Source organism: Ekhidna sp. (assembly GCF_039940915.1).
Lineage (GTDB): Bacteria > Bacteroidota > Bacteroidia > Cytophagales > Cyclobacteriaceae > Ekhidna.
In genome coordinates this window covers 1,740,687-1,971,372 of record NZ_JBDVFO010000002.1, presented here as the reverse complement: position 1 = coordinate 1,971,372, position 230,686 = coordinate 1,740,687, and the positions used below count along the sequence as shown (strand labels likewise).

226 protein-coding genes, 2 tRNA genes and 1 riboswitch (2 of these 229 only partly in view) are annotated in these 230,686 nt (G+C 40.7%); of the genes, 96 read left to right on the top strand and 132 right to left on the bottom strand.

Going from position 1 to position 230,686, the window contains the following annotated elements:
- Positions 1–1,615, top strand: partial view of an MBG domain-containing protein gene (locus ABJF57_RS13925; protein WP_462230093.1) — the final stretch only. It extends 6,614 nt beyond the left edge of the window; the window shows 1,615 of its 8,229 coding nt (coding positions 6,615–8,229); its start codon lies beyond the left edge, outside the window; the stop codon is at positions 1,613–1,615.
- A gap of 138 nt (positions 1,616–1,753) precedes the next feature.
- Here ABJF57_RS13925 and ABJF57_RS13920 read toward each other — a convergent pair whose 3' ends face one another.
- The 5 genes from ABJF57_RS13920 to ABJF57_RS13900 form a co-directional block, all read right to left on the bottom strand.
- The gene (locus ABJF57_RS13920) at positions 1,754–3,433 is read right to left on the bottom strand and encodes a formate--tetrahydrofolate ligase (RefSeq protein WP_462230091.1); all 1,680 of its coding nucleotides are present in this window, start codon (positions 3,431–3,433) and stop codon (positions 1,754–1,756) included.
- 112 nt (positions 3,434–3,545) lie between these two features.
- A complete protein-coding gene (locus tag ABJF57_RS13915; protein WP_462230089.1) occupies positions 3,546–4,106 on the bottom strand; it encodes a DinB family protein in 561 nt (186 codons plus the stop codon).
- Between the two features lie 67 nt (positions 4,107–4,173).
- Positions 4,174–4,950, bottom strand: coding sequence for a Crp/Fnr family transcriptional regulator (locus ABJF57_RS13910; RefSeq protein WP_462230087.1), 777 nt, complete (start codon positions 4,948–4,950; stop codon positions 4,174–4,176).
- 88 nt (positions 4,951–5,038) lie between these two features.
- Positions 5,039–6,952, bottom strand: a complete 1,914-nt coding sequence (locus ABJF57_RS13905; RefSeq protein ID WP_462230085.1) for a YHYH protein — start codon at positions 6,950–6,952, stop codon at positions 5,039–5,041.
- 24 nt (positions 6,953–6,976) lie between these two features.
- Positions 6,977–7,450, bottom strand: a complete 474-nt coding sequence (locus ABJF57_RS13900) for a DUF6702 family protein (protein ID WP_462235945.1) — start codon at positions 7,448–7,450, stop codon at positions 6,977–6,979.
- Between the two features lie 258 nt (positions 7,451–7,708).
- Here ABJF57_RS13900 and ABJF57_RS13895 point away from each other — a divergent pair, with 258 nt between their 5' ends.
- The 3 genes from ABJF57_RS13895 to ABJF57_RS13885 are packed head-to-tail and all read left to right on the top strand — an operon-like array spanning position 7,709 to position 11,787.
- A complete protein-coding gene (locus ABJF57_RS13895; protein WP_462230081.1) occupies positions 7,709–8,239 on the top strand; it encodes an RNA polymerase sigma factor in 531 nt (176 codons plus the stop codon).
- 32 nt (positions 8,240–8,271) lie between these two features.
- Entirely contained in the window at positions 8,272–9,231 is a 960-nt protein-coding gene (locus ABJF57_RS13890; RefSeq protein ID WP_462255578.1) for a FecR family protein, read from the top strand.
- Between the two features lie 6 nt (positions 9,232–9,237).
- Positions 9,238–11,787: a TonB-dependent receptor plug domain-containing protein gene (locus tag ABJF57_RS13885; RefSeq protein ID WP_462230077.1), complete on the top strand. Its 2,550-nt coding sequence runs from the start codon at positions 9,238–9,240 to the stop codon at positions 11,785–11,787.
- Between the two features lie 18 nt (positions 11,788–11,805).
- On the opposite strand, the gene ABJF57_RS13880 is transcribed toward ABJF57_RS13885, so the two are convergent.
- Positions 11,806–12,378 carry a hypothetical protein gene (locus ABJF57_RS13880; protein ID WP_462230075.1) on the bottom strand — a complete coding sequence of 191 codons (573 nt, stop codon included), beginning with the start codon at positions 12,376–12,378 and terminating at the stop codon, positions 11,806–11,808.
- 38 nt (positions 12,379–12,416) lie between these two features.
- On the opposite strand from ABJF57_RS13880, the gene ABJF57_RS13875 reads away from it, so the two are divergent.
- On the top strand, positions 12,417–12,800 hold the full coding sequence (locus ABJF57_RS13875) for an acyl-CoA thioesterase (RefSeq protein WP_462230073.1): 384 nt from the start codon (positions 12,417–12,419) through the stop codon (positions 12,798–12,800).
- A gap of 26 nt (positions 12,801–12,826) precedes the next feature.
- Positions 12,827–12,900: transfer RNA gene (locus tag ABJF57_RS13870), tRNA-Ala, on the top strand.
- Positions 12,901–12,905: 5 nt separating this feature from the next.
- On the opposite strand, the gene ABJF57_RS13865 is transcribed toward ABJF57_RS13870, so the two are convergent.
- From ABJF57_RS13865 to ABJF57_RS13855, 3 genes are all read right to left on the bottom strand, one after another.
- Positions 12,906–13,568, bottom strand: coding sequence for a hypothetical protein (locus ABJF57_RS13865; protein WP_462230071.1), 663 nt, complete (start codon positions 13,566–13,568; stop codon positions 12,906–12,908).
- A gap of 28 nt (positions 13,569–13,596) precedes the next feature.
- Positions 13,597–14,064 carry a C40 family peptidase gene (locus ABJF57_RS13860; RefSeq protein WP_462230069.1) on the bottom strand — a complete coding sequence of 156 codons (468 nt, stop codon included), beginning with the start codon at positions 14,062–14,064 and terminating at the stop codon, positions 13,597–13,599.
- 95 nt (positions 14,065–14,159) lie between these two features.
- Positions 14,160–14,930, bottom strand: coding sequence for a class I SAM-dependent methyltransferase (locus ABJF57_RS13855; protein WP_462230067.1), 771 nt, complete (start codon positions 14,928–14,930; stop codon positions 14,160–14,162).
- A gap of 76 nt (positions 14,931–15,006) precedes the next feature.
- On the opposite strand from ABJF57_RS13855, the gene ABJF57_RS13850 reads away from it, so the two are divergent.
- Both ABJF57_RS13850 and rlmB read left to right on the top strand, forming a co-directional pair.
- The gene (locus ABJF57_RS13850) at positions 15,007–16,146 is read left to right on the top strand and encodes a GWxTD domain-containing protein (RefSeq protein WP_462230065.1); all 1,140 of its coding nucleotides are present in this window, start codon (positions 15,007–15,009) and stop codon (positions 16,144–16,146) included.
- On the top strand, positions 16,147–16,887 hold the full coding sequence (gene rlmB / locus ABJF57_RS13845) for a 23S rRNA (guanosine(2251)-2'-O)-methyltransferase RlmB (RefSeq protein WP_462230063.1): 741 nt from the start codon (positions 16,147–16,149) through the stop codon (positions 16,885–16,887). It begins immediately after the preceding gene.
- Here rlmB and ABJF57_RS13840 read toward each other — a convergent pair.
- The gene (locus ABJF57_RS13840; RefSeq protein WP_462230061.1) at positions 16,884–17,957 is read right to left on the bottom strand and encodes a mannose-1-phosphate guanylyltransferase; all 1,074 of its coding nucleotides are present in this window, start codon (positions 17,955–17,957) and stop codon (positions 16,884–16,886) included. The genes rlmB and ABJF57_RS13840 overlap by 4 nt on opposite strands.
- A gap of 144 nt (positions 17,958–18,101) precedes the next feature.
- Between ABJF57_RS13840 and recQ the strand changes: the two genes are divergently transcribed.
- The 4 genes from recQ (at position 18,102) to ABJF57_RS13820 (ending at position 23,318) form a co-directional block, all read left to right on the top strand.
- Positions 18,102–20,291 (top strand): DNA helicase RecQ, encoded by a 2,190-nt coding sequence (recQ, locus tag ABJF57_RS13835; RefSeq protein WP_462230059.1) that lies wholly within the window; start codon positions 18,102–18,104, stop codon positions 20,289–20,291.
- Between the two features lie 74 nt (positions 20,292–20,365).
- Positions 20,366–21,649 carry a phosphoribosylamine--glycine ligase gene (gene purD, locus ABJF57_RS13830; protein WP_462230057.1) on the top strand — a complete coding sequence of 428 codons (1,284 nt, stop codon included), beginning with the start codon at positions 20,366–20,368 and terminating at the stop codon, positions 21,647–21,649.
- A 57-nt stretch (positions 21,650–21,706) separates the two neighbouring features.
- Complete coding sequence (locus tag ABJF57_RS13825; RefSeq protein WP_462230055.1) at positions 21,707–22,852, top strand: PSP1 domain-containing protein; 1,146 nt, start codon at positions 21,707–21,709, stop codon at positions 22,850–22,852.
- Position 22,853: 1 nt separating this feature from the next.
- Positions 22,854–23,318, top strand: coding sequence for a gliding motility lipoprotein GldH (locus ABJF57_RS13820; RefSeq protein ID WP_462230053.1), 465 nt, complete (start codon positions 22,854–22,856; stop codon positions 23,316–23,318).
- Positions 23,319–23,337: 19 nt separating this feature from the next.
- On the opposite strand, the gene ABJF57_RS13815 is transcribed toward ABJF57_RS13820, so the two are convergent.
- Positions 23,338–27,255 carry an AAA domain-containing protein gene (locus ABJF57_RS13815; RefSeq protein WP_462235943.1) on the bottom strand — a complete coding sequence of 1,306 codons (3,918 nt, stop codon included), beginning with the start codon at positions 27,253–27,255 and terminating at the stop codon, positions 23,338–23,340.
- 85 nt (positions 27,256–27,340) lie between these two features.
- Positions 27,341–28,057, bottom strand: a complete 717-nt coding sequence (locus ABJF57_RS13810; RefSeq protein ID WP_462230049.1) for a ComEA family DNA-binding protein — start codon at positions 28,055–28,057, stop codon at positions 27,341–27,343.
- A gap of 91 nt (positions 28,058–28,148) precedes the next feature.
- Between ABJF57_RS13810 and hemA the strand changes: the two genes are divergently transcribed.
- The 4 genes from hemA to ABJF57_RS13790 are packed head-to-tail and all read left to right on the top strand — an operon-like array spanning position 28,149 to position 33,936.
- Entirely contained in the window at positions 28,149–29,399 is a 1,251-nt protein-coding gene (gene hemA / locus ABJF57_RS13805) for a glutamyl-tRNA reductase (RefSeq protein ID WP_462230047.1), read from the top strand.
- A 25-nt stretch (positions 29,400–29,424) separates the two neighbouring features.
- On the top strand, positions 29,425–31,563 hold the full coding sequence (locus ABJF57_RS13800) for a WG repeat-containing protein (RefSeq protein WP_462230045.1): 2,139 nt from the start codon (positions 29,425–29,427) through the stop codon (positions 31,561–31,563).
- Positions 31,564–31,616: 53 nt separating this feature from the next.
- Complete coding sequence (locus tag ABJF57_RS13795; RefSeq protein WP_462230043.1) at positions 31,617–33,575, top strand: PAS domain S-box protein; 1,959 nt, start codon at positions 31,617–31,619, stop codon at positions 33,573–33,575.
- 1 nt (position 33,576) lies between these two features.
- Positions 33,577–33,936 (top strand): response regulator, encoded by a 360-nt coding sequence (locus tag ABJF57_RS13790; protein WP_462230041.1) that lies wholly within the window; start codon positions 33,577–33,579, stop codon positions 33,934–33,936.
- Here ABJF57_RS13790 and ABJF57_RS13785 read toward each other — a convergent pair.
- On the bottom strand, positions 33,933–34,535 hold the full coding sequence (locus ABJF57_RS13785; RefSeq protein WP_462230040.1) for a ribonuclease HII: 603 nt from the start codon (positions 34,533–34,535) through the stop codon (positions 33,933–33,935). The genes ABJF57_RS13790 and ABJF57_RS13785 overlap by 4 nt on opposite strands.
- A 155-nt stretch (positions 34,536–34,690) precedes the next feature.
- Here ABJF57_RS13785 and ABJF57_RS13780 point away from each other — a divergent pair, with 155 nt between their 5' ends.
- The gene (locus ABJF57_RS13780) at positions 34,691–37,039 is read left to right on the top strand and encodes a TonB-dependent receptor (protein WP_462230038.1); all 2,349 of its coding nucleotides are present in this window, start codon (positions 34,691–34,693) and stop codon (positions 37,037–37,039) included.
- An 88-nt stretch (positions 37,040–37,127) separates the two neighbouring features.
- On the top strand, positions 37,128–37,781 hold the full coding sequence (gene msrA, locus ABJF57_RS13775) for a peptide-methionine (S)-S-oxide reductase MsrA (protein WP_462230036.1): 654 nt from the start codon (positions 37,128–37,130) through the stop codon (positions 37,779–37,781).
- 3 nt (positions 37,782–37,784) lie between these two features.
- Here the strand turns inward: msrA and ABJF57_RS13770 are convergent, their stop codons facing one another.
- Together ABJF57_RS13770 and pnuC are read right to left on the bottom strand one after the other, a co-directional pair.
- Positions 37,785–38,336 carry an AAA family ATPase gene (locus ABJF57_RS13770; protein WP_462230034.1) on the bottom strand — a complete coding sequence of 184 codons (552 nt, stop codon included), beginning with the start codon at positions 38,334–38,336 and terminating at the stop codon, positions 37,785–37,787.
- Entirely contained in the window at positions 38,326–38,934 is a 609-nt protein-coding gene (pnuC, locus tag ABJF57_RS13765; RefSeq protein ID WP_462230032.1) for a nicotinamide riboside transporter PnuC, read from the bottom strand. The genes ABJF57_RS13770 and pnuC overlap by 11 nt, the downstream gene beginning before the upstream one ends.
- Positions 38,935–39,119: 185 nt before the next feature.
- Here pnuC and guaB point away from each other — a divergent pair, with 185 nt between their 5' ends.
- Positions 39,120–40,589, top strand: a complete 1,470-nt coding sequence (gene guaB, locus ABJF57_RS13760; protein ID WP_462230030.1) for an IMP dehydrogenase — start codon at positions 39,120–39,122, stop codon at positions 40,587–40,589.
- A 63-nt stretch (positions 40,590–40,652) separates the two neighbouring features.
- Here the strand turns inward: guaB and ABJF57_RS13755 are convergent, their stop codons facing one another.
- The 6 genes from ABJF57_RS13755 to ABJF57_RS13730 form a co-directional block, all read right to left on the bottom strand.
- Positions 40,653–40,892, bottom strand: coding sequence for a DUF6500 family protein (locus tag ABJF57_RS13755; RefSeq protein WP_462230028.1), 240 nt, complete (start codon positions 40,890–40,892; stop codon positions 40,653–40,655).
- A complete protein-coding gene (locus ABJF57_RS13750; protein ID WP_462230026.1) occupies positions 40,889–41,545 on the bottom strand; it encodes a phosphatidylserine decarboxylase family protein in 657 nt (218 codons plus the stop codon). The genes ABJF57_RS13755 and ABJF57_RS13750 overlap by 4 nt, the downstream gene beginning before the upstream one ends.
- Positions 41,546–41,633: 88 nt before the next feature.
- Entirely contained in the window at positions 41,634–42,908 is a 1,275-nt protein-coding gene (locus ABJF57_RS13745; RefSeq protein WP_462230024.1) for a Glu/Leu/Phe/Val family dehydrogenase, read from the bottom strand.
- A 67-nt stretch (positions 42,909–42,975) separates the two neighbouring features.
- The gene (locus ABJF57_RS13740; protein ID WP_462230022.1) at positions 42,976–43,794 is read right to left on the bottom strand and encodes a phosphatidate cytidylyltransferase; all 819 of its coding nucleotides are present in this window, start codon (positions 43,792–43,794) and stop codon (positions 42,976–42,978) included.
- Complete coding sequence (locus tag ABJF57_RS13735; RefSeq protein WP_462230020.1) at positions 43,787–43,993, bottom strand: putative signal transducing protein; 207 nt, start codon at positions 43,991–43,993, stop codon at positions 43,787–43,789. The genes ABJF57_RS13740 and ABJF57_RS13735 overlap by 8 nt, the downstream gene beginning before the upstream one ends.
- Positions 43,986–44,858 (bottom strand): lysostaphin resistance A-like protein, encoded by an 873-nt coding sequence (locus ABJF57_RS13730; protein ID WP_462230018.1) that lies wholly within the window; start codon positions 44,856–44,858, stop codon positions 43,986–43,988. Before ABJF57_RS13730 ends, ABJF57_RS13735 begins: the two co-directional genes overlap by 8 nt.
- Positions 44,859–44,894: 36 nt before the next feature.
- On the opposite strand from ABJF57_RS13730, the gene dusB reads away from it, so the two are divergent.
- Positions 44,895–45,884 (top strand): tRNA dihydrouridine synthase DusB, encoded by a 990-nt coding sequence (gene dusB / locus ABJF57_RS13725; RefSeq protein WP_462230016.1) that lies wholly within the window; start codon positions 44,895–44,897, stop codon positions 45,882–45,884.
- Positions 45,885–45,910: 26 nt separating this feature from the next.
- Positions 45,911–46,804, top strand: a complete 894-nt coding sequence (locus tag ABJF57_RS13720) for a DMT family transporter (RefSeq protein WP_462230014.1) — start codon at positions 45,911–45,913, stop codon at positions 46,802–46,804.
- A gap of 27 nt (positions 46,805–46,831) precedes the next feature.
- Here ABJF57_RS13720 and ABJF57_RS13715 read toward each other — a convergent pair whose 3' ends face one another.
- From ABJF57_RS13715 to ABJF57_RS13690, 6 genes are all read right to left on the bottom strand, one after another.
- Positions 46,832–47,608, bottom strand: a complete 777-nt coding sequence (locus tag ABJF57_RS13715; protein ID WP_462230012.1) for a hypothetical protein — start codon at positions 47,606–47,608, stop codon at positions 46,832–46,834.
- Between the two features lie 134 nt (positions 47,609–47,742).
- Positions 47,743–49,164, bottom strand: coding sequence for an SLC13 family permease (locus tag ABJF57_RS13710; RefSeq protein WP_462230010.1), 1,422 nt, complete (start codon positions 49,162–49,164; stop codon positions 47,743–47,745).
- Positions 49,165–49,181: 17 nt separating this feature from the next.
- Entirely contained in the window at positions 49,182–50,090 is a 909-nt protein-coding gene (locus ABJF57_RS13705; RefSeq protein WP_462230008.1) for a hypothetical protein, read from the bottom strand.
- Between the two features lie 80 nt (positions 50,091–50,170).
- Positions 50,171–50,413: a hypothetical protein gene (locus ABJF57_RS13700; protein ID WP_462230006.1), complete on the bottom strand. Its 243-nt coding sequence runs from the start codon at positions 50,411–50,413 to the stop codon at positions 50,171–50,173.
- A gap of 221 nt (positions 50,414–50,634) precedes the next feature.
- Entirely contained in the window at positions 50,635–51,792 is a 1,158-nt protein-coding gene (locus ABJF57_RS13695) for a homogentisate 1,2-dioxygenase (RefSeq protein WP_462230004.1), read from the bottom strand.
- A 1-nt stretch (position 51,793) separates the two neighbouring features.
- Positions 51,794–53,425, bottom strand: coding sequence for a S41 family peptidase (locus tag ABJF57_RS13690; protein ID WP_462230002.1), 1,632 nt, complete (start codon positions 53,423–53,425; stop codon positions 51,794–51,796).
- Positions 53,426–53,525: 100 nt separating this feature from the next.
- On the opposite strand from ABJF57_RS13690, the gene ABJF57_RS13685 reads away from it, so the two are divergent.
- The 5 genes from ABJF57_RS13685 to ABJF57_RS13665 all read left to right on the top strand — a co-directional run bounded on the left by ABJF57_RS13685 (position 53,526) and on the right by ABJF57_RS13665 (position 56,595).
- Positions 53,526–54,239, top strand: a complete 714-nt coding sequence (locus tag ABJF57_RS13685) for a hypothetical protein (protein WP_462230000.1) — start codon at positions 53,526–53,528, stop codon at positions 54,237–54,239.
- Positions 54,239–54,652, top strand: coding sequence for a Holliday junction resolvase RuvX (ruvX, locus tag ABJF57_RS13680; protein ID WP_462229998.1), 414 nt, complete (start codon positions 54,239–54,241; stop codon positions 54,650–54,652). Before ABJF57_RS13685 ends, ruvX begins: the two co-directional genes overlap by 1 nt.
- Positions 54,649–55,197 carry a peptide deformylase gene (gene def / locus ABJF57_RS13675; protein ID WP_462229996.1) on the top strand — a complete coding sequence of 183 codons (549 nt, stop codon included), beginning with the start codon at positions 54,649–54,651 and terminating at the stop codon, positions 55,195–55,197. Before ruvX ends, def begins: the two co-directional genes overlap by 4 nt.
- Positions 55,194–55,985 carry an amidohydrolase gene (locus tag ABJF57_RS13670; RefSeq protein ID WP_462229994.1) on the top strand — a complete coding sequence of 264 codons (792 nt, stop codon included), beginning with the start codon at positions 55,194–55,196 and terminating at the stop codon, positions 55,983–55,985. Before def ends, ABJF57_RS13670 begins: the two co-directional genes overlap by 4 nt.
- A gap of 67 nt (positions 55,986–56,052) precedes the next feature.
- Positions 56,053–56,595, top strand: a complete 543-nt coding sequence (locus ABJF57_RS13665; RefSeq protein WP_462229992.1) for a hypothetical protein — start codon at positions 56,053–56,055, stop codon at positions 56,593–56,595.
- Here ABJF57_RS13665 and ABJF57_RS13660 read toward each other — a convergent pair whose 3' ends face one another.
- Genes ABJF57_RS13660 through ABJF57_RS13650 form a run of 3 tightly spaced genes read right to left on the bottom strand, consistent with a single transcriptional unit; the run spans position 56,596 to position 58,698 of the window.
- On the bottom strand, positions 56,596–57,645 hold the full coding sequence (locus ABJF57_RS13660; protein ID WP_462229990.1) for an AI-2E family transporter: 1,050 nt from the start codon (positions 57,643–57,645) through the stop codon (positions 56,596–56,598).
- Between the two features lie 46 nt (positions 57,646–57,691).
- Positions 57,692–58,141 carry an ExbD/TolR family protein gene (locus tag ABJF57_RS13655; RefSeq protein ID WP_462229988.1) on the bottom strand — a complete coding sequence of 150 codons (450 nt, stop codon included), beginning with the start codon at positions 58,139–58,141 and terminating at the stop codon, positions 57,692–57,694.
- A 2-nt stretch (positions 58,142–58,143) separates the two neighbouring features.
- Complete coding sequence (locus ABJF57_RS13650; protein WP_462229986.1) at positions 58,144–58,698, bottom strand: ExbD/TolR family protein; 555 nt, start codon at positions 58,696–58,698, stop codon at positions 58,144–58,146.
- 82 nt (positions 58,699–58,780) lie between these two features.
- Here ABJF57_RS13650 and ABJF57_RS13645 point away from each other — a divergent pair, with 82 nt between their 5' ends.
- The 8 genes from ABJF57_RS13645 to ABJF57_RS13610 all read left to right on the top strand — a co-directional run bounded on the left by ABJF57_RS13645 (position 58,781) and on the right by ABJF57_RS13610 (position 64,351).
- Positions 58,781–59,341 carry an RNA polymerase sigma factor gene (locus ABJF57_RS13645; protein ID WP_462229984.1) on the top strand — a complete coding sequence of 187 codons (561 nt, stop codon included), beginning with the start codon at positions 58,781–58,783 and terminating at the stop codon, positions 59,339–59,341.
- A 180-nt stretch (positions 59,342–59,521) separates the two neighbouring features.
- A complete protein-coding gene (locus ABJF57_RS13640; RefSeq protein ID WP_462229982.1) occupies positions 59,522–60,385 on the top strand; it encodes a zinc-dependent peptidase in 864 nt (287 codons plus the stop codon).
- Between the two features lie 318 nt (positions 60,386–60,703).
- Positions 60,704–61,960: a tyrosine-type recombinase/integrase gene (locus tag ABJF57_RS13635; RefSeq protein WP_462229980.1), complete on the top strand. Its 1,257-nt coding sequence runs from the start codon at positions 60,704–60,706 to the stop codon at positions 61,958–61,960.
- Positions 61,957–62,607 (top strand): hypothetical protein, encoded by a 651-nt coding sequence (locus ABJF57_RS13630; protein WP_462229978.1) that lies wholly within the window; start codon positions 61,957–61,959, stop codon positions 62,605–62,607. The genes ABJF57_RS13635 and ABJF57_RS13630 overlap by 4 nt, the downstream gene beginning before the upstream one ends.
- Before the next feature lie 108 nt (positions 62,608–62,715).
- A complete protein-coding gene (locus tag ABJF57_RS13625) occupies positions 62,716–63,012 on the top strand; it encodes a helix-turn-helix domain-containing protein (RefSeq protein WP_462229976.1) in 297 nt (98 codons plus the stop codon).
- Positions 63,009–63,305 carry a hypothetical protein gene (locus ABJF57_RS13620; RefSeq protein ID WP_462229974.1) on the top strand — a complete coding sequence of 99 codons (297 nt, stop codon included), beginning with the start codon at positions 63,009–63,011 and terminating at the stop codon, positions 63,303–63,305. The genes ABJF57_RS13625 and ABJF57_RS13620 overlap by 4 nt, the downstream gene beginning before the upstream one ends.
- Before the next feature lie 7 nt (positions 63,306–63,312).
- The gene (locus ABJF57_RS13615) at positions 63,313–63,915 is read left to right on the top strand and encodes a hypothetical protein (RefSeq protein ID WP_462229972.1); all 603 of its coding nucleotides are present in this window, start codon (positions 63,313–63,315) and stop codon (positions 63,913–63,915) included.
- A gap of 214 nt (positions 63,916–64,129) precedes the next feature.
- Positions 64,130–64,351: a hypothetical protein gene (locus ABJF57_RS13610; protein WP_462229970.1), complete on the top strand. Its 222-nt coding sequence runs from the start codon at positions 64,130–64,132 to the stop codon at positions 64,349–64,351.
- Between the two features lie 310 nt (positions 64,352–64,661).
- Here the strand turns inward: ABJF57_RS13610 and ABJF57_RS13605 are convergent, their stop codons facing one another.
- The 8 genes from ABJF57_RS13605 to ABJF57_RS13570 form a co-directional block, all read right to left on the bottom strand.
- Complete coding sequence (locus ABJF57_RS13605) at positions 64,662–64,907, bottom strand: acyl carrier protein (protein ID WP_462229968.1); 246 nt, start codon at positions 64,905–64,907, stop codon at positions 64,662–64,664.
- Entirely contained in the window at positions 64,904–66,052 is a 1,149-nt protein-coding gene (locus tag ABJF57_RS13600) for a dihydrolipoamide acetyltransferase family protein (RefSeq protein ID WP_462229966.1), read from the bottom strand. The genes ABJF57_RS13605 and ABJF57_RS13600 overlap by 4 nt, the downstream gene beginning before the upstream one ends.
- Positions 66,049–67,038: an alpha-ketoacid dehydrogenase subunit beta gene (locus ABJF57_RS13595; RefSeq protein ID WP_462229964.1), complete on the bottom strand. Its 990-nt coding sequence runs from the start codon at positions 67,036–67,038 to the stop codon at positions 66,049–66,051. Before ABJF57_RS13595 ends, ABJF57_RS13600 begins: the two co-directional genes overlap by 4 nt.
- A gap of 11 nt (positions 67,039–67,049) precedes the next feature.
- Positions 67,050–68,039, bottom strand: a complete 990-nt coding sequence (gene pdhA, locus ABJF57_RS13590) for a pyruvate dehydrogenase (acetyl-transferring) E1 component subunit alpha (RefSeq protein ID WP_462229962.1) — start codon at positions 68,037–68,039, stop codon at positions 67,050–67,052.
- Positions 68,040–68,153: 114 nt separating this feature from the next.
- Positions 68,154–69,896 (bottom strand): acetate--CoA ligase, encoded by a 1,743-nt coding sequence (gene acsA, locus ABJF57_RS13585; RefSeq protein WP_462229960.1) that lies wholly within the window; start codon positions 69,894–69,896, stop codon positions 68,154–68,156.
- Between the two features lie 19 nt (positions 69,897–69,915).
- Positions 69,916–70,119, bottom strand: a complete 204-nt coding sequence (locus ABJF57_RS13580; protein ID WP_462229958.1) for a universal stress protein — start codon at positions 70,117–70,119, stop codon at positions 69,916–69,918.
- A gap of 343 nt (positions 70,120–70,462) precedes the next feature.
- Positions 70,463–71,350, bottom strand: a complete 888-nt coding sequence (locus ABJF57_RS13575) for a hypothetical protein (protein ID WP_462229956.1) — start codon at positions 71,348–71,350, stop codon at positions 70,463–70,465.
- Positions 71,351–71,411: 61 nt separating this feature from the next.
- Entirely contained in the window at positions 71,412–71,837 is a 426-nt protein-coding gene (locus ABJF57_RS13570; protein ID WP_462229955.1) for a DUF6799 domain-containing protein, read from the bottom strand.
- Between the two features lie 214 nt (positions 71,838–72,051).
- Between ABJF57_RS13570 and ABJF57_RS13565 the strand changes: the two genes are divergently transcribed.
- The 6 genes from ABJF57_RS13565 (at position 72,052) to ABJF57_RS13540 (ending at position 79,365) form a co-directional block, all read left to right on the top strand.
- Positions 72,052–72,681 carry a Crp/Fnr family transcriptional regulator gene (locus ABJF57_RS13565; RefSeq protein ID WP_462229953.1) on the top strand — a complete coding sequence of 210 codons (630 nt, stop codon included), beginning with the start codon at positions 72,052–72,054 and terminating at the stop codon, positions 72,679–72,681.
- A 540-nt stretch (positions 72,682–73,221) separates the two neighbouring features.
- Positions 73,222–74,550, top strand: a complete 1,329-nt coding sequence (locus ABJF57_RS13560) for a TolC family protein (protein ID WP_462229950.1) — start codon at positions 73,222–73,224, stop codon at positions 74,548–74,550.
- A 3-nt stretch (positions 74,551–74,553) separates the two neighbouring features.
- Complete coding sequence (locus ABJF57_RS13555; protein WP_462229948.1) at positions 74,554–75,645, top strand: efflux RND transporter periplasmic adaptor subunit; 1,092 nt, start codon at positions 74,554–74,556, stop codon at positions 75,643–75,645.
- Entirely contained in the window at positions 75,645–78,851 is a 3,207-nt protein-coding gene (locus ABJF57_RS13550) for an efflux RND transporter permease subunit (protein WP_462229946.1), read from the top strand. The genes ABJF57_RS13555 and ABJF57_RS13550 overlap by 1 nt, the downstream gene beginning before the upstream one ends.
- Positions 78,852–78,857: 6 nt before the next feature.
- Positions 78,858–79,166: a hypothetical protein gene (locus ABJF57_RS13545; protein ID WP_462229944.1), complete on the top strand. Its 309-nt coding sequence runs from the start codon at positions 78,858–78,860 to the stop codon at positions 79,164–79,166.
- A gap of 7 nt (positions 79,167–79,173) precedes the next feature.
- On the top strand, positions 79,174–79,365 hold the full coding sequence (locus tag ABJF57_RS13540; RefSeq protein ID WP_462229942.1) for a YgaP family membrane protein: 192 nt from the start codon (positions 79,174–79,176) through the stop codon (positions 79,363–79,365).
- Positions 79,366–79,437: 72 nt separating this feature from the next.
- On the opposite strand, the gene ABJF57_RS13535 is transcribed toward ABJF57_RS13540, so the two are convergent.
- The 23 genes from ABJF57_RS13535 to ABJF57_RS13425 all read right to left on the bottom strand — a co-directional run bounded on the left by ABJF57_RS13535 (position 79,438) and on the right by ABJF57_RS13425 (position 100,208).
- On the bottom strand, positions 79,438–80,118 hold the full coding sequence (locus tag ABJF57_RS13535) for an aspartate/glutamate racemase family protein (protein ID WP_462229940.1): 681 nt from the start codon (positions 80,116–80,118) through the stop codon (positions 79,438–79,440).
- 1 nt (position 80,119) lies between these two features.
- A complete protein-coding gene (locus ABJF57_RS13530; protein ID WP_462229937.1) occupies positions 80,120–80,518 on the bottom strand; it encodes an OsmC family protein in 399 nt (132 codons plus the stop codon).
- Between the two features lie 252 nt (positions 80,519–80,770).
- Positions 80,771–81,652, bottom strand: coding sequence for an efflux RND transporter periplasmic adaptor subunit (locus tag ABJF57_RS13525; protein WP_462229935.1), 882 nt, complete (start codon positions 81,650–81,652; stop codon positions 80,771–80,773).
- Entirely contained in the window at positions 81,649–84,792 is a 3,144-nt protein-coding gene (locus ABJF57_RS13520; protein WP_462229933.1) for an efflux RND transporter permease subunit, read from the bottom strand. Before ABJF57_RS13520 ends, ABJF57_RS13525 begins: the two co-directional genes overlap by 4 nt.
- A 54-nt stretch (positions 84,793–84,846) precedes the next feature.
- Positions 84,847–85,209 (bottom strand): hypothetical protein, encoded by a 363-nt coding sequence (locus ABJF57_RS13515; RefSeq protein WP_462229931.1) that lies wholly within the window; start codon positions 85,207–85,209, stop codon positions 84,847–84,849.
- 340 nt (positions 85,210–85,549) lie between these two features.
- A complete protein-coding gene (locus tag ABJF57_RS13510) occupies positions 85,550–86,434 on the bottom strand; it encodes a leucine-rich repeat domain-containing protein (protein WP_462229929.1) in 885 nt (294 codons plus the stop codon).
- 84 nt (positions 86,435–86,518) lie between these two features.
- Complete coding sequence (locus ABJF57_RS13505; RefSeq protein ID WP_462229927.1) at positions 86,519–87,496, bottom strand: permease; 978 nt, start codon at positions 87,494–87,496, stop codon at positions 86,519–86,521.
- Positions 87,496–87,729 (bottom strand): thioredoxin family protein, encoded by a 234-nt coding sequence (locus ABJF57_RS13500; RefSeq protein WP_462229925.1) that lies wholly within the window; start codon positions 87,727–87,729, stop codon positions 87,496–87,498. Before ABJF57_RS13500 ends, ABJF57_RS13505 begins: the two co-directional genes overlap by 1 nt.
- A 117-nt stretch (positions 87,730–87,846) precedes the next feature.
- Positions 87,847–88,770 carry a cyclic nucleotide-binding domain-containing protein gene (locus ABJF57_RS13495; RefSeq protein ID WP_462230421.1) on the bottom strand — a complete coding sequence of 308 codons (924 nt, stop codon included), beginning with the start codon at positions 88,768–88,770 and terminating at the stop codon, positions 87,847–87,849.
- Positions 88,771–88,959: 189 nt separating this feature from the next.
- The gene (locus ABJF57_RS13490; protein ID WP_462229923.1) at positions 88,960–89,457 is read right to left on the bottom strand and encodes a hypothetical protein; all 498 of its coding nucleotides are present in this window, start codon (positions 89,455–89,457) and stop codon (positions 88,960–88,962) included.
- A 152-nt stretch (positions 89,458–89,609) separates the two neighbouring features.
- Positions 89,610–89,694: transfer RNA gene (locus ABJF57_RS13485), tRNA-Ser, on the bottom strand.
- A gap of 301 nt (positions 89,695–89,995) precedes the next feature.
- Entirely contained in the window at positions 89,996–90,403 is a 408-nt protein-coding gene (locus ABJF57_RS13480) for an acyl-CoA thioesterase (protein WP_462229921.1), read from the bottom strand.
- Complete coding sequence (gene mltG, locus ABJF57_RS13475; RefSeq protein WP_462229919.1) at positions 90,403–91,437, bottom strand: endolytic transglycosylase MltG; 1,035 nt, start codon at positions 91,435–91,437, stop codon at positions 90,403–90,405. Before mltG ends, ABJF57_RS13480 begins: the two co-directional genes overlap by 1 nt.
- A 25-nt stretch (positions 91,438–91,462) precedes the next feature.
- Positions 91,463–91,978, bottom strand: a complete 516-nt coding sequence (locus tag ABJF57_RS13470) for a 4'-phosphopantetheinyl transferase family protein (protein WP_462229917.1) — start codon at positions 91,976–91,978, stop codon at positions 91,463–91,465.
- A gap of 93 nt (positions 91,979–92,071) precedes the next feature.
- On the bottom strand, positions 92,072–92,824 hold the full coding sequence (locus ABJF57_RS13465) for a glycosyltransferase family protein (protein WP_462229915.1): 753 nt from the start codon (positions 92,822–92,824) through the stop codon (positions 92,072–92,074).
- A gap of 14 nt (positions 92,825–92,838) precedes the next feature.
- Positions 92,839–93,714, bottom strand: a complete 876-nt coding sequence (locus ABJF57_RS13460) for an NAD-dependent epimerase/dehydratase family protein (protein WP_462229913.1) — start codon at positions 93,712–93,714, stop codon at positions 92,839–92,841.
- Positions 93,714–94,250, bottom strand: a complete 537-nt coding sequence (locus ABJF57_RS13455; protein WP_462229911.1) for a dTDP-4-dehydrorhamnose 3,5-epimerase family protein — start codon at positions 94,248–94,250, stop codon at positions 93,714–93,716. Before ABJF57_RS13455 ends, ABJF57_RS13460 begins: the two co-directional genes overlap by 1 nt.
- On the bottom strand, positions 94,250–95,560 hold the full coding sequence (gene rfbH, locus ABJF57_RS13450; protein WP_462229909.1) for a lipopolysaccharide biosynthesis protein RfbH: 1,311 nt from the start codon (positions 95,558–95,560) through the stop codon (positions 94,250–94,252). Before rfbH ends, ABJF57_RS13455 begins: the two co-directional genes overlap by 1 nt.
- The gene (rfbG, locus tag ABJF57_RS13445; RefSeq protein ID WP_462229907.1) at positions 95,560–96,648 is read right to left on the bottom strand and encodes a CDP-glucose 4,6-dehydratase; all 1,089 of its coding nucleotides are present in this window, start codon (positions 96,646–96,648) and stop codon (positions 95,560–95,562) included. The genes rfbH and rfbG overlap by 1 nt, the downstream gene beginning before the upstream one ends.
- A 10-nt stretch (positions 96,649–96,658) precedes the next feature.
- A complete protein-coding gene (gene rfbF, locus ABJF57_RS13440) occupies positions 96,659–97,429 on the bottom strand; it encodes a glucose-1-phosphate cytidylyltransferase (protein WP_462229905.1) in 771 nt (256 codons plus the stop codon).
- A 221-nt stretch (positions 97,430–97,650) separates the two neighbouring features.
- Complete coding sequence (locus ABJF57_RS13435) at positions 97,651–98,253, bottom strand: hypothetical protein (protein ID WP_462229903.1); 603 nt, start codon at positions 98,251–98,253, stop codon at positions 97,651–97,653.
- Between the two features lie 136 nt (positions 98,254–98,389).
- Positions 98,390–99,325 (bottom strand): hypothetical protein, encoded by a 936-nt coding sequence (locus tag ABJF57_RS13430; protein ID WP_462229901.1) that lies wholly within the window; start codon positions 99,323–99,325, stop codon positions 98,390–98,392.
- Between the two features lie 46 nt (positions 99,326–99,371).
- Positions 99,372–100,208, bottom strand: a complete 837-nt coding sequence (locus ABJF57_RS13425; protein WP_462229899.1) for a DUF1647 domain-containing protein — start codon at positions 100,206–100,208, stop codon at positions 99,372–99,374.
- Positions 100,209–100,418: 210 nt separating this feature from the next.
- On the opposite strand from ABJF57_RS13425, the gene ABJF57_RS13420 reads away from it, so the two are divergent.
- Positions 100,419–101,321 (top strand): NAD-dependent epimerase/dehydratase family protein, encoded by a 903-nt coding sequence (locus ABJF57_RS13420; RefSeq protein ID WP_462229897.1) that lies wholly within the window; start codon positions 100,419–100,421, stop codon positions 101,319–101,321.
- Here ABJF57_RS13420 and ABJF57_RS13415 read toward each other — a convergent pair.
- Both ABJF57_RS13415 and ABJF57_RS13410 read right to left on the bottom strand, forming a co-directional pair.
- Positions 101,318–102,946, bottom strand: coding sequence for a cyclic peptide export ABC transporter (locus ABJF57_RS13415; RefSeq protein ID WP_462229895.1), 1,629 nt, complete (start codon positions 102,944–102,946; stop codon positions 101,318–101,320). The genes ABJF57_RS13420 and ABJF57_RS13415 overlap by 4 nt on opposite strands.
- Positions 102,947–103,017: 71 nt before the next feature.
- On the bottom strand, positions 103,018–103,920 hold the full coding sequence (locus ABJF57_RS13410; RefSeq protein ID WP_462229893.1) for a hypothetical protein: 903 nt from the start codon (positions 103,918–103,920) through the stop codon (positions 103,018–103,020).
- 27 nt (positions 103,921–103,947) lie between these two features.
- On the opposite strand from ABJF57_RS13410, the gene ABJF57_RS13405 reads away from it, so the two are divergent.
- Positions 103,948–104,556 carry a LicD family protein gene (locus ABJF57_RS13405; protein WP_462229891.1) on the top strand — a complete coding sequence of 203 codons (609 nt, stop codon included), beginning with the start codon at positions 103,948–103,950 and terminating at the stop codon, positions 104,554–104,556.
- Between the two features lie 68 nt (positions 104,557–104,624).
- Positions 104,625–105,419: a phytanoyl-CoA dioxygenase family protein gene (locus ABJF57_RS13400; RefSeq protein ID WP_462229889.1), complete on the top strand. Its 795-nt coding sequence runs from the start codon at positions 104,625–104,627 to the stop codon at positions 105,417–105,419.
- Here ABJF57_RS13400 and ABJF57_RS13395 read toward each other — a convergent pair.
- Complete coding sequence (locus tag ABJF57_RS13395) at positions 105,416–106,135, bottom strand: phosphocholine cytidylyltransferase family protein (RefSeq protein ID WP_462229887.1); 720 nt, start codon at positions 106,133–106,135, stop codon at positions 105,416–105,418. The two genes, ABJF57_RS13400 and ABJF57_RS13395, sit on opposite strands and share 4 nt — an antisense overlap.
- A gap of 177 nt (positions 106,136–106,312) precedes the next feature.
- Here ABJF57_RS13395 and aepX point away from each other — a divergent pair, with 177 nt between their 5' ends.
- The 3 genes from aepX to ABJF57_RS13380 all read left to right on the top strand — a co-directional run bounded on the left by aepX (position 106,313) and on the right by ABJF57_RS13380 (position 109,987).
- Positions 106,313–107,605, top strand: a complete 1,293-nt coding sequence (gene aepX, locus ABJF57_RS13390) for a phosphoenolpyruvate mutase (RefSeq protein WP_462229885.1) — start codon at positions 106,313–106,315, stop codon at positions 107,603–107,605.
- Between the two features lie 90 nt (positions 107,606–107,695).
- Positions 107,696–108,811 (top strand): phosphonopyruvate decarboxylase, encoded by a 1,116-nt coding sequence (aepY, locus tag ABJF57_RS13385; RefSeq protein ID WP_462229883.1) that lies wholly within the window; start codon positions 107,696–107,698, stop codon positions 108,809–108,811.
- A gap of 84 nt (positions 108,812–108,895) precedes the next feature.
- Positions 108,896–109,987 carry a 2-aminoethylphosphonate--pyruvate transaminase gene (locus ABJF57_RS13380; protein ID WP_462229881.1) on the top strand — a complete coding sequence of 364 codons (1,092 nt, stop codon included), beginning with the start codon at positions 108,896–108,898 and terminating at the stop codon, positions 109,985–109,987.
- 51 nt (positions 109,988–110,038) lie between these two features.
- On the opposite strand, the gene ABJF57_RS13375 is transcribed toward ABJF57_RS13380, so the two are convergent.
- Positions 110,039–111,139, bottom strand: a complete 1,101-nt coding sequence (locus ABJF57_RS13375; protein WP_462229879.1) for a glycosyltransferase family 4 protein — start codon at positions 111,137–111,139, stop codon at positions 110,039–110,041.
- Here ABJF57_RS13375 and ABJF57_RS13370 point away from each other — a divergent pair.
- Genes ABJF57_RS13370 through ABJF57_RS13355 form a run of 4 tightly spaced genes read left to right on the top strand, consistent with a single transcriptional unit; the run spans position 111,115 to position 114,927 of the window.
- Positions 111,115–111,945, top strand: a complete 831-nt coding sequence (locus ABJF57_RS13370) for a DUF3108 domain-containing protein (RefSeq protein ID WP_462229877.1) — start codon at positions 111,115–111,117, stop codon at positions 111,943–111,945. The two genes, ABJF57_RS13375 and ABJF57_RS13370, sit on opposite strands and share 25 nt — an antisense overlap.
- Before the next feature lie 2 nt (positions 111,946–111,947).
- Positions 111,948–113,060 carry a phospholipase D-like domain-containing protein gene (locus tag ABJF57_RS13365; protein WP_462229875.1) on the top strand — a complete coding sequence of 371 codons (1,113 nt, stop codon included), beginning with the start codon at positions 111,948–111,950 and terminating at the stop codon, positions 113,058–113,060.
- Between the two features lie 17 nt (positions 113,061–113,077).
- Entirely contained in the window at positions 113,078–114,010 is a 933-nt protein-coding gene (locus ABJF57_RS13360) for a fatty acid desaturase (protein ID WP_462229873.1), read from the top strand.
- A 2-nt stretch (positions 114,011–114,012) separates the two neighbouring features.
- A complete protein-coding gene (locus ABJF57_RS13355) occupies positions 114,013–114,927 on the top strand; it encodes a CDP-alcohol phosphatidyltransferase family protein (protein ID WP_462229871.1) in 915 nt (304 codons plus the stop codon).
- On the opposite strand, the gene ABJF57_RS13350 is transcribed toward ABJF57_RS13355, so the two are convergent.
- The 7 genes from ABJF57_RS13350 to ABJF57_RS13320 are packed head-to-tail and all read right to left on the bottom strand — an operon-like array spanning position 114,928 to position 120,987.
- Positions 114,928–115,176: an acyl carrier protein gene (locus ABJF57_RS13350; RefSeq protein WP_462229869.1), complete on the bottom strand. Its 249-nt coding sequence runs from the start codon at positions 115,174–115,176 to the stop codon at positions 114,928–114,930.
- Positions 115,173–116,459 carry a beta-ketoacyl-[acyl-carrier-protein] synthase family protein gene (locus ABJF57_RS13345; protein WP_462229867.1) on the bottom strand — a complete coding sequence of 429 codons (1,287 nt, stop codon included), beginning with the start codon at positions 116,457–116,459 and terminating at the stop codon, positions 115,173–115,175. The genes ABJF57_RS13350 and ABJF57_RS13345 overlap by 4 nt, the downstream gene beginning before the upstream one ends.
- Positions 116,460–116,462: 3 nt before the next feature.
- The gene (locus tag ABJF57_RS13340) at positions 116,463–116,906 is read right to left on the bottom strand and encodes a 3-hydroxyacyl-ACP dehydratase FabZ family protein (RefSeq protein ID WP_462229865.1); all 444 of its coding nucleotides are present in this window, start codon (positions 116,904–116,906) and stop codon (positions 116,463–116,465) included.
- Positions 116,903–117,667: an SDR family oxidoreductase gene (locus tag ABJF57_RS13335; RefSeq protein WP_462229863.1), complete on the bottom strand. Its 765-nt coding sequence runs from the start codon at positions 117,665–117,667 to the stop codon at positions 116,903–116,905. The genes ABJF57_RS13340 and ABJF57_RS13335 overlap by 4 nt, the downstream gene beginning before the upstream one ends.
- A 38-nt stretch (positions 117,668–117,705) precedes the next feature.
- Positions 117,706–118,824 carry a hypothetical protein gene (locus ABJF57_RS13330; protein ID WP_462229862.1) on the bottom strand — a complete coding sequence of 373 codons (1,119 nt, stop codon included), beginning with the start codon at positions 118,822–118,824 and terminating at the stop codon, positions 117,706–117,708.
- On the bottom strand, positions 118,824–119,777 hold the full coding sequence (locus tag ABJF57_RS13325; RefSeq protein WP_462229860.1) for an NAD-dependent epimerase/dehydratase family protein: 954 nt from the start codon (positions 119,775–119,777) through the stop codon (positions 118,824–118,826). The genes ABJF57_RS13330 and ABJF57_RS13325 overlap by 1 nt, the downstream gene beginning before the upstream one ends.
- 1 nt (position 119,778) lies before the next feature.
- A complete protein-coding gene (locus ABJF57_RS13320; RefSeq protein WP_462229858.1) occupies positions 119,779–120,987 on the bottom strand; it encodes an aminotransferase class I/II-fold pyridoxal phosphate-dependent enzyme in 1,209 nt (402 codons plus the stop codon).
- A gap of 102 nt (positions 120,988–121,089) precedes the next feature.
- Between ABJF57_RS13320 and ABJF57_RS13315 the strand changes: the two genes are divergently transcribed.
- Complete coding sequence (locus ABJF57_RS13315; RefSeq protein ID WP_462229856.1) at positions 121,090–121,824, top strand: phosphocholine cytidylyltransferase family protein; 735 nt, start codon at positions 121,090–121,092, stop codon at positions 121,822–121,824.
- Here the strand turns inward: ABJF57_RS13315 and ABJF57_RS13310 are convergent, their stop codons facing one another.
- The gene (locus tag ABJF57_RS13310) at positions 121,825–123,138 is read right to left on the bottom strand and encodes an inositol-3-phosphate synthase (protein WP_462229854.1); all 1,314 of its coding nucleotides are present in this window, start codon (positions 123,136–123,138) and stop codon (positions 121,825–121,827) included.
- Between the two features lie 202 nt (positions 123,139–123,340).
- On the opposite strand from ABJF57_RS13310, the gene ABJF57_RS13305 reads away from it, so the two are divergent.
- The 7 genes from ABJF57_RS13305 (at position 123,341) to ABJF57_RS13275 (ending at position 131,081) form a co-directional block, all read left to right on the top strand.
- Positions 123,341–123,967 carry an L-threonylcarbamoyladenylate synthase gene (locus tag ABJF57_RS13305; RefSeq protein ID WP_462229852.1) on the top strand — a complete coding sequence of 209 codons (627 nt, stop codon included), beginning with the start codon at positions 123,341–123,343 and terminating at the stop codon, positions 123,965–123,967.
- Positions 123,964–124,581 (top strand): WbqC family protein, encoded by a 618-nt coding sequence (locus tag ABJF57_RS13300; RefSeq protein ID WP_462229850.1) that lies wholly within the window; start codon positions 123,964–123,966, stop codon positions 124,579–124,581. The genes ABJF57_RS13305 and ABJF57_RS13300 overlap by 4 nt, the downstream gene beginning before the upstream one ends.
- Before the next feature lie 142 nt (positions 124,582–124,723).
- Positions 124,724–127,285 carry an ATP-dependent Clp protease ATP-binding subunit gene (locus tag ABJF57_RS13295; RefSeq protein WP_462229848.1) on the top strand — a complete coding sequence of 854 codons (2,562 nt, stop codon included), beginning with the start codon at positions 124,724–124,726 and terminating at the stop codon, positions 127,283–127,285.
- A gap of 101 nt (positions 127,286–127,386) precedes the next feature.
- Complete coding sequence (locus ABJF57_RS13290) at positions 127,387–127,959, top strand: hypothetical protein (RefSeq protein WP_462229846.1); 573 nt, start codon at positions 127,387–127,389, stop codon at positions 127,957–127,959.
- Positions 127,956–128,243: a winged helix-turn-helix domain-containing protein gene (locus ABJF57_RS13285; protein WP_462229844.1), complete on the top strand. Its 288-nt coding sequence runs from the start codon at positions 127,956–127,958 to the stop codon at positions 128,241–128,243. The genes ABJF57_RS13290 and ABJF57_RS13285 overlap by 4 nt, the downstream gene beginning before the upstream one ends.
- A gap of 52 nt (positions 128,244–128,295) precedes the next feature.
- On the top strand, positions 128,296–128,997 hold the full coding sequence (locus ABJF57_RS13280) for a hypothetical protein (protein ID WP_462229842.1): 702 nt from the start codon (positions 128,296–128,298) through the stop codon (positions 128,995–128,997).
- Positions 128,994–131,081, top strand: a complete 2,088-nt coding sequence (locus ABJF57_RS13275) for a carboxypeptidase-like regulatory domain-containing protein (RefSeq protein WP_462229840.1) — start codon at positions 128,994–128,996, stop codon at positions 131,079–131,081. The genes ABJF57_RS13280 and ABJF57_RS13275 overlap by 4 nt, the downstream gene beginning before the upstream one ends.
- On the opposite strand, the gene ABJF57_RS13270 is transcribed toward ABJF57_RS13275, so the two are convergent.
- The 6 genes from ABJF57_RS13270 to fabG form a co-directional block, all read right to left on the bottom strand.
- Positions 131,078–133,108, bottom strand: a complete 2,031-nt coding sequence (locus tag ABJF57_RS13270; RefSeq protein WP_462229838.1) for a hypothetical protein — start codon at positions 133,106–133,108, stop codon at positions 131,078–131,080. The two genes, ABJF57_RS13275 and ABJF57_RS13270, sit on opposite strands and share 4 nt — an antisense overlap.
- A gap of 127 nt (positions 133,109–133,235) precedes the next feature.
- Positions 133,236–134,462, bottom strand: a complete 1,227-nt coding sequence (locus ABJF57_RS13265; protein WP_462229836.1) for a hypothetical protein — start codon at positions 134,460–134,462, stop codon at positions 133,236–133,238.
- 33 nt (positions 134,463–134,495) lie between these two features.
- On the bottom strand, positions 134,496–135,359 hold the full coding sequence (locus ABJF57_RS13260) for an outer membrane beta-barrel protein (protein WP_462229834.1): 864 nt from the start codon (positions 135,357–135,359) through the stop codon (positions 134,496–134,498).
- Positions 135,328–137,031: a DUF1501 domain-containing protein gene (locus ABJF57_RS13255; RefSeq protein ID WP_462229832.1), complete on the bottom strand. Its 1,704-nt coding sequence runs from the start codon at positions 137,029–137,031 to the stop codon at positions 135,328–135,330. The genes ABJF57_RS13260 and ABJF57_RS13255 overlap by 32 nt, the downstream gene beginning before the upstream one ends.
- Before the next feature lie 94 nt (positions 137,032–137,125).
- The gene (locus ABJF57_RS13250; RefSeq protein WP_462229830.1) at positions 137,126–138,895 is read right to left on the bottom strand and encodes a DUF1800 domain-containing protein; all 1,770 of its coding nucleotides are present in this window, start codon (positions 138,893–138,895) and stop codon (positions 137,126–137,128) included.
- A gap of 148 nt (positions 138,896–139,043) precedes the next feature.
- Entirely contained in the window at positions 139,044–139,790 is a 747-nt protein-coding gene (fabG, locus tag ABJF57_RS13245; RefSeq protein WP_462229828.1) for a 3-oxoacyl-[acyl-carrier-protein] reductase, read from the bottom strand.
- 120 nt (positions 139,791–139,910) lie between these two features.
- Between fabG and lpdA the strand changes: the two genes are divergently transcribed.
- Both lpdA and ABJF57_RS13235 read left to right on the top strand, forming a co-directional pair.
- Positions 139,911–141,305: a dihydrolipoyl dehydrogenase gene (lpdA, locus tag ABJF57_RS13240; RefSeq protein WP_462229826.1), complete on the top strand. Its 1,395-nt coding sequence runs from the start codon at positions 139,911–139,913 to the stop codon at positions 141,303–141,305.
- On the top strand, positions 141,305–141,922 hold the full coding sequence (locus tag ABJF57_RS13235) for a hypothetical protein (RefSeq protein WP_462229824.1): 618 nt from the start codon (positions 141,305–141,307) through the stop codon (positions 141,920–141,922). The genes lpdA and ABJF57_RS13235 overlap by 1 nt, the downstream gene beginning before the upstream one ends.
- Before the next feature lie 34 nt (positions 141,923–141,956).
- On the opposite strand, the gene ABJF57_RS13230 is transcribed toward ABJF57_RS13235, so the two are convergent.
- From ABJF57_RS13230 to ABJF57_RS13215, 4 genes are read right to left on the bottom strand one after another with little or no spacing between them, the layout of a single operon-like run.
- The gene (locus ABJF57_RS13230; RefSeq protein ID WP_462229823.1) at positions 141,957–142,934 is read right to left on the bottom strand and encodes a homoserine dehydrogenase; all 978 of its coding nucleotides are present in this window, start codon (positions 142,932–142,934) and stop codon (positions 141,957–141,959) included.
- Positions 142,931–143,911, bottom strand: coding sequence for a homoserine O-acetyltransferase family protein (locus ABJF57_RS13225; RefSeq protein WP_462229821.1), 981 nt, complete (start codon positions 143,909–143,911; stop codon positions 142,931–142,933). The genes ABJF57_RS13230 and ABJF57_RS13225 overlap by 4 nt, the downstream gene beginning before the upstream one ends.
- A complete protein-coding gene (locus tag ABJF57_RS13220; RefSeq protein WP_462229819.1) occupies positions 143,883–145,214 on the bottom strand; it encodes an O-acetylhomoserine aminocarboxypropyltransferase/cysteine synthase family protein in 1,332 nt (443 codons plus the stop codon). The genes ABJF57_RS13225 and ABJF57_RS13220 overlap by 29 nt, the downstream gene beginning before the upstream one ends.
- Before the next feature lie 12 nt (positions 145,215–145,226).
- The gene (locus ABJF57_RS13215) at positions 145,227–145,664 is read right to left on the bottom strand and encodes an OsmC family protein (protein ID WP_462229817.1); all 438 of its coding nucleotides are present in this window, start codon (positions 145,662–145,664) and stop codon (positions 145,227–145,229) included.
- Positions 145,665–146,008: 344 nt separating this feature from the next.
- A riboswitch (SAM riboswitch) is annotated at positions 146,009–146,098 on the bottom strand.
- Positions 146,099–146,367: 269 nt separating this feature from the next.
- On the opposite strand from ABJF57_RS13215, the gene ABJF57_RS13210 reads away from it, so the two are divergent.
- From ABJF57_RS13210 to ABJF57_RS13165, 10 genes are read left to right on the top strand one after another with little or no spacing between them, the layout of a single operon-like run.
- Positions 146,368–147,000, top strand: a complete 633-nt coding sequence (locus ABJF57_RS13210) for an N-acetyltransferase family protein (protein ID WP_462229815.1) — start codon at positions 146,368–146,370, stop codon at positions 146,998–147,000.
- Positions 146,997–148,178: an argininosuccinate synthase gene (locus ABJF57_RS13205; protein ID WP_462229813.1), complete on the top strand. Its 1,182-nt coding sequence runs from the start codon at positions 146,997–146,999 to the stop codon at positions 148,176–148,178. Before ABJF57_RS13210 ends, ABJF57_RS13205 begins: the two co-directional genes overlap by 4 nt.
- Complete coding sequence (gene argC / locus ABJF57_RS13200) at positions 148,171–149,136, top strand: N-acetyl-gamma-glutamyl-phosphate reductase (RefSeq protein WP_462229811.1); 966 nt, start codon at positions 148,171–148,173, stop codon at positions 149,134–149,136. The genes ABJF57_RS13205 and argC overlap by 8 nt, the downstream gene beginning before the upstream one ends.
- A 4-nt stretch (positions 149,137–149,140) precedes the next feature.
- On the top strand, positions 149,141–149,965 hold the full coding sequence (gene proC / locus ABJF57_RS13195) for a pyrroline-5-carboxylate reductase (RefSeq protein ID WP_462229809.1): 825 nt from the start codon (positions 149,141–149,143) through the stop codon (positions 149,963–149,965).
- Positions 149,952–151,076: an aspartate aminotransferase family protein gene (locus ABJF57_RS13190; RefSeq protein ID WP_462229806.1), complete on the top strand. Its 1,125-nt coding sequence runs from the start codon at positions 149,952–149,954 to the stop codon at positions 151,074–151,076. Before proC ends, ABJF57_RS13190 begins: the two co-directional genes overlap by 14 nt.
- Positions 151,073–152,020, top strand: coding sequence for a Rossmann-fold NAD(P)-binding domain-containing protein (locus ABJF57_RS13185; RefSeq protein ID WP_462229804.1), 948 nt, complete (start codon positions 151,073–151,075; stop codon positions 152,018–152,020). Before ABJF57_RS13190 ends, ABJF57_RS13185 begins: the two co-directional genes overlap by 4 nt.
- Positions 152,017–152,808, top strand: a complete 792-nt coding sequence (argB, locus tag ABJF57_RS13180) for an acetylglutamate kinase (RefSeq protein WP_462229802.1) — start codon at positions 152,017–152,019, stop codon at positions 152,806–152,808. The genes ABJF57_RS13185 and argB overlap by 4 nt, the downstream gene beginning before the upstream one ends.
- Complete coding sequence (locus tag ABJF57_RS13175) at positions 152,786–153,883, top strand: M20 family metallo-hydrolase (RefSeq protein WP_462229800.1); 1,098 nt, start codon at positions 152,786–152,788, stop codon at positions 153,881–153,883. The genes argB and ABJF57_RS13175 overlap by 23 nt, the downstream gene beginning before the upstream one ends.
- On the top strand, positions 153,880–155,178 hold the full coding sequence (gene argH, locus ABJF57_RS13170) for an argininosuccinate lyase (RefSeq protein ID WP_462229798.1): 1,299 nt from the start codon (positions 153,880–153,882) through the stop codon (positions 155,176–155,178). Before ABJF57_RS13175 ends, argH begins: the two co-directional genes overlap by 4 nt.
- 40 nt (positions 155,179–155,218) lie before the next feature.
- Positions 155,219–155,680, top strand: a complete 462-nt coding sequence (locus ABJF57_RS13165) for a MaoC family dehydratase (protein WP_462229796.1) — start codon at positions 155,219–155,221, stop codon at positions 155,678–155,680.
- A gap of 45 nt (positions 155,681–155,725) precedes the next feature.
- On the opposite strand, the gene ABJF57_RS13160 is transcribed toward ABJF57_RS13165, so the two are convergent.
- The 3 genes from ABJF57_RS13160 to sucD form a co-directional block, all read right to left on the bottom strand.
- Positions 155,726–157,171 (bottom strand): TonB family protein, encoded by a 1,446-nt coding sequence (locus ABJF57_RS13160; protein ID WP_462229794.1) that lies wholly within the window; start codon positions 157,169–157,171, stop codon positions 155,726–155,728.
- Positions 157,168–157,530, bottom strand: a complete 363-nt coding sequence (locus ABJF57_RS13155; protein WP_462229792.1) for a BlaI/MecI/CopY family transcriptional regulator — start codon at positions 157,528–157,530, stop codon at positions 157,168–157,170. The genes ABJF57_RS13160 and ABJF57_RS13155 overlap by 4 nt, the downstream gene beginning before the upstream one ends.
- Before the next feature lie 150 nt (positions 157,531–157,680).
- Positions 157,681–158,553 (bottom strand): succinate--CoA ligase subunit alpha, encoded by an 873-nt coding sequence (sucD, locus tag ABJF57_RS13150; RefSeq protein ID WP_462229790.1) that lies wholly within the window; start codon positions 158,551–158,553, stop codon positions 157,681–157,683.
- Positions 158,554–158,940: 387 nt separating this feature from the next.
- On the opposite strand from sucD, the gene ABJF57_RS13145 reads away from it, so the two are divergent.
- Together ABJF57_RS13145 and ABJF57_RS13140 are read left to right on the top strand one after the other, a co-directional pair.
- Positions 158,941–160,260 carry an HTTM domain-containing protein gene (locus tag ABJF57_RS13145; protein ID WP_462229788.1) on the top strand — a complete coding sequence of 440 codons (1,320 nt, stop codon included), beginning with the start codon at positions 158,941–158,943 and terminating at the stop codon, positions 160,258–160,260.
- Positions 160,253–161,269 carry a threonine aldolase family protein gene (locus ABJF57_RS13140; protein WP_462229786.1) on the top strand — a complete coding sequence of 339 codons (1,017 nt, stop codon included), beginning with the start codon at positions 160,253–160,255 and terminating at the stop codon, positions 161,267–161,269. Before ABJF57_RS13145 ends, ABJF57_RS13140 begins: the two co-directional genes overlap by 8 nt.
- On the opposite strand, the gene ABJF57_RS13135 is transcribed toward ABJF57_RS13140, so the two are convergent.
- Positions 161,253–162,140: a DMT family transporter gene (locus ABJF57_RS13135; protein WP_462229784.1), complete on the bottom strand. Its 888-nt coding sequence runs from the start codon at positions 162,138–162,140 to the stop codon at positions 161,253–161,255. The two genes, ABJF57_RS13140 and ABJF57_RS13135, sit on opposite strands and share 17 nt — an antisense overlap.
- Positions 162,141–162,267: 127 nt before the next feature.
- On the opposite strand from ABJF57_RS13135, the gene ABJF57_RS13130 reads away from it, so the two are divergent.
- Genes ABJF57_RS13130 through ABJF57_RS13110 form a run of 5 tightly spaced genes read left to right on the top strand, consistent with a single transcriptional unit; the run spans position 162,268 to position 165,258 of the window.
- Entirely contained in the window at positions 162,268–163,140 is an 873-nt protein-coding gene (locus ABJF57_RS13130; protein WP_462229782.1) for a DMT family transporter, read from the top strand.
- A 21-nt stretch (positions 163,141–163,161) separates the two neighbouring features.
- Complete coding sequence (locus ABJF57_RS13125) at positions 163,162–163,413, top strand: hypothetical protein (RefSeq protein WP_462229780.1); 252 nt, start codon at positions 163,162–163,164, stop codon at positions 163,411–163,413.
- Positions 163,414–163,424: 11 nt separating this feature from the next.
- Entirely contained in the window at positions 163,425–163,691 is a 267-nt protein-coding gene (locus tag ABJF57_RS13120) for a hypothetical protein (RefSeq protein ID WP_462229778.1), read from the top strand.
- An 11-nt stretch (positions 163,692–163,702) separates the two neighbouring features.
- Positions 163,703–163,990, top strand: a complete 288-nt coding sequence (locus tag ABJF57_RS13115; protein WP_462229776.1) for a hypothetical protein — start codon at positions 163,703–163,705, stop codon at positions 163,988–163,990.
- A complete protein-coding gene (locus ABJF57_RS13110; protein ID WP_462229774.1) occupies positions 163,990–165,258 on the top strand; it encodes a replication-associated recombination protein A in 1,269 nt (422 codons plus the stop codon). The genes ABJF57_RS13115 and ABJF57_RS13110 overlap by 1 nt, the downstream gene beginning before the upstream one ends.
- Here the strand turns inward: ABJF57_RS13110 and ABJF57_RS13105 are convergent.
- The gene (locus tag ABJF57_RS13105) at positions 165,255–165,824 is read right to left on the bottom strand and encodes a hypothetical protein (protein WP_462229772.1); all 570 of its coding nucleotides are present in this window, start codon (positions 165,822–165,824) and stop codon (positions 165,255–165,257) included. The two genes, ABJF57_RS13110 and ABJF57_RS13105, sit on opposite strands and share 4 nt — an antisense overlap.
- A 17-nt stretch (positions 165,825–165,841) precedes the next feature.
- Positions 165,842–166,027: a hypothetical protein gene (locus tag ABJF57_RS13100; protein ID WP_462229770.1), complete on the bottom strand. Its 186-nt coding sequence runs from the start codon at positions 166,025–166,027 to the stop codon at positions 165,842–165,844.
- Between the two features lie 167 nt (positions 166,028–166,194).
- On the opposite strand from ABJF57_RS13100, the gene hutI reads away from it, so the two are divergent.
- Positions 166,195–167,421 (top strand): imidazolonepropionase, encoded by a 1,227-nt coding sequence (hutI, locus tag ABJF57_RS13095; protein ID WP_462229768.1) that lies wholly within the window; start codon positions 166,195–166,197, stop codon positions 167,419–167,421.
- Positions 167,414–168,343, top strand: a complete 930-nt coding sequence (gene hutG / locus ABJF57_RS13090; protein WP_462229766.1) for a formimidoylglutamase — start codon at positions 167,414–167,416, stop codon at positions 168,341–168,343. The genes hutI and hutG overlap by 8 nt, the downstream gene beginning before the upstream one ends.
- On the opposite strand, the gene ABJF57_RS13085 is transcribed toward hutG, so the two are convergent.
- Positions 168,313–169,368 carry a helix-turn-helix domain-containing protein gene (locus ABJF57_RS13085; RefSeq protein WP_462229764.1) on the bottom strand — a complete coding sequence of 352 codons (1,056 nt, stop codon included), beginning with the start codon at positions 169,366–169,368 and terminating at the stop codon, positions 168,313–168,315. The two genes, hutG and ABJF57_RS13085, sit on opposite strands and share 31 nt — an antisense overlap.
- A gap of 100 nt (positions 169,369–169,468) precedes the next feature.
- Here ABJF57_RS13085 and ABJF57_RS13080 point away from each other — a divergent pair, with 100 nt between their 5' ends.
- Together ABJF57_RS13080 and ABJF57_RS13075 are read left to right on the top strand one after the other, a co-directional pair.
- Positions 169,469–170,758 carry an NTP/NDP exchange transporter gene (locus ABJF57_RS13080; RefSeq protein WP_462229762.1) on the top strand — a complete coding sequence of 430 codons (1,290 nt, stop codon included), beginning with the start codon at positions 169,469–169,471 and terminating at the stop codon, positions 170,756–170,758.
- Positions 170,721–171,647 carry an aldo/keto reductase gene (locus ABJF57_RS13075; RefSeq protein WP_462229760.1) on the top strand — a complete coding sequence of 309 codons (927 nt, stop codon included), beginning with the start codon at positions 170,721–170,723 and terminating at the stop codon, positions 171,645–171,647. Before ABJF57_RS13080 ends, ABJF57_RS13075 begins: the two co-directional genes overlap by 38 nt.
- On the opposite strand, the gene ABJF57_RS13070 is transcribed toward ABJF57_RS13075, so the two are convergent.
- Positions 171,644–172,021 (bottom strand): RidA family protein, encoded by a 378-nt coding sequence (locus ABJF57_RS13070; RefSeq protein ID WP_462229758.1) that lies wholly within the window; start codon positions 172,019–172,021, stop codon positions 171,644–171,646. The genes ABJF57_RS13075 and ABJF57_RS13070 overlap by 4 nt on opposite strands.
- A gap of 67 nt (positions 172,022–172,088) precedes the next feature.
- The gene (locus ABJF57_RS13065; protein WP_462229756.1) at positions 172,089–172,907 is read right to left on the bottom strand and encodes a mechanosensitive ion channel family protein; all 819 of its coding nucleotides are present in this window, start codon (positions 172,905–172,907) and stop codon (positions 172,089–172,091) included.
- A 168-nt stretch (positions 172,908–173,075) separates the two neighbouring features.
- Here ABJF57_RS13065 and ABJF57_RS13060 point away from each other — a divergent pair, with 168 nt between their 5' ends.
- On the top strand, positions 173,076–174,749 hold the full coding sequence (locus ABJF57_RS13060; protein ID WP_462229754.1) for an alanine/glycine:cation symporter family protein: 1,674 nt from the start codon (positions 173,076–173,078) through the stop codon (positions 174,747–174,749).
- Here the strand turns inward: ABJF57_RS13060 and ABJF57_RS13055 are convergent, their stop codons facing one another.
- From ABJF57_RS13055 to ABJF57_RS13045, 3 genes are all read right to left on the bottom strand, one after another.
- Entirely contained in the window at positions 174,750–176,030 is a 1,281-nt protein-coding gene (locus tag ABJF57_RS13055) for a Fic family protein (RefSeq protein WP_462229752.1), read from the bottom strand. It lies immediately after the preceding gene.
- Between the two features lie 125 nt (positions 176,031–176,155).
- Positions 176,156–176,605, bottom strand: coding sequence for an SRPBCC family protein (locus ABJF57_RS13050; RefSeq protein ID WP_462229750.1), 450 nt, complete (start codon positions 176,603–176,605; stop codon positions 176,156–176,158).
- Positions 176,606–176,686: 81 nt separating this feature from the next.
- Entirely contained in the window at positions 176,687–177,028 is a 342-nt protein-coding gene (locus ABJF57_RS13045) for a TfoX/Sxy family protein (RefSeq protein ID WP_462229748.1), read from the bottom strand.
- A 71-nt stretch (positions 177,029–177,099) separates the two neighbouring features.
- Between ABJF57_RS13045 and ABJF57_RS13040 the strand changes: the two genes are divergently transcribed.
- Positions 177,100–178,140 carry a bifunctional transcriptional activator/DNA repair enzyme AdaA gene (locus ABJF57_RS13040; RefSeq protein WP_462229746.1) on the top strand — a complete coding sequence of 347 codons (1,041 nt, stop codon included), beginning with the start codon at positions 177,100–177,102 and terminating at the stop codon, positions 178,138–178,140.
- Here the strand turns inward: ABJF57_RS13040 and lysA are convergent.
- The 9 genes from lysA to rpsT form a co-directional block, all read right to left on the bottom strand.
- Entirely contained in the window at positions 178,134–179,342 is a 1,209-nt protein-coding gene (lysA, locus tag ABJF57_RS13035) for a diaminopimelate decarboxylase (protein WP_462229744.1), read from the bottom strand. The two genes, ABJF57_RS13040 and lysA, sit on opposite strands and share 7 nt — an antisense overlap.
- 200 nt (positions 179,343–179,542) lie before the next feature.
- Positions 179,543–180,058: a hypothetical protein gene (locus tag ABJF57_RS13030; protein ID WP_462229742.1), complete on the bottom strand. Its 516-nt coding sequence runs from the start codon at positions 180,056–180,058 to the stop codon at positions 179,543–179,545.
- A 27-nt stretch (positions 180,059–180,085) separates the two neighbouring features.
- Positions 180,086–181,651 (bottom strand): ribonuclease Y, encoded by a 1,566-nt coding sequence (rny, locus tag ABJF57_RS13025; RefSeq protein WP_462229740.1) that lies wholly within the window; start codon positions 181,649–181,651, stop codon positions 180,086–180,088.
- Positions 181,652–181,722: 71 nt separating this feature from the next.
- Complete coding sequence (locus ABJF57_RS13020; protein WP_462229739.1) at positions 181,723–182,007, bottom strand: cell division protein ZapA; 285 nt, start codon at positions 182,005–182,007, stop codon at positions 181,723–181,725.
- Positions 182,008–182,023: 16 nt separating this feature from the next.
- Positions 182,024–182,320, bottom strand: coding sequence for a hypothetical protein (locus tag ABJF57_RS13015; protein ID WP_462229737.1), 297 nt, complete (start codon positions 182,318–182,320; stop codon positions 182,024–182,026).
- Position 182,321: 1 nt separating this feature from the next.
- On the bottom strand, positions 182,322–184,733 hold the full coding sequence (pheT, locus tag ABJF57_RS13010; protein WP_462229735.1) for a phenylalanine--tRNA ligase subunit beta: 2,412 nt from the start codon (positions 184,731–184,733) through the stop codon (positions 182,322–182,324).
- A 64-nt stretch (positions 184,734–184,797) separates the two neighbouring features.
- The gene (locus ABJF57_RS13005; protein WP_462229733.1) at positions 184,798–185,394 is read right to left on the bottom strand and encodes a DUF1684 domain-containing protein; all 597 of its coding nucleotides are present in this window, start codon (positions 185,392–185,394) and stop codon (positions 184,798–184,800) included.
- A 38-nt stretch (positions 185,395–185,432) separates the two neighbouring features.
- Entirely contained in the window at positions 185,433–186,125 is a 693-nt protein-coding gene (gene radC / locus ABJF57_RS13000) for a RadC family protein (RefSeq protein WP_462229731.1), read from the bottom strand.
- 183 nt (positions 186,126–186,308) lie between these two features.
- The gene (rpsT, locus tag ABJF57_RS12995) at positions 186,309–186,560 is read right to left on the bottom strand and encodes a 30S ribosomal protein S20 (protein WP_462229729.1); all 252 of its coding nucleotides are present in this window, start codon (positions 186,558–186,560) and stop codon (positions 186,309–186,311) included.
- Between the two features lie 159 nt (positions 186,561–186,719).
- On the opposite strand from rpsT, the gene acs reads away from it, so the two are divergent.
- The gene (gene acs, locus ABJF57_RS12990) at positions 186,720–188,615 is read left to right on the top strand and encodes an acetate--CoA ligase (protein WP_462229727.1); all 1,896 of its coding nucleotides are present in this window, start codon (positions 186,720–186,722) and stop codon (positions 188,613–188,615) included.
- Here acs and ABJF57_RS12985 read toward each other — a convergent pair.
- The 3 genes from ABJF57_RS12985 to ABJF57_RS12975 all read right to left on the bottom strand — a co-directional run bounded on the left by ABJF57_RS12985 (position 188,612) and on the right by ABJF57_RS12975 (position 192,876).
- Entirely contained in the window at positions 188,612–189,307 is a 696-nt protein-coding gene (locus ABJF57_RS12985; protein WP_462229725.1) for a TapB family protein, read from the bottom strand. The genes acs and ABJF57_RS12985 overlap by 4 nt on opposite strands.
- A gap of 132 nt (positions 189,308–189,439) precedes the next feature.
- On the bottom strand, positions 189,440–191,848 hold the full coding sequence (locus ABJF57_RS12980) for a ribonucleoside-diphosphate reductase subunit alpha (protein WP_462229723.1): 2,409 nt from the start codon (positions 191,846–191,848) through the stop codon (positions 189,440–189,442).
- A gap of 35 nt (positions 191,849–191,883) precedes the next feature.
- Positions 191,884–192,876 (bottom strand): ribonucleoside-diphosphate reductase small subunit, encoded by a 993-nt coding sequence (locus ABJF57_RS12975; RefSeq protein WP_462229721.1) that lies wholly within the window; start codon positions 192,874–192,876, stop codon positions 191,884–191,886.
- Between the two features lie 420 nt (positions 192,877–193,296).
- Here ABJF57_RS12975 and rplU point away from each other — a divergent pair, with 420 nt between their 5' ends.
- Positions 193,297–193,608 carry a 50S ribosomal protein L21 gene (gene rplU / locus ABJF57_RS12970; RefSeq protein ID WP_462229719.1) on the top strand — a complete coding sequence of 104 codons (312 nt, stop codon included), beginning with the start codon at positions 193,297–193,299 and terminating at the stop codon, positions 193,606–193,608.
- Positions 193,609–193,614: 6 nt separating this feature from the next.
- Positions 193,615–193,875: a 50S ribosomal protein L27 gene (gene rpmA, locus ABJF57_RS12965; protein WP_462229717.1), complete on the top strand. Its 261-nt coding sequence runs from the start codon at positions 193,615–193,617 to the stop codon at positions 193,873–193,875.
- 148 nt (positions 193,876–194,023) lie between these two features.
- Here the strand turns inward: rpmA and ABJF57_RS12960 are convergent, their stop codons facing one another.
- The 6 genes from ABJF57_RS12960 to ABJF57_RS12935 all read right to left on the bottom strand — a co-directional run bounded on the left by ABJF57_RS12960 (position 194,024) and on the right by ABJF57_RS12935 (position 198,936).
- Complete coding sequence (locus ABJF57_RS12960; protein ID WP_462229715.1) at positions 194,024–194,515, bottom strand: NUMOD4 domain-containing protein; 492 nt, start codon at positions 194,513–194,515, stop codon at positions 194,024–194,026.
- 94 nt (positions 194,516–194,609) lie between these two features.
- Positions 194,610–195,059: a sterol desaturase family protein gene (locus ABJF57_RS12955; RefSeq protein WP_462229713.1), complete on the bottom strand. Its 450-nt coding sequence runs from the start codon at positions 195,057–195,059 to the stop codon at positions 194,610–194,612.
- Between the two features lie 40 nt (positions 195,060–195,099).
- Positions 195,100–195,939 (bottom strand): phytoene/squalene synthase family protein, encoded by an 840-nt coding sequence (locus ABJF57_RS12950; protein ID WP_462229711.1) that lies wholly within the window; start codon positions 195,937–195,939, stop codon positions 195,100–195,102.
- The gene (locus ABJF57_RS12945; RefSeq protein ID WP_462229709.1) at positions 195,939–197,435 is read right to left on the bottom strand and encodes a phytoene desaturase family protein; all 1,497 of its coding nucleotides are present in this window, start codon (positions 197,433–197,435) and stop codon (positions 195,939–195,941) included. Before ABJF57_RS12945 ends, ABJF57_RS12950 begins: the two co-directional genes overlap by 1 nt.
- Positions 197,425–197,931 (bottom strand): RNA polymerase sigma factor, encoded by a 507-nt coding sequence (locus tag ABJF57_RS12940; protein WP_462229707.1) that lies wholly within the window; start codon positions 197,929–197,931, stop codon positions 197,425–197,427. The genes ABJF57_RS12945 and ABJF57_RS12940 overlap by 11 nt, the downstream gene beginning before the upstream one ends.
- A gap of 111 nt (positions 197,932–198,042) precedes the next feature.
- Positions 198,043–198,936, bottom strand: coding sequence for a MerR family transcriptional regulator (locus tag ABJF57_RS12935; protein WP_462229705.1), 894 nt, complete (start codon positions 198,934–198,936; stop codon positions 198,043–198,045).
- Between the two features lie 90 nt (positions 198,937–199,026).
- On the opposite strand from ABJF57_RS12935, the gene ABJF57_RS12930 reads away from it, so the two are divergent.
- A complete protein-coding gene (locus tag ABJF57_RS12930) occupies positions 199,027–199,332 on the top strand; it encodes a DUF4286 family protein (protein WP_462229703.1) in 306 nt (101 codons plus the stop codon).
- Here ABJF57_RS12930 and ABJF57_RS12925 read toward each other — a convergent pair.
- The 3 genes from ABJF57_RS12925 to serS form a co-directional block, all read right to left on the bottom strand.
- Positions 199,329–199,775 (bottom strand): N-acetyltransferase family protein, encoded by a 447-nt coding sequence (locus ABJF57_RS12925; protein WP_462229701.1) that lies wholly within the window; start codon positions 199,773–199,775, stop codon positions 199,329–199,331. The genes ABJF57_RS12930 and ABJF57_RS12925 overlap by 4 nt on opposite strands.
- 63 nt (positions 199,776–199,838) lie before the next feature.
- Positions 199,839–201,977, bottom strand: coding sequence for a prolyl oligopeptidase family serine peptidase (locus tag ABJF57_RS12920; RefSeq protein WP_462229700.1), 2,139 nt, complete (start codon positions 201,975–201,977; stop codon positions 199,839–199,841).
- 73 nt (positions 201,978–202,050) lie between these two features.
- Positions 202,051–203,334 carry a serine--tRNA ligase gene (gene serS, locus ABJF57_RS12915; RefSeq protein WP_462229698.1) on the bottom strand — a complete coding sequence of 428 codons (1,284 nt, stop codon included), beginning with the start codon at positions 203,332–203,334 and terminating at the stop codon, positions 202,051–202,053.
- A gap of 243 nt (positions 203,335–203,577) precedes the next feature.
- Between serS and rho the strand changes: the two genes are divergently transcribed.
- Both rho and ABJF57_RS12905 read left to right on the top strand, forming a co-directional pair.
- The gene (rho, locus tag ABJF57_RS12910; protein WP_462229696.1) at positions 203,578–205,170 is read left to right on the top strand and encodes a transcription termination factor Rho; all 1,593 of its coding nucleotides are present in this window, start codon (positions 203,578–203,580) and stop codon (positions 205,168–205,170) included.
- A gap of 104 nt (positions 205,171–205,274) precedes the next feature.
- Positions 205,275–206,345, top strand: a complete 1,071-nt coding sequence (locus ABJF57_RS12905; RefSeq protein WP_462229694.1) for a hypothetical protein — start codon at positions 205,275–205,277, stop codon at positions 206,343–206,345.
- A gap of 48 nt (positions 206,346–206,393) precedes the next feature.
- Here the strand turns inward: ABJF57_RS12905 and ABJF57_RS12900 are convergent, their stop codons facing one another.
- The 7 genes from ABJF57_RS12900 to ABJF57_RS12870 form a co-directional block, all read right to left on the bottom strand.
- Positions 206,394–207,602, bottom strand: coding sequence for an NAD(P)-dependent oxidoreductase (locus tag ABJF57_RS12900; protein WP_462229692.1), 1,209 nt, complete (start codon positions 207,600–207,602; stop codon positions 206,394–206,396).
- Between the two features lie 60 nt (positions 207,603–207,662).
- Entirely contained in the window at positions 207,663–207,845 is a 183-nt protein-coding gene (locus tag ABJF57_RS12895; protein WP_462229690.1) for a hypothetical protein, read from the bottom strand.
- A gap of 4 nt (positions 207,846–207,849) precedes the next feature.
- Positions 207,850–209,385, bottom strand: a complete 1,536-nt coding sequence (gltX, locus tag ABJF57_RS12890) for a glutamate--tRNA ligase (RefSeq protein WP_462229688.1) — start codon at positions 209,383–209,385, stop codon at positions 207,850–207,852.
- A gap of 67 nt (positions 209,386–209,452) precedes the next feature.
- Positions 209,453–209,830 carry a RidA family protein gene (locus ABJF57_RS12885; RefSeq protein ID WP_462229686.1) on the bottom strand — a complete coding sequence of 126 codons (378 nt, stop codon included), beginning with the start codon at positions 209,828–209,830 and terminating at the stop codon, positions 209,453–209,455.
- Positions 209,831–209,839: 9 nt separating this feature from the next.
- Positions 209,840–211,678, bottom strand: a complete 1,839-nt coding sequence (gene glmS / locus ABJF57_RS12880) for a glutamine--fructose-6-phosphate transaminase (isomerizing) (protein ID WP_462229684.1) — start codon at positions 211,676–211,678, stop codon at positions 209,840–209,842.
- A gap of 20 nt (positions 211,679–211,698) precedes the next feature.
- Positions 211,699–213,030, bottom strand: coding sequence for a hypothetical protein (locus ABJF57_RS12875; RefSeq protein ID WP_462229682.1), 1,332 nt, complete (start codon positions 213,028–213,030; stop codon positions 211,699–211,701).
- A gap of 37 nt (positions 213,031–213,067) precedes the next feature.
- Positions 213,068–213,877, bottom strand: a complete 810-nt coding sequence (locus ABJF57_RS12870) for a glycogen/starch synthase (RefSeq protein WP_462229680.1) — start codon at positions 213,875–213,877, stop codon at positions 213,068–213,070.
- 113 nt (positions 213,878–213,990) lie between these two features.
- Here ABJF57_RS12870 and panC point away from each other — a divergent pair, with 113 nt between their 5' ends.
- The 6 genes from panC to ABJF57_RS12840 all read left to right on the top strand — a co-directional run bounded on the left by panC (position 213,991) and on the right by ABJF57_RS12840 (position 219,278).
- A complete protein-coding gene (gene panC / locus ABJF57_RS12865) occupies positions 213,991–214,842 on the top strand; it encodes a pantoate--beta-alanine ligase (protein WP_462229678.1) in 852 nt (283 codons plus the stop codon).
- A 6-nt stretch (positions 214,843–214,848) separates the two neighbouring features.
- Entirely contained in the window at positions 214,849–215,199 is a 351-nt protein-coding gene (gene panD, locus ABJF57_RS12860) for an aspartate 1-decarboxylase (protein WP_462229676.1), read from the top strand.
- A gap of 5 nt (positions 215,200–215,204) precedes the next feature.
- Positions 215,205–216,200, top strand: a complete 996-nt coding sequence (locus tag ABJF57_RS12855; RefSeq protein WP_462229674.1) for a lysylphosphatidylglycerol synthase transmembrane domain-containing protein — start codon at positions 215,205–215,207, stop codon at positions 216,198–216,200.
- Positions 216,201–216,293: 93 nt separating this feature from the next.
- A complete protein-coding gene (locus tag ABJF57_RS12850; RefSeq protein WP_462229672.1) occupies positions 216,294–216,986 on the top strand; it encodes a zinc metallopeptidase in 693 nt (230 codons plus the stop codon).
- A 123-nt stretch (positions 216,987–217,109) separates the two neighbouring features.
- Complete coding sequence (locus ABJF57_RS12845; RefSeq protein ID WP_462229670.1) at positions 217,110–218,249, top strand: acyl-CoA dehydrogenase; 1,140 nt, start codon at positions 217,110–217,112, stop codon at positions 218,247–218,249.
- Positions 218,250–218,363: 114 nt separating this feature from the next.
- Positions 218,364–219,278, top strand: coding sequence for an AraC family transcriptional regulator (locus ABJF57_RS12840; RefSeq protein WP_462229668.1), 915 nt, complete (start codon positions 218,364–218,366; stop codon positions 219,276–219,278).
- Here the strand turns inward: ABJF57_RS12840 and ABJF57_RS12835 are convergent.
- The 4 genes from ABJF57_RS12835 to ABJF57_RS12820 are packed head-to-tail and all read right to left on the bottom strand — an operon-like array spanning position 219,275 to position 222,869.
- The gene (locus tag ABJF57_RS12835) at positions 219,275–219,625 is read right to left on the bottom strand and encodes a hypothetical protein (protein WP_462229666.1); all 351 of its coding nucleotides are present in this window, start codon (positions 219,623–219,625) and stop codon (positions 219,275–219,277) included. The two genes, ABJF57_RS12840 and ABJF57_RS12835, sit on opposite strands and share 4 nt — an antisense overlap.
- Positions 219,603–219,962, bottom strand: coding sequence for a phage holin family protein (locus tag ABJF57_RS12830; protein WP_462229664.1), 360 nt, complete (start codon positions 219,960–219,962; stop codon positions 219,603–219,605). The genes ABJF57_RS12835 and ABJF57_RS12830 overlap by 23 nt, the downstream gene beginning before the upstream one ends.
- A gap of 22 nt (positions 219,963–219,984) precedes the next feature.
- Positions 219,985–221,127 (bottom strand): Na/Pi symporter, encoded by a 1,143-nt coding sequence (locus ABJF57_RS12825; protein WP_462229662.1) that lies wholly within the window; start codon positions 221,125–221,127, stop codon positions 219,985–219,987.
- Between the two features lie 29 nt (positions 221,128–221,156).
- Positions 221,157–222,869 (bottom strand): Na/Pi cotransporter family protein, encoded by a 1,713-nt coding sequence (locus tag ABJF57_RS12820; RefSeq protein WP_462229660.1) that lies wholly within the window; start codon positions 222,867–222,869, stop codon positions 221,157–221,159.
- Positions 222,870–223,089: 220 nt separating this feature from the next.
- Here ABJF57_RS12820 and ABJF57_RS12815 point away from each other — a divergent pair, with 220 nt between their 5' ends.
- A complete protein-coding gene (locus ABJF57_RS12815; protein ID WP_462229658.1) occupies positions 223,090–224,259 on the top strand; it encodes a porin in 1,170 nt (389 codons plus the stop codon).
- A 1-nt stretch (position 224,260) separates the two neighbouring features.
- Here ABJF57_RS12815 and ABJF57_RS12810 read toward each other — a convergent pair whose 3' ends face one another.
- From ABJF57_RS12810 to rplS, 5 genes are all read right to left on the bottom strand, one after another.
- Entirely contained in the window at positions 224,261–225,451 is a 1,191-nt protein-coding gene (locus ABJF57_RS12810) for a M20 metallopeptidase family protein (protein WP_462229656.1), read from the bottom strand.
- Complete coding sequence (locus ABJF57_RS12805; RefSeq protein ID WP_462229654.1) at positions 225,444–225,944, bottom strand: SPOR domain-containing protein; 501 nt, start codon at positions 225,942–225,944, stop codon at positions 225,444–225,446. Before ABJF57_RS12805 ends, ABJF57_RS12810 begins: the two co-directional genes overlap by 8 nt.
- A complete protein-coding gene (secA, locus tag ABJF57_RS12800) occupies positions 225,926–229,279 on the bottom strand; it encodes a preprotein translocase subunit SecA (RefSeq protein ID WP_462229652.1) in 3,354 nt (1,117 codons plus the stop codon). The genes ABJF57_RS12805 and secA overlap by 19 nt, the downstream gene beginning before the upstream one ends.
- Positions 229,280–229,493: 214 nt before the next feature.
- Entirely contained in the window at positions 229,494–230,264 is a 771-nt protein-coding gene (gene dapF, locus ABJF57_RS12795) for a diaminopimelate epimerase (RefSeq protein ID WP_462229650.1), read from the bottom strand.
- Positions 230,265–230,336: 72 nt separating this feature from the next.
- Positions 230,337–230,686, bottom strand: partial view of a 50S ribosomal protein L19 gene (gene rplS / locus ABJF57_RS12790; RefSeq protein WP_462229648.1) — the 3' portion only. 16 nt of this gene lie beyond the right edge of the window; 350 of the gene's 366 nt are visible here — the last part of the coding sequence; its start codon lies off the right edge, out of view; its stop codon occupies positions 230,337–230,339.

Below are 230,686 nucleotides of genomic sequence, written 5' to 3'. Positions count from 1 at the left end.
AGTTAGTTACAGTAGTTCTAACACTGATGTAGCGACAACTTCTGGAACTACCATCACCATTGTTGGGGCTGGAACTGCGACCATTACTGCTTCACAAGACGGTGATGCATCCTACAATGCAGCGCTAGATGTTCAACAACAACTCATGGTGAATCAGGCGGCACTGACCGCTACAGCAGATGATCAAAGTAAGACTTATGGCGAAGCGAACCCGAGCTTCACGATTGGTTATTCTGGCTTTGTGAACGGTGATGATGCGAGTGTTCTGGATGCTGCACCATCTGCAAATTCCATTGCTGACGTTGGAAGTAATGTTGGAACGTATGCAATTACTGCTTCAGGAGGCTCGGATATCAACTACGCAATCACGCATGTAGATGGAACGTTGACGATAACCCAAGCGGCACTGACCGTTACAGCAAATGATCAAAGTAAGACTTATGGAGAAGCGAACCCGAGCTTCACGATTGGTTATTCTGGCTTTGTGAACGGTGATGATGCGAGTGTTCTGGATGCTGAACCATCGGCAAGTTCCGTTGCTGACGCGGCGAGTGATGCGGGAATGTATGCAATTGCTGCTTCTGGAGGCTCGGACATCAACTACGCAATCACGCATGTAGATGGAACGTTGACAGTCACCCAAGCGTCATTGACCGCTACAGCAGATGATCAAAGTAAGACTTATGGAGAAACGAACCCGAGTTTCACGATCGGTTATTCTGGCTTTGTGAACGGTGATGATGCGAGTATTCTAGATGCTGTGCCATTGGTGAGTTCCATTGCTGGTGTTGGAAGTAATGTCGGAACGTATGCAATTACTGCTTCAGGAGGCTCGGGTATCAACTACGCAATCACGCATGTAGATGGAACGTTGACAGTCACCCAAGCGTCTTTGACAGCAACAGCAGGTGATCAAAGTAAGACTTATGGAGAAGCGAATCCAAGTTTCACGATTGGTTATTCTGGCTTTGTGAACGGTGATGACGCAAGTACCCTGGACGCTGCGCCATCGGCAAGTTCAGTTGCTGACGCAACAAGTAATGTTGGAACGTATGCAATTGTTGGATCAGGAGGCTCCGACATCAACTATGCAATCACACACGTAGATGGAACGCTAACAATAACGCAAGCATCATTGACGGCTACTGCAGATGACCAAACCATCAATGAAGGAGATGCATTACCTACTTTCACAATTTCTTATGCAGGTTTTGTGAATGGAGAAGATGCCTCCGTATTGGATACTGCTCCAAGTGCGAATACCTCTATCGTAGATTCTTCCATTCCGGGTGTATACGATATCACTGTATCCGGGGGTACAGACAACAACTATGATTTCAGCTACCTGAATGGCGCACTAACCATTCATGAGGTCTTAGGATTAATCAAGAATAGTGACATTAAGATATATCCTAATCCCGTAACAGACTATTTGATGATTTCAAATGCGAAGGCTGCTAAAATTGTGCTATTCGATTTAGGGGGGAAACAAATACTTTCCAAGGGGATAAGCGGAAAAGTTGATTTAACGAATCTACGAAAGGGTTCTTACTTAATTCAACTGAGGGATCAAGAGAATGCTTTGATTTACTCGGGTCGCATTATCAAGAACTAATGAAAGATAAACTAAGGTAGGCATTTACGAAGGTAGATGCTTTGAGGGCAGTCAATGACTGCCCTTTTTATTACCTATAAATCCGAAGGGTTGAAAACAGCCTGTTTCAGTTCTCTTTTTTTCTTAAAAAAAGCAACATTAAAAAAGTCCCGTAATATTCCCTTTTTCATCTATGTCGATGTTTTCGGCTGCTGGTACTGAAGGAAGACCAGGCATCCTCAGCATCTTTCCGGTAATCGGTATGATAAATCCTGCGCCGGCTGCTATCTCTACTTCTCTGATATTTAACGTGAAGTTGCTTGGTCTTCCATAAGACGCGGCATCATCTGAAAAGGAGTTTTGAGTTTTAGCCATGCATACCGGAAAATTTGAAAACCCGAGTGCGTCAGCACGTTTCAGCATGGCATTGGCACTTGCACTGTATACAATTTTATTCGCTCCATAAATACGTTCTGCGATGGATTCAATTTTTTCCTTAAGAGAATCTTCAAGTCGATAAGTAGGAACAAATGGATCGGTACTCAAATCAGCAGCGGTCACCACTTTTTGAGCCAATTCTTCCATGCCTTTCCCTCCATTCTTCCATCCATCGGAGTAGGCAATTTCAACCTTAAGCTCGTTGCATCGATCAATGATGCATTGCATTTCTTCCTCGGTATCAGCTAGAAACTTATTGATGGCCACAACTACCGGAACTTTAAAAGACTTAATGTTTTCGATGTGCTTTTCAAGATTGCTGAGCCCCTCGTTAACTGCACCTACATTGGGTTTTTGCAGCTGGTCTTTTTTCACTCCACCGTGATATTTCAATGCTCTTACTGTTGCGACGATAACAACAGCACTCGGACTAATTCCACCGGCTCTACATTTTATGTTAAAGAATTTTTCGGCACCCAAATCTGCTCCAAACCCAGCTTCCGTGACCACATAATCTGCCAAAGAGAGACCAATTTTGGTAGCTACAAGCGAGTTGGTACCCTGAGCGATATTAGCGAAAGGTCCTCCATGGATAATCGCAGGGTTTCCCTCCAGCGTTTGCACGAGGTTAGGCTTAATAGCATCCTTGAGTAGAGCCGCCATTGCCCCATGGGCGTTTAAATCTTTGGCAAAGATGGGATCTCCTGAAAAAGTATCACCTATATAAATGTTTCCCATCCGCTCCTTTAAATCAGCCAGGTCTTTCGCGAGGCATAGAATGGCCATGATTTCTGACGCAGCAGTGATATTGAAGCCCGACTCTTGCAAAAATCCTCCCTGCTTACCTCCCAAACCAGTCACAATATGCCTGAGCGACCGGTCATTCATGTCCATTGCCCACCGCCATTTTACGGTACGTGGATCTATGCCCAAGTTTCTGGAACGCCCATAAATGTTGTTATTAATGAGTGCGGACAAGAGATTATTAGCCTTTTCAATGGCGGCAAAATCTCCATTAAAATGCAGATTGATATCTTCCATGGGAATAAGCTGAGAATAGCCACCCCCCGTTGCTCCACCTTTTATTCCAAAAACAGGACCCAGCGAAGGCTCCCTTAAAACAGCAATTGCTTTCTTCCCTATTTGATTCAGCCCATCTGAAAGTCCGACAGAAACCGTTGTTTTACCCTCTCCGGCCGGTGTTGGAGTAATTGCTGTCACAAGGATCATCTTGCTTTTCTCTACACGCCTTTCATCTATGTAGGATAAGGGTATTTTAGCTTTATATCGGCCATACTGCTCTATCTCACCATTGTTTAAGCCAAGCTTTTTAGCAATTTCATCAATCGGTTGCATGGTCGCTGCTTGAGCGATTTTAAGGTCGGGGTTTATGCTGCTCATTCTGTAATTTTTGGTGCCAAAATAGGTGAGACAATGGTGGAGTCATATGATCATTGTCAATCAAAAAACTGCCAATTATCTGCTTGCAAAATGAAAGGTTTAGGTTAAAATCTTACTTTGCTTCTTCTAAGATAGTCCCTATCTGCACAATGTGACGCTCTTCGTGTGCGAGAATGAATCGAAAGCATTCCGGCACATAGAATTTCATTTTCTCTCCAAGTGCGGTTGGCATTTTAATATTTTTCAAATTCTTGGTTCTGGCTTGCTTCAGTAGCCCGTTAAATGCTTCTTTGTTTTTTAGAAATAGATCCAAAGTCTCATGTTTTTTATTGGGCTCAGTTATTGGATTGAAAAAATCAAACGTCTTCATTTTAAACCTGCGTTTTTTCCCCTTGGGTTTCATGGCATAAATGGACATCCTGCCCAAAATGGTTGACTGATAGTCTAAGACTTCATCAGCAGGTAAATCCGGCGCTGAGTCAATGGCCATCTTAAAGTTGTCAAGGTATTTTTCATAGACTCGATTTAAGTGACCAACCACTTCCAGGGCTGACCATTTTTTTTCATTCACCTTCCAATTGAGTTTGCTGTCTGATAATTCCGCGACATCAGATTTGATGTAGTTTTTAAGGGTATTGGACTGTTGCAGAATTTGTTCAAAATTTACTTCCATATCTTTTATCTTTTTTGACAAGTCAAAGCTCTGTGATCGAAACAATAAAAAAATTGATATAGATCAATTAATCGCGCATGGCTCTGAGCCTGCTAAAAGTCTCGGGGGTCATATTTAAGTAACTAGCCAGATACTTTTGAGGTATCTGAAGCAGCTCATTTGGACACCTTTTTATGAAAGCATCAAAACGTTCCTTTGCCGTAAGCGTCAACATTTCTACTTCTCTGCTGCCCCTTCCAAAAAGAATGGCTTCTATGAAGTGCGTTCTCCAGCGATAAAACTCCGGAAATAACGTGAAAAGCGCATCATATTTTTCTTTGCTGATTGCGATGAGCCTGGAGTCAGTAAGCGCCTCCATGAAATAAGCAGATGGGGTTTGAGTCACAAAAGAATCGTAGATTCCTGACGGAGAACCTTGGTAGGAAAAGCCAAAAATTACTTTCTCACCTTTATTATTTAAAAGATACCCAGCTTGCACACCAGAGAGCGCAAAGTAAAAGTACCTGGCCGTTGCTCCACCTTCCACCAGAAAAGATCTTTGGGGATAGGACATCTCAACAAAGTTTTCTGATAGAAAAGAATAGGCTTCATTACTAATGGAGATGTACTTCCCAAAGTTTGAATCGAATATTGATTTTACTTCTGACGTCAATTGAATCTGCCTGTTTGGTATGCTAATTAACCCAATAGCCACGACACTTGCTAGTTCTTCGACAGGTGATAACTCCCTAAGTGCCTTTCGAGAATCAATATGCTTGTAATAGCACGCTAGTGGTTGGAGCAAGAAATGAATCTGTAATAAAAAACAAAAAGCGGCTCCACCACGAGCCGCTCTATTTTGCATCCGTTAAATTAGGATGCTCCGCCTTAGTATCACTACCACATAAATGCTAAAGCTGTTTTATTTGTGTTTGGAAATACTTCATCATTTGCTATTTGCCAATTTTCCAATCATCTGCAGGCGTGCCAAAGAAGCAATTGGGAGTTACTGGAAAATCAGCGGTAATGACATAATAATAAGTGCCATCAGGAAACTCTGGAGTGACGCCTTCTCTACCATTACACTCATCCAAATCTCCCAGACCATTTACATATTCAAAGTCTTGTATATAAAAGCCATCATGATCCCCATCAGGGTAGTCTTCTCCGGCAATTCCAGTTCCAGTTCGTGCACCACTTTTTAGTTGGTAGCTTGAAAGCAGCTCTTTAATACTGCTTGTTGGATCATTGGGATCACTATATCCATATTTATAATAGATAGGGAAGCCATCAGCAGCAAACCCATAGATGAGCGAATGCCGCGAACCATCTTCTTGATCTGCCAACCCGACAATATCGCCATGATAGTGATAATTGCCTTGTGAGGTCACATGAGCGCCATAGGCATCCAAGCCTGTTTCATCTTCTTCTGTCACTTTTGCTTGCCATTCCCAGTTTTGCTCACCAGTGTCTGGGTGTTCCCAAGGCTTCAATCCCATCGGGTGAAACTCAACACCATTTGTGGCAATGCCAAACTGCCAGAAATTGTCATTGGATGGAGTAGGACCACCGGTTTCATCATAAACCAAAATCGCCTGACCGGTATAGCTCGGTGTTAAGTCTAGTTCCCGTGTTACCTCAATGGCAGTGGGGTCAGCATTAGGAAAATTTCCCACCGCATGATTTGAGAGTTGATTAGAAGTTATAATTCTTAGATCAGAGGATATATCAAAACACACTTGACCTTCCGTCGTGCTCGTTGTTACACAGTTATCAGTGCTTTGATTTTCTGTACTTTGAGAATTATCGTAAGCTGAGCCTGATTTCGGGATGACCTTGAAATAGTAATCAGTGTTTGCTGAAAGCAATGAAACTTCCAATGCACTGATGGTGGCTCCACTGTAAATCACTTGCTCTCCATATCCAATATAAGTGGTGCTAGCCAACTGGCTAGTAGCATCACTGATGTCAGAAAAAGAGTTTTCTGTATTGATTACCACCAGGTAGCTATCGGCTCCTACATCTGTCCAACTATCAATAGTAATCGCATTACCTGATGGAGTACCAAAAGTCAGTTCAATATCTGTATTTGATTGATCATTGTCTTGTAAGGTTATCGTAACATTCTGAGTACTGGATGTCAATGCGCTTGGAAGCGTACCAAATGATATTACTATAGTCTCATCTTGTTCAACCTCCTGGTCATCTGTAATGTTGATTACATAAGTTGCTGAGGTTGCATTGGCTGTAATCTGCACTTCTGAACTTGAAACGGAGAAATCTGAATCAGTTGTGGTGCCTGAGATTTCCAGCGGAATAGTTATGGTGCCACCAGTGACGTTTTCCTTATCAAGCGATACGGTAAGTTCAACAGATCCATCGCCTTCAGTTACTGTTTCTTGTGAGGCTGACATACTTACGATAGCTGAGAACTCAGGAGAGTCATTATCCTGAATGATTACGGTAGCTTCAGTGGAAGTTGAAGATACCCCCGCAGGTAGGGTTCCAAGAGTAAAAATGATCGTTTCATTTTCTTCAACATCTGCATCATCGGTTACCTCAATGGATATCGTAGCGGATGCTTCGTTTTGTTCGATCTGTGCGACCAGGGTCGGAGCAGTGTAGTCTTCAGAAGCGGTAGCAGAGCCGGACAATGTAAAAGGGATGCTGATAGCAGACCCTGACGTATTGTCATCACTAATTTGTACAATGAAAGTGGCAACTCCGGCCCCTTCAGATACGGCCATTTGAGGAGCCGAGACAGTTACAGACGTAGAAAATTCAACGATGGAATCCTTATCTTCCCCGCAGCTAAAAAAGAGCACGGAGAACATGGCTAAAAGTGTCGAGTAATAGTATTTTTTCATGATAATGATGGATTGCTTTTTTAACTATTCGTAGAATGCTGTTGTAGAAGTTCTGTTCTTATTGAGTCGAAAAGACCTGCTGCGATTGTTCAGCTTTAGTTTGATGATGTTGTCATGACCTTCGAACAAATCGATCATGCAGGTATTCCTAACCTCTACTTCCCTGATTTTGGTTGCACCTACCTTTAATGAGCCCTTCAGGTGTATGTTGAGCCGGCCAAATTCGATTTCATTGATTACTAGGGATGTACATGCTCCATTGATATTAATGGCTAGTTTATCGTTGAGATACTCAAATGCGAGTCCCATGATGTCTCCCTTGGGAAACTCAGCAGGAAATGTGGCCGCCAATGTTTTTAGAAAATCTTCTTTGTCTAAGGAAGCGGATATTATCAGTCCGGACTCATTTTCAGATATTTCGAAAATGGCCATTTTTATGTCATGGCTATAGCCAAGATGCAGTACTAGCATTAATAGTATGCTGAGTGTTTTTTTCATCGCTCGTAAGAATGTTCAGGTCGGTTCATTTTTCCTCAGTGAATGACAAAATCAAAGCGGTAAAGTATAGATCGCTTGTGGGTTTGTCATTTGCGTGTTTCGGAGGTATAAAGAGCAGTATGATAAATACCCTACCAGAGTATTGCTGAAATTATTTCACCATTTATTGGAGCAATATGCAAATCGTCAGTGAACGTATTAAAAACATCAGCAGCATCTCGCTACCTTTGCACTTTCTAAAGCGATTAACTTAACGGCGTGAGTGCTAAAAAATCAATATGTGAAGACCATGTTTTTCATGATGTTTACACAGATCATGAGATAGCTGTAAGAAATTTCCTCTTCTACAAATTGGGAGATTTGGAGAAGGCGAGGGACTTTGCTCATGAAGCCTTTATAAGGTTGTGGAATAACTGTTCGAAGGTGGCTGTCGAGAAAGTGAAAAGTTTTTTGTTTACTACGGCGAATCGTCTTTTTTTAGATCACTACAATCATCAAAAAGTAGTGCTGAAATTTGAGTACCGCTCAGATAGATCTGAAGATAGAATGGAGCAAAATCCAGAATTTTTGTACGAAGAGCAAGAGTTTAAGCACCGGTTAGAGTCAGCTGTTTCAGACCTTCCTGAAAAACAGCGCGTAATTTTTCTTATGAGTAGGATTGATAAATATAAGAATAAGGAAATTGCAGAATTGATGGAAGTCTCCATTAAAACTGTTGAGAAACACATCAGCAACGCGATCAAAGCATTGAAGACAAATTTGGATGAGCTATCAAACCTTAAAGTATAAGGAGGGTTTTTTATGGTTTCTCCTTTTTAAATGTGAAAAGCAAGAAAATGGATGACGTTTTATCAAAATGGCTGAATGGCGAATGCTCGGATGAAGAGTTAAAATCTGCTCTGGGAGAAGATGAAGCCAAAAAATACATCCAGATCGTAGGAGAAGTGGATAGCTGGGTTCCTGACCAATCCTCACAGCTTTCAGATCCAGGAACTATTACCTCCATGCCCAAAGCGAAGATTAGATCGATGCGACCTTGGATGAGTTACGCGGCAGCTGCGGTTGTTGTACTCACCATTGTGTCTTATTTCTGGATTTTGATGGGAGACAATACCGTCACCTATTCGTCTGCCATCGGTGAAGTACGTGAAATTGTACTCCCAGATGGAATCTCAACCGTTACGCTTGCGCCTAATTCTGAGGTTTCCTGGGATAAAGAGGATTGGGGAGAGGCAGTAGCCATGAAAGAAAATCGATCGGAGGAGCTTTCAGCAAAAGGAAGAAAAGTGAAGCTTAAAGGCAAAGCACTCTTCAAAATTGAAAAGGGAGATAATTTCAGCGTTGAATCATCAATGGGTGTCGTAGAGGTATTGGGGACTGTTTTCGAAGTAGATGACTTTAGTGAAGGAATCAGTGTTTTATGTTTCGAAGGAGAGGTAAGAGCTAAGCCAAAGCGAAACAAGAAGTCTGTGAGGATGATTCGCGGTGTAGGGTATTTGTTCATTGATGGAAAATGGGAAAAAAAGAAAGTGTCGGGATCTTTGCCCAGCTGGATACAAGGAGAAACCGAATTTGAAAATGCCCCTCTGGTACAGGTTATCAAATCGCTGGAGAAAACATATGGAGTTACAATTAAGCGCGAAGGAGTAAATTTATCCAGACGCTTTACTGGCACCATTCCAAATGATAAGTTAGAAGTTGCCTTAAGGCTTGTATTCAAACCGTATGGTATTGATTATGAACGTCAAGGAAAAGAAATAACCCTATCTGAAGATAATTAGCATTTAATGCGCGCCTTAGTTTCCACCATTGTATTCCTGACCGTGTGCACAGTCAACGCTCAGTCATCAAAATCATTTTTTGAGGCAATTGAATCCTATGAAAAAGATTCAGGTATAAAGTTTTCATTCGACCCGGATTTACTAAATCTGGTTGATTCAAGCAAAGCATTTACTGCCAATAACTTAGTGCAATTCATACAGGAAGTCGAAAATGGATTTCCCTTAGGAATTGAACTGGTGGATGAGAAATATTATACGATTAGTGCACTCACCAAAACATATCGATTGGTTGCCAAAGACCTAATTGATGATATACTCATCACCGAAGATTTTGGCGTGCAAGTAATTGTAAATGACCAGCCGCTGGAAATGAAATTCAATGAAGACCATTGGGAATTTGACTATAAGCCCAACCCAAATCATCTCATAAGTGTATTTAGTCAAGGATATGAGAAGAAGACTCTTACAGTTAAAGAGCTTTTCAACAATCAAAACCTAGCTGTAGACTTAGACTTGCCTACCACACGGCTGAGTACAGTGGTGGTCGAGGACTATCTGACCAAAGGAATCAATTTGATACCATCCAGTCAGCGTATACAGGTAAAAGTAAGTGACCTTCCCTTACTTCCAGGGGAAACGGATGGAGATATTTTTGCCTCTATTTCTGCACTTCCTGGAATTACAAATCCTGATGGAAGGGCTGGCAATTTGCTGATTCGAGGCAGCGAAACAGACCAAACGCTCATACTATACGACAATATTCCCATCTATCATCGTGGGCACTACTATGGCACTATTTCTCCCTACAATCCCAAGGTTATCGATGATGTCGAGGTATACCGTAGCGGATTTCACCCACGGTACGGTGACCGTGTAGGAGGAGCAATTCTGATCAATTCAGGGGATGCTGCAGAAAGTTCAAGTTATGGCGTAGGAGCGAATACGCTCTTTGGTGTTGGTTTTGGAAAACTTCGGTTCAATGAAAAGTGGAGTGGAACATTTGGCGTGCGGAATTCTTACTCACGAAAATTCGAGTCTCCCAAGCTTCGGGAAATCTCAGAGTCCGTTTTTGCGGCAACAGCTCTGGAGGGACCCAATGGAAAGCTAACAGACAAGGTAGAAGTGCTTTTCAGGGATTACAGTGGCACATTGAGGTTTAATCCAAATGAATCAAATAGCATAGGGCTTTCCTTTCTGTACACCTTGTCAGATATCATGTATATGCCACCAATACCAGTCAATGTAGCTAGGAGGGCCATAGAAAATAGTTACGATAATGTGGGAGCGAACCTGTCCTGGCATACCAATCTTGGCCAGAAGTGGACATCCGATCTCAGTGGTACATACTCAGCCTACAATTATCAATTTAATATAGCAATTCTTGCCCCTGGCGTCATGCCTATTTTCTCCAGAAATAGCATCGATGATTTGAATGTCATCGAAGAGTTTTCAAGAAAGGGACGTCTCTCAGAAATGCAATTTGGAGTGGACTACAAATGGCAAAAGGTGGATTTGGACTATCAAAATTTCGATAGAGATTCGAGTGAGTATGCGGTAAAAGAGTCGAATGATTCGCATACAATATCGTCATTTGCAAACTACGAATACTATGGGTTAGACAGATGGTATTTTGAACTTGGATTTAGAGGTACCTATTTCAGTGCGCTTAATGATTTCAGTATTTCACCCAGAGTATTAGTTAATTACGATATAAGCAATAGCGTGACGTTGAAAGGTTCAATTGGAAGGTACAATCAATTCCTAAGTCAGGTAAAGAACCTTGAATTTTCAAGTGGAGGGTTTGATAATGAACTCTGGACCTTGGCAAATGAAAAGTCAGGCTTTGTCATACGAGGTACTCAGGCCATGATTGGCGGAGTAATCAATATCTCGGATTGGATTTTTGATGTGGAATACTTCCATAAAACAGCCAATGATATGACCATCTATGAAGACAGAAGTTTAAATCCAAGAAGTGATTACTTCACCATGGATCAAGAAGTTTATGGAGTTGACCTGCTACTAAAGAAGCAAGTTGCCGAAGATGCCTCCATCTGGTTTGGTTATTCGTATCATGATTCGAAAATTAGTTTAGACACCACAGATCAGGTTACCTATAAATCTAAATTTGTTCAGCCTCATGTCTTGTTCATAGGAGGAGCTTTGAAAAAAAACAGGTGGAAACTCTCCGCTGCTTGGAGATATGCTTCCGGACTCAATGCCCAATCGTTAGATATTGCATATGCAGAAGTATTGTTTGACAGAGGAGCTCCACCTCCACCAGGTGGCCCACCTCCTCCAAATACCCCACCATTATCGAATCCATTCGAAGACCTTCCGGAGAGATACCCAAGCGTTCACTCATTGGATCTTTCGCTATCGTACAAGATCCCTGTTACAGAACAGCGAAAATGGAGTGCAACTTTCGGACTTTCACTTCTGAATACCCTGAATCAGGAAAATCTCACGGATCGCGTATTCAGAGGGCAAAATGGATTTATAGATAGGGAAGCCGTCGGATTTGCTCCAAATTTGATGGTTTTGGTAGAGTGGTGATCAAAAAAATAGTCGAGCCTACTTGGAAAACAAGACAAAGCCTAGCGCTAATTCTCCAATGACCCCAACTTCCCCAGTTTCTTGAAATTCACCTCTAGAGTACCCGATTCCCAGGCTTAAGCCAAGATGAATTCCACTTGCATAGTTGCGTTCCATCCCCCATACAGGACCTACTGAAAAAACGTTTGTGTTGTCGTCCCATGCTTTTTGCTCAAAAAAATCATCAGTGCTCCCAAAAGGTTTAAAGTTGTGCGAGTAATAAACCCCGACATAATTGCCTGAGTTATTTCGCAAATTATTCTTTTTAACTTTTTTTCTATTGTAATAATTTCTGACTGAACCCGATATGAATGGCTGAAAAAAAACGTAGGTCTGAGTTGTAGAACTCACTCCAGATGTTTGTTTGTTTATCGTTACGGATGATAGAATTCCTGCACTGACCACAAAAGATTTATTCTCCGAAAGTTTCTTTTGATACGATAGACCCAAAGGCAAAATACTCGCGTTCAGTTGGTGATCTGAAAGTACGACCTCTTGAGCGAATGCTCCCAAGCTTGATATCAGAATAAAAGCGATGAATATTTTTCTCATTGTGTTTGAGTTGGGTGAAAATCATTTTTGTTTGTGCTATGCAATTATTTGACCAAAAATTGACGGTTGCTAAAGAACACCTAGACTTTAACAATCACGTGAACAACCTGGTGTATATGCAGTGGGCACTTGATATCTCAAGGGCACACTGGCTGGCACGGATCAATGAGGAAATTGACAAGGAATATTTTTGGATGGTACGGTCGCATCATGTAGAATACAGAAAACAAGCTTTTCTGGGAGATGTACTTACAATCAAAACATATGTGCAAGGGTATCGCGGGCCTTTTTCAGATCGGATTGTAAAGATCTATCAACAGGATCAGCTACTGGTTGAGGTGAAATCGAATTGGTGTCTCATCGAGAGAGAAACTCAGAAACTGAAACGTGTTCCCGAAGAAATTCAAACTCTTTTTAAATAAACAATAAGTTTATATTTGCCGACTCTGGGGCTATAGCTCAGTTGGCTAGAGCGCTACACTGGCAGTGTAGAGGTCGCCGGTTCGAGACCGGCTAGCTCCACTTTTTTAGTTTTCTTCAAGATTCAGTTCTGCCCCTACGATTTTATAATTTCTTCTAGTACTGTCCTTGGGATAGAAAAATTGAACATGACCACCTTCTATCTTAAGTTTTTGAAAAAATGTTTTTTCGCTGAATGACCCTGTTCGATAATCAACTCCGGAGCGCTCTACGCTTTCCTTGAAGTATTTATAGTGGAGTTTTTCGTCTATGACATTTAGGAGAAATGTCCCTTTGTTTAAAGACTTCCCCTTTTCATAGTTGCTTGACCAGGCATTGTGCTTTTCAAGATGTATTGAGAAGAAAAGTTTATCGGAGCTGTGAATTACAATCTTGTCAACAACTGAACTGCCAAAATCATAATCCAATTGATAGGTGTTTACCCATTTGCTCTTCTTGGCACCCACTAACACATGAGAAGACCAATACTCACCATTATTTAGGTACAAGAGTTCGAGGGTCAGAGAGTCATTGGATGCTGAAGCAATAGATTTTATTCGAGATGCATTTTTCTCGCGCGAAATTAGAGAAGCCTTTTTTTGCCTACCCTCACTTTGGCTATCAAGCATGATTTGCTTGGGATATGCTGTTGAAGGACTCTGTGCAGTAGAATAAAGAGCTAAAAGAATCAAAAGTAAAAGATGACCACTTCTCATATTTAATCCATTCATTTAATACTAGAAGAATCTTAAAGTCGAATTACTTAATAACCCGCCTGAAGTTTCGTACATTCTTTTTATAGTAGTCACTGTACAAATTGGATTCGACTACACCTCGGGAGGATGAAGCATGGATAAACAGGATTTTATCATCACTCACATGAGTAATCATGCCGCTGTGAAACCATTTTGATCCCTTTTTCTTGAACTTGAAGTACACCAGATCACCAGGTCGTATACCTTCCCATCCACGTTTTTTTCCAGTTTTTGATTGCTCCTTAGCGGTGCGGGGCAGTCGTACACCAATCGTTTTGTAAGCATTGTGGATCAATCCAGAACAGTCGATTCCGGCTTTCGTGTTTCCACCCCACTTGTATGGAGTTCCAATGTATGATCGACCACTTTTAATAACATTCTCGATGTTTTGCTTGCGCTTTTTTTTCTTTTTCTGGGCCGGAGCTGAAATAAAAATACCCACCAGCAACAATGCCGCAAGCAGATATCTCATATGTTTTAACTGATGCTTTCTCACTTACCTAACCACGAATTGAACATCCATAAGGTTTTTATTTGCACATGTATAAGGGCCATTCGTATGCTTAATTATTTAGTTAATACGCAGAATAAATCAAGATTTCGATCATTTTGATCCATTAGACTGAAATTGTCAATCGCAATAGATTTTACTAACTCATCTTTCGCTTCTTTGAGTTTATTTCTATTCATTCGATTAAGAATATCGTATGGGATCCGCAGCAAGCGGGCAGGTAGCTTATATTGCAAATCAAGAAAGTCAAATCGCATAATTTTCTGAACAGAAGCTCTATTTCTTTCATGATATTCTAGCACTTTGTCATCACCCGCCACCCCTTTCATTTCTACCTGATCAAAGTATTTTTTGCATAAAGCCGTAAGCCCCTCAGCGGTATACTCGCGTTCGTGCCAAGGATTGCGAGACAGTGTCATTTTAATATTTGGAGTAGTAATCAAGGCTGTTCCTCCGGGCTTGAGCACTCGATGTATTTCTCTGACAAATTGCTCATCCTGCTTTACGTGCTCAATTACCTGAAACGTGACTATCGAGTCGAAAGAATTGTCTTCGAAAGGAAATGGTGGGAATACCCCGCTCATAAATTGATGTTCAGGATACTTCTTTTCAAGATTTTGGATGACAGCCCTGATCTTATCAATGCCAAGGTAAGAATCAACCAAAGGAGCCAGCAGCTCAACACCTCGCCCTTCTCCGCACCCGAGTTCAAGTAAATTGCCCTTTAGAAAAGGCTTTGCCAGATGATAGGCAGAAAACAATCTTTGATGAATTACATTGTCAGAAGGGATTTTATCAGAAGCAATCTCTGTTGTGTATACGCTCATTAGTATTGCAGTATGTCGTATGATTTTTGTTTATAAAGCACAAAGAAAATCAATTATATAGCTAATTTGGATATCTATGAGAATACGTGATCTTTTATTGGGTGTATTTGTGATTTCAATTGGGTATTCTGCCAATGCAATCAATTTTTCTAGAGTAAATGTTGCTTGGCAATACGATCTGAGTTTTCAGGTAAAAATGGCACATCGTGTTGTACGGAGTGATAATGGAAATGTTGTTTTTCTCCGTGTAGCATCAGATTCCCTAAGCACATGGGAATTTGAATTTCTAGTTCAAGATCGATACGAATCTGAGACAGATCGAAATGAAAAGATGTTGAAAATAGATACTTTGAACAGCACCTTGGATCAAGTGCTATTAAAATTAACAGTTCCACAGATTGATGAAAACTTGTTGATTGTTAAGTTTTCTCAGCCCGAAAGCTTCTATTATTATGATATTCCGTTGAAAATTGGCTCTCTTTCATTTCCAACCATTTATCCCGTTGATGACGCAGGTCTTCCAATCCTTGAAAAATACATCAATAGATCTGGGTTCTCCTGGGTAGGGAATGATTCCTTTTTAGCTATGCAGTATCCCGAAGCATTTCTGCCTGCGGACCCTCCGATGGCCGATATGAAACCCATGGCGCCACAGGTTGATTTAGATAGTTCCTTTTTATTCACCAAAAATCCTGACTTTCAGGAAAATAAATTCTATACCGTGCTCAAAGATTCTTTGACTTCAGTAGGAGTAACCATGCTAAGGATGCCTCCTTATTTCCCCAAATACCGTCAGCTGGGTGAGCTGATCGAGTCAATGCTTTATTTGACCAGTGAGCAGGAAAAAAAATCTATGCTCAAGTCTAATAATCCAAAACAATCCTTTGATTCATTTTGGATGAATACTTACACGACTCAGTCCAGAGCAAAAAAAGGTATCCGTAGATATTACAGTTTGATAGAGCAATCGAATATTCTTTTCACGGATTTTAAAGCAGGATGGAAAACGGATAGAGGTATGATGTATATAGCTTTTGGCCTTCCCGATGAAGTATACAGAACTACAAGTACTGAAGAATGGTACTATGATGAGGGCTCTTTCTTTGAGTTTGCCATAATCTCTACTTTTTTTGCACCTAAAACGTATACACTGCGCCGAAGCATAGACTTTGAAGCGGAGTGGTACGCCCAAATAGCGATGTTTCGTCGCGGATAAATGAATAAAAAATCTAACATAATTTACGGCATTCGCACCGTCATAGAAGCTGTCAAATCCGGACAGCACCTCGAGCGAGTCTTCATACAGAAGAGCCTCAAAGGAGACCTATACAAAGAATTGATGCTGACGTTGCATCAAACAGCTACGCCTATATCAAAAGTGCCATCTGAGCGAATCAATAAGTTTACGATGAAGAATCATCAAGGAGTAGTGGCACTTATTTCTCCGATTCAATATCACAGCTTGGAGCATCTGATTCCACAGCTTTACGAGCAGGGTAAAAACCCATTGATTTTGATTTTGGATGAAATCACTGACGTACGGAATTTTGGAGCCATAGCTCGAACTGCGGAGTGCCTTGGAGTCCATGGACTGGTAATCCCTTCTCGAGGAGGAGCTCAGGTAAACGAAGATGCAGTGAAGACCTCTGCAGGAGCCTTTAATTATTTACCCGTTTGCCGAGAAAAAAGCCTGCTGGATTCGGCAAGATTTTTACAAGAATCAGGGTTCAATATTGTGGCTTGTTCCGAGAAGACCAAGAAGGCGATGGATCAAATGGACTTTGCTTCACCTACAGCAATAATCATGGGGTCAGAAGAATTTGGTATTTCTGATGACCTTATGAATTTGTCAAATGAAATAGCCAAAATACCCATGACAGGATCCATAGAATCGCTGAATGTGGGAGTCGCGGCTGGAATGGCTCTTTATGAAGTGCAAAGACAGAGAAAAGCCTAGACGTACTTTTCTCCTTTTTCTGATTTCACATCTGTAATGAAGTCTCTAAATAAGGAGGAGTCTTCTTTTTTACACACCAATAGAACGTCATCAAAATCGGCGATAAGAAATCCTTCGCAACCTTGGACGACAGTAATTTTGTCTTTTTTCCCTTTGATGTAATTGTTTCGAGAGTCGTAGGTCATGGCAGATCCTTCGATAACGTTTTCATCTTCATCCTTACTCTTTATTTCATGCAGTGCATTCCAAGAGCCTAGATCGGACCACCCAAAATCTCCAGGTACTACAAAGACATTTTCTGCTTTTTCCATGATGGCATAGTCGATGGAAATATTCTTGCATTGGCTGTACGCTTTTTTGATAAATGCTTGTTCGCTTTCAGTATAATACTCATTGAGTCCAGAGGCGAAAATACTTGCAATCTCCTCTTCATGTTTCTCAAACGCTTTGATGATGGAATCAATGGACCATACAAATATTCCTGAGTTCCATAAAAAATCGCCGCTCTCAACAAACTTGGCCGCAAGGTCGGCTGCAGGTTTTTCAGTGAATGTCTTCACCTTTTTTATAACATCCGAGTTTTCGAGATATTGAATGTATCCATAGCCAGTTTCTGGACGATTTGGTCGGATGCCGATAGTTATAAGCTTCTCCTCAATCGAGGCGCTCGCTACCGAAGTGGATATGACTTCTTGAAAATCCTTTTCTTTAAATATGGCATGATCTGAGGGGCTAACTACCAGCACCGCATTAGGATCTTTTTTCATGATCTTATATGCAGCGTATGCTATGCAAGGGGCGGTGTTTCTTTTTTCTGTTTCAAGCAATACCTGATGCTCTTCCAATTCGGGAAGTTGATCTGCTATAAGGCCTTTGTACTTTTCATTCGAAACCACCCAGATTTTATCAGGGGTTGTAATTTCTGCAAACCGATCAAATGTCATTTGCAAAAGTGACCTTCCAGTGCCCAAGACATCTAAAAACTGCTTAGGTTTGGCATCCCTGCTGTACGGCCAAAAGCGTGTTCCACTTCCACCGGCCATAATCACAACATAAATATTTGTACTCATAAAAAATTGTAAGAGATTCGCGTTAAAATTAGCCATCGCAAATATAGCCCATCCCTATGCGTTAAGAGAACGCGCCACCATACAAGACAATTTGTTTGCGACCGTGGTTTTGATTAACTTTTTACTTTACATCAATCAGGAGAAATGGAGACAACTGCTGAAGTGAGTCTTAAAGAAAGCCTCAAACGTGTTTTTGGTTATGACAAATTCAGAGGTAAGCAAGAGAGTATAATTACCAATATTCTCGACAGGCATAATACGTTCGTTATTATGCCAACTGGAGCTGGTAAATCCCTTTGCTACCAATTACCAGCCATCGTTCAGGAAGGTACGGCCATCGTTATTTCGCCCCTCATCGCCCTGATGAAAAACCAAGTGGATCAAATGAATGCGGTTGGCGTTCATGCACGTTTTCTAAATTCCACGCTGACCAAATCTGAAAGCAATCGGGTGAAAAAAGACACAATCTCTGGTCTGGTTAAATTGCTATATGTAGCTCCAGAATCCCTGACCAAGGAGGAAAATGTCGAATTTCTGAAACAAGCGAAAATCTCATTCGTGGCAATAGATGAGGCGCACTGTATTTCAGAATGGGGACATGATTTCAGGCCTGAGTACCGAAGAATCAAAGATATTATTGCTAGGCTTGGTGATATCCCTATGATTGCACTTACGGCAACAGCCACACCAAAAGTTCAGCTCGATATCCAGAAAAACCTTTCCATGGATAAGGCGATGCTCTTCAAGTCTTCTTTCAACAGAACGAACTTGTATTATGAAGTCCGTCCAAAGCAGAACGCTAAAAAACAACTCATTAAGTTTATAAAAAGCCATAAAGGAGCCAGCGGCATCATTTACTGCCTCAGTAGGAAAAAAGTCCAGGAGATTGCGGACTTTTTAAAAGTGAATGATATCAATGCAGCTCCCTATCATGCAGGTATGGAATCTAAGGAGCGAATGAAGAATCAGGATGGCTTCTTAAATGAAGATATCGATGTAATCGTTGCCACGATAGCTTTTGGTATGGGAATCGACAAACCCGATGTGCGGTTTGTTATTCACTATGATGCTCCAAAATCTATTGAAGGATATTATCAAGAAACAGGTCGTGCAGGTAGAGATGGCATCAGTAGCGATTGCCTCATGTTCTATTCTTACAACGACATTCTGAAGCTCGAAAAATTCAATAAGGATAAAGCAGTCACCGAGCGCGAAAATGCTCGATTTCTCTTAGAAGAAATGGCTTCATATGCAGATTCAGCCATTTGCCGACGAAAGCAACTGCTTCACTATTTTGGAGAAGAATTTACAGAAGACAACTGTGGGCAGTGTGATAATTGTGTCCATCCGAAAGAAAAATTTGAAGGCCAGGAAATAATACAGCTAGTCATTGAAGCTGTGATGCAGACAAATGAAAGGTTTGAGATCAACCACATTGCTTCATTACTTGTGGGTAAGGCAACGCAACATGTGAAAAGCTATGATCACGATAAATTGAAAGCTTTTGGCAAAGGGAAAGGTATAAGCGAAGATGAGAATTTTTGGAGATCAGTGATCAGGCAAACACTTCTTCATGAGTTTATGAAGAAGGATATCGAGAACCCTGCCATTTTCAAAGTCTCAGAAAAGGGTAGAAAGTTTCTTGAATCTCCCTACTCGCATATGCTTACGAAAGACCATGAGCATACAGCAGATGGAGACAATGAGGATGACATGGATAAGGCTCCTGTAAATGTGAGCGCCTATGATAAAATCCTTTTTGGAATGCTTAAGAAGCTTCGGAAAGACATTGCTCATCAAGAAGATATTCCGCCATATGTGATTTTTAGTGATCCTTCGATGGAAGAGATGTGTACGGTCTATCCAACGACCATGGATGATCTCAAGCAGATTGTGGGTGTAGGAGAAAGCAAGGCTAAAAAATTTGGAGAGCCCTTTCTTCAAATGATAGAAGAATATATTGAAGAGCATGATATCATTACTGCTTCTGACGTGCTCATTAAAACTTCCGGGACCAAATCAAAAAATAAGATTTACATCATTCAGCACATAGATCAGAAGATGGATTTTGAAGAGATAGCTGAAGCCCGGGGAATGAAATATGAACAGGTGATAGAGGAGGTTGAAAACATATGTTACTCAGGAACAAAGCTCAATATTGATTACTACATCGATCAGCTTTTAGATGACGATAGGCAAGATGATATTTATGACTATTTCCTCAATGCTGAGACAGATGAATTGGCCGTAGCGATGGAAGAATTGGCTGAATATTATTCTGAAGATGAGGTGCGCCTGATGAGAGTGAAATTTATGTCTGAATACGCCCACTGATTAACACACCTGAACGCTTTGAAAAAACAACGAATACCAAGAACTTAGCTGCCAGATTTACAAAACCACAATCAATGAACATTTTAATCCTCGGTTCCGGTGGAAGGGAACACGCACTAGCCTGGAAGGTAAAGCAAAGCCCTAAATGCGGTAAAATTTTTATCGCGCCTGGAAATGGAGGGACACACAAAGTAGGGACGAATCTTGACCTTGATCCCAAAAATTTTGATAAGGTAGAAGCAGCGCTAAAAGAACATGAAATAGAAATGCTCATTATTGGGCCTGAAGATCCGTTGGTAAATGGAATTGTAGATCATCTGAAAAAAATCAAAGAGTTTAAGAAGCTGATGATCATTGGCCCCAATGCGAAAGGTGCCAGGCTTGAGGGGAGTAAAGAGTATGCGAAGGAATTCATGAAGAAATATGGTATTCCAACTGCCGATGCGAGAACTGTTACAAGCGACAACTTAGAGGAGACCATTAAATACATGGAGCGATTAGACCCTCCGTATGTATTAAAAGCAGATGGGTTAGCAGGAGGAAAAGGAGTAATTATTACGGAGGAACTGGAAGAGGCTAGAAAATCCTTGCGAAACCTTATAGAAGACAGAAAATTTGGAGCTGCCAGTGAGAAAGTGCTGTTAGAGCAATTCCTCAAAGGGATCGAGGTTTCTTTCTTTGTAATTACCGATGGCAAAGACTACAGAATTTTACCTGAAGCGAAAGATTATAAACGCATTGGAGAGCGAGATACCGGGCTGAATACGGGAGGAATGGGGGCTGTCTCTCCAGTAGTATTTGCAGATCGTGCTTTTAAAGAAAAAGTTAATAAGACCATTATTAAACCGACAATTGACGGGCTCAAGAAGGAGAAAATAGATTATTGTGGGTTTGTCTTTTTTGGACTTATCAATGTAGGTGGAGATCCGTTTGTAATTGAATACAATGTGCGGATGGGGGACCCGGAAACGGAAGTTGTATTGCCAAGAATCAAATCAGACTTTCTTGAATTGCTGATTGCAGCTGGGAATAAGACATTAATTGATACAGAAATAGAATACGAAAGATTTACAGCATCCACAGTGATGTATGTGAGTAGAGGATATCCTGAATTTTATGAAAAAGGCCATGAAATTACGATCGGAAATGTAAATTCTGTGCTGCCATTTCATGCGGGCACTAAAATGCAAGATGGGAAGCTCATCACCAACGGTGGTCGAGTGATCGCATTGACAGGCTTGGGAAAAAATCTAGGAGAAGCGTTAAGTAAGTCGTACGCAGGAGGTCAGGAGGTTAATTGGGAAGGCAAAAGGTATAGAGAGGATATTGGATTTGACCTCAAAGAACTAGGGCAATAGGTTTCATCAATGCAATGTTCGATTTCCTGAGGATATCTATTAGATTACGGAACTATTATGGGATGTGCAAGTTGCGGTACAGGAGGATCGGCCGGATGTCAAAACAACGGTCATTGTAGCACTGGAGGTTGCAATAAGCTCAACGTGTTCGATTGGTTATCAAACATGGATGTACCCTCCATTCATCGTTTTGATGTAGCAGAGGTTCGCTTCAAGAACGGTAGAAAAGAATTCTTTCGCAACTCCAAAAAATTAGATATTGTGACCGGCGATCCTGTGGTCGTAGATGTCCCAAATGGCCACCACATTGGATATATCTCCTTGCAGGGAGAATTGGTAAGGTTACAAATGACCAAGAAAGGCATCGAGGACGATGATGATGTTCGGGAAATTTATCGCAAAGCCACTTCCAGAGATATAGATCGGTGGGATGAGGCACGCAATCGGGAAGAATCCGTCATGTATCGTACAAAAGAGATCATTCAACAGACCAAGCTCGAAATGAAGCTCACGGATGTTGAATTTCAAGCGGATGGAACCAAGGCCACCTTTTTCTATTCAGCCGATGGTCGAGTAGATTTTCGCGAGCTCATAAAAACACTAGCCGGCGAATTTAGAATTCGTGTTGAAATGCGACAGATAAGTGTTCGACAGGAAGCAGGTCGTATTGGCGGTCTTGGAGTATGTGGACGCGAGCTTTGCTGTTCTACCTGGCTCACAGACTTCAAAAATGTCACAACATCAGCGGCACGATACCAAAACCTGTCGCTCAACCCAGGAAAACTTTCAGGACAGTGTGGCAGACTCAAGTGCTGTTTGAACTATGAACTTGATACATACATGGATGCTTTGAAGGATATCCCTGAAGTGGAGGCGCCTTTGAGTACTCAGCGAGGGAATGCTAAACTTCAAAAAACAGATATCTTTCGAAAGATTATGTGGTTTGGATATGAAGACGATAACAATTGGCATGCAGTAAGTGCGGATCGGGTGAAGGAGATTCAGGAGATGAATGAGAAGGGTAAGAAGCCATCTACACTGGTTGACAATGAGGTGGAGGAAGATCAGGTAGATACATTGTCTATCAATAGTGATCTGGAAGCGATGGATAGAAAATTTAGCGGAAAAGGTGGTAAGAAGAAAAAGAAGCGAAACAAATACCGGGGTAAGAAACCGAATCATAAAAAGTCTGAAAATTCCTGATATGAGATATGTAGTCATTATAGCACTTTTTGCAGTACTTACATCATGCGATTCAAATCGAGTGTATGAAGATTACAATGATATGGAAGAGGCCTTTTGGCACTTAGACTCAGTGCAGAGATTTGACTTTCAAATTGGTGATACGACACAGTCGTACAACTTACTAGGGACCTTCAGGAATGCATCATCATATCCTTTCTACAACTTATACTTCCAATACACGCTCGAAGATTCATCTGGAAATGTTTTGCGTCAGGAATTAAAACAAGTAGATCTTTTTGATCCGAAAACCGGTGAGCCTTATGGCAGTGGGCTGGGGGATCTTTTTGATCATTCTTTCATTTTAGAGGAAGGATATAAGTTTGGAGACACAGGTATGCACTCACTTTCGTTTCAGCAGTACATGAGAAGAGACACACTTCCATTCATTCTGGCTGTAGGCGCAAGAATCGAATTCGTTCAATGACCTGAGGTCAGCTTATATTTTAAGTATTTGCATACAAAAATCTCCGCATCTTTTCCTTGGCTGCTTCGGGATCAATCCAAAATTCGCGGCTATGAAACCTGATATGAGGCCAGTTTTTCATCAATAGGTGAAAATGTTGAAACGCGTAAATCTGTTTAGGGGAAAGTGCTTGGTGATACCTTTCGTCATCCGTCAGAATAAGCCCTGTGTATGTTTTTCCTTTCTTCACGGATAAGTCAGCAAATGGAAGCTCTTTTGCCAATTCAAACTCATCAAATTCGTGGAAAGATTTTTCTCGAATCCTATTTCTTAGGAACCAATCCACATGATGCTCCTCATACTCAGGAATGTGCGGCTTCCACTTCCCGGCACTAACTTCCCAGGCATATTCCAAGTATTTTTTCAAAAGCTTAGGGCCTTCATTCTTTGTATCTTCAGTTTTGAGATGCTGGGGCAAAATACTACTCACAATCAGGATCTTATCCTTGGCCCGAGTCACGGCCACATTCAACCTGTTCTCCCCTCCCTTGGCGTTCAGGCTACCAAATTGAAGCTTTAATTTCCCCTTTTTATCTGCTGCATAACCGATGCTAAAAATGATAATGTCCCGCTCATCACCCTGCACATTCTCTATGTTTTTCACAAACAAGGAGTCTGGTATCAATAGGTTCTTTTTGACCGCCTCTTCTTCCAATAGGTCAAGTATTAACCCTTGCTGCTTGTAGTTAAACGTTACGATTCCAAGCTCTTTTTCAGGATGTTTTTTGAGAAGCTCAAAGGTTTGATCCACGACCTCTTTTGCTTCAATTTCATTCAATCCATCCTCCCATATGCCTTTCGTTTGGATAAAGCTTATTGCAGGCTCATGATTGTTGACATAGCTGTAATCAGGGAGGAGTCTCAACTTACTTTTGTAGAAATGTTCATTGGAGAAATCAATCAACTCAAGTGACTTACTTCTATAATGTCCTGCTAGACTTACTTCAGGCAGGTAGTGCTTCGTTAAATCCAAAAGGGAATCGATTGCAAGCTCTGGTGTGTCGTCATCTTCATCATCCCATCTAACTCTATACAGATCACTAGGCTGTAGCTGCATACTATCTCCGGTCACAACCACCTGTCTACCTCTATACATGGCAGGTATTCCTCGCTCAGCAAAACACTGGGAAGCCTCATCAAAGATGACTAAATCGAAGTTTTCCCGCATAGGGAAAATGGCTGAGGCACTTTCAGGAGAACACATCCAACATGGGAGTAATGTGAATAGCTCATCTGTAAACTCCGAAATCACTTTTCTGATAGGCCATATGCGTCTCTTTTTTGTGACTTGATGCTGCAAATCTCTATAGGTCACCCGATTTTTTAAGCGATTGTATTCTATATTTTCGTATGTCTTTTCCCTAGACTTTAGTAGTAGAATTTCCTTACTTGCCTCTCGTTTAGCTTCTATCTGCTCACGTAATTCGGTAGTGAGGGCGTCTAGTTTTCCGGAGGCAACATTTCTCAGGTCTGGGAATTTCGATTCAATATGATCTATCCAGGCAAGCGTAAGACTATTCAAGAATAATTCGAGTCTTTCGTCGATTGTTCCACCGCTGTTGGTGTTCACCTCGTCAAGCACTTTTTTATCCTCCGAAGAAAGGCTGGATTTGAGTTTATGATATTCGCAAATAGCATCAAAATCCTTTTTGAGAAGCTTCTCCAATTTAGCCGGATCTTCTTTCTTTAGAATAATGGCACGTATCTGGTGTATGTTTATATACCTGCTCCAAAAAGCAAGCTGCTGAGGGACTTCTTGAACCAATGCAATGAGTTGATTCAGTTTCTCATGATAATTTTTGTGCTCAAGCCTGCCTACATTGAGGTACTCGGTTAGCGCACGAATAGTCTGTGCCACGGCAAACATATTCAGCCCCATTTTTTGCCAGTAAAACCAATCTTGAAGGTCGATTTTCCGAAAACTTGATGGAAAATTATGGAGCCAGGAATTGTCCTGGATCAAAGAAAGCGAATGCTCAAAGTTGAGACGATTGTCAATGCGTTCCACCAAGACATTGAAGCCTCTTTTGTTGCTTTTCAGGTCATTGGCTACCATGACACGCTTGAGAAATGTTTTATCCTTGGAAAGGAGCACCCACTTGAACCAGCTAAAGGGGTTTTTTCGAGCTCTCATTGCCGACCTAAGCACCTCTTGAAAGCGGCCAAGATTTTCTGCTTTTATGGTGCTTTCGAGCCCAACACCTCTGAAGCAAGCCATCATTGTGCGCTCGGTCTGAGAAAGCCAGTTCAAATCTTTTGTAGGCTTATCAGCATGCAACTGTTGGTAGACCTTAAATACGACGGCTTCTTTCAAGCCTTCATTAAGCTCAAGAAGCTCTGGAAGCTTGTTCGAGAGGTACTCGCATGTTTCAAAGTCAACCGGTATGGAGCAAAAACCTTTAGAAGTAGAGAGTAGCATTTCGTTGAATGCCGGAACCTCAAAAAGCACATTCTTTAATTGGACTAAATCAGCCGTTTTAAAACTGGCGAATGAAGGCCCTTTTGCCCAGAAATGAGTACGCTTTTCAAATTTGTCAAAATAAGTCAGATAGGTTTTGAATTTGCGAAGGGTCTCTGAAAGAGTACTAAAATGGAATGATCGGTATTCCAAATTCATGCTGAAGCTAGGCAGGTCAGGACTGCTTGTTAAATAAAGCTCCTTTACAGATTTCCCACACTCAGACTCATCAAATAAGGCTTCTCGAAACTCCTGGAGCTCTTCCACAATTTGGTCAATTCGTCGGCTTGCTTGCAGAAACCCTCGCTCCAATTGGATAGCATCAAGGCTATTGTTTTTCTTTTGATATACCTCTACAGCATCTATTTGCTCATCTATTTGCTCATAAATAGGTTTTCTATCGTTCTTGAAATCATGCACGAGTGCCACAAAGTCGTGCATCTCCATTTCTTTCAATCGCTCATAAACAACATCAAGAGCTGCCTTTTTCTGGCACACCAGCAGCACATTCTTTCCCCGTGCAATGAAATCGCAAATGAGATTACTGATGAGCTGTGATTTACCGGTACCTGGTGGACCTTGTACCACCAGCGAGTTTCCTTTCTTTATTTCTTTAAGCGCATGTTCCTGATAGGCATCAATGGGAAATGGTGTAAAGGTGTTTTCTTCATTTACCCGATCAAAAAGGGCGAGCTGATTTTCATTTTCCTGCTTTACTTTCTTGACAAAAAATTCTTCCAAATCTGTATCGACCTGATCTTCCAGAAGTTTGACATAATCAGGGACCAGATATGAGCCAGATTGAGGAAATATTCCAAGTACAGCATGTGGAAACATCTTGAGCGAACCGGTTCGCTCAGAGGATTCAAGCTGTGTTCTTTTAAGATCTGCAAAGTTTTTTAGCTCATCTGCGAAATTCTCCTGATTGAAGTTAATCTCAACCCCACTGTTTTTGAGTAGTTCATATAGCTGTGTCCTGAATACCGTAGAATCGCGCTCATAATCATCGATCACGGTTTCTATGAGTTCCTCGTCCAGAGGTATTTCGTTATAGTAGGAATATGCAAGCAAGAAACTTTTGTTGAGTGTAATGTTTACATCATCCCTTCTGGATAAAAACCATTCATTCCCCTCTTTTTCAATTGCTACCGGAAAGAAAAGAAGTGGACACCTAACCAAAGTGTCATCAGTGAACTTCCCTTTAATGAAAGGCCAACCGATATATAAGTCTTTAGCACCTCTTTCATCGAAAATAAACTTCTCTATTCGTTTGATTTTTTTAAGACGCTTGCTAAGCTCATTTGCAGATTTACTTCTACTATCCACCTCACTACATAGTGATATCCTTTTCTTCTGCTCTATCAGGTTTTTTACTATTTCAAAACTTGCCTCGTTCTCTGCATAGTCAAAATCATGCACATCGATGAACTGGTCTTTCAATAGACGGAGAAGTAATAGAGATCTATTATTGCCTGAAAGATTACTAAGACGCCTTAAATATGACTTGAGAATTTTTTGCATAGCCTCATTCCAAATATGGCTTTATTCTTAGGAAAGTATGTTCATCAATGGCCTTTATTTTCTTCAAGTCCTCCGCAGATTGAATGTCACCATGTTCTCTTCGGAAGTTGATGATGATATGGGCTAAGTCATAGGATATGTATGGGTGACGAGCAAGCAGCTTAATGGAATCTGAATTGATGTTAATTGGAATCACAGGTGAAGCTATTTTGAAGTGCTTTAGCAGTTCATCAATGGTTTCGGGAGATAAGCCATAGACCTCAGTTAATTGAGCAGAATCTGCAAATCCGCCGAGTAAACTCCGATACTTCGTAATTCGCGCCGAGAATGAAGGTCCAATTCCATGAACAGTTTGCAAATCACTAGTCGTAGCGGAATTTAAATCCCCAATGATTATTTCCTTCTTTTTTTCAACAGGCGATGCAACGGAGGCCTGTTTGAATTTTGTTCTTTTTTCTTTTTGAAATTCACTTTTTGGTAAGCTCGCCCTCGTATCTAATTCTTCTTTTTTCTTTAGATCATATGAAGCCTGAACCTTCTGGATCCACTCCAGAGCGGAGCTGTCAGCAGCAACTTTGGGTTGATTTTTTAAATATGAAACCCGGAAGTGCGTACTTACCATTACAATAAATATGATGAAAATCAGTACCAATGTCCCTCGCGATTCAGTCTTGCTAAAGCCTAGAGCGCGTGAAATAGCATTAGTAAAGTGTCTTAACATTATTTAAAATGATTCTAAATAAGAAATAGCTGATTTTTATCACAACCAATATACGCAAGTCGCTGTTATTTTTGCTTCCTATTTGATTGAGATGGAAGGATTTAAGGCTTTAGGACTGTCATACAAGAACGCCCCGATAGAGGTTCGGGAAAAGGTAGCTTTTACCGAGGAGGAAGCAGTTCAGTTTCTGTCCATGCTGAAAGATACACTTTCCGTTGAGGAGGCTCTCTTGATTTCTACATGCAACAGAACAGAAATTTACTTTACCTCTCAAGATAAGGTTGAATCAAAAATCATCAGTTTGATCGCGGCCTATAAGAATCTAGCGTCCGGTGATCTGTCCAATCACTTTAATCTATATGAGCGCGCAGACGCCTTAGAGCATTTGTTCAATGTTTCGCTTGGGCTTGAATCTCAGGTGCTGGGTGATATTCAAATTAGTAATCAGGTCAAACGCGCATACCAACAAAGCGCAGATTTGAATTTAGCTGGCCCGCATTTACATCGCTTGATGCATACCATCTTTTATGCAAACAAGCGCGTGGTACAGGAAACCAGACTTCAAGATGGTACCGCATCTGTAGCATCCGTTGCAGTTGATTTGATCAAGGGCTTTATTGGAAATATTGAAAACCCCAGAATAGCTTTAATTGGACTGGGCGAGATAGGACAAAATGTATTGGAAAATCTCAACAGTGAGGAAGCTTCAATAACCTTAGTAAACAGGACGAAATCCAAAGCTGAAAAACTTGCTGGAGAGCACAATACGACTGTTTGTGATTTTTCAGATTTAAAAAAAGTGGCGAATGATAACGATGTAGTCATTGCTGCAGCAGCCACGTCATCGCCAATTCTCTCCGCAGCTGATTTTGATGCAGAGGTTGTGCATAAATTATTGATAGACTTATCTGTTCCTAGGAGTATGGATTCAGGTTTGGAAAATGTACCAGGGATTTCCCTGTATAATGTGGATCAGCTGACAGAGCGCACTGCGAAGGCGAGAAAGCTACGTGAGCAATCAATCCCGGATGCCACCAAAATCATAGCTGATGAATTAGCTGGATTTTCAAATTGGCAAAGCGAAATGGGCGTTTCACCGACCATCCAACGTTTAAAGAGTGCGCTGGATCAAATACGAAGAGAGGAGCTCGCAAGGCATAAGAAACTATCAGATAGCGAAATGGAGCTACTTGAAGTAGTAACCAAAAGCATGATTCAAAAGGTGATAAAATTGCCAGTGCTTCAATTGAAAGCCGCATGTAAGCGTGGAGAAGCAGAAACGCTTGTCGGTGTACTCAATGACTTATTTAACCTTGAGTCTACAGAAGTAGAAAAGAAATAGCTCGCCTTATATTTGTCGCAGGACAATGCGGTATTACACATTCATTTTATTTTTCATTGGCTCTTTTGCGACATTGGCAGAAGAGTTTACGGTCTTTGAAAAAGATGGCTATTTCGGCATCAAGGATGAGATCGGCAATGTCACTGTACCTGCAGTTTATGAAAAACTGGGCTGGTCAGATGGGTCTAGCGAAGTAAAGAACGGTGTAATAGGATTTCGCAGGGATAAGCTTTGGGGTTTAATCACCGCCAGGAACAAAGCACTGACTGGTCAGAAATTCTACACAATGGAGCCTCTGTCCAATAATTATTTCAAAGCGTCTATCAAAGGCAGGTTCAGCAATCACCTATTCCATGGCGTGCTAGATGCCAAAGGAAAAACAATCGTTAGCTTCAATTACTTCTCGATTCAGCCCATTGGTGCCAATTGGTTGGTAAGCGCTTTTGATGGACGTAAACAATTGTTTGGCATTGTTTCTTTTGATAACACATTAATTATTGACACAAAATATGCTTCCATAGAAGAGCAAAACAATCTTTTCATTGCCAGGCAACACGGTCAAAAGTTGGATACCTATCGCACAAGCGGACAACCCATTCAATTAAATCTGGATTCAATCATTTATCAAGAAGGTTGGGTAGCATTTCAAGACGGATATGCTGGATATTTATCAACCACTGGAGCACTCATTCACGACTTTGAGTTTAAAACTTTCTTATCTGAGGGAGAACAAATCACCCCTGTTCGATTCCCTGAATGGACTGTTTACAAGCAAGACACCGTGTTTTTGAAGTGGCAGTGTGATTCTCTGACAATGACTGCACAAGGGACACTTATGGCCTATTTAAACGGTGCTCACCATTTGTTGCTAAAGAACAGTACGCTTTTAAACAATCATCAGTTGGTGCTTAAGGAAGCTTCGCAAAATCAAATGATTGTTCAAAATTCAAAGACCCGAAAATGGATCATACTTAAGGAAGATGGCTCCAATGTAACATCAACATATGACTCCATATTCTCTCTGGGAAGTCATTATGCATGCCTTGATGAGAAAGGCTGGCACCTCTTAAATCGAGAGGGAATGACAATAAACAGACTCCCATTGCAGTCACTAAAACTTGGATTGACAGGACAATTTGTGGCGAAGAAGAATAATCACTGGGGAATCATAGACACAGATCAAGACAATGCGACAACCTATAAATATGATAGCATTGTGCCAGCCCGCAATGAATACTTGGTTTCGTATTTAAATCGATGGGGGGTGCTTAACGACAAGGAAGAATGGGTTGTGCGATCAGAATTTAATGAAGTGATTGCTGTAAATGATTTGATCATAGGCCGTAGAGGGAAAGGGTACACCGTACACCACAATGGTGAAGCCTTATACAAGACCATAGCAAAACCTATTTCTAAAATCGATTCTCACGTTTTGGTCCAGAACGATTCGTCAAAATATGGCCTAATCGATTCATTCGGAAATATGATTGTGTCGCCTGAGTACGACAGCATAAGATCATTTGAAGGTTATTATGAGTTACGGAAAGATGATGTTATCTCCTTAATGACTTCCAGCGGCAAGTTAATAGTAAGAGCGGAAGAGGCTTATCAGGAAATTGGTGGTTTTGGAGAAGGTTATTTTGCTGTGAAAAAAGAAAGCAGATGGGGATTTGTCGATGATTTTGGGCGATTAAGGATCAGCAACCGATACGATCATGTCCGCCCATTTAGTGAGGGGCGAGCCGCAATTAAATTGAGAGGAAAGTGGGGCTTCATAGATAAGCACGAATCACTTATGATACAACCTTACTATCAAGAAGTGATGCCTTTTAAGAATGGACGAACAATCGTGGAAGCGGATGGAAAGTTTGGATTAGTTGATAAAGCAGGCAAGGAAGTTTTGGAACTTATTTGGAAATCCATTCACCGATTGAGAACGGATAATTATATTGTGCAGGATATGGATGGTCGTAAAGGCTTGGTAGATGAAGTTGGCAGTTTCATTTTCAGACCCGCTTTTGATCATTTAGAAGATTTTGGAAATCGTGTTTTGGTTTCCAAAAACGGGGCTTGGGGAGTATTGAGTTACTCAGGCAATCCGATTTTTAAGATTAACCATGATGAGATAAAGGTGATGGGTGAATTTACCATGGTAAAAAACTGACCTCCTTTACTTTATAAATAAACCGGGGTAACCAGCTAAATAGCCCCTCAAGTATGGATTTAAACCAACTTCTGGAATCGGTAAACCAGAATATAAGTGAGGCTATCTTTAGAAGCGATAAAGATGGGCTCATTTATGTAAATAAGGCTTTTGTGAAGATGTTTGGATTTTCCTCCGACGAGGAGGTGAAGAACCGAAACATTTCCAAAATGTATAAGGATCCAAGAGATCGATCCAGACTAATCAACAAGCTTAACGCCAGTCATTCCTATGAAAATGAAGAAGTCATCTTTTTTAGAAAGGATGGTTCTGAGTTTACTGGTTTGGTGTCCACCATCATGCATGAAGATAAGGATGGAAATGTTTTTTGGGATGGCGCAATAAGAGATGTAACCAAAGAACGCGAGTTCCTGGATCGGATACGGCATAGAGAGCAATTATTAGAAAGTATAAACAAGAACATCAACGAAGCAATATATCGCAGTGAAAGTGAGAATGGAATCGTCTATGTAAATGACGAATTTATTAAGATGTTTGGGTATGATTCAATAAAGGATATCATGGAAATGAATCCTTCAGACTTATATAAAATCCCTGAAAATAGAAGCGAAATTGGGAGCGAGATTATTGAGAAGGGATCCATTGAAAATAAGGAAGTAGAATTTAGGAGAAGAGACGGGAGTACATTTTGGGGTTATCTTAATTCCATTAAGGTAGATGGTGTAGATGGGAAAGTATATTTTGATGGTGCCGTAAGAAATATAACGAAGGAAAAAGAAGCGGAGAAAGCCTTGATGAAGTATGCAGAGATGCAAAGAATGCTCATCGGATTGTCTACAAAATACATTGATCTCCCACTAGAAGAAGTCGAGAATACAATCAATGATTCTTTAAGAGAATTAGGAGAATTCGTAGGCGCAGATAGAGCATATGTTTTCGATCTTGATCATGAAAAAGGAGTATGTAGCAATACCTATGAATGGTGTGCATCCGGAGTGAGCCCGGAGATTGAGAATAATCAAAACCTTCCTTTAGAGATGGTGCCAGAATTGAAAAACACAACCTTGGTTGGAAAACCATTGATAATACCGGATACTGGTGATGTTAAGGAGGCAGAGTATAAGAATCTTCTTGAGTTGCAAAAAATCAAAAGCCTAATTACCATGCCTATGATCCATCGCAAAGAATGCGTGGGCTTTGTAGGTTTCGATTGGGTCAGACAGCGTCACGTGGCATCTGAAAAAGAGGTGATACTTCTGGAGCTATTCTCCGAGATGCTGGTCAACATCCGAATTAGATCGCAGAACGAACTTGAGTTGCACAAGCTATTTAGCAAAACCATAGAGCAAAATCAGCGGTTAAAAGATTTCTCATACATCACCTCTCACAATTTTAGATCCTCCGTAGCAAATCTGGTTGGATTGCTCTCAATCATTGAAGACGATCCTGGAAATAAGGAATATTTTGAGATGCTCAAGGCGACGGCACTAAAGCTGAATTTAGCCATCGATGCAATCAACGATCTCCTAAACTTTGAAAAGGATATTTCAATGTTGGAGAAAGAAGAAGTCAATTTAAGGGAGGTAATAAACGATATTATGTTACTCAACCGAAAGTCGGCCACTGAGAAGCAAATAGAGCTAGAAGTAGACATTCCAGATGATTTAACCTTGAGAATTTTGCCAGCCTATTTACAAAGCATTCTTCATAATTTGATAACTAACGCAATGAAGTATGGAGTAACTAAGGACAGACGAAAAATAAAAATTTGTGCAAAAAAACAATCAAAAGAAGTACTTTTAACGGTGGCAGACCAAGGTAGGGGGATAGATCTGAAAAGATTTGGAGGAAAGATGTTTCAACTTGGGTCACGGTTTCATGCTGATGAAGAGAGTGGTCACGGCATGGGACTTTATATGACCAAACAACAAGTGGAAGCAATAAATGGTCGCATTGAAGTAAAAAGCGAAATAGATAAAGGGACCGAGTTTACGGTCTATTTTAATGCATGATTTGAGTAAAATATTGCTTGTGGATGATGATCCGATTTTCCTCACACTAGCTGAGTTAGCTATTAAGAAAGAAAGGGATCAGGTTGAAATATTCAAAGCCATGAACGGAGAAGAAGCCATCGATTTTCTAAAAACGCAATCAGTGGATATTATTTTTCTGGATCTGAACATGCCCGTTATGAATGGGTGGGAGTTTTTGGAAGCCTTACCACAAATCGAAGACTGGGGCAAACAAGTCTATGTCTTGACGTCCTCAATCGACCCATCAGATCAGCGAAAAGCAGATGAAAATCCACTGGTCACCTCCATGCTAGAAAAGCCGCTAGATCGGGAGAAAATCTCCATAACCTTAGGCTCCTAGTCAGGAAATAATTCCAGTTGACTTGGCAATAATTGAAAACTCATGCGATGATGGCAGTTAGAGCCTAATTCTTTCAGGCCTTCGCGATGTGCCCTGGTGGGGTAGCCAACGTTTGTCTCCCAACCATACCCTGGAAATTCAATTGCAAGTTCACGCATAAGATCATCACGGTAAGTTTTAGCCAATATGGAAGCCGCAGCGATGGATAGAAACTTGGCATCCCCTTTAATGATGCATTCGAACGGAATCTCCAGAGTCGATTTAAATCGATTACCATCAATCAGTAGCAATTCGGGATTGGTTTTCAATTTTTCAACTGCCCGATCCATTGCTAAATAGCTGGCGTTAAGGATGTTTATATCATCGATTTCGCTTGGAGACGCAACTCCTATTGCCCAGGCGATTGCATCATTTATGATGTCTTTCTTTACTTCGATCCGTTGTTTTTCAGAGAGCTGTTTTGAATCATTGAGTACTTTGTGCTTATACTTTTGCGGTAGAATTACTGCAGCAGCGACTACAGGTCCTGCGAGGCATCCTCTGCCTGCCTCATCGCATCCGGCCTCAATTTTTTCCTTCTGAAAATAGGATTTCAACATGCAGACAAAACTATTAAATGACTAAGGTAAAATTGTTGACTATTTACAGGGGCAAAGAAAAATATCGATTTTCAAAGCCTTTTCTTTTTTTTACCGTCTTTATATAAATCATGATGCTAAATCATGAGCTACTACTAAATCACTACACGCAAAGAATGAAAAAATTTATTTGGGGAGTTATGGTTTTTATCCTCTCCACCCACACCTACTCACAAACACTCACCCAAACTATTAAAGGTCAGATTACCGATGAACAATCTGGCACACCTCTCATTGGAGCTACAGTGAGAGTAGCAGGTATAAGCCCTCCTTTGGGTGCCGTATCAGATGTAAATGGTTACTACAGGATCGAAGAAGTACCAATTGGCAGACAATCCATTTATGTGTCTTATTTGGGATACTCCTCGGCTACTATTCCGGAAATTCTGGTAAGTACCGGAAAAGAAGCAGTAATCAACGTGAAGTTGATAGAATCTTTGCAGCAATTGGATGAGGTTGTCATATCTGCGGAAGCGCAAAAGAAAGGTGAGCCAAGAAATGATCTTGCAACAGTGAGTGCCATTTCGCTTGGTGTTGAGGAGACCAGTCGTTTTGCTGCCACCTTTGATGATCCGGCAAGAGCTGCATTGACCTATGCGGGGGTGCAAACAGGAGGAGATGACCTTCTCAATGAAATTGTGATACGAGGAAATTCTCCCAAAGGAATTCTGTGGAGACTGGAAGGGGTAGAAATACCTAATCCCAATCACTTCACATCTATCGGCTCTTCAGCAGGTGGGATTAGTATGCTGAGTTCAAGTGTTTTGGCGAGCTCAGATTTTTTTACTGGTGCCTTTCCAGCTCAATATGGGAATGCAACCTCTGGTATTTTTGATCTCCAATTAAGGCAAGGGAACTTTGATAAACATGAACACGCAATACAAGCGGGATTGCTAGGCATTGCTGCTGCTTCAGAGGGCCCAATTGCCAAAGGTAGTCGCTCTTCTTATCTGGTAAATTATCGATACTCCACACTTTCACTGCTGACCAATTTGGGGCTCGATATTTTGGGAGATGAGGAGGATATTGCTTTTCAGGATTTGTCATTCAAAATTCGACTCCCAACCAAAAAGGTAGGTTCGTTTTCCATCTGGGGATTAGGCGGCCGAAATACCTATGATTTCAATCCAAATCGAGCATTTGGTGACTTTCTTGTAGAATCAGAGGATCAAACCCTGGGTGTGGGAGGTGTCACAAATGTGTTTTATACTTCGGATGATTCGTTTTTTGAGACAATAATTTCAGGATCATTCAGTAAACTGACGAATAACTCGGATTCACTGAACGTCAAACTGTTCCAGAATGAAGACTTTGTTGAGACTTCCCTAAGGTTTTCTACTTTCTACAATCATAAATTTTCTGCACGACATGCACTCAGAGTAGGAGCAGTGATAAGTAGGCTTGGATATGATCTTGAAAATCAGTTTCTGATACGCTCGGAAAATAGGTATATCACTACCCTTGATGAGAATGATCACGCTGAATTCTTGCAAGGGTTCAGCAACTGGCAATTTAGACCCTCGGATAAACTCACGATCAATTCTGGGATCCATATATCTCATTTTGCACTCAATAATCGAACATATGTCGAACCACGGATGGGCTTTCGATGGAATAGAGAGAAATATTCAATTACCGGCGGTGCAGGGCTTCACAGCCGAATGGAAACGGTAGCGCTTTATACAGCAAAGCAACAGCTTGAGAGTGGGGGGTTTGTTCAAAACAACAAAGATCTGGGCTTTACGCGCGCGGCTCATGTGGCCTTGGGATTTGAGAAAATGCTCATGGATGGACTGAAGTTCAAGAGCGAGGTGTATTATCAACATTTGTATGATGTACCTGTCTGGCCAAATGATACTGCCTCTAGCGCTGAAGCACTTTCCTTTTCCATACTCAATACATTTGATGGATATACAAGTACCGAACTGGCCAATGATGGGACAGGAAGGAATTATGGACTTGAATTGACACTGGAACGATTCCTGACCAATGGCTTTTATATGCTGTCCACTGCGTCTTTTTACAAATCATTGTATACTGCCGCAGATGGAGTAGAGAGAAGCACACAATTTGATGGAGGGTATATATTCAATTTTCTGGCTGGCAAAGAAATCCCGGTTGGGAAGAATGGCAACAATACCCTTGGTTTGAATGGTAAATTCATTTTTGCGGGAGGCAAGAGGCAAGCTCCTCTCGACATAATCAGGTCAATCAATGAAGGAGGTTCTCGCTTTAATTTTGAGCGAAATTATGAACTAAAACTGGACAATTTCTTCAGAATGGATATCGGCATTAGTTATAGAAAGAATAAACCTAGACTGACTTCAGTCATCGCTTTAAACATTCAGAACCTAACCCAAAGAAGCAATGAATTTTTCCGGTTCTATGACCCTGGATCAGGACAAATTCGTTCGGACTCCCAAGTGAGTTTCTTTCCAAACCTTAGTTATCGCATCGAATTTTAAAACATCCGAATGTAAGAGTGGTTACATTATTGTCAATTGCAAAACCCAATAGACAGAGGCATTCGTAAATTGAAGAAAAAATTGGATAATGAAGATTGTAGCATTAATAGCAGGTATTTTCCTTTTCAGTTGTCAGACACAGGGCACTGAAAATAACGCTAGAGAAGAAAATTCAGAATCAAAACCTACCGTTGTTGAGATTGACTATCAAAATTTGGACACTGCCACATTTGCTGGTGGTTGTTTTTGGTGTGTGGAAGCATCCTTTGAGCAAATTCAAGGTGTTGCAGAGGCAGTTTCTGGCTATTCTGGAGGGACTAAATCTACGGCGGACTATCGATTGGTAAGTTCGGGACGCACAGGACACGCAGAAGCTGTTCAGGTTTATTTCGACCCTTCGATTATAACCTATGAGACCCTTCTTGAAATCTTTTTTACAGCACATGATCCAACCCAGCTGGATCGTCAAGGACCAGATGTAGGGCCTCAGTATCGTTCAGAGATTTTCTATCACAGTGACGAGCAGAAGCAATTAGCTGAAGCAAAAATGAAGGAATTAGCACCTGAATTTTCCAGACCTATTGTGACTAAACTGAGTAAACTTGATGTTTTCTATGATGCAGAAGATTATCATCAGGACTATGAAGAAAAGCACCCGAATAATGGCTACATCGTGAATGTTTCTCGACCAAAAATTGAAAAGGTCGCTAAAAAATTCAAAGATTTATTAAAATCAAACTAGATGTCAAGCTGGGCTTGACCTGGTATCTTCTTCCCCTTTCGAAAAGAAAGTAGAGACTGCATCAACCGCACAATTTTTACGTTCGCCTTCAATTCCCGAAACAATGGCATGGGGCAAATTATGCTCTTCCAGATAAGATTTGAAAATGTCAAAAAAATGTTTTCTCATCTTAGGATGCTCACGCTGAGGATCAGGCATCCAAGGAATATCAATGTTGTTCAATAAATAGAAATCATACGACCTATTGGCTAGTTCTTTCTCAATCCATTCATCTGTATTTCCATACTTATGATCGCTCCATATTTTGATCACAATTAGGTTGGTATCGCAAATCAAATATTCGTTTGCATACTCAGCCTTTTCATCTTCCCAGGAAAGTTGCCCTTCAGCCATGGACTTGAGGTCAGACTGCTGATACTCACCGGTGAGTCTATCCAGGTAGAAGCGTGCATATTCTGGAACCCACTCCGTATCATAATGACGGGCCAAGTGCTGACACAACTCACTTTTACCTGTCGATTCAGGGCCCAATACAACGATCCGTTTAATTCCCACTCATTATCAATTTTCGCTTCCAAGAAAGCCAACCCAGGACAGCCAGGTAAGTAAAAACTAGAAACTGGAAACTGGTAAAGGGAAGGCCTTTGTAGATGTACAATGGAATAGAAATCAAATCACAGGCTATCCAAAATAGCCAATGCTCAATCTTTTTCAGTGCCATCAAATACATGCCGGTTATGGCCAGACCCGTTGTTATTGAGTCGATCAATGGAACGGTACTATCCGTAAATTTGATAAGCAGGATGTAGATGAAAATGGTAGCCAATAAAAAAGTGCTAACATTCACAATGTGACCACCTTTCGAGCTACGAGTTATGGGTATCTGGCTGGCAGCAATGTCTTTGGTGTTCTTCCAATTCCACCACCCATACACACTCATGAGGAAGTAGTAAACATTAATCCCGGTTTCAGCATAAAGCCCATATTCGTAGGTCAAGTAGACAAATATGACTACACTGACGATCCCGAAGGGATAGACTAAAATGCTTTCCTGTTTGCTAAACCAAACACTGAGTATGCCACAAATAACAGCAATAAACTCCAACCATGTGGTCTCCAGAAGCTGGTCGTAAAATGAACTCCAAATATCCATACCTTTTTATATTGAATGAGGTTGTAGGGTATACATTTGAGCGGCTATTAAAAACAGCTCAAAAAAGCAGATTGAGTACTAGACTCATTCCATTTGGTAAAAATATGTCTTGCGATAGTACTTATTCTAAGGAACCGACATAATTTTGCACGGCAAATAATGATAACAGTTCAGTCTTATTTGCCATGACAACAAACGACAAATTCCTCTTCGAAGCACTTACCTATGACGATGTGCTTCTACTCCCAGGTTATTCCGAGATTCTTCCACGTGACACTGATACTTCAGCTCAGATCACAAGAAATATTCGTTTAAATATTCCTTTAGTTTCTGCTGCCATGGATACGGTAACAGAAGCAAAACTAGCCATTGCAATGGCTTTGGAAGGTGGAATTGGCATCATCCACAAAAACATGACCATCGATCAACAGGCCATTCAGGTTCGTAAAGTAAAGCGATCTCAAAGTGGAATGATACTTGATCCAATTACACTCCATGTAGATGCTACTGTGAATGATGCCGAGTCCATCATGAAGGAGAATAAGATTGGAGGAATCCCTGTTGTTGATAAAGAAAATAAACTCATTGGCATTGTAACCAACCGGGATCTTCGCTTCGAGAAAAAGCCAAAGAAGCCGGTGAAGGATATCATGACCAAGGATAATCTAATCACCGCAACAGCTGAAGTAGGTTTAAATGAGGCTGAGGCAATTCTTCAAAAACACAAAATCGAGAAGCTCCCGATTGTAAATAAAGAAGGAAAGCTGACGGGACTGATTACCTACAAAGACATTTTGAAAAATAGAGACAGGCCAAATGCGTGTAAAGATGAGTATGGCAGGTTAAGAGTAGGAGCTGCAGTTGGGGTAACGCCAGACATTGAAGATCGAATAGCTGCGTTGGTGAAGGCAGGGGTTGATTTAGTCTCTATTGATACTGCACACGGTCACTCAAAAGGAGTGATAGATATGGCAAAGCAAATCAAGAAGGCATTTCCCGATTTAGAAACAATAGTTGGAAATATAGCTACTGCTGAAGCGGCAAAAGCTTTGGTGGAAGCCGGAGCTGATGCAGTGAAAGTAGGCGTTGGTCCAGGGAGTATATGTACGACCCGAGTAATTGCAGGCGTAGGCGTCCCGCAGCTTTCAGCCGTATATGAGTCTTCTCAGGCGATTAAAGGATCTGGAGTTCCTATTGTGGCAGACGGAGGGATTAGATTTTCAGGAGATATGGTGAAGGCAATTGCTGGAGGAGGAAATACGGTGATGATAGGCTCAATGCTTGCAGGTACTGAAGAAGCTCCCGGAGAAGTGATTCTTTATGAAGGAAGAAAATTTAAATCCTATCGAGGAATGGGGTCTGTGGAGGCAATGGAAGAGGGTTCAAAAGACCGCTACTTTCAAGATGCCGAAGATGACATCAAGAAACTAGTGCCAGAGGGGATTGTTGGCCGAGTGCCATTCAAAGGCTCTGTGCAGGAGGTGCTTTATCAAATGGTCGGAGGACTGAAAGCAGGCATGGGATATTGCGGAGCAGGTTCCATTGAGGATTTGCAGAATGCCAAGTTTGTGAAAATTTCGGGCGCAGGAGTAACAGAAAGTCATCCGCACGATATACACATCACCAGAGAGGCGCCGAATTACAGCAAGAAGTGATGGTATTTGGTGATTAGTAGACTAGTTAATAGGGAAACCAATCACTGGTCTACTGATGCTATTTTAACTAATTTGTTGAGGATTATGAGGCATTTCCTCCATCATGCCTTTTATTTTCACGGCCTTCTCAAAATGGTCTAGCTCATTTTCTAGAATCCACCATTTAGCAACTTCCATTAGTAGTTTAGGATTATCATTCTTATTTGCGAAGAAGGCATAAAACGATAAGCCAACATTTTCTCCTTTTGCAGAGATCTTGTCATTGCAAACTTGGATGATCTTTTTCCTGAAAGACTCTGTCATTTTAGCTGTGCCACCTTTGTTTCTCCACCTTTAGTCAAATCACCGATCTTGACTTTGATGTCGGCATCAAGCGGTAAATAAAGATCCACCCGACTTCCGAAGCGGATAAAACCAACGGATGTTCCTTGTTCAACTGCGTCTCCCACTTTGGGGTAGAAGGCAATCCTTCGTGCTACAGCGCCTGCAATTTGACGCATCAAGATGTTTACTCCACTTTCGGTCTTGAACCCTACAGAGGTCCTTTCATTATCTGTGCTGGATTTTGGGTGCCACGCTACTAAGAACTTACCCGGGTGGTATTGAAAAAAATCTACCTTCCCTTTCACTGGACTCCTATTCACATGGACATTCAATGGGGACATAAAGATGGAAACCTGTATGCGATCGTCCTTATGATATTCTCCTTCGTAAACACGTTCAATTACTACTACTTTTCCTTCAGCAGGCGCATAGACCACTCCATCTTTTGGAGGAGTGATTACTTTCGGGTTACGAAAGAATCGAATCACAAGGATCATAAAAATGATAGCTACTACAGCTAAAACCACTTGAAAAATAAAAAATGGTATTAGCCAGTAAAGCAATGCATACAGTCCACCCGTAAGTATTGCCATCAGCGGTATCATCTTTAAACCTTCCTTATGTAATCTCATAGTTTATTTTTTATACTTCTTCGTGTCAATCTTTATTCAGATAGTGATTATCCGTAAAGAAGAAAAATAAATGGCTGCCACCCCGTGGCTAAAATCCACCACGATATTTGTAGGTCTTCGCTACCTTATCTATGGCGACAATGTATGCAGCAATACGCATACTTACTCCATACTCTTCTGAAGTAGCATATACTTTGTCGAATGCCGTTTTCATAATTCTGTCGGATCGCCTGCTCACACGCTCGCGCGTCCAGCCATACCCTAGACGATTTTGTACCCACTCAAAATAAGATACCGTCACACCGCCAGCGTTGGCAAGAATATCCGGTACGGCCAAAATTCCCTTGTCATTCAAAATAGCATCAGCTTTAGCAGAAGTAGGGCCATTGGCTCCTTCCACAATCATCTTTGCCTTGATCTTATCGGCATTTTTCTGAGTGATCACATCCTCGATGGCAGCAGGCACTAGCACATCCACCTCAAGGAGCAACAATTCTTCCGGATCAATTTTTTCTGCACCATCATATCCTTCCAGGCTACCGTTGTTTCCATTGCGGTACTCCATTGCTTTCTTGATATTGATGCCTTCTTGGTTGTAATATGCCCCGGAAAGATCACTGACAGCCACAATATTTACTCCTCTTTCTTCCAAAAGTTGAGCTGCCCATGAGCCAACATTGCCAAACCCTTGAATAGCGCAAGTAGCCTTAAAAGGATTGATTTTCTGTTTTTCCATTGCTGCTAGTGCAGAGATCATCACACCTCTTCCGGTGGCTTCTGTTCTACCTAAAGAACCTCCAAGAACAAGAGGCTTGCCTGTAACAACAGAGTTTACCGTCATGCCTTGTATTCGAGAGTACTGATCCATCATCCAGGCCATCTCCCTAGGTCCGGTTCCCATATCAGGAGCAGGAATATCTCTATCCTTACCGAACACGTCGTGCATGGCTTGCGTGAAAGCTCTGGTAAGTCTTTCTACTTCACCTGCTGACATTTCTCGTGGATTACATTTGATACCCCCTTTTGCGCCACCGTAAGGGATATCTACGACCGCACATTTCCAGGTCATCCAGGCGGCAAGGGCTTTCACTTCGTCTATGTTCACGTCCATGTCATATCGGACGCCTCCTTTTGATGGTCCCAAAATGGTAGAGTGAATGACGCGGTATCCTTCGAATACCTTGATGGATCCATTGTCCATCGTAACGGGTAACGAGACGATAACCTGCTTGGCAGGAGTCTTCAAAACGTCGTACACTTCCTGATCCAAACCGAGGTGTTCGGCTGCAATCTGGAAACGTGACATCATGGACTCAAATGGATTATCTCTGTCCTTTATTGGCGCGGGTTCTATATATGCCATAGGAAAAAAGTAAAATGGGGTGTGTTGTTTGTTTTGCCCGCAAAGCTAACCGGATTTCTGCTTCTCTCTAGAATAATTTCAAGAAAACTACAACAAAAGGAACGGCAATCAATAAGCTATCAAATCGGTCTAAAAATCCACCATGACCAGGGATAATTGTACCTGAATCTTTGATCTGAATGGAGCGCTTAAAATGAGACTCTACCAAGTCTCCATAGGTTCCTGCAATCACCACAATGATGGCGACACTGATCCACTCTATTTCATTGAGTCCTTCGAAGTAGAATCCGATGACTACCGCTACCAAAACAGCCGTTGCAGCTCCGCCAATGCTTCCTTCCCAGGATTTTTTCGGAGAGATTCTTTCAAAAAGCTTTGTGCGACCGAATAAGATTCCTGTGAAATATGCGCCGACATCATTGGCCCATGTTAGGAACAGTAAGCCGAGGATAATCTCATAGGAATATTCCCCACTATGAAATACCAGTAGATTGGTCAATGCAAACGGAACAGCAACATACATGATGCCGAGGTAAAAAAGCGCGATGTTGATGAAGGGGTGAACATCACTTTTCTTGTATAGCTTAATCAGAAACACAAAAGAAGCCAACGGGAAAAGCATGACATAGTGCTGGTGCGAAAGGTAATCTGTTTCTATCAGAAAGGTGATGGTAAAAAGAAGGGCACCGATGGTGACGCCAAGGAATCGGATAGGCAGATAACTCTGCAAGCGCATGAGTCTGTAAAATTCCCAAATGGTCAAACAGGAAATTGAAAGGAAAATAGCAAAGAAGCCCCATTTACTCCATATAAGAGAAGAAATGATGATCAATCCGCCAACAATGGCAGAGAAAAACCGCGGTATAAGATCTGGGTATTTACTCAAACTTTATCTCTTCTTTTATGATTCTAATGGCTCTGATGACATGGTCTGGGGCTACAAATATTTCAAAATTTCCGAAACCATGCTGAGAAACTTGTTTATTGATTTTAACCGGACTCAATCCTTTATCATCCAAAACAGCTTTTACAATATCCACACGATGTTCTTGATCGTCCGAATATACGACTTGCCAATCACGCATGCTGAAATTTTTTGTAAAACATTCTCAAAAGGAAAAAAGTGATAACCGCAAACACCAAAACTGCTGGCCATGGCGCAGCTTGTTCCATTTGCTCAGGACTTACTTCTACCACATCTTTTTGGGCCATGTACAGCGCGATCAGTGCCAGTCCATTATTTACCAAATGCCCGATCATGGCTACCGTTAATTTCCCCGACCAATGGTATAGGTATCCAAAGAGCACACCTAAAAACATGCGTGGCATCACACCAAAAAATTGCATGTGAATAGCGGCGAAAATGAAGCCGGTGACCCAAATAGCCACATGATGATTTGAAAAAGCTTTTGAAAAGAGGTTTTGGATGAGCCCCCTGAAAAGGAACTCCTCACCAATTGCTGGAATGATTGCTATTACAACGATGGCTAATATGAAATGCGTTGGTGAAGTGAAATTGGTTAAGTGCTCTGTTAAAACTTTGAGCTGTTCTTCTGATCCTTTAGCCCACTTGGCAAAATCAGAACTGCCAAAGTCTAGGTTCATGTTCCATTCGCCAATGGCGCTATTTACAACCATGAAGCTGATGCATATCAGCAGGGTTAATCCTGCAGTTGACAAAGAAACTTTAGGAAAGTATTCACTGAATGGTATTTTCAGAGCAATGCCATTGAAAAGTGCAGGTACGGCTATGAACATCAAGGTTGCTATGACTCCCTGGGCAGCAAGAAGAAATATTGGATTCATTCCCAGGATCATATCCGTATCCACATCCTCACCGCTATTTCCTAGCATCATCACGATAGAAATGTATGCCGTAAGACCAAGGCCGAAGGCCCAAGCCCAGGTCTGTTGTTTATCTTCCGGGTTATTTCTTAGAATGTCTTGCATATAGCTAACTTTGCGGGCAAATATAACCGTTCAGATTTGGTTAAAATTAGTGACATAGAGATAGGCGAGTTTCCGCTGCTGCTTGCGCCCATGGAGGATGTGAGTGATCCGCCATTTAGAGCTGTTTGTAAGCAAAACGGTGCAGATTTGATGTATACCGAATTTATTTCCTCCGAAGGCCTAATCAGGCATGCAGAGAAAAGTGTCCAAAAACTGGATATTTATGATTATGAACGACCCATAGGAATTCAAATATTTGGAGATAAGATAGAGTCAATGCGAGAAGCGGCATCTATTGCTGAAGAAGCAAATCCAGAAATCATTGATATCAATTATGGATGTCCCGTAAAGAAGGTAGCCTGCAAAGGGGCCGGTGCCGGTATACTGCTTGATCTACCGAAGATGCAGGAGATGACCGCTGAAATCGTAAAGCGAGTAAACAAGCCAGTTACTGTTAAAACCAGATTAGGATGGGATGACTCGACCATCAAAATAAAAGAAGTGGCTCATCGATTACAGGATGTAGGGATACAGGCGCTGAGTATACATGGACGTACCCGCAAGCAGATGTACAAAGGAGAAGCGGATTGGGCTCCAATTGCTGAAGTAAAAAACGATCCTGGTATTCACATTCCAATTTTTGGCAATGGAGATATTGACTCACCAGAAAAGGCGTTGGAGTATAGAAATAAATACGGTGTGGACGGAATTATGATTGGGAGAGCTGCCATTGGTTACCCTTGGATATTCAATGAGATCAAGCACTTTATGAAAACCGGCGAGCAGCTTGCTTTGCCTACGCTTGAAGAGCGGGTGAAAGTGGCGATACAGCACCTCAACTTTTCACTTGAATGGAAGGGGGATCGCCAAGGGATTTTTGAAATGCGAAGACACTACACCAATTATTTTAGAGGGATTCCAAATTTCAAACCTGTTCGGACGACTTTGGTGGAATCGGAATCTCCGGAGGAGGTGAAGGAAACGCTGTTGAGTATTCCTGAACTTTTTGCTGAAGTCTCTGTTTGATTCAGTTCCGAACTTAACTTACATGCATGCAAAAATCTCCTCTCCTGGCCTGGGGATTGCTTCTTATTTTGGCATTTATCTGGGGCAGCTCATTCATATTGATTAAAAAAGGACTGATTGGGTTAGCACCAGGGGAAGTGGGTTCACTCCGAATTGTCGCAGCATCACTTTTTTTGCTCCCTTTCGCATGGAAGAGGTTTAAGACCATAGATCGGAAAAAACTGCATTTCTATACCTCAATTGGGCTATTGGGTAGCTTGGTGCCGGCCTTCCTTTTTGCCATTGCTCAAACGCGTTTGGAAAGCGCAATTACTGGAGTGCTCAATGGTCTTGTTCCCATTTTCACAATCCTTATTGCACTGCTTGTCTTTAAGCAGAGACAGACCCCTAAAGTTTACCTGGGAGTGCTGATTGGATTTATTGGTACAGCGATTCTGATTACCGCGGGAGAAGGAAACTCACTTGCGGGAATTAATGGGTATGCATTTTTAGTAGTACTGGCAACTATATGCTATGCCTCCAACCTGAACTTAATCAAGCAAAAACTCAATGACGTTCATGCGGTGACTGTTACCAGTGTTTCTTTACTACTGGTCGGACCCTTAGCAGCCGTTTATCTTTTCGGATTTACCAACTTCTGGTCGAAGCTGATGAGTGTGGATGGAACTGGAATAGCCACCTTTTATATCTGTTTATTAGGAGTTCTAGGAACCGCAATCGCCTTAATCATCTTCAATAAGATATTGCAAATGAAAGATGCTCTTTTCGCCTCGTCAGTTACCTATATTATTCCGGTCTTTGCAGTAATCTGGGGAGTCCTTGATGGTGAGCAACTATACCTACTGCACTATTTGGGAATGGGTGCGGTTGGTCTGGGTGTATATATTGCCAATACGAATAAAGCAGTTCAGAGAAAATAGAATTTAACTTCTTTTCCAGATTTGGAACTACCAATCAATATTGAATTTTTGCTCGGTACCCTCTTTAAGGTTTAGTTCAAAAAGATGGGTTTCACCGTTACGGCTCGACGAAAATATAATCCTTTCATTGTCAAGCCAGGATGGGCCGTTATTTCTCCCGACGGTGGTCAATTGTTCAATGTTCGTGCCATCAGATTTCATATGAAATATTTGCCAACCATCGTTTGTACGTTTTGAAGCAAACACAACTGACAATCCATCAGGCGATTCACTTGGCTCACTATCCCGACTGGGATGAGAGGCCACTATTTCAGGATTTTTTCCATCTCGTGGGATTTTTGCCAGCTCCCAATCCTTTTCAATTTTCATTACTCCCCAAAGTGTTTTGGATACTTTGGATTGCGTAATAATGCTATGATGTTCATATAAAGAACTCCAATGACCGTCATCATTGGTTTTAAGGTTATAAAAACGAACTTCTTCATTCGTGTCACTCGTATAAAACAAAGTATCTTCAGCGTCTAGCCAGAATGAAGCCAAGTTCAATCCCGAATCATAGCTCACTCTCTTGATGGACTCACTTTTCAAATCGAATACATATACTTCAAAGTTGCCGCTCTTATTGGAGAAAAAAGAAATTTTCTCACCTGAAGGAGACCATGACGGCCCACCTTCGTTGGAATCCCAATGCGTAATTCTTTTGGGATTGGTTCCATCAAGATTCGAGATATAGATATCTGAATTTCCGTTTACTACCCCCCTAAATGCAAGCTTCGACCCGTCGTTGGACACCGCCGCCTCCATTTCCGAGATTTTCTGAAGTGGCCAGTTCAGTTGGAGGCACAGAAAAATGTATATAAAGCCAGTGAATGGATTAAAGTAGAACACAAAGCTGAAAACGATTATGAGAAGCCAAAGTTGTTTGACGCGATATTCTCCTATAGGAAAAGCGGAAGAATAAAATACACAAGAAGGCTTATCAGAATGCTCGAGGCTATGTTTAGCCATACGCCTGCTCTTACCATGTCATTCATCTTCAATTCTCCTGAACTAAACACAATGGCGTTGGGCCCTGTGGAAATTGGCAGCATGAATGCACACGAAGCTGCCATGGTGGCTGGAATCATCAATAGGAAAGGATGGACACCAATGGCTTCTGCCAAAGAGGCCAATACGGGCAACATGATAGAAGCAGTGGCGACATTGGAGGTAACTTCTGTCAAGAAATTCACAAACAAGGCCACGATGAGAATGATGAAAAACAGTGGCAGCTCAGAAAGACCAGTGAGCTGAAGTCCAAGCCATTGAGCAAGGCTCGAACTTTGGAAGGCAGCAGCGAGTGAGAGTCCTCCCCCAAAAAGGATGATTACTCCCCAAGGCAGTTTTTCCGCTTCTTCCCAGGTGAGCAGTGGTAGACCTTTCTTTTCTTTTGAAGGTATGATAAACATTGTCAGAGCTGCGGCAATTGCGATGACAGTGTCATTGATGCCAGGTATAAACTTGTTTAGCAAGAAAGAGCGTGTAATCCATAAGAATGCAGTAACAATGAACACGATTGCTACAGCTTTTTCTTCTTGACTTAATCCACCAAGGGCTTTCTTCTCTTTCAATATCATTTCTCGTCCTATGGGCATGGAGACCTTATGCAATGGGAAAACAAGTCTTGTCAGGACTGTCCAACACAAAGCAAGCATGACGAGTGAGAAAGGAAGCGCAAAAGCCATCCATGTGGCAAAACTGAATTCTTGATCGTAGAGCTTAGAGGCAATGGAGACAAAGATGGGGTTGGTTGGAGTACCTACAAGGGTCGCAACTCCTCCTATTGAAGCAGAAAATGCAATACCAAGCAAGAGTGCCTTAAAGAACATTTTTCCGGATTCCCCTGTCAATTCCTTCATTTCGGAAATGAGTGCGGTTCCGATGGTCACCATCATCAAGGTGGTGGCGGTATTAGATATCCACATGGAGAGTAGTCCGGTAGCTAGCATGAAGCCAAGCACAATAAATCGAGCATTCGTTCCTACTGCTGCTATAATTTCCAAAGCTATTCTTCTGTGCAGATTCCATCGCTGCATAGCAATGGCGATGATAAAACCACCTACGAAAAGAAAAAGCATCTTGTCGCCGTAGGCAGCAGTGGTTTGAGCAATGGGAGCTCCTCCCGAAAGTGGCAATAATGCAATAGGAAGCAAGGCTGTAGCAGCTATAGGGAGTGCTTCCGAAAGCCACCAAGTAGCAATCCACAGTGTGGATGCCAATACCGCATTGGCTTCTGAGTTCAGTCCATCAAACGGCTGACCAAAAAAAATGGCACAAAACAAAATGGGCCCGATAACGAGCCCAATTTTTTTTCTAATCATAGCAAATAAGGAAGTCGCTAATCACGTAATTTCTCAAAATTAAACTCGTTTAAGAAGTTCTTGGCGTTGTTTAGATTTTGGAAATCATATTCTTTCACTTCGCCGTTGTTTCCGTGGATTTCAATTTTAATAACCGAAATTCGAGCATCGTGATCCAATGGATTGTCAATGAGCTCTCCTCCTTCAGCATTTTCTTTTATCCTGTGTGTAAGCACCACATTTTTACGCTTGATGCGATTGCAGTAGGAACATTTAAATTCTTTTAATAACTCACCATCTTCGGTATCGCTCGCCTCTTTGATGATTTCCTCTTTTTGCAGTCTCAAGGTTTGGAACCCACATCGATCACACTCCAAAGCACTCAAGTGACCTTTGTACTTTTCAATCTTAGTGTAGCCAGTAGCTTCATCAATCCAAACATCATAGTCCACGGAGAATACATTTTCCTCTGCTTGCATGCCTTCATCAAGGTACGCATCTTCCTCTGCCTCACTCAATAACTTCATCTTATTCCCATTTTCAGGATTTACTCTTGGTGTGAACCTGAGCCTTTTGAGTTTTTTCTCAAGTACACCTGGGTAATAAAATTTGATGATGAGCTGAGCGATGTACCCGTAGAGCACACCAATACAAAGGGAAACGAATAGCCGAATGAAAAACCAAAGCACATCAAGCTTCATGGTTTCATATTCCAGGGTATTGCAAAATAGGAAAAGAGCGACTGCAACGAAGATGTGTCCTGAAAGCAATTTCTTAGACTCTTTTTCGCTTGCGAGATCAAATTTCTCCTTATAGGTACTCTTAGACATGAAACTGATCTTATAAAAAAGATAGTTTAGCACGCCAATGCCGAGTGTTATAAAGACGAGAATGTAAACGATTTGCTGCCACTTGGCTAGGAAATCGAGGTATAATTCATTATTCATAAGGGTGACAAGTTTCAACAAAAATAAACCGATTTAAAAAATCGGCAACTTTATTGAAAACAGTACGAAATATTTCTCCCCTAATTGTTTACAGAATTAACTTTTTCTGTGCTGTCAGAAAGAAGCACATGGAGGACGGAAACATTTTGTGCATATGGGTTAATTGTTTCCACTTTAGGTTGTTCTTTCACAGGAAGCAAAGACGCCCATCTTGAAAGCTCTTTTTGTGCTTCTGCAGTAACTCTTTCCTCAACTTCCGTAATGAAAGCAAAAGTGCCGAGTAATAGCAGCAGCGTTATGAGTTTATTGAGCTTGGGTTTCATAATATTTAGTCCTTATTTCTAAATGGGCGTCTTAAAACTTCTTGTTTGAAAACCTAACCTTGTATTAAAGATGAGTACAACCATCAAAAAGTTGCACAATTCCTCAAATTTTACGAATTCAGATGTTAATTGCTGTTAATTAATGTTATAAGGCGTTTTAACCACCTGAATTGTATAGGAAATACTGTGGCAAGAAGCAGACGTTACAAGGATTTGAAAAATTATTTCCAGCTCATGGGATATTTTTCATCGACATATTGCAGTCCGGTCTCCGTGACATAAATAGGGCCAAAGGTATCGAGCATCACAGCGAGCTCCTCCGTCTCCTTGGCGCCAATGCTTGCCTCGACGGTTCCTGGGTGAGGTCCGTGTGGTAGTCCACCGGGATGCAAGGTGAACGATCCTCGATCTATTCCTTTACGGCTCATGAAGTTTCCTTCTACATAGTAGAGTATTTCGTCAGAGTCAATATTGGAGTGATTGTATGGTGCTGGAATAGCTTGTGGATGATAATCGAACAACCTTGGTACAAATGAACAGATAACATAGCCGTGTGCTTGGAATGTCTGGTGCACGGGAGGCGGCTGGTGTATTCTTCCGGTGATTGGCTCAAAATCATGAATGGAAAGCGCGTATGGGAATAGATATCCATCCCATCCCACTAAATCGAATGGTGAATGCTCATAGAAGTAATCATGAAGCATGTCATCATGCTTGATTTTCACCAGATATTCTCCTTTTTCTTTTTCAGTAATTAATTCAGATGGTGGACGAATGTCTCGTTCACAATATGGCGAATGCTCAAGCAGCTGACCTAGTTCATTGCGGTATCTTTTGACAGTCTCCACCGGGTTGACGGATTCGATGATGAGGAGTTTGAGAGGTCCATCGTCCCACACCAGTCGATAAATGGTGGTGCGCGGTATGACCACATAGTCTCCTTGCTTAATCCTCAGTTTCCCAAACTGGGAGTACAGATACCCGTTCCCATCATGAATAAAGATCACCTCATCGGCTTGCCCATTCTTGTAGTAATAGTCCATCTTTCGTGAGGTTGGATGGCATATAGCCATGCTCACATCTTTGTTTTTAAATAGAATTTTTCTTGATTCCAGAAAATCGTCACCTGTTGTTTCTACGTTGGAAGTATTTAGATGCGTTTGCTTGAGTGTATAGCCTTTGGCTATCTCTTCTTTCCAGATTTTTGAATCGCCCACTTTCTCAACACGGGTGGGGGGGTATGTGTGGTAAAGATTGGAATATATGCCTGAAAAACCTCTGGAGGAAACCAGTTCTTCTGCGTAAAGACTACCATCGGGTTGTCTAAACTGGATGTGTCTTTTGGAAGGAATCTCGCCTAGTCTATGGTAGTAAGTCATATTATTGTTGTGCTATTTTGTCTGCCTCGTCCATTAATTGGATGGCCTTTAAGAAAATCTCATCTTGCTGGTTGAAAATAGGATAGAACCCGTTATTGTCCCAAATACCGCGTGCGATATAGGCCTTAGCCAATAGCTTAATCAGTTCTTTGGAGCGGTTAAACTCTGATGCATTGAATTTTAGCTTATTGGCCTTTGCTACAGCAAGTAAGTCATCGAGCATCTGATCCGTTACTGAAAACGATGATCGATATTGATCAAATCCCATGTCGGCCAGCTTGGTTCTGTTATCCTGAGCATATTTTACCGTGTACTCCTGCAGGGAATTGGTGCTGAATAACCTGTTCATATATCGAGTATTCTGAGAAGTATCCAGCGGAACAAAAAAGTCAGGGGTGATCCCTCCTCCACCATATACCACTCTTCCTTTATCAGTTTTGTAGGCTAATGAATCATTGTTTTTAATGCTGTCCGACGAATAAAGTTCACCATTTTCATATCGCTCATATGCTTCCATGTAATAGTCATCCAGATTTCCTCCGGTATACGTTTTTTGGATACTCCTTCCACTTGGTGTGTAATAGCGCGAGATGGTGAGTCTCAATTCAGAACCATCCGTCAGATCAATGGGGAGTTGAACTAAGCCTTTGCCAAAAGATCTTCTACCCACGATGAGTCCACGATCATGGTCTTGCACCGCTCCAGCGACAATTTCAGAAGCAGAAGCCGAACCTTCATCCATCATGATCACCAATGAACCGCTCTCGAAATCCCCAGTTTCTCCGGAGTAGTGCTCCTCGACGTATCTTTTTTCTTTCCCGTCTGTGTAAACAATCATCTGTCTGCCGCCCAGTACTTCATCGGCTATCTGCACCGCACGATTCAGGTAACCACCCGGATTTCCTGTGAGGTCAATTACCAATTTTTTCATGCCTTGATCCTGTAGTTTGAGAAGTGCATCCTTGAATTCTAAGTAAGTGGAGTTTGCAAACCTGGCAACCTTGATGTAGCCGATCTCATCATCCACCATGTACGATACATCCACCGAGTATTGTGGGATCACATCTCGTTCAATTGTAAAATCAATTAACTCATTTTCTCCATCGCGCTTTATGCTAACAGTGACCTCTGATCCTCCAGGTCCGCGCAGCATTTCTACTACTTTTTGATTGGTCATGCCTATCCCGGCGACATTTTCACCATCTACTTTAATGATTTTATCTCCGGATCGAATACCCAATTTTTGAGACGGTCCTCCGCTTAGCGGCGAAACCACATGGATCGTGTCCTTGAAAATATTGAACTCTACGCCTATGCCTTCATAGTTCCCTTGAAGCCGGGACTGAATGAGATTCAAATCTTTGGCCGGAATGTAGGAAGTATGTGGGTCAAGTTCTTCAAGCATGTTGGAAATGGCACTCTCTACAAGCGCCTCGCTATCAACTTCATCCACATAATCATTTTCAACGTGAGTAAGTACCTGCCTGAATTTTGCCAAGCTTTGCATGAAGTCTGAGGCGGGAGAGGTAGCTGAGCCAGCCATGTTGGCTCCAATAAAGACCCCTAGACAAAGCGTCAGAGTTATATAAAGGGGTAAGCTTATGGCACGATTTGAATTCTTGTGTGTACTCATGTGTCAACGATAAGGTTCAAAAATAAAAGGATATTTCAAGGAATGAACGCATTGTGCGGTAAACTGTTGACTAGCGTTGATCTAAGGGTTATTTTTGCATATGGTCTTCGAAAAAACCATTGGTCAGGTTGTAAATGAAAACTACGTGTATGCACGTGCGTTGCACTACCTCGGTATTGACTTTTTTGAAGCGCCTGAAAGAAAGTTGAAAGAAATCTGCGACGAACGTGGATTGAAGAGGCAGCAGGTGATCAAGACCTTTTATGAATTTGATTCCAGCAATCGGTTCAGTTTTGAAGAGCTGAAAAGCTATCCGATAGAGCTTTTGACAGAATATCTCAAACACGCCCATCATATTTTTATCAAAGACAAATTGCCCTATATCGTGCATTTGGTTAGAAAATGGGATAGAGACGGAGGACTGAAAAACTTGCTTCCGGAATTTGTTGAAGATTTCATCAAGCACATTTACGAAGAAGAAGACACGACATTTAAGTACATCGGTCTTTTGTGTGCCATCAAAAAAGAACCTGCAAAGGCTTCTTTCAACATAATGTTGGATTTTGAGAACTATTCACTTCAAGAAGAATTTGAAGAACACAAGGATGAAGATGAATTTGGAGCAATTCGCAATCTTATTTCGTCCATAGATGCAAAAAATTTGCACGACCGTGTGCTCATCCACGAAGTACAGGCGTTTGATCGTGAGATGATCTATCACGCAGAAATCGAAAACAACATCTTTTTTCCAAAAGCCATTGAGCTGGAGGCTTCAACGAATAAGAAGATCAAACTGCTTTCAACACTTAATTAATGTCGAGGATCTTAGCCATAGACTATGGCGCTAAACGAACAGGTCTGGCCGTGACAGATCCGCTGGGCATCATTGCTTCAGCCCTGGATGTTGTACCTACCCATACGTTGGAAAATTTCCTTAAAGTGTACTTTCAAAAAGAAGAAGTGAGTAGGGTGGTGATTGGCATGCCGATAAATACGGATGGCAGTCCCACGAATGCGACCCCTTTGGTTCAGGCATTCATCAACCGATTTAGGAAAGTATTTCCCGCAATGGAATTAATTTTGCATGATGAACGCTTCACTTCTAAAATGGCGATGGATGCCATGATTGCTGGGGGAATGAAGAAGAAGGATAGGAGAAACAAAGGCAACGTAGATAAAGTGAGCGCGACAATTATTTTACAATCATATTTAGAAAGTATTTCATGATTTTCCCTATCGTACTATATGGAGATCCGGTTTTAAAGAAAAAGGCAAGCGAGGTTGCTGAGAACGATGATTCCGTAAAGGAGTTTGTAGAGAGCATGTATGAAACCATGTATGCTGCTCAAGGTGTCGGGCTAGCTGCTCCGCAGGTAGGAGAATCATTACGTGTATTTGTGATAGACACCACACCGATGGAAGATGAGGAAGAGGCTGGCATAAAGCAAGCGTTCATTAATCCGGTAATGCTGGAAGAATTGGGAGAAGAATGGGCTTTTGAAGAAGGATGCCTAAGTATTCCTGGCGTACGCGCGGATGTCAATCGCAAGCCGCAAATCAAAATCGAATACTTCGATGAAAATTGGGAGCTTCAGGAGGAGACGTTTGATGGGATGAAAGCACGGGTGATACAACACGAGTACGATCACATCGAAGGGAAACTTTTTACGGATTACCTCACACCATTTAAAAAGCGCTTACTCAAAGGGAAGCTGGCAAATATTAGTAAAGGCAAGACAGACGCAGAATACCGGGTGAAAATACCGCGATGATGCAGGATCTTACCATCTCACTCATTCAATCCAATCTATACTGGGAAGAGATCGACGCGAACCTGGCCATGTTTGAGGAGTTGATTTGGTCAGTAGATCAAACAGATCTAATTGTTCTGCCTGAAATGTTTACCACGGGCTTTACTATGAATGCCGAGCGGGTGGCAGAGCCTCCAGGAGGGAAGACCTTCAAGTGGATGAGACAGATGGCCACTCAACGAAAGGCTGCCATTACGGGAAGTTACATTGTGAAAGAGGGCGGTCACTATTTCAATCGATTGTATTTCGTACATCCCGATGGCTCGTCACAGCAATATGATAAGAAGCATTTGTTTAATCTGGCTGCTGAGGGTGAAACCTACACTCCCGGGACGGAACGACTCATCATTGAATGCAAAGGCTGGAAGATTCACCCATTGGTCTGCTATGACCTGAGGTTTCCTGTTTGGGCCAGGTCAAAGAAGGGTGAGGATAGCTTGTACGAATATGATCTGTTGCTTTATGTCGCCAACTGGCCAGACACCCGAATAAATGCGTGGGATGCCTTACTAAAAGCTAGAGCGATAGAGAACCTCAGCTACTGTGCGGGAGTTAATCGTGTGGGAACGGATGAGGTAGGAAAAAATTACAACGGTCACTCTGGGGCTTACTCCCCTAAAGGAGAAGAGCTGGTTTTTTCTGATGGTGAGGAAAAGATGCTTACAGTCACACTATCTGCAGAAGAAATGCATACCTATCGTAAGGATTTTCCTTTTCAGTCCGATGCGGATGATTTTAGCTTGAGTTAAAACGTCTAATTGAAGACCTTATCGAACTTTCGCAAAACACTTTGCTTATTCTTGAGTTCTTAGAGATGTGAAAGCATTAATAACATTTTTATTGGTCATTCTGACTTTTAGCAGCTCCGCTCAAGACCTGAGTGAAATCCGAGCGGAATTCCATGCAGTAGTCTTGAATCCGGAAGAATCTGAAAGTTTTTATGATTATCTCAAAGAGATAGAAACCCCAACCTCAACGGTAAAAGCCTATCAGGCAGTTTCTGAAGCCTTACTTGCTCAGGTAGTTTGGAATCCCTTCAACAAACTCAAGCAGGTGATTAAGTACGATAAGCAGATGGCAGCCGCTGTAGAGGAGGACCCTCAAAACGTTGAAATCCGATTTTTACGACTGGCCATTGAATATAATTTGCCTTCTTTTTTAGGGATGAGCGATCATTTACAAGAAGATGTAGACAAGATTGTCAGTGACCTATCAAGGGTCTCGCAAGTCCAAGTCAATCCGATGTTTGGGAAATACATCTTCCATTTCTTGAAGGAGACAAACCTGTGCAGCACGGAGCAGCTTGCACTGATGAAGCAAAGCTTTGAAAGTAGTGCTTCGATGGCTGGTGCGGAGTAGCTAATTATCTTTAGAGTTATAAATATCATCGATCTCCCCATTTTGTGAGAGAAGGATTGCAATACTTCTGGTACTTTCAAATTGAGAGAAAATAATCACCATCACTACGGTGATTGGCACACTTAACAGCATTCCTGTAATCCCCCAAATTTGTCCCCAAACGATTAGTGCAAGAATGGTTACCAAAGGGCTAAGATTAAGTGAGCTGCCCATCAATTTTGGTTCGATCACATTTCCAATGAACCATTCTATTGCACCCAATCCGGCAAGAATAATAATGAAGGGAGTAAATTCGCCAAACTGGATCAAACTAAAAGCTGCAGGAAACAAAGTAGCTATTAGGGAACCTATGGTTGGAATATAGTTTAGTGCAAACATGAGAAATGCCCAGAAAAATGCAGCATCTACGCCCATTATGGCAAGGAATACGTAACCCACAAATCCTGTCGTCAGACTCACATAAGTTTTTAGGCGGATGTAGTCGCTTGAGGCATCGTTTATTTTTTTGAGGATAGAAGAAGCACGCTCGTACTGAGCGGGATCTGAAAACAATTTCTTGATCTTGCCGGTGAGGCTGGATTCTTCTGAGAGAATAAAAGCCGCATACAATATGATCATGATAAAATCCCCAAGTGCTCCTGTGAGAGAATCTGCAATCGACCCAAGTATGGATGCATAATCGAATTTCTCAATCGTTGAAGATAATTGTGCATACAGATCTATTTGAAATGTAGCATTAATCTTGTTCAGCACGGCATCCAGATTTGCCTTGTACAGGGCGTTGTTTTCAAGGAGTGATCGAATGTTGGTCGTGATTAACCCCGAGATCAGGCTAAGGCCAATAAGAACAATGAGGAAGACAAAAGTATTTAAAAGCCAATTGGGTACGCTCTTTTTTAGGAAGGGAATCTTGTGCAATAGGTTTTTGAAAAACCGACTCAGGAACCAAAGAACGACACCATAGACAAAAGGGATAAGGATGCTTTCACCAAGAATGAGTAAAGCAAGTACACCGGCTATTCCAATAACTGAGTAGGCAAGTTTTTTCATGTCGGAGACAATTTATTGGCAAGTAAAGTAAATTATTGAAGATCGATCAAATCTCTTCCAGTGTCCGATACAAAATTTTTCTTGCATTGTTTTTTCTCAGCTCACTTTGGATGTCTCCAATAATTCCCATATCGACATCTTCATGGGCACGAAGGAGAACAATCATTTGATCACTGTAAGCCTCTCCCAAACTTGTTTTCTGTTCCTGAACCCAATTACCGAGTGCGTTCAACTCGAGTAATTTTCCATCAGCTGAAATTTTTGGAGCTGACCCCAACTTTTGGTTCTTTGGGAAACCGACATGTAACTCACGGATGAGAAACTTCTTTTCCACTTTCGTGATTGCTTGTGCTTTAGGGATGGTGACTTTTAGCTTTTCATCTTCTGTCTTGATGGTAGCAGAAACCATAAAGAAGAAGAGTAATAGGAATACAATATCGGGCATGGAGGCGGTCGAAATTTCTGTGTCTGCTTTCGATCTTTTCTTTAGTCTCATAATTAATTGATTTTATCAGGTTCTGCAATTGAAATGTTCATAGGAAGACCCGCTCTTGCGGTTAGATAAAGCTCGTTTTGCGATGGGTTCTTCTTGTCAAGTGCTCTAAATTCTTTTGATGAAAGACCAACTCGATCACCATACATGGTATAGTACGCTTCTTTCACTTCATCCAATATATCTATGAAGTTGGCATACGATGTTCCTCGTTGGGTTTTGATTGAAATGATGGCCTTATCCGGCGACTCAGATAAAGAGGGATTAGCATTTGGATTTAATATAAAATCCATAATTTCCTCTTTTAGATTATGAAGATCATCAACAACCTTTTCTTCAATTAGAAACTGGTTTTTTGAGTTAATTCTAATCTTGAAAAGATTTCGTTCATTGATTGGTGTTTCTGTTGGAGGGACATCCGGTGGCAGTTGCAACATGAGGCCTTTGTCTTGCATTAATGTGGTGGCTACAAGAAAGAATATCAACAAAAGAAACGCGATATCTGCCATTGATCCGGCAGACACTTTAGGTTCTGATTTAGGCTTCTTTAATCTGATCATTTTTTTCTTATACAATCCGTGTTTTGAGAATAGTCACATGTGACTTGGCAGAATTTTTGGATTGTTAGAGAAAATGCATTGAATGCCAAGCCTAAATGCTGATATCGAGCAAGAGCGAATGTGGATTGAAAAATCCAAGGAGGATACTGCTGCGTTCAAGCCTTTGTATGAAAAATACTACGATTCACTTTTTAGGTTTTTTGTTCGTCGGACGGATGATGAAGCCTTGAGTGCAGATTTATGTTCCACTACATTTTTCAAGTCTCTTGACAATCTGAATAAGTACGAATGGCAGGGGAAACCATTTGGTGCATGGTTGTTTAGAATAGCTCAGAATGAATTAAGGAAACATTACAGAGATAGCAAACCAATATTCATTATTGAGGAGGATAAATTGAATTGTTGGGAAGAGATCACCGAGTTTCCTAAACCAGATTATATGCAATCGCTTATTGATCTTCTGGACGATCTTCCTGAAGATGATTTGAGGTTGTTGGAGTTGAAATTCTTTGAGATGTGTAGCTTCGAAGAGATTAGTGCATTGATGGGTATTGGTGTAAGTGCTACCAAGATGCGGTTGTACCGTTTATTAGATAAGCTGAAGAAACGTTTGATGAAGGAAAATGACAAAGCGAGACTTTAGAGCGAGAAGAAACTTATTCAGAAGTCAAATGAGGGAGCAAAGAGATTTTGATTCCTTCCGGGATTCCTATGATCGGAGAAGGAAACTTCGTTCGAGACGAAATATTGTCATAGTACTTATCATACTGGGGGTTTCTATGGTGATCTACTTTATTTTAGGAGTCGTTTTTAACTAATATTCGTGACCACAGTCTTAATTACTCTTTCTCTCATCGTTTTCTCCTTTTTCTTTCTCTTCAGAAAGAAAAAGGTATTTAAGGCATACATAACACCGCGGAGGTGGAAAGAGATACTGGAGAGCAAAGTGGACTTTTATCGGATATTGAACGGAGAAGAGCGCAAGAGATTTGAAATAGATATTCAGCGGTTTTTGGGGACCACAAAAATTACAGGAGTTAAAACCAGCATAACGCTTGAAGACAGGCTGCTGGTGGCTAGTAGTGCCGTTATTCCACTTTTCGGTTTTCCGTCCTGGGAATATAGCTTCCTTGACGAAGTACTCCTGTACCCATCATCTTTTGATCGAAACTATTCTATTGGCAGTAAGGACGAAGTGATAACCGGAATGGTTGGGAGTGGCCCAATGGAAGGTAAAGTGATACTGTCTAAGCCGTCCTTGCATGTGGGATTTGCTATAGGGAATGATAGAAAAAATGTTGGCATACATGAGTTTGTTCACCTTTTCGACAAAGAAGATGGCTTAATTGATGGTATTCCGCCCGGTTATGAATCAAAAAAATATTCATTACCATGGCTGAACACAATAAGGGCTAAGACGAAAGATATTTTGGCTAGTAGGTCGGATATAGATGGGTATGCTACCACCAATCATCAAGAATTTTTTGCAGTTGCTAGTGAATACTTTTTTGAGCAGCCTCACCTTTTGAAAAAGAAGCATCCAGAGCTGTATGAATTATTGTCCGAGGTGTTCAGGCAAGATCTTGCCTCACGGAAAATTCATTCACATACCATGAAAGAGATTGGAAGGAACTCACCTTGTCCGTGTGGGAGTGGAAAGAAGTTTAAGCGGTGTTGTATTGAATAGATAGAAAAATTTTGATTTTCCATCAAAGTTATTACTTGCAGAGGCAGGGCAGAGGGATTACCCATACCCACAATCATGCCGCACAGCCCTTCGTGAATCTGTGATTTCGATCGCAGCGGCGAACCGCCCCTTGGGGGTTCTCAAAACCGCACCATTCTAAAATGAAAAAGGCCAGCACTTATCAGCACTGACCTTTTCATTTTGCAGAGGCAGAGGGATTCGAACCTTACATTTTCACACACTATCACGTACCTGAAATACGCATTTAAGATATATTTAAGTGCATATTAGTTTACAGAAAAGCACTGAAATACAAGAATGTTGGTACCTTTGTTGGTACCTATGGCTTCTATATCGATCTCTCTTAAAACCCCAAATAATAAGACTTCCCCTGTCTGGGGAACCCTGTCAGATGGACGTGAAGTGAACTTCAAAGTGTATCCTGGAATTACAGTCAAAACAAATCATTGGAGTGATAGAAAGAAATGTGTGCTCTCTGCAGATATCAACGCTGTGGAGAAAAATGCTTTTTTGGAAAACTGGATGAAGCAGGTCATGGGAATTTACCTAGAAGCCAAGTCGAAGGGTAATCGGGTTAGTCCAAGTTATATAAGAGAACAGCTAAAGCCGAAGGCCGAGAACCAAGTACTCACATTTTGGAATCATTGGGATTCATTCATTGAGTCGAAGGTTCCTATTTACACATCCGCCAATCTTAATAAGTTTAAGTCATTGAGGCAACATCTGAAATCCTTTGAGAGTAGGAAGAAACTATCCCTCGACATACATACGATTGACAAACCTTTACTTGAAGATTTGCAAGCCTACCTATACTCGGAAAATGGGCCAAAATTGCAGACGGGAACCGTGAGTAGGTACCTTGGATTTCTTAAAACATTTTTAAACTGGTGCTTGGAACGTAAACTGACTTCTAACACTGACTACAAGATCTTTAAATCTATCCGGAGGCCTGACAGCCTAAAGGTAGTGTTGACGGTCTCTGACCGAGAGAAGTTGATGAACATTAGTCTTGGTAATTCCCTATCAAATGTCAGAGATCTTCTATTGCTCTCATGTGAGACTGGATTGCGATGGTCTGATTATAAGAGAATAAAAGCACATCACTATAAAAAAGACTCGCAGGATAGGCCATTTATACGGATTGTTCAGGATAAGACTGAGGATTCCGTTGATGTCCCCCTCAGCGGCAGAGCTGATAGCCTAGTTCAAAAACTAATAGCCAATCAAATACGTCCGATTTCATTGCAAAAGATGAACATTTATGTCAAAGAATTGGGAAGGCTTGCAGGCCTGGATGAGGAGTTCGAAAAGATTGAATATCGAGGCAAAAACAAGCAGGTTTTTGTGAAGAAGAAATATGAGCTTATAACAACGCACACTGGTAGAAGAACTTTCGCAACGGATCTACTTAGCCGGGGACTCCCGGCTGAAACAGTAATGAAATACACAGGACATAGGGACTACAAGAGCTTCGCACAATATGTGAATATTCCCAAAGAGGCTGAAATGGATCTGGTCCGATTGGCGCTTGAAAACACAGTTAGAATAGCATGAACCTTAAATTTCTCGAAGATCGATACCCTTTAAATTTTGACTTGGAACAGGTCAACATCGTGCTGTCACAAATCAAAGCTCTTAAGAGATACGAAGACGGTCTTAATATTATTGATACAGTGTTAATCAAATATCAAGCTGAAAAAGACAGATCCGATTTTGATCCAAGTAGATTCCCAGCCTTGGCAAACATTAGGATTGAGTCTGTATTTAAAGGTTTGTCAGAACTTACAGAAACAGCTGTTGATCCATCATTCGATGACCTCTTTGTTAAAGGATTGAATGACATGAGAGATGAGATTCAATACAATTTGAATCATCAAAAAGGTCTTATCAAATACAATGATTTAGAAGCTACTTCTATGGCCGCATTCTTATACTTTAAGGCAAGCGCATACGAGCGGCATAAGGTAACCTCAGGAACTATTAAAGGAGTCCTAGAAGAAGAATACGGATATACGAAAAGCCATCATAATGTTTATATCCACTACCGAAAGTGCTTCGATAAGTCGGTAAGCGCTCTTGCAAAAGATCCAAGCAAAGTGATAGAGATCATAAAAAGTGTATTGCCATTCCTGCAAGATTTTGAAAAAGCCCATTCACTTGCACTCTCAGAAATCGCTGAGTTAAAAAATGTGAACTATTAGTACTTAAGGAATTTAGATTAATTCACTGTATATCAGGTAACTAGCAATGTGGCGGCCCCTTAAATAGCATTTCTGTGCACTTCATTCGCATCAAAACAAATAGTAACGATGCAATATGAAATAAATAAAAATGGTAAAGGGATCGAAGCGATCCTTAAATCCATACTTAAGGAAGCCTTGCAGGAGCTAATAGAATCGGCTAAGCAAAGTGAGCCTTCAGTGTCAAAGGATCGAAGGTTGACACGCCTCGAGGTTATTGAATCATACAAAATAAGCTCAGGGACATTACACAAGATCATGCGTGAGGGAGATCTTGCATATGAAAAAGTGGGAAGGAAAACTCTCTTTAAATCGGAAGATGTTGAAAACTACTTCTTGAGTCGAAGGAAAGGGGACGCCTCATGAAGTACTCAAACTCCCTTAATCCCAACAATTGTCCTCACTGGATTTTAAGAAAGGGCTATAAGTATGATTTAATCCTGAGCAATGGGAAGCTTGCTTTATACAGCAGGACTGATCTGAAATCTGGTAAGATTGTGACGTATCAGGTGTTTTCTGTCAGGCTCCAAAAGAAGAGGGGGATTGCCGGCAGGTTGCTATCTCGCTATTTCTTGTTCCCATACGATGAAGTATTTGGCTCCAGGAGGTGGAGCTTCAAGTCGATTGATCAGGCTTTGGAAAAAATGTTAAAATCATAATATCAAGATGAGCAAGCAAAAAGATCCGGCTATCCTATGGTATCCTAAAGACTTCATTATTGAAACAATGTTCCTCTCATTTGAGGACAGAGGAAAGCTTATGTTAATCAGAGCACACCTGCATCAGCATGGTAGACTGACCCTCCCTAAAGTCAAGCAAATAGTAGGTGAGATTTCTGATGACCTGCTAATGTTTTTGAAAGTAGATAAGGAGGGCAATTACTACTGTGAGATGATTGAGCAAAGAATGAAAGAAAGAGCCGATTTTAAGAAAAGAAAATCATCCGATGGCAAAAAAGGTAATCGAGTCAAAGAAGTCATGAAAGAGTATGGGATGTCAGCTGAGGAGGCGAGAGAGTTTCTAGCCGCTAATGAAGGGTTAAAATTCGGAAAAAGTAAATACAAGAATCCAACGGCAGACTATACGCCCGGCGTTACGCCCAGCGCTCGCAAAAAAGGAGATGCAATTGGAGATGAAAATGCAATTGGAGATGAAAATGAGAGACTCGAAGAGTTAAATAATAAAGTGGGAAAAGGAATGAAGTTGACAGAAGAGCAGAAAAACTTCATGGTATCGTGTGGATTATTAATCCCTAGTTATGTTGATTAACATCAAAGCTTTGGACACCACCTGTTATTGCAGGCGAATAGTCATTCCAGCTGATGCGCTCAATATCTTATGAGGTAGCCACTTCCTAGTCAGAAGCCCTGGATATTAACCATAAAAGATTGCATAAAACGAGTTTCGAAAAACCGTATGGTTTAGAAAGAATTACAGGCTATATAAAAATTGAAAAAATCAAAACAACAAATAATCTATAAAAATGAACAAATCAAATGAATTAATTAAGCAGGAGCTTGAGCGCATAAGTCAATTCCAGGAATTGATAGCTGATTGCGAGGAACTTTTTTCAAACATGAGACCCTTGGAGTATCAGAAGTTGAATATTGATTGGATTAGAGACTTTCTCGAAAGGATGATTCAAAATGAACTTGAATTTATCAATGACCAGCCAGATGAATACGTTGAAATTTATTTAAGCTAATCGGCTCGTGTCCCAGTAAGAGTTATTACGGAAACAAGTACTCACCATGTGGGTGCTTTCTTGTGATTACTTAGTCAGGTATTCTAAATTCACCTTTCATCAATTCAGGGGAGTGTATCTAGTTAAAGGTTTACAAGAGGAAAATTGTTAAAAGGTAAGATTAGCGTTCGAATAGTCCTTGAGTCTCATAAAACTAGCATTTCATATTGCTACTTAATTGAAGCTCTTTTCCTCAGCAAATCATTGATGATATCGAGATCTGTAACCTACGACTTGTATCAATTCTGTTGTTAAAACAGACTGTTCTGCACTAAGGCAGTTTCTGCTGAATATAGTTTTCAATTTCCTCTAACGTTCCAATTTTACCATAATCATCTTCTGGAGTTTCTATTCCAAAAGTTTCTTCGATATCCGTAACCAAAACTAGATAATCAAAAGAGTCAATATTCAGTGCTTCCCTGATATTTTGATCAGGCCGCAATTCCTCTGGCTCTGTCTCCGGGGCAATGCTTCTGAGCAATCTGAAAAGATGTTTCCTGATTTCTATTTGGTTCATAGCTGTTCTGGTTTTTGTAGATTCTCTTTTAATATTTTAAGGAAACGATCGCCGACATGACCATCGGTCGCTCTATGGTCTGCTGCTAAAGTCGCGGTAATTACAGGCCGAATCCCCAACATCTTGTTTTCAACGATGGGTTCTTCTCTAATACCACCAAACCCTATCAGAGCTACTTGCGGAGGGTATATAACACCCTGGACAATTTCCACACCCCTTTCTCCGAGGGAAGTAATTGTAACTGTTGAGTCACTCAATTCTGAACTCTTCAATCTCATAGACCTGGCCCTGGAGATCACATCCGCCAGCACCTTCATGATTTCCTGGGGACTCTTCTTATCAGCGTGGTGTACAGATGGAATAACCACTCCTCCATTTCGGAGTGAAACAACAAAGCCTGGATGAATGTCTCTTTTCATCTGTAAGCCATTGTCCCAAATGGCATTGAGTTCCGGTACAATTACCAGTGAGTTAGCTACTGCTTTGATAAGTATGGCTGCAGGAAGCAATCTTTGTTTTACCGGCAGTTGCTTGTTGGTGTCCAAAAGCCAATTCAAAGCATTGCTCATGTCTATTTTCTCAGAAAGATAGTAATGGGGTATTTCTCTGTTGGACCGACTCATAGCTGATGCAATCGCTGAACGAATGCCTTCAGTAGCTGTAGAAACCTTATCTACTGTGGCTTTTGGCATTCGCTTTCCTTTTCCGGAAATCACTTTTTCAATATCTTCCTTTACAATAAATCCCCTTTCACCTGTCCCTTCTATTATGGAAAAGTCAATGTTGTTTTGTTCCGCCATTCTTCGTGCCAAAGGAGAAATGCGTATTCTTGCTGGCTCAACAACTGGGGAAGCTTCTTTAGATTTTTCTTCTGGTAGTTGCTTTGATTTGGGAGGTGCTGGCACTTCATGATCGGCACTGATAAGTGCCATGATAGTTCCCACCGGTACTTTTTCATCCTCTTTGATCAGGAGTTTTTCGATAGTTCCTTCATCAAAAACCTCAATTTCAATAATTCCTTTTTGGGTCTCCACATCGGCAATAATGTCACCTTTTTTTACGAATTCACCAGGCTTCACACGCCATGCTGTCAGCGTACCAGCTTCCATATCGGCCCCTAAACTTGGCATGCTAAATTCAATCATGACATCATTTTTTTGATCTGATTTACAATATCCTCCTTTTGAGGAATGCAGGCATCTTCCAGGTGCTTTGGGTAGGGGATAGGGACTTCTGCACCACATAGTCTCTTCACCGGAGCATCTAGTTCGAAAAATGCATTTTCAACAATAATACTGATCACTTCGGATGAAATGCTTACGGATTTCCAAGCCTCTTCTACTACTAAAGCACGATGCGTTTTGGAAACAGATGCAATGATAGATTTTACATCCAAAGGTCTCAATACTCTCAGGTCAAGAACTTCAGCATCAATGCCCGCTTTTGATAATTCAGCTGCAGCTTCCAATGACTTATATACACCAGGACCATAGGTTATAATAGAAATATCTTTTCCCGGTCTCCTGATTTTGGCTCGATGAATGTCAACCTCCAGATCACTCTGAGCTTCTCCTTCGATATTTAGCATGGCTGTGTATTCAAAAATTATTACAGGGTCAGGTTCTTTTAGTGCCAGATTCAGCATATTTCTCGCATCTTCATGTGTACCAATAGATAGTACCTTCAACCCTGGAATATGGGCAAATATTGGCTCCCAACTATGAGAGTGTTGGGCAGCAAGTTGCCTACCAATTCCACAACCGATACGTATGACCACAGGCACATTCAATTGCCCACCTGACATATGAAGCAGAGTCGCTGCATTGTTCACAATCTGGTCCAGAGCAAGCAAGCTAAAATTAACGGTCATGATTTCTACAATAGGTCGCATACCTCCAAGCGCAGCACCAATCCCGGTCCCTGCAAAACCTGATTCAGAAAGAGGCACGTCCATAATTCTCTCGGGACCGAACTCTTCCAGCAGTCCTTTACTTACTGCAAAAGCTCCCCCGTACCTTCCCACATCTTCGCCCATAAGGAATACCCGATCATTATCTTGCAAAGCCTCCCGAATAGCTTGTTTCAAAGCTTCTCTGTAGGTGATTTTTGCAACGGTTGGATATTCATGCATCTCTGATTCGGTTATCGGTTTTCTAATGAGTCACTGTAAACAAATTTTGTCAATTGTTCTACAGGCTCCCATGTACCAGCTTCTGCAAAGTCGACGGCTTCTTGCATTTCCTGTTCTATATCCTGATCCATTTTTCGGATCTCTTCTTTTGAAATTAAATCTTGATCAACAAGGAGTTTTTGGAAGGCAGGAATCGGATCCTGTTTTTTCCATTCCTCTACTTCTTCTTTACTTCGGTAGAGCTCAGCATCAAACATGGAATGTGCCCGGAAACGATAGGTATTGCAAATAAGAAAGTAAGGGCCACCTGTTCGGCGAATTTCATCTATTGCTTGTTTTGTTGCATTCGCAACAGCCATGATATCCATTCCATTTACGGCAGCAGATGGAATATTATAACAATCACCTTTCTTTTCCAGGTCCTGCATTGAATGGGTATATTTTAGTGCCGTGCCCATTGCATAACCATTGTTTTCACATACAAACAATACGGGTACCTTAAATAATGATGCAAGGTTCATGGATTCGTGAAATTCCCCTTCTGCGACTGCACCTTCTCCAAAAAAACAGCAGGTAAGGTTATCTTTCTTTTGCTTCTTATCGGCTAACGCCAACCCCACAGCCAGGGGCAGGTGTCCGGCAACTATAGCGTTACCTCCATAAAAATTCTTTTTTATATCAAAAAGATGCATAGAACCACCTCTTCCCAGGCTACAACCTTCCTGCTTGCCATACATTTCTGCCATAATAGCTCCAGCATCAATACCTCTGACAAGTGCATGACCATGCTCACGATAGGTGGAAAGCACTTTATCATCATCAGTCAATGCGTTCAAGACGCCAACTGCTACAGCTTCTTCTCCAATGTATAAGTGCAGGAATCCTCTGATCTTTGATTTGGTATACATTTCTGCAGACTTTTCCTCAAACCTCCTGATTCGTTTCATTTGAAATAACAAACCCTTGCCATGTTCCTTTTCAATATGTTGGCTTGATATCATCTGGTATTCTGAGTTATATAAATCGAAGTTACGGGAGGACTAATGCCGATATGATGATCTTCATCAACGAAATATTTGATAATGCTCAAAATATTTGATCAGTTTCAATTTATTTCAGGAACGCTCCAGCGTGGAAAGATCGCCCTCTGGTAAGCCCAGTTCACGGGCCTTGAGCAATCTTCTTAGTACTTTTCCGCTCTTTGTTTTTGGCAGATCCGATACAAACGCTATTTCTTTAGGGGCAACAGCCGGACCGAGCTTTCTTCGGGCATGAGCCCTAATGTCAAGACGAAGCTCGTTGCTCTCTGTTAAGTTAGTTTTCAAAACAACGAAGGCCTTGACCAGCTCACCTATCATGGGCTCAGGCTTTCCAATAACTGCAGCTTCAGCAACAGCATGATGCTCCATCAAGCAGCTTTCTACCTCAAACGGGCCAACCATGTGGCCTGAGGTCTTAATGATATCATCTGCCCTGCCAATGAACCAGAAATAACCATCTTCATCACGTTTGGCAAGGTCTCCTGATATGTACCAGTCGCCACGGAAGCATTTTCGGTAGCGCTCTTCCTCATGAAGGTAAGTTCGGAACATGGAAGGCCAACCTGTTTTAAGTACCAAGTGCCCCTGTTTCCCGGACTCTGAGATAATACGAATATCATCGTCTGTCACTTCGGCAATAGCGGCCTCAATACCCGGAAGTGGTTTTCCCATTGAGCCTGGTCTCACTTTCATGCTTTGATAATTTGCAATCATAATACCTCCTGTTTCAGTTTGCCACCAATTATCTAAAATTGGCATTCCGAATGCCTTTTCCCCCCATAGCACAGCTTCAGGATTAAGCGGTTCTCCAACACTGAGAATCAATCGTAGATGCTCCAGGTGGTATTTATCTAATGGCCTAAAATCCAGGCGCATAAGTCTTCGGATAGCGGTGGGTGCTGTATACCACACATTCACTTTTTGTTCTTCTAATATGGAGAACCACCGGATTGCATCAAACTCTTCTTCATCTACAATATTGGTCACACCATTGACCAGAGGCGCAATAATTCCATAGGAGGTACCCGTAACCCAGCCTGGATCGGCAGTGCACCAGTACACATCTTTCGAATGAAAGTCCAATACATATTTTCCGGTTGCATAATGCATTAGTAACGCCCCATGTACATGCATGGCTCCTTTAGGCATACCGGTAGTTCCACTTGTAAAATGCAACAGAGCTGGAGCATCTAGTTGTGTATGTGGAATTCTAAATTCATTGTCAGCAGTTCTCATCAAATAGGGAAGGGATAGTACTTTTTTTTCAGTGTGTTCCTCTTTGTCCGTAAGGAGTATGTATTGCAAGGAGGGAAGTCGATCCATTAAAGGAAGAATCTTTTTCTCAAATAAGGAAGAAGTAGTTACGAGTATTCTGGCATCACCACTTTTGAGCCGTTGGAAAACAGGCTCAGGACCAAATACGGAAAATAGGGGACAAAAAACAGCTTTAAATTTCAGCGTTCCCAGTGCTGTGACGTACAACTCGGGAATACGCCCCGTAAGGGAGAAAACCCGTTCACCTTCTTTGGTACCCAAGTGAGTGAGCACATTGGCGAAACGTGAAGTGAGTACTTTCAAATCAGCATAAGAGTAATCCACAATTGACCTGTTCTTTTTTATCCAACGTAAGGCGGTCCAATCTTTCAAACCACCTTCAGCATGACGATCCACAGCTTCGTAAGCAATGTTCAATCCATGTTCTTTCGTATTTCCCAGAAGAGAAAGCTCATTATGCCAGGAAAAATTGTCATAAAATTTCTGATAGTTTACCAAGTTAGGTTTCTTAGAATTGTCAGTAGTTGATAGTCTTTCTTTCATAATAAAAAGTTTTCACGATCTATTGATTGTTTTTTGACTCTCTAATTGCCTGTCGCTCCATTTCACGAGCATCATCTATATAAGGGAAATCAAATGAAGTAGGAATGTCAAATACATGTAGCATGATCAAATCCGCATGATGATACTGTGCCAGTTTGGCCACATATCCAAAGGCCTTCTTTGCATTTTCGGAGAAGTCAGTGGCATACAAAATCTTATTCATGAGCTATCATTCTTTGAAGACGAATGATTAACCTAGAGAAATTGACGGAGCTTGTGAATGACCAATATCATCGTTAAGAATAATCCTTATCAGGCTTATATCACTCAATTAAGAATATTTAAATTTTATGATACCTTTTCATGGATATTAGTAAGCGGGTTATTGATGAGTGCTATAGCATTATCACGAAGTATAACTCAGCTAGTGATTATGAAACAGGACATTTTTCAACATAAAAGGATGATCTTAGTCATAGTATCGCTTGTGTTACCAACCTTCATTCACTTTGTTCATCAAAACAATAGCATATTCAAAAAGTGAAGAGCTATACGGAGGGTATTTATCAAAAGATAGAATAGCTGATTCCAGCTTCCCAGAAAAACTTATTGCCTAAACTTTCTTCAAATGTCACGTCATCAATTGTGACTTCTGCGGGATTGAAAGGAACAGCGTATGTGGCTTCAGAGTAAAGTAGTATCTCATTAAGATCGTATTGTGCATATATGGAAAATTCGTAATCAAGGAGACGAAATTTGGACACCTTTTCCACAACAACGGTTGATCCAGCGCCCTGACCTCCACCGGGTCCTTTTCCTTTCATGTGATTGTTTCCAAAGGATGAACTTCGATATTGTAGGTATTCATTGTAGTACTGCTGAGTTCCCCAATTAGCCTCTATACCTGGACGTATTTTCAGATCGCCATTTAATAAATAAAATGATCTTCGAAGTTCTACGCTTGAGAAACCATCAGCCGTACCACTAAGACCAATGGCCGCCGATAATCCTGCCTCAACTAAGTCAAAGTCATAGATGAACCATGCACTTGCATACAAATTCATTTCTGCTTGAATATTATAACTATCATCGTTAAAGAAATATCCTATGGCAGAAATACCTGAACTTGTTACATCGTTGGAATAATGATATCCTAACATTATAGATATTAAGTCTACTCTTTGGATGGATTTGCTTGTTAAATAGGAAAGTGAGCTACTAATGAAAATGCCAGACTTATGATTGTACTCAATGTTGGGCATCATATAAGGACTTGCAAGGGAATCACTTCTTCCCATATAAACCCAGTCATTATTATAGCTTAACCCTATCAGTAAGTAAGAGGATTTGGAGTGCTTAACTGAATCATCGGAAGCTTCGATCTGTGCATGGGCAAACAGTAGGTTGCTTAGAATTAAGCCTGTCGTCAACCAGGTATGAAGGTTTTTTTTCATTTTAATCAATAGAAGAGAATCCCTTTTTAAAAAGGATTCTCTTAAAGTTCATAACTAAGTCTCAGTTTCCATTACCCTTCTTCCCTGATCCTTTCTTCTTTTTTTGCTCAGATCCTGGCTTATTCATTCTCTTTTTATCCATTCGATTCATCCGGTTCATATAGGTGTTTTTATTTCTATACTTTTTACCATCTAAATCCATACATTGACCATCTTTAAATTGAAACATTTTACCAGCCTTATTTCGGTAGGTTCCATCAGGGTTAATTGACATTCCATTTTTTAACTTCAGCTGGGATTTCAGTTGAATTCTTTCACCATTTCTAATTTGATACATTTGGCCATCTTGAAACATCACGTGTTCTCGCAATTGTTTTCGTTTCTGATCTTTATCCTGAACCGGATTCTGTGCCAATGTTGAACTAATCCCTAGACCAACCAGCACTAGTAAAATCACTACTCTTTTCATTGTTCTATATTTTTTCATTGTTTTTTTGCTGATTATACTTTACTCTATAGGAGAATAGCTTTCAATGAACTGAGTCAAGTATTATAGTGATCTTGATCAATTAATTGGTAGAAATTAACTCAGATTGCCCATTGAGTTTTTTACAGAAAAAATTTCTATCTAAATATGACCTTCATCAGTTCTTCTAAATGGGCAGTTGTCTAAATTGTCAGAAGGAATTAACCTCCATGAAATGAAAGAATTAGCGAATCAAATACTCAATTCAATAGGTATTGAAGCAGAACTGATAACAGAGATTCTATCGATTGGAAGGTTGAAAAAGACAAGTGCTGGAAGGCCTGTGGTGGATTCAGAATCTTCAGGGAAGGAGATACCTCTTGTCCTCGAAGGATTGTTGAAAGTGATGAGACAAAATCCAGATGGAAAAGAGGTATTTCTATATTATTTAGAAAGAGGAGAGACTTGTGCCATGTCCATAACTTGTTGTATGGACAGTAGGAATGTAGAATTTAGGTTAATAGCGGAAGAGGATTCAAGCGTATGGATGATCCCTACTCGCTACCTTGATTCCTGGATAGCAAAATACCCATCATTTAGGCGTCATGTCTTGATCTCATATCAAACGCGATTTGATGAACTTCTGACAACAATAGACAGCATTGTCTTTTCTAAAATGGATAGTAGACTGTATAAATATCTACTTGATACAAAACAGGCAACAGGCTCCTATATAATTAATAAGACGCATGAGCAAATAGCTCGAGACCTTGACACCTCTCGTGTAGTTGTCTCCAGATTGTTAAAGCACATGGAAAGAGAAGAAAAAATCGAGCAGCATCGCAATAGAATAGAAATACTCTAACCCCTAGTCAAAACTCTCTAACCCAAGAAACTTGCCTTCTTGACATTATTCAAGGTTGTTTTCAGGAAAATACTCTAATAAACCCTTGTGTAACAAATGTTACATCAACTGCTCATTGGCAATCGTAAACCCTGATAGAAAAGAAATAGAGTAGTGGTGATTGGGTTGTTTTAGGGTCATCTTAATGATGGCCCTTTTTTATGTCATATTTATTGTAATCCTCGACATCAAAACTTCTACAGAGTAAGGCTTAGCTAAAAGAAGAGTAATCACTACAAAAGATGACCATAATCATCGAATAAGAAAGATCTCATCAATAAGTTAAAACGGAAAAAAAATTCAAAAACGAGATTGCTTACAAGTCACAGTCTGTAACAAATGTTACAAAAATTTTGAATCAACCTACGTAGAATATTTTAAAGTTAATCAAGAAAAAAGCTGGGTCATTATCCTGAGCTAGCTGAGTAATTGGAGTGTAACAAGGGTTACAAAAAATGGAAAAGACTCTGGTCACCTTTGCAACAATTAGAAGTCAAAGAAATGATGAAACAAGAAATGATAAAGCAGTTTTTTATAGTGCTTTTCAGTATAGCTGGATTGGTCTATAAGGCCCAAAGTCAAGACACCTTGACCATTTCACAACCTGAATTAATACAGCAAATACTTGATAATAACTTGCAAGTGAAAGCAGCAAATAAGCAGGTTGATATGGCTAGGGCGGACTACAGTCAGTCGAACGCATTGTTTCTACCATCAGTCACTGCCTCGCATACTGCCATGTTTACCAATAACCCGCTGATGGCATTTGGCTCAAAGCTCAATCAAGAGATATTAACTCCAGCAGATTTTGACCCAAACCTATTAAATAACCCTTCTCGGATTGATAATTATGCAACTGAAATTCAGGTGCTGCAGCCATTATTTAATCTCGATGGAACATATGAACGTCAAGCCGCCAAAATACAATCGGAAGCTTACGAGCTTCAGGTAGGCCGGACCAAAGAGTATCTCGAATTGGAAGGGAGCAAAGCCTATATGCAGCTACAGCTCGCATACAAAGTGGTTGAAGTTCTGGAAAAAGCGGAGAACACTTCTAGTGCAGGCCTCACATTAATATCTGACTATTACGATGAGGGATTAGTTCAAAAAACCGACGTGCTTGCTATTCAGGTGAGGAAAAGAGAAGTTGAAAATCAACTTAGACAAGCCAGAAGTAACATTCGAAATGTTTCTGATTACCTCAGTCTTTTAATGGGGGAAAAAGCGAGTGAGAAAATTTATAAACCAGCAGGTCAGATCACCGCGATGCTCGATGAAGGTACCTACTTAGTTGTGGTGCCAACTTTTAGAAAGGATCTCAACGCAATGAGCAAATCCGTTGAAGGGTATGAGAAAATCTTAAAATCCAACAAGGTGACCTCTCTGCCAAGAATCAACGCCTTTGGGAGTTACCAACTGTATGATAATCAACCTTTCGGTTTTGGAGCAAACGGATACCTGGTAGGAGTTCGGCTTTCATGGAATTTATTCAATGGATACAAGAACATTGGAAAAATTCATAAGGCAAAAGCGGAGCTTGAAAAGGCACAAATTGAAAAGGAGAATTATCAGATCCAAAGCCAGCTGGAACTCAATAAAGCATATCGTCAGCTTGCTGATGCGGAGGCGAAGGTGACATTATCAAAGGAAGTACTCAATCAATCTACAGAAGCATACAGAATAAGAAAAGACAGGTTTGCTGAAGGTCTCGAAAAGACAACAGATGTTCTCGCTTCCGAAACCCAAATGTTTCAAAAAGAGCTTGAGTACCTGCAGGCAATGTTCGAATACAATTTCACAAAAGAATATCTAAGATTTTTAACCAGATAAGCAATGAAAATAGCAAAATATATAGGCATAGTAATCACCGCACTATCCATCATTAGTTGTGGAACAGGCGATCAAACTGAAGGGATGCAACTCCCGCCAATCCAAGTAGAGGTGAGCACGGGTGCGGCCATTTTAGAAGCAGATCCCATCACGGCTAGTGGAAAAATAGAGGCAAAAAATAGCGCCAACTTAAGTACCAGGATGATGGGAGTCATTACGAAGTTGAATGTAAGTGTGGGTGAAAAAGTTAGAAAAGGACAGCAACTTCTTGTGATAAGCAATTCAGATCTGATAGCGAAGAAGTCCCAGGTGGAAGCTTCCATATTGCAAGCAACAAGTGCATTTCAGAATGCAGAAAAAGACTACATGCGGTTCAAAACACTCTTTGAAAAAGAGAGCGCTTCTGAGAAAGAACTAGACGATATGGCTACCAGATACGAAATAGCCAAGGCGAATCTTACAGCTACCAGGGAGATGAAAAAAGAGATTGAAGCACAATTTACTTACACGAATATCGCATCTCCATTTAATGGTGTGGTGATAAACACATTCCTCAAACCCGGTGATATGGCAAATCCGGGCATGCCTCTGATCGCGGTGGAAGGAACGAATGAATATCAGGCAACTGCTCTTGTCTCAGAGGTGGATATTTCAAAGATTAAGAAAGGTTCGGAAGCTCTGGTGTTGGTTAAATCACCTGGAAAGGAACTGCAGGGCACAGTGACAGAAGTGAGTCCTTCAGCAAAGAATACTGGAGGACAGTACCTGGTAAAAATAGATTTGAACGGCGAGATGGAAGGCGTACTGCCGGGAATGTTTGCAAACGTAAAATTTCCGGGTAGCAACTTGACTTCTTCGCAGAGAGTGTCAGTGCCTAAAGCCGCACTGGTAAAACAAGGACAACTAACAGGTATTTATGCGATAAGCAATGATCAGACAGCCATTCTCAGATGGCTTAGGATTGGAAAGGAAGACAATGGTCGAGTAGAAGTTCTTTCAGGCTTGAAGGCCAACGAACGATTCATTGTATCCGCAGAAGGGAAGCTGTACAATGGTGCCAAGGTGGTAGTGGAAACAAATAAAAACGCACAATAATGCAAGAGGGAATTTCAGGTAAAGTCGCCAATTTTTTCATTAACTCTAAGCTCACCATTCTACTTATGGTGGCCTTGATGATTATTGGTATTTACAGCTCGTTTCTGATTCCAAGAGAGGAGGAGCCACAAATAAATGTCCCAATGGCGGATTTGATGGTAGGTTATCCTGGAGCAAGTCCAATGGAGGTAGAAAGTCGAGTAGTGAAGCCTTTGGAGAAAGTAATATCCAACATCAAAGGAGTGGAACATGTCCACAGTATGTCTATGAATGGGCAGGCTGTCATGATCGTACAGTTTTTTGTTGGTGAAGACATTGAACGCTCATATGTCAAGCTATACGATGAGCTCCAGAAGCATCAAAATATATTTCCTGAAGGAGTTTATCAGCCTTTGGTGAAGACCAGGTCAATCGACGATGTACCGATGCTGGGCCTCACGCTCTGGAGCGAACAGTACGATGATTATCAACTGAGACAAATCGCCGAGGAACTCACATCAGAAATAGAAAAAATTAAGGATGTAGCCATCACAAAACAAATTGGAGGGAGAACAAGACAACTTAAAATTGTACTCGACAAGGACAAGATGGCGGAAAATGGCGTGGATCCCCTTGGAATCATGCAGATGATCAAAGCAGGAAATAGTAGTTCTCAATCCGGAAAAATCGTTAGCAATGATGAAGAATTTTTGGTCACTACAGGAAGATTCCTATCCACAGTAGAAGACGTTGAGAGCATTGTTGTCGGTGTAAACAAGAATATGCCAGTTTATCTGGATCAGGTTGCTCAAGTAACCGATGGTCCGTCAACCCCTTCAAACTATGTATCCTTTGGCTATGGTCATTTGAATGAAAGCTTTGCTGCACATCCATCAGAGTATCCTGCAGTCACAATTTCTGTGGCCAAGGTGAAAGGTGCAGATGCCATGAAAGTGTCTGAAAAGATACTTGATCAAGTAGAGCGATTAAGGAAAAACCTTATACCTGATGATGTTCGGGTTGAGGTGACGAGAAATTATGGAGAAACTGCATCACATAAAGTTGGAGAATTACTACTCCACCTTGGTGTCGCCATAGTAGCTGTCACAGTATTAGTAATGTTGGCAATGGGTTGGCGCGGCGGATTAGTCGTCTTTTTCTCCGTGCCTTTGACTTTTGCTTTGACGCTATTTAGCTATTACATGCTGGATTATACACTTAACAGGATTACACTCTTTGCACTTGTATTTGTGGTTGGTATTGTGGTTGATGATAGCATAATCATTGCCGAAAATATGCACCGTCATTTTAAGTCCAGGAGGCTACCGTTCAAGCAAGCTGCCATCTATGCAATCAACGAAGTGGGCAACCCGACCATTTTGGCAACTTTCACTGTGATAGCAGCTATTTTACCAATGGCCTTTGTATCAGGAATGATGGGGCCTTACATGAGCCCAATGCCAATTGGAGCTTCAATAGCCATGATGCTTTCGCTGTTTGTTGCCCTCACAGTTACACCATACCTGGGATATCATTTGTTGCGTGAAAAGGATTCAAATGAGGAAAAAGAGGAGCAAGGGCATGAGACAAGTCGTATTTATAAGATCTACCAGAAAATAGAACAACCTTTTCTGACTAGCAAAACCAAACGATGGATGATGCTTGGTGTAACGGCTGTTCTGCTGCTCGGATCCATGAGTTTATTCTATACTAAGACTGTGGCAGTAAAAATGTTGCCTTTCGATAACAAGAATGAATTCCAAATTGTAATTGATATGCCTGAGGGAACAACATTGGAGCGTACAGCAGTCGTAACAAAAGAAATAGCTCAATATCTCTCCACGGTCCCAGAAGTAGTTAATTATCAAAATTACATAGGCACCTCAGCTCCGATCACCTTCAATGGTCTCGTAAGACACTATGATCTGCGAGGAGGAAGCAATATGGCTGATATTCAAGTAAACCTGCTACACAAAGGCGATCGCTCACTCGACAGTCATGAAATAGCAACTCTGGTAAGACCAGAAGTGAAAAAGATTGCAGATAGGTATAAAGCGAATGTGAAAGTGGTGGAAGTACCACCCGGCCCACCTGTTTTGTCAACACTGGTGGCAGAAATATACGGACCAGATTATCGTGAGCAGATCAAAGTAGCTCTACAAGTAAAAGATCTATTAAAAAAGACTCAAGATGTAGTTGATGTAGACTGGACAGTTGAAGAAGGACAGACTGAGTATATATTGGAAATCGACAGGGAAAAAGCGATGCTGAATGGGATCGTACCACAGCAGGTGGTGGGAAACCTCACTTACATATTAAAGGAGCATCCGGTTTCCAACTACTACGACGAGTCTTCCAACAATCCCATAGGAATTGTGCTTGCGTTGGATGATAGTGACAAGTCCAGCCTGCGTGATATTGGAAGTATCAAAATAAAGGGAATACAAGGGAACCTGGTTCCCGTGAGTGATCTTGTTGAGGTTGTTGAAGACACTTTGCATGCGACGCTCTATCGGAAAGATCAGAAGCGGGTCGTTTACGTGATGGCTGATATGGCTGGAGATTTAGAAAGCCCTGCATACGCTATACTCGGGATGACAGAAAAGCTACAGGAGTTTGAGCTACCTGCAGGTTATTCAATAGATGAATTATACCTCGGCCAGCCTTCCGATGAATCTGATTTTACGGTGAAATGGGATGGAGAATGGCAGATTACCCTCGAGGTATTTAGAGACCTTGGAGCGGCCTTTCTTGTGGTAATTATTGTCATCTACATGTTGATCGTGGGCTGGTTTCAAAATTTCAAAACACCATTAGTCATGATGATAGCCATTCCGCTTTCATTAGTAGGGATCGTTCTTGGGCATTGGTTACTCGGAGCATATTTCACCGCTACATCCTTTATTGGGATGATTGCCCTGGCTGGAGTAATGGTGAGGAATTCAGTTCTTCTTATTGACTTTATAGAGATTAGACTAAGAGAGGGAGCTTCAATGCAGCAAGCGATAATTGATGCTGGTGCTGTCCGAACAACTCCGATTTTACTTACAACAGGTGCTGTTGTCATTGGCGCATCGATCATTTTGTTTGACCCAATATTTCAGGGATTGGCGATATCTCTGGTTGCTGGTGCGATCGTGTCTACCATCCTCACACTCATTGTTGTACCACTGATTTATTACATGACGGAGAATAAAAAGTGGGAGAATAAGCAGCAGCTTGAATAAAATATTATGGAACTAATAATTATTACGGCAGTAAGCCAATTCGAAAAAGACATCAAACTTCTCCTGAAAAAGTCGGGCGTCAATTCATTTTCATACATGGATGTCACTGGCTACAAGGATTTATCAGATCAGCCAATGGAAGCAAACTGGTTTGCTTCTGATATTGGAGAACACACATCGATACTTTTCTATGCATTTGTGCAGAAGGAGCTTATTGATGAGGTTCTCGAGCTGATCGACAAATTGAACGACGGACAAGAAACAGCATCGAAAATTCATGCTGCCGTGCTTGATATTAAAAAAACGAATAAATAATACAAAAATGAGAAATAGAATTGTACATGCAGTAGCGGGAAGCTTTATTTTGCTAAGCTTGATACTAGCCATATATGTGAATCAAAATTGGTTGTGGTTCACTGCATTTGTTGGAGCCAATTTATTGCAATCCTCTTTCACCAAATGGTGTCTCCTGAGCGATATCCTCAAAAAGCTTGGAGTTTCCGAGAAACATTAAGCCTATGCTCAAGCATAAAGTCAGAGCAATAGTAAATAGCAGTTTGCTTCTGATTAGGTAGGATTAGAAAAGTTAACTCAGGATAAAATCCACAGCCATTTTCACATGCAATTCTGTTGTTGGCAATAAAGGAATGTTGAAGTCAGTTTTTTTAATCAAAAGAGGCAATTCAGTACATCCTAGTATGATTCCTTCAGCTCCTTTCCGCTGAAGAAGATGCATCTGCTTTAGAAAAAAGCCTCTCGCTTCGTCTGAAAAGATACCCTGGGTTAGTTCTTTGGATACATAATCGTGAGCCTGGCCTAGGTTCTCTTCATCAGGAATGATGGTTTGTATTTTGAATTGATCACTTAGAATAGAGGGAATAAAATTCCCAGTCATGGTAGGCCTATTTCCAAGTAAGCCCAGCTTTTTCAGACCTTTCTTAGCCGCTTCGTTTCCAGTCGCCTCTGCTATATGTAGAATAGGAATATCAATTTTTGGTTGAACATATGGGTAAACCATATGTGGCGTATTGGCACAAATAATAATTGCTTCCGCACCTGCTTGCTGGAGTTTTAGTGAAACATCCAGGTACTTTGCATTAATCTCTTCCTTATCCTGCCTCCGCATCAGTTCAATATTGATGCTATGAAGGATAAGCGGAGGGTTACCAGAGGTACCAATTCTCTTACCAACCTGCTCATTTATGAGCCTGTAATATTCAATGGTTGAGAACCATGAAGTACCGCCTATCATTCCTAATGTTTTCATATCAAACCTTGATTATTTGTCCAGAAATTCTGCATGCCGAATTGACGGTATTAAATATGGTCCCATATTTTTCAATATTCTTCTTTAGTAACTCCACATTCAGATTGTCATCTGTGCTATGAATTTCCAGGATATACTCGATATCTTCCATCCTAGGAGGAGTTTCAAGGCGAGTAGCCTCCACTTTGATAGTAGCTTTCTGATACTCGAATTTTAACATTTCAGAAAACCGCTCAACATTTTTAAGGATACAAGCAGAAAAAGAACCAAGGAATAATTCAGCAGGGCTTGGTAAAGTTTCAGAAGTTGAAACGGTAGTCCCAAAATTGATATTGGACTCTTTTATGGAGATTGTTGCATCATTTCCGGCAAATGATTCGGCAGTAACTCTGTAATTCATAATATCAAAATTTAGACATCAAGTAACTACTTATTATGCAGTGAATTAGTGCCATATGGCAGATTTCAAAATGAATAATGTCATGTTATAATTATTCAAACCCTGGCTTTTAATTTGGTATTCATACTCGAGGAGTCTCACCAACTAGGAAATTCCTAAAACTAATTTTTAATGTCCGCTTGCTATCAAGGCTTCATCAGTTCCAGTTGATGTAATATCTATATTCAGATTGTTTATTCGTGCAAGGAATTTTTATTTTGCCAATACAATTTCAGCCTCTACAAACATTCCGGGGAGTAATTCCAATTCTGGATGATCCACATGCGCATGTACCTGGATCATGCGTGTTTGAGCATCAATGGATTTTCCAATTAAAAATAGCTTCGATTCATATTTGGTAGCACTGATTTCCGGAACTCTGAACTTGATAAGTTGCCCTTCGCTGATATTTTTTAGATCTTTTTCAAAAACTCTTAATTCCAGATGTACGTGATCGGTATTTACAATGGTCGCCACTTCTCTTCCGCGTTCAATGAATTCACCTGTATTAACTAATAACCTGTCTATGTAACCGGATATTGGCGCATAGATATTAATAGATTCAAATAATCGATCAGGTGTAACGTCATCCAGTGGAATATTCATCATTCTGAGCCTTTTACTTACAGCTTCGAGATTGGCCCTAGCTATTTGATAGTTCATTTGCATCTCCTCAAAATCTTGATCCGCTGTTACTCGTTCCGCATGCAGCGTTTTGGATCTGCTGAAAACTTTTTCCAAATAAGCTACTGTAGCTTTATCCATCAGATAGTCCTCTTGCAATGCGATGAATTCTGGATTGACCAGTTTAAATAACAATTCACCTTTTTTCACTTTGCTGCCCTCAAGTATCCTGAGGTTTGAAATAAACCCTTCGAAATGGGGCTGAATGCTCACTCGCTGGTTCGGTGGTACATCCACCATTCCTTGTATGGATAACACATTGTCTTCACCTGTTTCAGATGAGATTGGTTTATCCAGGATTGATGAGGGTATGGCCGCTGTTTCGGTCTGCTGCTCTTGATTTGTTCGCTCAGGTTTTTCACTGCATCCCAGCAAAATGAGCATAATGTATATGGATATTAGCTTTTTCATTTTATCAATTTTTGAGTGGATAAATGCTTTTTATTGGATAGATAAAAAATGGTTGGTAGTACAACCAGTGTCAATAGGGTTGCGGTAATCAAGCCTCCGATCACTACGGTTGCGAGAGGTCGCTGTACTTCTGCACCAGCGGAAGTTGAAACAGCCATGGGCAGAAATCCGAGTGCTGCGGCTGAAGCGGTTAGCAGTACAGGTCTCATTCTTTGCTTCGTTCCTTCAATGATGGTTTCTCTGATGCTTGCGTAGCTGCCGGACTCAATCAAGGATTTGTAGTGTCCAATGAGAACAATTCCGTTCAATACTGCAATTCCAAAGAGCGCAATAAATCCAACACCGGCAGAAATGCTAAAAGGTAGTCCTCTGATCCATAACAGAAATACGCCACCAATGGCGGCCAAAGGAATGGCTGTGAATACCAGAAATGCATCCTTCACTGATTTGAAAGCGAAAAAGAGCATAATGAAGATGAGGAATAATGCCAATGGCACAGCAAAGGTTAGTCGCTCTCTGGCGTTCCTTAAGTTTTCAAATTGGCCACCATACGAGATTGAGTAGCCAACGGGAAGTGAAATATTCGCTTCAATCAGCTTTCGGGCATCTGTTACTACCGACTCTAAATCACGGTTTCTCACATTGACACCCACAACGATTCTTCGCCGAGTGTCGTCTCTGGAAATTTTAGCAGGCCCTTGAGTGTATCGGATATCGGCCAGTTCTCGTAGTGGAATCTGTAAGCCAGCTTGCGTAGATATGGTCGCATTTTTTATATCGTTGATATCCTTTCGAAATCCCTGACCATAGCGTACCACCAGGTCAAACGTTCGTTCTCCCTCGAATACAACACCTGCTGTCTTTCCGGCAAAACCTGAGGTGATCACATCATTAACTTCCGAAATATTGAGTCCGTATCTGGCAATTTTACTTCGATCATAAGCTACCAGCATTTGTGGCAGCCCTTCTACTTTTTCGATGGTGATATCAGAGGCACCTTCAACATTTTCGATCAACTGCTCAATTTCCTCTGCTTTATTAGTCAATACCTCTAGGTCTTCCCCATAGATTTTGATGGCTAAATCAGCCCTCGCACCGGTGATCAACTCATTGAAACGCATCTCAATAGGTTGGGTAAATTCATAGTCAACATTTGGAATTTGTACGATCAATTCCTCTTTGATAAGATCTGCCAGCTGGTCTTTACTTGTGGCGGATGTCCATTCGCCTTTCGGATGTAAAGTGATGATCACATCCGTCTCTTCCATAGACATGGGATCGGTTGGAATTTCTGCTGCTCCAATTCTGGTCACCACCTGATCTACCTCCGGAAATTGCTTTATCACCTTTTCTATTTCAGTAGTTATTTCGATTGTCCTGCTCAAGGAAGTGCCGGTTTCCAGGATTGGCTGTATCACAAAATCACCTTCATCCAGGGTGGGCACAAATTCTCCTCCAAGACGGGTAAATACAAATACAGACACGGCCAGTAACCCGGTTGCCAGGAACAAAGCGATTTTGCTATTGTCAAGCGACAATGTAAGAATGGGCTGATACACATGCTGAAGTTTCTTGATGAAGAGGTCCGACCAATTCGAATCCCTTTTGCTGGCTCTAGCCAATAAACTAGTGATCACAGGAACGTAGGTAAAGCAAAGCAACATGGCCCCAATCAAAGCAAAACAGAAGGTCAGGGCCATTGGTATGAACATTTTTCCTTCTATGCCTGTAAGTGTCAGGATAGGAATGAATACGATGATGATGATAAGTTGTCCGAACACGGCTGAGTGCATCATTTTGGAAGCACCTTGAAAGGTAATTTTGTCAATGACAGGCTGCTGTTCGGATCGGGGCAGAAGGCGGAGGTCAGCCTGCTTGTTTTGAATTTGGAAAACCACATACTCAATGATGATGATGCTCCCATCAATGATGATTCCAAAATCTATAGCTCCTAAACTCATCAAGTTCGCATCGATACCAAATAGGTACATGAGTGAAATAGCAAAGAGCAAACTGATGGGAATTACCGATGCAATGATCAACCCTGTCCGAATATCACCTAGCAGTAGTATTACGACAAAGATGACAATGAGACAACCTAAAACAAGGTTTTCAGTGATCGTGAAGGTGGTCCTGCTGATCAGTTCACTACGCTCCAGAAATCCGTTGATGGATATGCCGGCCGGTAGGGTTTCTTGTATTTCATCCACCCTCGCTTTAACCAGCGAGATCACTTCCTTCACATTAGAACCCTTGAGCATCATTACCTGACCAAGCACTTTCTCTCCTTCACCATTTCCGGTGATTGCACCAAATCGATTGGCAAAGCCAATATTTACTTCCGCGATATCTTTCACGTAAACGGGAATTCCGGCCCGGTTATCCAGGACAATATTTTCAATGTCTGTGATGCTGGAGACGGCACCCTCACCTCTGATGAAATATGCTTGATCTCCCTTTTCGATGTAGCCACCCCCAGCAATGTTATTGTTCATGGAGAGGGCGTCAAAAACGGTATTTAAGGACAGGTTTTGGGATTTCATCGTTTCGGGATTAATGGTCACTTCGAGTTGTTTCAGGTGACCACCCCAGGTATTCACTTCCACTACGCCGGGTATTCCCGAGAGCTGACGCTTCACTACCCAATCCTGTATGGTTCTTAATTCCGTAGTGGTGTATTGGTCTTTGTACTCAGGAGCTACTTCCAACACATACTGGTAGATTTCGCCAAGGCCGGTGGTAATAGGTCCCATGGTAGGAGAGCCAAATTCTTCCGGAATATTATCCGATGCAGATTTGATTTTTTCTGCTATAAGCTGACGTGGGAGGTAGGTTCCCAAATCGTCTTCAAAGACGATGGTAACTACAGACAAGCCAAACTTAGAGATAGAGCGGATTTCCTTGACTCCCGGCAAGTTGGCCATTTCCAGTTCCACCTGATAGGTGATGAATTTTTCTACATCGGTGGTGGATAGGTTTCTGGAGGTGGTAATAACTTGTACCTGGTTGTTAGTCACATCTGGTACAGCGCCAATAGATATCCGGGTCATGGAGAATAGTCCATAGCCTACCACAGATACGGTCAATAGTAAAATGATCAGTTTATTAGCTAAACTGAATCGTATGATTCTTTCAAGCATAATTCAGAAAAAATGATTTAGAAGAAAATAATGTCCTTGTGGACGATGGATGTGCTAGGCGATAGCAGGGGGCCCTCTAAATTGTAAGCTGTGTATCTCCTGGACAGAGTTGTCAGAGATAAATTCTGTTGGAAATTGATCCAATTGAACGCTATAATAAGTTCGCTCTAATACAGAGTGATCAAAAAAATCAGGAGAGGTGAAAGTAAAGCTGGCAGTTTTAAAATCTTCTAAATGATCTCCACCCAGGTCGATATGAAAAACCAGTTGCAGCAGGTCAAAAAGATCATCTGCTTGCTGATGTTGCTCAATATGCTCCGCTTCATCAAGCTCCGAATGATGCTGATGCGGAATAAATGTGTGAAGCAGGAGTAAGGCTCCGGCAAGTACTAACGATATGGTTTTAAAGTGCCTCACTTAGACAAAGCTACGAAATAGCCAACACGACTAAATAGTAGTGTTCTAATTTGTAATCAAACCAAATAAGAATTTGAGAAAATCGGAATAAGCTGCGTCAGCGAAATTGTTGATTTTGGTCATTTACAAGCATGGGCCAATTTGATTCTTGATGTACTTTGAATAAAAAAGTGAATTCAGCTAGACTTTATGTACCGAAATATCAATAGGGCATGAGCACTTCTTACCAAACCAATTCTTTTTGTAATGCCGTGATAGGGTTTATTTTGAGCTCGAATTTTATAATAAAGAGAGTAACCGATCTTAAGAAATTGCAATAAGGCAGATGATCATACTTTCTCTAAATCATTAATATTGTCCCCTTATTCTTCAATAACTCAATCTGATTGATAGTTATTGGATTTCCGATGAGATTTACATATTCCAGATGTGGCAGACTCAGTAATGGAGTTATATCATTAATTTGATTACCTGACAAATCCAACACTTTGAGTTTTATCAAGTTGTCTAGTGTATCAATATATCCTATTTGATTATTAGCTAAATATAGTTCCTCCAAGCTCTGCAAATCCCAAAGTCTTCCTATATCGGATATTGAGTTGTCAGAAACGTCAAGAATTCTCATGTGAATACAATGTTCAACTCCTTCCAATGATTCTAGTCCACTATGTGCCATTTCAAATTCTTCGAAATCATGAAGATAGTAAGGAGGGAATTCTATATCTAGAGTACCATATTCTCTTAACTTAACCAGGTTATAGAACGATCTTTCACTCTGAATGTCTGTTGACTCATTTTCCAAGTCTGTTTCTCCTGATGAATCTGTAAAGCTGAATCCATCGTTTGCATTTGTATCCCAGGTATACTCTGGTTCAAAACCAATGTTTTCATCTATTTCTGCAGCGGCTATATTGTCAATATCACTTAATAGCAAGATATGAGAATGCTTCTGTAAATTTTCAAAATCATTTTTCTTATAAAGGGTTTGAATCAATTTTCTGGATTGCTCTCCTTTATCTGGGTGGTACAACATCATCAACTTGGAGAAAGACTTTGCATCTTTCTCATCGTCAATAGGAATGAATTCTGAGATTCTCTTAATTATTTCTCGGATTTTACTATAATTCTTGTTTTTATAAAGTAAAATCAATTTCCCTGTTATGTGATTCAGATTCTCGTCAGAATATGCTTTAATCAGTTTATTGAATACTTCTTCAATTTCCATACTTACATCTTCTAAGGTCATTTAGCATTACATACAGTCTGATTTTTGTTGCCTAGCTAACACAGCGAACCTATTTTCTGCATTTTATAGAATCAGGTTGAACAAGAAGCCGGAGACAATAATAAAGAGCGCAACCACTCCAAAGAAAATTACAATAAGGCGCATGGTCATTACTTTCTTAAGTAAAGTGGCTTCAGGTAATGAAAGCCCAATGGTACTCATCATAAATGCAATAGCAGTTCCAATTGGAACACCCTTTGCAACAAGTACCTGAATTACTGGAACGATTCCTGCCGCATTGGCATATATAGGTACAGCCAGAATCACGGCCAAAGGAACTGTCCACCATTGTCCTCCACTGAGGTATTGTTGGAAGAAATTTTCGGGAACGTATCCGTGCATTATTGCACCAATCGCAATACCAATAATCACATATAAAACAACTGTTTTCACAATATTCCATGCATCATTAGCAATTACTGGAATTCGCTTAATAAAGGTTCGCTTCTCATTCTCAAACACGTCTTCCTGCTTATCCGACTTTGCTAAAAGCTTTTTTACCCAATCTGTCAGATAGTTTTTAAGGTTCAATTTCCCCAAAATCCACCCACCTATCGCTCCTAGTAAAATCCCGGAAAGAGCATAAATCAGGGTAATTTTCCAACCAAACATGCCTATAAAAAGAGCCAAAGCTACTTCGTTGACCAAAGGGGAAGTAATTAGAAAAGAAAAGGTTACCCCCAAAGGAATACCTCCCTGCACAAATCCAATAAATAGGGGGACTGAAGAGCAAGAACAGAAAGGAGTTATTGCGCCAAATATGGAGGCAAGTAAATGGTCCAGGCCGTAAAATCTATGACGACTCAAAAAGTTCCTTAGACGCTCTACCGGGAAATAAGAGTTAACAACTCCCATAAAAAAAATAATGAGAAAAAGAAGTATTAGAATTTTAAGTGTGTCGTAAACAAAAAAGTTCAGAGCCTCACCCAGATGACTTTCTGGGGCAACTCTGAAGACTGAATAAATTAACCAGTCAGCAAAATTTTGTAACTGGTCAAACATTAAATCAATGCGTCTTTTACTTCATCAATTGTAGGGACGTGTCCTTTAGACTTAACTATATTGTCAATGACCAAAGCAGGTGTGGATAGTATGTTGTACTGCATGATCTGCTCAATGTCTTCGACTTTTATTACTTCAGCATCAATTCCGAGCTCTTTTATGACTTTCTGGACAACCGCTTCAGTTTGCTTACATTTTGGGCATCCCATTCCCAATATCTTAATCGTTTTCATAGTCTGTTTTTAATAATGGAAAGATACGAGCAATGATTTCTGAAAAGAATGACGTGTATCAACTCAAAGGCATACTTAAGTCAGCGGTAAAAGAGGTTCATTAATGCTGGTGAGACATCAATATTTTACAAGAGCGATCTTCTCTGGCTCTAGAATTGTAATCAATTTCCCATCTGCTCTTAGCCACTTGTCTTTCCTAAACTCTGATAGAATTCTAATAATAGATTCGGGAGAAGTTCCAACCATACCTGCAAGATCAGCTCTGCTAACTTCAAAAGTTACAGGGGTTTTATCATTAGCATAGGCATCGTGGAGTTTCATCAGATTATCGGCTGTCCTTTTTCTCACAGTATTGTAAGCCATTTCCATAAGCTCAACTTCTCTGTCGACTAGATTCTTAGATATTAGCTTTATCAGACGGCTTGATACTTCTCTATTGTTGAAAATCAGTTTTTGAAAGTCCTCCTTTGAGATTTGAATTAATTCAGTCTTCTCTAATGCTTCTGCAAATTCAGTTCGTGAAGTGTCTTGAATCAGGGATTGTTCTCCGAGAAAATCGCCTTCCTTTAAAATGTTGATTACTAGTTCCTTCCCATCATCATTAATTCGATAGATCTTAACTTTTCCGGTCTTAATTTTATAGACATGCGAGCTATGGTCGCCCGCTCTATAAATGATGTCGTTTCTTTTATAAATCTGAACTTTTTTTTCTGTTTCAATATCTCCCAGGCTATCGTATTTTGATGCTGATATGACTAAATCACCTATATCACCGGCCTTAGATAGTTCTTCAAATTTCTTCAGTCTCCGTTCAATTGATTCTAGAAGTTCTAATTCTTCAAAGGGTTTCGAGATATAATCATCTGCACCCATATTCATACCTATTCTAAAATCAGTTTTCTCAGCCTTTGCTGTTAAAAAGATGAACGGAATAGCAGCTGTTTTAGGGTTTTCACTTAGCAAATACAACACTTCATAGCCATCTAATTCGGGCATCATTATATCGCAGATGATTAAATCTGGATGGGAATCAAGCGCCATTTTCACACCAGTTTTCCGTTTGATGCAGTTTTTACAGAATAGTTAGAAAGCTCAAGTATCTCAGCGATATTTTCTCTACCTGCTTGATGATCTTCTATGACAAGAATGGATTTCTGATTCATGTTGAATTATTAAAAAAGTAAATTAGTCATAAGATTCTCTTTGAATTCAAAATCAGTCTATCACACTTTAACTCATAGTGGTTACATGAGTCACCATATCACTAATGGATCTTTGAAAAACCTCCCAATCCAATGTTGGATCGTTGGCGGCTTCAACGGCAAATACCGCTCGTTTTAAATTAAGTGGCGTATCTCCATTCAGCATTTTTGTGATTTCAACATAAGCCTCGTAATATCTTTCACGCCCCGGTATGTTTGGGCCTTTAAGTTCATAGTGAATGACAGGCATTTCGGAGATTCCATCATCAATAATCTTATTGACTTTCTTACGCTGTGCAATTTGTTGCTCGACAAAGACATCTACTTCGGCTATGAGCATAGCATTTCTATTCTCTACGTTTACTGAATTGAATTCGGTTAAAGAATTGAGTCCGGCGAGTGGATCTTTCGGCTCATACTTTACCATCACACCTTTTGAGACGCCCCAATCTATTGGTGATAGGGGGATTTGACACAAGGCAATAAAAGGCATAGTCATGCTTAAGAAAATAGTGAGTTTATGCATAGCTAATCAGCACTAATTAACCTTTAATCACCGAGAAAGTCAATACCTGTTTTGTGGTATTCTTCGAATGGTAAAAATAAACTTATGTTGGTACCTATGTAGTTACCTGAAATGAAAAAAGCCCCTTGATATATCATCAAGAGGCTTAATTGCAGAGGCGGAGGGATTCGAACCCCCGGTACCTCGCGGTACAACGGTTTTCAAGACCGCCGCATTCGACCACTCTGCCACGCCTCTGGGTCCCTGCAATATCTTTTGAGTAGCTTCCTACTCTTATGTCTTATTCGAGGCGGGTCCGCCGCATTCGTACGCGTCCGGCTAGGACACTCTGCCACGCCTCTGTATGTAGAGTCGCTTTCGACCACCCTCCCTTCGCTACGCTTCGGAAGGCAAGTCTGCCACGCCTCTGGGTCCCTGCCTACCGCAGGCAGGTTTGAAATATTTGCGAGCAGCTTCCTACTCTGCCGATTTCCTTAACCATAAGCTGCGAAAATCGGATCGCAAAAGTAGTAGTTTTCAGCAAAGAGACAAACTCTAATCACTCGAAAAATGAGGAAATTGATTCTTTCATTCTTTCAGGCATTTTCACAGGCCTCCCAGTCTCCAAATTCATGAAGGCTAAAATGGTTTCTCCAGTGTTGATCAAGGTGCCTTCTTCGTTCCTTATCTCATACAAGAACTTCATACGCGCGCGTGGCATTTCCGGGATGATCAATTTGACAGTGAGCAAGTCATCGTACTTCGCAGGTCCATGGTATTTGATACTCATGGTCAATACGGGCATGCCCACGCCTGTATCCTCCATCTCTTTATACGGAAAGCCCAGCGCTCGAAATCCTTCAACACGTGCGATTTCATAGTACTTTGGGTAGTTACCATAGTACATGAAACCCATCTTGTCAGTTTCAGCATATCGGACGCGTAGTTGTACTTCGTGTGTATACATTATCGATAGATTCTTTCCTGATTAAGTGCTCGCTGAAATCGTCGCGCATTTATATTGTGCTCGCTCAGCGTACGTGCAAATGCATGATACCCTGAGAAATCGGCTTTCGCACAGAAATATAGGTATTTATGATCTTCGAAGTTTAAAACTGCATCGAGTGCAGGAATGCCCGGCATGTTGATCGGGCCAGGAGGCAATCCATAATATTTATACGTGTTGTAGGGCGATTCAAATTCTTTGTCTTTGTTGAGTATTCGCCGGATGGTAAAATCCCCTATGGCAAAGACAAGGGTAGGATCTGCTTGCAGCGGAATTCTCCGCTCCAGCCTGTTGATATACACGCCAGCAATGGCTGGCGCTTCATCCATCTTGTTGGTTTCGCCTTGAACAATAGATGCCAAGGTCGATACTTCTACTTGAGACATTCCCAATTGCTCGGCCTTACGTTTCCTTTCATCACTCCAAAACCTGTCGTATTCCTGCTTCATCCGATCCAGTAAACCTTGAGGTGTCATCGTCCAATACACTTCGTAGGTGTTGGGGAGAAACATGCTTATGAAGGTCTCTTTATTAAATCCATAATAAGCGGCTGTTGTATCATGTAATAGCAGCGGAGCCAGGTCTGCTGAGTCAATTTCCAAATTATATGTCAGAATCTTTGGTAGTTGGTTCAAGAGTCTGGCATGTGAAAAAGTAAGTTTCACCGGTGTTTGTGCCCCTGACCTTAACAGGTTGATTAATTCAACGTTGGTCATGTCACCTTTAATGAGATACATGCCATTCTTCACACCTGTATCCAGGTCTTTGAGCTTAGCCAGGAAACTGAATGATACCAGGTCGTTGACTATTCGCTGATCCGATAGCATGTTCTGAAGCTCTTTGAACGTAGTGCCCTTCGGGATGGCGAAATACCTATCTTCTTCCTCTATCAGTACATTGGGCGTATAGAGAATCTGATACGTATAAAAAGCGAATGAAGACAGCATCATGGTGAAAACCACGAGAAAAATTGCGATGAAATATTTTTTACGCATGTATATAAAATAATGTATGGGTGATTTATAGCAGACTTTTAGGGAATGCTACTGCACCATAACGGCCATGGTGCGAAATAGATATCTCTTGTTTGGACGGCTCAATGATTGGAAGGTTTAAGTCATCCGATCCAATGTGATAATCGTGCTCTAGCTCTCGGAAGTATTCAATGATCATGAAGCGAATTCCCTCACTCCAGTTATTGTCTCTTTTTTCAAAAACATGATACTCCGTCTGATCCAGATCACCACAAATGGCAATAATGTACTCGTCCTTTAAAGTGATTCGTCCTTTAATCTTGTTTGATTGGAAAGTGATTTCACCGTTTTCATTGCTAATCTGGATAGGTATTTTGGAGGGAGAAAAATTTATTGGTTCCCTTCTGCATTTAAAAACTGCTTCCTTTGCAGACCAAAGTATCCAGAACAAATGAGGGTGCTCAATCAGAACATCATCACTGCTCTTCACTAGATCGAGGGTTCTGTCGTCTCGCTCTTTAAATGAAGGGTCTTTCAGGTCTACAATATCTATTCCTAGCATAAACTTTTGGTATTCTATTCTAGTAGATGTTTAACAAATCTAATGACTTACTGCTCAATTTGTGTTTTTTGTAGGTTAAAGCTCAAAATGCTATTATTCTTTTTCTGGTAGATAGAACTTCATGAGCAGCCTAACAAAGAAATACCCAAACCGACTTTTGAGAATATCATGCGATACCCAAGAGTGGAAGACTTGAGCAGCACGGCTTTTTGTTTCATAGAAATTATCCCTTTGCAATCGTGCTTCCTTGCTGCTGTACCCGCTACCGCTCGGATGGTTCACAAGTATATAGTCATCGACTACCGTAGGTTTCTTGTGCTTTATGCCTAAAAAGCCGAGGAATATTTCTACCCCGTGCCCAATTTTATTCACGCTTAAGTCTATTGGGCATAAAATATCCAGAAAATCTTTGGGTATCACATAGCAAAACCCATCCGTAAACGTCACTTTCCGAATATCCTTTGTTCCCATATCTGCCATGTGGTTGTGAGGAGAATAATGGGCTGAAGGAGCATATACCCCTACGTCAGGATGTTGGGAATACACATCTTTTATTCTGTCAATCAGTTTTTTGAAATCATGTACGGTGATATCAGAGTTGATGATAAGCAGATGGGTGTGGTCTTTCATGTGCTCATAAGCCTGATTTATTTGTCCGCTGTAGTAGGCACCTTGCAGTGCATAATCGAAGAATTGCTTTTCATCGTCACTTTCAAACGGAGAGTCATTGTCGATCAAAATAGTGTCGACATGCGGCTCAAATGATTTCTTTAAGGCAATGGCCTCCTGGTTGCGCTTGTGATTGGTGACAGCTACGAGTAGGTTAATTTCTTGCGTTCCTTTCATTTATAACTTTCCATTTAGGCTAAAAACCTTTGTACTCCTTCTTCAAGCGAAATTTTTGGTTGCCATCCAGGTAGCGGCTCAAAATTCTCCCAGGGAGTCATGACTTCTCTATCACGGTAAGGTCGCGCTCCCCATTGAATGTTGGTGCTTTCCCCAGCGATGCGTTCAATCAGTGCCACTAGCTCTTTTAAAGAACATCTTTGCTGACCACTCAAGCCAAATTCGGAGTAGTTATCAGTGTATGAAGAAATATTGTCCATCACAATTTGGTAGGCGGCTATCAAATCCGAAACATGAAGGATGTCAATGATTTGTTCTCCCGGCGATAACTTCAATTCTTCTTTCGTAGAGATGTTGGATTTCAGGAGGTTCAATAATTTTTTTCGCTCGTCCCCATCTCCATAAGTATCAAATAGCTTCAAGGTGACGGCACGGATATGTCCGGCATGGCAATAGTATTTGCACAAATCTCCGAAGGCCTGCTTAGTTGCTGCATAGAGATTAACAGCATGTTCCTCTTGCTCGCCAAAGTGCTCAAATGATGTGCCGGTATTGATTAAATACTTTACCTCATGTAACTTCATGGCTTCCAATAGATAGGCTCCCACTTTTATGTTGCTCTCGACCAGCGTGTCTAACTCTTCTGGCTTATGCTCATATACGTAGTAGGATGCTAGGTGAATAACGATTTCAGGGTTGAATGAATCGAATGCTTTGTTTACAGATTCAAAGCTGCCATCATAGATGAATTGTTCGGCGGCATGGCTAGCCATCTCTTCTGTGATTTGACTATTGGGTCTGACAAGGATGCCGATCTCATGTGTAGATGACCATGCTTTTAATAGGTTGGATCCGATAAATCCGGTCGCTCCAGTCATTAATATTCGCACTAGAATGGACTTTTGAATTGTTGAAAACTGGGAAACTCCTGATCCCTACTGGAGAGCGTCGGATTGGTAATTTCGTATGGGATATCGATTGAAGACCAAAGAATTCCGCTATCCAATTGAGGATTGTAAACAGTTTCCTGAAGGTACGTGACTATTGTGTTGTCTTCAAGTGATAGAAAGCCGTGTGCACATCCCTTTGGGATATAGACGGCCTGCTTGTTTGAAGCACTTAATTCCAAAACAATGCATTTTCCGTAGGTGGGTGACTCCACTCGTATGTCCAGCACAAAGTCTGCAATAGCGCCTGTAAAGCAGTTGACAATCTTGGTATGATCAGCAGGAGGTGTTTGGAAATGAAAGCCCCTCAGTACATTCTTTTTTGATGTGGAATAGTAGATTTCTTTTATCTCAAAATTCAAATCATTTTTAGCGTAAGCTTCTGAATTATAAAATTTCACAAACTCACCACGCTCATCAGCTTGACTAAAAGGGGTGATTAAATAACAACCTTGTATATCGGTTCTGTTGAATTCCATTACTTGGACTGAAGAAATTTCCCGAGTGTTGTCACGATATATTCAAAGTGATCTTCATTCAGTCCAGGCCAAACGCCTAACCAGAATGAATCATTCATCACTTTGTCGGTATTTTCAAAGGTTCCTACTTCTCTTTTCTGAATATTCGTATATGCCGGCTGTCGCATGAGATTGCCAGCGAATAGCAACCTGGTTCCTATCTTGTTGTCTTCCAGGAATCGTACCAATTCATTTCTCTGGATGTTAACCCCATCTCGGATAGTCAGCAGAAAACCAAACCAACTTGGATTTGATCCTGGTGTTGGTTCATGTAAAATGAAATACTCTTCGAATGCTTTTAGCTTGCTGTAAAGCGTGTGATAGTTTTGCCTTCTCCGTTCCACAAAATGATCCGCTTTTTCAAGCTGACTTAAGCCGATAGCAGCCTGCATATCTGTCACCTTAAGGTTAAATCCAATGTGGCTGTAGGTGTACTTGTGGTCATATCCGTGGGGCAAGTCTCCCAGCTGCCAATCGAATCTTTTGTTGCAGGTGTTGTCTTTCCCTGGATCGCAATAACAGTCGCGTCCCCAATCTCGAAAACTGGTTGCAAGCACTTTCAGCTTGATGTTATTCACCAGAACAGAACCTCCTTCTCCCATAGTAATATGGTGAGCCGGATAGAAACTGACGGTTGCCAAGTCTCCAAAAGAACCTGTTTTTTGACCATTGAACGTAGCTCCTAATGAGTCGCAATCGTCTTCAATTACCCACAGATTGTGTTTCTCAGCGATTTCCATAACCGCCTTTAAGTCAAAAGGATTTCCCAGCGTATGCGCCATCATGATGGCTTTAGTTTTTGGTGAGATGGCCTGTTCAAGTAACTCAACTTTGGCATTATATGTTGGAATGTCAATGTCGATGAAAACGGGAACGGCACCAAACTGGATCATCGGATTCACCGTAGTAGGAAAGCCTGCTGCCACGGTGATTACTTCATCACCTGGCTTAATAGCTCTATCACCCAATTTAGGAGAAGTAAGCGTGTAGAAGGCAACAAGGTTTGCCGAAGATCCACTATTTACAAGCAGCGAGGATTTGCTTCCGAAATACTTAGCAAATTTGAATTCGAATTTTTTCCCAAATCGACCAGCCGTAAGCCAGCCATCAAGCACCGCATCAACTCCCAATAAAAGATCATTTTCATCAAGGACTTTGCCAGTTACAGGAATGTAATTTTCTCCTGGCACAATCGTCTGGGTGACTTTCTCAGAAGCGATTGCTCTCAAAGAATTTATCAGGTTTTCATCGACCAAATTCTTGAACTCCATTATGTAATGTTTAAATAGTTGTTAATATCGTTTTTAATCAATTGGTGAGCTTTCTCCCCAGCAAGAAAATTCTTGTACCAGTTGATGGAGATTGCCACAGCTTCTGCAGAAGTATATTTTGGCTCCCAATTTAATTTTCTATAGGCTTTGCTGATGTCTAGCATCAATAATCCAGCTTCATGAGGTCCGTCTGCCACCTCAGGAGAAGTGATGGTGCCCTCACCCCAAATAGATATCGCATGGTTCGCCAATTCTCCTACCGTGAGGATGTCGTTCGTGTTAGGTCCAAAATTCCATGCACCACCCATTGTGTGATCATTGTACGATTTAGCGCCAAGCAGCATATATGCACCGAGTGGCTCTATGACGTGCTGCCAGGGCCTAACCGATAGCGGGTTTCTTACATTGATCGCTTCACTTTTTTCCAGCGCTCTCACAATATCGGGCACTATTCGATCCTTCGCCCAGTCTCCGCCACCTATCACATTGCCTGCTCGGGCGGTGGATAATGAAATCTTATGTTCTTGATAGGAGGATGGGTTAAAGTATGATTTCCCGAAGGAATCAATCAAAAGCTCACAGCAAGCTTTACTTGAACTGTAAGGATCATATCCCCCAAGCCGATCATTTTCTCTGTATGGGTAGTCCCACTCGTTATTGTGGTAGACCTTATCCGTTGTTATTAAAACTGCCGCGCATTTTTTAGAAAGGGTTCTCATGCCAGCGAGTAGATTGGCAGTGCCAATTACGTTTGTTTCGTAGGTCTCTACCGGATGTTCGTACGAATACCTGACCAGTGGTTGTGCGGCTAAATGAAATATAAAATCTGGATTGAAATTCAATATCGCCTGCTCAAACTGCTCTTTATCTCTGATGTCAGCAATGATTGATTGATGCTTTGTCTCCGAGCTTATTTGGTTATAAAGGTCGTAATCGTTTTCTGGGGCAAGACTGTAGCCCATTACTTCTGCGCCCAGCATATCCAGCCAAGTGATGAGCCAGGAACCTTTGAATCCTGTGTGGCCCGTGACCAGAACTTTCTTCCCTGAATAGGTGGTTTGGATTAAATCTATCTCGCTTTTTTTCACTAGAATTTATTTACCAATTTTTCCAGGGTGCATTTCCAGATTCCCAAAGATTTTCCAGCTCAAGCTTATCTCGTAAGGTATCCATTGGTTTCCAGAAATCCTGATGTTTGAAAGCTGCCATTTGATTGTCTTTTGCAATGGACTCCATAGGCTTTCGTTCCCAGATGCTATCGTCATTATCAATATAATCTAAAACCTCCGGCTGGCAGACAAAAAAACCTCCATTGATCCATGACCCATCACCTTTTGGCTTCTCCATAAAGGAATCTACATTGTTTTCATCATCGATGTTTAAGGCACCAAAACGTCCCGAGGGTTGGACAGCAGTTACACTTAGCAATTTGCCATGGCCTTTATGAAACCTGACTAGCTCATCGATATTCACATTCCCGACACCATCGCCGTAAGTAAGTAGAAATGGCTCCCCATTGATGTAATCTTTTACACGCTTGATACGTCCGCCGGTCATGCTTTTATGGCCCGTGTCAATGAGGCTTACTTTCCAGGCTTCCGCTTCTGTTTTGTGGTATTCAACAGCGTTGGTTGATAAGTCAAAGGTGACGTCCGATAAGTGCAGAAAGTAATTTGCAAAATACTCCTTGACAATATACCCTTTGTAGCCCAGGCAAATGATGAACTCATTGAAGCCATAGCTCGAGTATATTTTCATGATGTGCCATAGGATGGGGTTGCCACCAATTTCAACCATGGGTTTTGGCTTCAAATGGGTTTCCTCACTAAGGCGAGTTCCTAGTCCGCCGGCTAGTATTACAACTTTCATAGAATATTATTTCGCCGCAAAGTTAACATCAAGGCTACTTTTATTCGTGTTTAGGTTATTTCTTTTGAAATAGGGTTTAAATATTGGCGAAGCGAGCTCAAAAACCGATCTCTAAGTAAAAATGGAGAATCACTTTTAATGGGCTAATTGGAAGTTTTGATCAAGATTGATTTGAATCTTATTTTCAAAAAATGGAAGGTTATGAATTATGCTTTTTCAGGTTATGACCGTCCACTTTCCATTTCATCAATGAGTTCAAACCACTCTTTGTTGGTAGTACCGACCAACCATGGGTTGAAATCACCATTGTAGTTTACATCTAATCTCTTAGATTCATAGATCATCATCTGATAGATGCCGTACTTTGCGAGTGTATATGCGTCTTCATCGGATTGCTCAAAAACGATGTTCAAGGCTTCAAAAATAGCCGGAAAGCATTCAGTGTCTTCTTTGGCATATTGCCACACAATAAACTTACCGATGTGCTCTGCATCAAACATAGGCTCCAATTGGCTCGACGCAGGAGTAATGGTTTTGTACGCCTCCATCATGTAATTGAGGAAGTCCGCTTTTACCTTTTTATGTGAATTGACCACAATTTGAAGCGCTGTTTCCTGATCTATTTCACCGGAATACGCAATGGTTTCTAATTCTACTGAATCGGGAAAGTAGAAGCTTTCGTATGTTGGCCCTGGTTGCTGTTGAACTTTGGCTGCAGGGGGTGAAGCTTTCTTTTTGGGAGCTTCGGCCTGTTTGCTGTCGTTTGTTGCGCTATTGCAGCCAACAAGAATGACGATAAGTATGGCGGTTAAATTTAGTTTCATGTCTGTACGAATTTCTTTGAGCTTTCTATTGCTTAAAACAGCAATGTTTAAATATTCGGTTTCTTCAGTTCAAATAAAATGCCAAATGCAAAATTACATGCATATACTTTTTTCAATCGACTCTTTGCTTAATCAATTACCATTTTTCTTCAAAGAACTTAATTGCGATTGAATTATTTCGCTGTGAATAATCTTCTTTACCCCAATTGTTGATTTTCGCCAAGCTTGAGGATTTAAAAAAGTCATGTTGAAAAAAAGGTGTGAAACAAAAACGGCTCATGGGTACTACTACTTTATCCACCTTGCAATGAGCGCTTACCCAGACATCATCTACAAAACGAATATTGTTGGGCACTCCATCATAATTAGTGACCTCATCGCCGCTAAAAAACTTGGGTTTAAACAAAAATGCAGAGTAGCCCTGAAGAATATCAATCTGATACGGCTTAGTGACGCGTGTGCCGGGTACAGGAGTTGGTGGCTTTTTAAGCAGGTTGCTTAGTAGTGTGGTTGGCCTGTCAATAAGATCCGATGGCACACGCCAGCCGCTAGCTGCTACCACCTTGTCTGGAAGTGCATCTGATGCTTCTCGCAGCTCTGTGATATACCCTGGAGGATAGATGTTATCATCGTCAGTCACCAATATTTTTTGATCCGGATCCTGCGTAAGAATCGCAGGGATAAATTTCGTAGCGGGACCATAGTCGGTTTCAATTCTAACCAGATCAACAGATTTCAAATCTTTCAACCATTCTGGGATTATATATTCCTTTCCATTTCTAAAGGATTTGAATGGCAAATAGATATTGATTCTTTTCGGAAGCTCATTTTGAATCAATAAGCTCTTGATTGTTCCTTCGATGTTGTCTATGCGCTCTGGAATAGTCGTAAAGGAAACGATGACATCTGATTTTTTTTCAGCTTTGCTCCACTTCTCATCTAAAGATTTCAAGTTGGAATTCTTTAGTCGCAAGTGAAGCATAAAATCCCTGATCAAAGCTTTGCCTGATAAAAAATTGTATCCGAGCATGAGGAACAATGCAAGTCCTGTAATTGTGAGCGTGATAATCAAATCCTTGTTACGTTTTGTTTTAAAATTTATTTTCTAACGTTGGTTATCAATTGCCAACCAGTTTATTACTCAAAATGTCAATCAACCTTTGGAGCTTGAAATAAGTATACGTCATTGGACCAATAGGGAGAATCATATTTTCAGTCACCTTTTTTCGTACGCTTATGTATTTGGTTGGGTGCGAAGAACTGATATCTACTTCTTGCTCGGTCAATTGAATGTTCCCTTTTGCTTGCTGTTGAAGTAATAAGATAGTTATTACCGACTGATCACTCTTATGATTATGTCTTGTAGCTCCCTTCGGATAAATACACTCTTCAACGGCCGCCAAATCTTTCCATTGAGTGACCATCGATCGCACAGCTTCATTGTGATAGGAAAATCCGATCGTGTTTCCTGCTCTGTTTCTATCGTTCTTATGTTCTTCAGACACATCCAAATAGTCGAGTGTTGCATCCAGTGTCCATTCTTCAAGAGTCCCTGTTCCGCATAGTGGAGCGTACGTTCCCTCAGTTTCTATGAGATCCCAAATTGGCTTCAGATTCTTCAGAATCAAATTAGCACTATCCAGGTACAAAATGTTTCCTTTTTTCTCTTCAAAAACTTCATGAATCAGGGTGGGTTTCCATGCGTAGTTTTCATTTTGTGGTGCGTAATAGGAAGGATATTTTGAAAAGTCGAAAGAACGAACCTCAAGCCACTCATTCCTTTTTTCTTTTTCTCTCAGCTCTGCGCGTTGCTCATCATTCAGGCCTAAGTCAAAGAAAATGAGATTGCTATTTCGGTATTCGTGATGGCGCTCGTATGAATAGATGAATTGCACAAAGCAGCGATAAAAATTTTTATCGCAAGCGGAAATAATGTGATTATTTTGGTCTGACATTAGCGGATCAAAAGAGAAATATGCGTTGATTTATGGTTGAAGGAATTGTTCTCAGTCGGTATCTGGCAAAATTAAAGAAACCGCAGGAACTGGTTCTCTTTCGTAGGCTCGATGTAATTTGGAATGAATGCAAAATGAAGTGAATTCACCTCAGTATTTGCTTTACCTTACATCTTTTAATTTGACATAACTCATATTACTTAAATCAGCGTGAAAAGAGTGATCATAACAGGTGCCAATGGATTTCTTGGGCGAAATCTGGTAAATCACATAACTGATTTCGATGTTGATCATGTGAGATTATTGGATATCCATCCCACTGATACCGATCCTATATCAACTCTCTCTTATGATCAGTTTGTCGTAGATCTTGCAAATGACTCCTTGGCGCAGCACATTGACTCGGAAGATGTGGTGATTCATCTGGCTTGGAGGTCTAATCCTGCAGTGACCGGATCAGATGTTGACGCTGAAATGGCGTTAAATTGGAATGCCTCGAAAAATGTGATAGCGCTTTGCGCAAGCAAGAATGCAAAGCTTATTTTCATCTCATCTGGCGGTACTGTTTACGGAACGCCATCTTACCTCCCGATTGACGAAAGCCATCCAACCAAACCGATTTCAGCCTATGGCCAGGTTAAGCTTAAGGTTGAGGACGCAATCAGGGAAGCCTCTGAGAAGAAGGGTTTGAGATACGTCATTTTGAGACCATCCAACTTATATGGTCCGGGATTCAGTCTTAAAAAAGGGTTGGGTGTTATTGGTCATTGGGTAGAAATGATCAAAACCAACAAGGCAATTCAGATGGTGGGCGAAGGGGAGCTGGTTCGTGATTTTATTCACATTGACGATTTATGCAAGGGCATCCTAAGCTGTTTGAGGCTTGAAAACGAGACCCTCAATATGGGAGCTGGAAAAGGTACTTCTCTAAATGAACTGAGTTCAATTTTTGAGAAATTGATCAAGAGGCCGCTTGAGATTGATCATTTAGAAAGCCGTGGTTTCGATGTAAAAACCAATGTACTCTCAATCAAGAAAATCCAGCAACTGGCTGATTGGTCTCCGAGTATCTCACTTGAACAAGGAATATCTCAACTCCTGGAAGCCGACTAAGGCTGGGCTTTGAACTCGCTGATTTTGCCGTCTCTTAACTTGATTACACGATCTGCAAGGTTGAAATACCTATCATCATGCGTTATTACGATTTGTGTCTTGCCCATAGACTGCAACAACGGAAGAATTTCTTTGTAAAAGATTTCCTTGAAAAGAGGATCCTGATTTGCAGCCCACTCATCAAAAAGGTAAATGTCCTTGTTTTCGAGGATGGAGATGATAAGCGCCAATCGTTTTTTCTGTCCTTCTGACAAGTTTTTAGTTGAGAATTTGTGATCTTTTATTTTCACCTTATTCTCTAGCTTGAACATTTTTATCAGTTTCTCTCCATGTTCCTTCAGATAATCTTTATCCACATTTAAGAAATCCTCGAATAAATAGGAGTCGACAAAAACCGCTGAAAACTTAGATCGATAGGTAGATAAATTGTTCTCTGTAATTACTTGCCCACGATAGGATATCTTTCCGGATAATGGAGTGTATAGGCCCAGCAGAAGCTTTGCAAGCGTGGTTTTACCACTGCCGTTACCACCTACGATGAATAACATCTCGCCCTTTTTTACCGATAAGTCAATTGGCCCCATCGCGAAGTGCTGATCAATGTCTGTGTGATAATAGCTATGCTTCATTTGATCAAGCGCAATCACATTTTCATTATCTTCTGGCTCATCCAAGGCGTGCATGCCTTCGTTGAATTCATGGTCTGGTTTTAACTCTAAGCCAACTTTGTTGATTTGTTCCAAAGCAACATCAAGTCGTTTTAAGCCACTAAAAAACCCCGCCGCGGTGGATAATGGAGCTAGTGTAAAAAGAACAAGTGTCAGATAGTGTCCGAAAAATTCTAGCGTTACAAATTGAAATGTGAATACGGCGACTATAAGACCTGCTATTCCCAATAGTAAGATCATATCTGTTGCTCGATTCATAATGGCGGCAGCTACGCTTTCTTTTAGGTAAGCTTCATTTTGCTTATGACTCGATGGAATGATGAAATCTTTAAGAAATCTTTTCTGTGATTCTTTGTTCAATACCAGCTCTTTTATTCCGAAAACCAATCCGTGGAAATAGTCGAAAATATCAGTTAGATGAGTTCTGGATTGTTCTTCATACTTCCGTATAAATGGGAGTAAAACTTTCGTGAATAGAAATACAAAAACAAAAATCAAAACTGTTGCGCCTGAAAGAAAAGGAGAATACCAGATCATGTAGGCTAAGATTCCAATAATGGAAGCAAGTCCAGTGGTGACGTTTGGCAGCCGGTCAATGGAGAAAGCAATCGTTTTAACATCTTCGGTGAGAATCGGAAGCATCTTTTTCTGATTGTGCTCCATGGTTTCAAAACTCGCTCGCAAAAAGCTGTTGGAAAGCTTGACTCTCAATTGATGGATGATTTTTTGAGTCAGCTTGGAAATAGAATAAGAAGAGATTACCGATAGCACCCCGTACATGACCCAGAAAAATCCAAATTTCTGAATGAATGAGCTTAAGTCAAAGTCATCACCTTGGATAGACTCATGAACGGTTTTGATTACAAGTGTAGAGAAAAAGCCAGTCAATACACTTGTGAAAGCGGCGGCTAAAAATAATTTTCTGGATGATCCTAACAGGAGTCTTATGACACGCATTTCAGATTGTTTGCCTCCTTGATCGTTTGAATTTCAGGAGATTATATGGAGATTTTAAAAACGTCGCAAAATTACAACTCAAATTCGGACTTAGCAGGATAGTTCTCGGTTAGAAAACTCTGAACAAGTTTCACTACTTCAGGATTTGGATTGTCCCGCTGATCATCGTTTAGGCAATAAAAGTTGGGAGCATCTTGCACAATTTTGGCAAAGGCCTTTTTTTGAACCTCAAGCTTGTTCGTGATTTTATGGAAATAATTGACTTTCAATAGCTCAGGAAGAGGTATAGGGTAACTAGACGATTTTTGATGCTTCAGCATATAGTAGCGATAAAACTTATAAGTCATAAGATCGCTGGGTTGACGAAATTTATTGGATCGCGTAATGTGTTGCTTTTCAGGAAAAAGCTCAGTCATTGCCCCCCAAAACTCTCTTTTTATAAACAAAGGAGTATGTTCTATTATCCCCAATCCAACCAGATCATTTTTACCATCATAGATTCTCCAGCTCAGATTTTCACCAAACAGAGAGTTGAAAATGGTATGAATGCCATCTTTATAAAAAATATCTTGAGTTGTTTCTGACCCAAACAAAAAGTCATCATTGATGTAAAGAAAATGCTCGGCCAGGCCTGGAATTTTGTGTAAAAAGCTTTCAATACAGTTGGGATTGAAAGTTGGCAAATACTCCTCGTCTATTATTTCATCGTGATGAACGAGCTTTACTCGGGGATTAGATGTGTCTAACCATTCGGGGACTTGAGCTCTAGCGGTAACGATGTAGATGTTTCGATACCAATGGAGGTATTTCTCTACAGACCGTAAACTATATTTAAGAAGTTGGTATGTGTCGCGATAGCGTTCAGGGTTGATGTCTTTTGGATTATCTGCATAACTTTGACAAATCTTAATATAGTCCTCATCTTCACCAGTTACCCACGTATAGACAAGATCAACCTCTAGTTTATTCGGCATTATTTCGACTTAAATTTTACAAATACAATGACTCCCCTGCGCATTTATCAATATTTACAACGGATTGCAAATGTAGTTTTATTCGCAATGCCAGGTCAATATCAAAAACGAAAACTACACATATTGGAGGAGATGTATCGGCTGTCTATTTCTGTCTTAAAAAAGTCAGGCGAGCCATTTTGGCTAGACTTTGGGACGTTGCTTGGTTACCATAGAACAGGCGGGATCATTCCGCATGATATTGATGTAGATGTAGCCATGATGGAAACCTCATATGAGGCTGTTCGAAAGCTTAAACATCAAATGCCTAAAGGGCTGAAGTACTATGATACTTCGGCTAACCATGATGGTCCGAAGGTTTTCTTTTCATATAAAGGGTATGACTTTGATGTTTTCTTCTATCAAGATCATGAAGATACAGTGAGAAGCTTCGTTGAAGCTACTTATCCAAACGAGAGACAGCACATCCCAAAAAGCATAGTTTGGCCACTAAAAAAAGATCAGTTTCTTGGGGAAGAGATTACAGTTCCAAATAACACAAAGGGGTATTTGGAATTGATGTATGGCTATCTGGGTACAGGAGGTAGTAGAGATAAAGTTTCCGGGCTTTGGCATGCACCAAAGAAAACGGATTAAAAAAAACCTCAAAACGTGAACTATTGCTAGGTCATTTTCGTCCTTCTAATAGCATTACTACAACTACAATGGAAAATATTAATCTATCTGCAAGCGAGAAGCAATTTTGGTTTAAAAATTCCTATTTGGTATTTAAGGGAATCTTCGCGAAGGAAATTTCCCAAATATCCAATTGGGTCGATGATATAGCTAAATGGCCATTGGATATGTCAAAGTATCTCAACTTTTATGAGATGCATAATCCTGAGCAGCTTTCAAGAATTGAGAATTTCGTTCCTTATCACGAAAATCTTGGAAGTTTGTTAACAAATCCCAATATCATTCATTTAATCAGTGAATTGATGGGTGAAGAGGCAGTTCTTTATAAAGATAGAATCAATTTCAAGGCACCAGGCGGAGGAGCACACTCTGCTCATCAAGATGGTGTAGCTTATGAAAGTGGATCCCTAAGAGCCTTTGACCCTGACGTGGTCCCTTACATTTCAATCTTGGTAGGTGTAGACCCAGCCACCAAAGAGAATGGCTGCTTAGAGGTAGTGCCTGATTGGGCACTTAATGACTTAACCATTCTTCCAATGGAAAGCCCTGACCCTGAGCATCCCAATTTTTCTAAGATGGCTCAATCAGTGGAAGATGAATTGGAATGGCTCAAGCTTGAAACGGAACCTGGTGATGTAGTCTTATTCACTGAACGATTACCGCATCGCTCAGCAATTAACAACTCCAATGTTGGAAGAAGGATTCTTTACGGAGTTTATAATCCCAAAGCAATGGGTGACATGCGCGAAAAGTATTATGAGGATAAAAGGAAAAACCTCAACGATCCACGCTACATGGTGGGAAACCCCCACGCACCTAGCTAGTCCAATCGCGGTAGAATATCTTTTTTAGCCCTTTCCAGATGTGCTTGATTATCGATCTCGCACCAGGCTAGATCATCAATTTTCAAAGCACTTACAGCATGCTCGCCGGAAAGTTGAGCGATAGCAACTTCATAATCTTTCTTTAATGCGTCATCGGCTTTGTTATGATGAGCTTTGAGTTTATCAAGCAAGTCAAATGAAATCTTCCAAATTCCTACTAACTCAGCATCTACGGAATTTAAAGTTTCTTTCTTTTTAGAGAGATTACTCAGGTTGTTGTTTGTAATTTCTACATACACTTCATCATTCGATTGAGTGAATCCGCTACATAAAACCACATCATTGGCCTCAGTGGTTAGCAGTTTTGTTATTGCATTAGAATGATAAAGAAGATCAGATTCTAAAAGTAAGAAATCACCCTTGATCAACTCAGATCCAAATATGAGCGTATGAAAACTGCCTGTGGTGGCAAAGTCAGGACTTAGGAATGTTGTCAAGCCATTTTCTTTGGCAAACTTCTCATAATGTTCATGTAAGTGGCCTGTGCCAATGATGATATTTTTAATGCCATTCTCTTTGAGCAATCGCACGGATCTTTCAATTAATCGCTCCTCTCCAACAGGCATAAACCCCTTTGGGATATCAAAAGTATATGGCTGTAAACGTGTTCCTCTTCCGGCAGCCAGTATTACAGCAGTTTCAATCGTTTGCGTCATCTATTTAGATTTTCGACGGTGTTTCCGTTCCTTTAGGCTTAATTTGCCACGAAGATAGAATATTCTAAATCGCAATGAAATGAGCATGAATCCAGAACCCTTAATGTTTCCCCAATTAAGGTTGATTGGATTTATTGCGAATTCCATGTGTACCTATAAAAAAAATTAACTTTTCACATGAAAAAAGTATACGTAGGAATGGGCACAGACCTCATTCACCATGGCCATGTCAATATCATAGAAGTTGCCCGAGAATTGGGTGAAGTAACGGTTGGCTTGCTGTCAGATAAAGCAGTCAGTAAGTATAGCCGAACGCCTTTTTTGGCCTATGATGAGCGAAAAAAAATCCTTGAAAATTTAAAAGGTGTGAATGAAGTGATTCCTCAGGAAGAACTTGATTATGAACAAAATCTGCGTGCCTTAAAGCCCGATTATGTGGTGCATGGAAGCGATTGGAAAAGTGGTCCTCAAAAACACATTCGAGATAAGGTTGTGAAATTGCTGGAAGAGTGGGGAGGAGAGCTAGTAGAGCCAGAGTACACCAGCGGTATTTCTTCTACCGGACTAAGGGCCGCAATGAAGGAAGTAGGAACTACCCCTGACATTCGAAGAAGAATGTTGAGAAGGCTTCTGGAATCTAAAGACATTGTGCGAGTGATGGAAACACACAACGGTATCTCTGCATTGATTGTTGAGCAAACCAGTATTTCTGCAGAGAATGAAGTTCGAGAGTTTGACGCCATGTGGGTAAGCTCACTGACCGATTCAACGGCAAAAGGAAAACCGGATACGGAATACGTTGACAGAACCTCGAGATTCAACACCATCAATGATATACTTGATGTGACTACCAAGCCAATTATCCTTGATGGAGATACTGGAGGCGTTACCGAACACTTTGCTATGTTAGTTAGGAACTTAGAGCGATTAGGTGTTTCGGCGGTTATCATTGAAGATAAAGTAGGACTGAAAAGAAATTCACTTTTCGGGACAGAAGTGAAGCAAGAATTGGATACCATCGAAGGTTTTTGCGAGAAACTCAATACAGGTAAGAAATCGCAGGTTACCGAAGATTTCATGATCATTGCGCGACTGGAAAGCCTGATCGCTGAGCACGGCATGGAAGACGCATTGACCAGAGCAAAAGCATACATCGAGGCAGGAGCGGATGCAATCATGATTCACAGCCGACACAAAGACGGCAGTGAGATTATGGAATTCATGAAACGTTACCAGGAGTTTGAATACAAAGTGCCGGTTGTTTCTGTGCCTTCTTCTTACAATCAATTCACAGAGGAGGAGCTGCATCAGGCAGGATTTAGCATCGTTATTTATGCAAATCACCTTTTGAGAGCCGCTTTCCCAGCCATGAAAAAAACCGCAGAATCTATCTTGACACATAAAAGGTCAAAAGAGGCTGATGAATTTTGTATGTCCATCAAAGAAATACTGACCATACTTCCAAACTAGTGCCTATTGGCACACATCTTTGGATTCTTGTCAAGAAATATTAAACCATTGGCTTGCTTTAATCAGGCTTTGTATCAAAATTTCACAGTAATGTTAAACCCTCAGAATTTTTTAAAATCCATCCGCGCTCAGGGTATTCAGTTTTCAGCGGGAGTACCTGATTCACTTCTCAAAGATTTTTGCTCGGTGATGACGGATGAAGGTTCAGATATCATTGCTGCCAATGAAGGGGGAGCAATAGCCTTAGCAATGGGGCATCATCTGGCTACAGGTAAGATTCCACTTGTGTACATGCAAAACTCAGGATTTGGGAATTGCGTAAATCCACTCGCTTCACTAGCTGATAGTGATGTGTATTCCATTCCGATGCTACTCATGGTTGGCTGGAGAGGTGAACCGGGTGTAAAAGATGAACCACAGCATGTGAAACAAGGAAGGATTTCTGAGGAACTGCTTCAAACAATGGATATCCCGTATGCAGTCCTTTCAGAAGTGGAAGCCGAGGCAGATAAACAATTGGAGGAGGCAGTAAAAGTCATGGGTGAGTCCCAGGCTCCGTATGCATTGTTGGTAAGAAAAGGAACCTTCGAAAAATACAAGCTTCAAACAAAAGTTGATAATCCCTATAAAATCAATAGAGAAGAAGTAATAGAATGGATGCTACAAAAAATGGAGGATGAGGCCGTTGTTGTGTCCACAACTGGAAAATCTTCGCGAGAAGTTTTTGAAATTCGTGCCAAGCACAACATGGGTCATGGAAAGGATTTTCTCACGGTAGGAGGAATGGGTCATGCATCTCAAATTGCGTTAGGAATCGCCCTCAGTAAAAAGAATCGTCCGGTTTATTGCCTGGATGGAGATGGAGCAACCATCATGCACATGGGTGCAGGTGCTATTATTGGCAATCAACCATCAAAAAATTACAAACACATATTGATCAACAACGGCTGCCATGAGTCAGTTGGTGGTCAGGCCACCGTGGGCTTTGCGATTGACTTTCAAAAAATTGCTGAAGCTTCGGGATACAACCAGACATGGTTGGTTACAGACATGGAGGAACTTCCATCAGTTTGGGATAAATTCCAGAGCACGGATGGTCCTGTGATGCTAGAAGTGCGAACAACGGAATCCTCAAGGGCAGACCTGGGCAGACCAACAACTACCCCTGTTCAAAACAAGGAAGCTTTTATGAAAAACCTAAGCTAAAGCGACCTTTGATATTGAGCCAATAGTTAAGCTAGATTTAGTTATTCTCAGCTAACTAAATTTAATTTGAATTAAAGAAATCTTATGCTTCACAAAAAAGAATTAGATCGAAAGATTTTATTGAACCCAGGCCCTGCAACAACTTCACAACGTGTAAAGGAAGCTCAGTTGGTATCCGACATTTGCCCCAGAGAAGGGGAATTTGGACAAGTGATGCATGATATCTGCAGTGGCATCCTCAAAGTTGGAAATGGACAAGAGACGCATAACGTCTCTCTATTTGGTGCGAGTGGTACCGGAGCGATGGAAGCTTGCCTGGTCTCTGCTTTAGGAAAAGATGATCATGCATTGATAATAACCAATGGTGCGTATGGCATCCGGATGAAAGCAATTTGTGACGGGTATGGGTTGAAGAGTTCATCTCTTTTTGAGTTTGGAGACTATCCAGAACCAGACAAAATTAAGGAAGAACTTTCCTCAGGAACTTACTCTCATTTGATCATGGTCCACCATGAAACCTCAACAGGAATGATGGACCCATTGGAAGAAGTTGCCCAAATATGTCAGGATGCAGGGGTGAAATACATAGTAGATGCTATGAGCTCGTACGGAGCGTATCCCATCGATTTGGCTGACCTCCACATCGATTACTTATTTTCGAGTTCTAATAAATGTATTCATGGAATGGCTGGGCTTTCTTTTGTGATTTTTCACAAAGATCGAACGGAGGAATTGAAAGAGAATGGAACAGGCTTCTACTTTGATGTATACAAGCAATGGGATAATCTGCAGAAAAAGAATCAGTTGCGATTTACTCCTCCGGTTCAAACCAGTTATGCGTTCTTAGAAGCAATAAAAGAGCATGAAGAGGAGGGTTTGGAAAACAGATGGAAACGCTATCAAGCCAATTGGCAAAAGCTTTACGATGGCTTCAAGGAACTGGGATTTACATTTTTCTTACCAGAGGAACAGGAGTCAAAAATCTTGCTAGCGATCAATTTAGATAAACCAGGCTTGGATTTTAATGATTTTCATGATTACCTCTACGAAAATGGAATTACGATCTATCCTGGTGTAATCCCGGAAAGTAAGACCTTTAGAGTGGCTGTCATTGGTGAATTGTATGAGGAAGATATGGATTACGTCATGGACAAAGTGAGGGCTTACTTTAGATAGCTATGTCATGCCGTGCCCGACACCGCATCTTCCACTCTCTTTTGAAGAAAATTACTTTGAGTAAACCTCATTCACTTCTTTCGATACCTCTGCCCAATCATACTTTTCCACTTCTTCTAAACCATGCTTGGCAAGGGAATTGCGTTTGTCTGTTGAAATTAATTTTTCGATGCATGAGACAAATTGGTCTAAGTCACCTGGTTCCGCAAAACCCTCCATCATCTGATCAGTAATCACATTCTTATATCCCGAGTTGGCATAGCCGGCAATTGGAGTTCCTACAGCCATTGATTCCAATAGTACAATGCCGAAACTCTCCCCATAAAGCGCAGGAGCAAGATAGATTTCAGATTCTTTTAATAACCGATATTTGGTTTTTTCATCAACAAAACCCAATAGCTCGACATCTTCTAAAGAGTGGTTGGCTATGTACTGTTCCACTTCCGCTCTTCCATCCCCATCTCCCGCAATGATTAGCTTCATTTTAGGATATCGCTTCTTCAGCTGATGAAAAGCTTGAAGTGCATGCATCACACCTTTCCTTGGCTCCAGTCTTCCCATAAAGAACATCTGAAAGAAATCGTCTTTCCGATCACTCTTTTTTGGCGCAAGGGTTGCGATTTCATCCAGATCTATCCCATTGGGGATGATATGAATGTGACGTTTCGAAAACCTTGAGATATACCCAGACTGACTTTTTGAAACAGAAATGATTTGATCCAGAAAAGTGAAAATGCCCCGTGCTACAGTAGGCATAATCCAATCACCTACAAACTCACTCTTTGGCGTATCATGAAAAGTTGCGATCTGCTTTGTTTTTGAGTGTTTCAGCACCTGAAAAGGAAGCAAGGGGTTCCAAATGGTATGGTAGTGAATAATGTCAAAAGCTTCTTCTTTGAGGAAAGATTTGAGTGACTTTTTTTCATCCCCCAATGCGACGTTAACGTCTATCTTCGTGCCACCAACATTAACTGATCTATTGCGGCCAAAAAAGTGAACGTTTTTTTCTTCAACCAAATTGGCATTAATATTGGGAGCAATGATCTTTACATGATGTCCTATCATTGCAAGGTGTTTGGACAAACTGACAATATGTGACTTTACACCACCAGGTCTTGAAAAATCATATGGACATACAAGAGCAATTTTCATTCAGTTCAATCTTTCGGGGTTGGTTCAGGGTTTCGATTCTATTGGTTTTACTTTTTGCTTCAGTCGAATCTGGAGCTCAAAATAAATCATATCCTTTTAAACCCGGAGAGAAACTTACCTATAACATGAAGTTTGGCTGGTTTAACATAGGGGAAGCTATTTTATGGCTAGATCCTGATTTTCAATATCCGGGAGATAACGGTAAGCCTCATTATAAAGTGCAATTCACGGTAACGACTGCAAGCTGGTTTCGTGTGTTTTCCAAGTTAAGCGTCTGCATGGAATCACTAATAGAAGCAGACCAGCTCCAACCTTTCAGGTCTGATCGGGACATGGAAGGCAAAGGGTCAATCGATATTCGCCATGATTACTTTTCGTATGCAGACTCAGTTTCCGTAAGTGCATATATTGAAGATTTAGATGAATGGCGATATCATAGGTTCGAATCCGGAAATGTTCCGATTAGGGACGCATTAAGCACATACATGTGGTTGCGAAGCAGGGATAAGTCTCAGTTTGTAAATACAGTGGAAATCAGGACTTTTTTTTCAAACGATCTGTATGAATTCAGGATGCTTCCAGGAAAAAGCACCACCCATAAATACGACGGGAGAAGGGTAAGAGCATTGGAGTTTGGATTGGATTTTCCGGAAGGAGAGTATTTTGAATCAGGAAAGACTGGCCGAGTAATCATGAGCGATGATCGAAACAGGCTTCCACTTAGGTTGGAGATTGATATGACCGTTGGATCGTTCATTTTTGATTTGGATAAAGTAGAATACATGAATTCACGGATAGCCCGTTAATTTTGCGTAAAAATCTCGCATTGGGACAATCTGAAATTTTGTTGGGTTCAAAGGCCTTCATGGAAAGGCTGGAGAAAGTTGCTGGAGAAGCAAAAGACTCCTTGCATGCGCAAGCGATGACCTTTGAAGGTGATGCTGCAGGTAGGTGGTTGATTGATATAATGAAGGCAAGCCCTGCGAAAGACAAAAGACTGTTGATTGATAGTTATTCCAAAGTAGTGATCAATGATCACTTCATAAAATCATTTAAATACTTATTGGATTCAGCATTTCGGAATGAAGTGAAAGAGACATCTAAATTAATTAAGGAAGCAAAAAAAGCTGGAATAGAGGTTAAATTCACAAACCCTATTGGTTTGCTGGGACAAAAATATCCGTTGCGAAACCATAAAAAAATGGTTGTAGTCGATGCGGAAATAAGCTTTTTAGGAGGGATCAATTTTAGTGATCATAATTTTGAGTGGCATGATATGATGGTAGAGCTTCATGATAAGAAGTTAGGAGATCACCTTGTTTCAGACTTTCATTCTACGTGGAATGAGGTCAATCAATCCACCTCCGTAAAAACAGATGAGGGAACTCTTTTTCTTTTTAATGGAGAGAAAAGCAAAACACTGTATGAAAATTTTTTTGAGCATATACGATCCGCAAAAAAATCTGTACAAATCATCTCTCCTTATATTTCTGAACCACTCTTAGGGGTTTTGCGAAAAGTAGCTGCCAATGGAGTGGAGATAACAGTAGTATCTCCACAGGAAAATAATAAGTCAATTTTCAAAAACATCATTTTATCAGAACAGCGAAAAGGATATTTCAAGCTGAAAGAATACCCTGGAATGTCCCATATGAAAGCAATTTTGATAGATGATCAAAAGTTAATTTTTGGAAGCAGCAATTATGACCTTGTGAGCTATTATTTTGAACAGGAAGTTGTTTTTGTTTCGAATGACCAACATTTGGTTCAAGATTTCAAGACGAAGGTGATGACTGAAGTAAGAGAAGTTTCGAATGACGATGAATTTTCACCTTTGCAGACTAAGAAGGCGTCCATAACGATGAATCTTCTTGATAAAGTAGGTGGATTTGCATCAAGAACTTTTTTACGCCCCCATTAGTTAAATTTGCAAGAGATATGGAGCAACAAGATTTTACCTGGAGCGAAGAAAAAGAACCTCATTTTCAAAGAAGGAAAGTGATCATGGAATCTCACCCTGAAGTGAAGAAGTTGTTCGGGAATGATCCATCACTGATATTCAAAACACTTTTTGTGTCTGCTTTACAGCTTTCGATCCCAATATTTTTCCTGCCTGATAACCCATGGATTTTTGCCTTAGTTATGATACTGGTAGGTACGACACTAACTCACATTATCGTTTTGGCAGTGCATGAGATTACTCATGATCTTGCATTCAAAAAGAAGCCACTGAATAATTGGTTAGCAATAGTAGTTAACCTGCCTCTTGTGGTCCCTTTTGCCATGGCATTTAAGGCGTATCATGCAAAACATCACTGGCACCAAGGCAAGGAAGGGGTGGATACAGATTTGGCTGTTAGTTGGGAAGCTCGAGTCTTTAGAGGGCCGATTGGAAAATTTATTTGGTTAATCATTCAAATTCCTGTCTATGCGATTAGACCAATCTTTGTGCATCCTTTGGTTCCAGACAAATGGCAGATCATCAATGCAATCTTTCAGATAAGCGGAATGGTGGGATTCTTTTATTTGGCGGGGTGGTCAGGGCTCTTGTATCTCGGATTGTCTACGGCTTTGGCGACAGGATTACATCCAATATCTGGTCACTTCGTAGCTGAGCATTTCATTTACAAAGAAGGACAAGAAACCTATTCATATTACGGATGGTGGAATAAGTTCATTTGGAATGTTGGATACCACAATGAGCATCATGATTTCCCTACTATACCGGGCTCAAAACTTCCTGAACTAAAGAAGATTGCCGGCGAACACTACGATGATCTGTATGCGCACAAGAGTTATGCTAAGGTCATCTGGCAATTTTTATTCGATAATAAGATTTCGTTATTCTCACGAGTAAAGCGTAATATTTAGAAATGCTCGGATACTTAAAAAGAAGGTATCGAAAACATCTGGATGAGGTACTTTCTACCATCAAACTTATTGATATAGAAGAGCGCTTCGATATCTACTTCAGTAGATTTTACGGGTTATATTTCGCCAAGGTGGCTAAATGGTTAAGATTGACTCCCACCAATGTATCGCTGATTAGTTTACTGGTAGGTGTAATAGGTGGAGGACTCCTTTACTTTCAAGATCGAGTTGAAATAGTACTTCTGGGCGGATTTTTAGTTGTCTGGGCAGGAGTTTTGGACAGTGCTGATGGCCAACTTGCGCGAATGACGGGGCAGTCTTCAGACATGGGCAGAGTCATTGACGGACTCATTGACAACTTGGTGTTTATTGCTTGCTATGTAGGCGGAACACTTTACTTTGTGCAAGCGTATGGTTGGTGGATTTTCATATTAACGGCGGCTACAGGCTATGCGCATAGCTACAAGGCTGCTCTCTATGAGTTTTATAAGTCAGAGTATCTGTTGCTGGCTGGAAAGTCACAGGCGGGATATATCCCCCTTTCTGTCAGCGAAATAAAGCCAACAGGGGATAAATGGTATCATAAAATAATTGACGGAATAAATCGTGATTATACAGGCAAGCAGATTCGATTTACCTCCCGTACTGCTGAAATGCGACAAAACATGCGAGACCTATCCTCTTCCAAACCGGAAGAGTTTAACATTCTCTACAAGAAGTTGAATTTTGAACTGCTGTTTTGGTGGGCCTGGCTTGGCGGCAGTAATACCCACCGGAATGCAGCGATACTTTTTGCAATCTTCGGACGTTTCGACCTATTTCTGGCTTTAAGCCTTCTATGGACAATAGGATACTGGCCTCTGGTACGAATACAGAGGAAGTATGATCAAAAATTGCTAAAGGAATTGACCAACTAGCTAGGCAGTCTTTTGCAAAACTACATTGATTGAATCCTGAACTGTGTTCATTTCTCCAATCACGTCATCATCAATCATGATGTCGAATTTATCTTCAATATCTAACACGATATCTACGATATGTGCTGAGTTGATCATCAAATCATTGATAAGGTGCTTATCCTCTGAAACTTCATTTTCCATGATATCCTCAGGTAAATAAGGTTTAATGATATTAATAAGATCGGTTTTTACAGTTTCTCTTGTCATCTCTCTTTGTATTTCCTTAAAACGAGCGCGCAATTTAAGTCACCAAAACCAAAATTGGCCTTGATTACAGTGTTTACTTCCTTGCTTTGGCAACTCGTAGGAATACAACCCCCAAAAATTTCTGATAAAATTTCAGGATGAATGTTTTCAACATTCAAATTCGCATGAACAAAGTCTTTACTCAGCTGCAACACGCTAGCAATCAGCTCAACGGAACCTGCTCCAGCCACTGCATGACCTATCATTGATTTTGGGGTATTGATAAGCGGAAAATCTTTGCCGGATCTCCCCAAAGCTTTCACCCAATTTCTTATTTCCGCAGGATCGCCTTTAGTAGAAGTAAGGTGTCCATTGATCAGGTCGATCTCATCAGGTGTAATGCCGGCCGAACTCATCGCGCGTGTAATGCAATCAACCACTGCTTCAGGGTTTGCTGCTGTCATAGTGCCACCGCTGCGTTGACCTCCGGAATTCACATGACCGCCTAAAATTTCACCGTAAATTTTCGCCCCCCTTGCTTTCGCGCTTTCTAAAGTTTCTAGGACCAAAGCACCGGAACCCCCCGAAGGGACAAATCCAGATGATGAATCGCTCATTGGTCTTGATCCGAATTCAGGATTTTCATTCGAATTTGAACAAAGAACCCGCATGGCATCAAATGCTGCCCAGATATATCTACCGTCTCCTTCGGTACTGCCGCAAATCATGCGATCTGCTTTGCCTTCGGATAAGTATTCATATCCCATAAGAACGGCTTCTGACCCTGTGATGCAGGCAGATGAATTGGATTGAACCCGATTGCCAACCCCAAGAATTGAATTAAGATAAGCAGCAGCTCCACTATTCATGCATTCAGAGATCGTTCTAGATCCTAACTTCCTGCTTTCACCATTATCGATTGGATATGAAGGGAATGGTCTATTGATGAAGCTATCAAAGCTTAAATCGCCGGCACCAAAAATCATTCCGGCGTTGAAATCCCTTTTTTCGGTATTAAAATCTAGTCCTGCATCTTTCCAAGCCTCAACACCTGAAAGCATAGCATACAAGATGCCTTTGTTGGTTATTTTTTCTGCCAGCAATCGAGGTAGATGGTCACCTAAATTAATAGATGAAAGATCTGGGGCACCACCGATTTGGCACTTGAGATTGATTTTGTCTAACTCTTCCCAATGTTTAATTCCCGATTTGCCTTCTCGCAGAGCCTTTTCATAGTTATCAACTCCAATAGCATTCGCAGCTACTACCCCCAATCCGGTTATTACAACTCTATGTTTTTCCAAAATTTAAGCTTCTGATTTGACCACCATCCCTGCTAACTCACCTTTCGCCACAACAGTTCCATCTTCTTTTTTGCAGGTAACAGTACATTTTAACTTTCCGAAGCGAAAATAGACTTTTTTTGACTCAACAATAAGTTTGTCTTCTGGGATAACTTTAGAAAGAAAATCAACATTGGCGCTTGTAAAGGCTGGAAGTACTTTCGAATGCTCATCCAACTTCATTAAGTGCATGGCCAAAGTGACAAGCCCAATTTGACACATTATTTCAGTTAAAATGACACCCGGAACCACAGGATTGCCGGGAAAATGACCGGCTAAAAAAGGTTCATCATTTCGTATGGTATAGCTTCCGATTGCCCCGTCGTCTGTTAGGGACTCGATATTGTCGACGAATAAAAAAGGACGTTCGTAGGGAAGAAGACGCAATATGTTTTCAAAAGAACTCATATCAAATGTTCACCCCCATCTACGTGAATAATGGATCCATTAATCCAGTTGGCTTCCGGTTGTGACAATAGAAAAATTGTATTGGCTACATCTTCCGGAGTGGTCAGGCGCTTGTAGGGATTTCGCTGTTTGGATTCTTGAATTAGTTTATCTGATCCCGGAATGAGTCGAAGTGAAGGGGTATCGGTAACTCCAGCTTGAATTATATTAACCGTAATGCCTTTTGGAGCCAACTCAATGGCCAGGTACTTGGATAGTGTTTCCAAGGTGGATTTTGCTAAGGCAACTGCTCCATATCCTTCCCAAAATTTATCATTTCCTTCGGAGGTAAGCGTCAAAATTTTACTTCCATGGGAGATCAATTCGTTGTCCAAAAGCCCGTCAACCCAATGCTTAAGGTTAGTTCCCATTGCCTCAATGGTCAAGGCAAGATCCTGAGCTGAGAGCTTCGGGCCATCTGAAATAAACGGCTTCAGGTTCCCTCTGGAAACCGCATGAAGTACTGTATTAAAGGAAGGAGCGCCGGATTCTTTAATTGTATGCAGACATTCTGCAATTTTCTCAGGATTGGTAGCGTCAATGTTGTAGCTGGAAATGGAAATGTTGAAATTTTTGGAGAGGTCTTCGTTGATTTCTTCAAGATCCATGACTCCTTGCTTTCGATCTCTATGGATGATTGTGATGTGGCAGCCATGTGAGGCTAGTTTCTTTACAGCAGCTAGACCGATACCACTTGACCCACCAATTATTAGTGCATGCATGCCATTCATTTCCATGTTGTGAAACTACTAAACTCAGCCTAAAAATGTTTGATGAAACAGCTTCGCTTTATTTTTCCAACGTCAATGTCAAACTCGCTCCAGGTATTTAGTACATTTTTGTTGCTCTCAAGCATCGGACCTGATGCCATGTATTTGATCCCTTTAGCTTCATAAATCTTCTGCAGATAATCGTAGATGAGTGCATGAATGCCTAGTTTTTGATATTCAGGTTTCACACCTATTAGGAAAAGATCTGCCAAATCATTGAAGTAGAATGACTTGAGCACATGAATAAAACCAAATGGGAACAAAGATCCTTTCGCTTTTTGAAAGGCTTTTGATAAAGAAGGGAGCGTTAGTGCAAAACCCACAACTTCATCAGTTTCATTGACAATGATACAGACGAACTCTTTTCGGATGAATCCGAAATATTGCTCCACGTAATAGTCTATTTGTTTTGGAGTAAGTGGATAGTAGCCATAGAGGTCTGAGTATGCATTGTTTAATACTTCAAAAACTCCTGGAGCATATTTTAATATCTCCTTTGTGTTTTTAAATTCTTTGACTTTGACCTTGAAGCGTTCTTCGATGATTCGAACAGCTCTGTTTACTTTCTCAGGATTTTTGGAGGGTGCCTTTCCTCTGAGTTCTACCCATGAGGCAGCGACATCCAAGCCCCATGCCTTGTAGTGCTCAATGTAGTACGAGTGATTATATATGGTTGCCTGGGTTGCTAGCTCATCGAAGCCTTCAACCAGAGCACCTTCAAAGTCCAAATCAGTGAAGCCCATAGGTCCATGAATGGCCTTTGCTCCTTTTGATTCAGCCCAGGCTTTAGCGGTCTCAAGGAGTAGTTTAGAAACCTCTTCATCGTCAATGAAATCAATCCACCCAAACCGTGCGAGCGATTTTTCCTTAAGCTCTTGTTCCAGGACAATTGCTGCAATTCTTCCAACAATTTCACCACCTTTTTGAGCAACCCAATATTTTGCTTCTGAATGATCGAATGCTGGGTTTTTGTCCTTGAGCAAGGTGCTCATTTCAAATTCGATCAGCGGAGTAACGTAGTTGGGATTTCCTTTGTAAAGCTTAAAAGGAAATTTGATGAATTGCTTTAGTTCTTTTTTGGAGACTATTTCCTTTATTTCTAGTGACATTAGATGAGGTTGTTTTTCTGGTAGTACTTCAATGCGTCTTCAAATCCGTCTTTTAAAGATATCTGAGGTTTGACAGAAGAGTGTCTTAGATCTGTGGTATGAAGATCCCAATGTTGAGAGATTTCATCAAACTTTTCCAAGGTAATTCCAGGACGCTTTTTGATGATTTTATGCCAAAGATCGGAGGATCCCATGGATAGTTTCGCCAGCCATTTAGGAAGAGGAAATTTCCTGACTTTTTTTCCAAAAAGTAGCTGGAAGATTTCAATAAAATCTTGATGAAGATAGGTGTTTCCGTCATTGTAATGCAGTATGCCAGGTGCTGATTGCATATCTTCAACAACCATTCTTGAAAGATCCCCAGCATGAATCATACTCATGCGCTGCTTGCTGTCAGTTACAGGATAGACTCCCATCTTTGCTCCTTTGAAAAGAGGTAAAAATGCTTCATCTCCAGCTCCGTAGATTGCTGTAGGACGTACAAGCAAATAGTCCGACATCTTTTCCTGGATGACTCTCTCGGCTTGTAGCTTACTATTGCCATAATGAGAGACCGGCCTATCAATCGTAGCAGGACCCTGTGCTGCATAAGATGAAGTGTAAACAAAGCGTCCTTTTGGCTTAAGTAAATTGGAGTTTTGGAGTGCTTCAGTTATTGCCGTAGTTACTCCCACATTGACATTGTAGTATTCTTCATTTTTCAAACTCACCGTCATTCCGGCATTGTGAATGAAGAAATCTAAATCGCCTATTTCATCTTTGAGCTCTGAAAATTGCTTTGAAAGATTTTCCCGGTAATTAACCTCATGTAAGGTCAGGTTTTGATCCGTAGGAAGAAGTGAAGTGTTTGCATTGGATCGAATAAAAGCATGAACCTCCATTTGTTGACGGAGGCATTCCTTTACTAAATAAGACCCTAGAAAACCATTGGCTCCAGTGATTGCAACTTTCAACTTAAGCCACTTCTGTTTGACGTTTTACATCGAGTTCGTTTGCTACCTTAAGTATCTTGTCAATAGCAATATCAATTTGTTCAATCGTGTGTGTTGCCATTAATGAGAATCTGATAAGGGTGTCTGTCGGAGCGACCGCTGGAGCTACTACTGGATTCACAAATACACCCTCTTCAAACAGGCGCATTGTCATCTTGTAGGCTTTCTCATTATCTCTGATGTAAATTGGAATAATGGGAGTTTCTGCGTGTCCTGTATCAAATCCAAGTTCTCTTAGGCGCTTTAGCGAATAGTTTGTGTTTTCCCAAAGTTTCAACCTTCTGGAATCATCGGATTGCATGATTTCCAGAGCTGCTATGGTAGCAGCAGTAGAAGAGGGAGTCATGCTTGCACTAAAGATCAATGATCGAGCAACGTGTCTGATGTACTGAATCGTCTCTTTATCACCAGCTACAAATCCTCCTAAAGAGGCTAAGGATTTACTAAATGTCCCACCAATGAGTTCAACATCATCTGATATCCCAAAATGATCGGGAGTTCCTCTACCATGATCGCCCAATACACCCACAGCGTGAGCACAATCACTCATCACTGAGGCATTGTATTTTTTTGCTAAAGCGACAATTTCTGGAAGCTTTGCAATATTACCTTCCATACTGAAAATCCCATCCACAGCGATAATTCTGTGATTTGCATCTTGCAGTTGAGATAATTTCTTTTCTAAAGCCTGCATATCATTGTGCCTAAACACAACCGAAGAGGCATCACTCAATTTTGCGCCCTCATAGAGGGAAGCGTGATTAAGCCTATCCAAAAGCAACACATCTCCTTGTTTGGCAATGGTTGGTAGCACCCCTAGGTTTACTTGAAATCCAGTACTAAAAACAAGTGCTTCTTCTTTATTGAGGAAATTGGCAAGCATGCTTTCTAGCTGCTCATGCATGTCTGTGGTGCCATTCAAAAACCTTGACCCAGAGCAGCTTGATCCATATTTACGAACAGCCGCTTCCGCTGCTTCAATCACCTTTGGGTGAGTGGTTAGTCCTAAATAACTATTAGAGCCAAACATGAGAACATCTTCTTTCCCATTGACTTTTACCTGAGTCTCCTGTTTAGACTGGAACGTTCGGAAAAATGCATAATATCCATTCTTTTTTGCATCTTCCGCAAGCTTGAAACTTGAAAATCGTTCTCTCAAAAATTTCCCCATTCCGCAAATTTAGTTATATCACTTGGAAACATTTTCGTAACATTGAGATTTGAATCGAATCCCAGGTCAATTTTGACACATTTGTAATAAAAAACTCCCAATTTGAATCTTGTAATATTAGCTGCTGGTAAAAATACCCGATTAGACACAGGCATTCCAAAAAGTCTGGTCACTTTAAATGACGAAACTTTAATGTCTCGCCATATCCGAATTTTTAAAAGCGTCGGTGTCAAAAAGTTTTGCATCATTAGTGGATACGGAGCTGAGAAACTTCAAGCAGCATTACCTGATCTTAAAAAAAGCCACGATGCTGATATAACTATTCTACACAACGAGAGGTTTGATTTAGAAAATGGTTTTTCTGTTTTTAGAGCAAAAGAATGGGTTGAAGAGCACGGAATGGGGGATTTTTTCCTGACCATGGGTGATCATGTATTTGATCCCCATTTTGTTGATGAGTTTGTGAAAAAGTCAGCAGGTCTCGATAAAACACTACAGTTAGCTGTTGACATGCCGGGGGAATCCAACAAGCACATAGACATTGATGATGTCACCAAAGTGCAGGTTGATGATGATGGATTCATTGATTCTATTGGAAAAGAAATCCCAACATTCAATAGGTACGACACTGGACTTTTTAGGTTGAAAGCAGAGGTGTTCGATGTATTTCAGAGATCTTTTGATCGTGAAGAATATACGATTTCAGAATCTGTATCTAAACTCATGGCTAGCCGTGAAGCCAAGTCAGTATTGGTAGAAGGGTACACCTGGAATGACGTGGACAATCCAGATGACCTTCAGAGTACCATTAATTTGATTGATCAGAAACTACTCTGATCAATCGTAATAATCCAATCCTAAGTTTGTAATCAAATCCTCACCTGCAAGGTGACGAAGTGTATTCTTAAGCTTCATGAGCTGGACAAATATGTCATGCTGTGGTTTGAGTCCCTTCAATGCTTGAGGGGATTTTAGGTAGAACGAAAGCCATTCTTGAATTCCTTTCATTTCAGACCTTTTAGCAAGATCAAGAAATAGCGCTAGATCAAGTACAAGTGGGGCAGCAAGAATGGAATCCTTGCAAAGGAAATCGACCTTGATCTGCATTTTGTATCCTAGCCAACCTTTGATGTCAATGTTGTCCCATCCTTCTTTATCATCTCCCCTAGGAGGGTAATAGTTGATTCTAACCTTATGATAAAGGTTTCCATAAAGCGTAGGATGTAGTTCAGGTTCAAGCACCTGCTCCAAAACGCCAAGTTTAGAAACTTCTTTTGTTTTGAAGTTATCCGGATCATCTAAAACCTCTCCATCTCTGTTTCCAAGGATATTGGTAGAGAACCAACCGTCAATGCCCAATGATCTTGCTTTAAGGCCTGGAGCAAGAATTGTTTTCATCAAAGTCTGACCTGTTTTAAAATCTTTTCCTGCGATCGGAGCGCCCGTTTGTTTGGCCAGCTCAACCAAGCAGTCCACATCGGAAGAGAGGTTAGGCGCACCATTTGCGTACGGAACCCCCATTTTGATCGCTGCATACGCATAGATCATACTTGGTGGAATATTTGGATCATTATTTCGAAGACCTTCTTCGAATTTCTCTATGGTTGAGTGAACGTCACTTTCCTCAATGTAAATCTCTGTAGAGCCACACCACACCATTACCACTCGTTCACAATTATTTTCTTTTTTGAAGTTCTCGATATCCTTCATGAGCATCTCGGCCAATTCCATTTTATCGGCACCTTGCTTTACGTGACTGCCATCAAGTCTCTTCACATAATTCTTGTCAAATACTGCTTTCATTGGTTTGATTTGCTCAAGCTCATCTTTGAGCGCATTTAGCAAATCCTTGTCCAACACTTGAGCGTGCATTGCAGCCTCGTATGCATTATCTTCAAAAAGATCCCAACCACCCAGAGCGACATCTTCAAGAGCAGCTAAAGGCACAAAATCTTTAATGAGTGGATTTCTATTTTCTGTGCGTTTCCCTAGACGGATAGTCCCCATTTGAGTAAGGGAACCAATGGGCTCGGAAAGCCCCTTTCTGATGCTTAGAACACCGGCCATGAATGTAGTGGCAACAGCCCCCATACCGGGTGTTAGAATTCCTAATTTGCCATTAGGCTTTTGGATCTTTGTATTTTCTGACATTGCAGTTTGTTTCTATTAAGTCTTTGTCGTAAAATTTTATAGTCATAATATTGGAAGCGTATCCCCAAAGAAGACATTTAAATTTTCCGCAAAATAAATTAATCCATACTGGATAAGCTCATCATTTTGATAATTTGATTTTGAAATCACTGTTTTTAGGCTCTTTTAGTAAATTGTTTCACGTTGAGAATCAAAATATTGCATGACAGCTGAATTTATTAAGTTATATCCTGAGAATCCTGAGAGGAGAAAAATTCTGGAAATCGTAAAGGTTTTGCGCGGAGGTGGGGTAATTATCTATCCCACTGATACTGTCTATGGGCTGGGTTGTGATATTTTTAATCAAAAGGCAATCGAGAGAATACGAATGATAAAGGGGATAAAAGGGAGACACTTAAATCTTTCATTTATTTGCTACGATCTAAGCCATATTTCTGAATATACCAGACATTTAGATACCCCCACTTTTAAATTGATGAAGAAAGCACTCCCAGGTCCTTATACCTTCATTTTAGAGTCATCTTCAAAAGTTCCAAAGATTCTGAATGTGAAAAAGAAAACGGTAGGGATACGGATTCCTGACAACAACATTCCGCGTGAAATTGTAAACGAACTAGGCAATCCTATCATAACCACCTCCATTCATGATGATGACATTCACGATCATGCCACCGATCCGGAGATTATTTATGAAAACTTCAGGAATATGGTAGATGTGGTTATTGATGGAGGTTTCGGCGAGGTGCATCCAAGTACTGTGATTGATTGTACGGGCGAGGAACCAAAAGTCATTCGAGAAGGGATGGGCGATGTGAATATTGTGGCATGAGTAAAATCGTAATTGAGCCTCATTACCTAGGAAGCTTGGAGTATTTTGTCCTGCTATCGCAACAAGATGAAGTTTGCTTTGAGATTTGTGACTCATTTCCTAAGCAGACCTATCGAAATCGAACCTATTTCTTAGCTTCCAATAAAATTCATCCGCTGACTGTGCCAGTCAGTTATTCGAATGGCTTTGCCACAAAGGCAGTGAATGTGAGCTATTCTCAAAGGTGGATTAAAGACCACTGGGGGGCTCTGTATTCTGGCTATGGAAAGGCTCCTTTTTTTGAATATTTCAGCGAGGAGTTCAGAGCAGTTTGGGACAAAAAGCCCAGTTCATTGATCGATCTGAACCTGGAGTTGATGCAGATATGTTTTAAAATCCTTCAATTGGATGTTTCGATTTCTTTCACAGAAGACTTCCGATTGGAGTATGATTCTGATTTCCGAAACATGATCAATCCCAAGAAACCATTTTCTGATCGAAAAATTTACAGACCATCACCTTATACACAGCTTTTTGGTGATACCTTTGTTCCAAATCTGAGTATTATCGATTTGATCATGTGTGAGGGTCCAAATGCGGCACAAATTTTGAGCAATTCATACCTAAGAAACTGATCAGACGCACTGAAATCGAAACACATCAAGTATTTCGACGAGATAATGAACAAATCTGAAACTGCTCGCGTTTTTTCATCTACATTAAAGGGATATTCTTCGTTTATCCTATATTTTTACTAAAAAGCGAAAGACAAAACGCATGTCAAAAGAGGCAAAATTTTCAAACAGAGTCAAAGAAGTGATTTCCCTTAGTCGGGAAGAAGCGCTAAGGTTGGGGCATGACTATATTGGCACAGAACATCTCTTGCTGGGGATGATCAGAGAGGGAGAAGGGGTAGCAGTAAGTGTAATGAAAAAGCTTGGTTTAAGCATGAAAGAATTACGCTCTGCCATCGAACAGGCCACAAAAGGAACTGCCACAAGCAATGTGAAAAACCTGGCAAATATCCCACTTACCCGGCAATCAGAGAAGGTACTAAAGATCACCTATTTAGAGGCTAAAATCTTCAAAAGCGCTTTAATCGGAACAGAACACTTGCTGCTATCTATATTGAGAGATGAAGATAATCTGGCTACTCAGATCCTAGAGAAATTTGAAGTGAATTATGATTTGGTAAAAGAGATGCTCGAGTACCAAACAGAGAATCCAATGGCTTCAGCGGATACTGATGATCCCAATGACGAAGGAGATGAGCTCTACTCAAGTAGCCCGCGAGGTTCGGGTAGATCTTCTTCAGGCAAGGAGAAGGGAGCCGAAAAATCACGCACTCCAGTGTTGGATAATTTTGGGAGAGACTTAACAAAGCTGGCAGAAGAAGATAAGCTTGATCCCATCATTGGTAGAGAAAAAGAAATTGAACGAGTAGCTCAGGTCTTAAGTAGAAGAAAGAAAAACAATCCCATCCTCATCGGTGAGCCCGGTGTCGGTAAGACGGCAATTGCGGAAGGTCTGGCACTTCGAATTACACAGAAAAAAGTATCACGTATTTTGTTCGGTAAGCGAGTGGTAACACTCGACCTTGCATCATTGGTGGCCGGCACAAAATATCGTGGACAATTTGAGGAGCGTATGAAGGCCGTGATGAATGAGATTGAAAAATCTCCGGAGGTTATTCTTTTCATAGATGAGCTTCACACCATTGTTGGAGCTGGAGGAGCTTCTGGCTCGCTTGATGCTTCCAATATGTTTAAACCGGCACTTGCAAGAGGTGAGATTCAATGCATCGGTGCAACTACGCTAGATGAGTATAGACAATACATTGAGAAGGACGGAGCATTAGCTCGTCGTTTTCAAATGGTAATGGTTGATGCCACCTCTCCAGAGGAAACACATCAAATTCTTGACAACATCAAGGATAAGTATGAAAACCATCACCACGTTAATTACACACCAGAGGCAATCAAAGCATGTGTGACTTTGTCTGATAGGTACATATCTGATCGATTCTTGCCAGACAAGGCCATTGATGTAATGGATGAAGCCGGCGCAAGGGTGCATATCAATAACATCAACGTTCCGAAAATCATTACTGAACTAGAGGATCAGATTGAAGATGTAAAGAAGGAGAAAAACAAGGTTGTAAAAAGCCAGAAATATGAGGAGGCGGCTCAATTAAGAGATAAAGAGAAAAAGCTTATTGCTCAGCTTGATGATGAGAAAGCCCGATGGGAGGAGGAGACTAAAACCAAGCGTTATGAAGTAGGAGAAGATAACGTTGCAGACGTGATCGCTATGATGACAGGCATTCCTACCAAGAGAATTGCGGAGAATGAGAGCGCCAAGCTTGTTACCATGAGCAAAGACCTTGAAGGTCTGGTGATAGGACAACAAGAGGCCATTAAGAAATTGTCGAAAGCGATTCAACGAACAAGAGTTGGATTGAAAGATCCAAAGAAGCCAATAGGGTCATTTGTATTTCTTGGACCTACAGGAGTTGGTAAGACAGAGATGGCGAAGGTCCTTTCAAGCTTCCTATTCGACAAAGAAGATTCTTTGATAAGAATAGATATGAGTGAATACATGGAGAAATTCTCCGTATCACGGCTTGTTGGAGCGCCTCCAGGATATGTGGGATACGAAGAGGGCGGTCAGCTTACAGAGAAAGTAAGAAGAAAGCCTTACAGTGTTATTCTTTTGGATGAAATCGAAAAAGCTCACCCGGATGTGTTCAACATTCTGCTTCAAGTGTTGGACGATGGGGTGTTGACAGATGGACTTGGAAGAAAAGTTGATTTTCGAAACACACTAATCATCATGACTTCAAATATTGGAGTTAGAGATTTGAAAGATTTTGGCGCAGGGATCGGTTTTGCTACGCAGAGCAGAAAGGATAATATGGATGATATCATGAAATCTACAATCCAGAATGCGCTTAAGAAAACATTTAGTCCTGAGTTTTTGAATAGACTTGATGACGTGATCATCTTTAATTCACTAGAAAAAGAAGATATCTTCAAGATCATTGATATTACGCTAGGGAAGCTATTCTCAAGAATAACCGATTTAGGATATTCAATAGAATTGACTAAAAAAGCGAAAGAGTTTCTAGCGGAGAAAGGGTATGATCCACAGTATGGGGCGAGGCCTTTGGCCAGAGCCATACAGAAGCACCTTGAAGATCCGATAGCGGAAGAAATTCTTAAAGGAGAAATTCAAGAGGGCGATACTTTGGTTGCTGAATGGGATGGTAAGAAAGAAGTGCTGGGCATTAAGCTCAAGAAAAAGAAAGCACCTAAGACGCAGGACAAGAAAGAGAAATAATAAGTAGAGGATGGTTAAGCCATCCTTCTATTTTTAATATTTGGTTTATATTATAAACTAATTTATATTTGTATCGTATTTATAGTAAACCTATAAAAATCATGAGCAATAAAGAACTAACTAAAGATGAAAGCCTGGAACTAATCACTCATATGATTGGCCAGGCAAAACGAAATGTAGCTAAGGGAGGAAGCTTTTATTTTCTATTGTGGGGCTGGGTAATCATGCTTGCTAACCTCGGACACTATGCGATACAGAAATACGACTTGTATGAGCATCCATATATCGTATGGACTTTGATCATACCTGCGATGGTGGCTAGTATTTGGTATAGTGCGAAGAAAGAAAGAGCAGCTGGCGTTGTGAGCCACTACGATAGAGTTTATTCTACCATATGGATTGGAATTTTTATTAGCATAATAATCTTGTTAATATTTATGGGAAAATTAGACTTTAATCACAATGCTGTAATTCTGTTGTTTTCAGGATTGGGTACCTATTTAAGTGGTTCATTGCTTCGCTTTAAGCCTCTTTTGATTGGAGGTGTCTCTCTTTGGGGAGCAGCAGTTGTGGCCTTTAATGTCACGATTTTAGACCAATATCTTGTAGCAGCTGTAGGTTTGCTAGTAGGGTATTTGATTCCAGGTTACTTACTCAGAAAAGCGGAAAAATGAGCGGTTTTGCACAATTAGACCCTTTACTTCATTCTCAGCTGAGATTGGCGGTTATGTCTCTACTCATAAGTGTAGACTCTGCAGAGTTTGTATTTATAAAGGAAAAGACGGGAGCTACAGCTGGTAACTTAAGTGTTCAACTGGATAAATTATCAAATGCAGGATATATCAGCGTGACTAAATCGTTCAAGGGGAAGAAACCAGTAACAACTTGTAGCATTACGAAAGTGGGTATCAAAGCCTTTGAGAAGTATGTAAATAACCTAAGAGGATATATCGAGTAATTTTTTTTCAACATATAGTTTGTAATATAAACTACTTTAAAAAAATATAAATATGAAAAACATATTATCATTCGCGCTACTCATGATTGCTGGGCTTTCATTGGCGCAAAATTCGAAACAAATTCAGTACGCTGGATACCTAAATGCAAGTAAGACCATGTGGGAAAGAAGCATCAAACTTGCTGAAATGGAGGACGGTGATAAAAGTTTTGAAAAAGCCTTGGCTATGTATGGTTTGCTGAACAATACAATGGCAACTCAAGACGAAGCAACATTTGAAGAGTATGTAGGTCCAACTACTGATTTACTCAAAGAGATCATTGACGAAAACCCGGGACACGGAGAGGCTCATGCAGTTCTTTCTTCCGTGTATGGCTTAGTAATGGCCTACAGTCCAATGAAGGGGATGTTGTATGGGATGAAGAGTTCGTCGTTGATGGATAAGGCGCTACGTCTTTCTCCAGATTCTCCACTGGTTCAAAAATTATACGGAGGATCAAAGCTTTATACGCCAGAAATGTTTGGAGGAGACTCAAAACAAGCGATAGAGGCATTCACAAATGCAATCGAGCTCTTTGAAAAGGGAGATGTTGAAGACAATTGGTTGTATATGGATACACACATGGGTTTGGCATTGGCCTACAACAAAGTGAAGGAAAATGAAAAGGCGGAAGAAATTCTTGAAAAAGCAATTCTGATGGAGCCTCAATACCATTGGGCCAAAGCTACTTTGGCTGAAATTAAAAAATTATGAAAGCCCTGTGCTTGCTATTACTTGTACTTAACACCTTGCCTGTACTTTCTCAACACCAGGTTAAGGGAAGGATTATTGATTCTGAAAGTAAAGAAGGACTAATTGGAGCACACGTGTACCCCTTAAAGAATTGGAGAAAGGGAGTTATCACGGACATAGACGGCCGTTTTAGTCTCGAACTTGATAAGCTGGACATGCAGGATTCTCTGATTGTCACTTTTATTGGTTTTCAAGAACAGGTTGTGCCGATTTCTGATAACCTAACCATAACATTAATTGAGCTGGAAACTGTTGGTGAGACGGTGGTGGTAACAGCCAAACCATTGATAGCGGAGGAGTTCAAGTATATGGAAATCAAAAAACTTGATATTTATACAAACCCAGCGGCAAAAGCAGACCCAATTCTAGCAGTTAATTCTTTGCCATCTTCAACTACTACTGATGAATCGGCCAATATTAGCCTGAGAGGGAGTAGTCCATTGGAAACAGGTGTATTCCTAAACAACGTACCCATCTATGATGCGGTACGCTATTCTCAGCTTAATGGAATTGGAACATTTAGCATCTTCAATACTTCCATTATCAAGGGTGTCACAGTTTTTCCTGGCAACCCTTCTTTAGAGTTTGGGAATGTAACGTCTGGAGTCATCTCTATGCAGACGGATGATCAAGTGCTAGACGGGAACGCAAATTCACTGGTTGTGAGTCTTGCAAATATTGGATATTCTAGAGAGCAAAAGATCAATAAAAATCAAAGCTTGAAATTGTTCACCAATTGGCAGCCTAGCGGCCCCATCAAGTTGCTTAATGAACAAGCATTGGAAAGTATAAAGACTTTCACTTCGAACGATCTTGGTTTGTATTGGTATGGTAATAGCGAAGCATTGAGTTGGAAAATACTTAGCTATTCAGTCATTGAAGGGTATCAGTTCAATTTTGAGCACCCTAGTTACACCGGAATATTTGATCAGGAGAAGCAAAGAAGTTTTTTGATTTCTTCGATAGAGAAACCTGTTGCTGGTGGATCTTTGAGCATAAACAATGGCATGAGTTATAGCAATGGTGATTATGCCTATTCCAATGTTGGTTTTAATGTAAAAAAGAAGGATTTTTTCATTGGGACCAACTATTTTCTAGCGAAGGCTAAATTCAGTTTTAAGACCGGTTTGAGTTATGATTATCGCTTCTCGACCGTGAGGGGTAATTTCCATGAGTTTAGATTTGCACTGGGTACGGATCATCCGACCATTCAATTTGATGATGAGGCGCATGTAAAAGTTCTTGAGGGGTATACATACTTCAAATACTTTTTTACCGACGAAATAGCTTTTGGCGCGGGATTGAGGAAAAATGTGCCAATGGATGAGCTCGAAAGCTACTTGAGTAATCAAGCAAATGTTTCCTATTCAGACGAATTTTGGACATTCACCTTGGGTGCTGGTATCTATCATAAAAGCGGCTTGATGGAAAATACTGGAGAGCCTTTTGATTCTGAGAGCCTTCAAAAATCAGTGGATATCAAACGCTCAAAAAATGGAATAGAATTGGCTTTAAGCTTATTTGACAAGAAGGGAAGAGTCAATGATGAGGAGTACACTTCTCGTGGAGCTGAGTTATTCACAGACTACCGTTTATCTTCAAAGCTAAGCGTCTCGGCATCATTTACGCTATTGGATGCTGAGAGTGAGCAAGAAGGTTACCATTACGACCTGTCATACTTTATCAGAGGAAATATCTCGTATTCACCTGGTAGGTTTTGGACAATCGAATCAACAATTATTTCTAGGGAGGGAACCACCACCTCGGTGGTTACTGATGCTTCCTATAATCGACCGCTTGATGTATTTGAACCAAGGTTTGCAGAATCTAACCTCAGACTTTCTGCGTATTCAAATGTGGGAATTTCTATTAGCAAGATTTTTACAATATCCGAAAAATTTAACGTGATCACTTTTGTAAGTCTGAACAATGTATTTGACAGAGAGAATGTTAGCGGATTTAAGTACAACGAAGACTATTCTGCTCGTGAACAAAGTTTGTATTCCAAGCGAACCGGATATCTGGGAGCCGTAATTAATTTTTAATACCCACCCCAAAATTTTCTTAAAAACCATTCACTGGAAAAAAGCATGAAGATGATGAGATACCACCACCATGTTCGGTAGAGTGGTATGAGATCTTCCTCACTTTTGATGATCGATTTAAAATCTTTTGATTCAATTGCTTCAAGCATCCGATCAGCATTGTCAAAGTGCTCATAGCTTCCGTTTGTATTCGCAGCAAGGTTTTGAAGAAGTCTATGATCAGCAGTAAGATTGAGGAATTCCGGATTTACATTTTGAACAGAGAATTCTCCTCGGTCTATCAAAACCTTATCTCCTATTTGAGTGGTTGCTTCATACTGATAAATACCAGGCTCGAAATTAGGAGACCTAAAAGTCGTGTTGAACTCAGAGTCGGTAAAGGAAAAACTCTGTCGCTCACCATCTTCAGAACTGATACTTATTCTTATTGAATTGCCATAGATACGTTCATAAATGTCATTGTATACCTCTGCATCAAATAGGATAGACTCAGAGTCTGTGAAATTATTCATTCGAGTTTTAAACCGAAATTGCTTCTTGTCATTCTTTACCGAAAGAAATTGAACGGTTTTTGTAATTAAGTTTTTAAACTGGTCAGCGTTTCCATTAATAGCGGACTCCTGAAGCTTCCATCGCCAGATATTCTGCCCAAGTAGAACCGCACTTTTCTGTGTTCCGTCATCAAAGACGGCCATGAGCGGCTTCTGAGTTTTCACACTACCCAGCTTTTGATACATGAGTATTTCTGCAGGCCCGCTTAGCTTATAATTGCCAAATGGCACTTCAACTGGTGGGTATTCTTCAAATGCGGATACGTTTTCAATTTTGTATTTACTGAAATTTTGATTGAATGATCCAACAACCTTGTCTGGTTGAGAGCCGCGTCGTTCTATGTTAATGAATGGAAGCGTTTTATTGGCAGAAGTAATTGAACTCTCATTGCTCAGGACATACCATATTCCAGGATTTTCTTTTGGGATAAAATTGACCCCCGAAGTAAAGGCTCCATGGAAAATAACAACATCAAAAATTTCATTGGGCTTTTCGTCATGAATGCCTGGGATATAGACCTTTGTTTGATAGTTTCCAGTCTCGGTGAGTGTTGCTCTAATAGCTTTTATATCTGGGTGAGGAGCGTTCGCAACGATCAAAACCTGCTTTCGCGCATCAATAACTTCCATGAAAATATTGGAGCGATTATTCTCCAACGTGGACTCATCACCCATGTTTGAAATAGATGCGACTAAATGCCTTAGTCCCTCTTCTTCTGATTTAATGATGAACTCCATTTGCTGTATGGAATTTTTTAAGCGAGTCTTCTTCTCTTCCAAAAGCTTCCCCTTTTCCATTAACCGTATCGTAACCTCCTGATTGTCATAGCCATCTTGGCTTATTTCAAGCTGAATGGGAGTTTCGTTTCCTTTGAAAGTGACTTTATTGTAGCGTGTACGGGATATACTAATGTCTTTTGGAGGAATAGTGTCCCCAAGCCCTACAGCAAATACAGGGGTTAGATAATTCTTATAAAGAGGCGAACTGCCTCGATTATAAATCCCGTCGGTAATCAGTAATGTGCCTACGACATTCTGTTGATCCAGCTCGTCTTCAATATTTTCTACTAAGTCCGAAATATTTGAGGTAGAGTAGTTGAAGTTTAATGAATCATTAAAAGAGGTGAGTTTAACCTCAATATTCTGATTTTTAAGTTGTTGCTCAATGGACTCAATAAATTGACGAATTTCCTCAGCCGAATTTCCCCTTTGAGTTACCGATTGAGAGTTATCCAAGGCGATCGCAATTATGGGATCTTCAACCTGATTGGTCACTTTGCGAATGGCTGGTGAAAGTAGCAATGTCAAAAGTGCTAGAATCCCTAAAAAGCGAATGCTTACCAAGAGCCAATTTTGAGATTGATTCCAGGGTACATTCTTTTTTGCGTAAAGAAAATAAGATAGCGCAGCAGAGATAACAATGATGAGTAGAATCCACCAACCGGAGTATTCTAAGTGAACAAAGCTTCTATCCATTAATTATTTATTAGAATTTCTCATGCGAAGATAAACCGATGAATCGATCCAATTAGGAACAATGAAACCTAATGCAATACATGCATACGAGCCAATTTAATTTTAGATACCCTTTTGTGTTGAAAGGTTAGTTCACAAAAGCCAATACCTCCGCTTCGGAAATCTTGTTGAATGTAATCCTTTCAAATCTACCAGCAACAAATGTGGTACCCAGGATGAGCAGAGAATTGTCAGTACCAACCTTGATGGATGAAAATGTGAAGGGGTTCAAGAATCCAATTCGATGTGAGCCTCCTATTTCTCCTGCGTCTGTATAAAAATTCAAAAGTACTTGTCTCCCTTTAGTTTCTGCTGCAAATATGGAATAGCTGGTGCCTGAAGTATAGCTAACTATTTTAGTTGGAGTATATGGTTTTAATTCAGCCATATCTCCAGGATATAAGTCTGCACTGGATGTGATTCCCCCAATCGAGAGTGTAGCGTTTGCCAGCTGATAATTATCGTCAAATTGATAGCCGGAAACAGCAAAGTTACTTCCACTCAAAGCCATCACTGCTCGCAAGCCAGCATTAGAAGATTGGCCTTGAACAACCCCACTAGGTGCATCAGAGAAATCAGTGAATACGAGTGAAAGGCTGTAATTATAAAAGCCATTGAAGTAGTAATTTCCGGCGGAAACCTCACCGCAAAAGAAAGGCAATGGACGATCACTGGCGTTTAAGTAATGATTGATTATTTCTTGCTCCACATCATCTCCAGGGCCAATTGAGTAGCGGTTTCCTCCGACAAACATTCCGTCGAGCGATATTTCTGATATTTCTGTCTCCTGAGACAGAGGGTCATAGCTTTGGAGTAGGAAATTGCCATTACTCAATATATTCGATGATAGCGGATAATTAATTCCACCGATCAGTGTTTCCACTTCAATATTGAGCTGAGGATTCACTCCAATAAGAACTGCTTCCAGAGATGTTGGATTCATTGCGAAAAAATAGCTGTTGCTATCGGCCTGATTTAGGTACATGTTGCCAATAGGGACAACATAGTCACGCAATTCATTGTCATCAATATAGTTTCCTTCTTCATCAATTTTGATCAATCGGATACCCATAAAATCTGTATTGGATAATTCTGTACCACTTAGAATGATATATCCGTCAATGGTTTCTATCACATCGATAGGACGATAACTCACATCTATATTGGAGTCGTCATAAATTTTCAGGAATGATTCGCTTAAAGCAGGCTCATCATCAGAGCATGAAATCAAAAATGATATAGAAACAAGGGATGTCAGTATTTTGATTTTACTGATGATATTCTTTATATGGATATTTTTTTCAATTGCGTACATGTTGTCTCAATTAAATAACGGGCACTTTGTGCCTTAGTAGGCTTTGAATTGTTGGTCAATGAATCGGAAAGGGAATACGAAACTTAAAGAGACACTAATGTCTCTCAAGAAAATTTCATCATTAGTCTCCCCAAGGGATGCTAATTCATTTTGTTGCTCATTAGGTTTAGTGGCGGAAGTAAGCGATCTCTTATAATTTACTTCAAACACGGTTCGGATATTCCAGTAGTCAAGATTCACGCCGACTCCACCCGAAATACCGGTGAATCCCTTAAACGAATCTTTCACACCTAAAGTGCTGGTTCCACCTGAGGATTGGAGTGGACTGCCAGATGAATAATCGATTTGGGTAATCTTAACATCTTTTTGAGCAGAGGCTACTATGGAGTGAAACCCGCCTACCATAGCAAAAGGCCTGATTTTTCCTTTCCTTATTACATCATATTTGATCATCAATGGTAACTCGATGACATCCAGCCGCTGTTCAACATCATATCGTGTTTCAAACCGATTCCCAGACGATGCTCCAGTCCAGGCTAAAACACTGTTGTATTGATATCTTGATCTCTTGTAAACTGGCTGGAAGGAAGCAGAAAAGCCTCGGTGATAGAAGTTCATTTCCAGACCCATGTGAGCTCCGGGAAGTGAAAAATCATCGTAGCTTTTTCGCAAACTATCCGCAGAGTAATCGATTGGGCTGAAGCCGGTATTTCTTGTTTCCGGAAAGGCCTGTGAGTAGTTAATCCCCATCTTTAACCCAAGCCAAAACTGGGTATCAAGAAATGATTCCAGCGGGTTTGATGAAGGCTTCTTTTGTGCCATCAAATTACTGGAGACCAGTAAGATGAGCAGTGTAAAGGTTAGTTTACTTACGAATGATGAGTCTTTTTGTATCATCTAACATTTCAGATTTTGCTTTGATAAAATAGAATCCAGGATTGAGCGAATCGAGTACAAATGAAAAAGTATGCTCACCAGGAGCCACCCGTCTGTTTGTTTGAGATACAATATTTCCTCTCACATCGATTAGTTGAACATTTACTTCTTGATAATTATTTACGAAGACTTTGGCCTGCGTATAATTAGAAGCCGGGTTAGGATAGATAGATTCAATTCTGTAATTCTTTTGGAGATGTTCTTTTTCTCCCAAAATAACATCCTTGATTAAATCCATAGGCTCGTAATTTCCCCCTGCTGGATTAGGGCCCTCAATGAAATCTCTGAAGAAGATATCATTTTCAATGATCGACTTTTCTACTCCCATCCATTCGAAAAGGATATTAGAATAAATCTGACGGTAATCGAATTGCATCCCAACATTGCCTTGCGAAACATCTGGGACGGTTCCGTATATCCCTGGTTTTACAGCAGCACCAAACATCATGACTGGTCCTCCTGTTCCGTGATCACTTCCGTAGCTTCCATTTGAGCCGATGCGTCTGCCAAATTCGGACATGGTCAAGGTAAGCGCTCGTTCTTCAATACCTCGGGAGCGTAAATCTTTCTGAAAGGCTGCCATGGCTGATGAAATGTGGTAAAGGAGCGCAGAGTGAACACCCATTGTAGGGTCGTAACTTTCTACTTGAGAGGCATGGGTATCAAATCCCCCCATTTTCACAAGAAAAACCTTGGTTTTTACTCCACCTGCCAGTAGTCTGGCGACTAGCTTCAATTGATTGCTGAGCGGGTTCCTTTTTGATCCATCGGGAGCGTTAAAAGGATAATTTTCAGGGTAGGTCACTGAAGTTTCTGCTGAAGAATCATATATCTCAGCGAGACGTTTAATGTATGTTTCAGATTTGTCTTCTAGCCCAAGAATCCAGTCCATTTCCTTTCCGTATGGAGAGTCATTTAGAAAAGCCGGAGGATTTCCTCGTGGATCTATTCCCTCATCAGAGAAGCCTTCCAATTGATCGATGAGGTTGGCTAGGTTTGCTGGATTACTACCGAGTGATAGGGAAGTAGGAATGTTTCCTTCTTGATGGAACAACAATGACACATCGTTACCCATTTCTAAAGCCAGAGGATCCGGCATCTCTTCCGTTGGAAAGTCAGTAGGGTAAACCAGCGGTTCGTATTCTTGTCCAAGATATCGACCAATCCACCCAGAACTGAAGTAATCATCTGCATCTCCTCCCATAAACCAGATGTCTCTACCACGGAAGTGAGATCCGTTATTTCTTTCGTAAGAAACGCCCTGAAAAACGGCAGCTTTACCTGCGTCATAAAGGCGTTTGAAATCATTCATATCAGGATGTAATCCTACTTGCTCCTCGCTTGCCACAGTACTGTCCAGTGGAATCAAGGTTCGATTGCCTACTTTGTAAGGGATTGCAATGTTGGCTCTTCTACTGTAGTACTCATCGTAATTTGAAATAGGTATGACGGTATTTAATCCATCATTTCCGCCATGTAGTTGAAGAATGATGAGTACCCGATCGTTCGTGCTTTGCTGTGCCAGGTGTTGAAACTCCTGATGAGATGCTAAGAGTTTGAGTGGAACGCCCTGAAATGCAATCGGTGCCCCAGCAGCAAAACCTAATTTCTTTAAAAAATTTCTTCTTTTCATGTCAACCCTTCATTAATTCGTTAGAGCCTTTCTTAGGCTTTTTATTTTAGGTATGATGACTACTTTATTCATAATTAATTCCGACTATGTCGGGCTACATTAATTGATATTCTGGTGATTGAAGCATGGCATTGAAGAGCTCTTTGATCTGATTGGCGCGTGTGTTTGCATCCAAATTACCATCCCATCGAGTCGTCCATGCAGCTTCAGGATCAGCATCTATTGCAAAAGCAAACATTGCAGTTTTGAAATAATTGAGTCTCTCGGTTGTCAATTCCCCTCCATCCGTATCAAACGAAAGGTTGTCCGAGATGGGTAGCAAATATTCAGCTACTGCAATGATGAAATCATTGGCGATACGAATTGTTGCAGGAGCAAAATTGTTTTCCACAAAATCAAAAACGTTGACTTGTCCCATCTCCATGTTTGTCCCATCGGACAAAGCAAGTCTGACAAAATTGTATCTATTGGTGAGATAATTCGTAGTGATCCAACTGCGATTAAATATTGGGAATTGATGATAGGCTGGATATCCGGCTACCTCGAACGGCTCATAGTAGTCCATTCCCTGCCTTCTTATTTCTCCCAATAAGTCAATGGAAAAATCATAATATTCAGCTAGCTCCGTTTCATAATTCGGAAGCTCCAATTCAAAGTTTCGCATGAAGCCGAGGACCACATCCAATGGAGATTTAATAATACTTCCAAAATTGTTGTCTTCAGGTCCTGCTTCGGCCTCATAAAAATGCTGGCTTGTTAAGAGAGCTTCCAACACTGGCTGAATTTTGAACTCATTGGCAGTGAAAATGTCCGCCATATCCTGAATAATGTCGTCTTGAAGCGCTTGATCTACTTGATGGTATACAAAGAAGCGATAGAGTTCTCGGCAAATACTTCTTGCGGTTTCAGGCTGGCCGTATATTAAATCTACATACTGACTGATTTCGTCCAGTACACTTTCCTCTGTCGGATTGCCGCCAACAAGCAAGTCTGGGTCAGGAGTCACTGATCCATTATTCATTCTTGCACTGAATGTTTTAGTTCCTTCTTCATGACTAGATGCAACTGTACCACCTCTCACAACACCTCTGGGTAGTCCGGTTTCTTCGTCTATGTTGGAAAATGTCGGATCCACGTTGAAGCCAGAAAGCACCTGCGCTCCAACCTGAACATCTTCTTCCGTATAGTTGAAATAGTCTCCATCAAATTCTGGATCGGGCACATTTCCTTCAAGTCCCCGACCAATGGAATAGAGCTCCATTAACTCACGTGCATAGTTTTCGTTAGGGCTGCCTTTCACATTAAATCTTCCATCTAAAAAAACCAGCATGGCATTGTCCACGCTCAATTTTTTTGTGAGCTGCTTCAAATTTCTGGGCACCACAATATCTGGATCCATCGGGTCGTCCGCAGGAATGATGATGTCCTCCCCGTCGATGGCAAACATTCTGAAAAGTGCTTGTTGATAGTAGAGGCCTCTAGAGCTGTTAACAACGGAGCGTTTTGTAGTGAAATGGGTATGAAAAAAGAAAACCAGCCGTTCCCTAAAGATGTAGGGAAGCTTTATTGAATTATCAATGCCATTGCCTAGCAATTGGCCAATGTGCCAAGCTAAGAAATATCTTTCTAGTTCAAATCCTTCACTTTGAGCATTTCCTGTTGTAATCCATTCAGAACCTGTAAGTGGATCTATGGGTAAAACCGGATCGGGCAATCCCGTGGTTAATAGCTGCGCAACAGCCTGCGCCGGAGTAAGCGTTGCGAATGTATCAATTTCAGATACAGATCCGCCAAAGCACGTCCGACGTAGCAAGTGAGCAGCTCTTTTTCTTCCTAATGTGCTGGTGAGCGCGTTTAAAGGCATTGGAGCTGTTTTGGTAAGTAAAACTCTAAAATTAACTCATTATTATAAAATAAGTTATAAAAAATATTCAAATAGTTAAATTAAATGACAATCAACAAAAAAGTCCATTGCATTCAATGGACTTTAAATTTAAATGATGATGAGTTAATTAAGTTAACATTCCTCCATCTACTTGAATTGTTTGACCTGTGATGTAAGAGGACATGTCAGATCCAAGGAAGATGCAGGCGTTTGCTACATCCACAGGAGCACCACCTCGCTTCAATGGAATGGCATCCCTCCAGCTTTGAACCGTTTTTTCATCCAGTGCATCAGTCATTTCTGTTTCAATAAATCCCGGAGCTACCGCGTTGCATCGAATACCTCTTGAGCCCAATTCCAAAGCAACCGATTTGGTAAAACCAATGATTCCGGCTTTAGATGCGGCATAGTTGGCCTGACCTGGATTTCCTTTCACGCCTACTACAGAAGACATATTGATAATTGATCCACTACGTTGTTTCATCATGGTTCTGCATGCAGCTTTCACTGTATTAAAACATGATTTTAAGTTGATATTCATGATCGCATCCCAGTCAGCTTCACCCATCCGCATGAGTAGATTGTCTTTGGTGATGCCTGCATTATTTATTAGAATATCTAAGGAGCCAAAATCGGCAACCACACTGCTGATAAGCTCTTGAGCTGCTTCATAGTTTGAGGCATCAGATCTGTATCCTTTTGCCTTGATTCCCTGAGCGGCGAGTTCTTTCTCCAATGCTTCGCCTTTCTCTACACTCGACAAATAAGTGAATGCGATGTTGGCCCCCTGAGCAGCATACTGCTCTGCTATGGCTTTACCAATTCCTTTTGATGCTCCAGTGATGAGTGCTGTCTTTCCTTCTAGTAATTTCATATAGATGAGTGATTCAAAATTTTGATGCCAAAGATAATCAGATGAGAGAAGACTGATTTCCGCTTATTTTAGACAATTTTTCGACTTAAATTTGCGCCTCAATTTAAAATCAAATACAACATGGCATCTAAATATGATCTTATTGTAATCGGAAGTGGTCCTGGAGGATATGTAGCAGCGATTCGAGCTTCTCAATTGGGAATGAAAGTTGGTGTAGTTGAAAAATCAGAGCTCGGTGGGGTTTGCCTAAACTGGGGGTGTATTCCCACAAAAGCACTGCTTAAGAGTGCGCAAGTTTTTGAATACATCAATCACGCGGAAGATTATGGGATCAAAGTGAAAGATGCAAAAGCGGATTTCAACGGGATGGTGAAGAGGAGCAGAGATGTGGCAGGGGGAATGAGCAAGGGGATACAATTCCTTTTCAAAAAGAATAAAATCGATCACATAGCTGGATATGGAACGCTGAAGAAGGGGAAGAAGGTCGAAGTAAAAGATGAAGGAGGGAAGGTGACTACCTATGATGCGAATCATATCATACTTGCAACAGGAGGTAGAGCTAGGGAGCTTCCAAATCTGCCAATCGATGGTAAGAAAATAATAGGCTATCGAGAGGCCATGGTTTTAGATAAGCAGCCAAAGAAAATGGTAGTTGTAGGATCAGGAGCCATCGGTGTCGAGTTTGCCTATTTCTACAAATCCATAGGTACGGAAGTTACGATTGTTGAGTTCATGGACAGGATTGTGCCGGTTGAAGACGAGGAAGTAAGTAAGCAACTTGAGCGTACATATAAGAAAGCAGGAATGAAAATCATGACCAACTCTGAAGTGACCAAAGTAGACACGAAGGGTGCTGGTTGTAAAGTGACTGTGAAAACGAAGAAAGGTGAGGAGCAACTGGATTGCGATGTTGTGCTTTCAGCAGTAGGTGTGGCAACCAATATTGAAAACATTGGATTAGAGGAAGCTGGGGTAAAGACAGAAAAAGGAAAGGTGCTTGTGGATGATTACTACAAGACCAATGTTGATGGTGTTTACGCCATCGGGGACATTGTAAAGGGACAAGCGCTGGCACACGTGGCATCAGCAGAAGGAATCATTTGTGTTGAGAAAATCAAGGGCATGCATGTTGATCCCTTAGATTATAACAACATACCAGGTTGTACTTACTGCTCTCCTGAGATAGCTTCTGTTGGCTACACTGAAAAGGCTGCTAAGGAAGCGGGCTATGAAGTGAAAGTTGGCAAGTTTCCATTCTCTGCTTCAGGTAAGGCAAAAGCAGCAGGGGCATCAGATGGATTTGTTAAAGTGATCTTTGATGCTAAATATGGTGAGTGGTTGGGCGCTCACATGATTGGTGCCAACGTAACAGAGATGATTGCAGAAGCAGTTGCGGCCAGAAAATTAGAGACAACTGGTCATGAGATTATCAAAACGGTGCACCCACATCCAACAATGAGTGAAGCAGTGATGGAGGCAGCAGCGGCGGCTTATGATGAAGTGATTCATCTGTAATGATTCGAAGTTTCTCAGTCTTTTTATTTATCGCGCTCGCTTTTTCGGGGTTTTCTCAAGACCCGTTCAAGAGAGGGATGTATAAAAGCTTGGATGAGATAAGGTACAATTCACCTAGTTCTCCCTTGGAATATCCTGTTTTAGAAAGTACTAAGCGTTTTGGTGAGGCTTTCGACAGAAAAGAAAGCACGTATTACAGATTATCGATTAAGAACAAAAAGTCCAGAGAGATTGGCCCAATTATTGGGTTTTCAGATGGAAATACCCTTTATCTAGCCACTACTGAGGTAAGTGCAGGGGAAGGCTCAATGTTTAGTCCTGCGGATAGACTTAACGATAGTATCTATGTTTTTGAGCACTATTATTACGAATTTGGGTTTGAATTATTAGGGAATCTCATGTCTGGTGGAAGTCAAATATTTCTACCCTCAGCAAGTAAGGTTCAGTCTTTTTATGTTATAAACCTTAATGGAACTATCAATAAACTGACTGTCGAGTACATGACGAAACTATTGTCAAAGAACGATGAGCTCGCATATGAATTCGAGAAGGAGCGAAGTAAGGAAGGGTTATTGCTGCTCTATCTTATGAAGCTTCTTGATGATGGAGAAAATTGAAAATTAAGCCCCGACAAAAAATGTCAGGGCTTTTTTAAGCTACAGCCGTTTTTGTTTTACTAACCTCATAACTGTAGCCGCTGAGAAGGCGCTTCAAATCTTCCAATACCGCTGAGCCCGTGGGCAATGAGCCTGCCCCTTTTCCAACAGAGGTATGCTTACCGCTTATTACTGTATCGACGCTAATTGCATTGTTTTCAGAATCGACACTGTAGAGTGCATCATTTGGGTCTACTAGCTCAGGCCTCACACTGCAAACAATTTCATTTCCTAACCGCTCAATAGTGGCAACGGGCTTGATTTTTCGTCCCTTCGCTCGTGCTTTTTTTATCTCCTCCTTTGTTACACTTTCTATACTCTCGGCGGAGAAACTATTCAAAGAAGGCACTTCGCCAAACGCATGATATGCGAGAATGGAGAGCTTATAAGTAGCGTCTATTCCACTGATATCCAGGGTAGGATTTCGTTCCGCAAACCCTTGTGCCTGCGCGTCGCTTAATGCCTGCTCAAAGCTCCATTGGTATTGCTGCATTTGGGTCAAAATGTAATTGGATGATCCATTAAGAATGCCTCGAATTTTCAGCACTTCCTGATCTCTGAAAAAACCATCTACAGCATGAACAATGGGAATGCCGCCACCAACAGCCGCTTCATATAAAAAAGTAGCATCAAATTCATTGTGCCATTGATCAACTTCTTCTAGCGATTCCCCAATCATTTTTTTATTTGCGCTGATAACACTCTTTCCGTTTTGAAGAGCGGTATGGACGTATTTCTTTGCTGCTGCAGCATCGTCAATCAATTCAATGATGATGTCTAGCGCTGGATCATGTATCAGTTCATCAGGATTGTCAGTGAAATAAAGCTCGTGACCAATCCGCGGCAAGTCCACTCTTTTCACGCACACTTTCTCAATGGAAGCGGGTAAATGGGGGTGTTTCTTTAGATTTTCATAGAACCCCTGTCCAACGGTCCCGAATCCAAACAGTCCGATTTTATAATGTTTATTCATTGTATTTCTTTTTTCAATATGGCTGAGATTTTTTCAGTCTCAATTAAGAATCCATCGTGTCCGTATAGACTTTGAATGGGATAAAAAGCGGCATTGGGAATGTGGTCGAAAATGAATTTTTGTTCGTGGAGTGGAAACAAAATATCGGTTTCCACACCAATCACAATGGCTCTTGAACGCAATCTTGAGAGCGTATTCTCCAGCCCATTTTTGTCTATCCCAATGTTGTGACTATCCATTGCTTTTGATAAGTAGTAGTAGCTAATAGGTGAGAAGCGCCTACGTAGTTTGGCGCCCTGATATCTCTGATAGGATGAAGCGGAAAACTGATCGATTCGCTCTTCCGTATCACTTTGAGTTTCATTGTAAGTTTCATGATTCCTGTAAGAAAGCATAGCCACTGCACGAGCTGTTTCAAGTCCATCAGCAAGGTTAGCAGCGGACTTTATCGCCATCCTTTGAGTTTCATTGAAGGCTATGCCCCAGGCAGAATGCTTGGCATTCGTAGCAATGGGAATGATTGTTTCGAATAACTCAGGCTCTTGCACTGCCCATTCGAGCAACTGTTGTCCACCCATGGATCCACCAATACCAATTTTTATCTGCTGAATGCCTAAATGTTGCTTTAGCATTTTGTGAGCTTCCACCATATCGCGTATGGTAATAAGCGGGAAGTCAAAATCAGTGGGCTCAGTGCTTCCATAGCATGATCCTATCATATTGGCACATATGATGAAATGGTCTTTTGGGTTGATTAGATCATCTTCACCGATTAAGCCAGGCCACCATTCAATGGGGTCACTATTGGCTGTCAAGGCATGAAAAACCCATATTACATTGGATTTATCAGCATTCAGCTCTCCGGCAGTAGTGTAGTGGATCCTAAGATCCCGGAACGTTTTACCACACTCCAGGATCAAAGGTTCCTCAACCTTAAAACCATGAGGTTTAGACGTGTGCTGTGTCAGTATTGGCATACACTTGTTCAAATGCTTGTTCAAAATCTGATTTGATATCATCGATATGTTCAATCCCCACAGATACGCGCAGTAGATTTGGGAGAACTCCTGCATCTTGCTGTTCTGAATCTGATAGTTGCTGATGAGTGGTAGCTGAAGGCTGAATGATCAACGTCTTCGCATCTCCAACATTTGCCAGATGGCTTACCAACTTGAGATTGTCTACCAATTGGGTAGTTTCTTCTTTTTCACCTTTTAGTTGGAAAGAAAAAACACCACCAAACCCATTGGTCAAATACTTTTTAGCAAGCGCATGATATGGACTTGACGGTAATCCTGGATAATTGACTTTTTCAACCAACGGGTGTTCATTAAGCCAAATGGCCAGTTTCAAAGCATTATCGACTGTTCGTTGTACCCGAAGAGAAAGAGTTTCTAATCCTTGAAGTAGCAAGAACGAATTGAATGGGCTCAATGCTGGTCCGAAATCTCTGAGGCCTTCTACTCTCGCACGTATGGCGAATGCAATGTTTGGCAGTCCCAGGGGATTTCCATGACCAAAAACTTCCCAAAACTTGAGGCCATGATAACCTTCAGATGGTTCAGTAAATTGTGGGTACTTTCCATTGCCCCAATTATACTTTCCACTATCTACGATCACTCCACCGATGGATGTTCCGTGTCCGCCAATCCATTTGGTAGCCGAAGCAGTAACGATTGCTGCTCCGTGTTCGATCGGCCTGAATAAGTATCCAGCGGCACCAAAAGTATTGTCGACAATCAGCGGGATGTCGTAATCTTTTGCTACTTCGGCAATTGCTTCAAAATCAGGAATATTGAACTCTGGATTCCCAATGGTCTCAAGGTAGATTGCCTTGGTGTCTTTGTCAATCAGCTTTTCAAAGTCGGAGGCCTTATCTGTTTTTGCAAATCTTGTTTCTATGCCTAGACGCTTGAAGGCTACCTTGAATTGGTTATAAGTGCCTCCATATAGGAATGAAGTAGAGATGAAGTTATCGCCTGCTTGAAGTATGTTATTCAAAGCGATGAACTGTGCAGCTTGACCTGAACCAACAGCCAAGGCTGCTACTCCCCCCTCCAGTGCAGCAATGCGTTTTTCAAACACATCGGTGGTTGGATTCATAATTCTCGTATAAATATTTCCAAACTCCTTCAGCCCAAAAAGATTTGCTCCATGTTCGGAATCTTTAAATGTGAAAGAAGTGGTTTGGTAGATAGGCACAGCTCGAGAGCGAGTAGTTTCATCTATTTCTTGACCAGCGTGTAGCTGAAGTGTTTCGTATCTTAATTCTTGTGACATAATTGTATTTTTTTAATTGATGGAAAATGAGATAGGAGTAGCGTTGGTTAGGTTATCGTTAACCGGGCATCTGTGAGAGATTTCAGAAAGCCATCGCTTCTTCAGTTCGGGATCTAACTCAGTGGTAGTTTCGAGCTTTACATCGATTTGCTTATACCCAGCTCTTTCTTCCAGAGACGTTCCGAAAAGCCTGTTTGGATTAAGAAATCCGTCAATATTGATACGGAGGTTTTCGAGAAAAAAGTCGAGCTCTTCTGCCACGATATGTGCTACCACATTGATGCATCCAGCATAGCCAGCCAGGATGTATTCAACAGGATTGGGAGCTTCGTTTGTGCCCCCAAGAGCTTCAGGTTCATCAACCGTGAGGTCAAACCCTCGGGTTTGAATGCTTGTTTTTGCTTTGGATTGACTCACTGAACTTACGGAAAATTTTAGTTCTTCAGACATGATTATTTGCGTTTAGATCGAGATCATAGACTTTAGTTTTTGTCTTTGAATCTCGCATTTAATAAAATATGAAAGATGTTGCCCAGGTTCTGATGCCTGGTTTTCACATCCTGATGATTGGATTTATCATGTATAACTGAATTGACTAAATACATGAAGGGATTTTTCCGGATGAAGTCGCACTCCTTCCATAAGATGATCACAAACCCAGATGGATCAAATGAGATTAGCTACAGCTATAACAGCAACACCTGCAAGACTGTGTGCCGTAAATAAATGAGGATTTACGAGTTAAGGAACTCGCTACTTTTGAACTGAAATCTTTGAATTGTTTCATAGCAATCAATTTATATTTCAGGAATTAGCACCGTTCCGATTTTCGGGGGGTTGCTAGCGCGTCATAAAGCCTGTCTCTCGGCGCTTCTTTATAAATCGATACTTGATCGATTTGATGATGCAAACGTAGAGTAGGAATTTCGGTTTCGCCAAACTTTTTTCGAAAAAAATTTTTTTACCTCACTTTTTTTGTAAAACCTTTGTGCAACTAGAAAACGAAAATTGTTTTTAACAAACGCGATAGCACCCAATTTTTTCAGGCCTTTCCCGGCCAGGCTAAGGCCTGCATCATAGTTTAGTGTCACCTACGTGGTGACCGTTCTCCAGCATATTTTCTCGTTTTTTTAATTCCAAAAATTTTCAAGCAATGGCTAAGGTTATTGTGAAGGTGGCTACACCTGACCATAAAAAATATGCAGAAGAAATCTGCGATTTGATTGCTGTGAGCGCACAGCAGCGAGGTACTGGTATTGCGCTAAGATCTCCTGAATATATCCGACTAAAGATTGATGAAGGTCAAGCTATTGTAGCTGTATCAGACAATGAGTTGGTAGGATTTTGCTACATCGAATCATGGAGCAATAGACAATATGTGGCCAATTCGGGATTGGTGGTTAAGCAAGATTTTCGATCGTCGGGTATCGCCAAAAGAATCAAGCGAATCGCTTTTGAACGTTCCCAAAACCTTTTTCCGAACGCCAAAATTTTTGGTTTGACAACTTCTCTTCCGGTAATGAAAATTAACTCTGAATTGGGTTACATACCTGTCACGTACGGCGAATTGACGAATGATGAATTATTCTGGAATGGCTGTCAAAGTTGTGTGAACTACGAGATTCTACTGAGTAAAAACAAATCAAATTGTATGTGTACGGCTATGCAATTTGACCCTCATCAGTCTGGAAAGAAGAGATGGGATTTTGTTAAGAAATCTAAGATTTATGATCGCTTCATGAAGATGAAAAAGAAGCGAATGACTAAAAAACAATTTGTGTTATGAAAGTAGTATTAGCATTTAGTGGAGGCCTGGATACTTCGTATTGTGCGATGTATCTATCCAAGAAATTAGGCTATGAAGTACATGCAGTGACCGTCAATACTGGTGGATTTGGATCGGAAGAAAAAAAATGCCTTGAAGAAAAGGCGTTCAGCCTGGGAGTAGCTAGTTATCGGTTTTTGGATGAACTCCCTCAGTTTTATGAAAAAGGAGTGAAATATCTACTCTTTGGTAATGTGTTAAAGAATAGCACATATCCACTCTCTGTGAGTGCGGAGCGTGTTTTTCAGGCAGTAGCGATCGCGAAATATGCCAATGAAATAGCGGCTGATGCAATTGCGCATGGAAGCACCGGAGCAGGCAATGATCAGATTCGTTTCGATTTGATATTCCAAACTATTTGTCCGGAAAAAGTCATCATCACTCCCATTCGAGATCAGCAGCTTTCCAGAGAAGCAGAGATTGATTTTTTGAAAGCAAATGGTGTAGATGGTGATTGGGAAAAGGCGAAATACTCCATTAATCAAGGGTTGTGGGGAACTTCAGTAGGTGGAAAAGAAACGCTTACCTCAAATCAGTACCTACCCGATCAAGCCTTTCCAAGCCAACTCGAAAAGGAAGGAGTAGAAACCATGAAAATTGGTTTTGAAAAAGGGGAGCCTTCTAGCCTAAATGGTGAGTCAATGGAGGCAGTTTCCGTCATCCAACGGATCAATGACAGAGGCGCAAAATACGCGATTGGCAGAGATATACATGTAGGCGACACCATAATAGGAATAAAAGGACGTGTAGGATTTGAAGCACCTGGCGCTCTGATTTTGATCAAATCGCATCATGCATTGGAAAAGCACGTGTTGTCCAAAAATCAGTTAAAACTTAAAGATCAGCTTGCTGCTTGGTATGGTGATTTAATGCATGAAGGTCAATACCTGGATCCTGTCATGCGTGATATTGAGCATTTTTTGGAATCCAGTCAACAGCATGTCACTGGCACTGTTGATGTACATCTCGCGCCCTATCGGTTTTACGTCGAAGGAATTGAATCTAAGTATGACTTAATGCAATCCTCATTCGGACAGTACGGTGAAATGAACAGTGCATGGACCGGTGCAGACGCTAAAGGCTTTGTGAAAATTCTGGCAAATCAGATGAAAATATTAAACTCAATTAGTCATGATTAATGTAGGGATAATTGGCGCTGCTGGGTACACTGCAGGTGAGCTCATACGTATTTTGATTCATCACCCGGAAGTACATATTGTTCTAGCCCAAAGTGAAAGCCAAGCGGGCAAAAAAGTATGCGATGTTCATCGGGATCTGCTGGGTGAAACAGCTCTAGCTTTTAAAAAAGAGTTCCATGTGGAAGGTCTAGACGTGGTGTTTCTGTGCAAAGGGCATGGAGAATCAAGAAAAATCATTGATGCATATCCGGAGTTGCTTGAATGTAAAATCGTTGATTTAAGTCAGGATTTTCGTTTGAAGGGAGCCCATGATTTTGTTTATGGCTTACCGGAAATACACAAAAGTCTGATAAGTAAAACAAAACATGTGGCAAATCCAGGATGTTTTGCCACAAGCATCCAGCTTGGACTTTTACCAGCAATTGAAGCTGATGCCATTGATGGAAACATCCATGTTTCAGGCATTACAGGATCCACGGGTGCAGGACAGAAACTTTCTGATATTACGCATTTTAGTCGGAGAAGCAATAACGCCAGCGTTTACAAACCGCTTGAACATCAGCACATGTTGGAAACGAATGAGACCCTTGCCTTGCTGGATGAAAAATTCAGTAGAAAGGTGCTTTTTATTCCCTACAGAGGTGCCTTTACGCGCGGAATTATTACTACATCTCATTTTGAAACACAATTGTCGGAACAGCAACTGATCGAGAGCTATGAGGCTTTTTATGCCAAAGAGCCCTACACGCATGTCGTTTCCGAAAGCCCAGACCTGAAGCAGGTAGTGAATACCAATAAGTGCCTGGTGTACCCGAAAGTAATTAAAGGCACAGCCATGATCGTTTCAGTCATCGACAATCTACTGAAAGGGGCTTCTGGACAAGCTGTCCAAAACATGAATCTTCAATTCGGATTCAATGAAACAACCGGATTGAAATTAAAGTCAACTGCTTTTTGAAATTATGGAAAACAAGAAAATAACCCTCATTGGTGCTGGAAATCTTGGTAGAGCCATTGCTTGCGGAATCGTGGAGCAGAAAGTGGCGCTTGCTCAAGAAATTACCCTTACAAAGAGAGATCTATCCAACCTCTCTGATTTAATGAAACAGGGGTTTAATGTTTCATCAAACAACGGTGCTGCAGTTAAAAATGCAGATATCATTTTGCTATGTGTTCAGCCGAGTCAGCTAGCCAGTGTACTTTCAGAAATCGACCAATTTCTAAATCCTGACAAATTATTAATCTCGGTAATAACGGGTATTTCCAGTGAAAAGATAGCGGGCCAGCTATCATTCGCAATTCCAATCGTCAGAGCAATGCCCAATACTGCCATAGCCATTGGCGAGTCCATGACGTGTCTATCGTCCGCAAGTGCTTCGGGATTGCGCATGGCAAAAAAATTATTTGATGTTTTGGGAGAAACACTGGTGATTGAAGAGGAGTTGATGCAAGCAGGTACCGTCTTAGGCGCCAGTGGAGTAGCTTTTTTTATGAGATACCTGAGAGCTGCTACTCAAGGAGGGATACAAATGGGCTTTGATTCCAAAGATGCCCAGCTCATCGCGACCCAAACCGCGAAGGGAGCAGCCTCATTGATCTTGGAGGATCATTCTCATCCAGAAGTTGAAATTGACAAGGTGACTACACCGCAGGGCTGTACCATTGAAGGCTTAAATGAAATGGAGCATAAAGGATTTAGTTCAGCTCTGATACAAGGCATCATGACTTCTTTCCATCGAATAACAAAAATGAAATCAAATAAAGAACAGACCAATGAAATTGTTTGAAGTATATCCACGTCTACCAATAGAGCCAGTTCAGGGAGATGGTTGCTATGTGCATGACAAAGAAGGAACGCGCTATCTGGATCTCTATGGTGGACATGCGGTGATCTCCATTGGTCACAATCACCCACATTATATAAAGCGCATTGAAGGCCAACTAAGCCGTCTTGGATTCTACTCCAACTCGGTAGAAATGAGTATTCAGGATGAGTTGGCAGAAAAACTGGGAACGGCATCCGGGTATACTGATTATGCCTTCTTCTTGTGTAATTCGGGAGCTGAGGCAGTTGAAAATGCCTTGAAGGTTGCGGCGTTTCATACCGATAGAAAAAAAATCATTGTGTTTGATAAAGGCTTCCACGGCCGTACTTCGCTGGCGCTGGAGGCAACAGACAATGAGCGAATATTATCACCGGTAAATCGCACAGGGAATATTGAACGAATAACGCTCAACGACGAAGATCAACTCGTTTCTATCATGGATGATACAGTTGCTGCAGTGCTCATTGAAGGTATCCAGGGCATTGGAGGCGTACATGTACCAGAAGATTCTTTCATGCAAAAAATCGAGCAACTGTGTTTAAAGCATGGAGCTGCTTTCATTGTGGATGAAATCCAATCCGGATATGGAAGGAGCGGAAAGTTTTTCGCCCATCAATATGCTGATGTCAAACCTGATATTATCACAATTGCGAAAGGAATGGGCAACGGGTTTCCTGTGAGTGGGGTATTGGTGAGTCCGAAAATTACCCCGTGGATGGGAATGTTAGGAACCACATTTGGAGGAAGTCATTTGGCCTGTGCGGCAGGGTTAGCAGTACTTGAAGTAATGGAAAAAGAATCCCTCGTTTCAAATGCCCTAGAAAAGGGGAAGTATTTGCAGGATGCGCTTCTTCATTTGGATGGAATTGTGGAGGTAAGAGGCAGAGGGCTCATGATTGGAGTGGAATTGCTGGCTTCTGGCAAAGAAATTAGAGAGCGTTTACTTTTTGAGCATCACATATTTGTAGGCTCCTCCAGTCATTCAAATACCATCCGTATTCTTCCACCGCTTTCTATCGGTCATCAAGCAATTGATTATTTCATAAAATCACTAAAAACTGTTTTGAAATGAAACACTTTACATCAGTTACAGATGTGCCCACCCCAATGGGGTTGATACAAAAGGCTAGCGCTATCAAGAATGATCCTTTTACAAATACGGAACTTGGTAAGAATAAAGTGATGGGACTCGTCTTCTTCAACGCTAGTTTGAGAACGCGCATGAGTACCGCAAGAGCTGCTTACAATCTGGGGATGAAAGTGATTACGCTAAATGTAACGGCTGATTCCTGGCAACTTGAGTTCGAAGACGGAGTGCGCATGGATGCGGGTACGGCGGAGCACATTAAAGAAGCGGTCCCAGTGCTTTGCGCATATTGTGACATCATTGGTGTGAGAAGTTTTCCTGGGTTGGTAAATCAAAAAGAAGATTATGCAGAGCGGGTGATCCATGCTTTCAAGGACTTTGGGAATTGCCCAATTGTCAACCTGGAATCAACAACCCTACATCCACTTCAATCGCTCACAGATATGATGACCATCGAGGAGTATAAGCAAAATGCCTGCCCGAAGGTTGTAATATCCTGGGCTCCGCATATCAAACCACTCCCACAAGCAGTGGCCAATTCTTTTCTCCAGTGGAGCTCTCACATGGATTTTGACTTAACACTAACACATCCAAAAGGAATGGAATTGTCAGAGGAATTTACGGCAGGCGTTCATATTGAACAGGATCAATCCAAAGCGCTTGAAGGAGCGGATTTTGTATATGTGAAGAACTGGTCTTCATTCAACAACTATGGAAAAATTGGTGAAGCCCCTGAGTGGGAACTTACAAAGGATAAGTTACAAATGACCAACCACGCAAAGTTGATGCACTGTCTTCCGGTACGCCGAAATGTGGTCATTTCAGATGATGCCCTCAATAGTGAACACTCAATAGTTGTGTCACAAGCAGAGAATCGCCTTTATGCTGCTCAAGCTGTACTGACTGAACTTCTAAATTTTTCTGTATGAAAGAAAAGCTTTCCATAGTAAAAGTAGGAGGTGCCGTCGTTGAAGATGAAGTAAAGCTTGCCGATTTTTTAGATGCTTTCTCGAAAATAAAAGGACTAAAACTGCTCATTCATGGTGGAGGCAAGGTGGCAACCAAACTGGCGAATAGTTTGGGGATTGATTCAAAGTTGGTCGATGGTAGAAGAGTAACGGATGATGAGATGATTGATGTGGTGATTATGACTTATGGAGGCCTTATAAACAAGAAAATTGTTGCTCAATTAAATGCGCGGGGGATGAACAGTGTTGGTTTGACAGGTGCGGATGCAGACTGTATGAGATCCCGGAAGAGACCCGTCAAGAATGGGCTGAATTATGGGTGGGTAGGTGATGTCGAGTACATCAATGATCGCTATTTAAAACAGTTGATCTCCAATGATATAATTCCTGTTATGGCTCCTTTGACACATGACGGGAAAGGTCATCTCCTGAATACCAATGCTGATACCATTGCTAAGGAGCTTGCATGTGCGTTGGTTCAAGATTTTGACGTGTCATTAAACTTCATTTTTGATTTAAATGGCGTTTTGGAAAATGTCAACGATCCCAATACATTGATTAAATCCATCGACCGTGAAAAATATAAATCCTTAAAGGCTAATGGCACTGTTTCCGGAGGCATGATCCCTAAACTGGACAATGCTTTTGAAACCATTGATAAAGGCGTTTCACTTGTTCGATTACTTAATGTGCATAGCCTTTCTCAAATAACCAATTCAAATTTTGATGAATACACCATTTTCCATTGATACCTATTACACGGAAGCAGTAGGCTTGCTGACCAACCTCATTGAAATACCCAGTGTGAGTGGTGAGGAAGATGTTACGGCTGATTTGCTTGTGGATTTTCTTGAGAAGAAAAAGGTTCCTAGTGAAAGGAAAGGCAATAACATTTGGTCGAAGAACCAGTATTTCGATCCATCGAAACCTACCATATTACTCAACTCACATCATGATACAGTTAAACCTAACTCGGGATACAAAAGAGAGCCATATAAGGCAATAGAAGAGGGAGGAAAGCTCTTTGGCTTAGGGAGTAATGACGCAGGTGGATCATTGGTCTCATTGATCATGACTTTTCTGCATTACTACACTGAAGCGAGCTTGCCATACAATTTGATTTTGGCTGCTACGGCAGAGGAGGAAACTTCCGGCGTAAATGGCGTACAATCAATTTTGGATGAACTGAAACCCATTGATTTTGGAATGATCGGTGAGCCTACAGAGATGAAAATGGGAGTTGCTGAAAAAGGACTGATTGTATTGGATTGCTATGCAAAAGGTAAGTCAGGCCATGCGGCACGGGATATTGGTGAAAATGCGATTTACACTGCTTTGAGAGACATTCAATGGATCGGAGAATACGAATTCGCAAAAGTGTCTAAGTACTTGGGGCCTGTGAAGATGACCACCACAATGATCCATGCCGGATATCAACATAATGTGATACCGGACGAGTGTCACTTTGTGGTAGACGTCCGCACGACTGACGCCTATTCAAATGAGGAGGTATATGAAATCATCCAAAAACATGTCAAGAGTGAAACGCAAGCCAGATCTTTGCGCTTGAACTCATCGCAGCTGCCTGAAAGCGTGCAAGTATCCCAGGTGGCGGATCAATTGGAAATAGAAAAATTCGGTTCTCCAACTTGTTCGGATCAAGCTTTGATGGATTTTCCTACATTCAAAATGGGCCCTGGAAAATCTGAACGGTCACATACCCCGGATGAATTTATTCATCTTAAGGAAATCAAAGAAGGCATTGAAGGATACATTCAATTGCTTCAAAATTTATTTAAATATCAATCAATAGATAAGTCATGAAATTGTGGGATAAAAATGAACCGATAGATGAGCTATTCGAGCGGTTTACTATAGGAAAAGATAAGGAGCTGGATTTAGAGTTAGCGTATTTCGATGTACTGGGTACAATTGGTCATGTGAAAATGTTACGGAAGATAGCTCTATTGAGCAGTGAAGAAGAAATCGCATTGCTCGGTGAGCTTGAAGAAATTAAAAAGCAAGCTTGGGCTGGAAATTTCAAAATTGAAGATGGGATTGAAGATTGCCATTCTCAAATTGAGTTTCTTTTAACTCAAAAGCTGGGGGATATAGGAAAGAAAGTGCATTCAGGAAGATCACGAAATGATCAAGTGCTTACGGCACTCAAACTATTCACGAAACACAACATTGAAGAGGTATTGAAGAGGGTAAACTCACTCTTTGAATTATTTCAGCAAAAAAGCGAAGAGAATAAGGAGATACTTATGCCTGGATATACGCACATGCAAGTGGCCATGCCCTCTTCTTTTGGCTTATGGTTTGGAGCTTATGCTGAAAATTTACTCGACGATTTGCTGGTCTTTAAGTCTGCCTATCAGGTTGCAGATAAAAACCCACTGGGTTCTGGTGCCGGGTATGGTTCTTCTTTTCCGTTAGATCGTGAATATTCGGCTGAAGAAATCGGATTCTCTACCATAAATCACAATGTGATTTATGCCCAGATGACTCGTGGCAAACATGAACGAATAGCCGCATTTGCCATTAGTTCCCTTGCTGGAACATTGGCCAAGTATGCCATGGACGTTTGTCTTTATGCAGGTCAGGATTTTGGATTCTTATTGCTGGATCAAGCATATACGACCGGTTCCAGCATTATGCCTCACAAACACAATCCGGATGGATTTGAATTGGTAAGAGCCAAGTGCAACAAATTGCAATCTCTGCCTGGTGAACTCAGTTTGATCCTTGCGAACCTTCCTTCTGGCTATCATCGCGACCTACAAGTATTGAAAGAGAGTTACATGCCTGCTTTTCAAACCATGAAAGATTGCCTGGATATCACGATTGCCATGACAGAAAAGCTAGCAGTTGAAAAAGAATTGATAGCTGCGAGCAAGTATGACCTGCTTTTCACTGTAGAAGAGGTCAATCAGCTGGTTATTGATGGAGTGCCATTTCGGGATGCTTACAAGCGTGTGGCTGAAAAAATTAAGGCTGGAGCATATGAGCCATCTCGAAAAGTGAACCACAAACACACAGGCAGCATCGGAAATCTTTCAAACGATCGTGTTCGAGTCGCATTTAAAGAGGAGTATTCTTGGTTTCAGTTGGCTTGAATTTGCAGTTAAGCTAACTTCACGCACTTAATTCATTACTATGAGTAAACTAATCATCAACAATCACGCAGAGTTTGAATCACACCTGGGCAAGGTGATGGGCGAATCCGAGTTTCATAAAATCACGCAAGAGCAGATAAACAAATTTGCAGATGCCACCTTGGATCACCAATGGATTCATACAGATCCCGAGCGAGCAAAGGATGGCCCTTTTGGAACGACCATCGCCCATGGATACTTGACACTTTCGCTCATGCCTTATTTGTGGGAGCAGATTGCACAATTCAATAACGTGAAGATGCTTGTGAACTACGGCATGGACAAACTGAAGTTTGGTCAGGCGGTGAAAGTCAATAGCGAGATTAAATTGACGGCTACCTTAAAGACCCTTGTAAATCTTCGAGGTATCTCTAAAGCAGAGGTTGATGCACTGCTTGAGATCAAAGGCGAGAAAAAGCCAGCCTTTACGGCAACCATGGTATTTCTATACCACTTCGAATAAAAAAAGCCTCTTTTTAGGGGCTTCTATCGTTCGAATATTTCTACCTCATGAAGGAAGTTTGAAAGATATTTTTTGAATCATCTTTTGGCGAACGGTATTGTCCCTTTGAGTTCCTGGGATCCATTTTGGGGATTCTTTCATTACCCGCATAGCTTCTGCATCGCAACCAGCTCCAATCCCCCTCAGTACTTCAGCATTTGTTATGCTTCCATCTTGTTCTACCACAAACTGTACAACTACGGTCCCCTCAACACCAAGTCTTTGTGCCTGTTCAGGGTATTGCATGTTTTTTCCAAGATACTCGGATAAAGCAGTTATACCTCCTGGGAATTTTGCGGGTGTTTCGACAATAGTAAAGAGCGCATCGCTTCTTTGCTCCTGAATCACCATTGCTTTATCAAATAGTTCTGAAGCTTGATTTACAATCATGGTTACGCTTGGTGCATCTCCACTTTTATCAACAAAAACAGCTTCTATTTGATCTGAATTATATGTATTGAGTTTCTCAATACTCTCTTTGTTTTCTAGTAAGGTTTCAACCACAGCATATTTTTCTCCAGGGTTTTCATCCATCAATTGATTCAATGCTGCTTGAACGTCATCCGAATATTCAGTTTGCTGATTACTCTCCTCAATGATTTCTACAATTTCTGCTTCAAGCTCTTCCTCACAAGCAAACATGGCTCCTGAGACTACCACCAAAGCAGAAATGCTAGCCACTTTCCAAATACTAATTTTCTTTTTCATCTTTTTCATAAAATTTAATCGGTTAAAAATAGGAGCGTCATCGAATGAACTGGCCAGGTCCATTCCATGCGCTTTCAAGGTGCACTGCACCAAGGTCTTTGTGTATGTCTTATCGTTTATTTTTAGTGCATAGTCATCTGCTTCAAACTCATGGACTGCTTTTAACTCTTTGAGCATGAGCCAGACGGACGGGAGCCACCAAAAGAAAATAGCTATCAGATGAAAGAAGAGCAGGTCCAATGAGTGGAGTTTTTTTGCATGCCCCTGCTCATGTCTGAGGATATCGCCAGGGTGTTCAAAATTCTTTGGGTCGATGAAAATCCAACGAAGAAATGTGAAACTATTTTGAAGTCCGGGCACTTTGCGTATGTCAATTTCTTCTAGAGAGTCAGTTTCACTTTGTTTATACCATCCGTAAATCTGACCCAACGTTACGACCAATTTGAGGCAGAAAAAGGTACTTACGATACCGATTATTATGACATGCCAGGGCACCTGTAAGGAAAATTCCTGGCTGGTAGTAGTGATCATTGGCAATATGAAAGCCTCTATATCTCTTGCGTCGAAAGTGGGAATACTTGCTTTAGTAGGGATCTCAATTAGTGGGAGGAGCAAGCTTAATAGCGTAGAACCGACGAGAAAGAAGCGAAGAAATTCCAACTGCGTTTCTTTTGCAAGCATCACCTTGTAAATGCCAAAGAATAGCAGATGTAGAATAGAAAATTCAACGATATAGATTATCATGATTTATCTTTTTTAAGTTCTTCCAAAAGTCTCTCTAAGTCTATCACACTCATTTCCTTTTCCTTGGTAAAGAAGGAGACCAAATCCTTGTAAGATCCACTGAAATACTTGTCAACGAATCTGTTGAGATACTTTTTGCTGTAGGCTTCTTTGTCAATTAGTGGATAGTAGCGATGTGATTTCCCAAAAGCCTCATACCCAACAAATCCTTTCTTTTCCATGATTCTGATAAGCGTGGAAATGGTGTTGTATGCCGGTTTTGGATCTGCGTATTCCTCTACAATCTCTTTGACAAACGCTTTTTCAAGGTGCCAGAGAATTTGCATGATCTCTTCTTCAGCATGGGTAAGTGGCTTCATAGAATTACATTAACTAATAACTTAGTTTCAAAACTAATCTTTTAGTTTTAAGATGCAAGTTTTTTTAAACTAAATCTTTAGTTGGTTATTTTAGGAACAAAAAAAACCCTGTCGATTTCGACAGGGTTCCATTTTTAATTTTAACAGGAATCAACCCAATGCTTTTTTCATTACGGCTCCTATATCTGCAGGTGAGTCTACTACTTGGAGACCACATTCGCTCATGATTCTCATCTTCGCTTCCGCTGTATCATCCTTACCGCCAATGATGGCACCTGCATGACCCATTCTTCTACCTGGAGGCGCTGTTTGACCAGCAATGAAACCAACTACTGGCTTTTTATTTCCATTTTCCTGAATCCATTTAGCAGCATCAGCTTCATAAGATCCTCCAATTTCACCAATCATGACTATTCCCTCGGTTTCTGGATCTTCCATCAACATTTGCACGGCCTCTTTGGTAGACGTACCAATAATTGGATCACCACCAATACCAATAGCCGTTGAGATGCCCATCCCTGCTTTTACTACTTGATCAGCAGCTTCATAGGTTAGTGTACCTGATTTTGAAACGATTCCCACTTTCCCTTTTTTGAAAACAAAACCTGGCATGATACCTACTTTTGCTTCTTCAGGTGTAATTACTCCGGGACAATTGGGTCCAACAAGCACAGCACCTCTTGATTTTGCGTATGGTTTAGCGCTCATCATGTCTTTTACAGGGATACCCTCTGTAATTGTCACAATTACTTTGATGCCAGCATCTGCGGCTTCCATGATTGCATCGACAGCAAAAGCCGGGGGTACAAATATGATGGTAACATCAGCACCGGTTTTATCCACAGCTTCTTTCACTGTATTAAAAACAGGCTTGTCCAGATGCGTCTGTCCTCCTTTTCCGGGAGTTACACCACCTACCACATTTGAGCCATATTCGATCATTTGACCTGCATGAAAAGTACCTTCAGAGCCTGTGAAACCCTGTACGATGATTTTTGAATCTTTATTTACAAGAACACTCATTTCTTTTAGATTTTCCGCAAAAATATATGATTAAAACTGTCTGTCAATTACTAAATCAACTAGCATTCAAGAATCTTCCTTTATTTGCCTTTACGGCACATTTTTTTTTTAAAATTAGTTTGAGGCCTGCTGGAATTCCATTCCATATTTTCATTGTCCCATTTCTGAGCAAAGAATTTGATATTTCGATGAAACCACCAAATTGAAGTGTAAAAGATTGCCAATCAGTAAACCCCCTTCTTGAAATGACCGTAAAAGAAGGTTAAGTAATAACCTCTTCATATTTACTTAGGTTTAAGAGAAAGGAGCTTTCGAGCTCCTTTTTTTATTTATTTCTGACCGATTTCTTTCTTCATACCGCTATTTTCACGGAAGAAACGTTTCTCAATGGTTCGATCGGCAAGAACTTTTTTAGGCACTGAAGTTGACAATAGCCCACTGGTACTATTTCGAATGATCTTTGGTTTTTTGGCTGCTGCTGAAAGCTTTGGAGCGATAGCAACCGGGTGGGTGAAGAAGACCTTCATAGTACCTGATTTTACCTTTACCATGATTGGTTTTGAATGGCTCCAACCTCTCGATGGCAATGGCATGATTGTCTACTTCATCATCATGGGGACGGCTGCCCTTGGCATTATGCTGGGGTTGTTTTACCGAGCGTCCACTTTTGTTTTTCTAGGTATGTGGACGATGGTATACCTCATGCAAAAAACACATTACAATAATCATTACTATCTGCTGGTCTTGCTGAGTGCCGCCATGTTGTTGCTTCCCGCACATAAGAGCAAATCCTTGGATGCATATTTTGGATTTACGATCGCCAAAAATTCATGCGCCCGGATATGTCATTATTTTTTCATTATCCAGATCTTGATTGTATATGTCTATGCAAGCATGCATAAGATACACTGGGATTGGATAGAGGCGCGTCCCATCAGTATTTGGTTCCAATACAAGGCAAATTATTGGCTGATCGGTCCTTTGCTTCAAGCGCATTGGTTTCAATATGCCATTGCATGGGGTGGAATCATTTATGACGGAAGTATTTTCTTTTTACTTCTTCATCCCAAAACCAGAAAGCTAGGATTTGTTTTGTCTATTTTCTTTAACCTCTTCAATTCCATTGTTTTTCAAATTGGGATTTTCCCGTATTTGATGATAGGATTGACCGTTTTCTTCTTCCCACCAGATACTATAAGGCGTATTTTTTTTAAGAAGAAAACGAAGGTGTACCCCATTCAAAAGAAGCTGACACATGCATGGACGTATCTTCTTGCTGGTTATTTTTTCATACAAATACTCCTTCCCCTGAGGCATCATTTATTTAAAGGGAATGTTGGATTCACTGAAGAAGGTCATCGACTTTCCTGGCGAATGATGTTGAGGTCGAAATCTGGATTTTTGAATATGCATGTGGAGCATGTGAAAACCGGGGAGAGAGAACGTGTAAACTTGAAAAATTATTTATCAAGAGATCAACAGGGAGCAATCGCAGGGCAGCCCGATATGATTTGGCAGCTAGCCCAGCGAATTAAAAAAGAGTATGACGAAAAAGGTGAAGAAGTCGCAATATATGCTGATGCAAAGGTCTCGCTCAATGGACACGAAAGAAAGCCTTTAATTGACGCCGATATAGATTTGTCCGAAGTACCCTGGGAACCTTTAAAACATGCTTCATGGATTTTAACTTACGATTCCGATGATTGACTTACGAAGTGATACAATAACGAAGCCTACTCCTGCCATGTTGGAGGCCATGATGTCAGCAGAAGTAGGAGATGATGTTTTTGGCGATGATCCTACAGTCAATGCGCTCCAAGAAAAGATTTCCTCTTTATTTGGAATGGAAGATGCGCTGTACTGTCCTTCTGGTACAATGACGAATCAGATTGCGATGAGGATTCATACACGGCCTCAAGATGAAGTCATTTGCCATAAATATTCGCATGTATACTTATATGAAGGAGGTGGTATGATGTATAACTCCATGCTTTCTCCAAAGCTGTTGGAAGGTGATCGAGGAAGAATAACTGCCAATCAGGTGGAAGAAAGTATAAATCCTGACGACATTCATTTTCCAAATTCGAGACTGGTAGTGTTGGAAAATACCATGAACAAGGGAGGGGGAGCTATTTATGAGATTGATGAGATAAAGAAAATCAGGAAAGTTTGTGATGAGAATAATTTAAAACTCCATCTAGATGGTGCCAGGTTCTTCAATGCGATTGTAAAGACAGGAGAAAGTCCAAACGAGTACGGAAAGTTGTTCGATACCATTTCCATTTGTTTTTCAAAGGGGCTGGGAGCTCCTGTAGGTTCCGTTTTGTTAGGTTCTAAGGAACATATTAAAGGAGCTAGGAGAGTGCGCAAGGTGTTTGGTGGCGGGATGAGACAAGCAGGCTATTTAGCTGCTGCATGTATCCACGCTTTGGATCATCACGTTGATCGCTTAGGCGAAGATCATTTGAAAGCACAAAAAATTGGTGAGGCTCTAGAAGGTTTGAATTTTATCGCCAGTGTTTACCCTGTTGATACCAATATCGTTATCGGAAAGCTTGTGGATGGAAAATCTGAGCAATGGCTTCTTGAAGAGCTGAAAAAGCTCGGCATACAGGCGGTTGGGTTTGGAAAAGGCCTAGTCCGGTTTGTCACTCATTTGGACTTCACCGACAATCACTTGAATCAGCTTACAGAATCAATCAGGAAGATTTCTTAGCCATTGTCACCAGCCATACTCCAGAGAATATAAAAGCTGCAGCAAGTAGGTGCTTGAGGAGAAAAACTTCTCCAAAAAACAGGATGGCCGTCATAGTAGCAAATACGGGCTGCAGGTAAATGAAGGCTCCTACTACGGATGAATTTACTTTGACCAATGTCCATGCATTGAGGAAATAAACCACGACTGTAACAATAATTATTGCATAAGCCATGCTCCACCACACTTTTGAGGGTAAGCTTCCGAATGCTACATCCATCGCTTGTGAAAAACCTACTGGGATCACAAAAATGATTGCAAGTGTAAAGACCCAGGTAACCACCGTCATTGGTTTATACTTCTTCATCAGGGGCTTAACCAAAACCAGATAACAGGCATAGCTCGCCCCATTGATCAAAATCAAAATGTCACCCCTCCAGTCTCCTGAACTAAGCATTGCATCGGGTTGATACAGGATAATCACAGCTCCAACCATGCCAAGAACAACGCCAAATACTTTCCTTTTTGTGATCTTCTCACCAATCAGAATGGAAGCCCATATAAGTACCAAAACAGGTGTCAGCGTCATGATGATGGAGCCATTGACCGCTGAGGTTAGGCTGATTCCTTTATAGAAAAGCAACTGATTGACTGCCACGCCTGTAAGGCCACACAGTATCAGTGTCCAACGATCTGCTTTCCAATCGATCTTTTCACGGTTGAATGAATGAATAAACCAAAAAATCCCAGATGCGATTAAGACTCTGAATGCGATGAAACCATAGGGGCCAACATACTCAGGCACTACGATTTTCAAAACACTGTAATTCACTCCATAGAATAGGCTTACCAGCGTAAGTGCGATATACGTTTTTATAGAGGAAATATTCACGCCGGCAAATGTAGGCAGTGCCTCTACAATAAATTAGAAGTTGCTATTAAGAAATAGCTTGACATGGATGAAAAATCTTCATCCATTAATACCCCATTTCGTCAAATGATATTTCTAGCTTCGGGGCATGAGAGTAAGCTCCACATCGCTTTTTGTGATTCCTGCTTTGATATGGGGATCAACTTTTTTTGTAATCAAGTTTCAGTTGGGCGTTGTGGACCCTACCTGGTCGGTAAGCTATCGCTTCATTTTAGCAGGAATAATACTGCTCACTTATTCAAAGTTGAATTCATTAAACCTTCACTTTAGCTTAAAAGAGCATTTGATGATGATGCTTCAGGGAGCTTTTCTTTTTGGCTTCAATTATTGGTTTGTGTACATCGCAGAGCAAGAATTGATAAGTGCACTTGTCGCAATAATGTTTTCATGCATCATCTTCTTAAATGTTTTTTTTGGGAAACTGTTTCTGAAAAAGGTGGCTGAGAAGAAAGTTTTCGCTGGAGCAACGTTGGGAATTATTGGAACCATTCTCCTTTTCAAACAAGAGTTGGTGGGGTTAGGAAGTGAAGAAATGAAGAGCTTTCACTTAATCATTTGTTTTGTTTCGGTAGTCATCGCATCGCTGGGAAACATTACCTCTGCTTACAATCAAAAAAACGGACTTCCAGTTATTCAGACAAATGCCTTCGGGATGCTCTATGGAGGATTGATCATTGGAGCAATTGCTTTCTTAACGGGAACGCCGGTATCCCTTGATTTGAGTTTCAACTACCTCTCTTCACTACTCTATTTATCTGTCTTTGGGTCAATCATTGCCTTTGGCTCTTATCTCACACTTATCGGAAAAATTGGAGCGGACAAGGCAGCCTATGTTCTGGTAGTTATACCTGTTATTGCTGTAGCTCTATCAGTCTTTTTTGAAGATTATCAGCTTGGGTGGCACGTCTTATTGGGTATGATTTTGATCCTTGGAGGAAATATCATTGTCCTCAAAAAGTGATTCAGTAACTTTAAAATAAAAATGAGATTTTTAATGTGTCTGGCAATATTCGCATTGGCTTTTGGATGCAATCCGAATCAAAAGGTGATAGAAGAAAATGAACTGCTGAGGGCAGAAAATGAGAAATTAAAAAGAGAAGTTTTATTTGCCAATAAAGAAGCGGTTCATGCTCAAGTTGCTGCACAAGAAACTGCTGATCAGGCAGGAAAAATGTCAAAAGATTTTAATGCAACGTACGAAAGGATGGAAAAGCAGCTAGCCGACTGTAAGTAAACTTTGAAGAGATGAATAATAAAATCACGAACTACCTTTTTTGTATCTGTACACTCTTCTTATTGTTTTCATGCAATCCGAATCAAGAACTGATAGAGGAAAATGAACGATTAAAGGCAGAAAACGCGCATTTAAGAAATGAAGCTGTAAAAGCTAAGGAAGTAGCAAATGAAGCTCGTGCTGCTGCGCTAGAAAATTTAGAAACGGCGAAGAAAATGGAAAAAGACATTAATGCCACATACGAAAGGATGAAAGAGCAGCTAGCCAACTGTAAGTAAATTTTACAAAAATGAATAATAAAATCACGAACTACTTTTTAAGTCTCTTCATGCTCTTCTTACTAGTTTCATGCAATCCTGATCAAAAGCTGATTGAAGAAAACGAAAGATTAAAAGCAGACAACCTGGCACTTACGCTCGAAGCAGAATCGCATAAGGAAAAGGCAATCGACGCAGCAGCTGCAGCGCAGCGAGCTCAGCAATTGGCTCAGGAAAGTGAGAAGCTAGCGAGAGCACATGCGGAACAAGCGGGCGAGGAGTTGAAAAAAGTTAAAAAGCAACTCGACAACTGCAAGTGATGTTTCAAGATCAATCGCCCCTAGCTGAACGAATGCGACCGTCCAGACTTTCAGACCTTGTAGGGCAAGAACACCTGGTAGGGGAAAGTGGAGTGTTGAAAAGAGCCATCAGTTCAGGTCAGGTGCCATCCATGATCTTATGGGGTCCTCCGGGGACAGGAAAAACTACGATTGCAAATATCATTGCCAACGAGGTGAAGCGACCTTTTCATACCCTGAGTGCCATTAGCGCAGGTGTAAAAGAAGTTCGTGAGGTCATTCAAATAGCAAGTAGAGGAAGTAAAGCCATTCTGTTCATTGACGAAATCCATCGATTCAATAAAGCGCAGCAAGATGCCTTGTTGGGCGCAGTGGAAAAAGGCGTCATTACTTTGATTGGGGCAACTACCGAGAATCCCAGTTTTGAAGTAAACTCCGCGCTGATCTCCAGGTCACAGGTGTATACGCTGAATGCGCTCACTAAAGAAAACCTGCTTTCATTAGTCGAAAATGCACTGGAGTATGATGAGGAAATGCAAAAAGAACAAGTTGAGCTAAAAGAAACTGAGGCCCTTTTTAACCTTTCGGGTGGCGATGGACGGAAGCTTTTGAACTTGCTTGAGTTGGTAGTAAAAAGTGACGATGGCAAGAAGAAAATAGTCACAGACGAGAAAGTCATTGCCGCTGCTCAGCGCAAAACAGTTCTTTATGACAAGAAAGGCGAGATGCATTACGATGTAATCTCTGCTTTCATCAAATCCATTCGCGGGAGCGACCCCAATGCAGCAGTTTACTATCTGGCACGTATGATTGAAGGTGGTGAAGATGTGAAGTTCATTGCCCGGAGACTAGTTATTCTGGCATCTGAAGATATAGGGAATGCGAACCCGACGGCATTGGTAATGGCAACCAATGCTTTTCAGGCGGTAAACGTTATTGGTTATCCAGAATCTCGCATTATTCTCTCGCAATGTGTCACCTACCTGGCGTCTTCTCCTAAGAGCAATGCCAGCTATATGGCGATCAATCAGGCACAAGCCCTTGTGCAAAAGACGGGAGACCTTCCGGTGCCCATGGCCATTAGAAACTCTCCTACCAAACTCATGAAAGATCAGGGGTATGGCAAAGGCTACAAATACGCTCATGATCATCCCATGAATTTTGCTGAGATGGAATTCTTACCAAAAGAGATAGAAGGAATGAAATTGTATGAGCCCGGAAAAAATGCACGCGAAGAGGAGCTAAGAAAGTTCCTCCGCACACGCTGGAAAGAGAAATATGGGTATTAGATTTTAAAGGCTACGCCAAATTTTATCACTAACATATCGGTAGTAGACTCCCTTGGCTGAGATTCCAGGTTCAGATTATCCCCATCAATATCATTGGTAGCGACATTGGTGATATCAGAGAATGAGACTGTCCAAGACGATGTGTCGTCACCGTCAAAGAACTGGGCTCGCTGACCTTTGAAATAATTTACTCTTAAATCTATGAAAGCTTTTGGGGCAATTTTAATGAGGAAGCCCCCGCCAAACCCATAGCTCAGTACCCAGTCATCCAACACTGTTTCTCGGGAAATGAGGTCGCTATCATCTGGATCTCTTGCCCATCGTCTGTCATTGGATCGATCCGTGATTTTAGTGCTTGTAGAAATATATCTGAAACCAAAAAGTACCTCGCCGTACGGTTGGATCATTTCCAAAGGAATGATGCCTCTGACAAATGCATGGGTTCCGAAAATACTGTTGGTATTGACAAGTCGTAGTGGAACGTCCAGCGTAGCAAGCACAACGCCATTCTGATCTGAAACATTTGCTGATAAATCTAAATTCTGTGTATTTCTACCATAAATCATGTAGTTGATATCTAGTCCTAGGTAAATAGGCGTTCCTTTTTGAAAAGGAAAGGCAAAAGATAAATCACCACCAAATCCGGTCGCGCCGTATTTTCCTTGAATTCATCTTGTGGCAGTCCCAATGAAAATCCGATGCTGCCCATTTGGCCAAAAGAGAGGACTGAGATGCATGATAAAAAAGAAATGAGTAGGTACTTTTTCATGTTCGTTGTGGTTCGTGATACATTCGCAAAAATCGTAACTTTTCATGCACATCCAATAACTTTAATCATGTGACATGGAATCTTCGATTAAAATTCATGAGTATTGATTAATAAATGTGACTTTTGAATTTTAAAATCGATTTCCATTTCATTTCAAATTTCGTACCATGTCGAAACTTATTGGTCCATTTAAGGAAGCCATTACACTCGCTGACGCCTCGTTAAAAGGGCCTCTGAATGATTCTGCGTTAGGTATTGTAGAAAATGCGGGGGTTTTAATTGAGGGAGAAAAAATTTTAAAGGTTGGCGATTTCGATACCTTAAAAGCACAAGCGAGTCAAGTAGAAGAAATAGCGGGCGAGCAAATACTGCTTCCCGGATTCATCGATTGTCATACACATCTGGTCTGGGGGGGTACTCGGGCGAGGGATTACACTTTACGCATGGCCGGTGAGTCTTATGAAAAGATATTGCAGCAAGGAGGAGGCATTTTTGACTCTGTTGAAAAAACACGTGCTGCTTCGCCCGAAGACTTGAAATCCGGACTCATTAAACGAGCAAGTAGGCATTTAATGGATGGTGTAACTACGATTGAAGTAAAAAGTGGATACGGACTTGATGTTGAAAATGAGCTGAAAATACTAGAAGTAGTCAAAGATTCAAAAGAGGATATTGTGGCAGATTTAGTTCCTACGTGCCTTGGCGCACATGTTTGCCCTAAAGAGTTTAGTGACAAAAAGGAATTTTTGAAATACCTGGAAAATGATTTACTGCCTCAGCTTTTGACTAAAGGACTGACAAATCGCGTAGATGTTTTTGTTGAGTCTTCCGCCTTCCCTATGGAAATGGCTGCTGATTATTTGCAGAAAGCAAAAAGTATGGGTTTTGACTTGACAATTCATGCCGATCAATTTCATGTTGGCGGTAGTCAGATAGCAGCAGAGCTAGGCGCTAGGAGCGCAGATCACCTGGAGGCAAGCACAGATAGAGAAGTGCAAATTTTAGCAAATTCTGATACCGTGGCAGTTGCATTGCCTGGCGCGAGTATAGGGCTGGGTATGAATTTCACGCCAGCTAGGAAATTATTGGACGCGGGTGCTTCACTTGCAATTTCAACGGATTGGAATCCTGGATCGGCTCCAATGGGAGATCTATTGGTTCAGGCCGCAATTCTTGGTATTTATGAAAAGCTCTCTTCAGCAGAAATTTTCGCCGGCATTACATTTCGAGCCGCGCAAGCGCTTGGCCTTGCTGATAGAGGTAAGATAATAGACGGCTTGAGGGCTGATTTGGTGTCTTTTCCAGTAAACGATTATCGCGAGATACTTTACAATCAAGGAAAAATTAAACCATGCATGATCTGGAAAAACGGAAATCAAGTCAGCCATGTATAAGCCTGGAAACAAAGCCATCTGGAAGGGAAGACAAGATCCAGGATCTGTGCGAGATGTGTGGCATCAAATTGTAGATTCCATAGATTTAAATGTCACCATTCCTGAAGGCGTATGCTTTCTTGGTTTTTGCTCAGATGTTGGAGTGAAGAGGAATCTTGGCAGAGTAGGTGCAGTTGAGGGACCAGATGCGATTCGGAAGGCAATGGTAAATTTTGCCATCCACAACAGGTCTCTCAAGCTTTCAGAGGTGGGGGATGTGGTGGTCAGCGGGGATCAGCTTGAGAGTGCTCAAGTTGAATTTGCTAGATACGTGGAGGCTATATTAAAAGCAGGATCTTTTCCCTTGCTTCTGGGCGGTGGACATGAGATTAGCTATGCGCACGGCAGGGGAGTGATGGATGCATTCCCAGGAAAAAAAATAGGCATTATCAACTTTGATCCGCACTTTGATCTCAGAGAATATCCGCAAGGAGCGCACTCGGGAAGCTGGGCACGGCAGTTATTTGAGGAGTTTGATGGATTTAATTACCTACCCATTGGGATCAATGAAGCTGTAAACATCGGATCGATGTTCGATTTAATGAGGGAGAAAAACCAGCCTTTCATATCCATGGATGAATTGCTAACAGAATCGAAAGAAGACCTTTTGGCGCGCATTCACTATTTTATTCAGCAAGTAGATATTGTTGCGATTACACTTGACTTGGATGTCTTTTCAGCCGGTATAGCACCAGGAGTAAGTGCAGTCAATCCATACGGAGTACTTCCCCATCACCTCAAGCCTTTGATCAGTGAGGTGTTAAGATCTGAAAAATTAGTAAGCTTTGATGTAGCAGAAATGAGCCCTGCGCATGATGATGGTCGCACTGCAAAACTGGCGGCTTCATTCATTTATGATGTAGTTAACGCTGTGTCTGTTTGACCTAATTTGGCTAGTCTATCCTTCCTGTATTCTGATGGTGAAAGGGATACCAATTTCCTAAAAGCTGAATTGAAGGAAGAGAGGGAATTAAATCCACACTCATAGGCAATGATGGCAATCTTATGATTGCCAAATTTTTTATCTATCAAAAGCTCTTTGGCTCTTGAAACTCTGAAGTTGTTTGTAAACTCCGAAAAACTTTGATTGAGACTTTCGCTGAAATACCTCGATAGCAAATGTTTGGGGATTGACGTGAGTTGTGACAACTCTGATAGACTGAATTCACTGTTGAGATAAGGTTTTTGATTGGCCATCACCGCTTCAATTCGATTCTTATGATGTTCAATTTGCTCCGGTGACAGGTTGATGTTTTTGTACTTCTTCTTATCACCCAACGGTGTAAATATCTCCTGATTGGCAAACAGGATAAAGCTGATAGGATAGATCACTACTGCGTAGATTATTGGAGCTGTGATGTATGAGTTAATTCCCAATATGTAATTGGTGAAATAGGAAACGCAGAAAACCGAAACCCCAAGAAATAGATTTCTATACCATGGAAAGTATATTTTCTTCTCCTTGTATATGACCCAAAGGAAATAGCTGGTCGCCAGCAAAAAAAGAATGGTGTAGTAGAGTAATCCCTTATACCCTCCGGCATACCAAAAATTGTTTAGGGAAATAAAAGGAACGGCAATGAGCAAGGCAAATGCGGGAGTCAGGATGACCAATTGATGTATTTTATTTTGCAATAAGGTTGATTTTTTAGCAAAATAGATGGTAAGTATCGGGCCGATGAATCCGTGTGCGGCAAATCCGATATTTAGGAATATTTCATTCTCAATATCAAAAAAGAACCATCCGATTGATTTAATGAGTCTTACTGAAATAGCAATCAAAAGCATCCCCAACAAAAGTCTTTCATCAGACTGAATCCTTTTAGATAAAAGTATATAAACAGATAGGAATATACTTTGGATTGCTCCTGCACCACATATAATCAGAATAATTGAGTCAAATTCCATCAAGCGATAAAAGTGTCAATTAATTAATAAACCTAACAGTTTAATTAATACGGAAGACATATCGTATTGGATCACGTAACTCGACTATGATTTTTTAAACATGGTCATATTTCTACGAACATTCAATATTAAAACGGAAGAATGGAAGGTTGTACGATCCTCGTTCTTGTACTTTTTCTTTCTGATGAGTAGCTATTTTATCTTGCGTCCTGTCAGAGATGAAATGGGCATACAAGCAGGAGTTGAGAATATGCAGTGGCTATTTACCGGCACTTTTGCAGTCATGCTCTTCATTATTCCGGTTTTTGGCTATCTCATGAAAAAGGTGTCTAGGCATCGGCTTCTACTAAAGATTTACTTGTTTTTTGGCTTAAATATTCTAGCGTTCTACCTACTGTTTCTTGTAGTTCCATCACCAATTTTAGCTGCAAGTTTTTTTATCTGGCTAAGCGTTTTCAACTTATTTGTTATCTCCATTTTCTGGAGCTTCAATGCAGATATTTTTGATTCAGAACAGGCAAAAAGATTGTATGGACCCATTGCAGCTGGTGGTAGTTGTGGGGCTATTTTCGGGCCACTGGTAGCTACCTATTGTGTAGGTTTTATGGGGATAAATAATCTTCTATTGATTTCTGTTTTTTTTCTACTGATAGCTACTTTTTTTCTTGGTCATCTTATGAAAGCTGCCAAACGGTCAAAAGAAGTGAATTTACAAACCTCACCCATATCAAGCATATGGCATGGGTTGATTTTGATACGACGCTCTCCTTTTCTAAAGCAGGTAGGTCTATTCATTCTGCTTTACACCAGCATATCTACATTCCTGTATTTTGAACAAGCGCATATTATTTCCGAGGCTTTCACATCTTCTGAAGATCGCACCTTTTATTTTGGAACGCGAGATTTACTTGTCAATAGCCTCACCTTGATATTGCAATTTTTTATAACGGAGCGGTTCATTCGGAAGGCAGGAATTACAATCGCTTTAATGATTGTGCCATTGATAGCTGTTGCAGGATTTTTCACCCTAGGTCTTCATCAAGCTGTGATCGCACTACTCATCGTGCAAGTACTATATCGCTCATTTAATTTCTCCATTCAACGACCATCGAGAGAGATTTTATTTACACGACTTTCTGTTCATGAGAAATACAATTCGAAAAATTTTATAGATACCGTAATATATCGTGGGGGAGATGCGATAAGCGGTTGGCTCTTTGCAGGGCTAAATGCCATCATTCATTCCATTTCACTCATTTCATTGTTAGCAGTTCCAATTGCCGCGGCATGGATGCTTACAGGATTTAGATTGGGGAAAATGTTTAATGCCATTCCATCGAAAACTGACAACTATGAAGAACAAACCATTATCCAGAAGAAAAGCGCTTAAGCAAATAGGTATAGGTGCTGCCGCCTTAGCATTGCCTAAATTGACGTTTTCAGCAACGAATAAAATCATGAAAAGAGCCATTCCATCCTCTGGTGAGCAAATAGGAGTAGTAGGCTTAGGAACCTGGCAAACATTTGATATAGGTAGCTCTGAAGTTAAAAGAGCTCCATTGAAGGCAGTTTTGCGTGCCTTGGTTGCGGGTGGTGGAAACGTAATTGATTCGTCACCAATGTATGGTTCTTCGGAGAGTGTGGTTGGGGACTTAACTACGGAAGTTGGGCTTAAGGATGAACTTTTCTATGCCACCAAAGTCTGGACAGGTGGGAAGCAATCTGGGATTGATCAGATGAAAACTTCCATGCGGAGGATGCAAGCCAACCCGATGGATCTCATGCAAATACATAATCTGCAAGATTGGAAAACACACATCAAAACCCTGTATAATTGGAAGGAGCAGGGTTTAATCAGATATATAGGAATAACACATTATCAGGATGGCGCGCATAATGGGTTGGAAAGAATTATCAAAGCCGAAAATATTGATTTTGTTCAAGTCAATTACTCGATGAATAATCGCAATGCAGAGAAATCTCTTTTGCCAACAGCTCAGGATGAAGGAGTGGCAGTGATGATAAACAGACCTTATACAGGGGGATCTCTTTTTCGCAAAGTCCAAGGGAAGGAGTTGCCAGCATGGGCTTCAGCATATGATATAAAAAGCTGGGGACAATTCTTTCTAAAGTACTTGATATCAAATCCGGCGGTTACATGCGTAATACCAGGGACCTCAAAGGAAAAGCACATGAAAGATAACATTGGAGCGGGTCTGGGTATATTGCCAGATACGCAGGTAAGGAGTCGGATGGTTTCTTATTTGAGAGACCTTTAGTGAATGATAGCGGTAGCTTCGATCTCAATAAGCATATCTGGTTCGATTAAGGCACTCACCTCAACCATAGTAGTGGCTGGTTTTATTTTGGCAAAAAACTCACCATGAGCTTTACCTATAGCTACCCATTGGGAAATATCGGTCACGAACATTCGCGTGCGAATGACATCTTCCATTTTCCCACCTGCTTTTTCAATAGCTTCCTGAATGATTTCCAAACAAACTTTAGTTTGCTCATAGGCGTTATCGCCCACTGTCTTCCCATCAAGGACAGGTGCTGTTCCAGACACTTCAATGGTATTTCCCATTCGCACTGCACGACAATATCCTACCTGGTCTTCCCATGGCGCTCCGGATGAAATATTCTTTCTCATTACTATAAAAATAAAAAAGTCCGGCTCGAAAACCGGACTTTTAAAGGTTTAATTTATCTGACTTATATCAGCCTTCTTTGTGTACATGTACATCCATTTGAGGGAAAGGGATGTTAAGTCCAACCTCGTTGAATTTGTTATATACCTTCTCATTCATGTCAAAATGAACTGGCCAGTAGTCACCTGCTTCTACCCAAACTCGAACAACAAAATTCACTGAACTGTCTGCTAGTGCAGAAACAGCAATGAATGGCTCGGGATCTTTTAAGATTCTTTCATCCGCATTGATGAGTTCCATCAGCGTATCTCGTGTTTTTTGAGTGCTATCGCCGTATCCAACACCAAATGTCCAATCCACTCTTCTTCTTGGCTCAGTTGAGTAGTTGGTCATCGAAGAATTGGCAAGGGTGCCATTGGGGATGATTATGGTTTTGTTGTCAGGGGTTTTCAGGAACGTATTGAAAATTTGGATGGCATGTACTGTTCCAGAATATCCGCCTGCATCTACCCAATCTCCTACCTTGAATGGCTTTAATAGCAGGATGATAACTCCGCCAGCAAAATTTTGAAGTGTTCCTTGGAGGGCCAAGCCAACAGCAAGACCGGCAGCTCCTAATATGGCGACAAAACTTGTAGCCTCTACACCTACCATCCCAATGACGGAGATGAAAAGCATTACTTTAAAAATTGTGCCAATCAGAGATTTTAGAAATGGTGCCAAAGAGGGGTCTACTTTCCTCTTGTCCATGGCTTTACCCATACCTCTTGTAACTATTCCAATGATCCAGAGACCAATGATTAATGTTACGATCGCCAAAGCGATGTTTGGACCATATTGCCAAGCAAGTTCCATGGCTTGATCGGCGTAATTTGTAACTTCTTCCATTTTTCGATTAAGGTTTTAATTCAAAAGTATTGTTGGTTAAGTTAACAAAACTGATTTCTAGATGAAACTGCTGAAATGCAATTTGAACAATACTTTTTACTCGTTCTTTAGGTAGTTAAGCTGGTTCTTCTATTTTTGTCGGATTGCAAAAAGCCTAAAATAGATTTAATGAGAGAACTTAATGATTTCCTTTCCTTACTAGATAGCTACATCGGTAGCTCAGCCTGGTTTCCTTATGCACTGTTAGGCACAGGCTTATTTTTTACGATCTACTTGAAGTTTCCTCAAATAAGATATTTCCGGTTTGCATTTAAGGTAGTGAAAGGGAAATTTGATAAGGAAGATGATGAAGGAGATACCAATCACTTCCAGGCGTTAACAACAGCGCTTTCTGGAACAGTAGGCACAGGTAACATTGCAGGAGTGGCTCTGGCAGTACATATTGGTGGCCCGGCAGCAGTTTTTTGGATGTTGATGACTGCAGCAGTGGGCATGTGTACCAAGTTTGTTGAAGTAACACTTTCGCATAAGTACAGAGAAAAAACGGCAGATGGTACAATGGCGGGAGGGCCAATGTACTACATGAAAAACAAACTAAACATGGGATGGTTGGCTGCCATATTTGCCGGTGCGACAGTCCTTTCATCTTTCGGTACGGGTTCTCTGCCACAGATAAATAGCATTGCGGATTCATTAAATTCCACTTTTGGACTCGATGAGATGTTAGTGGGAGGTGTGCTTGCCGTCCTACTTGGACTTGTAATTATCGGCGGGATTAAGCGAATTGCTGCTGTGACGTCAAGGCTGGTTCCGGCCATGGCACTCATCTATTTTGTTGGAGCCTTTGCCGTAATCTTCTACAATATTGGAAACATCATCCCTTCGTTTGTCTCGATTTTTGCTGACTTGTTTACTGGCTCAGCAGCAACAGGAGGTTTTCTTGGAGCATCCATTGCTTTCGCATTCAATAAGGGAGTGGGCCGTGGGCTTTTTTCTAACGAAGCTGGTCAGGGTAGCGCACCTATTGCCCATGCAGCCGCCAAAGGACATGAGCCTGTTTCAGAAGGCTTTGTAGCTATTTTGGAGCCCTTCATAGATACCATTGTTATATGTACAGTTACCGCTCTGGTACTTCTTTCATCAGGCGTATGGAATGAAAAACTCAACAATAAATTTGACTACACAGACATGTCAATCGTTGAAGGAATTTATAGTGATGTAACCGATGAAGGCAAACAAGAACTATACGGTCATATCAGTGCTACTAAGACGCTTCCTTTATTTAATGGATCACTCAATGTGGTAGATGGAGAGATACAAGATGATGTCTCCATTATCAATGCCAGATCGCTGGCTGAGGAAGTAAGGATTTCGAGAGAGGGAACTCCAGTAACAGGGTCTGTCAATATTATCAATGGGAAGCCTGAAGATTTGCTATTTGTGTTTGAAGGAAAATCACTCGTGCATAGTGCGCCGCTCACTGCGGAAGCATTTACGCGAAGTTTCTTTGGAGATGCCGGGAAGTATATTGTTTCCATCGGACTTTTACTATTTGCATTTAGTACTGCGATCAGCTGGTCGTATTATGGAGATAGAGCAATGACCTACCTGTTTGGTCCAAAATCCGTCAAGTATTACAGGTTGGTATACGTAGTGGCGTTTTTCATAGCCTCTTTCGCTGATACAACAATCATTTGGACACTTTCTGGAATTACCATTGCAGTTATGACTTTACCTAACCTTGTAGGTATTCTTATGCTCAGGAAGGACATGAAGCAGACGGTTACGGATTTTTGGGATGGATTTAAGAAGGAATATCCAGATGAAAAAACTCCAGAGTAATCAATCTCTAAAGAAAATTAGTTTTTTACCTGAGGTCTTGGACTTCAGGTATTTTTTTGCTTCTAAATCCATTAGGTCTGTTCTTGCTGTTTGATAGACGACCCCAAATAAGTTCTCTACCTCTTTGATGGTTAGTATTTTATCTGGTTCATTATAGAAAATATGAAGTATTCGAGCTTGCCGCTCATTCACATTTTCTGACTTCATTAGTTCAAACGCCTCTTTCTTTTCTTTGATCTTTCGCTTGACATACTTCTTAAACTCTTCTAATGCCTGACTCATGCATTTGATATTATAATCTATGAAATAGGTAAGATCGTTTTCATCATACTCTGTGTAGAGATAGGCTCTAGAGTATTGAGTAGGAGATTTTAAGATGATTCTGGAGATAGAAAGATATTCTACTATCCAATAGCCTTTCTGAATTAAAAACCAGTAAAATAATGCTCTTGCTGTTCGTCCATTTCCATCGACAAATGGATGAATGTAACCGATTAGAAAGTGAAGTATGATCCCTTTTACAATGGGATGAATGAATGGGTCTTCGTCGTTTCGATGCATGAAGTCACAAACATCACTAAGCATGCTTTCAATTTCTTGGTAGTTAGGAGGATCATAAAATACCTCTCCTGTCATTCCGTCTACAACTTTCACATCATTACTTTTTCTAAACTCACCCTCATGCTCTGATTTTTCGAGAGTATCTTTTGTTACGATTGCCTGAATTTCTTGAATGAATTCCGGCGTTAGTTTTTTATCTTTTCTTTTAACTACTTCTTTAATAGTCTGGTAGTTATTCAGAATCATTTTTTCAGAATGATTCTTTGGTTTCCGCTCTGTCCTTAACATTTCTTTGGCTACTCTGCGAGTTGTAACGGCTCCTTCTAGTTGGCTGGAAGCAATGGCTTCTTCCATGAGTGAGCTTATGAAATAGCGTTCCTTATGCTCATTTGGAATGATGACATCCGATTGGATACTTCCGCCTAAGTCAAGGTCGAATTTGTGAAGTTGGTGAGATATCTTGTTTGTGAGGGAATATTTGATAAACGAGCTTTTAGCAAACTGGATTAGAAGTGGATTTCTTATATTTTTAAGGTAAATCCACAACAGTTTGGGGTCATGACTTTTAAGCTGGTTATTACTCTTCACTTTTTGCTTAAAGGCTTCCCAATAGGGATAATGATAGTCCAGACTTGCCAATTCATTAAATAATTCAATGTTTTCAATTCTTTCAAAGAACTCAACTTGGTGTCTTTTAGGTGGCCTCTCTGGCTTCTTCATTTCATTATTATTATCTACTAATGAGTACTAAATTAGTAGATAATAGTAAAAAATCTACTAATTAGTAAGTTATTAGTAATAAATGGTAATTAAGGCATGAGTAGTCATCCAAACCTTTAGAGATCTTATCCCCCATATTTGGGATTTCCTTCAGCAAATGCCTTGAAATCTTCCATGAAGGTCATGGTTTGTTTCTTGAAGGGCTTTTTCCCCATGAAAAAAACCATAATTTTCATAAAACCTGAAAACTTAAATTCCGATTCAGATATCCACCTCGTTTTACCATCCACCTCTTTGAAATAATTTTTTTGAATATTTACAACCCCCTTGGTAGCAAAATTTGCATGGAATTCATCGGGCAGTTGATGGAAGGTGATTGTTTCTATCAATTCCATTTTTCGGTTACCAAAGTCATACTTTATGATCGATTCAGCTCCGGATTTTCCCATTTCTCCCGACATGTGCTCGAAGCTCACAAATCCCTTTTGCCAATATTTCATATTGTCGGGATTATCGAAAAGCGCAACAACATCGTTTCGAGATTTATCAATATCAATTTCGCAAGTGTAATGCATGGCCATACTTTTTTTGTGTCAATGATAGAATCTTCTATAAAAGTTAAAAAGTATTTCAGAAAAAATCACCCGAACGGGCGATTACTTCTTTTTGGAAGATTTAGCTTCTTTATTGAATTCCAGACATTTATCCAGCCATTGCTCTAGCTCGTTATCATCATCCCATCCCTCTGCATTCACATATAGATACCCTTTTAGTGGACGTTTTGTAAAATCCATTACCCTGGCTGTTGGCTGATTAAGCGAAGCTTGATAAACATGTGGCCCCACTCTAGCCATCAAGTCATCTTTGATTACTCCCACGCACATTTTGTCATCGACCATGATACAGAGACCACCCATCATATTCTTTTCTACAAATGGGACTTTACGTTCTCTTAAACTTTGCCTGAGTTTATCTGCGAGATGTTCATTGTATGCCATATCATTAAAATTAAAAATGCTTGTTCAATTTTCGGTTGTTCTATGAAAAGTCTGCGCCCTATTTTTGAAAAATGATTGCGCTCCCATCACCTGACGAAATGTACCAGGCTCTCCTGGACAAAAACTCTCAGTACGAAGGCGTTTTTATAGTCGCGGTGAAAACAACAGGCATTTTTTGTAGACCCACCTGTTCGGCTCGAAAGCCAAAATATAAGAATGTTGAGTTTTTCTCTTCTACCAAGGATGCTTTGACCAGTGGGTACCGAGCCTGCAAGGTGTGTCGACCCATGAAAGATTATCAATCAAGCCCAGAGTGGTTAGAACCACTTCTAAAGCTTGTGGAAGATGAGCCGGATAAAAAATGGAAGGATTATGAATTAACAAAGAGGGGATATAGTCCAAGTAGAGTGCGACGGTATTTTAATAGGACCCATGGAATTACATTTCAAGCTTATCTAAGGATGAGTCGAATTAACAGCGCATTCCTAAAGATTAAAGAGGGGCAAACGGTTACACGTTCTGCCTTTGAACAGGGGTACAATTCACTGAGCGGATTTTCAGAAACATTTAAGAATATGACAGGATTTTCACCGGGTACGGAAGGTCAAATAATTACAATTAATAGGGTACAGACTCCTTTGGGTTCAATGATGATTGGTGTCACCGATGAGGGGCTGTGCTTGTTGGAGTTTACTGATCGTAAGATGATTGAAACTCAGCTGAGTGTTTTGAAGCGAAGGATGAAATCCGAGATGGTCACAGGGAAGCATCCATTGATTGATGCTGTGTCCACTCAGTTAGACGAGTATTTTGAAGGTACACGAAAAGTGTTCGACATTCCTTTGGTGGTACCCGGGACGGAATTTCAACAAAAGGTATGGAATGCTTTGATCGAAATGCCTTATGGAATCACCCGATCCTACAAACAACAAGCAAATGTGGTTGGTGATGTAAAAGCCGTGAGAGCTGTAGCAAGGGCAAATGGTGAAAATCGTATTTCAATCATTATTCCTTGCCACAGGATCATCGGATCAGATGGAAGTATTGTTGGGTACGGAGGAGGAATCCCCCGTAAGCAATGGTTACTGAAGCATGAATTTGAAAATCAATAATCAATATCAGCGTCCACCTGCGTACTTAGCAAATCTTCAATGGTTTCCCTTCGCTTTATCAAATGATCCTTTCCATTGTAGAAGAGCACCTCTGCTGGCCTAGGTCTTGAATTATAGTTTGACGCCATTGTTGCGCAATAGGCTCCGGCATTCTTGAAGACTAGCAAGTCACCTTTTCTTACTTCAGGTATGATACGATCAGATGCGAATGAATCGGTTTCGCATACATAACCAACTACATTGTAAACCTTTTTCTCACCTTTTGGATTGGATAGGTTTTCAATGTGATGATACGAATTGTAAAACATTGGTCTTATCAAGTGGTTAAATCCAGTATCCAGTCCTACGAAAGTACAAGAAGTGGTCTGCTTGATGAGATTAGATTTGGCAATGAAGTAGCCAGCATTGCTTACCATGTATTTTCCCGGCTCAAATTCCAGGGTATAGTTTTTGCCTTGTTTAGCGCAAAAATCATTGAATGATTTACTAAACTTTTTTCCAAAGCTAGTGATATCGGTATGGAGGTCATCGGGCTTATATGCTACTTTAAACCCACTGCCAAAATCAATATGGGTGACGGTTTCAAACTTTTCTACAACGCTAAACACCAGCTCAGCAGCCTTGATAAAAATATCTGCATCCAAAATATCCGATCCCGTATGAACATGAACCCCCATCACGTTGATGTTTAGTTTTTTAACAATGCGTTCAATGTTGGGTACCTGATGTATTGAAATTCCAAATTTTGAGTCAATGTGACCTACGGAAATGTTCTGGTTGCCCCCCGCCATCAAATGCGGGTTAATCCGAATGTAGATGGGAATGTCAGGATGGTTGATTCCAAAATACTCCAGCGTATATAGGTTGTCAACGTTAATTTGAACGCCAAGCTCAATGGCCTGCTCGTATTCCTCCGTAGATATATTGTTTGGAGTAAACAGGATATCGTTGGCAGGATATCCGGCATGCAAGCCCAGATGAACCTCTTCAATGGAGACACAATCTAAGCCAGCACCTGCAGATTTGAAAAGCTTAAGAACAGATTGGTTGTTTAGCGCTTTGCAAGCATAGTGCACTTTAAGTTTATCTACTTTAAATGCTTTGACAAACTGTTTGTAGTTTTCAAGCATTTGATTAGCATCATAAACATAAAGAGGGGAGCCATATGACTCTGTGGCTTTCACCAAGTTTGCAAATTCCATTTTCAATTTTTAAATCGGTTAAACAAAAAAACCGAAGCGCTAACTCCGGTTTTGAAAAATCTTTGTGATTAAATATTATCAATAGCCGGATCTACGGAAGTCGTTTAGACTTCTTGTCTTCTTTCTTTTTGTTGGTCCAAATTGTGCTATCGAAAATCATGTGTCGCAAAAATAGGTTTTTTTTTGAATTGAGAAATGTCTTAGCTGTTACCAAATGTTCCACTTACACTTCCAGTGAGTGTTTGGCCTTGTCCAAATGGAACATCTCCAAATGTGACATTGTAGGTGCTCCCAGATCCTGTAATCGTAACTGTACCACCCACGAAGGACTCCTGGCTATCTTGACTAGATCCGTCAATGATGGTGATTGTTACGAAAACATACATGTCTTCGGTATTTGAACTAGTGATGTAAGACCCATCTCCTAGCTCGGAAGCTTCAATATTTATTGCAGTCATGGATATTACGATTGACGCACCTGAGGCAGAAGCACCATTTGCAGTTGCTGTCAATGTACCATCTGACATAAAAAATCTTCCTACGGCATTGCCAGCATCTTGCTCCAGTGTGAAAATACCATCACTTATGGTATACGATTGATCGTTAAAAGACACTGTCCCACTAAGGTTTGCCTCTATCGTTCCTCCATCATCATCGCCACATGAAGCGAATACAATGAGTGAGGCAATGGAAAAAAGGAGTATTAAATTTTTCATGGTATTAATTTTAGTTTGTTGAATTCTCTATTTAGCAAACGCTACAGCGCGTGTTTCCCTTATAACTGTGACTTTTATTTGTCCAGGATATTGCATGTCTTTCTCAATTTTCTGAGAAATATTGAATGAAAGATCACCTGCCTGCTTATCATCGACGTTTTCTGCATCTACCAACACACGAAGCTCTCGACCTGCCTGAATCGCATAACACTTATTGACTCCATCAAAGTTCAAGGCAATGCCTTCAAGATCTTTTAGACGCTTCAGGTACTGCTCCATGATTTCCCTTCTTGCTCCTGGACGTGATCCGGATATTGCATCGCAGGCCTGCACAATGGGTGAGATCATGGAAGTCATCTCTATTTCATCATGATGAGCACCAATCGCATTGCATACTTCTATATTCTCTTTGTATTTCTGGGCAAGTTCCATTCCGATGATTGCGTGTGGCTTTTCTGGTTCTTCCGGCCATACCTTACCAATGTCATGCAGCAGACCGGCTCTTTTTGCCAGCTTTGGATTTAATCCTAATTCTGAAGCAAGTGTCGCACATAGGTTAGCTACTTCTCTAGAATGTTGAAGGAGGTTTTGTCCGTACGATGAACGGAACCTCATCCGACCGATCATTTTAATCAATTCCGGGTGAAGTCCATGAATTCCAAGATCGATGACGGTGCGCTCACCTATCTCCACGATTTCATCTCCAATGTTCTTAGAAGTTTTATTAACGATTTCTTCTATGCGTGCGGGATGGATCCTGCCATCCTGAACAAGGCGATGAAGGGAAAGTCGGGCTATTTCCCTACGTACAGGATCAAAGCCAGAAATAATGATGGCCTCTGGAGTATCATCGACAATGATTTCCACACCTGTAGCCGCCTCAAGGGCACGTATGTTTCGGCCTTCACGTCCAATAATTTTACCTTTGATGTCATCACTTTCAATATTGAAGATGGAGACGGTGTTCTCGATCGCGTGCTCGGTAGCAGTTCGCTGAATTGCTTCAATCACAACTTTTTTCGCCTCTTTTGTTGCGGTCATTTTTGCTTCTTCCACGATCTCCTTTATGTGAGCAGAAGCACTTGTTCGTGCTTCGTCTTTCAGAGCTTCCATCAGCTGAGCCTTGGCATCTTCTGCTGGTAGGTTGGCGGCTTTCTCAAGTATAGCTACTTGTTGCTTTTGCATTTTTTCAAACTCATCCTTTCTTTGTCGAGCGATCTCCATTTGATTGGAGAGCGTCTCTTTTAGGTCATCCAGTTCGCCTTCTTTGCGCTTGGCTTGTTCGAATTGTTTGTTGAGATTGGCCTCTTTTTGCTTGAGCTTTTGTTCGTTTGTTATGATGATATTTTTTTTCCGTGCAGCCTCATCTTCAAATTCACTCTTCATTTTGAGTAGATTTTCCTTCGCTTCGTGAATCTTATCTTTCTTGATGCTCTCAGCAGTGACCTCTGCTTCCTTGATAATAAGTTTACTCTTCTCCTCAGCCTCAATTACCTTCTTGCCAGCATTTTTTCCTTGTAAAGCTCTATTGGCAAGAAAACCAATGATTAGACCCGCAATGGCTGCAATAATGACTATGATATTGGTGTCCATTTATGTATTTGATTTTCAAACACAGATAGTCAGAAGCCTATATCAAGGACGATATATGATATATCAGAATGCTAAATCGAATTGGCGATGAGCTGATTTAATTTAGAAATTTCATCAAGAGCAAAGTCATCTGATGCTTCAGACGTTTCTTCGCGCTTCAGTTTCTCTACCAGACAATCAAAAGCTACCATTGCTACCAAGTCTTGTGCATCATCGATACCAAATTGGTTTTGGTAATTTTTTATTTTCTCATTTAAAAGTTTCCCCGCTCTTCTAATTCGCTCCTCATCCTCCGCTTTCACTCTCATGGGATACTCCCTGTTCCCAATTCTGATTTTTATGGATAGTTCTGCCATTCGGTTTCTAGTTATTTTATTCTGCCAAATGGGCAATACATTTATCTATCTCCTTGATGTAGGTGTCTATCGTCTCTTTCAGCTGTGCTGAATCTCCATCACTAACTACCGTGCTATTTACTAGTTTATTTATTTTCATCTTATCCTGAAATGTATTCAAGTTAGCCTCTTGGCTCTCCATTTTTTCTTTCAGGGTGCCGTTTTCCTCCCTGGTGTGGCTTAATTCATCTTTCAGGCGCTTATTTTCTGTAAGCACAAGCTGAATTTTCCGCTCCAGATTTTGAAATTCACGATATAATTTTTCGCTAGGCATCTTATTTTCGTATCACAGCGCTGAGCTCTTTTTCATATAAACTCATCAGACTGTTCATACTTTTATCAATCTGTTTATCTGTTAAAGTTTTGAATTTATCTTGAAGAAAAAAACTAATTGCGTAAGCTTTTTTTCCTTTTTCTATTTTATCGCCCTCGTAGACACTGAAAAGGTTCATTCTGTTCAATAATTTCTTTTCTTGCTTGAACGCAAGTTGCTGGATATCAGCGTAAGAAATTTTCTTATCCAAAACCAGAGAAAGATCTCTTTTTACTTCAGGGTATTTTGGTATTGGCTCGTAAGCAATGTCAGATTTATAGAGGGAAACAATGGCGTTCCAATCAAGTTGTGAATGAAAAACGTCTTGTTTTATTCCATAAATGGAAAGAAGTTCTTTTTTCAATTTGCCAAGTATGCCTAGCGTCTTCCCTTCTTTCTTTATCACAACTCCGTACTCATACAGGGACTCTTTTTCAGATGGAACAATTTCAGTTTTTCTTATTCCGGCATATTTAAGCATCCCCATTACAGAGGTACTCAAGTCGTGAAAAGAATTTTTGCGGGGTTCGTCCAGCCAGTTGGCCTCCAGGTTGTTGCCCGTAAGGTAGAACGATAGCCATTCGGTCTCTTTATATCCATGAGTCTCTTTTTCATAAGAACGACCGAGTTCAAAAAACTTCAGGTTTGGATTCCGTCGGTTAATATTATAAGCCACGGATTCCAATGCCGTATAGGCAGGAGACGTTTTCATGATGGTCAACTCTTCGCTGGAAGGATTGAGCATTTCTATCGGCTCTCCACCCAGAGGGAATTTTTTGTAGTACCTGGGACTCGTTAATGAGTTGGTAAGAATCTCCGAAAACCCCCTGCCAGCCAGAAAGCGAGAAAGCTCTTCTTGAATTCTGTATGGCTCGTGTTCGTTAAACTCAGCTAAATAGTCTGCCGAAAATTCCTCATCCAATGCTACCTCATTGAATCCATAAATCCTCAGAACTTCTTCTACCAAGTCTGCTGGACGGGTGACATCACTTCGATATGCAGGAACGATTGCGCTAAATCCTGTTTCGGTTACGTCTTTAGTTTTAATGTCAAGCCAATTTAAGATTTCTGTGATGAGCTTGTGATCCAGCTCTTTCCCAATCAGCCAGTGGAAAGTCTTAAACTCAATTGCTATTTCTTTTTCCGCTATAGGATTTGGATAAATATCTACGATATCGGAGGCAATGTGCCCTCCTGCTAATTCTAAAATCAAAGATGCGCCCAATTGGACGGCTGGAATGGTCATTTCAGGGTCTGCTCCACGCTCATATCTGAATGAAGCATCGGTAGAAATTGTATGTCTTTGTGCCGTTGATCGAATCCCATCGGCATTCCAATAGGCACTTTCCAGGAAAATATCTGTAGTTGCAGCGGTCACGCCCGAGTTATGTCCGCCAAGCACTCCTGCCATACACATGCCTTTACCTTCACCATTGCAAACCATCAGGTCATCCTTACTTAGTTTTCTTTCTTTCCCTTCGAGTGTTGTGAATGGCGTGTTTTCCTTTAGTGTATCAACAATGATCTTATTTCCTTTGACGTGTGAAGCGTCATAGGCATGCATTGGTTGTCCAATGGAGTGAAGAACATAATTTGTAATATCTACTACATTATTGATTGGCTCGAGTCCGATTGACCTAAGTTTCCATTGCAACCAGTCTGGAGAGTCTTGCACTTTTATTCCTCTAATGGTAATGCCGGAAAAGCGAGGACATCTATCATGATCTTTCACCTCTACAGAGATCGGATCATCTATTTTGGTGTCAAAAGGTTTTGGTTGAGGAATGTTTAACTCTTTTCTGAAATAGGCTTTTAGATCTCTTGCAGATCCCATGTGTGAGGTTGCATCACCTCTGTTTGGAGTGAGGCCAATTTCGAATACATGATCTTCTCCCGTTTCAAAAAGAGCAATAGCTGGTGTGCCGTTAGCTTTATCTGTGTCGAGCACCATGATTCCATCATGATTAGTGCCTAGACTCAATTCATCTTCGGCGCAAATCATCCCCATAGAAACCTCACCTCTTATCTTAGCTTTCTTGATTTTGAATGGCTCACCATTGGTCGGATGAATCGTGGAATTTACGGTAGCTACCAATACTTTTTGACCTTTTTCAACATTCGGAGCCCCGCATACAATTTGTGATAACTCGTCTTCTCCTATGTCAACTTTAGTCACTTTTAATTTATCAGCATTAGGGTGCTGATCACAGGACATGACTTCACCAATAACGATGCCTTGTAACCCTCCGGGAACTTTCTCTACAGTTTCAATCCCTTCAACTTCAAGACCTGTTTGTGTTAGAATGTCACCCAGTTTTTCCGGGGTTTCATTAAAATCAATGTACTCTTTAAGCCAATTGTAAGATATTTTCATTTGGAGTCTCTCTTAAGGGGGCAAAAATAAAGAATCTACCTAGCTGCTATGCCTGATTCTTCGTCTAATACGGATAATTCTTTTCACCTGCCAGTATTGACACTTCCATTAAATTTTCTACTGGAGGCAGTGGGCAAGTGAAATCTTCAAAATAGGCACAATAGGGATTGTATGCTTTATTGAAATCGAGCGTGATCAAATCCGATTTACCAATGGAAACGTCAAGGTAGCGTCCTCCTCCATAAGTTGAATCACCACTCGTGCCATCACCAAATGCAAGCAGGTACTGATTGCCAAAGCCTAGAGCCTTTAATATCACGAGGGAGCAGGGCTGTTCTTGAATCTTAAAATTAACTTTTGCGAATTTTAGATAGGTAGTGGTAGTCCCATCGCTGTTGCCCAACACCGCTGTTTCCCTTTTGGAAAAACGGGACAGCTCAGCGCTTACTCTGTAATCTTTGTTAGGTTCAAAGAAAGAAACCTCTTTAAACGCTTGATTTTTTTCTACAAAAGGGCTGGCTTCTGAAGTCCGGAAAAAATCGTTCCGGTCTTCCCAAAATGAGAGAATCTCTTGCGTGTATTCTTCATCCGATGCTCCAGATCTAGTGATAGCGAAAACAATGACCGCCAAAGGGATTAGAATAAGCCAGGCTTTTTTCATATGAATCGTTTTGTGGCAAATGTAAAATTGAATTTTCGTTAGAGCATACTTTCATCCGCAAAGCTGAAAAATCCACGGTTAGTGATGATTAAATGATCCAATACGGTGATATCTAGCGTTCGTCCGGCATCTTTCAATCGTTTAGTCAAATGGATGTCTTCTTTGCTTGGTTTGAGGTTACCACTTGGATGATTATGAGCTAGAATAATTCCACTTGCTGTTTCTTCCAAAGCTCGTTTAAAGATAATCTTAGCATCAACCACAGTTCCAGATACTCCACCACGGCTTAGCATTTCTTTTTTAATTACTTCATTATTCTGTTTCAGTAGGATTAACCAAAATTCTTCATGATTGAGGTCCATCAAGTCCCCACGGAGCAGATCAAAGGCGGCGCCTGATGAAACTATCTTGGCTTTCTTTGCAGGCTCTGATTCTTTTCTTCGTCTTCCTATCTCGAGCGCAGCGACAATTGTAATGGCCTTAGCCTCACCTATTCCTTTGAATTTTTGTAGATCTTTCAAAGAAAGTCTTGCTAGGTTAGCTAAATCATTGCTGCACTGATTCAATATATGTTGCGAGAGTTCAACTGCTGTTTGCTTCTTATTTCCAGATCCGATGAGAATGGCGATTAGCTCTGCTTCTGATAAAGCAGTCTTTCCTTTTAGCACTAATTTTTCTCGAGGACGATCTTCCTCAGCCCAGCTCTTGATTGTTAGTCTTTCATTTTCCATCAATTATTGAATTAACTGAAAGCAGTAATTCTTGATGGTAAATTCAGGAGTAAGTTAATGAAATGGCAAAACCATTTGACTTGAAACAATGGGATTTTAACGAGAAGTAAAAACTATTGCAGCTTTAAAATAAAAAACCCTGCATAATTGCTTATGCAGGGTAAAAAAAAATTCTTTTAAAGCTTAAAGGCCAGCTACGTGTTTAGTCAATTGCGACTTCAGGTGACCAGCTTTGCTTTTGTGGATGATATTCTTCTTAGATAGTCTATCAACCATTGAGATTACTTGAGTAAGAAGCTCTTCACCAGCCTTCTTATCTGTCGTCTCTTTTAGTCTTTTGATGAACGTACGAGTCGTTTTGTGCTGATATCTATTTCTCAGTCTTTTCGCTTCGTTGCTTCTTATTCTCTTAAGTGCTGATTTATGGTTTGCCATAACGCTTTACTAGTATTCTAAAATTTTCGGACGGCAAAGATAGGAGTTTTCTATTGAAATGAAAAAGCTTTTTGAGAATAGAAAAATGATGTGATTATCATTTTTAGAAAGCGAATCTTTTATGCGGAGTAAAATGGTGTATTTACTAGATTTAATTTCATGAATGATTTTACCAGACCTCACAGAATTTCTTCTCTGAGCGAGTATACTAAAGCATATGACCAGAGTATTGCAGATCCGGAGGGTTTCTGGAGTGAAATTGCCGATTCTTTTACTTGGAAGAAGAAATGGGATCAAACTTTGAGATGGAATTTTTCCGGACCAGATGTGAAATGGTTTCTGAATGGCAAACTCAACATCACTGAGAATTTGCTCGACCGGCATTTAAATGAAAGAGGAGATGATATCGCAATTTTATGGGAACCCAATGACCCGAAGGAATCTAGTAAGTCGATTACCTATCAGGAACTTCATAAAAAAGTGTGTCAGTTTTCCAATGCAATGATTGCCAATGGCGTTTGCAAAGGGGATCGGGTCATTATATATATGCCCATGATTTTGGAAGCCACCGTGGCAATGTTGGCATGTGCGAGAGTGGGAGCGGTACATTCTGTGGTGTTTGCTGGCTTTTCCGCCAATGCCTTGGCAGATAGAATTAATGATTGTAAAGCAAAAATGGTGTTGACCTCTGACGGTAATTTCCGAGGAGCTAAAATCATAGATGTGAAAAGGGTTGTTGATGAAGCCCTGGCGAAGTGTGAATGTGTAGAGAAGGTAATTGTCTTCCAGCGCACCAAATCTGAAGTACACATGGAAGCCGGAAGAGATATCTGGTGGAATGATGCAATTAATGAAGTGTCCGAAAAACATGACGCGGAAGAAATGGATTCGGAAGACCTCTTGTTTATTTTATATACATCAGGCTCTACAGGAAAGCCTAAAGGCGTAGTGCATACGTGCGGAGGGTATATGGTCTATACGTATTATTCTTTCCTCAACGTCTTTCAGTATAGGCCAGGAGATATTTACTGGTGTACGGCTGATATAGGTTGGATAACTGGGCATTCTTACATTGTGTATGGGCCTTTACTTGCCGGTGCAACTACCATCATGTTTGAGGGAGTGCCTACCTATCCAGATGCTGGACGTTTTTGGGAGATTTGTGATAAGCATCAGGTAAATCAATTCTACACAGCTCCAACAGCCATTCGTGCCCTTCAATCTTACGGACTTGAACCAGTGAAAAAACACAAGCTGGATTCGCTTAGAGTTATTGGCTCAGTAGGAGAACCTATCAATGAGGAGGCATGGCACTGGTACCACGAACAGATTGGAAAGGGTAGATGCCCATTGGTAGATACCTGGTGGCAAACCGAGACGGGAGGGATCATGATTTCTGCACTAGCAGGTATTACCCCAAATAAGCCGGCACACGCCTCTCTACCACTTCCTGGGATTCAACCGATCATCGTGGATGCTGATGGGAATGAACAAGAAGGAAATAATGTGGAAGGAAATCTATGTGTGAAATTCCCATGGCCATCTATACTCAGAACTACTTACGGTGATCATGAACGATGTAGAACGACTTACTTCTCGGCGTACAAGAATATGTACTTCACAGGAGATGGAGCCAAGAGAGATCATGATGGCTACTTAAGGATTTTAGGAAGAGTTGATGATGTGATGAACATTTCAGGACATAGGATGGGGACGGCCGAGGTAGAAAACGCCATTGACGAACACCCCCAAGTTGTAGAATCTGCCGTTGTGGGATTCCCTCATGATATCAAAGGCCAGGGGATATATGCGTTTGTTATTGCTGAAGCAAATGGGATAGAGGAGGAGATTAGACAGACGGTAAGCAACATGATTGGACCAATTGCGAAACCGGATAAAATTCAGCTTGTTTCTGGATTACCTAAGACGCGTTCTGGGAAAATCATGCGAAGAATTTTAAGGAAAATTGCCAGTGGAGATACTTCAAATCTGGGAGATATTTCCACGCTCTTAAATCCTGAAGTAGTAGAGGAGATTATTAAAAAAGCTTCTTAGTTCTTAGAAAAAGAAGTAAGAAGCGTGTAACCGATCATATCTCCTTTTTGGTTGTAGCTCTCATTTTTTACCATACCTGTACCTTTGGCAAACCAGGAGGCAGAACTACTTTCAGTGGTTTTATTCATTCCCATTATTTTCATGGTGACGATAGATCTCTGAATGATTTTGAATGTCTCGAAAGACCCTGCTGGTGTATTTAGTGTTTCAGATTTCTCGACCTTCCGATCTACAATTTTCATATCCATTGTAATGTTCATGGCAGCTGCACCAGACATTTTGATGGTTACTGTTCCGGCACCGTCCTGTAAAGATTGCCCCACTTCTAGCCCATCTGGAATAGTAATAAAATCTCCTTTTACAGTAATCTCAGCCTCACCATATTGATTCAGCACCTCATCAGGAATGAAGTTGTTGAAATCCATTTTTATCACATTCCCTTCACAAATAATTTCGTATTCTCCGTCAGCAACTTCTTTGTCTTTTTTATCGAAAAAGACATTCTTAACTGAAGCAGTTGAGCCTTCCACGCTTAAAACCGAACTTATGGTTTTTCCCAGTGCTTTCCCTTTTTTATCATACGCTGTTTGTTCAAAACTCACTCCTTCTTCGAATGGAAAAAATGAGTCGCTACATTGGCCAAACAATGAAAGTGTGAAGATGGAAAGACTGATTGTCAAAAACTTTTTCATAAAGTGTGATTTTAAACGAAAGCAATTTACATAAACATTTTTAGCTGAAATAGGATAATTTTTTGATGTAATACAAAAAAAGCCCCACTCAAATGAGCAGGGCTTCCTAAATTAGAATTACACTTATTTATCTTAAGAACCACACATCTCGCATCCTTCTGGATCGTCCAGAGAGCATTGCATTGCAGCTTGTTGATCAAGTTGCGCCTGTGTCTGTGCTTGAGCCCCTACTACCGCCGGTTGAGCGGCTGTGGCTTCCTTTGGCTGTTCTTTCTTTTCTTTTGATACCGTAAACTTGATAGCGTCTGTTGCCGCCTTAGTTCTCAAGTAGTACATGCCGGTCTTCAACCCTTTTTTCCAAGCATAAAAATGCATAGAGGTCATCTTTCCGAAGTTGGCATCCTGAAGGTGGATGTTCAAACTTTGACTTTGACAGATATAAGCCCCTCTATCGGCAGACATATCGATGATTGCTTTCTGAGAAATTTCCCAAACAGTCTTGTATCGTTCTTTGATCTCATCTGGAATCTCAGCGATGTTTTGGATAGATCCGTTCTCCGCTTTGATTCTGTTCATCATGCGTTCATCCCATAAGCCAAGGTCGATAAGCTCACTCATTAAATGCTTGTTTGCTACAATGAATTCGCCTGAAAGTACTCGTCTTAAATATAGGTTCGAAGTATAAGGTTCGAAGCACTCATTGTTTCCAAGAATCTGAGAAGTGGAAGCTGTAGGCATTGGTGCAAGGAGGAGCGAGTTTCTAACGCCATTCTTCTTTACTTTCTGCTTAAGCTCAGTCCAATCCCATCTACCGGAATCTGGAGTCACGCCCCACATATCGAACTGGAAGACTCCTTTAGATACTGGAGATCCTTTGAATGTTTCATATGCCCCTTCTACTTCTGCTATTTCCATGGACGTCTCCATTGCCGCATAATAGATTGTCTCAAAAATCTCTTTGTTGAGCTTCTGAGCTTCCTCAGATTCAAATGCCATTTTCAGCAATAGGAAAGTATCTGCAAGACCTTGAACACCAATTCCAATCGGTCGATGCTTCATGTTAGAGTTTCTTGCTTCTGGAACAGGGTAGTAATTCACATCTATCACCTTGTTCAGGTTACGAGTCACCACTTTAGTTATTTCATATAATCTCTGATGATCAAACTTACCATCGATCACGAATCTCGAGAGTGCAATAGAAGCAAGGTTACAAACAGCCACTTCATCTTTGGAAGTGTACTCCATGATCTCAGTACATAAATTACTGGATCGGATCGTACCTAGATTCTTTTGATTTGACTTTTTGTTGGCTGCATCCTTATACAACATATAAGGAGTACCCGTTTCGATTTGTGATTCGAGAATTTCAAACCATAGATCTTGTGCTTTTATGGTTTTTCTGCCTTTTCCTTCTCGCTCGTATTTTTCATACAAAGCTTCAAACTCATCTCCATAAGCTTCGTAAAGCCCAGGACATTCGTCGGGTGACATGATGGTCCAATCACCATTATCTTCTACACGTTTCATGAAAAGATCTGGAATCCACAATGCGTAGAAAAGATCTCTTGCACGCATTTCCTCTTTACCGTGATTCTTTCTTAAATCAAGGAAGTCGAAGATATCAGCATGCCAAGGCTCTATGTAGATAGCAAAGCTTCCTTTTCGTTTCCCACCTCCTTGATCGACATATCGAGCAGTCATGTCAAAGTTTCGAAGCATTGGCACTATTCCATTGGAAGTACCATTGGTTCCTTTGATGTATGCTCCAGTTGCTCTTACATTATGAATGCTGAGTCCAATGCCACCAGCTGACTGAGAAATTTTCGCACATTGCTTGAGCGTATCGTAGATTCCATCGATGCTGTCATCCTGCATTGAGAGTAGGAAACAAGAAGAAAGCTGTGGCTTTGGTGTTCCTGCGTTGAATAAGGTAGGAGTAGCATGAGTGAACCACTTCTCAGACATTAAGTTGTATGTCTGAATGGCCGAGTCAATATCCTCACCATGAATACCGACAGAAACTCTCATCAGCATGTGTTGTGGGCGTTCCACAATTTTACCGTCAAGCTTCATTAGGTATGAACGCTCTAAAGTCTTATAGCCAAAGTAGTCGTAGTTGTAATCTCTGTTGTAATCAATCGCGTCATCTAGCTTTTTTGCATTGGATCGAATGATACCATATACTTCTTTTGAAAGAAGTGCGGCATTAGCGCCAGTTTTAGGATTGATGTACTCATACATTCTCTTCATTGTGTTTGAGAATGAAGTCTCAGTCACTTTATGAAGGTTGGAAATAGAAATACGAGCTGCGAGCTTGGCGAAATCTGGGTGACGAGTAGTCATGGTTGCAGAGGTTTCAGCTGCAAGGTTGTCTAGCTCAATGGTGGAGACACCATCGTACAAACCATCGATCACTTTTTTGGCAATCTCTACAGGCTTTACATAATCTGCATTTAAACTATAACACAGCTTCTCAATCCGAGCTGTGATTTTGTCAAATTTTACGGACTCTCGTCTTCCGTCTCTTTTTACTACTAACATAGGGCTATCGTGATAAGGTGATTACAATAAATTTTTTAAAAGTCTTCATCTAATGAAAATTTGGATTTCCCACTATCTCCATCCATAACGCCGGCTTTCTGATATTCTCCAACTCTTTTTTCAAAGAAATTCGTTTTTCCTTGTAGGGAAATCATTTCCATGAAGTCAAAAGGATTGGAAGAGTTATATATTTTGTCGCATCCGAGCTCGCCTAAAAGTCTATCAGCAACAAACTCGATGTACTGGCACATCAAATCTGAGTTCATTCCTATTAGTTTCACTGGGAGGGCATCGGTCACAAATTCTTTTTCGATGGCTACAGCATCTTGTATGATTTTCTGAACAGTATCTTTGGGTAGCTGATTTTTCACATGATCTGTGTACAAGAGACAAGCAAAGTCACAATGAAGACCTTCGTCTCTTGAGATGAGCTCATTGGAGAATGAAAGCCCGGGCATTAAGCCTCTTTTCTTTAACCAAAAGATGCTGCAGAAACTTCCAGAGAAAAATATACCTTCTACTGCAGCGAATGCAACTAGTCTTTCAGCAAATGATCCGTCATCTATCCACTGTAAAGCCCAGTCTGCCTTTTTCTTCACACAGTCCATTGTTTCAATGGCATTGAATAGGTAGTCTTTCTCTTTGGGATCTTTAACGTAGCTATCTATTAATAAGGAGTAAGTCTCGGAATGGATATTTTCTACAGCTATCTGAAAGCCATAGAAAAACTTAGCTTCTGTATACTGAACTTCAGCAACGAAATTTTCGGCGAGGTTTTCATTCACAATGCCATCACTAGCTGCAAAGAATGCGAGAACATGCTTGATGAAGTGTTTTTCATCATCAGTCATGGTGTTATTCCAGTCCTTCAGGTCTTGACTTAGGTCAATTTCTTCTGCAGTCCAAAAGCTAGCTTCTGCTTTTTTATAAAACTCCCAGATGTCATTATGTTGAATTGGAAAGAGAACAAAGCGATCTTTATTCTCCTTAAGGATAGGTTCTTCTACATGTGCTGCTACTTCGCTCATAATATTCTGTTAATTCAAATAGTTTTTAGTCTATTATATAACAATAAAACGTCCCTGAGCTCACTAAAATGAGTGTGCCTTTATGAAAACTTTTTAAGTCTTGGGATACAGCCCTAAGAGTGGTTTATTTTTCTCGGTGGCGTGTCTACAAATTTGTTGAAAACAGAGTGAAATTCCAAGCAGTTATTACGGGTGCGGAAGGTGCGATTTGGAAATTATTAATTTATGATAACGAGTTGTTTTTTAGCGTATTAACGTCCAATTACACAACCGTAACTTTGAGGAAAACACGCAGAAATGGGGGTAAAAAAAAGTTAAAAAAAAATAAAAAATATTTTAACTGCACTTTATATGCACTTCCTATTTGAATATTCATATTGAAAATATATCTTTGCAATCCTTTTTTCAAAAGAAGATAAAATGTACGCGATAGTAGACATTGCTGGGAAGCAGTATAAAGCAGAGAAAGACAAATTCCTTTACGCTCCATTGATGGACGGCAAGGAGGGTGCAAAAGTAGACTTTGATAAAGTACTACTAGTAGATAATGACGGCAAAGTAAAGGTAGGAGCACCTACAGTTAAGGGAGCCAAAGTATCTGCTAAGATTCTTGAGCATGTGAAAGACGATAAAGTGATCGTGTTCAAAAAGAAAAGAAGAAAAGGCTACAAGGTGAAAAATGGTCACCGTCAGCAATTTTCTAAAATTTTGATTGAAGACATTAAAGGATAAAATCTCATGGCACATAAGAAAGGTGTAGGTAGTTCTAAAAACGGAAGAGAGTCGGAAAGTAAACGACTTGGAGTAAAAATCTTCGGTGGACAGAAAGCAATAGCTGGGAATATCATCGTTCGTCAGAGGGGAACAAAACATCATCCTGGCGATAACGTGGGTCTTGGAAAAGATCATACATTATTCGCATTATCTGATGGTGTTGTGAAATTCCATAAAGGAAAGAAAGACAGATCTTACGTTAGCGTAGAGCCATCTGCGGAGTAAAATTTCAATTTACATTTTTTAGGAAAAGCTCAACTGTCAATTTTGACGGGAGGAAAAACTTTGCGTAAGCAATATTAGGTTAGGTTAGTTAGAGTATTGAAAAAAGGGGTTCCGTTTGGAACCCCTTACTCTTTTGCATCAACGTTGCTTATGCTTTCTCCTTATTCTTTTTGGGTCTTCCAGGAAGAACCGTGTCCGGTTTGAAACCGTTCTTGTACCTCTTCTTTCGAGTCTTCCAAACTTTGTAGTTGTTTTTGTTTCCAACTTCAAACTGCCACTTCATATGCTCCGAAGGAGTCATCCATTCCAGGTTCTCGAAATAATTGTTTCTCGGATTATTGTCATTGTGGATGATCATCGTTTTTTCCAGACTCTCTCTTTTCACAAAGACTTTTGCCGTCTCCTTGTGTGGATACACTGTTCGGCGTTTTCCGTTATCATCAATTAAATCTAAGAAATAACATTTGCAGATTTTATTCCATCGCTGGCGCATCAGCTTTCCTCGCAATTTCATATGCGTTTTACTGCCCTTGTGCCATACTTTCCTGCTTTTACTTCTTATTTTACCTCGGTTGGAAATTTCATAGTTCGAGAAACCATCGATTGGTCCCCAAGCTTCATCCTTTTTTTGATCTGCCATTTAGCTCGCTTTTTTTTGATTATTAAACAAGCTGATTCTTAATGAGTGTCAAATGTAATAATTTTTCGGATTATCAATTGATAATACAAGAACGTTATTTCTCGTATTTTTTTGGAGCGTACAAAAAACCAAAAGCTTCAGCGTCTTCTTTTGTGTGTTTTTCATGGTGTACGTAGTGTGCACGCATGATTCGCTTCATGTATTTACTTTTTGCTTTGAATGGAATTTTAATTCTTCTGTGTACGATGATATCGTGAAATATAAAATAGAACAAGCCGTAACAGAGAATTCCAATTCCTATATATAGCAACCACCAGAACTGTGGATAATTATTGTAGCCTACGTAGATAGTTAAGATGGATGGAATACTAAAAACCAAGGCGAAAAGATCGTTTCTTTCAAGCGCATGATCGTGCACTTTGTGGTGAGACCTATGCCAGCTCCATAAAAAACCATGCATGATATATTTATGTGTAAACCATGCAACACCTTCCATGAAAAAAAAGGTAGCAACGACAATAAGTATATTGATCAGTGTTGTCATAAATTTCTATTCTTAACAAAGGCAAATGTAGTCTTGTTTGCTATACAATAACATTCAGTTTGTGAAGAAAGTAACACTTGATTAGTAGCATCATTTTGTGAAAATTTGGAACACGGATTCGTTCTGACTTTACTTTCTCGGGAGATAATCGACTGATTTTCTTAAACAATACCGCATAGTATATATAGGCTAAATAAACTCCACCACGCACTCCCTTGGGTAATTCACGTATGCCGACAAGAGCTTTTTTAAATTCATCTCTGATGTCCGCTTCTATTTCCTTTTTTTCTCCGCTATTGAAATCCTCAAAATCTATCCCCGGGAAATAGACACGACCTCTTTCATCATAATCACTTTTAATGTCGCGAAGAAAATTTACCTTCTGAAAGGCAGAACCGAGATGCTTCGCAGAGGGAAGTAGCCTTTGATATTCTTTTTCTTCTCCACCGCAAAACACTTTCAAACACATGAGTCCAACGACTTCCGCACTGCCATATATGTACTTTTTGTAATCTGAATCAACGTAATCTTTTTTACTGAGATCCATCTCCATACTTACCAGAAAAGCTTCGATTAAATCATGATCGATTTTGTATTCATTCACCACATTTTGAAATGAGTGAAGAACAGGATTTAAGCTTATTTTTTCATCTATAGACCTATAAGTGTCTGCCTTGAATCGCAGAAGGAGTTCTCTTTTATCATGTGCATGAAAAGTGTCTACAATTTCATCGGCATATCTGACAAAACCATAGATGGCATAAATTGGATCATGGTATTTTTTATGCAGCGTGCGAATGCCTAAGGAGAAGGATGTGCTGTAAGTTTTCGTGATGAGCTTACTGCAATCAAATGCGGTTTGTGTATAGAGTTCTTCCATCAACTCTTAAAAATAGGAAAATCTTTTCCGATTTCTCTGGCAATAACTTCTCCTGAAATTAAGGAAGGCGGAACACCTGGACCAGGTACTGTTAATTGGCCTGTGTAGTACAGGTTTTTTAGACGTTTATTTTTTAGTGATGGCTTCAGAATTGCCGTTTGCCTTAAGGTATTGGCTAGTCCGTAGGCGTTTCCCTTGAATGAGTGATAGTCGTCTATGAATTCCTTATGTGCGTAACTCCTTTTGGTAATGATGTGGTCACGTATGCTTTCCCCGGTGAAAGTCTCAAGCTTATTCATAATCAATTGGAAATAGCGTTCTCTAGTTTCATCTGAATCTTCGATACCCGGTGCTACTGGTATAAGAACTACCAGGTTTTCTTTGCCCTTCGGAGCTACAGAGTCATCGGTTTTTGAGGTGGCTGAAACGTATAACAATGGTTTACTTGGCCACTGAGGATTGTCGTAGATCTCGCTGGCATGCAGTTTGAAATCTTCGTCAAAGAATAAGGTGTGGTGTTGAAGGTTGGGTAGCTCTTTATCTACGCCAATGTAAAAAAGAAGGGATGAAGGTGCCAGCACTCTAGAGTCCCAATATTTTTTGCTATAATTCTGAAATGAGGGGGGGAGTAGGTGTTGATCGATGTGATGATAATCCGCTCCGGCAACCACTATGTCACATTCATAAGTTTCACTTGATGTGTTTACGGATGAAACTTTATTTCCGCTAAATGAAAAATTGGTTACTTCTTCTCCAAGTTTGATGTTTACGCCTTGTTCGTTAGCTAATTTCACCATCCCCATTACCACTGAATTCATTCCTCCTTTGGGATACCATGTGCCTAAGGAAAGATCTGCATAATTCATTAAACTGTATAGTGCAGGGGTATTCTCGGACGTCGCTCCGAGAAACAGAATGGGAAACTCCATTAACTGAATGAGTCGCTCATCTTTAAAATGTTTCCTCACATGCTTGGCAATAGAGGTGAATACATCCATTTTGAACAGGCCTAGAAGTAGTTTTGCATCTATAAATTCAAGCAATGACCTGCTAGGCTTATATACAAGTTTTTTGACACCAACATCATATTTAAACTTTGCCTGCTTGAGAAAAGATTGAAGCTTTTTACTACTACCTGCTTCTATTTCTTCAAACAGTTTTTCTAAATCCGACATACTTGCCGGAATATCGATGGTATCATGTTTAAACTTGATCCGGTAGGATGGATTTAGCCGATCAAGCTGATAATAATCGCTTACACTTTTATCGAATGAGTTGAAAAATTTTTCAAATACATCAGGCATCCAATACCATGACGGCCCCATATCCCATGTAAAACCTTTATCACTATAGCTTCTGGCTCTACCGCCAGGTTGATCATTCTTTTCAAGAAGAGTAACCTGGTATCCCATTTTCGCTAAATGGCAGGAACAAGAAAGGCCGGAAAATCCGGCCCCTATGACTACTACTCTACTGTGTGAATTTTTAGTTGGCATATACTTTTAACCCTTTCTTTAGTTCATGCCTAGCTATGTGAATCCTATTCTTCACCGTTCCAATTGGAATGTTAAGCTTATCGGCTATTTCATGGTATTTGAAACCTCTAAAATAAAGGGTAAAGGGAACTTTGTACATGTCTTTCAAGCCTTCAATTGCTGCTTGGATGTCTTTCATTACAAAATCACCATGTGCTTTGTTTTCAATGATTGAGCTTGTCGAATTGATGAAGTGATTGTTGTCGGTGGTATCTATGAAGGTATTTCTTCGAACCATTCGCTGATAATTGGTGATAAAAGTATTTCGCATGATGGTATACATCCATGCTTTCAGGTTTGTGCCATCCTGAAACTTATCTCTATTTGAATACGCTTTGAATACGGTTTCTTGCAATAAATCATTTGCATCTTCCCCGTCTTTGGTGAGTTTTAGCGCATATGGTTTTAGTGAACTTGTGAGGTTTTCAATCTTGTAACCGAATTCTAAAGCTGTCATTTTGTTTAACGTTTAGTTCGAAATGTTAAACAAATGTAATCATTTTGTTTAACGAAACAAGTAAAAGATTAAACAAGATGGAGAATGTTTTTAAAAAACCGGTTTGAATGCTTAATTAAGCTGTTTTATGGTGAGTGTTTGTGTCAGTTCAATGAGATCATCGAACTGATTGAGAATGCTAACATTGGACGGAAATTCTAAATCTTGGCCAATAACACGACTACCAGTCACATAAACTTGACAGTTTTGAAATTTGCTACCCAGACGTTTGACAAACTTTGGCACTTCTTTGGATTCAGGTGCGGTTGTCATTGCTGTGATGATAAATTGAGGATTTAGCTTTAGGTATACTTCTTCAATTGCATCAATCGGTACAGTTTGTCCAAAGAAGATGGTTCTCACTCCTTTAGATCGAAGCAGAAAGTTGGCAAACAACAGACCTAATTCATGTAACTCACCTTCAGGTAGGAATAGGAGAAACAGTGGACCGCTATTGCTGGACTCTGCCTGATCTGTGGCAACAATTAGTTTTTGACGAACAAGATGTGTGATGAAATGTTCTTGTGCTGGATTGATTGAATTGGTCATCCATAATATCCCAATTTTATGCATGAAGGGATAAATGATTTCCATCATCGTCTTTTCAAATCCTAGCATATTGATACTTTCTTCCAAAAGGGAGCTGAATTCTTCCTCGTCTAGATCAATCATTGCAAGTGTCAAAGCACTAATTTGATCTTGATGCGATCGATTTTCAATGCTAATTTTTCGGACACCTTCTTCAAGCAAGTCCATTGGCATAGCTACAATCTTGCTAATCTTCATGCCATGATCCTTAAGCATGGCAATATTTAGTATGAGCTTTAGATCCACATCATTATAGAATCGGATATTGGTTTCCGTCCGCTGTGGAGAGAAAAGATCATAGCGCTGTTCCCATATACGTATCGTATGGGCTTTTATTCCTGAGAGGTGCTCAAGATCTTTTATGGAGTATACGCTCATAACCACATTAACAAGCTATTAAATTAATTGTTTGAAACCTCTGGAGGTTAATTTTTCGTTCCTTAATTTGCCAAACCTAATAAAGGACGAATGATTTTATATAATGTTACTGTCAACATAGACGATGATGTAGAGCAAGAATGGATTGAGTGGATGAAAGTCACTCACATTCCTGAGGTTATGGAAACTGGGTTCTTTACGGACCATCGAATGATGAAGATGCTTTCAGAAAGCCAGGATGATACCGGGTCTACTTATGCTATTCAGTATATGGCCGAGACTTTAGGACATCTCGAAACCTATTTAAATACGGTGGCTCCCAAGATTCAAAAAAAATCCATTATTAAATATGGGACTAAAATGGCAGCTTTTCGCACGGTACTAGAAGAGGTCTAAAAGTCGATATTGCAGTTGATCCACTCTTCATCAAAGTTGGTTTTATATTTTTTGTAGAAGTTGATAGCGGGCTCGTTCCAGTCAAGAACCTGCCACATCATGCCTGTACATTTGGTATTTTTAGCGATCTTAATGATTGCCTCAAAGAGTAGTTTGCCGGCTCCCACACCTCTCTTTGGCTCATTTACTATCAAATCTTCCAAATACATACGCTTACCTTTCCAGGTGGAATAGCGATAATAATATATGGCACTTCCTATAATATTCCCTTCTTCAACTGCAACGATAAATTCATAAATGGGATTTTGACCAAAGCCATCTTCCTCCATTTTTTCCACAGAGTTGATGACTTGATCAAGTCCATTTTCATAGACAGCAAGCTCTTTGATTAACTCAAAAACGGAACTAAGATCTTTTTTTTCTCCTTTTCTAATTTCTATCATGACTATTTAAATAAAAAACCCTCCCCCGTTACCGAAGGAGGGTAGAGTATCGATATACTAAAATTACATTTTTTTCTTGGCCAACTCTGGAATCACTCCCATGCTGTACCAGGCATATGAATACATGTCAGCACTCAATTCAATGCGCTTCTCTGTAGACATGCCAGCACCATGACCTGCTTTTGTCTCAATTCGAATCAACAATGGATTTGGATTGTCTTTATTTTTCTCCTGTAATGTCGCAGCATATTTAAATGAATGCGCAGGAACTACTCGATCGTCATGATCTGCGGTGGTCACCATCACTGCCGGATAGGTTGCATTCGGATCAATGTTATGTACTGGTGAATATGAGCGGAGGTAATTGAACATTTCCTCAGAATCTTCAGAAGTGCCGTAATCGGCAGCCCATGCTCGGCCAATGGTAAAGTTTTGGTATCGAAGCATGTCCATCACACCTACCATAGGGAACGCAACTTTTGCCAAATCCGGACGCATGTTTATGGTTGCTCCTACAAGAAGCCCGCCGTTAGATCCTCCTTGAAGCGCAAGGTACTCTGATGAAGTATAGCCTTCGCTGATGAGGTACTCTCCCGCCGCAATGAAATCGTCAAATACATTAATCTTTTGGAGTTTGGTTCCTGCCTTGTGCCACTCTTCTCCATATTCTCCACCACCTCTAATGTTAGGCATGGCAAAGACACCACCATTCTCTAACCAAACTAAGCGAGAGGTGCTGAAGGATGGCCTCAAACTGATATTGAACCCACCGTAAGAGTAAAGCCAAGTAGGGTTTTTTCCATCTAATTCAACTCCTTTTTTGTGTACGATGAACATTGGAACTTTGGTGCCATCCTTACTGGTATAGAAGATTTGCTTCGTTTCGTATTCATCTGGATTGAAATCCAACTCAGGTCTTCTATGAAGTTCTGATTCACCTGAAGAAATATCATATTTGTAGACAGAAGAAGGAACAGTAAATGAGGTAAAGGTGTAGAAGAGCTCTGTAGCATCAGCTGAGCCTCCAAAACCTCGTGCAGTGCCAATGCCTGGTAGCTCCACATCACGTATGAGACTGCCTTTGTAGTCATACTGCTTGATAGCTGTCTTAGCATCAATCAAATAAGAAGTAAAGATGGTACCACCAGCAGTTCCTGCATTCATTACATTTTCAGACTCAGGGATCATGTCTACCCAATTGTCAGGTGCTGGGTTGGCGTAATTCACTCGTACAATTCGGTTGTTGGGTGCATTTAAATTGGTATGAATGATCAAGTCATCACCATCATTGCCAACAATGTAATGATCATTTTCAAAGCCTGTAACAATCGCGGTAAAGTCGTTATTCGGATCAGAAAGATCCTTCACATACAATTCATTGCCACTTGTGCCTGTATACGAGTAGATGAACAAGAATCGCTCATCCTCACTTACACCAGCGCCAAATCTGTTTTCTGGATTGCTTGGGTTGGCATATACCAGCTGGTCTTCAGTTTGATCCGTGCCCACTTTGTGATAATAGATTTTGCCATACTGGTTGGTTGCTGATAGCTCATCGCCTTCTTTTGGTTCGTCAAACCCTTGATAGTAAAATCCATCTTTGTACCAACTCATTCCAGAAAACTTAATCCAGTTGATTTCATCTCCCAACAGTGCTTTACTTTCAGTATCCATGATATAGGCTGTCCGCCAATCCGAACCACCTACTGATATATTGTATGCGGCATATTTGTAATCATCAGAAAAGCTTAAACCACCAAGTGCTGTGGTGCCATCTTCGGAAAAGGAATTTGGATCAAGAAATACTTCTGGTTCTCCATCGAAGTTCTTTACTCGATAAAGAATCGATTGATTTTGCAGTCCGTCATTTTTATAGAAATAATAGTAATCACCTCGTTTAAACGGAGCACTTATTTTTTCGTAATCTTCCAGCGCAGTTAGTCGGGCTTTTACTTCATCTCTGAAATCAATATTGCTCAGGTAAGAGTTTGTGACTTGATTTTGAGATTTTACCCACTCGGCTGTTTCATCGGAGGTGTCATCTTCCAACCATCGGTAGGGGTCTGGCACTTCATTTTCGAAGTAGACATCTACAGTGTCCCCCTTTTTTGCTGCCGGATAGTTCAGATTTGCCGCACTTTGTTCTTGAGTTTGGCAGGACCATAGTAGAATTATGGATAAAGGAAAGATTAGTTTCTTCATAGCTTACGATTTTTATAAGCTATGAAGATAATGAGTGCAAAGTGAAATCACCAAGGACTTTACATCAGAGGTATTAGCTCTTTCGGATTTCCTGGAAACCCAGGTAAGGATGCAATACTTCTGGCATTTTAATATGATCAACGTGTTGGTTGTTTTCAAGAATAGCGGCCATGATTCGAGGAATAGCCAAAGCGCTTCCATTTAACGTATGTGCTAATTCTTTTTTTCCGTCGCTGTTTTTAATTCGGAGCTTTAGCCTGTTTGCCTGGAATGCCTCAAAGTTTGACACTGAACTGACCTCTAGCCATTTTTCTTGAGCGGCTGAATAAACCTCGAAATCATAGGTGATTACCGAAGTGAAACCAAGGTCACCTGCACATAGTTTCAGAATTCGATACGGTAAGCCTAACGATTTAATCAGATCTTCTACATGGCCAACCATTCTATCCAATGCCTCATATGACTTTGAAGGCTTGACTACCTGTACTATTTCGACCTTGTCGAATTGGTGTAATCTATTTAATCCGCGCACATGAGAACCCCATGAACCTGCTTCCCTTCTAAAGCAAGGTGTATGCCCGGTGTGCTTAATGGGGAGTTGTTCTTCCTTTAAAATTGTATCGCGATACATGTTGGTGATCGGCACTTCAGCTGTTGGTATTAGGTATAAATCATTCGCTTCCATGTGATACATCTGCCCTTCCTTGTCAGGGAGCTGTCCAGTGCCTAGCCCAGATGCCTCATTGATAACTACCGGTGGCTGTACTTCTTCATATCCAGCTTCAGAAGCTTTGTCAAGAAAGTAGTTGACCATACCTCTGACCAGTCGTGCACCTTGTTTCTTGTAGAATGGAAACCCGGCACCAGTTACCTTATTCCCAGTTTCAAAATCCACAATATCATATTCTTCAATCAAATCCCAATGAGGTTTATTATTGGTACCCAAATCAGGAATGCCATCATCAACTACTTTTATGACTTCATTGTCTTCATCGGTTTTTCCGGCAGGGACGGATTCATGCGGAATATTTGGGATATTATACAGGCTATTCGTTAGTGAATTTTCGACTATGTTGAGCTCCTCGCTTAGATTTTTGCTTTTTTGTTTTAAATCTGAGGTCTTTGCTTTGGCCGCTTCAGCTTCATCTTTTTTCCCTTGCTGAAATAATTGTCCTATTTCTTTGGCTAGTTTATTTGATTCGTGAAGGACTTCATCGAGTTCACCTTGAAGCTTTTTCCTTTGACCATCAAGGGCTAAAACATCCTTAAGAAGGCTTTCTGCTTGTTCCAGCCCTCTTTTTTTTAGCCCATTCGTATATCTTTCAAACTCTTTTTCTATCGTTGAAACCTGCAGCATGAATGTCAAATTTTATTCGTCCGCAAAGAAAAATGATTTTAGGTTGAAATTGTGCTTCAAATTGTAATTAGTAAAATTTTAGTTGCTATTTGTGAAATAGTGGGGGATGGTCTATCATTGCGATGCAATCCACGAAAAACTCATCCGGGTTTTTATGCTTGACAAAGCAAAAACGAGCGATTACCAAATTATTCTTAGGAATCATTTACTATAAAAATTTGAAACCCTTTTTTACACACAGTTATGTACACACTAGATGATCTTAGTGTCATGTTGCTATCCGAATTGAAAGAGATAGCAGAGAAACTAGGAATTAAGAACCACAAAAAACTTGCAAAGCAAGATCTTATCTACGCTATTCTTGATCAACAAGCAAGCATGCCGGAAGGCGAAATCAAAAAGATTAAAAATGAAGCATTGGGAGTAGCACCTGCTGAAGAGCCTAAAGAAAAGGTCGAGAAGAAACCTCGAGCAAAAAAAGAAGCTCCTAAAAAAGATAAACCTGAGGGAGAGAATAAAGAAGACAAGAAGGATCAGTCTGACAAGAAAGAACACGCAGAGAAAAAGCGTCATGACGATAAAAGATCAGAAGACAAGCCAGAGAAGAAAGATGGCGACAATAAAGAGCGTCAAGAAAGAGATAGCCAGCGAGCTGAACGAGAAGCAGAGCGTCTGGAAAAAAGAAAAAAGAAAGAAGCTTACAACGAAGAAATTAAAGAATTTGATGGTGTAATCGAGAATGAAGGAGTACTTGAAATCATGCAAGATGGTTATGGGTTTCTTCGATCTAGCGATTATCACTATCTAGCCAGTCCGGATGATATCTATGTTTCACCGTCGCAGATCAAACTTTTCGGTTTGAAAACGGGAGATACGGTGAAGGGACAAATACGACCTCCGAAAGATGGAGAAAAGTATTTTGCTCTTTTGAAGGTTGAAACTGTAAATGGCAAGACCACTGAAGAGGTGAGGGATCGAGTTGCATTTGAATACTTAACTCCCCTTTTCCCACAAGAAAAATTAAGCCTCAGCACAAAGGCGGATAATTACTCCACCAGAATTCTTGACCTTTTCTCTCCAATTGGGAAAGGACAAAGGGGAATGATTGTAGCACAACCTAAAACGGGAAAAACCGTGCTGCTTAAGAATGTAGCAAATGCGATTGCTGAGAATCATCCAGAATGCTACCTTATGGTACTTCTGATTGATGAAAGACCAGAAGAAGTAACGGATATGGCTCGTTCAGTAAAAGGAGAAGTAATTGCTTCGACTTTTGACGAACAGGCAGATAAGCATGTGAAAGTGTCCAACATGGTGCTTGAGAAAGCAAAACGGATGGTTGAGTGTGGCCATGACGTGGTGATTCTTCTAGACTCAATTACACGTCTGGCAAGGGCACATAATACGGTAGTGCCTTCCTCTGGAAAGATACTTTCGGGAGGGGTAGATGCCAATGCACTTCACAAGCCTAAGAGATTTTTTGGAGCCGCAAGAAATGTGGAAAATGGAGGGTCTTTGACGATCATCGCTACCGCACTTATTGAAACAGGTTCGAAAATGGATGAGGTAATCTTTGAGGAATTCAAAGGAACTGGTAACATGGAACTTCAATTGGATAGAAAACTTTCCAATAAACGAGTTTACCCAGCCATTGATGTTCCTGCATCTGGTACTCGTAGGGAAGATCTATTGATGGATCCGGAAGAACTTAAACGAGTATGGATACTTCGTAAGTTTATGTCAGACATGAATAGTAACGAAGCAATGGAGTTCTTGCTAAGCAAAATGAAAGGCACAACTAACAACGATGAGTTTTTGGTGAGCATGAATGGGTAACATCACTTAACAAATTATTCAAAGCCAGACTTAGGGGTCTGGCTTTTTTTTTGTGCCGTTGAGATAAGGACATAATTATTATAGAAAGTTAAATCTCAATTTGTATGAAAAAATTGCTTTTTGCATCCATGTGTATTCTTATCGTTTTGAGTAGTTGTCAAGATGAGAATGAAGAACAGTCTGTAGAGCTTACTCCGGACGAGGCTAGAGAGCTAGTGGAAAACACAGGAACACAACTGTCAGGTGATGTAGTGTCATTGGTAGAGTCAGGAGGAGTTAAAGAATTAATGCACATTGCAAACCTTCTGTCAGAAAATGATGTGGTTATTGGCGGAAGGAAAAGCCAAAAAAACTGGACTAAAGAGCGTCTTGAAATCATTGTTAAATACTTTGTAGATGGGCCTTCGGCTAGAGCAGGATCGGATGCTCCAACAACGCTAGAGGAAATCAAGGGGCTCTATACATGGAATTTTGAATTGCAGGATTTTGATTTTGAAGAGTCGGAATTTTTCATTGTAGTGTTTCCAACAGAAGGCTCTCAAGTTAATGACGCAGAGTTTAGGATAACCACTCTGGAATATGTAACAATTACTGAGATGGATGGAGGCGTACTGATATCTGAGCTTACAGCTCCAAGTGAAATAAATGCCTTTTTAAAGGTGGATGATGTTACATTAGTTGAACTCGATTATACCGTGAATTGGGTGAGCTCTGGCTTCCCAGAGAAAGCCAATGTGACACTGTTCATTCACCCGTTTGGATTCTCAATCAATTTTGATGACACCTTCCCTACAACGGCTAGTTTACTTGCTTCAATTTCAATTGACAATGAGAATATCATAGGAATTGATTTGGATGTAACATATGAGAATGAAAGCAAAGAAAATCCAAACGCCATTGAAGGTAATGTGCAGTATAGAGGACTAAAAATTGAAGGGAATGTAGATTTAACAAAAATTGGTGAAGATGGTGATCCGAATGATTTTGTCAATCTAACCTTGATTTCTGAAGAAAATGCAGTTGGTGACATTGTTTTTGTCTTAACAGAAGATGAAGATGGCTTCAAAGAGTATCTTCCATATGTACAGCATTCAGATGGGACTCAACAAAACCTTGAGGACATTCTGGCTCCAGTATTAGAAGAAATAGAAAGCTTATTCGCAGAGTTTGAATGAGCGAATATCAGCATTTTAAAAGCGTTCCTGATTTACCAGGAACGCTTTTTATTTTCCATCTATATAGCCTTGTAGGTAATTGTATTTCTCAGTCAATTCTCCCTGATTATTGGAAATGGTTGCCCTTTGAATAATACCTTGTTCATCACTTCCAAGTAGATGAGGAATGACGTTATCTATCAGTTCATTTCCGAAACTCTCTGACGCATCGCGTGGCAACTCGCAAGGTAAGTTGTCTACAGCCATGACTGTAATATTGCCTTCATCAGTTAAAGGTTGCTCCACCACATCATCACTTGGGTTGTAATCATAGATCGGATCATCTATTGTACTCGGTTTCTTTGTGGAAGGTATAGACCCCTCGATATCGCATGTTATGTCAGCGATTATTCGCACATCAAAATCGTCTCTAATGATATCCTCGCGTTGGAAAAGTACCGGGGCGGCAGGATCCCAGAATGCACAGGCAATTAGCACATCTGTTACTTTCGCATATTTTAGAAAATCACCTTCGTAATGTTCAGGATTCGCATAAAACTCATTTCTATGGAATTCTTTACCATCTTTTCGCTTATTATAATCTCTCGAATTCAATTGAGTAAATACCGGCTCTTCAAAACGTTGGCTTAGAAAATCATGCGGTGTAACTTGATTGATTCCAGCTCCTAACAATACCTCCATAGCTCCCTTCGTCACTCTTCCCCCACCAGTTAGGGCTATTTTGATGTTGGGTAGATTAATTTTCTCATACTCTTTTTTTAGATCAGCGTAATCGAAACATTCATTTGCCCTTTTCAAATGAAAAAGATTATACCTCTTTCCGTAGGTCCAAAGAGCGTTGTATGCGCCCACAATTCCTGCCCATCGTCCAAAAGCAATCACACGATTACCGTTTTCATTGGTTAGTGTTTCCCAATCAACCAGTCGAATTTTTTTGGAAAGAATCGATCTCAGTAAATCGCGATTATATTCTTGCTTTTTGATTGTATGAGAGAAAAAGAAATGAGTCTTATTGGGGATTAATTTGTCTATGGGTACTTCTTTCACACCTAGAATGATGTCACAGTCTTCGATGGAATCCACAATAGAAAGACCCACGTTTCGGTAGTCATCGTCAGAGAAGCATCTAACATCACTGGATTGAACCAGCACTTCTACATCAAAATTTTCTTTGATGTGTTTTGCTTGATGTGGAGTGAGTGGTACTCGTCTGTCTATAGGAACTTTCCCCTCTTTGATAATGCCGATTTTTGTCATTTCGCCTTGTTTAGATGCTTGCGAAATTAGTCAATCGACTTTGAGGTTTAAAAAAGGTTGCTAGTCTTTCTTCAAATCATCAAGATCATCTCTGTCCTTGAGCTTTTTATCTTCGACATTCTTGTTGAGAAACTTGTTGAGCTCTTCAATTGGCATGCTTGATGAAATCTCTCCAAAAGAATCAACTTTTAGTTCTAGCCCATCCAAATCTTTATGTACTCTTGCTTTTTCCTTCTTGCTCATAATACTATGCTTTATTCATTAACGCATTGATCGAAGATTTGATTCGGGTTGCAGCAGACTTGCCACCAAGAATTTCAATTATTGTCATCAAATCGGGCCCTGATCCTTCTCCGGTCAGCACAACTCTCAGCGTTTGCATGAACTGTCCAGGTTTATATCCAGCAGCTTCTAACGTATCCCAAAAAAGACTTTTGACTGATTCTGCGCTTATGTTCTCATGTAATTGTAGCTTCTCCGCAAAAAGTGAAAGAGCTTTTGGTGTTTCTTCACTCCACTTTTTGTTTATCACTTTCTCATCAAAAGAGGTAGGGGCTGAGAAAATGGTTAATCCACCGTCCGCAAATTCCGCTGGAAAAGTAACACGTTCTTTGAGTAGATCAATGATTTGTATTGCTGTTTCCGGGGAGCAATCTATGTCATACTTTTCTTTAAAATTCTGGATAACTTTTTCAGAGAAAAGAGCGGAATTGGTAGATCTGATGTATTGCTGATTGAACCATTTCGCTTTCTCAAAATCAAATTTGGTACCCGCCTTATTGATTCGCGTATCTGAAAACTCATTTACCAATTCACTAAGTGTGAATATTTCTTGTTCAGTACCAGGATTCCAACCCAGGAATGCCAGGAAATTGATTAGTGCTTCAGGTAAAAAACCGATTTCTTTAAAGCCCTGTGATATTTCATTGGATTCTGAATCTTTCCAATTCATTGGGAAGATGGGAAACCCTGCCTTATCGGCGGCTCTTTTGCTCAGTTTACCATTGCCGTCAGGTTTCAAAATGAGTGGGAGGTGCGCAAACTGTGGCATTTCTTCTTCCCATCCTAAAAATTGATAAAGAAGTACATGCAATGGCGCAGAAGGAAGCCATTCTTCGCCTCTGATAACATGAGTGATTTTCATAAGATGATCATCAACGATGTTGGCAAGATGGTACGTTGGCATTCCATCTGATTTCATCAATACCTTGTCATCTAATACTTCGGTGTGGACCATTACCCATCCACGCACCATGTCCTTTAGCCTTACTTCTTCTTTCTTAGGGATTTTGATTCTGATTACATAGGGATCACCATTTGCTATTCTTCGTTTAACCTCTTCTTCCGAAAGGGTAAGTGAATTTTGCATGGTTGTTCGAGTAATTGTATCATACTGAGGATTTACAACTCTGGATTCCTTGAGTCGTTCGCGCATTGCTTCAAGCTCCTCCGGAGTGTCAAAAGCGTAATATGCATTTCCCTCAGCCAGGAGTTTGTCAGCGTATTGGCGATAGATTTCTTTTCTTTCAGATTGTCTGTAAGGCCCAAAATCACCACCTTGATCTGGACCTTCATCCGGTGAAATCCCACACCAATTCAAGGTTTTTTTGATATACTCTTCTGCGCCTTCTACAAATCGAGCTTGGTCTGTATCTTCAATTCGAAGAATAAACTTTCCATTATTCTTTTTTGCAAATAAGTAATTGAATAGGGCGGTTCTTACGCCACCGATGTGAAGACCTCCTGTTGGACTCGGTGCAAATCTTACTCTTACGTTTTCCATCTATGCCTTTATTGGAGCGCAAAAATAAGGATCACACAATGGAAAGCTAAGATTTGTTGGTCTATTCTTAGAAAGTAGCGATGCAGGATATTTCAACATTTACTCCTTTGGGGAGTCCGCTAACTTCTACTGTCTCTCTCGCTGGAGGAGTTTCTTGAAAATATTTGCCGTAGACAGCATTAATTCGTGCGAAATTATCCATGCTGGAAACAAAAATGGAACACTTTAATACATCCTGAAATGAAAGTCCAGCTTCTTTTAGAATGAAACCTAAATTTTTCATGACCTGCTCAGTCTCTTCTTCGATTGAACCCTCAACCAGGGTGCCATTTTCTTGGTTGATGGGAATCTGTCCAGATACATAAAGCGTGTTTCCTGATTTGACAGCCTGCGAATATGGCCCAATTGGGGCAGGAGCTTTTGACGCGTTGATGATTTCTTTCATGTCTACAATTTATTCTACAGTTACCGACTTTGCCAAATTTCTTGGCTGATCTACATTGGCTCCTCTCATCACTGCAATATGATAACTGAGCAATTGTAATGGAATAACTGATACTAAAGGCATTAAAGATTCATGTGTTGCTGGAACCTCTATTGTAAAGTCCGCCATTGAAGGAATCAGCGTATCGCCTTCAGTTACAACAGCGATAACAACACCCTTCCTAGCCTTTACTTCTTGAATATTAGATACAATTTTATCGTAGCTGCTATCACGTGTAGCTATAACCACCACTGGCATGTCTTCATCAATTAAAGCAATTGGGCCGTGTTTCATTTCTGCAGCAGGGTACCCCTCAGCGTGTATATAGGATATCTCTTTTAGTTTTAAAGCTCCTTCTAAAGCCACCGGAAAGTTATATCCCCTCCCGAGGTATAAAAAATTCCGTGCATCCTTGAACATCTCGGAGATATGTTCAATTTTATCATTCGATTTTAGTGCTTTTTCTACCTTATCAGGAATGAGACTTAATTCAGTTAAACGTTCTCGGAATTTATTCTGCGTTATTGTTCCCTTATTGAAAGCGGCTTTTAACGCAATCATATAAAGTACTGTTAGCTGAGCGGTAAATGCCTTGGTCGAAGCAACTCCAATCTCAGGACCTGCATGGAGGTAGGCTCCTTCGTGTGAGATGCGCGAGATGGACGAGCCAACCGTGTTAACAACTCCTAGAACTATGGCGCCTTTGGCTTTAGCCAATTCAATTGCAGCAAGCGTATCAGCGGTTTCCCCTGATTGGGATATTGCGATGACTATATCTCCTTCCTTAATTACCGGGTTTCTATATCGGAATTCCGAAGCGTACTCAACTTCCACAGGAATTCTGCATAGATCTTCAAAAACGTATTCTGCTACCAGGCCTGCATGCCACGAAGTTCCGCAGGCAATTATGATAATTCTTTCAGCATTTTCTAGAGCTTTTGCGTAATTTCTGATTCCTCCAAGCACTAGTTCTCCTCTTTCGAGATTGAGCCTTCCTCTCATGCAATCTGCAATAGATATTGGTTGCTCAAAAATTTCTTTATGCATAAAATGCTCATGCCCACCCTTTTCAATGGCTTCAAGTTCAAGTTCAAGGGTCTGGATATAGGGTGTTTGAGGAATGTCCTTCGCGTCTTTTATTAAATACTCGCCATCCTCCATAACAACAATTTCCTCATCTTTCAGGTAGATCACCTCATTGGTATATTCAATAATGGGAGTTGCATCTGAGGCTAAGAAGAATTCGCCCTTGCCTAAACCTAGAACTAGTGGGCTGCCTTTTCGAGCCGCAACAAGTTTGTTTGGCGTTTCTTTTGAAATAATGGCAATTGCATATGCGCCAACGACTTTTGACAACGCGACTCTAAGTGCATCTTCGAGTGAGAGGTCTTCATTTTTCTGGATGTCTTCTATGAAATTGACAAAAACTTCAGTATCAGTTTGGCTTTTAAATGTGTATCCTTTTTTTAGAAGGTCTTCTTTCAAAGCGCCATAGTTTTCAATAATTCCGTTATGAATTAGTGCCAATTCTCCACTATTGGATAAATGGGGATGAGCATTTGCGTCATTTGGCTCTCCATGAGTTGCCCATCGTGTATGCCCTATGCCAATCGTACTTCCAAAGGCTTTGTCAGAAGTGATTTTTTCTAAATCTTGGACTTTACCTTTTTTTTTGAAAACGGCAATTTCGTCATTTTCCACTACGGCAATGCCTGCACTGTCATAACCTCTATATTCGAGCCTTTTAAGTCCATTAATAAGAATTGGATAAGAGGATTTATCACCTAAATAGCCTACAATTCCACACATAAATTGGTATTTTTTTTATGTTAACGCTCTACTTCAGTATAATAAATTCTTAATTTAATTCCATCTTGTTTAAAGATCGAACGCTGAAGATTTAAACCTGAAGTGGCAATTGTTACAAGGTCGTCAATTGGAATAAGATTTTCACCACTAGGGTTTTGAAAAACTAAGCTGTCGTTTTCTAAATATTCCGAATAGAATATTTGGTAAAATAGAGTTGAAGAAGAAAGTAGCTTGCTTTTGTCATCGCTTAAGATACTGATAGCTGGAGCTGATTGGTTATTCAGGTATCCATTGTCTGTCATCACAATATTCCCAAAAGGATTGCTGGCGATTGCTGGACCGAAAATACTTCCATCCGATTTTCGAAAGAAACTCATGAAGTTGGCCAGTGTGTCTCGATCAACTTCTGATTCAAACTCAAATTCAAGCGTAGCATTGTTAATCAATATGTTTCTGTTTTGATCGAAAAAATCTTCTAAGCTGGTTATTGAAATGGCTGTATTTATTCCAGCGAGAGGATCCATGACAGTTTTGCCATCAGGTAAGTCAAAGTCTTCAAATTCCACAATTCCATCAAAACTGGATCCAGATCGATCCCGATCTAAATACGTGTATTTTTTCCCATTAAATTGAAAAAAAGTGAGATAGGTAGTGTCATTGTTATCAATGGGGGACGAGTAAACAATCATCCGGGTGGTATCGCTTGTAAGACTCAAGGAAAGTATGCTTTCTGAAGATCCTCCTGGGATAAGTCCTAAGGATTTGAAAGTAGTTGTGGCGATAGATTTAGTCGAGTCACCTGCTATATCACTAATTTGATCAAAGAAAGTTTGAGCGTAGACACCATTTAACTTAAAGCTGTGAAGTGTGTCCTTGAGCGGGTCAATGATTTGGCTATATGATCCGATTTGAGTAGCAGTAGTTTGTTTTAAACGGGATAAATAAATGGCGCTATTTTCCAGGCTGTCCTGCAATTCATAAAGTGAAAACTCTTGAAAAACGCTACCGCTTTGGGGTATAATCGCATTAGATTCGAACATTACAACTATTGAATCAAGCTTAAGCGTGTCTTCCGGGTTAGGCTCTGAGCTAGTTGCTCTTTTTCTAGCTAGAGGTCCTTCCTCATAAAATATGTTGAAATAGCCTTCTGCAGAAATTGCTCCTGTAACGGTGTTTGAATAATTTCCAACAAGAACGGTAGTCTCACTATCAGTCCTCAAGCTATCAATGTAGATGCTGGTGGCTGGCAGTGTGAATTCTTGAAAATTCACGTTTGCATCCGAGCCAAGATCATATTGAATCCCAAGGTCATCGCCGGTTTGACAACCGAAAAAAACCGGGATTAAAATCATTAATCCCGGTTTCATTATATTTTTTAATGAGAATTTCTTAGCCAATAAGTTCATTGTATAAATTGTAGTAAGACTCCTCAAAATTTTCATCTTTTTCTATCGTATCCGTTTTCTTGTCTCCTAAATCTGCTATCAGCTTTTTGAAGCTATCGGTGTTTTCCTCTTTTGCATTGATTACTGCATCCGCATATTGCATGCCAAGCTTAACAAACCCATCGTAATCTGCGGTTTTTAACGGATCCAGCATTTGGTCGTCAATATCGATCATTTTTACTTTCTCTAACAAGTCTTCTCCAAATTTGTGCTGAAAACGATTGTTATAAATTGTGAAAACTGTCTTAGAGTCCTTATAGATAGGGTCATTTTTATACGTAGTTTTCGTATAAAGCGGTATCAAGCTGGTCATCCAATCATTGCAATGAATGATATCTGGTGACCACCCTAATTTTTTCACAGTTTCTAGAACACCCTTGCAGAAAAAGATTGCTCTTTCGTCGTTGTCTTCAAAGAAGTTGTCTTCCTTGTCGAAGAAAACCGACTTTCTATAAAAGTAATCTTCATTATCTATGAAATAGACTTGAAGTTTAGCATTAGGAATGGATGCCACCTTAATAACCAGCGGCTTTTCTTCATCACCTACTGCGATATTGATGCCTGAAAGCCTCACTACTTCATGTAGGCGATTTTTTCTTTCGTTAATAAGACCAAACCTTGGAACTAAAATCCTAATTTCCATTCCCCTTTCTTGCATTGCCTGAGGAAGCCTTCTCACAAACTCCGCTACTTCTGTGGTTTTGAGAAATGGGTTTATCTCACTTGCCACATAGAGGATTCTAATGTTTTCCATAAGTGCTTTTGATTAAATTCTTGACGGGACTTTTAAAATGAGCACAAATTTACCATTTTTTTGATTTATTATCAACGCTTTCAATAAGTTAGCGAATTAAATAAACCCATGATATGCACGTAATTGGTGCTTTGGACGCCCTCTCAGATACTATTTCGACGTTTGTTAAAAATGGTGAAACCATTGGTTTTGTTCCAACCATGGGAGCTTTGCATGATGGACACTTAGCATTGGTGAGAAAGTCTGTGGTGCAAAATCAGATTACTGTTGTAAGCATATTTGTGAATCCGTTGCAATTCAATAATGCGGGAGATCTTGAAAAATATCCTCGTGTGATAGAGCAAGATGTAAAATTGCTGGATGGAGAAGGTGTAGATGTTGTATTTATTCCTTCAGAAAAGGAGATGTATGCATCTAAACCGATCGTGAGTATCAATTTCGGATCGCTGACTACAAGATTGGAAGGTGAATTTCGAAGTGGTCATTTTGAAGGCGTAGGTATTGTTGTCAGCAAATTGCTCCACTTGGTAAATCCTTCACGCGCATATTTTGGTTTGAAGGACTTACAGCAATTTATTTTGATCCAGCGAATGTGCAGCGACTTAGGTTTTCCATGTGATATCATAGGAGTAGAGACCGTAAGGGAGATTTCGGGACTTGCGCTATCCTCCAGAAATAAGCGTTTGACAGATGCGGGTAAAATTGATGCGACTATTATTTCCGAAGGGTTGAGGCGTATCAAAGAGGGGATTGAGCAAGGGCTGGAATTAACCAGTCTGCTCAATGAGGTAAAAGCTTTCTACAATGAGAGTGAACGTTTCAAATTGGAGTATCTGGAAGCTGTTAACCCAAGCGATCTATCTAAAATCACTAGCTACGATTCAATTGATGAACTTGCTGTGTGTGTTGCGGGTTATGTAGAGGGTGTAAGACTAATTGATAATTTATATTTGCAGCTCAAATAGAAGGGCATGTACATAGAGGTACTTAAATCAAAGATTCACAGAGTAAAAATCACAGAAGCTGAGCTTCATTATGTTGGTTCTATAACCATCGATGAAGACTTAATGGATGCTGCCAACTTAATGGAAAATGAGAAGGTTCAGATTGTTAACATAAACAACGGTGAGCGCTTAGAGACCTATGTGATAAAAGGATTACGAGGTTCTGGGCAGATTTGTTTGAACGGACCAGCTGCTAGAAAGGCACAAGTTGGAGACATAGTTATCATTATTTCATATTGTTCGATTGATCAATCCGAAGCTAAAGCCCACGAACCCGTAGTAGTATTTCCCGATGAAAAGAATCGTCTCGGTTCTTAAATTCAATGTCTAAAAGGTTACTGAATTTCCTCAAAGTTTCTATAAGCATCGGCTTGGCAGCCTTACTTTTATACCTTGTTTTTAGAAATGTAGAATGGGTTGAGTTTTGGGAGCGAGCTCAGTCGGTGGATTATACCTGGGTGATTGTTTCCATTTTTCTTTCAATCGTGGCTTATGTAGCACGCGCGTATCGTTGGAACATCCTACTTGAACCATTAGGCTACAACCTTAAAACTTCTCGGACAACCCTTGCAGTTTTAATTGGGTATTTAGCAAACCTAGCATTACCTAGACTTGGAGAGATAACTCGCTGTGGGGTCTTAAATAGAAACGATAAAGTGGCGATACCTGCGGCACTGGGTAGTGTTGTTACCGAGCGAGTTATTGATGCACTCACCTTGCTCATTCTTATCCTGATAAGTTTGATCGTTGAGTCAGAACGATTGTTTACCTTTTTAGAAAGAGCCTATAAAGATCTCAATATCCCAGTGTATGTTATATGGGTGGTCTTAATTGTGGGTGTTTTGGGTTTTGTTGGGTTGATTGTATTTATTCGTCGGCAGGATAGACTGAAGGGAAAATTCGCAGAACTAGCAAAGGGTTTTGTTGCGGGTTTCTTATCTCTGAAGAATATAAGGAGACCTTTTGGTTTTATAATTTCAACCGTCATTCTATGGGTTGTGTATTTCCTTATGTCTTACATTATTGTTTTCTCATTGCCTGAAACGACTCATTTAGGTCTTGGAGCTGGATTTATGCTCCTCATTACAGGAGGAATAGCTATCTCGTTGCCTGTGCAAAGTGGCTTTGGGACATATCATGGCATGATAGCCGGAATGTTGGTACTCTATTCAATAGAGGAGACAACAGGGATTTTCCTTGCTACTCTATTGCATACATCTCAGATAATTGCCGTGGCAATTTTTGGGAGTATAGCATTGATTATTTCCTTTTTGATCAAACGGAGCTTGTCAAAGAGCGACAAATTGACAGATATATAAATTGGCCTGAAATTGGCAGAAACATCAATGATTGAATCGACGTATTCTTGCTAGAAGAGTGTTGGTCATTTTAAAATTTTTTAAGTAAAAGATATGCTGATAGTAATAATTGTTGCGTTCATGATCGCCAGCTGGGCGGTTAGTTCACGATTGAAAAATAAGTTTAAGAAATATTCTCAAGTCTCTTTAGGCTCAGGTCTTTCAGGTAAGGAAATTGCCGAACTAATGCTGAGAGATAATGGGATATATGATGTCACTGTGACTTCTGTACAAGGAAGGCTGACAGATCATTATAATCCAGCAAACAAAACGGTCAATTTAAGCCCTGATGTTTACGGCGGCAGATCCGCAGCGGCTGCAGCCGTAGCAGCACACGAATGTGGTCATGCAGTTCAGCATGCAAAGGCATATAGATGGCTGGAATTTAGGTCTGCCATGGTGCCTATACAAAATGTGAGCGCACGTCTGATGAATATTGTTTTTATGGCCATGTTTTTTGGTGCGTTTGCTTTGCCAGGCATCATCAATCCGCAGTTAGCCTTGCTTGTGATTATTGCTTGTTATAGTGTCTTCACGCTATTTGCATTTGTGACACTCCCGGTAGAGTACGATGCAAGTAACCGAGCATTGGCCTGGATAAAAGATAGAAATATTGTAGACGATAGAGAGCACGCCATGGCAAAAGATGCCTTGAATACTGCCGCTTCTACTTATTTGGTTGCTGCACTTGGGGCTCTTGCTACTTTACTGTACTACGTCATGATATTTCTGGGTAGTCGAGATTAAGTATTAATAAGACAAACGAACTGTAAAGCCCCAAACAATGGGGCTTTTTTTATTGTTGATAGTCTGCATGCATAACAATTAATATATTTGCGGCCATTCACAAATTTTTAATTAAATAATCAGATGAATTTCAACTTTACTGAGGAACAATTAGCAGTCAGAGACGCCGCAAGAGATTTTGCACAAAAAGAGCTTTTACCAGGTGTCATTGAGCGTGACGAAAAACAGCAATTTCCGGCTGAGCAAATCAAGCAGTTGGGTGAGTTGGGATTTATGGGGATGATGGTAGATCCTAAATACGGCGGTAGCGGTATGGATACGGTTTCTTATGTTTTAGCCATTGAAGAAATTTCGAAAGTGGATGCGTCCACCTCGGTATGTATGTCTGTCAATAATTCGTTGGTTTGCTGGGGGCTTGAGAAGTACGGATCAGAAGAGCAGAAAGAAAAATACCTTCGCCCATTAGCTAGTGGTCAGAAAATAGGCGCATTTTGCCTGTCCGAACCGGAGGCGGGCTCAGACGCAACATCTCAAAGAACAACGGCCGAAGACAAAGGTGATCACTACTTGTTGAATGGGACTAAAAACTGGATTACCAATGGCAATTCAGCCTCATACTACATTGTAATGGCGCAAACAGATCCTGAAAAGAAACATAAGGGTATTAACGCTCTAATAGTTGAGAAGGGTATGGATGGATTTGTGGTTGGAAAAAAGGAGGATAAGTTGGGTATTAGAGGAAGTGACACACATTCTTTAATGTTTCAAGATGTGAAAATTCCAAAAGAAAATAGAATAGGGGACGATGGATTTGGATTCTCATTTGCTATGAATGTTTTGAACGGTGGGCGTATTGGAATTGCCTCGCAGGCGCTGGGAATAGCTTCCGGAGCTATGGAGCTTGCGCTCAAATATTCTCAGGAGAGAAAGGCTTTTGGAGTTGAAATATCAAAACATCAGGCTATTCAATTCAAACTTGCAGATATGGCAACAGATATAGAGGCAGCACGCCTCCTTTGCCTCAATGCTGCCCAAAAGAAAGATGCTGGCGTGGACTTTTCTCAAGAAGGTGCCATGGCCAAACTTTTTGCTTCAGAAACGGCGATGAAACATACCGTAGAGGCTGTTCAGATTCATGGGGGATACGGCTTTGTGAAAGAATTTCATGTGGAAAGACTGATGCGAGATGCTAAAATCACCCAGATTTATGAAGGAACATCCGAAATCCAAAGAATCGTCATTTCGAGAGGATTATTGAAATAGTTCAATAGTAGAAAGTTCGTACTGCCTCCATTTATTAGGTTTTGAGGATGAATATTATTAGATTCGTCCAATTATTTTACTATTTATTGATAGATTAACCAGCTTTATTCATAAATGGAGGACTACAACAAGATTATAGAGTCATTAGAAATTAGGTTCGTAAAGGCTAAAAATATTAATATTTTGAAGCCAGTTACAATCGATAATAACTATGAAGTAGAGAACTATTTGCTTTTAGTAACGGGCGGAGAAATCAAGTTTGGCAAAGACAAGGAGGCGGCGACAGAAGGGGATGTGATTTTTGTGCCGGGAGGACGACCAATATCAATGAGCTATGGGTCTGGTTCTCCAACGATCTTGTCGAAAGATGATTTCCTAACCAATAAAGATCAATTTTTAAAGTCTTATGGAGAGCATTCCATCAGTGATGAGCATTACAGTTATGTGGCATTTGACGCCAAGGCTTTTGACTCTGTAAATTTCTTTTCTTCGCTAGATATCCCTTCTTTTAAAATAGATGAGAACTATAAGCTAGCAGGCCTCATTAAGCAAATAAATGATGAAGTGAAGGCAAGCATGCCTGGTAGAGATCGAATAGTCAAAGTCCTTACAGAGAATATGACTATTGAGTTAATTAGGTACATCTTAAACAATAGCCTCTTTGTTGAAAAATTAGCTACTAATAGTACTTACTTTAAGGATCCCAGACTGATAGACATCTTCACTTTCATCAAAGAGCATCTATCAGAAGATTTATCTAACAAGGTTTTAGCAAATGTTGCGAATGTATCGGAAGATTATGTAGGACAATATTTCAAAATGCTTACCGGTATTAACCCACAGGATTATATAGAATACCAGCGTATGGAGGCAGCAGTTAACCTCCTTAGAACTAGCAAAAAAAGTATCCGGGACATTGGTAAAGAGGTTGGATATAAAGATACCGCATACTTCTGTCGTAGGTTTAAAATGATGTTTGGAATTCCTGCTGGAAAAATGAGACGAAGAGAGTCGCTAATGAATGTTTAGCTTTCTTTCGATTCTTTTTCCTTCTCCTCCACATTTTCATCTTCAAGAATGCCTTCAAGTATTTTGTTTAAGTAGGGCATGGCTAATGCCACTATTCTAGAAGAGAAATTACCTTCATTTCTGATTTTTTTCTTTTTCCTCTTTGGCTTTTTTTCTCCATCATCGAAAATGATGTTGAAGACCCAATATCCAACAATCGCAACAATGCCAGAAATAAGAGCGATTTTACCAACCCTCATGGCTTTTCCTTTAATTACATCAGAATCGGCATCTAGCTGGAGCTTAATTTTCTCTTCTCGTGCCTCCAGTGATTTAACTCTGTCTTCAATCGTTACTTTTTTGCTCATGCTTGGCTTCTTCTAGTTTCATAATCAGATTCTCGATCCATTTTTGCATCTTCTTTGTTTTAAGCAAAACAATTATCAGCAAGATGATGAGAAGGTATCCTCCTGAAATGATTAAATATCCCAGGTAGGTGCTATCTAGCCCCGCATTTATCATTTCTGCAAACGCGAAGCTGAGAAAAAACAAGAAAAACATAGAGAAGAGTGCCAGCATTGAAAGAGCGATTACTCCGGAGAGCATACGGGCAACCCTGGTAATTATCTTGAGTTTAATCTGCTCTGTTTTTACCTCTACGAATTCAATAATACTATCAATCACCTTTCTAGTGGATGATGCCATATTAGTGTGGTTTATTACAAAGCTAGTCTTCTGTTCTCACTTCTACAGAATCTGTTGCTTTTTCTGCAGATTTAGACAAATAGATCAAGGTAAATGGCAGTAGAAAGAAAGCAATGAAAATATATGCAAAACCGACTAGTCGTACCTGGGTTGTCAGTGCTCCCATTTTTTTCGCAAGGTAAATGGGCGCTTTTGAAAGGTACGGAATAGAGAAAAATACAACTACTCCTGTTAGGTTGAAAAGTAGATGAACAAGAGCCAAAGCAATAGCCGCTTCAGATTGAAATATTGCCGCAAGAAGAGCAGTGATGGTTGTTCCGATATTGGCACCCATAATGAATTGGAAGGCTTTTTTCACTTTCACCTTGCCGGTAGCCACGAGAGGAACAATCAAAGATGTCGTGAGTGAGCTGGATTGCGCTACCGAAGTAATCACTAAGCCCCAGCCAAATGCGCGATACCTATTTTTGAACACCGCATTTTCAAACTGATCTTTTGTGCGACCAATGAGAATCTTATAGAGCCACTTGGAAATGAATTTGATGCAAGCAAAAAGTAAAACAATGCCAAGTAGAAGGGACACAATAGGGCCTAGAGTTGAGACTAACCATTGGGTAGAAGTTTCAAAAATGGATGCGGAACTTACAACGTTTCTTTCAATTGCAGGATCTCCAGCTACACGAATCAAAGAAGATATGTACGCACTGCTTTTTTCGAGAAAGTGGTACTTGACTTCCAAGGGAAATAATAATAGGACCGTCAGGATATTGAAGAAATCATGTGACGTACCTGCTGCAATGGCTCTTCTAAATTCTTTGTGCTTTGAGATATAGCTCATCGAAATGATAGTACTTGTGATAGTGGTTCCAATGTTGGCTCCTAAGATTATTGGGATGGCATTTTGAAGACTAATAGCACCTGAGGCGACTGTCGCTACGGCAATAGAGGTCGTTGTAGAACTACTTTGCAAAAGTGCGGTGGAAAGCAATCCTATAAATAGACCTATAAATGGATTGGCAGTTACAGCTGAAATGGTATCAACCATATTTCCTGTTAGCTCAGCAATGGAAAGTCCCATTATCTCGATCGATAAGAGGAATACCAGAATTGAGACAGCAATAACTAATATCCGAGACAGTATGGTCTGATGATTACGTTTTTCCATGTCTTGAGACAGGAGAAGCTCACTGATCATTAATCCTCTAAATCTTCTTTTAGCTCACGTTCTTTTTCACCTGTAATGGCTTCAGATACATTGATGATATGATCTCCTAATTTTTCGCATAAATGGAAAATGTCCTTATATAGACTATCCCTCTTAGGATCAAATTTATCTTTTTCAATGTCTTTGCTTTGCCTCTTTCTTAGCTTATCGCGCAAATCATTAATCTCAGATTCTGCCTGCATCGCAGGCCCCAGGTGAATCTCGCCAGAAGCTTCCAAATTGTTGGTCATTATTGAGATTGCATTGTCGACAAGGCTCATCATCTGGATAATGTTTTCAACCTGCTTAGGCTTGAAAGTTTTTTCGTTTTCATAGTTTCGTTCTACATCTTTTGACATTTGGAAAAAGATATCTCCAATCCTTTCAAGATCATTTACCTCGCTTAATAAGTTGTTTACTTTTAATGCGCTTATACTGCTCAAGGTTCCTCGCGCCGTAACATCCATCAAGTATTCAGATATTTCCAATTCCATCCGGTCGGTTATTTCTTCGTAGGATCTTATTTTTTTCAATAATTTCTTTTGCTTCTTAGGTTTTTCCTCAAGGAGAAGCTCTCGAAATTGTTCCGACATTTTTTCTGCTATTTTTCCCATACGAGAAGTTTCTTTCGCAGCCTGTTCAATAGATAACTCCGATGTATTCATTAAGCCAGTGCTGATGTACTCCAAAGAAAACTCATCCTCACCCGTAGACTTAATGGCTTTGGTCACTGTCCTAGCAATGAAATTGACAAACCAGACAAGGAAAAGCGTATTTAGAATGTTGAATGTAGAGTGAAATAGGGATAGTGCTATCGGGATGCTTGCCGCAGCAACGAAAGGTGAAACTGAACCACTTGATACTAAGTACCAGTCTACTAGATTAAGGGCTGGTCTGATTAGAATCAGAATCCACAGAACTCCAAATAGATTAAAGATCAAATGCGACAATGCTGCTCTTTTGGCATGTACATTTCCGACGAGTGCTGCGAGATTTGCAGTAATAGTCGTTCCTATGTTTTCACCCAAGACCATTGCTGCTGCAAGCTCGAAAGGAATCCATCCATTATTGGCCATAACAAGTGTAAGCGCCATAGCTGCACTCGAAGACTGCACAACTACAGTGAGGCCTGTTCCTATTAAAACAAATAATAGAATGGACAGATAACCCAGGTCTGTGTACCTGCTAAGGAATTCTAAGATTTCAGGATTTGCCTTCAGATCCGGAACGGAATCTTTAAGAAGAGCAAGACCCATGAAGAGAAGGGCAAAACCAACAAGAACTTCACCCCAAAATTTTAGTCGTTCTCGGTTGAAGAACATTAAAGGGAATCCTATTGCAATAATCGGAAGGGCGTAAGTTGCGATTTTTACTTTGAACCCAACGATTGAAATCAACCAGGCGGTAATGGTGGTTCCAATGTTGGCACCCATTATCACTCCAATTGACTCTGTAAGAGAAAGAAGGCCAGCATTCACAAAGCTGACAACCAATACGGTTGTGGCTGATGATGACTGTACTAAACTGGTGATCGTAAATCCGGTAAAAACTCCTTTGAAACGATTAGAAGTCATGGAGCTAAGGATGGTTCGCATTTTCGCCCCAGCTACTTTCTGAATGCCTTCACTCATGACTTTCATGCCGTATATAAAAAAGCCGAGTGCTCCAAGTAGGTTAAGTAGGTCTAACAATCCGTATTGCATAGTATTTCAATATTTGCCGCAAAGATATTCGCGCAATGTTTCGTAGATGTTAAGAAATCGTGTAATCTCAGTGTTGATTTTCGGAACTCCTAGGAGCATTTTGGCCTGTTTTCATTGAACAATGCCTTTAAACACGAATCGAGTATTTAATAATAAGAAAACATTGAGATAACATGAAGGTGCTAATATTGCGGTTTCAAAAAAAAATCATTAATTATTCATGAAGTTTTTCAAAAAAGCACTCTTTTCAGTGATTTTAATCGCTTTCACTCAAATTACGAATGCTCAAGATACGGTTGCTAGCTCTTGGGGTAAGAGATTGAGTTTGGTTGCCAAGGATTCCACCTTTGCCTTGAAGCTGGGATTCAGGTTTCAAACGCTTTATGATGGAAGATACAATCTGGATACGGACAAATATGAAGATGCTCTTTTAGTAAGAAGAACACGATTGAAATTTGATGGTTGGGCCATAGATCCAAGTATTGTTTATAAGCTTGAGCTTGCCGTCTCAAACAGAGATCAAAGAAGTGGTCATGCAGATGAATTTGGCAATACAGCGAATATCGTACTTGATGCTGTTGTGAAATGGAAATTTGCTGACAATTGGCAAGTTTGGTGGGGACAGACCAAATTACCAGGTAACAGAGAGCGAGTGATTTCTTCTCAAAACCTACAATTTGTGGATCGTAGCTTAGTGAATTCCAGATTCAACCTCGATCGGGATGTAGGAATTCAGTTAAGACACAAAAGCTCAAGCGATAAGTTTAGACAAATGCTTGCCATATCTATGGGGCAAGGAAGAAACGTGATAGATCGAAACCCTGGAGGAGGCCATCAGATCACCGGGCGAGTTGAATTCTTGCCGATGGGAAGTTTTACAGGAAAAGGAGATTATTTTGGTTCTGACCTTAAGCGAGAATCCTCTCCGAAATTGTCTATAGGCATTACTGGCGATTTAAACCTCAATGCTTCTCGTTCCAGAGGCAATCTTGGGGGGTTCCTTGTGGATGCAGGAGGAGAATATATCGGAAGCGATTTGAAGTCATTTATTGCAGATATGATGTTTAAATACAATGGTATATCTGCCATGTCAGAATTTGTGAAACGCTCAGTGGACGATCAAACCGGAATCTATGGAACAGGTACAGGGTTTGTTTTTCAAGCGGGTTACTTGTTTGAATCTAATTGGGAGATTGCTGGCAGATTCACCAATATTGACGCTGATGCGACTCAGACAGTCTTTGCTGACCAAAAAGAATATACATTGGGCTTATCCAGATATGTATCTGGTCATGATTTGAAATTCCAAAGTGACATCAGTTATCAAACGTTCCCAGGTCAAGCCACAGAGTATTTGATCTTTAGATTTCAAACAGAAATTGCCTTATAGATTAGCTGTTTAGTTCGTGAATAGCTAAGTATGCCATTAAGCCCATGCCGGTCTTAATGGCATTTTCATCAATGTTGAATGTAGGGGTGTGCACACCAGAGGTGATTCCTTTGGATTCATTCCGTGTACCTAGTCGGTAAAAACAGCCGGGCACCTCGTGCGAGTAGAAAGCAAAGTCTTCAGCGGCCATCCATAGGTCAAGCTCCACGACATTCTCTTCTCCCATGTATGCTTTCGCTGCTGCAATATTTTTCTCGGTGTAGGTCTCATCATTGACCAAAAAAGGATACCCCGAAGCTATGTGAACTTCACAGGAACCCCCCATAGATTCCGCTATTGCGGTTGATATCTCTTTGATTTTTTGAAGTGCCTGTTTCCTCCATTCTTCATCGAAGGTTCGGAAAGTGCCATCTATTTTCACCTCATCGGGAATGACATTATTTACATTCCCCCCTGAAATTTTCCCAAATGAAAGTACCGAAGGAGTCTTAGGGTTGGCTATTCTACTTACGATTTGTTGAAGCGAAACAATTATCTGACTTGCAATGGCTATTGGATCAACGAATGTTTCTGGCATTGCTGCATGACCCCCTCTTCCTTTCACTGTCAGATAAACTTCGTCGGCACTTGCCATGTATTTCCCTGGTCTGAATCCTACTTTCCCTTCAGGAATCAATGGCATCACGTGCTGACCCAATATTTTTTCTGGAGCAGGGTTTTTAAGAATTCCCTCTTTAATTAAAATAGAGGCTCCGCCCGGAGATTTCTCCTCGGCTGGCTGGAAAATGAATTTTACCGTTCCGTTAAATTGATCCGTGAGCTTGGAAAGGATTTTAGCAACACCCAAGAGGTTAGAAGTATGTACATCATGTCCACATGCATGCATTACACCTTCATTTTTAGATTTATAATCTACATCATTGGCCTCAAGAATTGGGAGCGCATCAATATCGGCTCTCAAAGCTATGGTCCTTCCTTTTTCTTTTCCGTCCAGGCAGAAGGTGACTCCCGTATTGGCTATGCGCTGGGCGTTGGTAATACCAAATTCATTGAGTTTTTCCTCGATGAATTTCGCCGTGTTATGCTCATGGAAGGATAGCTCAGGATTGGCATGAATATGCCTTCTGATTTCAAGTATTTCCCTGAAATAGTTTTCTGATAGTGATTTTATTTTCTGAATGATGTCACTCATACTTAACCAGAAATCTTTCAGGGAGTAGTAGTGCTCGTGGGAATTCTTCTTTGACTTGCTGATGAACCCTATTTGCTTTCAAACGATCTGTGAATTTGCCAGCCTTCACTCGAAAATTTGGCTGTCGGTAAGAAACCTTTGGTTCCAAATCGGCAAAGAATTCATACATTTTTGAACGGGCAAGATTGGCTGCTTCACGACTGTTTCCAGAATAGACCTGAATCACAAAACCATCAACATATCTCCCTTCCTTATTTGCCTCAAATGCGACTTTGGATATGCTGTCAAGTTCCTGTCGAATGTGACCTGTAAGCGGAGTGTAGGGCTCTGTTTGCACCTCTTGCGCATTGGAATCTTCGGCTTCCTTGTCTGATGAGCTCATCTCCGGTCGATGAACACCTAAATCTTCAGAGTAAGAACTCGTCGAAGAGGAGGGCGTAGTTGCCTTGCAGGCAGCTAGAAGCAACAATATGATTAGTCTATAAGCACGCATTTATTATTCTTAATGTCGTCTTCTACCGTTTTATACTTTACATCTTTCTTCACCGATCCGTCAGCATATTGAACATTTACTCGTTGATTTCTACTTGCAATTTTTTGCGATTGTACCGGTTGCGTTTGCTGCTGAACGGGAGGTCTGTTACCACCCTCAGGGCCAGCCAACGCTGATCTACTTTCGTCTTTTTGCTCCTTGTAGTTTCTGCTTGTACGTTGCTTTTGAGCTGCTTGCACATCGTCCGCTTGTTCAACCGGAATTTCCGCCTTCATTAGGAAAGAAATGGTTTCTTCATTCACCTTTCCAACAAAGCGTTTAAACATTTCAAATCCTTCAAACTTATAGATAAGCAGTGGATCTTTCTGCTCATATTGAGCATTTCTTACGCTTTGGCGAAGGTCATCCATATCTCTTAAGTGCTCTTTCCACAGGAGATCTATGGTTGCTAGCGCAATCATTTTCTCCATTTCCAGAATCACTTCTTGTCCTTCAGTTTCTACTGCTCTTTTTAGATTTACTGATGTTCCAATTTGTTTTTTACCATCCGTAAATGGAACAAGCACGTTCTCCAATGTAGCTCCTCTGGTTAGTTCCAATTGCTTGAGGATGGGAAGTGCCTTGTTTTGGATTAACTGATTCTTTTGAGCGTAGTTTTTCAAGGCTTCAGAGTAAAGCCTCTCTGAAAGCGTGTTTTCGTCACTCTTTTCAAGCTCTTCTTGCGTAATATTAAAATCAAGTCCTAAAATTGAAATGGCATTTAGCTTTAAGCTATCTAAGTCATTTTGACCTTTCGCATTGAAGGTGATGTCCTCACTAGTTTCCAGAAGCATGTTGAGGATGTCAAGTTCAAGTCGCTCGCCATAAAGTGCATTTCTTCTTCGCTTATAGATTACTTCACGCTGGCTATTCATGACATCATCATACTCCAAAAGATTCTTACGAATGGCAAAGTTGTTTTCCTCCACTTTGCGCTGCGCTCGTTCAATGGATTTAGTAATCATTGAGTGCTGAATGACCTCACCTTCTTGTAGACCGAGTCTGTCCATGATCTTGGCTACTCTGTCAGACATGAAAAGGCGCATCAAGTTATCTTCCAGGGAAACATAAAATTGAGAAGACCCAGGGTCTCCCTGACGTCCAGAACGTCCCCTTAACTGCCTGTCAACCCTTCTTGATTCATGACGTTCAGTACCGATTATAGCCAGACCCCCAGCTGACTTCACTTCATCAGAAAGCTTAATGTCAGTCCCTCGACCAGCCATGTTTGTGGCAATGGTAACAGCTCCTGGTTTCCCTGCTTCAGCTACGACATCTGCTTCTTTTGCATGCTGTTTTGCATTTAAAACCTGATGTTTGATGTTTCTCATCTGGAGCATTCGACTCAAGATTTCAGAAATTTCTACCGAGGTAGTACCAACCAGGACTGGTCTGCCTGCTTGAGTAAGCTCAACCACTTCCTCAGCAACCGCATTAAATTTTTCACGGATGGTTTTGTAAACTTTATCATCCACATCGTTTCTGGCAATTGGACGGTTGGTAGGGATTACCACCACATCCAATTCGTAGATGTCCCAAAATTCTCCTGCTTCTGTTTCGGCAGTACCAGTCATACCAGCCAGCTTGTGGTACATCCTGAAATAATTTTGAAGCGTGATGGTCGCATATGTTTGCGTAGCATCCTCAACCTTTACATTTTCCTTTGCTTCGATCGCCTGATGCAAGCCATCTGAGTAGCGACGGCCTTCCATGATTCGACCAGTCTGCTCGTCAACGATCTTTACTTTGGAATCCATTACTACATACTCTGTATCCTTTTCATACATGCAGTAAGCCTTAAGGAGTTGATTTACGGAGTGTATTCGCTGACCTTTGATATTGTAGTCGCGAATAATAGATTCTTTCTTTTGAAGTTTATCTGTTTCCGAAACAGACTCATTCTTCTCTAGTTGAGCAATTTCATCCCCAATGTCAGGAAGGATGAAAAAAGTCGCATCCTCACCTTCACCAGTAATCAGGTCAATGCCTTTTTCTGTGAGGTCGATGCTGTTGATTTTCTCATCGATGGTAAAAAATAGTGGCTCATCAGCTTCTGGCATTCGCTTTTGATTATCAGCCAGGTAAATATTTTCAGTCTTTTGGAGTATCTGCTTGATGCCTGTCTCACTCATGAATTTAATGAGTGGCTTGCTTTTAGGGAGTCCTCTGAAAGCTCGGAATAATGAGAGACCAGCATCAGCTTCTTTACCTTCTTTGATGAGTTTTTTAGCTTCGTTTAAGTAGTCGCTTACAAGTTTTCTTTGCGCATCTACCAATCGTTGGATTCGGGGCTTGAGATCATAAAATTCATGTTCGTCACCTTTCGGGATAGGTCCTGAAATAATCAAAGGAGTTCTTGCATCATCAATCAAAACGGAATCTACTTCATCAACCATTGCATAATGGTGCTTCTTTTGAACCAACTCTTCCGGACTTCTGGACATGTTGTCTCGGAGGTAGTCAAAGCCGAATTCGTTATTGGTACCATAGGTAATGTCGGCCAAATACGCATTTCTTCTTTCCGGTGAGTTTGGTTGATGGTTATCTATGCAATCAATCTTAAGCCCATGAAATTCGAAAATCGGAGCATTCCATTCTGCATCTCGTCGGGCGAGGTAGTCGTTTACGGTTACGATGTGTACACCTCTCTCAGCTAATGCATTTAAGTAGGCAGGAAGTGTAGCTACCAATGTTTTACCTTCTCCAGTCTGCATCTCAGCAATTTTCCCCTGATGAAGCACTACTCCTCCTATGAGCTGTACATCGTAGTGTACCATATTCCAGACCACTTCATTGCCTGCTGCTAGCCATCTGTTTTTCCAAGTGGCTGTTTCACCATTTATTTCAACGTTTTCTTTTTTAGCGGCTATCTCCTTGTCATGCTGCGTTGCCTGAACCACAATTTTCTCATTTTCAGCAAAGCGTCTAGCTGTTTCTTTTACTACAGCAAAACCAAGAGGTAAGATTTCTATCAAAACCTTCTCTAGTTCCTCGTCTCTATCACTTTCAAGTTTGTCGATCTGAGCGAAAATATCTTCCTTCTGATGTACATCCAGTGACTTATCTTCCTCCACTTGCTTATGGAGTGCTTCGATCTCATCATCTATACTTTTAAGTCGATTCTTAATCACATCCTTTAGCTCAGATGTTTTGCCCCTGAGTTCATCATCACTAATGTTTCTTAGTTTTTCGAACTCAGCGTTGATCAGACCAACAAATGGGGTCAATTCTTTAAGATCCTTCTCCGTCTTTGTGCCAAAAATTTTGGCGAATCCCTTCGTAATCGAGTTTAGCATTGAAAAATTTTATTTAAAAGGCTCGCTCTAATGAGTCAAAGCCATCAAGTTTTTAAAATTTAGCCTTTGTTACAAGACCTTAAAGTTATAATGGTTTCATGTGTATTTTGTCATTTTCTAACAGCACACATGGAATTCTATCAAAAACCTATTCTCTGTTCTTTTAAAAAAAAATGAGTTTCAATTTTTGATAATCATTTCAATGAAAGAGCGATTAGAATGTCACACTTCCTTCAAACACTTTTTCAGCGGGCCCTGCGAGCCATATGTCGGTAAAATTGTCTCCTTTGCGTTTAAAGGATACGCTAAGTTCACCCCCCATTGTTTGAATGTGAACGGGGCTTTCATAACCCAGCTCACCAGCCATAATGCCAACAGCGGTTGCTCCGGTACCACAGCTAAGCGTTTCATCTTCTACTCCTCTTTCATAAGTTCTAATCTTGACCTTGTCCTGCAAAAGTTGTGCAAAGTTCACATTAGTGCCATTATGGCTGGAATAGGTTGGCAAGTTGCGAATTTTTCTGCCTTCTGAAATGATATCTTCTTTTTCTACCTCACTGGTAATTACAATGTGATGTGGCGATCCTGTATTTACAAACCATTCTTTTTTGTTGATTTCACCAAGCTGCTTTACATCAAATAACTGAAAATGGATTTTGCCGCCTTCCATTTTTATCTGATGCACTCCGTCGGTAGTCTCAAACATGGCCTCCTGATCTACCATTCCGAGTGACTGGGCAAATGCGAAACCACACCTGGACCCATTTCCACATAAGCTTTGTGACCCATCAGAATTGAAATAGATCATTCGATAGTCTAAGCTTGGATGATTCTGAATAAGTATTAGGCCATCAGCACCAATTCCAAAACGACGGTCACACAGTTTTTGAACCAATTGATCGCTGGCTGGGAATGACTCGTGTCTATCATCTATAAGGATGAAGTCGTTGCCCGTACCTTGATATTTTGTGAAGTGTAGCTCCATTTGAGGCTAAATTAAACAGGAGCGAAGGGTAGAAGCAAAAATCCCTCACCATTTGGTGAGGGATTTGAAAATTTATTTCTTGGTAAGCTTCTCTTTGATACGAGCTGCTTTTCCTTTTCTGCCTCGTAGGTAGTAAAGTTTTGCTCTTCTTACTTTCCCTCTTCTCAAAACTTCAATTTTATCTAGGTTAGGAGTAAGAATTGGAAAGATTCTCTCTACAGCGATATCTCCTGAAACTTTCCTTACAGTGAATGTTTCACCATTGGTGTTTCTATTATTTATTGACATTACAGTTCCTTGGAACTGCTGCACACGCTCTTTGTTACCTTCTTTAATTTTATAGTGAACATTTACAGTATCACCAGGTCCAAATGAAGGATGATTCGATTTTACGTCTTTATATTCTTCCGCTACTATATTCA

Coding starts and splice junctions, on each gene's coding strand:
- ABJF57_RS12850 (WP_462229672.1), top strand. CDS start 216,294: ATGCTGATAGTAATAATTGTTGCGTTCATGATCGCCAGCTGGGCGGTT.
- ABJF57_RS12950 (WP_462229711.1), bottom strand. CDS start 195,939: ATGGAAGAACTCTATACACAAACCGCATTTGATTGCAGTAAGCTCATC.
- acs (WP_462229727.1), top strand. CDS start 186,720: ATGAATGATTTTACCAGACCTCACAGAATTTCTTCTCTGAGCGAGTAT.
- ABJF57_RS12975 (WP_462229721.1), bottom strand. CDS start 192,876: ATGAGCGAAGTAGCAGCACATGTAGAAGAACCTATCCTTAAGGAGAAT.
- ABJF57_RS12960 (WP_462229715.1), bottom strand. CDS start 194,515: ATGGCAGATCAAAAAAAGGATGAAGCTTGGGGACCAATCGATGGTTTC.
- ABJF57_RS13635 (WP_462229980.1), top strand. CDS start 60,704: ATGTTGGTACCTTTGTTGGTACCTATGGCTTCTATATCGATCTCTCTT.
- ABJF57_RS13075 (WP_462229760.1), top strand. CDS start 170,721: ATGAAGAACAAACCATTATCCAGAAGAAAAGCGCTTAAGCAAATAGGT.
- ABJF57_RS13525 (WP_462229935.1), bottom strand. CDS start 81,652: ATGAAAAAGCTAATATCCATATACATTATGCTCATTTTGCTGGGATGC.
- ABJF57_RS13340 (WP_462229865.1), bottom strand. CDS start 116,906: ATGAGTTCTTTTGAAAACATATTGCGTCTTCTTCCCTACGAACGTCCT.
- ABJF57_RS12815 (WP_462229658.1), top strand. CDS start 223,090: ATGAAGTTTTTCAAAAAAGCACTCTTTTCAGTGATTTTAATCGCTTTC.
- ABJF57_RS13045 (WP_462229748.1), bottom strand. CDS start 177,028: ATGGCATACAATGAACATCTCGCAGATAAACTCAGGCAAAGTTTAAGA.
- pheT (WP_462229735.1), bottom strand. CDS start 184,733: ATGAAAATATCTTACAATTGGCTTAAAGAGTACATTGATTTTAATGAA.
- serS (WP_462229698.1), bottom strand. CDS start 203,334: ATGCTGCAGGTTTCAACGATAGAAAAAGAGTTTGAAAGATATACGAAT.
- hutG (WP_462229766.1), top strand. CDS start 167,414: ATGTATAAGCCTGGAAACAAAGCCATCTGGAAGGGAAGACAAGATCCA.
- msrA (WP_462230036.1), top strand. CDS start 37,128: ATGAAGATTGTAGCATTAATAGCAGGTATTTTCCTTTTCAGTTGTCAG.
- ABJF57_RS13120 (WP_462229778.1), top strand. CDS start 163,425: ATGAATAATAAAATCACGAACTACCTTTTTTGTATCTGTACACTCTTC.
- ABJF57_RS13620 (WP_462229974.1), top strand. CDS start 63,009: ATGAAGTACTCAAACTCCCTTAATCCCAACAATTGTCCTCACTGGATT.
- ABJF57_RS12895 (WP_462229690.1), bottom strand. CDS start 207,845: ATGAGCAAGAAGGAAAAAGCAAGAGTACATAAAGATTTGGATGGGCTA.
- ABJF57_RS13270 (WP_462229838.1), bottom strand. CDS start 133,108: ATGGATAGAAGCTTTGTTCACTTAGAATACTCCGGTTGGTGGATTCTA.
- ABJF57_RS13530 (WP_462229937.1), bottom strand. CDS start 80,518: ATGAATTACAGAGTTACTGCCGAATCATTTGCCGGAAATGATGCAACA.
- ABJF57_RS13145 (WP_462229788.1), top strand. CDS start 158,941: ATGGTTCGATCGGCAAGAACTTTTTTAGGCACTGAAGTTGACAATAGC.
- ABJF57_RS13505 (WP_462229927.1), bottom strand. CDS start 87,496: ATGTTTGACCAGTTACAAAATTTTGCTGACTGGTTAATTTATTCAGTC.
- ABJF57_RS13860 (WP_462230069.1), bottom strand. CDS start 14,064: ATGAGATATCTGCTTGCGGCATTGTTGCTGGTGGGTATTTTTATTTCA.
- ABJF57_RS13205 (WP_462229813.1), top strand. CDS start 146,997: ATGAAAGTAGTATTAGCATTTAGTGGAGGCCTGGATACTTCGTATTGT.
- ABJF57_RS12810 (WP_462229656.1), bottom strand. CDS start 225,451: ATGAGTGACATCATTCAGAAAATAAAATCACTATCAGAAAACTATTTC.
- hemA (WP_462230047.1), top strand. CDS start 28,149: ATGGAAGGATTTAAGGCTTTAGGACTGTCATACAAGAACGCCCCGATA.
- ABJF57_RS13655 (WP_462229988.1), bottom strand. CDS start 58,141: ATGAGACTAAAGAAAAGATCGAAAGCAGACACAGAAATTTCGACCGCC.
- argH (WP_462229798.1), top strand. CDS start 153,880: ATGAAATTGTGGGATAAAAATGAACCGATAGATGAGCTATTCGAGCGG.
- ABJF57_RS13020 (WP_462229739.1), bottom strand. CDS start 182,007: ATGGCAGAACTATCCATAAAAATCAGAATTGGGAACAGGGAGTATCCC.
- rny (WP_462229740.1), bottom strand. CDS start 181,651: ATGGACACCAATATCATAGTCATTATTGCAGCCATTGCGGGTCTAATC.
- ABJF57_RS13175 (WP_462229800.1), top strand. CDS start 152,786: ATGAATACACCATTTTCCATTGATACCTATTACACGGAAGCAGTAGGC.
- purD (WP_462230057.1), top strand. CDS start 20,366: ATGAACATTTTAATCCTCGGTTCCGGTGGAAGGGAACACGCACTAGCC.
- ABJF57_RS13560 (WP_462229950.1), top strand. CDS start 73,222: ATGATGAAACAAGAAATGATAAAGCAGTTTTTTATAGTGCTTTTCAGT.
- ABJF57_RS13275 (WP_462229840.1), top strand. CDS start 128,994: ATGAAAGCCCTGTGCTTGCTATTACTTGTACTTAACACCTTGCCTGTA.
- ABJF57_RS13555 (WP_462229948.1), top strand. CDS start 74,554: ATGAAAATAGCAAAATATATAGGCATAGTAATCACCGCACTATCCATC.
- ABJF57_RS13185 (WP_462229804.1), top strand. CDS start 151,073: ATGAAACACTTTACATCAGTTACAGATGTGCCCACCCCAATGGGGTTG.
- ABJF57_RS13745 (WP_462230024.1), bottom strand. CDS start 42,908: ATGGCATATATAGAACCCGCGCCAATAAAGGACAGAGATAATCCATTT.
- argC (WP_462229811.1), top strand. CDS start 148,171: ATGATTAATGTAGGGATAATTGGCGCTGCTGGGTACACTGCAGGTGAG.
- ABJF57_RS12955 (WP_462229713.1), bottom strand. CDS start 195,059: ATGACAACACTGATCAATATACTTATTGTCGTTGCTACCTTTTTTTTC.
- ABJF57_RS13230 (WP_462229823.1), bottom strand. CDS start 142,934: ATGAATAAACATTATAAAATCGGACTGTTTGGATTCGGGACCGTTGGA.
- ABJF57_RS12985 (WP_462229725.1), bottom strand. CDS start 189,307: ATGAAAAAGTTTTTGACAATCAGTCTTTCCATCTTCACACTTTCATTG.
- ABJF57_RS13015 (WP_462229737.1), bottom strand. CDS start 182,320: ATGCCTAGCGAAAAATTATATCGTGAATTTCAAAATCTGGAGCGGAAA.
- ABJF57_RS13040 (WP_462229746.1), top strand. CDS start 177,100: ATGATTGCGCTCCCATCACCTGACGAAATGTACCAGGCTCTCCTGGAC.
- ABJF57_RS13465 (WP_462229915.1), bottom strand. CDS start 92,824: ATGAAAGGAACGCAAGAAATTAACCTACTCGTAGCTGTCACCAATCAC.
- ABJF57_RS13720 (WP_462230014.1), top strand. CDS start 45,911: ATGCAAAAATCTCCTCTCCTGGCCTGGGGATTGCTTCTTATTTTGGCA.
- secA (WP_462229652.1), bottom strand. CDS start 229,279: ATGCTAAACTCGATTACGAAGGGATTCGCCAAAATTTTTGGCACAAAG.
- ABJF57_RS12845 (WP_462229670.1), top strand. CDS start 217,110: ATGAATTTCAACTTTACTGAGGAACAATTAGCAGTCAGAGACGCCGCA.
- rlmB (WP_462230063.1), top strand. CDS start 16,147: ATGAATAAAAAATCTAACATAATTTACGGCATTCGCACCGTCATAGAA.
- ABJF57_RS13690 (WP_462230002.1), bottom strand. CDS start 53,425: ATGAGTACACACAAGAATTCAAATCGTGCCATAAGCTTACCCCTTTAT.
- proC (WP_462229809.1), top strand. CDS start 149,141: ATGGAAAACAAGAAAATAACCCTCATTGGTGCTGGAAATCTTGGTAGA.
- ABJF57_RS13795 (WP_462230043.1), top strand. CDS start 31,617: ATGGATTTAAACCAACTTCTGGAATCGGTAAACCAGAATATAAGTGAG.
- rfbF (WP_462229905.1), bottom strand. CDS start 97,429: ATGAAAGTTGTAATACTAGCCGGCGGACTAGGAACTCGCCTTAGTGAG.
- ABJF57_RS13820 (WP_462230053.1), top strand. CDS start 22,854: ATGAGATATGTAGTCATTATAGCACTTTTTGCAGTACTTACATCATGC.
- ABJF57_RS13400 (WP_462229889.1), top strand. CDS start 104,625: ATGGAAAATATTAATCTATCTGCAAGCGAGAAGCAATTTTGGTTTAAA.
- ABJF57_RS13915 (WP_462230089.1), bottom strand. CDS start 4,106: ATGGAAGTAAATTTTGAACAAATTCTGCAACAGTCCAATACCCTTAAA.
- ABJF57_RS12930 (WP_462229703.1), top strand. CDS start 199,027: ATGATTTTATATAATGTTACTGTCAACATAGACGATGATGTAGAGCAA.
- ABJF57_RS12900 (WP_462229692.1), bottom strand. CDS start 207,602: ATGACAAAAATCGGCATTATCAAAGAGGGGAAAGTTCCTATAGACAGA.
- ABJF57_RS13030 (WP_462229742.1), bottom strand. CDS start 180,058: ATGAAAAATTTAATACTCCTTTTTTCCATTGCCTCACTCATTGTATTC.
- ABJF57_RS13065 (WP_462229756.1), bottom strand. CDS start 172,907: ATGGAAGAAGTTACAAATTACGCCGATCAAGCCATGGAACTTGCTTGG.
- ABJF57_RS13625 (WP_462229976.1), top strand. CDS start 62,716: ATGCAATATGAAATAAATAAAAATGGTAAAGGGATCGAAGCGATCCTT.
- ABJF57_RS13880 (WP_462230075.1), bottom strand. CDS start 12,378: ATGAGAAAAATATTCATCGCTTTTATTCTGATATCAAGCTTGGGAGCA.
- ABJF57_RS13650 (WP_462229986.1), bottom strand. CDS start 58,698: ATGATCAGATTAAAGAAGCCTAAATCAGAACCTAAAGTGTCTGCCGGA.
- ABJF57_RS13425 (WP_462229899.1), bottom strand. CDS start 100,208: ATGTCAGACCAAAATAATCACATTATTTCCGCTTGCGATAAAAATTTT.
- ABJF57_RS13320 (WP_462229858.1), bottom strand. CDS start 120,987: ATGGGGAAATTTTTGAGAGAACGATTTTCAAGTTTCAAGCTTGCGGAA.
- ABJF57_RS13900 (WP_462235945.1), bottom strand. CDS start 7,450: ATGAAAAAAACACTCAGCATACTATTAATGCTAGTACTGCATCTTGGC.
- ABJF57_RS12925 (WP_462229701.1), bottom strand. CDS start 199,775: ATGATAGAAATTAGAAAAGGAGAAAAAAAAGATCTTAGTTCCGTTTTT.
- ABJF57_RS13855 (WP_462230067.1), bottom strand. CDS start 14,930: ATGAGCGTATACACAACAGAGATTGCTTCTGATAAAATCCCTTCTGAC.
- recQ (WP_462230059.1), top strand. CDS start 18,102: ATGGAGACAACTGCTGAAGTGAGTCTTAAAGAAAGCCTCAAACGTGTT.
- ABJF57_RS13300 (WP_462229850.1), top strand. CDS start 123,964: ATGAGTAAAATCGTAATTGAGCCTCATTACCTAGGAAGCTTGGAGTAT.
- ABJF57_RS13360 (WP_462229873.1), top strand. CDS start 113,078: ATGGAGCAACAAGATTTTACCTGGAGCGAAGAAAAAGAACCTCATTTT.
- ABJF57_RS13070 (WP_462229758.1), bottom strand. CDS start 172,021: ATGAGAAAGAATATTTCATCCGGAGCGCCATGGGAAGACCAGGTAGGA.
- ABJF57_RS13490 (WP_462229923.1), bottom strand. CDS start 89,457: ATGCATAAACTCACTATTTTCTTAAGCATGACTATGCCTTTTATTGCC.
- rpmA (WP_462229717.1), top strand. CDS start 193,615: ATGGCACATAAGAAAGGTGTAGGTAGTTCTAAAAACGGAAGAGAGTCG.
- ABJF57_RS13235 (WP_462229824.1), top strand. CDS start 141,305: ATGATTCGAAGTTTCTCAGTCTTTTTATTTATCGCGCTCGCTTTTTCG.
- ABJF57_RS13670 (WP_462229994.1), top strand. CDS start 55,194: ATGATGCAGGATCTTACCATCTCACTCATTCAATCCAATCTATACTGG.
- ABJF57_RS13210 (WP_462229815.1), top strand. CDS start 146,368: ATGGCTAAGGTTATTGTGAAGGTGGCTACACCTGACCATAAAAAATAT.
- ABJF57_RS13700 (WP_462230006.1), bottom strand. CDS start 50,413: ATGAAACCCAAGCTCAATAAACTCATAACGCTGCTGCTATTACTCGGC.
- ABJF57_RS13280 (WP_462229842.1), top strand. CDS start 128,296: ATGAAAAACATATTATCATTCGCGCTACTCATGATTGCTGGGCTTTCA.
- aepX (WP_462229885.1), top strand. CDS start 106,313: ATGAAAAAAGTATACGTAGGAATGGGCACAGACCTCATTCACCATGGC.
- ABJF57_RS13375 (WP_462229879.1), bottom strand. CDS start 111,139: ATGAAAATTGCTCTTGTATGTCCATATGATTTTTCAAGACCTGGTGGT.
- ABJF57_RS13535 (WP_462229940.1), bottom strand. CDS start 80,118: ATGAAAACATTAGGAATGATAGGCGGTACTTCATGGTTCTCAACCATT.
- aepY (WP_462229883.1), top strand. CDS start 107,696: ATGTTAAACCCTCAGAATTTTTTAAAATCCATCCGCGCTCAGGGTATT.
- ABJF57_RS13370 (WP_462229877.1), top strand. CDS start 111,115: ATGGACATACAAGAGCAATTTTCATTCAGTTCAATCTTTCGGGGTTGG.
- ABJF57_RS13265 (WP_462229836.1), bottom strand. CDS start 134,462: ATGTACGCAATTGAAAAAAATATCCATATAAAGAATATCATCAGTAAA.
- ABJF57_RS13350 (WP_462229869.1), bottom strand. CDS start 115,176: ATGACAAGAGAAACTGTAAAAACCGATCTTATTAATATCATTAAACCT.
- ABJF57_RS12825 (WP_462229662.1), bottom strand. CDS start 221,127: ATGGAAAAACGTAATCATCAGACCATACTGTCTCGGATATTAGTTATT.
- ABJF57_RS13630 (WP_462229978.1), top strand. CDS start 61,957: ATGAACCTTAAATTTCTCGAAGATCGATACCCTTTAAATTTTGACTTG.
- ABJF57_RS13250 (WP_462229830.1), bottom strand. CDS start 138,895: ATGCCTTTAAACGCGCTCACCAGCACATTAGGAAGAAAAAGAGCTGCT.
- ABJF57_RS13825 (WP_462230055.1), top strand. CDS start 21,707: ATGGGATGTGCAAGTTGCGGTACAGGAGGATCGGCCGGATGTCAAAAC.
- ABJF57_RS13750 (WP_462230026.1), bottom strand. CDS start 41,545: ATGAGATTACATAAGGAAGGTTTAAAGATGATACCGCTGATGGCAATA.
- glmS (WP_462229684.1), bottom strand. CDS start 211,678: ATGTGTGGAATTGTAGGCTATTTAGGTGATAAATCCTCTTATCCAATT.
- ABJF57_RS13190 (WP_462229806.1), top strand. CDS start 149,952: ATGAAATTGTTTGAAGTATATCCACGTCTACCAATAGAGCCAGTTCAG.
- pdhA (WP_462229962.1), bottom strand. CDS start 68,039: ATGATATCAAGCCAACATATTGAAAAGGAACATGGCAAGGGTTTGTTA.
- ABJF57_RS12820 (WP_462229660.1), bottom strand. CDS start 222,869: ATGCAATACGGATTGTTAGACCTACTTAACCTACTTGGAGCACTCGGC.
- def (WP_462229996.1), top strand. CDS start 54,649: ATGATTTTCCCTATCGTACTATATGGAGATCCGGTTTTAAAGAAAAAG.
- ABJF57_RS13380 (WP_462229881.1), top strand. CDS start 108,896: ATGCTTCACAAAAAAGAATTAGATCGAAAGATTTTATTGAACCCAGGC.
- ABJF57_RS13160 (WP_462229794.1), bottom strand. CDS start 157,171: ATGATAATCTATATCGTTGAATTTTCTATTCTACATCTGCTATTCTTT.
- ABJF57_RS13605 (WP_462229968.1), bottom strand. CDS start 64,907: ATGAACCAAATAGAAATCAGGAAACATCTTTTCAGATTGCTCAGAAGC.
- ABJF57_RS13260 (WP_462229834.1), bottom strand. CDS start 135,359: ATGATACAAAAAGACTCATCATTCGTAAGTAAACTAACCTTTACACTG.
- ABJF57_RS12920 (WP_462229700.1), bottom strand. CDS start 201,977: ATGAAGAAACTAATCTTTCCTTTATCCATAATTCTACTATGGTCCTGC.
- ABJF57_RS13735 (WP_462230020.1), bottom strand. CDS start 43,993: ATGCGTGATTGGCAAGTCGTATATTCGGACGATCAAGAACATCGTGTG.
- ABJF57_RS13455 (WP_462229911.1), bottom strand. CDS start 94,250: ATGGAATTCAACAGAACCGATATACAAGGTTGTTATTTAATCACCCCT.
- ABJF57_RS13415 (WP_462229895.1), bottom strand. CDS start 102,946: ATGCGTGTCATAAGACTCCTGTTAGGATCATCCAGAAAATTATTTTTA.
- ABJF57_RS13005 (WP_462229733.1), bottom strand. CDS start 185,394: ATGAAAAAAGCCTGGCTTATTCTAATCCCTTTGGCGGTCATTGTTTTC.
- ABJF57_RS13595 (WP_462229964.1), bottom strand. CDS start 67,038: ATGCATGAATATCCAACCGTTGCAAAAATCACCTACAGAGAAGCTTTG.
- ABJF57_RS13565 (WP_462229953.1), top strand. CDS start 72,052: ATGAAAGAATTAGCGAATCAAATACTCAATTCAATAGGTATTGAAGCA.
- ABJF57_RS13495 (WP_462230421.1), bottom strand. CDS start 88,770: ATGGCGCTTGATTCCCATCCAGATTTAATCATCTGCGATATAATGATG.
- ABJF57_RS13570 (WP_462229955.1), bottom strand. CDS start 71,837: ATGAAAAAATATAGAACAATGAAAAGAGTAGTGATTTTACTAGTGCTG.
- ABJF57_RS13645 (WP_462229984.1), top strand. CDS start 58,781: ATGCCAAGCCTAAATGCTGATATCGAGCAAGAGCGAATGTGGATTGAA.
- sucD (WP_462229790.1), bottom strand. CDS start 158,553: ATGAGTGTTCTTGTAAATAAAGATTCAAAAATCATCGTACAGGGTTTC.
- gltX (WP_462229688.1), bottom strand. CDS start 209,385: ATGGAAAACGTAAGAGTAAGATTTGCACCGAGTCCAACAGGAGGTCTT.
- ABJF57_RS12875 (WP_462229682.1), bottom strand. CDS start 213,030: ATGATTTTAATCCCGGTTTTTTTCGGTTGTCAAACCGGCGATGACCTT.
- ABJF57_RS13610 (WP_462229970.1), top strand. CDS start 64,130: ATGAACAAATCAAATGAATTAATTAAGCAGGAGCTTGAGCGCATAAGT.
- ABJF57_RS13130 (WP_462229782.1), top strand. CDS start 162,268: ATGAGAGTAAGCTCCACATCGCTTTTTGTGATTCCTGCTTTGATATGG.
- ABJF57_RS12840 (WP_462229668.1), top strand. CDS start 218,364: ATGGAGGACTACAACAAGATTATAGAGTCATTAGAAATTAGGTTCGTA.
- ABJF57_RS13105 (WP_462229772.1), bottom strand. CDS start 165,824: ATGATTTATGGTAGAAATACACAGAATTTAGATTTATCAGCAAATGTT.
- ABJF57_RS13435 (WP_462229903.1), bottom strand. CDS start 98,253: ATGAAACTAAATTTAACCGCCATACTTATCGTCATTCTTGTTGGCTGC.
- ABJF57_RS13850 (WP_462230065.1), top strand. CDS start 15,007: ATGAGAATACGTGATCTTTTATTGGGTGTATTTGTGATTTCAATTGGG.
- ABJF57_RS13110 (WP_462229774.1), top strand. CDS start 163,990: ATGTTTCAAGATCAATCGCCCCTAGCTGAACGAATGCGACCGTCCAGA.
- ABJF57_RS13125 (WP_462229780.1), top strand. CDS start 163,162: ATGAGATTTTTAATGTGTCTGGCAATATTCGCATTGGCTTTTGGATGC.
- ABJF57_RS13575 (WP_462229956.1), bottom strand. CDS start 71,350: ATGAAAAAAAACCTTCATACCTGGTTGACGACAGGCTTAATTCTAAGC.
- ABJF57_RS13685 (WP_462230000.1), top strand. CDS start 53,526: ATGGTCTTCGAAAAAACCATTGGTCAGGTTGTAAATGAAAACTACGTG.
- ABJF57_RS13100 (WP_462229770.1), bottom strand. CDS start 166,027: ATGAAAAAGTACCTACTCATTTCTTTTTTATCATGCATCTCAGTCCTC.
- ABJF57_RS13500 (WP_462229925.1), bottom strand. CDS start 87,729: ATGAAAACGATTAAGATATTGGGAATGGGATGCCCAAAATGTAAGCAA.
- dapF (WP_462229650.1), bottom strand. CDS start 230,264: ATGGAGCTACACTTCACAAAATATCAAGGTACGGGCAACGACTTCATC.
- ABJF57_RS13810 (WP_462230049.1), bottom strand. CDS start 28,057: ATGTTAAGACACTTTACTAATGCTATTTCACGCGCTCTAGGCTTTAGC.
- ABJF57_RS13660 (WP_462229990.1), bottom strand. CDS start 57,645: ATGAAAAAACTTGCCTACTCAGTTATTGGAATAGCCGGTGTACTTGCT.
- ABJF57_RS13405 (WP_462229891.1), top strand. CDS start 103,948: ATGACTCCCCTGCGCATTTATCAATATTTACAACGGATTGCAAATGTA.
- ABJF57_RS13085 (WP_462229764.1), bottom strand. CDS start 169,368: ATGGAATTTGACTCAATTATTCTGATTATATGTGGTGCAGGAGCAATC.
- panD (WP_462229676.1), top strand. CDS start 214,849: ATGTACATAGAGGTACTTAAATCAAAGATTCACAGAGTAAAAATCACA.
- ABJF57_RS12835 (WP_462229666.1), bottom strand. CDS start 219,625: ATGAGCAAAAAAGTAACGATTGAAGACAGAGTTAAATCACTGGAGGCA.
- ABJF57_RS12830 (WP_462229664.1), bottom strand. CDS start 219,962: ATGGCATCATCCACTAGAAAGGTGATTGATAGTATTATTGAATTCGTA.
- ABJF57_RS13165 (WP_462229796.1), top strand. CDS start 155,219: ATGAGTAAACTAATCATCAACAATCACGCAGAGTTTGAATCACACCTG.
- ABJF57_RS13865 (WP_462230071.1), bottom strand. CDS start 13,568: ATGAATGGATTAAATATGAGAAGTGGTCATCTTTTACTTTTGATTCTT.
- ABJF57_RS13255 (WP_462229832.1), bottom strand. CDS start 137,031: ATGAAAAGAAGAAATTTTTTAAAGAAATTAGGTTTTGCTGCTGGGGCA.
- ABJF57_RS13885 (WP_462230077.1), top strand. CDS start 9,238: ATGCGCGCCTTAGTTTCCACCATTGTATTCCTGACCGTGTGCACAGTC.
- ABJF57_RS13520 (WP_462229933.1), bottom strand. CDS start 84,792: ATGCTTGAAAGAATCATACGATTCAGTTTAGCTAATAAACTGATCATT.
- ABJF57_RS13755 (WP_462230028.1), bottom strand. CDS start 40,892: ATGACAGAGTCTTTCAGGAAAAAGATCATCCAAGTTTGCAATGACAAG.
- ABJF57_RS13055 (WP_462229752.1), bottom strand. CDS start 176,030: ATGAAGAAGCCAGAGAGGCCACCTAAAAGACACCAAGTTGAGTTCTTT.
- acsA (WP_462229960.1), bottom strand. CDS start 69,896: ATGAAAGAAAGACTATCAACTACTGACAATTCTAAGAAACCTAACTTG.
- ABJF57_RS13225 (WP_462229821.1), bottom strand. CDS start 143,911: ATGCCAATACTGACACAGCACACGTCTAAACCTCATGGTTTTAAGGTT.
- ABJF57_RS13785 (WP_462230040.1), bottom strand. CDS start 34,535: ATGTTGAAATCCTATTTTCAGAAGGAAAAAATTGAGGCCGGATGCGAT.
- lpdA (WP_462229826.1), top strand. CDS start 139,911: ATGGCATCTAAATATGATCTTATTGTAATCGGAAGTGGTCCTGGAGGA.
- ABJF57_RS13840 (WP_462230061.1), bottom strand. CDS start 17,957: ATGAGTACAAATATTTATGTTGTGATTATGGCCGGTGGAAGTGGAACA.
- ABJF57_RS13395 (WP_462229887.1), bottom strand. CDS start 106,135: ATGACGCAAACGATTGAAACTGCTGTAATACTGGCTGCCGGAAGAGGA.
- guaB (WP_462230030.1), top strand. CDS start 39,120: ATGACAACAAACGACAAATTCCTCTTCGAAGCACTTACCTATGACGAT.
- ABJF57_RS13285 (WP_462229844.1), top strand. CDS start 127,956: ATGAGCGGTTTTGCACAATTAGACCCTTTACTTCATTCTCAGCTGAGA.
- ABJF57_RS13780 (WP_462230038.1), top strand. CDS start 34,691: ATGAAAAAATTTATTTGGGGAGTTATGGTTTTTATCCTCTCCACCCAC.
- ABJF57_RS13920 (WP_462230091.1), bottom strand. CDS start 3,433: ATGAGCAGCATAAACCCCGACCTTAAAATCGCTCAAGCAGCGACCATG.
- ABJF57_RS12870 (WP_462229680.1), bottom strand. CDS start 213,877: ATGGAAAACATTAGAATCCTCTATGTGGCAAGTGAGATAAACCCATTT.
- ABJF57_RS13540 (WP_462229942.1), top strand. CDS start 79,174: ATGAGAAATAGAATTGTACATGCAGTAGCGGGAAGCTTTATTTTGCTA.
- ABJF57_RS13155 (WP_462229792.1), bottom strand. CDS start 157,530: ATGAAGCCACTTACCCATGCTGAAGAAGAGATCATGCAAATTCTCTGG.
- ABJF57_RS12940 (WP_462229707.1), bottom strand. CDS start 197,931: ATGACAGCTTTAGAATTCGGTTACAAGATTGAAAACCTCACAAGTTCA.
- ABJF57_RS13305 (WP_462229852.1), top strand. CDS start 123,341: ATGACAGCTGAATTTATTAAGTTATATCCTGAGAATCCTGAGAGGAGA.
- ABJF57_RS13140 (WP_462229786.1), top strand. CDS start 160,253: ATGATTGACTTACGAAGTGATACAATAACGAAGCCTACTCCTGCCATG.
- argB (WP_462229802.1), top strand. CDS start 152,017: ATGAAAGAAAAGCTTTCCATAGTAAAAGTAGGAGGTGCCGTCGTTGAA.
- ABJF57_RS13080 (WP_462229762.1), top strand. CDS start 169,469: ATGGTCATATTTCTACGAACATTCAATATTAAAACGGAAGAATGGAAG.
- rpsT (WP_462229729.1), bottom strand. CDS start 186,560: ATGGCAAACCATAAATCAGCACTTAAGAGAATAAGAAGCAACGAAGCG.
- ABJF57_RS13600 (WP_462229966.1), bottom strand. CDS start 66,052: ATGATTGAATTTAGCATGCCAAGTTTAGGGGCCGATATGGAAGCTGGT.
- panC (WP_462229678.1), top strand. CDS start 213,991: ATGCACGTAATTGGTGCTTTGGACGCCCTCTCAGATACTATTTCGACG.
- ABJF57_RS13545 (WP_462229944.1), top strand. CDS start 78,858: ATGGAACTAATAATTATTACGGCAGTAAGCCAATTCGAAAAAGACATC.
- fabG (WP_462229828.1), bottom strand. CDS start 139,790: ATGAAATTACTAGAAGGAAAGACAGCACTCATCACTGGAGCATCAAAA.
- ABJF57_RS13695 (WP_462230004.1), bottom strand. CDS start 51,792: ATGACTTACTACCATAGACTAGGCGAGATTCCTTCCAAAAGACACATC.
- rho (WP_462229696.1), top strand. CDS start 203,578: ATGTACACACTAGATGATCTTAGTGTCATGTTGCTATCCGAATTGAAA.
- pnuC (WP_462230032.1), bottom strand. CDS start 38,934: ATGGATATTTGGAGTTCATTTTACGACCAGCTTCTGGAGACCACATGG.
- radC (WP_462229731.1), bottom strand. CDS start 186,125: ATGGAAAATGAAAGACTAACAATCAAGAGCTGGGCTGAGGAAGATCGT.
- ABJF57_RS13290 (WP_462229846.1), top strand. CDS start 127,387: ATGAGCAATAAAGAACTAACTAAAGATGAAAGCCTGGAACTAATCACT.
- ABJF57_RS13060 (WP_462229754.1), top strand. CDS start 173,076: ATGAGAGAACTTAATGATTTCCTTTCCTTACTAGATAGCTACATCGGT.
- ABJF57_RS13905 (WP_462230085.1), bottom strand. CDS start 6,952: ATGAAAAAATACTATTACTCGACACTTTTAGCCATGTTCTCCGTGCTC.
- ABJF57_RS13220 (WP_462229819.1), bottom strand. CDS start 145,214: ATGTCACAAGAATTAAGATACGAAACACTTCAGCTACACGCTGGTCAA.
- ABJF57_RS12885 (WP_462229686.1), bottom strand. CDS start 209,830: ATGAAAGAAATCATCAACGCGTCAAAAGCTCCTGCCCCAATTGGGCCA.
- ABJF57_RS12805 (WP_462229654.1), bottom strand. CDS start 225,944: ATGCGTGCTTATAGACTAATCATATTGTTGCTTCTAGCTGCCTGCAAG.
- ABJF57_RS13215 (WP_462229817.1), bottom strand. CDS start 145,664: ATGTCTGAAGAACTAAAATTTTCCGTAAGTTCAGTGAGTCAATCCAAA.
- ABJF57_RS13550 (WP_462229946.1), top strand. CDS start 75,645: ATGCAAGAGGGAATTTCAGGTAAAGTCGCCAATTTTTTCATTAACTCT.
- ABJF57_RS13580 (WP_462229958.1), bottom strand. CDS start 70,119: ATGAATAAGATTTTGTATGCCACTGACTTCTCCGAAAATGCAAAGAAG.
- ABJF57_RS13295 (WP_462229848.1), top strand. CDS start 124,724: ATGTCAAAAGAGGCAAAATTTTCAAACAGAGTCAAAGAAGTGATTTCC.
- ABJF57_RS13730 (WP_462230018.1), bottom strand. CDS start 44,858: ATGCAAGACATTCTAAGAAATAACCCGGAAGATAAACAACAGACCTGG.
- rfbH (WP_462229909.1), bottom strand. CDS start 95,560: ATGGAGTTCAAGAATTTGGTCGATGAAAACCTGATAAATTCTTTGAGA.
- ABJF57_RS13800 (WP_462230045.1), top strand. CDS start 29,425: ATGCGGTATTACACATTCATTTTATTTTTCATTGGCTCTTTTGCGACA.
- ABJF57_RS12855 (WP_462229674.1), top strand. CDS start 215,205: ATGTCTAAAAGGTTACTGAATTTCCTCAAAGTTTCTATAAGCATCGGC.
- ABJF57_RS13705 (WP_462230008.1), bottom strand. CDS start 50,090: ATGAATAATGAATTATACCTCGATTTCCTAGCCAAGTGGCAGCAAATC.
- ABJF57_RS13910 (WP_462230087.1), bottom strand. CDS start 4,950: ATGCAAAATAGAGCGGCTCGTGGTGGAGCCGCTTTTTGTTTTTTATTA.
- ABJF57_RS13115 (WP_462229776.1), top strand. CDS start 163,703: ATGAATAATAAAATCACGAACTACTTTTTAAGTCTCTTCATGCTCTTC.
- mltG (WP_462229919.1), bottom strand. CDS start 91,437: ATGCGTAAAAAATATTTCATCGCAATTTTTCTCGTGGTTTTCACCATG.
- ABJF57_RS13615 (WP_462229972.1), top strand. CDS start 63,313: ATGAGCAAGCAAAAAGATCCGGCTATCCTATGGTATCCTAAAGACTTC.
- ABJF57_RS13875 (WP_462230073.1), top strand. CDS start 12,417: ATGCAATTATTTGACCAAAAATTGACGGTTGCTAAAGAACACCTAGAC.
- ABJF57_RS13480 (WP_462229921.1), bottom strand. CDS start 90,403: ATGTATACACACGAAGTACAACTACGCGTCCGATATGCTGAAACTGAC.
- ABJF57_RS13510 (WP_462229929.1), bottom strand. CDS start 86,434: ATGGAAATTGAAGAAGTATTCAATAAACTGATTAAAGCATATTCTGAC.
- ABJF57_RS13310 (WP_462229854.1), bottom strand. CDS start 123,138: ATGTCAGAAAATACAAAGATCCAAAAGCCTAATGGCAAATTAGGAATT.
- ABJF57_RS12980 (WP_462229723.1), bottom strand. CDS start 191,848: ATGTTAGTAGTAAAAAGAGACGGAAGACGAGAGTCCGTAAAATTTGAC.
- ABJF57_RS13410 (WP_462229893.1), bottom strand. CDS start 103,920: ATGCCGAATAAACTAGAGGTTGATCTTGTCTATACGTGGGTAACTGGT.
- hutI (WP_462229768.1), top strand. CDS start 166,195: ATGTCGAAACTTATTGGTCCATTTAAGGAAGCCATTACACTCGCTGAC.
- ABJF57_RS13710 (WP_462230010.1), bottom strand. CDS start 49,164: ATGATTAGAAAAAAAATTGGGCTCGTTATCGGGCCCATTTTGTTTTGT.
- ABJF57_RS13330 (WP_462229862.1), bottom strand. CDS start 118,824: ATGTCACTAGAAATAAAGGAAATAGTCTCCAAAAAAGAACTAAAGCAA.
- rplU (WP_462229719.1), top strand. CDS start 193,297: ATGTACGCGATAGTAGACATTGCTGGGAAGCAGTATAAAGCAGAGAAA.
- ABJF57_RS13470 (WP_462229917.1), bottom strand. CDS start 91,978: ATGCTAGGAATAGATATTGTAGACCTGAAAGACCCTTCATTTAAAGAG.
- ABJF57_RS13050 (WP_462229750.1), bottom strand. CDS start 176,605: ATGCATTACACTTGCGAAATTGATATTGATAAATCTCGAAACGATGTT.
- ABJF57_RS13355 (WP_462229871.1), top strand. CDS start 114,013: ATGCTCGGATACTTAAAAAGAAGGTATCGAAAACATCTGGATGAGGTA.
- ABJF57_RS12935 (WP_462229705.1), bottom strand. CDS start 198,936: ATGAGCGTATACTCCATAAAAGATCTTGAGCACCTCTCAGGAATAAAA.
- ABJF57_RS13335 (WP_462229863.1), bottom strand. CDS start 117,667: ATGCATGCACTAATAATTGGTGGGTCAAGTGGTATCGGTCTAGCTGCT.
- lysA (WP_462229744.1), bottom strand. CDS start 179,342: ATGGAATTTGCAAACTTGGTGAAAGCCACAGAGTCATATGGCTCCCCT.
- ABJF57_RS12905 (WP_462229694.1), top strand. CDS start 205,275: ATGAAAAAATTGCTTTTTGCATCCATGTGTATTCTTATCGTTTTGAGT.
- ABJF57_RS12945 (WP_462229709.1), bottom strand. CDS start 197,435: ATGCCAACTAAAAATTCACACAGTAGAGTAGTAGTCATAGGGGCCGGA.
- ruvX (WP_462229998.1), top strand. CDS start 54,239: ATGTCGAGGATCTTAGCCATAGACTATGGCGCTAAACGAACAGGTCTG.
- ABJF57_RS13715 (WP_462230012.1), bottom strand. CDS start 47,608: ATGGAGGCGGCGGTGTCCAACGACGGGTCGAAGCTTGCATTTAGGGGG.